The organism is Kribbella monticola (assembly GCF_003261635.1).
Lineage (GTDB): Bacteria > Actinomycetota > Actinomycetes > Propionibacteriales > Kribbellaceae > Kribbella > Kribbella monticola.
The window spans coordinates 113,219-342,616 of sequence record NZ_QFXK01000031.1; the positions used below are offsets into that span (position 1 = coordinate 113,219).

Annotated in this window: 207 protein-coding genes and 1 tRNA gene (1 of these 208 running past the window's edge); 99 read left to right on the top strand and 109 right to left on the bottom strand. The window is 67.4% G+C overall.

Annotated features, from left to right (window positions below; all coding sequences use genetic code 11):
- Positions 1–46 precede the first annotated feature (46 nt).
- Positions 47–718 (bottom strand): FadR/GntR family transcriptional regulator, encoded by a 672-nt coding sequence (locus DIZ26_RS19925; protein WP_112243664.1) that lies wholly within the window; start codon positions 716–718, stop codon positions 47–49.
- A gap of 245 nt (positions 719–963) precedes the next feature.
- On the opposite strand from DIZ26_RS19925, the gene DIZ26_RS19930 reads away from it, so the two are divergent.
- The 4 genes from DIZ26_RS19930 to DIZ26_RS19945 all read left to right on the top strand — a co-directional run bounded on the left by DIZ26_RS19930 (position 964) and on the right by DIZ26_RS19945 (position 6,571).
- The gene (locus DIZ26_RS19930) at positions 964–1,377 is read left to right on the top strand and encodes a DUF3052 domain-containing protein (protein WP_112243665.1); all 414 of its coding nucleotides are present in this window, start codon (positions 964–966) and stop codon (positions 1,375–1,377) included.
- A gap of 412 nt (positions 1,378–1,789) precedes the next feature.
- Positions 1,790–5,650 (top strand): multifunctional oxoglutarate decarboxylase/oxoglutarate dehydrogenase thiamine pyrophosphate-binding subunit/dihydrolipoyllysine-residue succinyltransferase subunit, encoded by a 3,861-nt coding sequence (locus DIZ26_RS19940; RefSeq protein ID WP_198676180.1) that lies wholly within the window; start codon positions 1,790–1,792, stop codon positions 5,648–5,650.
- Position 5,651: 1 nt separating this feature from the next.
- On the top strand, positions 5,652–5,828 hold the full coding sequence (locus DIZ26_RS37925; RefSeq protein ID WP_166678691.1) for a DUF6104 family protein: 177 nt from the start codon (positions 5,652–5,654) through the stop codon (positions 5,826–5,828).
- Positions 5,829–5,848: 20 nt separating this feature from the next.
- On the top strand, positions 5,849–6,571 hold the full coding sequence (locus tag DIZ26_RS19945; RefSeq protein WP_112243671.1) for an AAA family ATPase: 723 nt from the start codon (positions 5,849–5,851) through the stop codon (positions 6,569–6,571).
- An 8-nt stretch (positions 6,572–6,579) separates the two neighbouring features.
- On the opposite strand, the gene DIZ26_RS19950 is transcribed toward DIZ26_RS19945, so the two are convergent.
- Positions 6,580–7,335, bottom strand: a complete 756-nt coding sequence (locus DIZ26_RS19950) for a class I SAM-dependent methyltransferase (protein WP_112243673.1) — start codon at positions 7,333–7,335, stop codon at positions 6,580–6,582.
- A gap of 104 nt (positions 7,336–7,439) precedes the next feature.
- Positions 7,440–7,811, bottom strand: coding sequence for an ArsR/SmtB family transcription factor (locus tag DIZ26_RS19955; protein ID WP_112243675.1), 372 nt, complete (start codon positions 7,809–7,811; stop codon positions 7,440–7,442).
- Positions 7,812–7,925: 114 nt separating this feature from the next.
- Here DIZ26_RS19955 and DIZ26_RS19960 point away from each other — a divergent pair, with 114 nt between their 5' ends.
- A complete protein-coding gene (locus tag DIZ26_RS19960; protein WP_112243677.1) occupies positions 7,926–9,158 on the top strand; it encodes a sodium:proton exchanger in 1,233 nt (410 codons plus the stop codon).
- Here the strand turns inward: DIZ26_RS19960 and DIZ26_RS19965 are convergent.
- The 4 genes from DIZ26_RS19965 to DIZ26_RS19980 all read right to left on the bottom strand — a co-directional run bounded on the left by DIZ26_RS19965 (position 9,155) and on the right by DIZ26_RS19980 (position 12,518).
- Positions 9,155–9,454 (bottom strand): WhiB family transcriptional regulator, encoded by a 300-nt coding sequence (locus tag DIZ26_RS19965; protein ID WP_112243679.1) that lies wholly within the window; start codon positions 9,452–9,454, stop codon positions 9,155–9,157. The two genes, DIZ26_RS19960 and DIZ26_RS19965, sit on opposite strands and share 4 nt — an antisense overlap.
- A 144-nt stretch (positions 9,455–9,598) precedes the next feature.
- Positions 9,599–10,108, bottom strand: a complete 510-nt coding sequence (locus DIZ26_RS19970) for a GNAT family N-acetyltransferase (RefSeq protein WP_112243681.1) — start codon at positions 10,106–10,108, stop codon at positions 9,599–9,601.
- A gap of 13 nt (positions 10,109–10,121) precedes the next feature.
- On the bottom strand, positions 10,122–11,090 hold the full coding sequence (locus DIZ26_RS19975; protein WP_112243683.1) for a zinc-binding dehydrogenase: 969 nt from the start codon (positions 11,088–11,090) through the stop codon (positions 10,122–10,124).
- A gap of 237 nt (positions 11,091–11,327) precedes the next feature.
- Positions 11,328–12,518 carry an NAD(P)-dependent malic enzyme gene (locus DIZ26_RS19980; RefSeq protein WP_112243685.1) on the bottom strand — a complete coding sequence of 397 codons (1,191 nt, stop codon included), beginning with the start codon at positions 12,516–12,518 and terminating at the stop codon, positions 11,328–11,330.
- A gap of 301 nt (positions 12,519–12,819) precedes the next feature.
- Between DIZ26_RS19980 and DIZ26_RS19985 the strand changes: the two genes are divergently transcribed.
- The 8 genes from DIZ26_RS19985 to DIZ26_RS20020 are packed head-to-tail and all read left to right on the top strand — an operon-like array spanning position 12,820 to position 19,185.
- A complete protein-coding gene (locus tag DIZ26_RS19985; RefSeq protein ID WP_112243687.1) occupies positions 12,820–13,659 on the top strand; it encodes an ABC transporter substrate-binding protein in 840 nt (279 codons plus the stop codon).
- The gene (locus tag DIZ26_RS19990) at positions 13,656–14,489 is read left to right on the top strand and encodes an amino acid ABC transporter permease (RefSeq protein ID WP_198676181.1); all 834 of its coding nucleotides are present in this window, start codon (positions 13,656–13,658) and stop codon (positions 14,487–14,489) included. The genes DIZ26_RS19985 and DIZ26_RS19990 overlap by 4 nt, the downstream gene beginning before the upstream one ends.
- Positions 14,489–15,244, top strand: a complete 756-nt coding sequence (locus DIZ26_RS19995) for an amino acid ABC transporter ATP-binding protein (RefSeq protein ID WP_112243689.1) — start codon at positions 14,489–14,491, stop codon at positions 15,242–15,244. The genes DIZ26_RS19990 and DIZ26_RS19995 overlap by 1 nt, the downstream gene beginning before the upstream one ends.
- A gap of 56 nt (positions 15,245–15,300) precedes the next feature.
- Entirely contained in the window at positions 15,301–16,209 is a 909-nt protein-coding gene (locus tag DIZ26_RS20000) for an ABC transporter substrate-binding protein (RefSeq protein ID WP_112243691.1), read from the top strand.
- Between the two features lies 1 nt (position 16,210).
- Positions 16,211–17,179 (top strand): amino acid ABC transporter permease, encoded by a 969-nt coding sequence (locus DIZ26_RS20005; RefSeq protein ID WP_112243693.1) that lies wholly within the window; start codon positions 16,211–16,213, stop codon positions 17,177–17,179.
- The gene (locus tag DIZ26_RS20010) at positions 17,179–17,961 is read left to right on the top strand and encodes an amino acid ABC transporter ATP-binding protein (RefSeq protein ID WP_112243695.1); all 783 of its coding nucleotides are present in this window, start codon (positions 17,179–17,181) and stop codon (positions 17,959–17,961) included. Before DIZ26_RS20005 ends, DIZ26_RS20010 begins: the two co-directional genes overlap by 1 nt.
- 40 nt (positions 17,962–18,001) lie before the next feature.
- Positions 18,002–18,394 carry an ATP-binding protein gene (locus DIZ26_RS20015; RefSeq protein ID WP_112243697.1) on the top strand — a complete coding sequence of 131 codons (393 nt, stop codon included), beginning with the start codon at positions 18,002–18,004 and terminating at the stop codon, positions 18,392–18,394.
- The gene (locus DIZ26_RS20020) at positions 18,391–19,185 is read left to right on the top strand and encodes an RNA polymerase sigma factor SigF (RefSeq protein WP_112243699.1); all 795 of its coding nucleotides are present in this window, start codon (positions 18,391–18,393) and stop codon (positions 19,183–19,185) included. The genes DIZ26_RS20015 and DIZ26_RS20020 overlap by 4 nt, the downstream gene beginning before the upstream one ends.
- A 42-nt stretch (positions 19,186–19,227) precedes the next feature.
- Here DIZ26_RS20020 and DIZ26_RS20025 read toward each other — a convergent pair whose 3' ends face one another.
- Complete coding sequence (locus DIZ26_RS20025) at positions 19,228–19,530, bottom strand: hypothetical protein (RefSeq protein WP_157979764.1); 303 nt, start codon at positions 19,528–19,530, stop codon at positions 19,228–19,230.
- A gap of 467 nt (positions 19,531–19,997) precedes the next feature.
- On the opposite strand from DIZ26_RS20025, the gene DIZ26_RS20030 reads away from it, so the two are divergent.
- Complete coding sequence (locus DIZ26_RS20030) at positions 19,998–20,249, top strand: WhiB family transcriptional regulator (protein WP_012922773.1); 252 nt, start codon at positions 19,998–20,000, stop codon at positions 20,247–20,249.
- A 110-nt stretch (positions 20,250–20,359) separates the two neighbouring features.
- Here the strand turns inward: DIZ26_RS20030 and DIZ26_RS20035 are convergent, their stop codons facing one another.
- Positions 20,360–21,835, bottom strand: coding sequence for a sensor histidine kinase (locus tag DIZ26_RS20035; RefSeq protein ID WP_112243703.1), 1,476 nt, complete (start codon positions 21,833–21,835; stop codon positions 20,360–20,362).
- A gap of 115 nt (positions 21,836–21,950) precedes the next feature.
- On the opposite strand from DIZ26_RS20035, the gene DIZ26_RS20040 reads away from it, so the two are divergent.
- On the top strand, positions 21,951–22,856 hold the full coding sequence (locus DIZ26_RS20040; protein WP_112243705.1) for a DUF2785 domain-containing protein: 906 nt from the start codon (positions 21,951–21,953) through the stop codon (positions 22,854–22,856).
- 9 nt (positions 22,857–22,865) lie between these two features.
- Here the strand turns inward: DIZ26_RS20040 and DIZ26_RS20045 are convergent, their stop codons facing one another.
- Positions 22,866–23,924: an endonuclease/exonuclease/phosphatase family protein gene (locus DIZ26_RS20045; RefSeq protein ID WP_112243708.1), complete on the bottom strand. Its 1,059-nt coding sequence runs from the start codon at positions 23,922–23,924 to the stop codon at positions 22,866–22,868.
- A gap of 80 nt (positions 23,925–24,004) precedes the next feature.
- Here DIZ26_RS20045 and DIZ26_RS20050 point away from each other — a divergent pair, with 80 nt between their 5' ends.
- From DIZ26_RS20050 to DIZ26_RS20060, 3 genes are all read left to right on the top strand, one after another.
- Positions 24,005–24,310, top strand: coding sequence for a DUF3311 domain-containing protein (locus DIZ26_RS20050; protein ID WP_112243710.1), 306 nt, complete (start codon positions 24,005–24,007; stop codon positions 24,308–24,310).
- A 62-nt stretch (positions 24,311–24,372) separates the two neighbouring features.
- Complete coding sequence (gene mctP / locus DIZ26_RS20055) at positions 24,373–25,962, top strand: monocarboxylate uptake permease MctP (RefSeq protein WP_112244449.1); 1,590 nt, start codon at positions 24,373–24,375, stop codon at positions 25,960–25,962.
- An 83-nt stretch (positions 25,963–26,045) separates the two neighbouring features.
- Positions 26,046–26,627, top strand: a complete 582-nt coding sequence (locus DIZ26_RS20060) for a DUF5317 domain-containing protein (protein WP_232828469.1) — start codon at positions 26,046–26,048, stop codon at positions 26,625–26,627.
- Here DIZ26_RS20060 and DIZ26_RS20065 read toward each other — a convergent pair.
- A complete protein-coding gene (locus DIZ26_RS20065; protein WP_232828470.1) occupies positions 26,589–27,842 on the bottom strand; it encodes an HD-GYP domain-containing protein in 1,254 nt (417 codons plus the stop codon). The two genes, DIZ26_RS20060 and DIZ26_RS20065, sit on opposite strands and share 39 nt — an antisense overlap.
- Positions 27,843–27,871: 29 nt before the next feature.
- On the bottom strand, positions 27,872–29,224 hold the full coding sequence (locus DIZ26_RS20070) for an HD-GYP domain-containing protein (RefSeq protein WP_232828471.1): 1,353 nt from the start codon (positions 29,222–29,224) through the stop codon (positions 27,872–27,874).
- Positions 29,225–29,493: 269 nt separating this feature from the next.
- Between DIZ26_RS20070 and DIZ26_RS38910 the strand changes: the two genes are divergently transcribed.
- Both DIZ26_RS38910 and DIZ26_RS20075 read left to right on the top strand, forming a co-directional pair.
- On the top strand, positions 29,494–29,568 hold the full coding sequence (locus DIZ26_RS38910; protein WP_369759046.1) for a 50S ribosomal protein bL37: 75 nt from the start codon (positions 29,494–29,496) through the stop codon (positions 29,566–29,568).
- A gap of 252 nt (positions 29,569–29,820) precedes the next feature.
- Positions 29,821–32,337, top strand: coding sequence for an ATP-binding protein (locus tag DIZ26_RS20075; RefSeq protein ID WP_232828472.1), 2,517 nt, complete (start codon positions 29,821–29,823; stop codon positions 32,335–32,337).
- Between the two features lie 66 nt (positions 32,338–32,403).
- On the opposite strand, the gene rsrA is transcribed toward DIZ26_RS20075, so the two are convergent.
- From rsrA to DIZ26_RS20100, 5 genes are all read right to left on the bottom strand, one after another.
- The gene (rsrA, locus tag DIZ26_RS20080) at positions 32,404–32,676 is read right to left on the bottom strand and encodes a mycothiol system anti-sigma-R factor (protein WP_112243716.1); all 273 of its coding nucleotides are present in this window, start codon (positions 32,674–32,676) and stop codon (positions 32,404–32,406) included.
- On the bottom strand, positions 32,673–33,293 hold the full coding sequence (locus DIZ26_RS20085; RefSeq protein WP_112244456.1) for a sigma-70 family RNA polymerase sigma factor: 621 nt from the start codon (positions 33,291–33,293) through the stop codon (positions 32,673–32,675). Before DIZ26_RS20085 ends, rsrA begins: the two co-directional genes overlap by 4 nt.
- Positions 33,294–33,409: 116 nt before the next feature.
- Positions 33,410–34,042, bottom strand: coding sequence for an alpha/beta hydrolase family protein (locus DIZ26_RS20090; protein ID WP_112243718.1), 633 nt, complete (start codon positions 34,040–34,042; stop codon positions 33,410–33,412).
- Between the two features lie 188 nt (positions 34,043–34,230).
- A complete protein-coding gene (locus DIZ26_RS20095; protein ID WP_112243720.1) occupies positions 34,231–35,031 on the bottom strand; it encodes an SOS response-associated peptidase in 801 nt (266 codons plus the stop codon).
- Between the two features lie 221 nt (positions 35,032–35,252).
- Positions 35,253–36,068, bottom strand: coding sequence for a hypothetical protein (locus tag DIZ26_RS20100; RefSeq protein ID WP_112243722.1), 816 nt, complete (start codon positions 36,066–36,068; stop codon positions 35,253–35,255).
- Between the two features lie 234 nt (positions 36,069–36,302).
- Here DIZ26_RS20100 and DIZ26_RS20105 point away from each other — a divergent pair, with 234 nt between their 5' ends.
- The gene (locus DIZ26_RS20105; protein ID WP_198676182.1) at positions 36,303–38,537 is read left to right on the top strand and encodes a sigma-70 family RNA polymerase sigma factor; all 2,235 of its coding nucleotides are present in this window, start codon (positions 36,303–36,305) and stop codon (positions 38,535–38,537) included.
- 316 nt (positions 38,538–38,853) lie between these two features.
- The gene (gene aspS, locus DIZ26_RS20110; RefSeq protein ID WP_112243726.1) at positions 38,854–40,143 is read left to right on the top strand and encodes an aspartate--tRNA(Asn) ligase; all 1,290 of its coding nucleotides are present in this window, start codon (positions 38,854–38,856) and stop codon (positions 40,141–40,143) included.
- Between the two features lie 64 nt (positions 40,144–40,207).
- Here the strand turns inward: aspS and DIZ26_RS20115 are convergent, their stop codons facing one another.
- The 4 genes from DIZ26_RS20115 to DIZ26_RS20130 form a co-directional block, all read right to left on the bottom strand.
- The gene (locus DIZ26_RS20115; RefSeq protein WP_112243728.1) at positions 40,208–42,034 is read right to left on the bottom strand and encodes a hypothetical protein; all 1,827 of its coding nucleotides are present in this window, start codon (positions 42,032–42,034) and stop codon (positions 40,208–40,210) included.
- Positions 42,034–43,125: a hypothetical protein gene (locus DIZ26_RS20120; RefSeq protein WP_112243730.1), complete on the bottom strand. Its 1,092-nt coding sequence runs from the start codon at positions 43,123–43,125 to the stop codon at positions 42,034–42,036. The genes DIZ26_RS20115 and DIZ26_RS20120 overlap by 1 nt, the downstream gene beginning before the upstream one ends.
- Before the next feature lie 3 nt (positions 43,126–43,128).
- Positions 43,129–44,199: a COG1470 family protein gene (locus DIZ26_RS20125; protein WP_198676183.1), complete on the bottom strand. Its 1,071-nt coding sequence runs from the start codon at positions 44,197–44,199 to the stop codon at positions 43,129–43,131.
- 169 nt (positions 44,200–44,368) lie between these two features.
- Positions 44,369–44,836 (bottom strand): hypothetical protein, encoded by a 468-nt coding sequence (locus DIZ26_RS20130; RefSeq protein WP_112243732.1) that lies wholly within the window; start codon positions 44,834–44,836, stop codon positions 44,369–44,371.
- Positions 44,837–45,068: 232 nt separating this feature from the next.
- Between DIZ26_RS20130 and DIZ26_RS20135 the strand changes: the two genes are divergently transcribed.
- The 8 genes from DIZ26_RS20135 to rsgA all read left to right on the top strand — a co-directional run bounded on the left by DIZ26_RS20135 (position 45,069) and on the right by rsgA (position 54,411).
- Positions 45,069–46,328, top strand: coding sequence for an ArgE/DapE family deacylase (locus DIZ26_RS20135; RefSeq protein WP_112243733.1), 1,260 nt, complete (start codon positions 45,069–45,071; stop codon positions 46,326–46,328).
- A 17-nt stretch (positions 46,329–46,345) separates the two neighbouring features.
- On the top strand, positions 46,346–48,964 hold the full coding sequence (locus tag DIZ26_RS20140; RefSeq protein ID WP_112243734.1) for an ATP-binding protein: 2,619 nt from the start codon (positions 46,346–46,348) through the stop codon (positions 48,962–48,964).
- A gap of 147 nt (positions 48,965–49,111) precedes the next feature.
- On the top strand, positions 49,112–49,834 hold the full coding sequence (locus DIZ26_RS20145) for an alpha/beta fold hydrolase (protein WP_112243735.1): 723 nt from the start codon (positions 49,112–49,114) through the stop codon (positions 49,832–49,834).
- A complete protein-coding gene (locus DIZ26_RS20150) occupies positions 49,831–50,604 on the top strand; it encodes an alpha/beta fold hydrolase (RefSeq protein ID WP_112243736.1) in 774 nt (257 codons plus the stop codon). The genes DIZ26_RS20145 and DIZ26_RS20150 overlap by 4 nt, the downstream gene beginning before the upstream one ends.
- Positions 50,605–50,664: 60 nt before the next feature.
- On the top strand, positions 50,665–51,390 hold the full coding sequence (locus DIZ26_RS20155) for a DsbA family oxidoreductase (protein WP_112243737.1): 726 nt from the start codon (positions 50,665–50,667) through the stop codon (positions 51,388–51,390).
- Between the two features lie 70 nt (positions 51,391–51,460).
- Entirely contained in the window at positions 51,461–52,051 is a 591-nt protein-coding gene (locus DIZ26_RS20160) for a DoxX family protein (protein WP_112243738.1), read from the top strand.
- A 90-nt stretch (positions 52,052–52,141) separates the two neighbouring features.
- The gene (aroA, locus tag DIZ26_RS20165; protein WP_112243739.1) at positions 52,142–53,413 is read left to right on the top strand and encodes a 3-phosphoshikimate 1-carboxyvinyltransferase; all 1,272 of its coding nucleotides are present in this window, start codon (positions 52,142–52,144) and stop codon (positions 53,411–53,413) included.
- Positions 53,413–54,411, top strand: coding sequence for a ribosome small subunit-dependent GTPase A (gene rsgA / locus DIZ26_RS20170; RefSeq protein WP_112243741.1), 999 nt, complete (start codon positions 53,413–53,415; stop codon positions 54,409–54,411). The genes aroA and rsgA overlap by 1 nt, the downstream gene beginning before the upstream one ends.
- 79 nt (positions 54,412–54,490) lie before the next feature.
- Here rsgA and DIZ26_RS20175 read toward each other — a convergent pair whose 3' ends face one another.
- Positions 54,491–54,985, bottom strand: a complete 495-nt coding sequence (locus tag DIZ26_RS20175; protein WP_112243743.1) for a DUF2231 domain-containing protein — start codon at positions 54,983–54,985, stop codon at positions 54,491–54,493.
- A 140-nt stretch (positions 54,986–55,125) separates the two neighbouring features.
- On the opposite strand from DIZ26_RS20175, the gene hisN reads away from it, so the two are divergent.
- Positions 55,126–55,911: a histidinol-phosphatase gene (gene hisN / locus DIZ26_RS20180; protein WP_112243745.1), complete on the top strand. Its 786-nt coding sequence runs from the start codon at positions 55,126–55,128 to the stop codon at positions 55,909–55,911.
- Between the two features lie 15 nt (positions 55,912–55,926).
- Here hisN and DIZ26_RS20185 read toward each other — a convergent pair whose 3' ends face one another.
- From DIZ26_RS20185 to DIZ26_RS20200, 4 genes are all read right to left on the bottom strand, one after another.
- Positions 55,927–56,295 (bottom strand): VOC family protein, encoded by a 369-nt coding sequence (locus DIZ26_RS20185; protein WP_112243747.1) that lies wholly within the window; start codon positions 56,293–56,295, stop codon positions 55,927–55,929.
- Complete coding sequence (locus DIZ26_RS20190) at positions 56,295–56,819, bottom strand: SRPBCC domain-containing protein (protein WP_232828473.1); 525 nt, start codon at positions 56,817–56,819, stop codon at positions 56,295–56,297. Before DIZ26_RS20190 ends, DIZ26_RS20185 begins: the two co-directional genes overlap by 1 nt.
- A complete protein-coding gene (locus DIZ26_RS20195; RefSeq protein ID WP_112243749.1) occupies positions 56,816–57,133 on the bottom strand; it encodes an ArsR/SmtB family transcription factor in 318 nt (105 codons plus the stop codon). The genes DIZ26_RS20190 and DIZ26_RS20195 overlap by 4 nt, the downstream gene beginning before the upstream one ends.
- A 117-nt stretch (positions 57,134–57,250) precedes the next feature.
- Complete coding sequence (locus DIZ26_RS20200) at positions 57,251–58,468, bottom strand: MFS transporter (protein ID WP_112243751.1); 1,218 nt, start codon at positions 58,466–58,468, stop codon at positions 57,251–57,253.
- Positions 58,469–58,655: 187 nt separating this feature from the next.
- Between DIZ26_RS20200 and DIZ26_RS20205 the strand changes: the two genes are divergently transcribed.
- Positions 58,656–59,081 carry a CBS domain-containing protein gene (locus DIZ26_RS20205; protein WP_112243753.1) on the top strand — a complete coding sequence of 142 codons (426 nt, stop codon included), beginning with the start codon at positions 58,656–58,658 and terminating at the stop codon, positions 59,079–59,081.
- A 62-nt stretch (positions 59,082–59,143) separates the two neighbouring features.
- Here DIZ26_RS20205 and DIZ26_RS20210 read toward each other — a convergent pair whose 3' ends face one another.
- Positions 59,144–60,850, bottom strand: coding sequence for a S8 family serine peptidase (locus DIZ26_RS20210; RefSeq protein ID WP_112243755.1), 1,707 nt, complete (start codon positions 60,848–60,850; stop codon positions 59,144–59,146).
- Between the two features lie 193 nt (positions 60,851–61,043).
- Between DIZ26_RS20210 and DIZ26_RS20215 the strand changes: the two genes are divergently transcribed.
- Positions 61,044–62,471: a sensor histidine kinase gene (locus tag DIZ26_RS20215; RefSeq protein ID WP_157979765.1), complete on the top strand. Its 1,428-nt coding sequence runs from the start codon at positions 61,044–61,046 to the stop codon at positions 62,469–62,471.
- Positions 62,465–63,118, top strand: a complete 654-nt coding sequence (locus tag DIZ26_RS20220) for a response regulator (RefSeq protein ID WP_112243759.1) — start codon at positions 62,465–62,467, stop codon at positions 63,116–63,118. Before DIZ26_RS20215 ends, DIZ26_RS20220 begins: the two co-directional genes overlap by 7 nt.
- A gap of 74 nt (positions 63,119–63,192) precedes the next feature.
- Here the strand turns inward: DIZ26_RS20220 and DIZ26_RS37505 are convergent, their stop codons facing one another.
- Positions 63,193–63,363, bottom strand: a complete 171-nt coding sequence (locus DIZ26_RS37505; protein WP_157979766.1) for a hypothetical protein — start codon at positions 63,361–63,363, stop codon at positions 63,193–63,195.
- Positions 63,364–63,564: 201 nt separating this feature from the next.
- On the opposite strand from DIZ26_RS37505, the gene DIZ26_RS20225 reads away from it, so the two are divergent.
- The 4 genes from DIZ26_RS20225 (at position 63,565) to DIZ26_RS20240 (ending at position 67,640) form a co-directional block, all read left to right on the top strand.
- The gene (locus DIZ26_RS20225) at positions 63,565–64,848 is read left to right on the top strand and encodes a M16 family metallopeptidase (RefSeq protein ID WP_112243761.1); all 1,284 of its coding nucleotides are present in this window, start codon (positions 63,565–63,567) and stop codon (positions 64,846–64,848) included.
- Positions 64,845–66,194 carry a M16 family metallopeptidase gene (locus DIZ26_RS20230; protein WP_112243763.1) on the top strand — a complete coding sequence of 450 codons (1,350 nt, stop codon included), beginning with the start codon at positions 64,845–64,847 and terminating at the stop codon, positions 66,192–66,194. Before DIZ26_RS20225 ends, DIZ26_RS20230 begins: the two co-directional genes overlap by 4 nt.
- A 151-nt stretch (positions 66,195–66,345) precedes the next feature.
- The gene (locus DIZ26_RS20235; protein WP_112243765.1) at positions 66,346–67,161 is read left to right on the top strand and encodes an MBL fold metallo-hydrolase; all 816 of its coding nucleotides are present in this window, start codon (positions 66,346–66,348) and stop codon (positions 67,159–67,161) included.
- 95 nt (positions 67,162–67,256) lie between these two features.
- Positions 67,257–67,640: a DUF4190 domain-containing protein gene (locus tag DIZ26_RS20240; RefSeq protein ID WP_112243767.1), complete on the top strand. Its 384-nt coding sequence runs from the start codon at positions 67,257–67,259 to the stop codon at positions 67,638–67,640.
- Positions 67,641–67,671: 31 nt separating this feature from the next.
- Here DIZ26_RS20240 and DIZ26_RS20245 read toward each other — a convergent pair whose 3' ends face one another.
- The 6 genes from DIZ26_RS20245 to DIZ26_RS20270 all read right to left on the bottom strand — a co-directional run bounded on the left by DIZ26_RS20245 (position 67,672) and on the right by DIZ26_RS20270 (position 73,960).
- Complete coding sequence (locus tag DIZ26_RS20245; RefSeq protein ID WP_232828474.1) at positions 67,672–68,475, bottom strand: MerR family transcriptional regulator; 804 nt, start codon at positions 68,473–68,475, stop codon at positions 67,672–67,674.
- Between the two features lie 366 nt (positions 68,476–68,841).
- Entirely contained in the window at positions 68,842–69,348 is a 507-nt protein-coding gene (locus DIZ26_RS20250) for a VOC family protein (RefSeq protein ID WP_112243771.1), read from the bottom strand.
- 102 nt (positions 69,349–69,450) lie between these two features.
- Entirely contained in the window at positions 69,451–70,278 is an 828-nt protein-coding gene (locus DIZ26_RS20255; protein ID WP_112243773.1) for a carbohydrate ABC transporter permease, read from the bottom strand.
- On the bottom strand, positions 70,275–71,207 hold the full coding sequence (locus DIZ26_RS20260) for a carbohydrate ABC transporter permease (protein WP_112243775.1): 933 nt from the start codon (positions 71,205–71,207) through the stop codon (positions 70,275–70,277). Before DIZ26_RS20260 ends, DIZ26_RS20255 begins: the two co-directional genes overlap by 4 nt.
- A gap of 34 nt (positions 71,208–71,241) precedes the next feature.
- On the bottom strand, positions 71,242–72,636 hold the full coding sequence (locus tag DIZ26_RS20265) for an extracellular solute-binding protein (RefSeq protein WP_198676184.1): 1,395 nt from the start codon (positions 72,634–72,636) through the stop codon (positions 71,242–71,244).
- A 208-nt stretch (positions 72,637–72,844) separates the two neighbouring features.
- On the bottom strand, positions 72,845–73,960 hold the full coding sequence (locus DIZ26_RS20270) for an ABC transporter permease (protein ID WP_232828475.1): 1,116 nt from the start codon (positions 73,958–73,960) through the stop codon (positions 72,845–72,847).
- A 95-nt stretch (positions 73,961–74,055) separates the two neighbouring features.
- On the opposite strand from DIZ26_RS20270, the gene DIZ26_RS20275 reads away from it, so the two are divergent.
- From DIZ26_RS20275 to DIZ26_RS20290, 4 genes are all read left to right on the top strand, one after another.
- Complete coding sequence (locus DIZ26_RS20275; RefSeq protein ID WP_112243777.1) at positions 74,056–74,649, top strand: TetR/AcrR family transcriptional regulator; 594 nt, start codon at positions 74,056–74,058, stop codon at positions 74,647–74,649.
- A 120-nt stretch (positions 74,650–74,769) separates the two neighbouring features.
- Positions 74,770–75,681, top strand: a complete 912-nt coding sequence (locus tag DIZ26_RS20280) for a phosphotransferase family protein (RefSeq protein ID WP_198676185.1) — start codon at positions 74,770–74,772, stop codon at positions 75,679–75,681.
- A gap of 198 nt (positions 75,682–75,879) precedes the next feature.
- The gene (locus DIZ26_RS20285; protein WP_112243779.1) at positions 75,880–76,665 is read left to right on the top strand and encodes an ABC transporter ATP-binding protein; all 786 of its coding nucleotides are present in this window, start codon (positions 75,880–75,882) and stop codon (positions 76,663–76,665) included.
- Positions 76,662–79,163 carry an ABC transporter permease gene (locus DIZ26_RS20290; RefSeq protein WP_232828476.1) on the top strand — a complete coding sequence of 834 codons (2,502 nt, stop codon included), beginning with the start codon at positions 76,662–76,664 and terminating at the stop codon, positions 79,161–79,163. Before DIZ26_RS20285 ends, DIZ26_RS20290 begins: the two co-directional genes overlap by 4 nt.
- A gap of 91 nt (positions 79,164–79,254) precedes the next feature.
- Here the strand turns inward: DIZ26_RS20290 and DIZ26_RS20295 are convergent, their stop codons facing one another.
- From DIZ26_RS20295 to DIZ26_RS20330, 8 genes are all read right to left on the bottom strand, one after another.
- Positions 79,255–79,869, bottom strand: a complete 615-nt coding sequence (locus tag DIZ26_RS20295) for an NADPH-dependent FMN reductase (protein ID WP_112243783.1) — start codon at positions 79,867–79,869, stop codon at positions 79,255–79,257.
- 131 nt (positions 79,870–80,000) lie between these two features.
- Positions 80,001–80,660 carry a DedA family protein gene (locus tag DIZ26_RS20300; protein WP_112244465.1) on the bottom strand — a complete coding sequence of 220 codons (660 nt, stop codon included), beginning with the start codon at positions 80,658–80,660 and terminating at the stop codon, positions 80,001–80,003.
- 80 nt (positions 80,661–80,740) lie between these two features.
- Positions 80,741–81,550 (bottom strand): class I SAM-dependent methyltransferase, encoded by an 810-nt coding sequence (locus tag DIZ26_RS20305; protein ID WP_112243785.1) that lies wholly within the window; start codon positions 81,548–81,550, stop codon positions 80,741–80,743.
- A 71-nt stretch (positions 81,551–81,621) separates the two neighbouring features.
- The gene (locus tag DIZ26_RS20310) at positions 81,622–82,542 is read right to left on the bottom strand and encodes an NAD-dependent epimerase/dehydratase family protein (RefSeq protein ID WP_112243787.1); all 921 of its coding nucleotides are present in this window, start codon (positions 82,540–82,542) and stop codon (positions 81,622–81,624) included.
- Complete coding sequence (locus DIZ26_RS20315) at positions 82,539–83,132, bottom strand: dihydrofolate reductase family protein (RefSeq protein WP_112243789.1); 594 nt, start codon at positions 83,130–83,132, stop codon at positions 82,539–82,541. Before DIZ26_RS20315 ends, DIZ26_RS20310 begins: the two co-directional genes overlap by 4 nt.
- Before the next feature lie 9 nt (positions 83,133–83,141).
- The gene (locus tag DIZ26_RS20320) at positions 83,142–84,443 is read right to left on the bottom strand and encodes an FAD-binding oxidoreductase (RefSeq protein WP_232828477.1); all 1,302 of its coding nucleotides are present in this window, start codon (positions 84,441–84,443) and stop codon (positions 83,142–83,144) included.
- The gene (locus DIZ26_RS20325; protein ID WP_112243792.1) at positions 84,440–85,315 is read right to left on the bottom strand and encodes a helix-turn-helix domain-containing protein; all 876 of its coding nucleotides are present in this window, start codon (positions 85,313–85,315) and stop codon (positions 84,440–84,442) included. The genes DIZ26_RS20320 and DIZ26_RS20325 overlap by 4 nt, the downstream gene beginning before the upstream one ends.
- A gap of 127 nt (positions 85,316–85,442) precedes the next feature.
- Positions 85,443–86,057, bottom strand: a complete 615-nt coding sequence (locus DIZ26_RS20330; RefSeq protein WP_198676186.1) for a TetR/AcrR family transcriptional regulator — start codon at positions 86,055–86,057, stop codon at positions 85,443–85,445.
- Positions 86,058–86,142: 85 nt separating this feature from the next.
- Between DIZ26_RS20330 and DIZ26_RS20335 the strand changes: the two genes are divergently transcribed.
- Together DIZ26_RS20335 and DIZ26_RS20340 are read left to right on the top strand one after the other, a co-directional pair.
- Positions 86,143–87,513 (top strand): DHA2 family efflux MFS transporter permease subunit, encoded by a 1,371-nt coding sequence (locus DIZ26_RS20335; RefSeq protein ID WP_112243797.1) that lies wholly within the window; start codon positions 86,143–86,145, stop codon positions 87,511–87,513.
- 163 nt (positions 87,514–87,676) lie between these two features.
- Positions 87,677–88,423, top strand: a complete 747-nt coding sequence (locus DIZ26_RS20340) for an AlkZ-related protein (RefSeq protein WP_112243798.1) — start codon at positions 87,677–87,679, stop codon at positions 88,421–88,423.
- 3 nt (positions 88,424–88,426) lie between these two features.
- Here the strand turns inward: DIZ26_RS20340 and DIZ26_RS20345 are convergent, their stop codons facing one another.
- The 4 genes from DIZ26_RS20345 to DIZ26_RS20360 all read right to left on the bottom strand — a co-directional run bounded on the left by DIZ26_RS20345 (position 88,427) and on the right by DIZ26_RS20360 (position 93,238).
- Positions 88,427–88,777 (bottom strand): VOC family protein, encoded by a 351-nt coding sequence (locus DIZ26_RS20345; RefSeq protein ID WP_112243800.1) that lies wholly within the window; start codon positions 88,775–88,777, stop codon positions 88,427–88,429.
- A 6-nt stretch (positions 88,778–88,783) separates the two neighbouring features.
- Positions 88,784–89,605, bottom strand: a complete 822-nt coding sequence (locus tag DIZ26_RS20350; RefSeq protein ID WP_112243802.1) for a MerR family transcriptional regulator — start codon at positions 89,603–89,605, stop codon at positions 88,784–88,786.
- A gap of 346 nt (positions 89,606–89,951) precedes the next feature.
- Complete coding sequence (locus DIZ26_RS20355) at positions 89,952–91,334, bottom strand: ricin-type beta-trefoil lectin domain protein (protein WP_112243804.1); 1,383 nt, start codon at positions 91,332–91,334, stop codon at positions 89,952–89,954.
- Positions 91,334–93,238 carry a ricin-type beta-trefoil lectin domain protein gene (locus tag DIZ26_RS20360; RefSeq protein ID WP_112243806.1) on the bottom strand — a complete coding sequence of 635 codons (1,905 nt, stop codon included), beginning with the start codon at positions 93,236–93,238 and terminating at the stop codon, positions 91,334–91,336. Before DIZ26_RS20360 ends, DIZ26_RS20355 begins: the two co-directional genes overlap by 1 nt.
- 290 nt (positions 93,239–93,528) lie before the next feature.
- On the opposite strand from DIZ26_RS20360, the gene DIZ26_RS20365 reads away from it, so the two are divergent.
- Positions 93,529–94,797, top strand: coding sequence for a family 16 glycosylhydrolase (locus DIZ26_RS20365; protein ID WP_112243809.1), 1,269 nt, complete (start codon positions 93,529–93,531; stop codon positions 94,795–94,797).
- A gap of 68 nt (positions 94,798–94,865) precedes the next feature.
- Here the strand turns inward: DIZ26_RS20365 and DIZ26_RS20370 are convergent, their stop codons facing one another.
- Positions 94,866–96,209, bottom strand: a complete 1,344-nt coding sequence (locus tag DIZ26_RS20370; RefSeq protein ID WP_112243811.1) for a GH1 family beta-glucosidase — start codon at positions 96,207–96,209, stop codon at positions 94,866–94,868.
- Positions 96,210–96,502: 293 nt separating this feature from the next.
- Positions 96,503–97,702 (bottom strand): ROK family protein, encoded by a 1,200-nt coding sequence (locus tag DIZ26_RS20375; RefSeq protein ID WP_232828478.1) that lies wholly within the window; start codon positions 97,700–97,702, stop codon positions 96,503–96,505.
- Positions 97,703–98,093: 391 nt separating this feature from the next.
- On the opposite strand from DIZ26_RS20375, the gene DIZ26_RS20380 reads away from it, so the two are divergent.
- The 7 genes from DIZ26_RS20380 (at position 98,094) to DIZ26_RS20410 (ending at position 106,642) form a co-directional block, all read left to right on the top strand.
- Positions 98,094–99,110: a LacI family DNA-binding transcriptional regulator gene (locus DIZ26_RS20380; RefSeq protein ID WP_112243815.1), complete on the top strand. Its 1,017-nt coding sequence runs from the start codon at positions 98,094–98,096 to the stop codon at positions 99,108–99,110.
- A 164-nt stretch (positions 99,111–99,274) separates the two neighbouring features.
- Positions 99,275–100,954, top strand: coding sequence for an ABC transporter substrate-binding protein (locus DIZ26_RS20385; RefSeq protein ID WP_112243817.1), 1,680 nt, complete (start codon positions 99,275–99,277; stop codon positions 100,952–100,954).
- Between the two features lie 80 nt (positions 100,955–101,034).
- On the top strand, positions 101,035–102,102 hold the full coding sequence (locus DIZ26_RS20390; protein ID WP_112243819.1) for an ABC transporter ATP-binding protein: 1,068 nt from the start codon (positions 101,035–101,037) through the stop codon (positions 102,100–102,102).
- The gene (locus tag DIZ26_RS20395) at positions 102,099–103,079 is read left to right on the top strand and encodes an ABC transporter permease (RefSeq protein ID WP_112243821.1); all 981 of its coding nucleotides are present in this window, start codon (positions 102,099–102,101) and stop codon (positions 103,077–103,079) included. The genes DIZ26_RS20390 and DIZ26_RS20395 overlap by 4 nt, the downstream gene beginning before the upstream one ends.
- Before the next feature lie 3 nt (positions 103,080–103,082).
- Entirely contained in the window at positions 103,083–104,129 is a 1,047-nt protein-coding gene (locus DIZ26_RS20400; RefSeq protein ID WP_112243823.1) for an ABC transporter permease, read from the top strand.
- Positions 104,129–105,142 (top strand): ABC transporter ATP-binding protein, encoded by a 1,014-nt coding sequence (locus DIZ26_RS20405; protein ID WP_112243825.1) that lies wholly within the window; start codon positions 104,129–104,131, stop codon positions 105,140–105,142. Before DIZ26_RS20400 ends, DIZ26_RS20405 begins: the two co-directional genes overlap by 1 nt.
- 75 nt (positions 105,143–105,217) lie before the next feature.
- Entirely contained in the window at positions 105,218–106,642 is a 1,425-nt protein-coding gene (locus DIZ26_RS20410) for a GH1 family beta-glucosidase (protein ID WP_112243827.1), read from the top strand.
- Positions 106,643–106,819: 177 nt separating this feature from the next.
- Here the strand turns inward: DIZ26_RS20410 and DIZ26_RS20415 are convergent, their stop codons facing one another.
- Positions 106,820–107,485, bottom strand: a complete 666-nt coding sequence (locus DIZ26_RS20415) for an HAD family hydrolase (RefSeq protein ID WP_112243829.1) — start codon at positions 107,483–107,485, stop codon at positions 106,820–106,822.
- Between the two features lie 100 nt (positions 107,486–107,585).
- Between DIZ26_RS20415 and DIZ26_RS20420 the strand changes: the two genes are divergently transcribed.
- Positions 107,586–108,374 carry an alpha/beta fold hydrolase gene (locus tag DIZ26_RS20420; RefSeq protein ID WP_112243831.1) on the top strand — a complete coding sequence of 263 codons (789 nt, stop codon included), beginning with the start codon at positions 107,586–107,588 and terminating at the stop codon, positions 108,372–108,374.
- A gap of 66 nt (positions 108,375–108,440) precedes the next feature.
- On the opposite strand, the gene DIZ26_RS20425 is transcribed toward DIZ26_RS20420, so the two are convergent.
- Positions 108,441–111,467 carry a BTAD domain-containing putative transcriptional regulator gene (locus DIZ26_RS20425; RefSeq protein ID WP_112243833.1) on the bottom strand — a complete coding sequence of 1,009 codons (3,027 nt, stop codon included), beginning with the start codon at positions 111,465–111,467 and terminating at the stop codon, positions 108,441–108,443.
- A 191-nt stretch (positions 111,468–111,658) separates the two neighbouring features.
- Between DIZ26_RS20425 and DIZ26_RS20430 the strand changes: the two genes are divergently transcribed.
- Positions 111,659–112,630, top strand: coding sequence for a questin oxidase family protein (locus DIZ26_RS20430; protein WP_112243834.1), 972 nt, complete (start codon positions 111,659–111,661; stop codon positions 112,628–112,630).
- A 55-nt stretch (positions 112,631–112,685) separates the two neighbouring features.
- On the opposite strand, the gene DIZ26_RS20435 is transcribed toward DIZ26_RS20430, so the two are convergent.
- The 6 genes from DIZ26_RS20435 to DIZ26_RS20465 form a co-directional block, all read right to left on the bottom strand.
- A complete protein-coding gene (locus DIZ26_RS20435; protein WP_112243836.1) occupies positions 112,686–114,269 on the bottom strand; it encodes an FG-GAP-like repeat-containing protein in 1,584 nt (527 codons plus the stop codon).
- Positions 114,270–114,417: 148 nt separating this feature from the next.
- A complete protein-coding gene (locus DIZ26_RS20440) occupies positions 114,418–116,916 on the bottom strand; it encodes an NPCBM/NEW2 domain-containing protein (protein ID WP_198676187.1) in 2,499 nt (832 codons plus the stop codon).
- A gap of 35 nt (positions 116,917–116,951) precedes the next feature.
- Positions 116,952–118,988: an alpha-galactosidase gene (locus DIZ26_RS20450; RefSeq protein WP_198676188.1), complete on the bottom strand. Its 2,037-nt coding sequence runs from the start codon at positions 118,986–118,988 to the stop codon at positions 116,952–116,954.
- Positions 118,985–119,809, bottom strand: coding sequence for a carbohydrate ABC transporter permease (locus tag DIZ26_RS20455; RefSeq protein WP_112243840.1), 825 nt, complete (start codon positions 119,807–119,809; stop codon positions 118,985–118,987). The genes DIZ26_RS20450 and DIZ26_RS20455 overlap by 4 nt, the downstream gene beginning before the upstream one ends.
- Positions 119,806–120,777 carry a carbohydrate ABC transporter permease gene (locus tag DIZ26_RS20460; RefSeq protein WP_232828479.1) on the bottom strand — a complete coding sequence of 324 codons (972 nt, stop codon included), beginning with the start codon at positions 120,775–120,777 and terminating at the stop codon, positions 119,806–119,808. Before DIZ26_RS20460 ends, DIZ26_RS20455 begins: the two co-directional genes overlap by 4 nt.
- On the bottom strand, positions 120,774–122,063 hold the full coding sequence (locus DIZ26_RS20465; RefSeq protein ID WP_112243842.1) for an ABC transporter substrate-binding protein: 1,290 nt from the start codon (positions 122,061–122,063) through the stop codon (positions 120,774–120,776). The genes DIZ26_RS20460 and DIZ26_RS20465 overlap by 4 nt, the downstream gene beginning before the upstream one ends.
- Positions 122,064–122,280: 217 nt before the next feature.
- Here DIZ26_RS20465 and DIZ26_RS20470 point away from each other — a divergent pair, with 217 nt between their 5' ends.
- From DIZ26_RS20470 to DIZ26_RS20500, 7 genes are all read left to right on the top strand, one after another.
- Positions 122,281–123,003, top strand: coding sequence for an SDR family NAD(P)-dependent oxidoreductase (locus DIZ26_RS20470; RefSeq protein ID WP_112243844.1), 723 nt, complete (start codon positions 122,281–122,283; stop codon positions 123,001–123,003).
- A 46-nt stretch (positions 123,004–123,049) separates the two neighbouring features.
- Positions 123,050–123,757, top strand: a complete 708-nt coding sequence (locus tag DIZ26_RS20475; RefSeq protein ID WP_232828480.1) for a FadR/GntR family transcriptional regulator — start codon at positions 123,050–123,052, stop codon at positions 123,755–123,757.
- Positions 123,754–124,899 carry a galactonate dehydratase gene (gene dgoD / locus DIZ26_RS20480; RefSeq protein ID WP_112243847.1) on the top strand — a complete coding sequence of 382 codons (1,146 nt, stop codon included), beginning with the start codon at positions 123,754–123,756 and terminating at the stop codon, positions 124,897–124,899. The genes DIZ26_RS20475 and dgoD overlap by 4 nt, the downstream gene beginning before the upstream one ends.
- Positions 124,893–125,747 carry a hypothetical protein gene (locus DIZ26_RS20485; protein ID WP_112243849.1) on the top strand — a complete coding sequence of 285 codons (855 nt, stop codon included), beginning with the start codon at positions 124,893–124,895 and terminating at the stop codon, positions 125,745–125,747. The genes dgoD and DIZ26_RS20485 overlap by 7 nt, the downstream gene beginning before the upstream one ends.
- Before the next feature lie 54 nt (positions 125,748–125,801).
- Entirely contained in the window at positions 125,802–126,425 is a 624-nt protein-coding gene (locus DIZ26_RS20490; RefSeq protein WP_112243851.1) for a bifunctional 4-hydroxy-2-oxoglutarate aldolase/2-dehydro-3-deoxy-phosphogluconate aldolase, read from the top strand.
- Complete coding sequence (locus tag DIZ26_RS20495) at positions 126,418–127,350, top strand: sugar kinase (protein ID WP_112243853.1); 933 nt, start codon at positions 126,418–126,420, stop codon at positions 127,348–127,350. Before DIZ26_RS20490 ends, DIZ26_RS20495 begins: the two co-directional genes overlap by 8 nt.
- A gap of 198 nt (positions 127,351–127,548) precedes the next feature.
- Entirely contained in the window at positions 127,549–128,304 is a 756-nt protein-coding gene (locus tag DIZ26_RS20500) for a phosphotransferase family protein (protein WP_157979767.1), read from the top strand.
- A gap of 5 nt (positions 128,305–128,309) precedes the next feature.
- On the opposite strand, the gene DIZ26_RS20505 is transcribed toward DIZ26_RS20500, so the two are convergent.
- The 3 genes from DIZ26_RS20505 to DIZ26_RS20515 are packed head-to-tail and all read right to left on the bottom strand — an operon-like array spanning position 128,310 to position 133,261.
- Complete coding sequence (locus DIZ26_RS20505) at positions 128,310–129,770, bottom strand: ATP-binding protein (protein ID WP_112243856.1); 1,461 nt, start codon at positions 129,768–129,770, stop codon at positions 128,310–128,312.
- Complete coding sequence (locus DIZ26_RS20510; protein WP_112243858.1) at positions 129,770–131,431, bottom strand: FAD-dependent oxidoreductase; 1,662 nt, start codon at positions 131,429–131,431, stop codon at positions 129,770–129,772. The genes DIZ26_RS20505 and DIZ26_RS20510 overlap by 1 nt, the downstream gene beginning before the upstream one ends.
- A gap of 54 nt (positions 131,432–131,485) precedes the next feature.
- Positions 131,486–133,261, bottom strand: coding sequence for a chitinase (locus DIZ26_RS20515; protein ID WP_112243860.1), 1,776 nt, complete (start codon positions 133,259–133,261; stop codon positions 131,486–131,488).
- Positions 133,262–133,485: 224 nt separating this feature from the next.
- Between DIZ26_RS20515 and DIZ26_RS20520 the strand changes: the two genes are divergently transcribed.
- On the top strand, positions 133,486–136,488 hold the full coding sequence (locus tag DIZ26_RS20520) for a S8 family serine peptidase (protein WP_112243862.1): 3,003 nt from the start codon (positions 133,486–133,488) through the stop codon (positions 136,486–136,488).
- Between the two features lie 178 nt (positions 136,489–136,666).
- Here the strand turns inward: DIZ26_RS20520 and DIZ26_RS20525 are convergent, their stop codons facing one another.
- Positions 136,667–137,422 carry a helix-turn-helix transcriptional regulator gene (locus DIZ26_RS20525; RefSeq protein WP_157979768.1) on the bottom strand — a complete coding sequence of 252 codons (756 nt, stop codon included), beginning with the start codon at positions 137,420–137,422 and terminating at the stop codon, positions 136,667–136,669.
- 1,193 nt (positions 137,423–138,615) lie between these two features.
- Between DIZ26_RS20525 and DIZ26_RS20535 the strand changes: the two genes are divergently transcribed.
- The 3 genes from DIZ26_RS20535 to ligD all read left to right on the top strand — a co-directional run bounded on the left by DIZ26_RS20535 (position 138,616) and on the right by ligD (position 142,469).
- Complete coding sequence (locus DIZ26_RS20535; RefSeq protein WP_112243866.1) at positions 138,616–139,923, top strand: helix-turn-helix domain-containing protein; 1,308 nt, start codon at positions 138,616–138,618, stop codon at positions 139,921–139,923.
- A gap of 10 nt (positions 139,924–139,933) precedes the next feature.
- The gene (locus DIZ26_RS20540) at positions 139,934–141,070 is read left to right on the top strand and encodes a branched-chain amino acid aminotransferase (protein WP_232828481.1); all 1,137 of its coding nucleotides are present in this window, start codon (positions 139,934–139,936) and stop codon (positions 141,068–141,070) included.
- Between the two features lie 385 nt (positions 141,071–141,455).
- Positions 141,456–142,469: a non-homologous end-joining DNA ligase gene (ligD, locus tag DIZ26_RS20545; protein WP_198676189.1), complete on the top strand. Its 1,014-nt coding sequence runs from the start codon at positions 141,456–141,458 to the stop codon at positions 142,467–142,469.
- Positions 142,470–143,011: 542 nt separating this feature from the next.
- Here the strand turns inward: ligD and DIZ26_RS20550 are convergent.
- A complete protein-coding gene (locus DIZ26_RS20550) occupies positions 143,012–143,614 on the bottom strand; it encodes a TetR/AcrR family transcriptional regulator (RefSeq protein WP_112243869.1) in 603 nt (200 codons plus the stop codon).
- 91 nt (positions 143,615–143,705) lie between these two features.
- Here DIZ26_RS20550 and DIZ26_RS20555 point away from each other — a divergent pair, with 91 nt between their 5' ends.
- The 4 genes from DIZ26_RS20555 (at position 143,706) to DIZ26_RS20570 (ending at position 148,155) form a co-directional block, all read left to right on the top strand.
- On the top strand, positions 143,706–145,082 hold the full coding sequence (locus DIZ26_RS20555; protein WP_112243871.1) for an FAD-dependent monooxygenase: 1,377 nt from the start codon (positions 143,706–143,708) through the stop codon (positions 145,080–145,082).
- A gap of 248 nt (positions 145,083–145,330) precedes the next feature.
- The gene (locus tag DIZ26_RS20560) at positions 145,331–145,960 is read left to right on the top strand and encodes a nucleoside/nucleotide kinase family protein (RefSeq protein ID WP_232828482.1); all 630 of its coding nucleotides are present in this window, start codon (positions 145,331–145,333) and stop codon (positions 145,958–145,960) included.
- Between the two features lie 1,532 nt (positions 145,961–147,492).
- Positions 147,493–147,705: a hypothetical protein gene (locus tag DIZ26_RS20565; protein WP_112243875.1), complete on the top strand. Its 213-nt coding sequence runs from the start codon at positions 147,493–147,495 to the stop codon at positions 147,703–147,705.
- 123 nt (positions 147,706–147,828) lie between these two features.
- Positions 147,829–148,155 carry a putative quinol monooxygenase gene (locus DIZ26_RS20570; RefSeq protein WP_112243877.1) on the top strand — a complete coding sequence of 109 codons (327 nt, stop codon included), beginning with the start codon at positions 147,829–147,831 and terminating at the stop codon, positions 148,153–148,155.
- 59 nt (positions 148,156–148,214) lie between these two features.
- On the opposite strand, the gene DIZ26_RS20575 is transcribed toward DIZ26_RS20570, so the two are convergent.
- Complete coding sequence (locus DIZ26_RS20575) at positions 148,215–149,009, bottom strand: NAD(P)-dependent oxidoreductase (RefSeq protein WP_112243879.1); 795 nt, start codon at positions 149,007–149,009, stop codon at positions 148,215–148,217.
- A gap of 58 nt (positions 149,010–149,067) precedes the next feature.
- Between DIZ26_RS20575 and DIZ26_RS20580 the strand changes: the two genes are divergently transcribed.
- The 3 genes from DIZ26_RS20580 to DIZ26_RS20590 all read left to right on the top strand — a co-directional run bounded on the left by DIZ26_RS20580 (position 149,068) and on the right by DIZ26_RS20590 (position 153,490).
- On the top strand, positions 149,068–149,958 hold the full coding sequence (locus DIZ26_RS20580) for a LysR family transcriptional regulator (protein ID WP_198676190.1): 891 nt from the start codon (positions 149,068–149,070) through the stop codon (positions 149,956–149,958).
- Between the two features lie 362 nt (positions 149,959–150,320).
- Complete coding sequence (locus tag DIZ26_RS20585; protein ID WP_112243883.1) at positions 150,321–152,573, top strand: FUSC family protein; 2,253 nt, start codon at positions 150,321–150,323, stop codon at positions 152,571–152,573.
- Complete coding sequence (locus DIZ26_RS20590; RefSeq protein WP_198676191.1) at positions 152,570–153,490, top strand: GlxA family transcriptional regulator; 921 nt, start codon at positions 152,570–152,572, stop codon at positions 153,488–153,490. The genes DIZ26_RS20585 and DIZ26_RS20590 overlap by 4 nt, the downstream gene beginning before the upstream one ends.
- A gap of 4 nt (positions 153,491–153,494) precedes the next feature.
- Here the strand turns inward: DIZ26_RS20590 and DIZ26_RS37930 are convergent, their stop codons facing one another.
- Positions 153,495–153,671, bottom strand: coding sequence for a hypothetical protein (locus DIZ26_RS37930; RefSeq protein ID WP_166678686.1), 177 nt, complete (start codon positions 153,669–153,671; stop codon positions 153,495–153,497).
- 251 nt (positions 153,672–153,922) lie between these two features.
- Between DIZ26_RS37930 and DIZ26_RS20595 the strand changes: the two genes are divergently transcribed.
- From DIZ26_RS20595 to DIZ26_RS20605, 3 genes are all read left to right on the top strand, one after another.
- Positions 153,923–154,387, top strand: coding sequence for an iron chaperone (locus tag DIZ26_RS20595; RefSeq protein WP_112243885.1), 465 nt, complete (start codon positions 153,923–153,925; stop codon positions 154,385–154,387).
- A 139-nt stretch (positions 154,388–154,526) separates the two neighbouring features.
- Entirely contained in the window at positions 154,527–155,513 is a 987-nt protein-coding gene (locus DIZ26_RS20600) for an LLM class flavin-dependent oxidoreductase (RefSeq protein WP_198676192.1), read from the top strand.
- A gap of 155 nt (positions 155,514–155,668) precedes the next feature.
- On the top strand, positions 155,669–156,484 hold the full coding sequence (locus DIZ26_RS20605; RefSeq protein WP_112243887.1) for an endonuclease/exonuclease/phosphatase family protein: 816 nt from the start codon (positions 155,669–155,671) through the stop codon (positions 156,482–156,484).
- A gap of 122 nt (positions 156,485–156,606) precedes the next feature.
- Here DIZ26_RS20605 and DIZ26_RS38365 read toward each other — a convergent pair whose 3' ends face one another.
- The 3 genes from DIZ26_RS38365 to DIZ26_RS20620 all read right to left on the bottom strand — a co-directional run bounded on the left by DIZ26_RS38365 (position 156,607) and on the right by DIZ26_RS20620 (position 159,884).
- Positions 156,607–157,518 carry a hypothetical protein gene (locus DIZ26_RS38365; protein ID WP_232828484.1) on the bottom strand — a complete coding sequence of 304 codons (912 nt, stop codon included), beginning with the start codon at positions 157,516–157,518 and terminating at the stop codon, positions 156,607–156,609.
- A gap of 468 nt (positions 157,519–157,986) precedes the next feature.
- Positions 157,987–158,955, bottom strand: a complete 969-nt coding sequence (locus DIZ26_RS20615; RefSeq protein WP_112243889.1) for an RNA polymerase sigma-70 factor — start codon at positions 158,953–158,955, stop codon at positions 157,987–157,989.
- A complete protein-coding gene (locus DIZ26_RS20620) occupies positions 158,952–159,884 on the bottom strand; it encodes an NAD-dependent epimerase/dehydratase family protein (protein WP_112243891.1) in 933 nt (310 codons plus the stop codon). Before DIZ26_RS20620 ends, DIZ26_RS20615 begins: the two co-directional genes overlap by 4 nt.
- A gap of 367 nt (positions 159,885–160,251) precedes the next feature.
- Between DIZ26_RS20620 and DIZ26_RS20625 the strand changes: the two genes are divergently transcribed.
- Complete coding sequence (locus DIZ26_RS20625; protein ID WP_112243893.1) at positions 160,252–161,034, top strand: SDR family NAD(P)-dependent oxidoreductase; 783 nt, start codon at positions 160,252–160,254, stop codon at positions 161,032–161,034.
- A gap of 835 nt (positions 161,035–161,869) precedes the next feature.
- Complete coding sequence (locus tag DIZ26_RS20635) at positions 161,870–162,430, top strand: NUDIX hydrolase (protein ID WP_112243897.1); 561 nt, start codon at positions 161,870–161,872, stop codon at positions 162,428–162,430.
- Here the strand turns inward: DIZ26_RS20635 and DIZ26_RS37935 are convergent.
- Complete coding sequence (locus tag DIZ26_RS37935; RefSeq protein WP_198676193.1) at positions 162,372–163,973, bottom strand: helix-turn-helix domain-containing protein; 1,602 nt, start codon at positions 163,971–163,973, stop codon at positions 162,372–162,374. The two genes, DIZ26_RS20635 and DIZ26_RS37935, sit on opposite strands and share 59 nt — an antisense overlap.
- Positions 163,974–164,207: 234 nt before the next feature.
- Here DIZ26_RS37935 and DIZ26_RS20650 point away from each other — a divergent pair, with 234 nt between their 5' ends.
- From DIZ26_RS20650 to DIZ26_RS20670, 5 genes are all read left to right on the top strand, one after another.
- A complete protein-coding gene (locus tag DIZ26_RS20650) occupies positions 164,208–164,396 on the top strand; it encodes a hypothetical protein (protein ID WP_112243901.1) in 189 nt (62 codons plus the stop codon).
- Between the two features lie 79 nt (positions 164,397–164,475).
- Entirely contained in the window at positions 164,476–164,811 is a 336-nt protein-coding gene (locus tag DIZ26_RS20655; protein WP_232828485.1) for a hypothetical protein, read from the top strand.
- A gap of 337 nt (positions 164,812–165,148) precedes the next feature.
- Positions 165,149–165,391: a hypothetical protein gene (locus tag DIZ26_RS20660; protein ID WP_232828486.1), complete on the top strand. Its 243-nt coding sequence runs from the start codon at positions 165,149–165,151 to the stop codon at positions 165,389–165,391.
- 18 nt (positions 165,392–165,409) lie between these two features.
- A complete protein-coding gene (locus tag DIZ26_RS20665; RefSeq protein ID WP_112243907.1) occupies positions 165,410–166,255 on the top strand; it encodes a DddA-like double-stranded DNA deaminase toxin in 846 nt (281 codons plus the stop codon).
- Positions 166,252–166,689, top strand: coding sequence for an Imm1 family immunity protein (locus tag DIZ26_RS20670; RefSeq protein ID WP_112243909.1), 438 nt, complete (start codon positions 166,252–166,254; stop codon positions 166,687–166,689). The genes DIZ26_RS20665 and DIZ26_RS20670 overlap by 4 nt, the downstream gene beginning before the upstream one ends.
- 39 nt (positions 166,690–166,728) lie before the next feature.
- Here the strand turns inward: DIZ26_RS20670 and DIZ26_RS20675 are convergent, their stop codons facing one another.
- The gene (locus DIZ26_RS20675) at positions 166,729–167,436 is read right to left on the bottom strand and encodes a paraquat-inducible protein A (protein ID WP_112243911.1); all 708 of its coding nucleotides are present in this window, start codon (positions 167,434–167,436) and stop codon (positions 166,729–166,731) included.
- Between the two features lie 625 nt (positions 167,437–168,061).
- Positions 168,062–168,138 (bottom strand) — tRNA-Met (locus DIZ26_RS20680).
- Positions 168,139–168,253: 115 nt separating this feature from the next.
- Here DIZ26_RS20680 and DIZ26_RS20685 point away from each other — a divergent pair.
- Together DIZ26_RS20685 and DIZ26_RS20690 are read left to right on the top strand one after the other, a co-directional pair.
- On the top strand, positions 168,254–169,219 hold the full coding sequence (locus DIZ26_RS20685) for a GNAT family N-acetyltransferase (RefSeq protein WP_232828487.1): 966 nt from the start codon (positions 168,254–168,256) through the stop codon (positions 169,217–169,219).
- A gap of 101 nt (positions 169,220–169,320) precedes the next feature.
- Complete coding sequence (locus DIZ26_RS20690) at positions 169,321–170,382, top strand: hypothetical protein (protein WP_112243913.1); 1,062 nt, start codon at positions 169,321–169,323, stop codon at positions 170,380–170,382.
- Between the two features lie 52 nt (positions 170,383–170,434).
- Here DIZ26_RS20690 and DIZ26_RS20695 read toward each other — a convergent pair whose 3' ends face one another.
- The 6 genes from DIZ26_RS20695 to DIZ26_RS20720 form a co-directional block, all read right to left on the bottom strand.
- The gene (locus tag DIZ26_RS20695) at positions 170,435–171,037 is read right to left on the bottom strand and encodes a hypothetical protein (RefSeq protein WP_198676194.1); all 603 of its coding nucleotides are present in this window, start codon (positions 171,035–171,037) and stop codon (positions 170,435–170,437) included.
- Between the two features lie 166 nt (positions 171,038–171,203).
- Entirely contained in the window at positions 171,204–174,185 is a 2,982-nt protein-coding gene (locus DIZ26_RS20700) for a UPF0182 family membrane protein (RefSeq protein ID WP_112243915.1), read from the bottom strand.
- On the bottom strand, positions 174,182–174,817 hold the full coding sequence (locus DIZ26_RS20705; RefSeq protein ID WP_198676223.1) for a PPA1309 family protein: 636 nt from the start codon (positions 174,815–174,817) through the stop codon (positions 174,182–174,184). Before DIZ26_RS20705 ends, DIZ26_RS20700 begins: the two co-directional genes overlap by 4 nt.
- The gene (locus DIZ26_RS20710) at positions 174,805–175,842 is read right to left on the bottom strand and encodes a YlbL family protein (protein WP_112243917.1); all 1,038 of its coding nucleotides are present in this window, start codon (positions 175,840–175,842) and stop codon (positions 174,805–174,807) included. Before DIZ26_RS20710 ends, DIZ26_RS20705 begins: the two co-directional genes overlap by 13 nt.
- Entirely contained in the window at positions 175,839–176,078 is a 240-nt protein-coding gene (locus tag DIZ26_RS20715; RefSeq protein WP_112243919.1) for a hypothetical protein, read from the bottom strand. The genes DIZ26_RS20710 and DIZ26_RS20715 overlap by 4 nt, the downstream gene beginning before the upstream one ends.
- Positions 176,079–176,108: 30 nt before the next feature.
- Positions 176,109–176,534, bottom strand: a complete 426-nt coding sequence (locus tag DIZ26_RS20720) for a molybdenum cofactor biosynthesis protein MoaE (protein ID WP_112243921.1) — start codon at positions 176,532–176,534, stop codon at positions 176,109–176,111.
- 204 nt (positions 176,535–176,738) lie between these two features.
- On the opposite strand from DIZ26_RS20720, the gene DIZ26_RS20725 reads away from it, so the two are divergent.
- Both DIZ26_RS20725 and DIZ26_RS20730 read left to right on the top strand, forming a co-directional pair.
- Positions 176,739–178,079: a zinc-dependent metalloprotease gene (locus DIZ26_RS20725; protein ID WP_112243923.1), complete on the top strand. Its 1,341-nt coding sequence runs from the start codon at positions 176,739–176,741 to the stop codon at positions 178,077–178,079.
- Positions 178,076–178,606: an NUDIX hydrolase gene (locus DIZ26_RS20730; protein ID WP_112243925.1), complete on the top strand. Its 531-nt coding sequence runs from the start codon at positions 178,076–178,078 to the stop codon at positions 178,604–178,606. The genes DIZ26_RS20725 and DIZ26_RS20730 overlap by 4 nt, the downstream gene beginning before the upstream one ends.
- 229 nt (positions 178,607–178,835) lie before the next feature.
- Here DIZ26_RS20730 and DIZ26_RS20735 read toward each other — a convergent pair whose 3' ends face one another.
- From DIZ26_RS20735 to DIZ26_RS20780, 10 genes are all read right to left on the bottom strand, one after another.
- A complete protein-coding gene (locus DIZ26_RS20735) occupies positions 178,836–179,501 on the bottom strand; it encodes a hypothetical protein (RefSeq protein WP_198676195.1) in 666 nt (221 codons plus the stop codon).
- A gap of 42 nt (positions 179,502–179,543) precedes the next feature.
- Positions 179,544–180,185: a response regulator transcription factor gene (locus tag DIZ26_RS20740; RefSeq protein ID WP_112243927.1), complete on the bottom strand. Its 642-nt coding sequence runs from the start codon at positions 180,183–180,185 to the stop codon at positions 179,544–179,546.
- Between the two features lie 60 nt (positions 180,186–180,245).
- Positions 180,246–182,282 (bottom strand): hypothetical protein, encoded by a 2,037-nt coding sequence (locus tag DIZ26_RS20745; protein WP_112243929.1) that lies wholly within the window; start codon positions 182,280–182,282, stop codon positions 180,246–180,248.
- Positions 182,279–182,893 carry a PulJ/GspJ family protein gene (locus tag DIZ26_RS20750; RefSeq protein ID WP_232828488.1) on the bottom strand — a complete coding sequence of 205 codons (615 nt, stop codon included), beginning with the start codon at positions 182,891–182,893 and terminating at the stop codon, positions 182,279–182,281. The genes DIZ26_RS20745 and DIZ26_RS20750 overlap by 4 nt, the downstream gene beginning before the upstream one ends.
- Positions 182,884–183,321: a type IV pilus modification PilV family protein gene (locus DIZ26_RS20755; RefSeq protein ID WP_112243931.1), complete on the bottom strand. Its 438-nt coding sequence runs from the start codon at positions 183,319–183,321 to the stop codon at positions 182,884–182,886. The genes DIZ26_RS20750 and DIZ26_RS20755 overlap by 10 nt, the downstream gene beginning before the upstream one ends.
- Positions 183,321–184,526, bottom strand: a complete 1,206-nt coding sequence (locus tag DIZ26_RS20760; protein ID WP_112243933.1) for a type II secretion system F family protein — start codon at positions 184,524–184,526, stop codon at positions 183,321–183,323. The genes DIZ26_RS20755 and DIZ26_RS20760 overlap by 1 nt, the downstream gene beginning before the upstream one ends.
- Positions 184,527–184,529: 3 nt before the next feature.
- Positions 184,530–185,843, bottom strand: a complete 1,314-nt coding sequence (locus tag DIZ26_RS20765) for a GspE/PulE family protein (protein ID WP_112243935.1) — start codon at positions 185,841–185,843, stop codon at positions 184,530–184,532.
- Positions 185,840–186,928, bottom strand: a complete 1,089-nt coding sequence (locus tag DIZ26_RS20770; RefSeq protein WP_112243937.1) for a type IV pilus twitching motility protein PilT — start codon at positions 186,926–186,928, stop codon at positions 185,840–185,842. Before DIZ26_RS20770 ends, DIZ26_RS20765 begins: the two co-directional genes overlap by 4 nt.
- 92 nt (positions 186,929–187,020) lie before the next feature.
- Positions 187,021–187,449, bottom strand: a complete 429-nt coding sequence (locus DIZ26_RS20775; RefSeq protein WP_112243939.1) for a type II secretion system protein — start codon at positions 187,447–187,449, stop codon at positions 187,021–187,023.
- Positions 187,450–187,807: 358 nt separating this feature from the next.
- Complete coding sequence (locus tag DIZ26_RS20780) at positions 187,808–188,461, bottom strand: response regulator transcription factor (protein WP_112243941.1); 654 nt, start codon at positions 188,459–188,461, stop codon at positions 187,808–187,810.
- Positions 188,462–188,668: 207 nt separating this feature from the next.
- On the opposite strand from DIZ26_RS20780, the gene DIZ26_RS20785 reads away from it, so the two are divergent.
- Entirely contained in the window at positions 188,669–189,457 is a 789-nt protein-coding gene (locus DIZ26_RS20785; RefSeq protein ID WP_112243943.1) for a prepilin peptidase, read from the top strand.
- 2 nt (positions 189,458–189,459) lie between these two features.
- Here DIZ26_RS20785 and DIZ26_RS20790 read toward each other — a convergent pair whose 3' ends face one another.
- The 10 genes from DIZ26_RS20790 to DIZ26_RS20835 form a co-directional block, all read right to left on the bottom strand.
- Positions 189,460–190,113, bottom strand: a complete 654-nt coding sequence (locus DIZ26_RS20790; RefSeq protein ID WP_112244486.1) for a response regulator transcription factor — start codon at positions 190,111–190,113, stop codon at positions 189,460–189,462.
- A 124-nt stretch (positions 190,114–190,237) separates the two neighbouring features.
- Positions 190,238–192,310, bottom strand: coding sequence for a hypothetical protein (locus DIZ26_RS20795; protein WP_112243946.1), 2,073 nt, complete (start codon positions 192,308–192,310; stop codon positions 190,238–190,240).
- Positions 192,307–192,948, bottom strand: a complete 642-nt coding sequence (locus tag DIZ26_RS20800; RefSeq protein WP_112243948.1) for a PilW family protein — start codon at positions 192,946–192,948, stop codon at positions 192,307–192,309. The genes DIZ26_RS20795 and DIZ26_RS20800 overlap by 4 nt, the downstream gene beginning before the upstream one ends.
- Complete coding sequence (locus DIZ26_RS20805) at positions 192,939–193,403, bottom strand: type IV pilus modification PilV family protein (protein WP_112243950.1); 465 nt, start codon at positions 193,401–193,403, stop codon at positions 192,939–192,941. The genes DIZ26_RS20800 and DIZ26_RS20805 overlap by 10 nt, the downstream gene beginning before the upstream one ends.
- Positions 193,403–194,608: a type II secretion system F family protein gene (locus tag DIZ26_RS20810; protein WP_112243952.1), complete on the bottom strand. Its 1,206-nt coding sequence runs from the start codon at positions 194,606–194,608 to the stop codon at positions 193,403–193,405. Before DIZ26_RS20810 ends, DIZ26_RS20805 begins: the two co-directional genes overlap by 1 nt.
- Position 194,609: 1 nt before the next feature.
- Positions 194,610–196,247 carry a GspE/PulE family protein gene (locus DIZ26_RS20815; protein WP_112243954.1) on the bottom strand — a complete coding sequence of 546 codons (1,638 nt, stop codon included), beginning with the start codon at positions 196,245–196,247 and terminating at the stop codon, positions 194,610–194,612.
- Complete coding sequence (locus tag DIZ26_RS20820; protein ID WP_112243956.1) at positions 196,244–197,338, bottom strand: type IV pilus twitching motility protein PilT; 1,095 nt, start codon at positions 197,336–197,338, stop codon at positions 196,244–196,246. Before DIZ26_RS20820 ends, DIZ26_RS20815 begins: the two co-directional genes overlap by 4 nt.
- A 126-nt stretch (positions 197,339–197,464) precedes the next feature.
- Positions 197,465–197,836: a type II secretion system protein gene (locus DIZ26_RS20825; protein ID WP_112243958.1), complete on the bottom strand. Its 372-nt coding sequence runs from the start codon at positions 197,834–197,836 to the stop codon at positions 197,465–197,467.
- A 46-nt stretch (positions 197,837–197,882) separates the two neighbouring features.
- Positions 197,883–198,731 carry an AAA family ATPase gene (locus DIZ26_RS20830; protein WP_112243960.1) on the bottom strand — a complete coding sequence of 283 codons (849 nt, stop codon included), beginning with the start codon at positions 198,729–198,731 and terminating at the stop codon, positions 197,883–197,885.
- 210 nt (positions 198,732–198,941) lie between these two features.
- The gene (locus DIZ26_RS20835) at positions 198,942–199,340 is read right to left on the bottom strand and encodes a winged helix-turn-helix transcriptional regulator (protein WP_112243962.1); all 399 of its coding nucleotides are present in this window, start codon (positions 199,338–199,340) and stop codon (positions 198,942–198,944) included.
- Between the two features lie 106 nt (positions 199,341–199,446).
- On the opposite strand from DIZ26_RS20835, the gene DIZ26_RS20840 reads away from it, so the two are divergent.
- A complete protein-coding gene (locus tag DIZ26_RS20840) occupies positions 199,447–200,379 on the top strand; it encodes an NADP-dependent oxidoreductase (protein ID WP_112243964.1) in 933 nt (310 codons plus the stop codon).
- Here the strand turns inward: DIZ26_RS20840 and DIZ26_RS20845 are convergent.
- The 3 genes from DIZ26_RS20845 to DIZ26_RS20855 form a co-directional block, all read right to left on the bottom strand.
- Complete coding sequence (locus DIZ26_RS20845; protein ID WP_112243966.1) at positions 200,369–202,063, bottom strand: helix-turn-helix domain-containing protein; 1,695 nt, start codon at positions 202,061–202,063, stop codon at positions 200,369–200,371. The genes DIZ26_RS20840 and DIZ26_RS20845 overlap by 11 nt on opposite strands.
- An 88-nt stretch (positions 202,064–202,151) precedes the next feature.
- Positions 202,152–203,456, bottom strand: a complete 1,305-nt coding sequence (locus DIZ26_RS20850; protein WP_112243968.1) for an MFS transporter — start codon at positions 203,454–203,456, stop codon at positions 202,152–202,154.
- A gap of 13 nt (positions 203,457–203,469) precedes the next feature.
- Positions 203,470–204,204, bottom strand: a complete 735-nt coding sequence (locus DIZ26_RS20855) for an SDR family NAD(P)-dependent oxidoreductase (RefSeq protein WP_112243970.1) — start codon at positions 204,202–204,204, stop codon at positions 203,470–203,472.
- Between the two features lie 146 nt (positions 204,205–204,350).
- On the opposite strand from DIZ26_RS20855, the gene DIZ26_RS20860 reads away from it, so the two are divergent.
- Positions 204,351–206,609, top strand: coding sequence for an FdhF/YdeP family oxidoreductase (locus DIZ26_RS20860; protein WP_112243972.1), 2,259 nt, complete (start codon positions 204,351–204,353; stop codon positions 206,607–206,609).
- A gap of 125 nt (positions 206,610–206,734) precedes the next feature.
- Here the strand turns inward: DIZ26_RS20860 and DIZ26_RS20865 are convergent, their stop codons facing one another.
- Positions 206,735–208,924 (bottom strand): MMPL family transporter, encoded by a 2,190-nt coding sequence (locus DIZ26_RS20865; protein WP_232828489.1) that lies wholly within the window; start codon positions 208,922–208,924, stop codon positions 206,735–206,737.
- Between the two features lie 737 nt (positions 208,925–209,661).
- On the bottom strand, positions 209,662–210,198 hold the full coding sequence (locus tag DIZ26_RS20870; protein ID WP_112243974.1) for a M48 family metallopeptidase: 537 nt from the start codon (positions 210,196–210,198) through the stop codon (positions 209,662–209,664).
- A gap of 512 nt (positions 210,199–210,710) precedes the next feature.
- Here DIZ26_RS20870 and DIZ26_RS37940 point away from each other — a divergent pair.
- Together DIZ26_RS37940 and DIZ26_RS20875 are read left to right on the top strand one after the other, a co-directional pair.
- The gene (locus DIZ26_RS37940; RefSeq protein WP_012922897.1) at positions 210,711–210,869 is read left to right on the top strand and encodes a DUF5679 domain-containing protein; all 159 of its coding nucleotides are present in this window, start codon (positions 210,711–210,713) and stop codon (positions 210,867–210,869) included.
- A gap of 230 nt (positions 210,870–211,099) precedes the next feature.
- Positions 211,100–212,413 carry an ABC1 kinase family protein gene (locus DIZ26_RS20875; protein ID WP_112243976.1) on the top strand — a complete coding sequence of 438 codons (1,314 nt, stop codon included), beginning with the start codon at positions 211,100–211,102 and terminating at the stop codon, positions 212,411–212,413.
- A gap of 138 nt (positions 212,414–212,551) precedes the next feature.
- Here DIZ26_RS20875 and DIZ26_RS37945 read toward each other — a convergent pair whose 3' ends face one another.
- On the bottom strand, positions 212,552–212,719 hold the full coding sequence (locus tag DIZ26_RS37945) for a hypothetical protein (protein ID WP_198676196.1): 168 nt from the start codon (positions 212,717–212,719) through the stop codon (positions 212,552–212,554).
- A gap of 32 nt (positions 212,720–212,751) precedes the next feature.
- On the opposite strand from DIZ26_RS37945, the gene DIZ26_RS20880 reads away from it, so the two are divergent.
- Positions 212,752–213,291: an NUDIX hydrolase gene (locus tag DIZ26_RS20880; protein WP_112243978.1), complete on the top strand. Its 540-nt coding sequence runs from the start codon at positions 212,752–212,754 to the stop codon at positions 213,289–213,291.
- 433 nt (positions 213,292–213,724) lie between these two features.
- Here the strand turns inward: DIZ26_RS20880 and DIZ26_RS20895 are convergent, their stop codons facing one another.
- The 3 genes from DIZ26_RS20895 to DIZ26_RS20905 all read right to left on the bottom strand — a co-directional run bounded on the left by DIZ26_RS20895 (position 213,725) and on the right by DIZ26_RS20905 (position 217,071).
- Positions 213,725–214,012 carry a WhiB family transcriptional regulator gene (locus DIZ26_RS20895; protein ID WP_112243984.1) on the bottom strand — a complete coding sequence of 96 codons (288 nt, stop codon included), beginning with the start codon at positions 214,010–214,012 and terminating at the stop codon, positions 213,725–213,727.
- Positions 214,013–214,162: 150 nt separating this feature from the next.
- Positions 214,163–214,357, bottom strand: a complete 195-nt coding sequence (locus DIZ26_RS20900; RefSeq protein ID WP_112243986.1) for a hypothetical protein — start codon at positions 214,355–214,357, stop codon at positions 214,163–214,165.
- Positions 214,358–214,944: 587 nt separating this feature from the next.
- Positions 214,945–217,071, bottom strand: coding sequence for an ATP-dependent DNA helicase UvrD2 (locus tag DIZ26_RS20905; protein WP_112243988.1), 2,127 nt, complete (start codon positions 217,069–217,071; stop codon positions 214,945–214,947).
- Positions 217,072–217,183: 112 nt separating this feature from the next.
- Here DIZ26_RS20905 and DIZ26_RS20910 point away from each other — a divergent pair, with 112 nt between their 5' ends.
- The 4 genes from DIZ26_RS20910 (at position 217,184) to DIZ26_RS20925 (ending at position 220,726) form a co-directional block, all read left to right on the top strand.
- Complete coding sequence (locus tag DIZ26_RS20910; RefSeq protein ID WP_112243990.1) at positions 217,184–217,423, top strand: mycoredoxin; 240 nt, start codon at positions 217,184–217,186, stop codon at positions 217,421–217,423.
- Between the two features lie 39 nt (positions 217,424–217,462).
- On the top strand, positions 217,463–219,019 hold the full coding sequence (locus tag DIZ26_RS20915; protein WP_112243992.1) for an alpha/beta fold hydrolase: 1,557 nt from the start codon (positions 217,463–217,465) through the stop codon (positions 219,017–219,019).
- 52 nt (positions 219,020–219,071) lie between these two features.
- A complete protein-coding gene (locus tag DIZ26_RS20920) occupies positions 219,072–220,001 on the top strand; it encodes a LysR family transcriptional regulator (RefSeq protein ID WP_198676197.1) in 930 nt (309 codons plus the stop codon).
- Positions 220,002–220,126: 125 nt separating this feature from the next.
- Positions 220,127–220,726: a hypothetical protein gene (locus DIZ26_RS20925; RefSeq protein ID WP_112243996.1), complete on the top strand. Its 600-nt coding sequence runs from the start codon at positions 220,127–220,129 to the stop codon at positions 220,724–220,726.
- Here DIZ26_RS20925 and nudC read toward each other — a convergent pair.
- Positions 220,709–221,632: an NAD(+) diphosphatase gene (nudC, locus tag DIZ26_RS20930; RefSeq protein ID WP_112243998.1), complete on the bottom strand. Its 924-nt coding sequence runs from the start codon at positions 221,630–221,632 to the stop codon at positions 220,709–220,711. The two genes, DIZ26_RS20925 and nudC, sit on opposite strands and share 18 nt — an antisense overlap.
- 43 nt (positions 221,633–221,675) lie before the next feature.
- On the opposite strand from nudC, the gene deoD reads away from it, so the two are divergent.
- Positions 221,676–222,389, top strand: a complete 714-nt coding sequence (gene deoD / locus DIZ26_RS20935; RefSeq protein ID WP_112244000.1) for a purine-nucleoside phosphorylase — start codon at positions 221,676–221,678, stop codon at positions 222,387–222,389.
- A gap of 197 nt (positions 222,390–222,586) precedes the next feature.
- A complete protein-coding gene (locus DIZ26_RS20940; protein ID WP_232828490.1) occupies positions 222,587–222,964 on the top strand; it encodes a hypothetical protein in 378 nt (125 codons plus the stop codon).
- 61 nt (positions 222,965–223,025) lie between these two features.
- On the opposite strand, the gene DIZ26_RS20945 is transcribed toward DIZ26_RS20940, so the two are convergent.
- Both DIZ26_RS20945 and DIZ26_RS20950 read right to left on the bottom strand, forming a co-directional pair.
- Entirely contained in the window at positions 223,026–223,706 is a 681-nt protein-coding gene (locus tag DIZ26_RS20945) for a GOLPH3/VPS74 family protein (protein WP_112244490.1), read from the bottom strand.
- A gap of 103 nt (positions 223,707–223,809) precedes the next feature.
- Positions 223,810–224,757, bottom strand: a complete 948-nt coding sequence (locus DIZ26_RS20950; protein ID WP_157979769.1) for a sigma-70 family RNA polymerase sigma factor — start codon at positions 224,755–224,757, stop codon at positions 223,810–223,812.
- A gap of 117 nt (positions 224,758–224,874) precedes the next feature.
- On the opposite strand from DIZ26_RS20950, the gene DIZ26_RS20955 reads away from it, so the two are divergent.
- Positions 224,875–225,405, top strand: a complete 531-nt coding sequence (locus DIZ26_RS20955; RefSeq protein WP_232828491.1) for a Uma2 family endonuclease — start codon at positions 224,875–224,877, stop codon at positions 225,403–225,405.
- Between the two features lie 241 nt (positions 225,406–225,646).
- On the opposite strand, the gene DIZ26_RS20960 is transcribed toward DIZ26_RS20955, so the two are convergent.
- Both DIZ26_RS20960 and DIZ26_RS20965 read right to left on the bottom strand, forming a co-directional pair.
- Complete coding sequence (locus DIZ26_RS20960; protein ID WP_112244008.1) at positions 225,647–228,871, bottom strand: ATP-dependent DNA helicase; 3,225 nt, start codon at positions 228,869–228,871, stop codon at positions 225,647–225,649.
- Between the two features lie 115 nt (positions 228,872–228,986).
- Positions 228,987–229,398, bottom strand: partial view of an ATP-dependent helicase gene (locus DIZ26_RS20965; RefSeq protein ID WP_232828492.1) — the end only. The gene runs 2,738 nt beyond the window's last position; the window shows 412 of its 3,150 coding nt (coding positions 2,739–3,150); its start codon lies beyond the right edge, outside the window — the gene reads right to left on this strand; the stop codon is at positions 228,987–228,989.

Consider the following 229,398-nt stretch of genomic DNA (forward strand, 5'->3'; position numbering starts at 1 on the left):
CGACGTCAAGGTTAGAGGCAATGGCGGCGGGCGTTCAACCGGATATTCAGGGCGCCTTGCGGAGCCAGGTCTCGATGCCCGCGATGTGGGCGGTCATCCAGGCACGGGCGGCGTCGGCGTCGCCGAGTTCGATCGCGTCGAGGATCGCGGTGTGCTCGGCGAGGGTGCGTTCGACGGCGCCGGCCTGGGTGACGCCGCGCCAGATCCGGGCTCGCTGGGTGGCGCCGGAGATGCCGTCGAGCAGCGAGCAGACGACCGCGTTGCCGGTCGCCTCGGCGATCAACCGGTGGAACCTGAGGTCGTTGGTGACGAGTTCGTCGACGCCGGACGACGGCGTGAGGCCGTCCGTCAGGGTCCGGAGATCGGCGAGTTGTTCCTTGCCGATCCGGGTGGCGGCGAGCGCGGCGACGCCGGGTTCCAGCAGGCGGCGTACTTCGAAGAACTGCAGGACCGAGTCGTCGCGGTGCAGGTCGACCATGAAACCGAGCGCGTCGAGCAGGTGGGCGGAGTCGAGACTGGTGACAAAGGTGCCGTCGCCGTGCCGTACGTCGAGCACGTTCACCAGCGTGAGCGCCTTCACCGCTTCCCGCAGCGAGTTGCGCGACAACCCGAGCCGGGCCGCCAGGTCCGCCTCTTTCGGCAGCCGGTCCCCCGGCCCCAGCTCGCCCGAGGTGATCATCTCCTTGATCTTGACGATCGCCTCGTCCGTCAACGCCATCCGCACAGTATGCCGCCGGGCAGCTCGCCAAAAGCAAAAGAAGAAAGGAAGGCGAGGTCGGGTTGGCATGCCGCCGCGCGGCTTGGCGCACGGGAAGGAAGGCGAGGTCGGGTTGGCATGCCGCCGCGCGGGGCGCATGGGAAGCAAGGCGAGGTCGGGCCGGCATGCCGCCGCACGGCTTGGCGCACGGGAACGTTGTCGGGCTGGGATGCCGCCGGCCGCCTCGCGGGTGCCAACCTTGAGCCATGACCACCATCGGGTACTCCGGGAAGCCGCTCGCCGCGAAGCTCGGGATCAAACCCGGGTACGCCGTTGCGATGGACAACGCGCCGACCGGGTTCGTGATCGAAGGGCTGCCGAGCGAGGTCGTGCCGCTCGAGCGGCTCGGGCGGGCGCCGGCGCAGTACGACGTGATCCTCGCGTTCTGCCCGGATCGCGCCACGCTGGCCAAGCGGTTGCCGGTGCTGTTGCCGAGGACGACGACCGCCGGGATGATCTGGGTCGCCTGGCCGAAGCGGGCGTCCGGCGTACCGACGGATCTGGACGAGAACGGGGTCCGCGAGCTGGCGCTGCCGCTGGGCGTGGTGGACGTGAAGGTGTGTGCGATCGATGCCACCTGGTCCGGCCTGAAACTGGTCCGGCGCCTGGCCAATCGGTGAGAACTGGACTGATCCAGTGAGTGACGTTGACCACACCCGGACGCACCTCCGGAACTGACACTCCGCGAAAGGGCGTGTGCATACAGTGGCCGAGCACGCTCAACCGAGCCCTTCGAAGTCGTTGCCGAGAGCGCCGGAAGTCCAGTGCTGCAACGGCTCCGGCAGTCCACACCGGGCCCGATCGGAGCACCAGCGACCGATCCGATCACCCCCGCCCTGAAACACCACGACAGAAGGTGTTCCAGCTCTCGATCGATCAACTCCTGGCGCGCCAACCACTTGATCGACTGGTCCGGTGATCCCGGGCTGCGCATCGGTTGCGGCAGCTATTAGCCTTGGCTCGGGAACCACCCCATAACACCCGTAGTCATAACAGCGGTATCTGACCCGATCGGAAGAGGCGAACTGCCAAGTGGCCACCGAGCCATCAGAAACGAACCCCCTTGCAGCCTTCGGAGCGAACGAATGGCTGGTCGACGAGATGTACGAGAAGTACCTCCAGGATCCGAAGTCGGTGGACCAGGCCTGGTCGGCGTACTTCGAGAGCGACAGCTTCAAGGGGGACAGCACGGGTGACGCGAAGCCGGTGAAGACCGGCCCGGCCGACGCTCCCCGTCCCGACGCCGTGTCAGACAACAAGACGCCGGAGGCGCCCAGCCGGGGAACCGCCGCTGCCGCGCCTTCCTCCAGCCAGCCGGCCGCCAAGGCAGCCGCCGCTGCTCCGGCTCCGACCGCGCCGGCCGCCGCGGCCGCCCAGCCACCGGCACCGGCCGCGAAGCCGGCGTCCGCAGTACAGCCAGCAGCATCGTCAGCCAAAGCCGCGCCTGCCGCGAGCGGCGCTCCGACCGGAGGCACGGTGAACCAGCCGCCCAGCGCCCAGCCCAAGCCCGCCCCCGAGACCAGCACGGACTCGGAGCGGAAGATCCTGCGGGGGGCGCCCGCGCGGACTGCACAGAACATGGAGGCCAGCCTCCATGTCCCGACCGCGACCAGCGTGCGGGAAGTCCCGGTCAAGCTGCTGATCGACAACCGGATCGTCATCAACAATCACCTGCGGCGCGCCCGCGGTGGCAAGATCTCGTTCACCCACCTGGTCGGCTGGGCCCTGGTCAAGGCGCTCAAGACGCTGCCGGAGATGAACGCGTCGTACGACGAGACCGACGGCAAGCCGACCCTGGTCCAGCCGCAGCACATCAACCTCGGCCTCGCGATCGACATGCAGAAGCCCGACGGCACCCGGCAGCTGCTGGTGCCGTCGATCAAGGCCGCCGAGTCGATGACGTTCGCCGAGTTCTGGATGGCCTACGAGGACATCGTCCGGCGCGCCCGGGACAACAAGCTCGCGCTGCCCGACTTCCAGGGCACCACGATCAGCCTGACCAACCCCGGCACGATCGGCACCCAGCACTCGGTACCGCGGCTGATGGCCGGCCAGGGCTGCATCATCGGTGTCGGCGCGATGGACTACCCGTCGGCGTACCAGGGCGCGGCCGAGGAGACGATGGCCAAGCTCGCGGTCAGCAAGGTGATGACGCTGACCTCGACGTACGACCACCGCATCATCCAGGGCGCGCAGTCCGGTGAGTTCCTGCGCCGGCTGCACAAGCTGCTGCTCGGCGAGGAGGGTTTCTACGACGAGATCTTCCAGAGCCTGCGGATCCCGTACGAGCCGATCCGCTGGGCCGCCGACCTCCCGCACAGCCACGAGGAGGACATCAGCAAGCAGGCCCGGATCCTCGAGCTGATCCACGCCTACCGGGTCCGCGGCCACATCATGGCCGACACCGACCCGCTGGAGTACAAGCAGCGCAGCCACCCGGACCTCGACGTCGCCACCCACGGCCTGACGCTGTGGGACCTGGACCGCGAGTTCGCCACCGGCTCCTTCGGGGCGCAGAGCGACCGCAAGTTCATGAAGCTGCGCGACATCCTCGGCATCCTGCGCGACTCGTACTGCCGGACCGTCGGCATCGAGTACATGCACATCCAGGACCCCGAGCAGCGCAAGTGGCTGCAGGAGCGGATCGAGCGGCCGCACACCAAGCCGCCGCGCGAGGAGCAGTTGCGGATCCTGGCCAAGCTGAACGAGGCCGAGGCGTTCGAGACCTTCCTGCAGACCAAGTACGTCGGCCAGAAGCGGTTCTCGCTCGAGGGCGGCGAGACGACCATCCCACTGCTCGACGAGCTCTGCGAGGAGGCCGCCGGCGCCGGACTGGACGAGGTCACGATCGGCATGGCCCACCGCGGCCGCCTGAACGTGCTGGCGAACATCGTCGGCAAGTCGTACAGCCAGATCTTCCGCGAGTTCGACGGCAACATCGACCCGCGGACGGTCCAGGGCTCCGGTGACGTGAAGTACCACCTGGGCGCCGAGGGCGAGTTCGTCTCCGAGTTCGGCGACAAGATCAAGGTGTCGGTGGCGGCGAACCCGTCCCACCTGGAGACCGTCGACCCGGTGCTCGAGGGCATCGTCCGGGCCAAGCAGGACATCCTCGATCAGGGTGCCGCGTTCCCGGTGCTGCCGCTGCTCGTGCACGGTGACGCGGCCTTCGCCGGCCAGGGCGTGGTCGCCGAGACGCTGAACCTGTCCCAGCTGCGCGGGTACCGCACCGGCGGCACGATCCACGTGATCGTCAACAACCAGGTCGGTTTCACCACCTCGCCGGCCTCGTCCCGCTCGTCGATGTACTGCACCGACGTCGCGCGGATGGTGCAGGCGCCGATCTTCCACGTGAACGGCGACGACCCCGAGGCCTGCATCCGGGTCGCGGATCTGGCCTTCGAGTACCGCCAGGCGTTCAACAAGGACGTCGTGATCGACCTGGTCTGCTACCGCCGCCGCGGTCACAACGAGGGCGACGACCCGTCGTTCACGCAGCCGCTGATGTACGACCTGATCGAGCAGAAGCGGTCCGTCCGCAAGCTCTACACCGAGGCCCTGATCGGCCGCGGCGACATCACGGTCGAAGAGGCCGAGCAGGCGATGCGCGACTTCCAGCAGCGGCTGGAGCGGGTGTTCACCGAGGTGCGCGAGGCGAAGAGCCAGCCGGACACGCCGGCGCCGTACGTGACCGTGCCGGTGTACCCGGACAAGCCGGAGGGCCCGGACGCGACGGCCACCACGCCCGAAGTACTGAAGAAGATCGCCGACGCGTACACCACCCTGCCGGAGGGCTTCACCGCCCACCCGAAGGTGCTGCCGCAACTGCAGCGTCGCGCCGCCGCGATCACCCAGGGGCCGGTGGACTGGGCCAGCGCGGAGATCACCGCGTTCGGCTCGCTGCTGCTCGCCGGGCGTCCGGTCCGGCTCGCGGGCCAGGACAGCCGCCGGGGCACCTTCGTGCAGCGGTTCGCCGCGATCATCGACCGGGTCAACGGGCAGGACTACGTCCCGCTGCAGAACCTCGACGAGAACCAGGCGAACTTCTACGTCTACGACTCGCTGCTCAGCGAGTACGCCGCACTCGGCTTCGAGTACGGGTACTCCGTGGCGCGGCCGGACGCGCTGGTGTTGTGGGAGGCGCAGTTCGGTGACTTCGTCAACGGCGCCCAGTCGATCATCGACGAGTACATCTCGGCCGGTGAAGCGAAGTGGGGCCAGAAGTCGGGCGTCGTACTGCTGCTGCCGCACGGCTACGAGGGCCAGGGCCCGGACCACTCGTCCGCGCGGATCGAGCGGTTCATGGCACTGTGCGCGGAGAACGCGATGACGGTCGCTCAGCCGTCCACGCCGGCGTCGTACTTCCACCTGCTGCGACGTCACACCCTGCAGGAGGAGCACAACCCGCTGATCGTGTTCACGCCGAAGCAGCTGCTCCGGTTGAAGGCAGCGGTGTCGCAGCCGGAGGAACTCACCAGTGGCGCCTTCAAGCCGATCCTCGGCGACCAGGAGGCCGAGCAGAACGCGGCCGCCGTCGAGCGCGTGATCCTGACGTCCGGCCGGATCTTCTACGACCTGCAGGCCGAGCGGAAGAAGGCCGAGGCGGACAAGATCGTCACCGCGATCGTCCGGGTCGAGCAGCTCTACCCGCTGCCGGCCGAGGAGATCAAGGCCGAGCTGGCGAAGTACCCGAACCTGCAGGAGATCCGCTGGGTCCAGGACGAGCCCGCCAACCAGGGCCCGTGGCCGTTCATGGCGCTGAACCTGACCGAGCACCTCGGCGGCAAGCCGTTCTACCGGGTCTCCCGGCCGGCCATGTCCGCCACGTCCGTCGGTTCGCACAGCGTGCACGTCGCCGAGGCGGCGACGCTGATGAAGCAGGCGTTCGCCTGACGTGTATTTCACCGACCGAGGGATCGAGGAACTCGAAGGCCGGCGTGGCGAGGAAGACGTCACGCTGGCCTGGCTGGCCGAACGCCTGCGCGAGTTCGTCGACCTGAACCCCGAATTCGAAACCCCGATAGAACGCTTCGCCACCTGGCTGGCCCGCTTGGACGACGAAGACGACTGATCGTGTTCTAGCCTTGCCGGATGCCCTTCGCTGCTCACCCCGTACGCCGGGTCGCCGCAGCGGAGGGCGTCACCGTTTCCAGGACTTGGCCGCACAGCATCCCCGCGGTCCGGCAGATCCTCACCGACGGTCTCGAACTGAAGCCGGGTGTCACGTTTCTCGTCGGGGAGAACGGTGCCGGTAAATCCACGCTGGTCGAGGCGATCGCGATCGCCTTCGGCATGTCACCCGAAGGCGGCTCGACCGGCGCTCGGCTGACCACTCGTGCGTCCGAGTCGCCGTTGCCGCGCGACCTGGTGCTCACCCGCGGCGCCGGCGCTCCGCGTTGGGGGTTCTTCCTCCGAGCCGAGACCATGCACGGCTACTACACGTACCTCGAGCAGAACCCGAGCCCATACCGGGAAGATCCACGCTTCCACGAACTGAGTCACGGCGAAGGCTTCCTCGAAGTACTCCGTAGCCGCTTCGACAGCCCCGGCCTCTATTGCCTGGACGAACCCGAGTCGGCCCTGTCCTTCTCGTCCAGCCTCGCCCTGGTCGGCGTACTGAACGAACTCGCCACCGGCGGCGCCCAGGTCATCTGCGCCACCCACTCGCCCATCGTCTGCTCGCTCCCAGGAGCCACCATCCTGGAGATCGGCGACTGGGGCATCCGCGAAACCGCCTGGCGCGACCTGGAAATAGTCCAGAACTGGCAGGCCTACCTCCAAGCCCCCGAACGCTACCTTCGCCACATCCTGTAGGCGGGTGGCTAGACCTTGCTCGCGACCACCAGGTAGTTCTCGGCCTCCGGGTTGTACGTGCTTCTTTCCGTCCGGAGTCCGACCTGGTGCAACTCGGCTGCGAGTTCGTCGTGTCGGTAGGGCCAGCACGAGAGCAGTTCCGAGCGGACAACAACCGGCCCTGCCTCATCAACTTGCGCGACCGCGATCTCGATGTGGTGCTCCTCCTCCCACCGTGATGCGATCTCCCAGCGGTAGACCACGACACCATTGCGACCGTTCCGGCGGACCAGACGGTCACTGATGTCCAGCCGGGAACCTCTGGCTCTCACGAGTTCCCAGGTGCGGGAGGTGAGTACCAAGCGCCCGCCAGGGCGCAGAAGCCGTGACATCGACTCCAGAGCAGCAACCCTGCCTGTCGCGCCCGCGGCATGGTGCAGCGAGTTGCCAACGCAGAACACCATGTCGAACGTGCCGTCATCGAAATGGCCTGGCAGCTCTTCCCAGTTCGCCCGCAGTGTCCGGACAGGTGCCCCGAATTCCTCAGCCAGCTCCGCAGTCCGCCGAACCATCACCTCGCTGGCGTCAGTTGCGACCACCTGCAGCCCAAGACCGGCGAGGCCGACCGCCAACTGTCCGGTTCCGCACGAACAATCGAGTACGTGAGCGTTCGGCGGCAGAAGACTGAGGACGTCGTCGAACGACGCGGCGAACTCGGCCGGGGCCAGCTTTGCATCCGAGATGAGCCACTCATACACCTCGGCAAGCGCGTTATAGCCCGTCACAACTACCACCTCCGACACGGGGCACACTCACGGTCGCAAAGCAGTACATCAATGGACCAAGACAGTTCACCAATGGTTTTGCCAGGGCAACCCGCGGTCAGATCTCAGTCCGTGTGAGGTGGGCGTCGCCGGAGGGGTGGGTCGGGGGCGAGGGTGCCGTCGGGGGCGATGTGTTCGAAGATCTGGTCGACGAGGTTGAGGACGTGGGGGTCGTCGACCGTGTAGATGTGGCGGCGGCCGTCTCGGCGGGCGGTGATGATGCCGGCGAGACGGAGTTTGCCGAGGTGCTGGCTGGCGGTGGCGATGCTCACGCCGGCTCGTTCGGCCAGCGTGCCCACGTCGTACTCGCCCTGGGCCGCCAGCGAGACCAGGTGCAGCCGGACCGGGGCGGACAGCATTGCGAAGGTCCCGGCGGCGGATTCGAGCTGGGCCCTGGTGGGTTCGGAGGGAGCCGGCTCGGGCGGGGTGCTGGTCATGGCGGAGTCATTGTCGCCCCCGCGCGGGCCGTTCGCAGTACGGCAGGCCGGTGGTGTGGACGGTCTCACACTTTCGCAATTGCGAAAGTGTTAAAACGGTGGCAGGCTAGAAGCATGTTCCGCGCCATCCGCCCCGTGCTCTTCCTCCTGATCGCAGCGGTTCCGGCGGTCGCGCTCCGGGTCACCGGCGCGCATCCGTGGGCCCCGCTGGCGATCGTGGTGTTCGGCCTCGGCGTCGTCGCGGCGTCGTTCGTGCTGGCCTGGGCGGCGGAGGCTGCCGAGGTGGACATCTCGGGCGGCCTGGCCATCGCCCTGCTCGCCGTGATCGCCGTGCTCCCTGAATACGCGGTCGATCTGTACTTCGCCCATACCGCCGGCAGTAAGCCGGAGTTCGTGCAGTACGCCGCAGCCAACATGACCGGGTCCAACCGGCTCCTGCTGGGCCTCGGCTGGTCCAGCGTCGTGCTGGTCAGTCTGTACGTCGCCAGTCGCCGAAGCGGGCGTTCTGTGCAGGCGCTCGTGCTCGACTCGGGCTACCGCCGCGAGCTGGGCTTCCTCGCTCTCGCCGGCGTGGTCGCGTTCATCATCCCGGTCACCGGCGAGATCCACCTGGTCCTGGGCATCGCACTACTCGCCTTCTTCGCCTACTACCTGTACCGCGCCGCCTCTTCCGGCCACGACGAGGAGCCGGACCTCGTAGGCCCGGCGAAGCGCATCGGAAGCCTGCCGACCACGCAGCGCCGGGTCACCGTGATTGCGATGTTCCTGCTGGCCGCGGCGGTGATCCTGGTGTCGGCAGAGCCCTTCGCCAACTCCCTGGTCGAAGGTGGTCAGGCGCTGGGAATCGACCAGTTCCTGTTGGTGCAGTGGCTGGCTCCGCTGGCTTCGGAAGCTCCTGAGTTCATCGTCGCGCTGCTGTTCGCCTGGCGTGGCAAGGGCGGCGCCGCACTCGGCCTCCTCATCTCAGCCAAGGTGAACCAGTGGACGCTGCTCATCGGCAGCCTCCCGATCGCTTACGGGATCGGTGGCGGCGGCACTGCGCTCACGCTGGACGGACGCCAGGTGGAAGAGTTCCTCCTGACAGCTACGCAAACCCTGCTCGGCATCGCGATCCTGCTGACACTGCGCTTCCCCCGGTGGGCTGCGTGGACGCTGCTGGGCCTGTTCGCCGTGCAGTTCGCCGTACCGGGTCAGACCGGTCGCTACGTCATCAGCGGCGTCTACCTGGCGCTGACGATCGTGGTGATGGTCCGGAACCGGCACGAGCTGGTCCCGACCATCACGGCTCCCTTCCGGCGTACCGGCAAGCCCGTCGAGGAACGCACCGACGAGCTGGTCGGCGTCTAGCTCGCCTGCTGCTCCTCGGCGACGACCGGCGTACGGCGACGCTCGGCGGGGCCGGGGCGGCCGCGGCGACGCCCGTACAGGAACTTCTCGCCCGCGGCGGTGCCGGTGAACTTGGTCCGCCGTGCCCACTCGCGGCACTCGTCGAGTACCGGGCACGAGGTGAGGCAGACGGCCTGGGCCTTGCGCTGCTCCCACTGGCTGGCGCTCTCGTCGTACGCCGGCGCCTGGCCGACGCACGCAGCCTTCATCATCCAGCGGTCGGCGGGGTCGGCGATCACTGTCAAGGTCGGCCTCATGGGCACTCCTGCTTCGCGTCATCGATCGGGCGGATCGAGTCCGCGAGGGTTTCTCGCGGTGCACCAAGCGTGCGCCAGCCTCGTTGCCTCACTGCGACGGCAATGTTTCAGCAATGAAACGTCATAAGCCGACGGCGTCACACGTCACCGGGCTGGGCGGACCATCCGGATCTCGGTGAGCCCGAAGAACGGGTCGTCCGAACGCGCCCCGTCCGCGACGAATCCGTGCCGGGCATAGAACCGCACCGCTCGCTGGTTGCCCTCGAACACCCACAGGCTGGCAGCTTCCTTGCCAATGGCAACGTCCAGCAGCCGACCACCCAGCCCGCTGCCCCACCACTTCTGCCGGACGTAGATCGCGTGCAGCTCCAGTGGCGTCGGCGCATCCTCGTCCCGGGCCGGACCGGGCGAGGAGAACCCGATCACGCGATCCTCCAGTGCGGCATCCGGGTCGGGATTCAGCGCGATCCAGCGGACCAGACCCGCGTCGAGGTGGCTGGTCCAACGCTCCGTACGCCGTACGTGGTCGCTCGTGCGCTCCAGCAGCAGCGCCGGCTCCACCAGGTCGGCGTACGCCTCACGCCAGCACAGCAGATGGCACCACGCGCCGGCCTCCGCATCGGCCACGGTGGCCCGGCGGATCACGGGCTCCATCAGACCGCGCCGATCAGACCGTGAAGACGATCTTGCCGAAGACGTCGCCCTCGTTCATCTTCGCGAAGCCCTTGCGGGCGTCGGCCAGCGCGAAGGTGCTGTCGATGTGCGGCTCGATCCCCGCGTTCGCCATGAACTGGACGAGCTCGGCCAGTTCGGTCCGGGTGCCCATCGTCGAGCCCTGCACGCGCAACTGCAGGAAGAAGATCCGGTTCAGCTCGGCCGACTTCGGCGCCTGCCCGCTGGTCGCACCGGAGATCACCACCGTGCCGCCCTGCTTCAGCGACTTCAGCGAATGCGACCAGGTGGCCTCGCCGACGGTCTCCATCACCGCGTCGACCCGCTCCGGCAACCGCGCGCCGGACTCGAACACGTCGTGCGCCCCGATCTCCAGCGCCTTCGCCCGCTTGCCCTCGTCCCGGCTGGTTGCCCAGACCCGGATCCCGGCCGCGCGCGCCAACGTGATCAGCGAGCTGGCGACCCCACCGCCGGCGCCCTGCACGAGCACGGTGTCGCCCGGCTTCAGGCTCGACTGGGTGAAGAGCATCCGGTACGCCGTGAGCCACGCGGTCGGCAGACAGGCCGCCTGCTCGAAACTCAACCCGGCCGGCTTCGGTACGACGTTGCGCGCCGGTACGACGACTTGCTCGGCCAACGTCCCCTGGTACCGCTCGCTCAGCAGCGACCGCTTCGGGTCGAGCGTCTCGTCGCCCTGCCAGGACGGGTCCGAGATGACGGCGTGCACGACGACCTCGTTACCGTCCGGGTCGGTCCCGGCGGCGTCGCAACCGAGGATCATCGGCAGGTTCTTCTCGGCGAGCCCGACGCCCTTCAACGACCACAGATCGTGGTGGTTCAGCGCCGACGCCTTCACGTCGACGGTCACCCACCCCTCAGGCGCGTTCGGCGCAGGCCGCTCCCCCACCTCCAGCGCGGAGACCGGGTCGTCGGCGTCGAACCTGGCGGCATAAGCAGCAAGCATGAACTCACCCTAGATGCCCACCCCGAACCAGTCAGTAACAAACATCACCGCCCCGCGCGGCGCGCGGGGCGGTGGAAGGAAGGCGTTGTGCGCTGGACGCGCTGCTGTGGGGATGGGGAAGCCGCGCGGAGGAAGGCGGTGGTGCCGCCCGCCTTCCTCCCGCCCGGAGGTGCGGGGCGGGGGAAGGCGGCGGGAGACGCCGTCGGTGTGGGCGGCGGCCGCGACGGCAGGCGCGACTCAGGGGCGGGAGACGCCGTCGGTGTGGGCCGCTGCGGCTACTGCTTTGGCTACGGCAGGGGCGACTCGGGGGTCGAAGGGGGACGGGATGATGTAGTCCGCAGTGAGGTCCTCGGGGGAGATCAGGTTGGCGAGGGCTTCGGCGGCGGCCAACTTCATGCCTTCGGTGATGCGGGAGGCGTTGACGTCGAAGGCGCCGCGGAAGATGCCGGGGAACGCGAGCACGTTGTTGATCTGGTTCGGGAAGTCGGAGCGGCCGGTCGCGACCACCGCGGCGTACCGGTGGGCGATGCCCGGGTGCACCTCCGGGTTCGGGTTCGCGAGGGCGAAGATCATCGCGCCGGGTGCCATCCGGGCGATCGCTTCCTCGGGGACGGTGCCACCGGAGACGCCGAGGAACACGTCCGCGCCGTCCAGTGCGTCCACCAGGCGGCCCGACGGTACGCCGGTGTCCTTGGCGAGCGAAAGCTTGACCGGGTTAAGGTCCGCGCGATCCTGCGAGAGCACGCCCTTGCTGTCGACCACGGCGAGGTCGCTGACGCCGGCCTGCAACAGGATCCGGGCACACGCGACACCGGCGGCACCCGCACCCGAGATCACCACGCGGATGTCGGAGATCGACTTGCCGGTCAACCGCAGCGCATTGCGAAGAGCGGCCAGTACGACAACCGCCGTACCGTGCTGGTCGTCGTGGAAGACGGGGATGTCCAGCCGTTCCTTCAGCCGGCGCTCGATCTCGAAGCAGCGCGGCGCCGAGATGTCTTCCAGATTGATGCCACCGAACGACGGCGCCATCCGTACGACGGTCTCGACGAACTCGTCCACATCGGTGCAGTCCAGCGCGATCGGTACCGAGTCGACGCCACCGAACTCCTTGAAAAGCAGGGCTTTGCCCTCCATCACCGGCAGCGACGCGTCGGGCCCGATGTCACCGAGGCCCAGTACTGCGGTGCCGTCGGTCACCACCGCGACCACGTTCGACTTCCACGTGTAGCGGCGGACCAGCGTCGGGTCCTCGGCGATCGCGGTACAGACCCGGGCGACGCCGGGCGTGTAGGCCTTGGAGAGATCGTCCGCGTCGGCGACCTTGACCGAGGACGTCACCTCGATCTTGCCGCCGCGGTGCAGTTCGAAGACCGGGTCCCCGGCGTAGGCATCGGCGGAATCGGACGGAAATGGTTCGGCAACCATGGTGACCCTTCGGAACAGATTGTCTACAGAAAGCGAAACCGGCCTGGGCGGTGCGACTCGGGTGCGTCGAGCACCGCCATTGCCACTCGGGGGTCACCCGTTGCCTCAAATTGAACCACATGGCTCACTGGTCTGGTCTGTGAGGCCCCCCACAGCCACCGTGCCAGCGCCCCGACGGTGACGATCGAGTCTCTTCGGGCATCAGTCGCCGCCAGTGTGCTGCCTGCTGTGTCAGGATGCGGGCAACCGGCCCGGCACCGATCGGGACGTCGTTCCGGAACGAGAAGTCGAGGAGCCCTGCATGATCACCCATACAACTGCCCGCCCGAGCCGAGCCAAGCTCGCCGCCGTCGCGGTCGCCGTCCTGGCGCTCACCGTGTCGGCCTGCGGGAAGGACAACGGCTCCGGCGGGGACGCGGCCAAGCTCGACGGAATCACGCTGGTCCACCCGGGCAAGCTGACCACCTGCACGCACCTGTCGTACAAGCCGTTCGAGTACAAGGAAGGCGCGAAGGTCGTCGGTTTCGACGTGGATCTGCTCGACCTGCTCGCCAAGGACCTCGGCGTGGAGCAGGAAGTGATCAGCATCGAGTGGGCGCAGGTCACCTCCGGCGCGGCGTACCAGGCGAAGAAGTGCGACATGGGTATGGGCGCGATGACGATCACCCCGACCCGGCAGGCCGCCATCGCGATCAGCGAGCCGTACATGGACGCCTCGCAGGTGCTGCTGGTGAAGAAGGGTGCGCCGTACAAGTCGCTGGCGGACCTGAAGGGCAAGAAGATCGGCGTCCAGGCCGACACCACCGGTAAGGACTACGCGACCGCGGCGGCCAAGAAGGACGGCTTCGAGGTCGTCGTATTCAACGACCTCGCGCTGCAGACCAACAGCGTGAAGTCCGGCCGGGTCGATGCCGCGATCAACGACAACGGCGCGCTCTACAACTTCGTCACCGCCAACCCCGACACCGAGGTGGCGACCGAGTTCGACACCGGTGAGAAGTACGGCTTCGCGGCGAAGAAGGGCGACCCGAGCGGCGAGAAGCTGATCAGCAAGTTCAACGAGCTGCTGACCAAGGCCAAGTCGGACGGGACCTACAACACGATCTACAAGAAGTGGTTCGGGATTGAGCCGAAGAAGTGAGTAGCGCGAACGTCGAACCGCGCGACGCGGAACCCCGCACAGGGCTGAGCCCGCGGCAGCGCTCTCAGCGGTCGCGGGCGATCCAGTACGCGATCCTCGTCGTGATCGTGCTGGTCGCCGCGTTCACCGCGAACTGGGGCCAGATCGCGACGGTCTTCTTCAAGCCGTCACTGATCAAGTCGGCCTTCGAGAGCGGGCTGCCGACCGCCTTCCTGAAGACGATCGAGTACACGATCGGTGCCTTCGTGATCGGGTTGCTCGGCGGCACCCTGCTCGCCCTGATGCGGCTCAGCTCGGTCGGCCCGTACCGGTGGCTGGCCACGATCTACATCGAGTTCTTCCGCGGGCTGCCCGCGATCGTGGTGTTCGTCGCGTTCAGCCTGCTGCCGTTGGCGTTCGCCAACCTGGTGATCCCGTTCGATCCGTACGGCACGGTCTGGTCGGCGCTCGGGATCGTGTCGGCGGCGTACATGGCCGAGGTGATCCGGGCCGGCATCCAGGCCGTCCCCAAGGGCCAGCTCGAGGCGGCCCGGTCGCTCGGGATGCCGCTCGGCCTCGCGACCCGCAAGATCGTGCTGCCACAGGCGTTCCGGATCGTGCTGCCACCGCTGGCCAACGACCTGATCCTGCTGGTCAAGGACTCGTCGCTGGTGTTCATCATCGGTACGTCGGCAGGCGATTTCGAGCTCACCGGGTTCGGCCGGGACCTGGCCAACACCGAGTCGAACCTGACCCCGCTGGTGACCGCGGGCTTCTGCTATCTGATCATCACGCTGCCGCTGGGCCTGCTGGTCCGCCGGCTGGAGGCCAAGGCTGCGAGGGCACGCTGATGACCGAGCTCATCGAGATCAAGAACCTGCACAAGTCGTTCGGTGCCAACCACGTGCTGCGCGGGATCGACTTCACCGTCAGCCAGGGCGAGGTCGTCTGCGTGATCGGGCCGTCGGGTTCGGGCAAGTCCACACTGCTGCGCTGCGTGAACCTGCTGGAGCAGCCCGAAGAAGGCCAGGTGTTCGTCCGTGGTGAGGACATCACCGACCGCGACTGTCACCTGGACGACGCCCGCAAGCACATCGGGATGGTCTTTCAGCAGTTCAACCTGTTCCCGCACCTGAACGTGCTGGCCAACTGCACGATCGCCCAGACGACCGTGCTCAAGCGCAGTGCGGCCGAGGCCGAGCAGGTCGCCCGCGCGAACCTGGACCGGGTCGGGCTGAACGACAAGGTGACCGCCTACCCGGCCCAGTTGTCGGGCGGCCAGCAACAGCGGGTCGCGATCGCCCGCGCGCTGTCGATGGACCCGGCCGTGATGCTGTTCGACGAACCGACCTCGGCGCTGGACCCCGAACTGGTCGGCGACGTCCTGACCGTGATGCGCAAGCTCGCCCTGGACGGGATGACGATGCTCGTGGTCACCCATGAGATGGCCTTCGCCCGTGAGGTGGCCGACCGGGTCGTGTTCATGGACGAGGGCGTGATCGTCGAGCAGGGCCCACCGGCCGAGGTGATCGGCAACCCGTCCCACGAGCGCACCCGCGTCTTCTTGAAGCGTGTGCTCGATCCCACCCATGTCGAGCCGAGCTGAGCAGTTCGGCTGTGTTTAGATGCGGGCCAACAAACCCCTGAGTTGGAGGACCAGAGATGTTTCCCCTACGTACGACGCTGGCGATCTGCGGCGTCTTGGTTCTCTCGGCCGCAGGCTGCGGTTCGGACACCCTGTCCGGCGGTAGCTCGCCGTCGAACTCGGCTCCGGCCAGTACTCCGACCGCCTCGGCCTCGGTGGACCCGGCGCTGGCCGCCGCTCTGCCGGCCAAGATCAAGGCGGCCGGGAAGATCGTGGTCGGCGTCGACGCGACGTACCCGCCGAACGAGTTCCTCCAGGGCGGCAAGACCGTCGCCGGGATGGATGTGGACGTGTTCGACGCCGTGGCGGCCAAGTTCGGCGTGACGGTCGACTGGCAGCCGTCCGCGTTCGACTCGATCATCACCGGCGTCCAGGGTGGCAAGTACGACATGGGTATCTCGTCGTTCACCATCAACGCCAAGCGCAAGCAGCAGGTCAACATGGTCAGCTACTTCAACGCCGGGACGCAGTGGGCCACCGCCGCCGGTAACCCGAAGGGCGTCGACCCGAACAACGCCTGCGGCAAGAACATCGCCGTCCAGAAGGGCACCACGCAGCTCGAGGACGACATCCCGGTCAAGCAGCAGAAGTGCACCGCGGCCGGCAAGCCGAAGATCAACCTGCTGGTCCGGGAGAAGCAGGACCAGGCGACCGCCGACGTCGCGACCGGCAAGGCCGACGCGATGCTGGCCGACTCCCCCGTCGTTCTGTACGCCGCCAAGCAGTCGCAGGGCAAGGTCGTCGCACTCGGTGACATCTACGACGCGGCGCCGTACGGGTACGTCGTACCCAAGGCGGAGACCGAGTTCGCGCAGGCGATCGCCAAGGCGCTGACCGCGATCGCGGCGGACGGCAGCTACAAGGCCGCGCTGGCCAAGTGGGGCAACGAGTCCGGCGCGATCAGCACCTTCGCGGTCAACCCCTGACATGGCCGGCAGCACTGAGCCGACCCCGGCCCAGGCGCCGGTGACCACGGACCGGCCCGGCCTGATCAAGGCCGTGCCGGTCCGGCACCCGGGTCGCTGGGTGGGGATCGCCGTGGTCGTGGTCCTGGCCGCGATGTTCATCCACCTGCTGGTGACGAACAAGGCGTTCGAGTGGCACTTCGTCTTCGAGGCGATGAACCAGAAGCCGGTCATCAACGGCTTCCTGAAGGGCACCCTGCTGGTGACCGCGCTGGCGATGATCGTCGGCGTCAGCGGCGGCGTGCTGTTCGCGGTGATGCGGCTGTCGCCGAACCCGGTGCTGTCCGGGGTGGCCTGGCTGTTCACCTGGTTCTTCCGCAGCGTGCCGCGGCTCGTGCTGCTGACCACGATGGGCGCGCTCGGAATCCTGTTCCAGAAGGGCCTGTCGTTCGGCGTACCGTTCGACTGGAAGATCATGGACTGGCTCGGGCTGTCCGGTGACCTGCGGTTCGCCACGGTCAACGCGAACACGGTGTTCTCCGGCCTGGTCGGCGGCGTGATCGGTCTGGGGTTGTCCGAGGCGGCCTACATGGCCGAGATCGCCCGGGCCGGCATCCTCAGCGTCGACCCCGGCCAGACCGAGGCCGCGCAGGCGCTCGGGATGAGCCGCGGCAAGGTGATGCGGCGAGTGGTCCTGCCGCAGGCGATGCGGGTGATCGTGCCGCCGACCGGTAACGAGACCATCGCGATGCTGAAGGACACCTCGCTGCTGATCGGCCTGCCGGTGATCACCGAGCTCTTCTACCAGCTGCAGTCGATCGGCAGCCAGTACTACAAGACCTTCCCGATCATGGTGGCCGCGACCTTGTACTACCTGGCCGCGACGAGTGTGCTGATGGTGGGCCAGTACTTCCTGGAGCGGCGGTTCGGCCGCGGCTTCGGCGGCGGCCCGCGGCGTGCGCCGAAACCGGCCGGGGTGGAGACGATCTGATGAGCGATCCGTTGGTACGAGCAGTCAACGTCACCAAGTCCTTTCATCACCAGGAGGTGCTGAAAGGCATCGACCTGGAGGTGGACACCGGCCAGGTGGTCTGCCTGCTCGGTCCGTCCGGGTCCGGCAAGACCACCTTCCTGCGCTGTGTGAACCAGCTCGAGGGCATCGACGGCGGCCGGATCTGGGTCGACGGCGACCTGATCGGGTACGCCGAGCGGAACGGGAAGCTGTACCGGCTGAAGGACAAGGAGATCGCGGCCCAGCGGCGCGAGATCGGGATGGTCTTCCAGCGGTTCAACCTGTTCCCGCACATGACCGCGCTGGACAACATCGCCGAGGCGCCGGTGCAGGTCAAGGGCGAGTCGCGGGCGGCGGCCCGGCAGCGTGCCCACGAGTTGCTCGACCGGGTCGGCCTCGGCGACCGCGGCGCGGCGTACCCGGCGCAGTTGTCCGGCGGTCAGCAGCAGCGGGTGGCGATCGCCCGGGCGCTGGCGATGCAGCCGAAGCTGATGCTGTTCGACGAGCCGACGTCCGCGCTGGACCCCGAACTGGTCGGCGAGGTGCTGGCCGTGATCAAGGAACTCGCCGGCGAGGGGATGACGATGATCGTGGTCACCCACGAGATGGCGTTCGCCCGGGAGGTCGCCGACACGGTCGTCTTCATGGACGGCGGCGTGGTCGTCGAGGCCGGTCCACCGAGCCAGGTGATCGGCGACCCGCAGCACCAGCGCACGAAGACGTTCCTCACCAGGCTACGGTCGGAACAGCACAACACGTGAGCGGTGGACGATCGTCGTCCGCCAGGGGAGGCACAGCACTGTGAGCAGCACCGGACGACCCGCCGAGGTCCGCCTCAGCATTCCCGCCGACGGCGCCTACATCGCCGTACCGCGGTCCGTGGTCGGCAACCTGGCGGCCCGGAACAACTTCACCGTGGACGAGATCGACGATCTGCGGATCGCCGTCGACGAGGCCTGCGCCCTGCTGCTCCCGCAGGCCACCGACGGTGTACTGGACTGCGTGTTCGAGATCGACCCGCCGCTGATGCGGGTCAGCACGTCCGCCCTGGTGCCGAGCGACTGGAAGCCGGACACCGGGTCCTTCGGCTGGACCGTGCTGACCGCACTGGTGGAGTCCGTCGCGGCCGAGACGGTCGACGGTCGGCTGACGATCACCGTGACCTCCTCGGCGACGGCGGCGGAGAAGGCGTGACCGAGGAACGCACTCCCGGCGTCGCCCGGGAGCCAACCGAGCTACGTACCCGGACCGCCGAACTGTTCGCCGCGATGGGATCCACCAAACCCGGCGATCCGGCGCACATCCTGGCCCGCGACGGCTTGGTCGCGCTGCACATGCCGCTGGTCGAGCACCTGGCCCGCCGGTTCCGCAACCGCGGCGAGCCGTACGACGACCTCGTCCAGGTGGCCACGATCGGCCTGATCAAGGCGGTGGACCGGTTCGACTCCGAGCGTGGCGTCGAGTTCTCGACGTACGCGACGCCGACCATCCTCGGCGAGATCAAGCGGTACTTCCGGGACAAGGGCTGGGCGATCCGGGTCCCGCGCCGGCTCCAGGAGCTGCGGTTGTCGCTGACCGCGGCGACGGCCGAGCTGACCCAGGAGCTGGGCCGGGCCCCGACCGTCGCGGAGTTGTCCGACCGGCTCGGGCTCGCCGCGGACCTGGTGATCGAGGGGCTGGAGTCGGCGAACGCCTACAACACGCTCTCGCTGGACGCACCGGACCAGAACGAGGCCGACGCCACCACGGTCCTGGACGGCCTCGGCGGCGAGGACGAGGCGCTGGAGAGCGTCGAGTACCGCGAGTCGCTGAAACCGCTGCTGGCCCAGCTGGAGACCCGGGAGAAGCGGATCCTGACCCTGCGGTTCTTCCGCGGGATGACCCAGTCCCAGATCGCCGAGGAGATCGGCATCTCCCAGATGCACGTCTCGCGGCTGCTGGCCCGCACCCTCACCGAGCTCAGAGCAGGTCTGCTGAAGGAATGAACGGCTGAAGGGAAGGAGGAAAGCGGGGCGGGGCGGAACAGCTCAGAGGACGGGGTGGTCCTTGGTCGGGTCGTCGGTCAGGGCCTCCATGGAGACCTTCTGGAACACACACGCCAGTACGCCGGCGGCCGCGACGGCGAGCACCACGGAGACGGCCTTGGTGCCGCCGCCCCAGAAGCTGTAGGCCATGAACAGCTGGATCAGCTGCGCGAAGACGGCCGGACCCCTGCTCCACGCGGAGGTCCGGTAGAGACCGCGTGCCACCAGCAGCAGGCCACCGCCGTACAGGATCAGGAACGCGGCCGTGGTCACACCCAGTACGAGCCGGTCACTGTCGATCTTCAAGACTTCGACAATTCCGAGAACGGCGACCACAAGGCCTTCCGCTGCGACCACGGCCGCGGCTAGCTTGAGCGGACGTGGGGCGGATGGTGACGTTGCATCTGTCGGCACGTTCCGAGCCTACCGATCCGGGCCGGAGAACTTCGGCCCTACCGGGATCAGAGGTTCTGCGTAACCCCAGGGCTTCTGGATCGGTTACTTGCAGTGAACGGGTGATCGCAACAAGACTTCCTCGTCCGTTATCCGGACGCGGTAAACCGCTGTGCACCGGTTCGGAGTGTTAAGGAAGTGTTGTGATCGGATCGACAAGTCCATAACCCTTGTTTCGTCCACGCGGGATTGGGAACATGGAGTCGTTCGTGAAAACGTTCACAACGCTCGCACCAACCCCCGTGCGATTACAGGCACGCTGATCGGGCACAGACCAGGCCATCAGCGTAGACAAACTACTGAGAGAGATGGGATCCGCCATGGATTGGCGCCACCGGGCCGTTTGCCTCGATGAGGACCCGGAACTGTTCTTCCCCATCGGCAACACCGGGCCCGCGATCATGCAGATCGAGGAGGCCAAGCAGGTGTGCCGTCGCTGCGACGTACGAGAGCAGTGCCTTGCCTGGGCACTGGAGGCCGGCCAGGACCACGGTGTCTGGGGTGGCCTGAGTGAGGACGAGCGACGCGCTCTGAAGCGCCGCAACGCCCGCGCTCGCATCCGCACCGCCTGACGCGACCAACGAAGACGGCCCCGCGGGATCCGCGGGGCCTTTCGATTTCCCGGCCGCGTTGCGTCCGAAGAAGTGAGGGTCCCGCCCCTCGCCTGTTCGGACGTAACGGACTAGTCCTTCACCGGGATGTCGAGGACGATCGTGGTTCCGGGGCCGCCGTCGTGGCGGGGGCCGAAGTCGAGGACGCCGTCGAGTTCGCCGATTACCAGGGTGCGCACGATCGACAGGCCCAGGTTTCCCGACGTCTCGGAATCGAAGCCGGCCGGTAGCCCCTGCCCGTCGTCGGTGACCACGACCCGTAGCCGTCCGACCGATCGCTGTGCTTCCAGCACGATCTCGCCGGCCGCGTCGCCTTCGCGGCCACCGAACGCGTGCTCGACCGAGTTCTGCATCAGCTCGGTCAGTACCATCGCCAGCGGCGTGGCCACCTCGGAGTCCAGCACGCCGAAACTGCCGGTACGCCGGGTCGCCACCTGTGTCGCCACGGTCGACACGTCGGCGACCATCGCGGCCACCCGGTCGGCCACGTCGTCGAAGTCCACGTGCTCGTCGAAGGATTCGGACAGTGTCTCGTGCACGATCGCGATCGATCCCACCCTGCGGACCGCTTCGGACAAGGCCGCTTGCGCCTCTGGCACAGTGATGCGCCTCGCCTGCATCCGCAGTAACGCGGCGACCGTCTGCAAGTTGTTCTTGACGCGATGATGAATCTCCCGGATGGTCGCCTCCTTGGTGACCAGCTCCCGCTCCCGGCTGCGCAGCTCCGTCACGTCCCGGAGCAGGATCAGCGCGCCCACGTGCTCGCCCTCGGCGCGCAGCGGGATCGCGCGCAGGAACAGCGTCGCCTCCGGGTTCTCGATCTCGATCTCCTGGGCGGCCCGGCCGGTGACCACCGAGGCCAGCACGTCGTCCACCTTGTGGCCGCTGTTGATCAGTTCGGCGGTGATGTCCTTGAGCCGGCTGCCGACCAGGTCGGTGACGAGACCCATCCGGCGGTAGGCGGACAACGCATTCGGGCTGGCGAACGTCACCATGCCGTGCCGGTCCACCCGAATACACCCGTCCCCGACCCGTGGGGTGGTCGAGAGCAGCCGCTCCCCGCCGTACGGGAAGATGCCGTCGGTGATCATCCGGGCCAGGTCGGTGGCGCTCTGCAGGTAGGCGATCTCCAGTCGCGACGGGGTCCGGACGCCGAGCAGGTTGGTGTTGCGCGCGATCACGGCGATCACCCGGTCGCCGCGGCGGACCGGGATGGTCTCCACCCGGACCGGGACGTCGTCGCGCCACTCGGGGTCGCCCTCGCGGCAGATCCGGCCGCCGTCGTAGGCCTGGTCCAGCAGCGGCCGGCGGTCGCGCGGGATGAAGCTGCCGACGATGTCGTCCAGGTACGCCGTCGGGCCGGTGGTCGGCCGCATCTGCGCACCGGCCCAGAACCCGAGTCCCTCGGTGTCCGGCAGCCAGAGCACGAGATCGGCGAAGGACAGGTCGGCGAGCATCTGCCAGTCGGAGACCAGCAGTTGCAGCCGGTCCAGGTCGGCGGAGTCCAGCGTGGTGTGGTTCCGCGCCACATCGGTCAAAGACGGCACGGTCCCGAGCCTAGTGCGTCCGGCACGGCGTGCTCGGCGTGGCGTGGCCGCCGCTGACTCGACAGATTGCGCGGATGGGTGTTGATTGTTCGGATCCAAGTGAAAGGATGCTTCGGTGGAGTCGACGTACTGGCAGGACGTGATGGCCGCGGACTACGCGGTACCGCGCGACCGGGCGCTGACCGACCTCACCGAGGAGCTGGTCCGGGGACTGGCCAGCACCAACCCGCAGATCCGGGACGCGCTGGCCTACCCGACGCTGGCCACCTGGCTCGAGCGCGGCATCTACGACGACCTGCTGCCCGGTTTCGGTGACGGTCTCTGCGCCGGTCTGTCCTATGGTCTCGGCGAGGACGGCACCGACACGGTGTTCCGGCGCTCGTTCACCGCGCTGACGCTGGCGGAGGTGATCCATCGCGACAACGCCGAGTTCCTCGTGCACGACGAGGTGGTGATGCGCTGGGGCGACCGGCTGGCGACCTGGCTGCTGCGCGAGCGCGACCTGCGCGGGTACGTCGCCGACTGTGGCTGGGCGCATGCCGTGGCACACGGTGCCGACGCGATCGGGGCGCTGGCCAGATCCCGGCACTGCGACGCCGGCGTACTGCGTGCGCTCCTCGACGTGCTGGCCGACCGGATCGTGAAGGACACCCCGTATCGCTGGGTGCACGAGGAGCACGACCGGGTCGCCCATGCGGTGATGACGATCCTGCACCGGAACATGCTGACCACCGACGAGCTGGAGCGCTGGCTCAAGCCGATCGCGGCGACCGCGGCCCAGCAGCCGCTGATGCACGAGACGCTGCCGGAGTGGCCGACGCCGAACGTGTTCAACGCCCGCGGTGTCCTGCACGTGCTGCTCAGTCAGCTGGCGATCGGGGTGAAGGGCTTCCCGATCCCGGGTGACGACGAGCTGTTCGGCCGGCCGATCGAGGCCCGGGCCGACATGCTGCTGATGCTCACCGAGGCGGTCCGCTCGTCCCAGCCCTACATCTACCGGCCGGCCGCGAACCAGTCGTAGTACCAGCGGTCAGCTCTTCGGTACGGCGACGTGCGCGATCACTGCGCGATGATCGGTGCCGGCGATCTTGTACGTGGTGAACTTGCCCGGCTTGATCCCGGTGGTGATCACCACGTGGTCGATCTGGGTCTGTGCCAAGGTGATCCGGTTCGACGGCCAGGTGCCGGAAAGGCCCGCACCGACCGAGGGCGCCACGCTCCGGCAGTGATCGCCGAGCGCCTGCCGGAAGTCGTAGTGGTCGCTGGTCGCGTTGAAGTCGCCGGCCAGGATCGTCGGCCGGTCCTGGCGGCACCAGCCCTTCACCACCTCGAGGTCCCGCTTCCAGGTGGTCACTTCGGACGGCAGCGGCGGATAGCCGTGGTACACGATCAACCGGAGGTTCCCCAGCGTTCCGCCGGTCACGATGATGTGGCCGAACTGGGTGCTGGTCTGCTGCACCGGCCCGATCGTCTCCGCACCCGGCTCGCCCGCGCCCGGCTTCAGCTGGGTCGAGTTCACCTTGCCGGTGTCGAGCTTCTCGGAGTCGAACTGGACCTCACCGAGCGATGACGACACCAGCACACTGGTCGCACTCTCGACCGCGGCGTTCGCCTGCTGGGTGAAGCCGTGGTAGGTCAGTCCTTCCAGGTGGTCCTGGATCTCCTGGCGTACGTCGACCTGTGCCTCCGGCAACGAGACGAGGTCCGGCCGCTGCTCCTTGATCAGCCGGGCCACCTCCTTCGCGTCCGCGCCGCCACCGAGGACGTTCGCCACCATGATCGTGAGCGCCCGGGACCCGGGCGGAGGCGGCGTCGGCTCGGAGAACACCCGCGGCGCGACCAGCCCCATCCCGGCCAGCGACAGCAGGCAAACCAGTACTGCGGCCAGCCGCCAGCCGCGCCGGAGCAGCATCACCAGACCCACCAGCAGCACCAGAACCAGCGCCTGCGGCCGGAACGCGACCAGCTGCGCGAACGGGCTGACCGCCTCCAATCCGTACAGCTCGGGATAGAGCGGCAGGGCAACGACCAGGAGGAAAAGCACCGACAGCACGACCCGCCGCAACTTCCATGCCGCATCTGAGTCCATGGCCCACCCTGAAGGTCTAGTGTCCTGTGTCGGCGAACGGTAGCGTCCAGCGTTGCGCCTTTTGTCCCGAGGAGGTAGCTGTGTCCAAAGTGGCCGCGGTCAGACCCGCTTACTGGATCGCCGGCATCCTGCTGGCCCTGTCGGTCGTCGTACCGCTTCTAGTCTCCACCTATGCCAAGGACGAACCCAGGCTGTGGGGATTCCCCTTCTTCTACTGGTACCAGCTGTTGTGGGTGTTCGTCTCGGCGATCACCGTCAGCATTTCCTATCGCCTGGTGCTCGGCGAGGAACGCAAGCGACGTGCCGCCCAGGGGCTGGACACCGGCCCTGAAGGCGATCGTGATGCCGGCCGTGACGCCGCTGCTGCCAAGGAGGCCGAGAAGTGAACACGCAGGTCGACTGGGTCCAGCTGACCATCGTCATCATCATCTTCGCCGCGGTGACGGTGATGGGCTTCATGGCCGCGCGCTGGCGGCGTACAGGCGCACTGGAAAGCCTTGACGAGTGGGGATTGGGTGGTCGTGGCTTCGGCACGTTCATCACCTGGTTCCTGCTCGGCGGCGACCTCTACACGGCGTACACGTTCGTCGCTGTGCCGGCCGCGATGTACGCGACCGGGGCGGTCAGCGGCTTCTTCGCCGTGCCCTACACCATCGTGGTCTACCCCATCATCTTCGTCTTCATGTCCCGGTTGTGGTCGGTCGCGCACCGCAACGGTTACGTGACCCCGGCGGACTTCGTCGGCGGCCGGTACGGCAGCCGCGGGCTGTCGCTCGCGGTGGCGGTCACCGGCATCCTGGCGACGATGCCGTACATCGCGCTGCAGCTCGTCGGTATGCAGGCGGTCTTCGAGACGATGGGCCTCGGCGGCAGCAACACGCTGGCCAAGGACCTGCCGCTGCTGATCGCGTTCGCTGTACTGGCGGCGTACACCTACTCCTCCGGTCTGCGCGCCCCGGCGATGATCGCGTTCGTCAAGGACGGCCTGATCTACCTGGTGATCGGGGTCGCCATCATCTACCTGCCGCACGTGCTCGGCGGCTGGGACACGATCTTCGACGCCGCGAAGACCAAGATGACCACGCCGAACCCGACCACGCACAAGCCGACCGGCGCCTTCATCCCCGGTGAGACCGGCTACTCGGCGTACTGGACGCTCGCTCTCGGTTCGGCGATGGCGTTGTTCATGTACCCGCACTCGGTCACCGCGGTGCTCTCCACGAAGAACCGCAACGTCGTACGGCGTAATGCCGCGATCCTGCCTGCCTACTCGCTCCTGCTCGGTCTGCTCGCATTGCTCGGGTTCATGGCGATCACCGCGAAGGTGAACGTGAAGGGCCTGGACGGGCTGGCCAACCCGCAGCTGGCGATCCCGCGGCTGTTCGACCAGGAGTTCCCGTCGTGGTTCGCCGGTATCGCCTTCGCGGCGATCGCGGTGGGTGCGCTGGTGCCGGCGGCGATCATGTCGATCGCGGCGGCGAACCTGTTCACCCGCAACATCTACCGCGACTTCATCAAGCGGGACGCCACCCCGGCCCACGAAGCCAAGGTGTCCAAGCTCGCTTCGCTGGTGGTGAAGTTCGGCGCGCTGATCTTCGTGCTCGCGATGGACAAGACGATCGCGCTGAACCTGCAACTGCTGGGCGGGATCTGGATCCTGCAGACGTTCCCGGCGATCGTCGGCGGCCTGTTCACCCGCTGGTTCCACCGCTGGGCGCTGCTGGCCGGCTGGGCAGTCGCGATGGTGTACGGCACGATCACGGCGTACCGGGTGGTCAACCCGGCCACCAAGAAGCACTTTGGTGGCTCGCTGTCGAACTTCCCGTTCACCGACAAGCAGGTGTACATCGCGCTGACCGCGTTCGTCATCAACCTGTTGGTGGTGATCGTGCTGACGCTGGTCCTGCGGGCTCTGAAGGTTGCCGAGGGCGTCGATGCGACCCACCCGACGGACTACGTGGCCGACGCCGGCGACCCGGGGGTCAAGGATCTGCCCGACCTGCTGGACGGCGAAGGAACGACGCCCGCCAGGGCGTAGTACAGAACTGAGAGTGGTCGACACGACACGCACAGGAGTGCGCTAAACCGGATCAGCGGCCCATGGCGGGCAGAATCGCGAGAGTGTTACTGGTTCTGCTCGTCATGGTGCTCGCCGCGGGGGCGGCTCGGCTGACGGGCGGTCGCTTCAGTCACCTGGCGGACAACACCCTGACCGGGCTGCACTGGCTGGCGGCCGCCTGTATCGGTCAGATCCTCGGCGCGCTGGCCGGTGGCATCGCCTACCCGGCCGGGCTGATCGGCTCGGCCGTGTGCATCGCGGTGTTCCTGCGACTCAACCTGCGCCGCCCTGGAGTCGCCCTGCTGGCACTGGGCTTCTCCGCCAACGCACTGGTGGTCGCTTTGAATGGGGCCATGCCGGTGTCCACCGGAGCCCTTCTGCGAGCCGGACTCGACCGGTTCGTTGCCGATCCCCGCCACGAGCTTGCTGACGCCTCTACGGCGCTCCCCTGGCTCGGGGACGTAGTACCAGTCGCTCTGCCGGGCTTGGGCCAGGCAGTGAGCCCCGGCGACGTCCTGATCGCCGCAGGCGCCGGCCTACTCCTGTACGCCGGCATGGGTGGCACCGGGCGGGTACCTGTTGCACCAGCACCCTCGTGGCAGGAACTAGAAGCGAAAGCCTCGCCCGACCACCCGGCGCAGTGACTCCACCACGACCGGGTCGTACTCGGCGCCGATCCCCAGGCCGATGCTCTCCAACGCCTTGTCGGGACTCTGCCCGGTCCCTTCGCCGACCAGCTGCTCGTAGGCCAGCGCCACGTTGACGATCCCGCTCTCCAACGGGATGGCCGAGTTGCTGGCCCTCCCCTGCCGGTACGGATCGTTGCTGTGCCGGACGATCTCCGCCACCCGATCCAGTACGCCGGACCGCTCGATCACCGAGGCCCCGATCTCAGCCGCCCGCTGCCGCTCCTCCCGGGTCCGCAACAGCGAAGCCCCACCAGGACTCGGATCCGCCAACGCCAGTTGGCCCACCCCCGACAACAACGCCGCGTACTCCAGCGCCTCCATCCGGGCCGGCGTCAACCCCAGATCATTCCCGATAGCCACCGCCAAACTAGCCGTCCGCGCATTCTGCCCGGGACTACTGAATCCCGCGATCTCCGTACTGCGAGCCATCGACCGCACGGTGGTCCGATACGTACGCTGCGCCGACGCAAACCGCCGAAACGCAAACTGCGTCAACAACAACGGCACAATCACCAACGGCGGCGCCCACAACCCCAGCAGCGAAGTGCCTGCCGCCAGCAGAACCCCACTGAGGCCCATCGCCATACCGATCCGGCCCATCACCAGTAGTTCGTCGCGCAGAGACGCAGGAAACGGCTTGTTGAACAACTCGGTCGCCTGTCCCGCCCCCACCAGCGCATCGACCAGACCGGCGGTCAGTACGCCGAGCAGCATCGCGCCGACCAGAGGAATCGCGTGCCGCCATGATCCGTTCCAGCCGAGGTCGCGAGGCACCACAGCAGAGAAGACGACCGCGGCGCAGGCAACAGAAAGAACTCGGCGGTTCGAGACCACGATGTCCCAGCGAAGGCCGGCGATCGCCCGGGGACACATGCCGATCATCGTCGCGACAGACGTCACCGCAATCACCTGGGCGATGTCAGGGGCGACCTCCAGCGAAGGTCCGCGAAGCATCGCATACCCGAGGGCAGCGCTGGTGGCGATCGGAGCCCGGTTGCGGCTTCGATCGACCTTGAACTGGACCATTTCACCGATGGCGATGAGCAACCCGAACGCGGCAACGAACGGCCATTCCGTCACGCCGTGCCGGGCCGTGATCAGCAGAGCAGCCAAGCCCAGCCCGAGACCGGCTATCACGATCACGATGCCGCTGCCGAGGCGGTTCGACACTTCTGGGCCCTCCGGGCTCTCCCAGGCCATCACACGGGCCCTGCGGCGGAGCCTGAGGCGCCACCGCTGCTGCCGAGGCTGAGATCGTCATGATCGATCGTGGCCTCGACGGTGGCATCGGGCTCGGGCAGCTCGGCGACAGAGGACTTCCAGCCGTTCCGTTCGATGACGTCGACGAATGCATCCACCAGCAACGGGTCGAAATGGGTGTACTTGTCCTGCTTCAGGATCGCCAACGTCTCTTCGACGCTGCGGGCCGGCCGGTACGAGCGGGTCGAGGTGAGACAGTCGAAGGCGTCGACGATACCGATGATCCTGGCGAAGTACGGGATGCTCTCACCACTGAGACCGGCCGGGTACCCGCTGCCGTCGTACTTCTCGTGGTGATGCAGCACTGCCGACTTCACCTCTTCGAGGAACGGGATATTGCCGATCAACTCGACCCCACGTGCCGGGTGCAGCCGGATCGCGTCCATCTCGGTGTCGTCGAGCCGTCCGGGCTTGCGGATGATGCTGGTCGGTACGCCGACCTTGCCGACATCGTGCAGCAGCCCCGCGTGCTCGAGAGCGCTCTGCCGGTCATCGCTCAGCCGCAGCTGTCGCCCGAGCATGCCGACTCCCTCGCTGACGCGCTCGGAGTGACCACGGGTATAGAGGTCCTTGGTCTCGATCACCTGGATGAAGGCGCGCATGGTCGCTGCCTGGGCAGTCCTCTCGACCTCGTACTGCGAGAGGGCCCACCTTGCGAACAGGAGTGGGACAAGGACCAGCAGTCCGGCCAGCGCGCCCAGACCGCCGAGCCAGACAACCGCCAGCAGGAGGCCGAGGAAGCTGTAGCCGGCCATCGGGAAGAACGTCGGCAGGACGACCTGCCGGAGAAACTCGACCGGGCTCGACTTGCCGTCGATCCAGATCACCAGGCTCACCAGCGCAGCGTTGGTCACGTGCTGTGCCAGTGTCGCCGCCATGGCACCGAAAACCGCACGCGCCTCGTGGCTCAGCGCACCGTCCCCGACCGGTCCGCCGGCCAGTGCGTAGGCGACGCCGCCGGCCGCGGTGGCGAGGATCCGCTGGGCGCCGTTGAAGACCCGTCTGATCAGCGGAAGACGTCGGCGCACCTGGGGCAGGTAGGCGACTGCGGTGGCTATCACCGCCGCCCACGGGCCGGCGATCACATACACCGCCATCAGGGCGACCGAGTCCAGCGAAGCCAGGTAGTTGGAGGCGACGGAGAAACGCAGCAGCCCGCCGATGAGCATGAGCAGGCACAACGCGAGAAGAGTCGGAAGATCCGTGATCTTCCCGAACGCAAGGCCGAGAATCACGAGGGCCAGAAGAGTCGCCGAGGAGACAAATACGCGCAGCGCATGGTGTCTCACCACTCGACCACCTGCTTCAGCCCGGAGCGTCGGCTCACCAGTCCCAGTAGTCGGCCATGATAGGTCACCTCCGATCAGCGGTCGCGGTCTTGTACCCACCAATCAGGGGGGAACAGGGGGCAGACAGCACATCGCTGACTAGACTTAATTTTGCTCATCAGGACTGCGCCGAAACACTGTAAGCCAGACCGTGACCCGCCGCACGATGCTGAGCGCACCGTCGTGGTATGAGAGACTGTGACTCTTTGCAGTTGTTACAAGGAGGCTTTCTTATGGGCAAGACCGGCCGCAAGCGCCGTGCACGCAAGAAGAAGGGCGCTAACCACGGTAAGCGCCCGAACGCCTGACCCAGGCGGCTACGCACAGCAAGGACCCCGGTGAAAACCGGGGTCCTTTGCAATTTGGTCACATGTCACGACGAGACCACTAACCCGACAGGTTTGTATCCGGAGCGTTCAGCACCGGATACTCAGCGCTATTTTCAAACAGTAGTTCACCAATTGTCCGTAGTAGCGGACAAAGTCACCGAAGTGCCGCCGTCACAATGGTGCCCCCATCGGCGACGGCGGCATTCACCGCACCGACCGCCGGCTGAGCCTGTGGACAACCGCAGCGGGGCCTGCCCTCGAGCTTCTAGAGTTGGGGCCACGGCGTCGTTGCGCCCATTGCGATTCCACGAGGGGCAGGAGGTGAGTCGGCTGACCGAGGATGATCTGGGGACACTCCTCCGCAAGTACCGGACCGGCGCAGGCCTGACCCAGGCTGCGTTGGCCGAGAAGGCCGGTCTCAGTGAGCAGGCGGTCAGCCTGCTGGAGCGTGGCTCGCGCCGACGGCCAAGGATCGAGACGATCCGTGCGCTGGGTGCGGCGCTCGGCCTGGACGCCGCCGCGGTGGAGACTCTCGCCCTCGCGGCGCGGGGCACCCGACGTGCACAGCCGGTCCCGAAGGAGCCCCCTGTCGAGCCCGCCGCCTCGGTGCCCAGGCAACTACCGCCGACCCTGCCGGACTTCACCGGCCGGGCCGCCGAGCTGGAGATCCTCCTGCAGGCCCTGACCCGGGCCGACGGTCCTCCCGGGACTGTGCGAATGGTCGCGGTCACCGGTATGGGCGGCGTCGGGAAGACGGCGTTGGCGGTCCACGCGGCTCACCTTGCCGCCGACAACTTTCCCGACGGCCAGTTCTACCTCGACCTGCGCGGCTACGGTCCAGGCGACGCCATCGGACCACTGGATGCCCTCGGCCAGCTCCTTCGGTCGCTCGGCGTCGACGACCGGACCATCCCCGACGGCGTGAACGAAGCCGCCTCGCTGTACCGGTCGCGACTGGCCGAGCGGCGGATGCTGATCATGCTCGACAACGCCAACGGCGCGGGGCAGGTCACCTCTTTGCTGCCCGGTGCCCCCGGCTCGGCTGTCATCGTTACCAGCCGGCGAGCACTCACCACTCTGCCGGGCTTCCGGCAGCTCAATCTCGCGCCGTTGGACGAGGCCGATTCGGTCCAGCTGTTGTCGCGGATCGCCGCCGGTTCGCAGGTCTCACCTCAGAGCCCGGCCGCCAGGTCGATCGCCCACCTCACCGGCCACCTGCCACTGGCCGTGCGGCTGATCGGTGCCCGGCTGGCCGCCCGGCCGTCCTGGCCGGTCGAGTACATCGTGGAGCAACTCGAGGACGAGCACCGCCGGCTCGACGAACTCGGCACCGGCGAATCCGGCGTACGGGCCAGCATCGCCGGCTCGGTGGAGTTCCTTGCCAACAGCAATGACAAGCTCGACCAGCAGGCTGCCGAAGCCCTCGACCTGCTGGGTCTGCCGAACACCTCGGACCTGATCACCGTCACGGCGGCCCACCTGCTCGGCGAGCCGGTCGAGCACACCGAGCAGATGCTCGAACGCCTGGTCGATCTGAACCTGCTCGAATCGATCGGCCCGGGCCGCTACCGCTTCCACGACCTGATCCTGGCCTTCGCTCGCGAACGCGCCCACCAGGTCCTTTCCGAAGGCACCCGCACCGACGCGCTCACCCGCCTGCTCCAGCTCTATACCGGCGTGGCCTGGAACTGCCAGCGGCTGACACACACCCAGAGCGCGCGTCTTCCGCTGGCGAGTCCGGCGCCGGACCTCCTGCCCGATCTTCCGGACACCCAGGCGGCCCTGAACTGGATCGACAAGGAGCACACCAATCTCGCCGAGCTCATCCGGCAGGCCAACCGCTCCCCCGCCCTGCGCAGCCTCATTCCCGAACTGGCCCTCTCCCTGTTCGGGTACTACGAATCTCGCAACCGCTGGCCAGAGATGTATGTCATCGACGGCGTCGGCCGCGAAGTCGCCGGCACATTGGGCTTCCAGCGGATTGCCGCCTGGCTCGAGCACGATCTCGGCATCCCGGACGTCGAACGCGGCAACTACGACGTCGCCGTGAACCACATGCTGCAGAGCTTGGCGATGTTCCGCGCCATATCCGACCTGCCCGGTCAGGCCCGCTGCTGTTCATCGCTCAGTTACGTGCATTCCAAGCTCGGCAACCTCGACGAGTCGCTCAGCTGGGCCCAGCAGGCACTCGCCCTCAGCCTGCGAATCGGCGACCAGAGTATCGAGGGAATCAGCCATCTGGCCCTCGGTCGCCTCCACACCCTCCGCGGCGACTACGACCTCGGCAGACAGTCTTTCGATGTGTCCATCGACCTGGCCAAGGACTCCGGCAATCTGCGGTCACTCGCCAAGAGGTACCAGATCGCCGGTCAGTCCTACCTGACAGCCGGACAGCATCGGCTCGCAGCCGAGGCTCTGATGGCCGGCCTCGAGGTCTTTCATCAGATCGGCGACGGTAACGCGCTCGCCGAATGCCACCAGAACCTGGCCACCTTCCATCGTGAAACCGGCGACTGTGCAAGCGCGATCCGCAGCGCCGAAGAGGGCCTGCGCTTCGCCCGTAGCTACGCCAACAAGCAACGCGAGGGACAAATTCTCACCGAACTCGGCCAAATCCATGCTGCTCAGGGCCACCTCGCCGCAGCACACTCCGTTTGGCAGCAGGCCGCTGATCTGTTGCGCCCCATTTCACGCCACGACGAAGCTGCCGTGCGGGCGCTGTTGACCGAAAACCCACTTCCGGACTGAGCAGATCGGCAGGTATTGAATGCACCAAAAACCGGTCATGAACTGGTTTGTCCATGACCGGTCCGGTCAGTCTGTGGTGGTGATTTCTACGCGGATCTCGGTGAGGCGGGCGAGGATTTTCGTGCGGAGCGAGTCGGGGGCGTGTTCGTCGCCGCAGGAACGGTGGACGAGCTTCTTCACGCAGCGTTCCAGGTCGTACTGGTCGAGGCAGGGGGCGCACTCTTCCAGGTGCTGGCGGATCTCGTCGTTGCTGGCGTCTTCCAGCTCGTTGTCGATGAAGACGTACACACGCTGCAGGATCTCGCTGCAGTCCACGTCGTGGTGCTCGCCGCAGCTCACGACTCCTCCTCCGAAGCACTCGTTCGGGTCTCGCCGGGGATCAGTCCCCGCTCCCGGGCGTAGTCGGCCAGCAAGTCGCGCAGCTGGCGGCGACCGCGGTGCAGCCGTGACATCACGGTGCCGACCGGGGTACCCATGATGTCGGCGATCTCCTTGTAGGCAAAGCCCTCGACATCGGCCAGGTAGACCGCCAGCCGGAAGTCCTCCGGGATCGACTGCAGCGCCGACTTCACGTCGGAATCCGGCAGGTGCTCCAGGGCGACGGCCTCGGCGGACTTCAGGCCACCGGGAGTGTGCGACTCGGCGGCGGTGAGCTGCCAGTCCTCGATCTCCTCGGTCGGCGACTGCGTCGGTTGACGCTGCCGCTTGCGGTAGCCGTTGATGAACGTGTTGGTCAGGATCCGGTACAGCCACGCCTTCAGGTTGGTCCCGGGCGTGAACTGGTGGAACGAGCTGTACGCCTTCGCGAAGGTGTCCTGGACCAGGTCCTCGGCGTCGGACGGGTTACGCGTCATCCGCATCGCCGCGGCGTACATCTGGTCGAGGAAGGGCAGGGCCTCGCGCTCGAAGCGCTCGGTCCGCTGCTCGGGTGTCTCGGTGGTCGTGGGAGTCGGCATCGTGATCGAGAATACCGGTGTCTTCCCAGTCTTCTGCGCGGGAGCCAGGCTCGTTGCCATCATGTTCGTCACAACGCCGCCGCCCGGCACCTCATTCCCCGCCCCTGGCAGGACTTTCAGCCCGAGACTTCCCGGGTCACCCATTCGAACACGGCTTCGACCAGCAGCTCGTAACTCTCGGCCTGGGTGAGCTCGGCCCGCTTCGGCACCTTGAACGAATGGTCCCCGTCCGGCACGACCGCCATCTCGGTCATCGGCGGGAACTCCTGCGGCGTACCGAACGGGTCCTTCTCGCCCTGGACCACCAGTGTGGGCAGCCGCGAACCCTGCAATTCGTCCACCCGCGACTTGTCCGGCTTGCCCGGCGGATGCAGCGGGAAGGACAACGCCAGTACGCCGGAAGCTCCCAGGCCGGCCGCTGTCCTGCAGGCCACCCGGGCGCCGGCGCTTCGTCCGCCGAGCACCAGCGGGGTCCTGATCCGGAGCTGGCCGATCGTCGCGACCCAGGCCTCGTCGAGCACCTTCGGGGCCGGCGCGAGCTTCTTCCCGGCGCGCCGCCAGGGCTGCTCGATCAGGAACACGTTCATGTCCAGCTTCGGCAGCCGGGCGGCCAATGCGGCGAGGTCACCGGCCTCGATGCCACCCCCGGCGCCATGACCAAGTGCGAGGGTCGCCACCGGTCGCCGGGCCCGGTGCGCCACGATCCGGGCCTCACCGTGCGGCGTCGCCACAATCCGTTCGTCGGTCACGGCCCCATCCTGTCATTCCCGGCCCGTACTACGACCCGCCGCGCGCCCGAACACGCGAGCCGTCCCACCGCTCGCCTCGTCCGGCGGCGGCATGAACTCGCGAGCCGTCCCGGGGCTCGCCTCATCCGGCGTCAGCCGCGTGGTCCGGCGACTCTCCTGCTGGGCTCAGAAGCGACTCCCTCCCGCGCTCAGAACAGGGTGGTTTCCTCGGGCTCCTCCGGCTTGTCGACCGGGTCGATGCCGTCGGGAGGGAGCGGCTCCACCAGCTGGGGTCCGTTGTTCTTGACCGAGCTGACCGCGCGCGACACGGCGTACGCCTCCAGCCGGCCGGGAGCGGCCGGGACTAGTAAGTCGCGAAGCTCGTCCGGATCGGAACTGCGCGGATCGAGCCAGGCGTTGTAGCGCTCGGGCTCCACCAGCAACGGCATCCGGTCGTGGATCCGGCCGAGGTCGTCGGTCGCCGTCGTGGTGAGCACCGTGCAGGTCCAGAGCCAGGCCTCGTCCTTGTCGGGGTCGGCGACCGACTTGTCCCGCCAGATCTCGTACAGCCCGGCCATCGCGAGCACGCTGCCGTCGGCGGGGCGGATGAAGTACGGCTGTTTGACCGGCTTGCCGTTGTGCTTCTGCTCGGTCTCGTACCACTCGTAGTACCCGTCCGCGGGCAGGATGCAGCGCCGGGACGCGAAGGCCTTCTTGAACGCGGGCTTCTCGGCGACCGTCTCCATCCGGGCGTTGATGAGCCGGCTGCCGATCGAGGTGTCCTTCGCCCAGGAAGGCACGAGCCCCCACTTCACCGTGGTGAGTTTGCGGACGACCTCGTCGGGCTGCTCGCGGTTCTTCCGCTCGACCACGGCGATCACCGGGTCGGTCGGCGCCACGTTGTAGTTCTCCGGAAGCTCCTGCACGGACTCCCGGACGTTGCCCGCGTCGATCTCGAACTCGACCACCAGGTCGGCCGGGTCCCGGCTGGACGCGTATCTGCCACACATGAAAAGCAGCCTAGCCAGCCCGACCGACAAAATCCGGTACTGCGTGGCGTGGGCGGAGGCGGCGTACGCAGTACCGGTAAGTGCGTGCGCAGAACAGGTAACCGGCGTACGCAGTACCGGTGGACAAGGACGGCGACGACGGATCGCCTACCCCGTGATAGGCGATCCGCCGTCGGTTCGATGCGTCCGGGCACCCCCCTGTTGGCGTCCGGACGCAGGTCCTAGGTCGGTCTTGCCAGGTCGTCCAGCAGCCGGCCGCCCCACTGGGCGGAGGCGGGCAGGCCTTCGATCCAGAGCCGGGCCAGCTGCGGTTCGTCCGTGTCCATCCGCCACTGGGTGATCAGCGCTCGAGCCGTCTCGACCTGGTCCGGCAGGTTCGGCTCGCGGCCGACGAGCGCCGCCGCGCGACGTGCGCCGAGGCGGCCCAGTACGTCACCGCCCGCGAACACGATCCGCAGACACTCCGCGACGTCGATGAGCCGGAGTTCGCGGTCGAGCGTCGTGATGCCCGGCGGGTTGAGCGGCTCGACCACGACCAGTGCGTGGGTCGCCGGTACGGATGTGCCACGGAGATCGGCCTCCCGATAGATCTCGCCGAGGCGGGACCGCAGGTGCGCCAGGCTGGACAGCCCGGTCAGCGGGTCCTCGCAGGACAGCGAGTGCAGATAGACGAGTGAAGCCTCGGCCCAGCTGGAACTGAGTGCGCGTACCGCCTCGAACGCGGGCTCGCCCCCGCTGATCGCGCGGTACAGCGCACCCAGCCCATCAAGTGCCTCGAGCAACGAGACCCCGTCCTCCGCCAGTTGGCGGCCGACCTCGTCGCTCGCAGGCACGACGTCGGCACCGTCCCGCAGCGCTTCGGCGATCGCGAGATAAGCGCTGCGGTCGATGCCAGCTGTGCCGTGCGGCTCCCTCCTTCCGCACGGTTGATCAGGTGACGACGTCTCCGGCCGGACCCGGGCGGGCGACCCCGCCAGGTTCAGGGGCCGCGGTGGGCGCAACTCGAACCGCCTGCGGAAATCCGCGAACAGCGACATGGCCCTCCTCGAGTCCCTTCGTCTCCCGGCCGGTCGGCCGGAGGCGTCGTTCTGGGAGTGAGACAGCACTGGGAGGAGTTCATGACGCGGATTCGCAAAAGTTTTTTCGCGTAACCTCGCGATGACCGCCGTCGTCATGAAGGGTGCACGGATCCGTCCTCTCGTGGGAGCCTTGTGTCCGGCAACTAAATGACAGACAGTGACGGTGTCGTGACGAACCCAGGGGGAACCGAGATGGAAGCGCCGGATGCACCGAGCGATGCGGAGCTGATCTCCCGCGTCCGGGCCGGCGATCTCGAGGCGTACGGCGAGCTCTTCGGCCGGCATCACCATGCCGCCGTGCGGATGGCCCGCCAGCTGGTCCCCGCGGGAGACGCAGACGATCTGGCCAGTGACGCGTTCGCCAAGGTGCTCGACGCGCTGCGCGGTGGCGGTGGGCCCGACCTGTCGTTCCGGGCGTATCTGCTCACCACGGTCCGCCGCGTGCACGTGGACCGGATCCGGGCCGGCCGGAAGGTCCAGAGCACCGACGACATCGCGTCGTACGAGCGTGATCCGGAAGGTTTCGAGGATCCGACGGTCACCGGGTTCGAGAGCGGCGCGGCCGCGAAGGCGTTCGCGAGCCTGCCCGAGCGGTGGCAGGCCGTGCTCTGGCACACCGAGGTGGAGGGCGAGAAGCCTGCCGCCATCGCTCCCCTGCTCGGCCTGACCGCCAACGGCGTGTCCGCGCTCGCCTACCGGGCCCGCGAGGGCCTGCGCCAGGCGTACCTGCAGCAGCACCTCGCCGACGTCGCCGGAGATCGCTGCCGCTGGACCACGGAACGTCTCGGCGCCTATGTGCGCGGCGGCCTGACCAAGCGCGAGAACCACAACGTCCGCGAGCACCTGGACGACTGCGCCAAGTGCACCGCCGTCTACCTCGAGCTCGTCGAGGTCAACAGCGCACTGCCTGCACTGCTCGCCCCGGCCCTGCTGGGCACGGCCGGCATCGGCTACCTCGCCGCTGTCGGTACGGGCGCCAAGGTCGGCCTCGTCGGCTTCGTCGTCACCGGCTGGCGCAAGGTCACCGAGAACAGCACCCGTACGGCGGTCGCCGGCGGCGCGGTCGTGGTGGTGGCGGTGGTCGCTGTGCTCGCGGCTTTGGCGCTCACCGGCAAGGAGACTCCCCCAGCCGCCATCAGCAAGCCGCCCGCGTCTCAGGCGACCCAGCAACCACCGGTCAACCCGCCGACCGTGAAGCCGCCGACGGTGAAGCCACCCACGGTCAAGCCGCCGTCGGTCCAGCCGACCCAGCCCGAGCCGACCCAGTCCAGTACGACGCCGCCACCGCCGGTCACGCCCAAGCCGACGCCGCCGGAGCCTACGACGCCGATCTTCGACGAGGGGCTGCTGACGATCAGCGCACCGAAGTCCGGCGGTGGCGTCCCCAGCATCTACGGTCCCGCTGCGCGCGCCGAGGCGACGGCGGCTTCCGGCAGCGCGTGGCTGATCACCATCAAGGTGCCGGCGAAGAACGCCAAGCCGGTGACCATCAAGGTCAAGTACGGCACCGCCCTGCACTGGCCGATCACCGGTACGCCGGCCGGCTGGACCTGTACGAAGGCCGCCGACGGCAAGAGCGGAGCCTGCACGGCGACGAACCCGGCCTCGCCGGAGATCCTGCCGATCACCTTCGCGGACCCGACCGGCGGATCGGCCGTCGACCGCACCTTCACCATCTCGGCCAAGGCCGGCCGGCTCTACGACGACGACTCCGAGACCCTCGTCGCGCCGCCGCGCACGGACGAGAACCTGCTGAAGCTCGGCCCCGGCAAGGCCGACCCCGATGTCGACTACCGCGTGCTGACCGTTGCCCCCGGCACCGATCGGTCCCAGGTGACGCTGAAGATCACGTACGGCGCGTCGCTGTCCTGGCCGATCGCGGCGAACCCGGCCGGCTGGAAATGCAACCAGACCGCCAAAATCTGTATTGCGCTCACTCCGACCAGCCCCGCTCCCCTCACCGCCGCCTTCCCCGTGCCCCCGGACAGCCCGGCCGCAGCCCGGACGTACAGCGTGAGCGCGACGGCAGGTCTGGTCTCGGACACCGATTCGGAAACGCTGGCACCGATCCAGCTGGACGAGTCGCTGCTCCGGATCGTCACGCCGGATCCGCGGCAGGACCCGAATCCCTTTGTCTACAATCGTTTCCTGGTGATCCAGGGCGCGACCGGCCGGGTCACGCTGGAGATCGCCTGGGGCCGCAACCTCAGCTTCCTGTCCAACGTGGATCCCGGCTGGACCTGCTCACGCTCGACCGACATCCGCCGCGCGACCTGCTGGACCGACCACTACACCAGAGCCTTCAACAGCGAATGGGCAGCCTGGCCCGGCCACGGCACCGCCAATCAGGTGACGGTCAAGGCGTCCACCGGAGGCCGCTACGACACCGACCAGGCCTCCATCCCACCTGCGGCCACCCGCCGCTGAACCCACTCCTCCGTCGGGAGCGCCGTGGTCGCGCGCGTTCCCCAGCAGCCAATCCTTTTGCTCTTGGTGCCCGGGGCGTCCTACTCTTGGGGTGTTCGTGGTGACGGAACCGAGTAGCGCCGTTCACCCGTGCAAGAGAGAGTCGCCGGTAGCTGGGAAGGCGACGCACGGGCCGGTCGTGAAGACACTCCTGAGCGAATGAAGTGCAAGAGGCCGTCCGGCATCCACGCGCGGCGGTGAAGGTGTGGTGGCACCGCGAGATTCCCCTTCGCCCACACCTCCGGGGTTCGAGTTGACCAACGGAGGTGAAACAGCGATGCGCATTCTCAACCACGAGATCCCCTCAGCAGTAGGCCAGACCGTCACGGTGGCCGGCTGGGTGCACCGAAGACGACGGCTGGCGACAGTCGGGTTCCTGATCCTGCGCGACCGGTCCGGCCTGAGCCAGATCGTCGTCAAAGCGCCGGAAACCCAGGCCCAGCTGGACGAATTGGGCGAGGAGACCGTCGTACAGGTGACCGGAACGGTGGCCGCCAACCCACAAGCCCCTGGCGGGGCGGAGATCGTCGACCCCACCATCACGCCGCTGAGCGAACCGGCGTACACCCCACCGATCGAGCTCTGGCGACCGACAGTTGGCGCGGGGCTTCCCGTCGTACTGGACAACGCGCCCGTTGCTCTGCGGCACCCGGCGATCCGGGCCGGGTGGGAGATCGCGGCGGCCGCGTTGCACGGCTTCCGGAGCACGCTGGACGGTCTGGAGTTCACCGAGATCCAGACGCCGAAGATCGTCGGTACGGCGACCGAGTCCGGCGCGAACGTCTTCGCGCTCGACTACTTCGGCGGTCCGGCGTACCTGGCCCAGTCGCCGCAGTTCTACAAACAAACGATGGTCGGGGTGTTCGAGCGCGTCTACGAGGTCGGCCCGGTCTTCCGCGCCGAGCCGCACGACACCGTGCGGCACCTGGCGGAGTACGTCTCGCTCGATGCCGAGTTCGGCTTCATCTCCGACCACCGAGAGGTCCTGGCCGTACTGCGGAACGTCATCGCCGGGATGCTCGCGTCGGTGGGGACCCGCGCGGCGGCGGCGCTCGAACGGCTCGAGGTCGAGCTGCCCGAGATCCCGGCCGAAGTACCGGTGCTGCACTTCAGCGAGGCACTCAAGCTGGCTGGTGCGGACCCGGACGAGCCGGACCTGTCCCCGGCCGACGAGCGAGCGATCGGCGAGTGGGCGTTGCAGGAACACGGCAGCGCCTTCGTCGCGGTCGAGGGCTATCCGATGGTGAAGCGGCCGTTCTACACCCACCCACAGCCGTCGGACCCGCGCTGGTCCAACTCGTTCGACCTGCTGTTCCGCGGCGTCGAACTGGTCACCGGCGGCCAACGCCTGCACCGCTACACCGACTACGCGACGGCTCTGCACGCCCGCGGCGAGTCCCCCGACGCACCGGCGTACGAGTCCTACCTCCAGTCCTTCAAACACGGCATGCCCCCACACGGCGGCTTCGCCATCGGCCTAGAACGCTTCGTAGCCCGCCTAACAGGCACCGAAAACATCCGCGAGGTAACCCTCTTCCCCCGAGACCTCCACCGCCTGACCCCGTAGACACTGATCTCCTCCTCGGCAGCCTTTTCGCTGCCGAGGAGGAGTCAACCACTTGTCAGTGGTTCTAGTTCGTCACAGTCACCGGGATCGAGGCGCTCGCCTGACTCACGTTGGTCACGTTGTCTGTCCCGACCACGACCAACCGGTATGCCCCGTTGGTGGGCTGACCATTCCACGTCACCGGGTAATTCCCCGCCGCGGAAGTCGAAGCCCCGATCAGCACCCCGTTGCCACTCGTGCAGGTGCCGGTGTAGCCCGTGCAGTAGTAATAAGAAACCGACTTCACCCCAGACCCACTGTCATTCGCCACATCCGTCAGCGCAGCACCGTTGCTAACAGCAACAGTCACGTCAAACGCCCCCGATGCCGGCGCGGCCGTCATCCCACTCGCCGACGCCGTCATGGTGAGCCCAATAGCCGCCGTATTGATAACGACTCCGCTGAACGTCGCCCGCCCAGAGGCATCCGTAGCCGCCGTCGCCCCGGAGTCGATCACTCCAGCAGACAACGCCAGCGTCACGCTCACCCCCGACGTACTAACCGCATTCCCACTCGAATCCTGCAACTGCACGGTCACCGCAGGTGTCATAACTCCGCCGGCAAACACAGACGACGGCCCTTGTATGAAGACCAACTTGCTCGCGGCTCCCGCACTGATCTGGATCGACCCACTGGTGACCGTGGTGAGCCCCGTACGACCGGCCGTCGTGTCCGAAGCCTTCAGTGTGTAGGTTCCGGGGGTATTGAAGACGATCCCGCTGAAGGTCGCGACACCACCGATTGCAGCAACGTTGGTGTAGGTCGAAGGCAGCGAGTTGATGGCACCACCGACCGGTCCACTGGCGATTGACAAGGTGATCGTGTCGACCGAGCCATTGCCTGTGGTGACGGTGTTACCGGCGGCGTCCTGCACGGACACCCGGAAGTCGGACAGTGCAGACCCGGCTGCACCGCTTGGCGGAGGCGATGTGGTGTAAGCAAGCTTACTAGCGGTCCCAGCAGTGATATTGAATGCAGCGCTGTCTACTGCGGTCATGGAGCCATCGACCGCATGGAGCTTGTAGGCCGTGCCTGAGGCGGAGATCTTGCAGCCTGCGAAGGTGATCACACCGTTGGTCTCGGTCTGCGTACAGCCAGACAGCGTTCCCGGGCCGCCGTTGGTCGGGGTGCCGGGAGTGATGGAAAGGGTCACCGCAGAGTTGTCGTTCGTAACGGTGTTGCCGAAGGCATCTACGACAGTCAACTTCGGCTGAGTCGCAAACGCCACGCCGACAGCAGAAGTGCTCGGCGAAGCGGTGAATACCAACGCCGCTGCAGCAGCAGGGTTTACAGATACCTGCGGCTGGACCGCCAGGTTAACTGCGCTCCCGGTCGCACCGGCCCGAGACGCCGCAGCAAAGGACGCCGTTTGAGCGAGGGTCGGGGCAGTGACCTGAGGAGCGTTCGTGCCAGCTCCGTAGTTGATCGAGAACGTTTCCCCTGCCTTGCAGGATTGGGGAACGGTGATCGTCCACGGCCCTACTCCACCCGTGATCGATGGTGTGCCCAATGCACAAGTGCTGCCCGCTCCCGCCACGACCGTCGTGTAACCGGCGTCGCTAGAACTGGTCGTGGGTTGCGTCCACATCGCGGGGACGACGACTGTCACGAACGACCCTGCAGCGAAGTCCTTGCCGTTGGGAGTGGTGAAGGTGAAGGTCAAACGATTTCCGGTCGATCCCGCAATCACCGATGTCGGAGTAACCACGAGTGCGCCGTCACCGCTGCTGGCGTTACTGGCTGCGGAGGCGGAGGTGCTGCCGACGACGCCGATGATTACGCCGATCAGGGTGGTGACCAGGCCGGCGATCAGCCAGGTCAGACGGTGCCGCGGAGTGCTGAAGGCGGTCATCAGGAGTGTCCGTTCACAGTCGGCCGGGTGACGGTGGGTGGGGTGGTGTCTACGGTGATGAGGGTTGCGGCGCTGGCGGTGCTGTTGCCGGCTGCGTCGGTGGCGACTGCGACCACTCGGTAGGGGCCGTCTGCTGCGAGCGGCGCGTTCGTGTTGACCGGGAAGCTGCTCGCCGAGGCTGAGGAGGCTCCGATCAAGGTTCCGTTCACGCTGGTGCAGGTACCTGTGGAGCCGGCGCAGTAGTAGTAGCTGACGGATGCGATGGCCGAGCCGATATCAGTTGCGGCATCAGTGAGATTTACTACCTCGCTGTTGACGAAGAGCAGGCTGGTACCGAAGGTGACGGCGGCAGTGGCTCCCGGTGCGGGTGCTGTGGGGGCGGTTACGTCGTACGTGACTGTGTTGTCTGTGCTCGTGGAGGCGGTGTTGCCTGCGCCGGCTGCGTCGTGGGCGGTGTTTGCTGCGATTGACGCGGTTACGGTCACGGTGCTGGTCAGCCCGCTCACTGCGATGTTGTACGTCGTCCCGCTTCCGGTGACGGTCGCAGTGCCAGCAGTCAGCGTGACATCGGAGCTAGTGAAGTCAGTGACGGTGGAGCTGAAGACGGCGGTGAAGTTGATGGGTGCGGTCTTGGTCGGGTCGAATTGTCCTGCTGACTGGTTGACCGTGACTGTTGGTCGGGTGTTGTTGACCGTCACGTTGTTGCTCGAGGCGCTTGTGGCGGTCCAGCTGCCTCGGGTAGCGATGACTGTGTAGTGGTAGGTGTCGTCTGCTACAGCGAGATCGCTACAAGACAGAGCTGTCGTTGCTTGCGCAGGAGAAGTGCCGCAGGCTGCGGTGGACGAGCTGTCGCTGTTGCGGACGCGGAGGACGTAGTACCCGGTCGCTTGGCTGGAGGCGGTCCAGCTGATGGCAACCGTTCCACTGCCTGGTGTTGCGACGGCGGTGACGTTTGTTGGTGGTGCCAGGGTGCCGGTCAGTGCGCTGCCTGCGCCGGTGCCGGACGTGGTCCAGAAGGCCAGGGCGACTCCAGCTGCCGTCAGCAGGGCGACGGTTGTGGCGAGTAGGAGGAGCAAGCGTCTGCGGATCATGGTTCAGCTCCCCTGTCCTGAGCCGGAGTAGGCGAGCGTCAGAGTCGCGCCCTTGCAGCCGTCCTGGTTCACAGCGGTGTTGAGCATGGACACCTTTGGTCGGGCAGAGGTGCTGACACCTAGGCTGGACAGTGATGCACTGCCGTTGCCTGGGACAGTGAGCGGATAAGAGCCGCTGTACTGCGTGACCGCGTAGTCCGCCGTCGTACAAGGCTGGTTGTGAGAGACCGCGTACGCCGTACGGGTCACCGTCTTCACCGTCACGGTCAGGTTGGTGACGGACAGCGGCTTCTTGTTCGGATTCGCCAGCGTGAGATCCAGCGTGCTGGACAAGCCGGGTGCCAATACGCCCGGCAGGTTTCCCGAGATGGTGAACGGACTGCCCGACTTCGCAATGACCAAACCGACGCTCGCATAGGCGTACCGCGTGGTGCCGCCCGGGTCCTTGCCGGAACTCACCAGGTACAAGGTGAAGCTGCCGTCGGACGCCGTGGCGGGTGTGGTGATCTGCAGTGATGAAGAGTTCCCGGTCGTCGGGTTCGGAGTGAAGGTGGCCTTCGCCCCAGAGGGCAGACCGCCTAGTACTGCGAAGTTGACCGAGCCGGGGAGGTTCGTACGAGTCAGCTGGACTGTGAACACAGCTGTGGAGCCTGGCGCCATCGTGACCGAAGCTGGCGTCGCGCTCATCGACAAGGCGCTCGACAAGGGCGCGTTGACCGTCAGGCCGGCCGAGACTGCGCCGGTAACACTGCCACTCACGCCCTTGATTGTGATCGTGCTCGACGCGATCGGCGTACTCGACGTCGTGCTGATGGTCAGGGTCGATGTCCCGCTACTACCTGAGGTCAGCGTGACGGAGGACGGGCTGAAGGCCGCTGTCGTTCCGCTGGGCACACCGGTCGCGGTCAGGTTCACCTTGCCGGTGAAACCTCCGGTCGAGGTGATCGCCACGGTGTAGGTGGCGGCCGTGCCTCGGGTGATGGACTGGCTGGCGGGTGAGATCCCGAGCGTGATGCCTGGCTTGGCCGGCTGCGCGCCGTACGCGACACCGGCCGCGGTCAGCAGCAACAGCACCCCGGCCAGGAAAAGTTTCGTGGCGGCATTGGCAGACCGAAAGGCGGGTAACACGCGCCTGGGCGACATCTGCACCTCACTCCTTTCGGCTGGTTGGACGTGGAAACACAGCGGCGTTCACGGGCCGGGCGAGCTCCCCCCACCCGGCCCCCGAGAACATCCGAGTCGATCAGCTGGCGGCGTAGGACAGGTTGACCGTCGCGCCCTTGCAGCCGTCCTGGTTGGCGTCGAGCTTGTTGTTGAACTTCAACGTCGCGCCGGTGAAGCCATGCGATCCACCCGCCGCGATGTCGCTTGCGACCGGCATGACCGGTGTGGCGAGCGTGTAGTCGCTGGAGTCGCACGTTCCAACGGCGCCCGCGGCCTGGGTCACGCTCGCGATGCTCACCGTGACGCTGGTGACGTACGCGCTGTTCGTGGCGTTGTTCTTGACGGTGCCGCTGATCGTCTGGGCCGAGTCGCCCGGGTAGAAGTCGTTGAACACGGTGGACTGCGTGATGGCGAGGTTGCTTGCGCCCGCCGACGTGGCGCCCGAGCCGGTACCGGAGCCGCTGGTGCTCCAGTAGGCGAAGGCTGAGCCGGCGCCGATGACGGCTACGGCGACGCCCGCCAGGATGATCTTCTTCTTGTTCCGCATGATGGTTCTCCTCTCCCCGAAAGGGGATCCGAAGTTTGCGTTCGCTCCGGTCCAGGACGGACCGTCATCACGAAGAGTGACAGCGATCACGTAGCGGTGTTGTCGGCTGATCGGGTGGATTTCGTCCCCCGATCGGGCAGGCCGGTTGACGGCCGTTCGGTGGGTGCCGCAGACCGGTGGGACGCGTGTAGGGTGCAGCCGACCGTCGGCCGATGGAGCGGGAGACCGAGAGATGACCTCCGAGATCGAACAGGCCGTGCTGGCCGCCGTCGACGACGAGCGGATCGTCGAGGACCTGCGGACGTTGATCCGCATTCCCAGCGTCGACGGCACCGCGGCCGAGGTCGACGTCCAGGCCTGGTGTGCGGACCGGCTGCATGACCTGGGGCTGACGGTCGACCACTGGGAGATCGACCTGCCAGAGATCACCGCCGACGCAGACTTCCCTGGTATGGAGGTCGAGCGCACCGAGGCGTGGGGCTGCGTGGGCACCCTCGGCGACACAACAACGCCCGGCCTGATCCTGAACGGTCACACGGACGTCGTGCCGACAGGCGATCCGAGTCTGTGGCCGGACGGCGATCCGTTCTCGGCGCGCATCGCCGACGGCATCATGTGGGGCCGCGGCACCTGTGACATGAAGGCAGGCGTCGCCGCCATCTTCGGAGCCGTCGCCGCGATCGCTGCCACCGGCGTCACCTTGAAGAAGCCGCTGGCTGTGCACACCGTGGTGGGTGAGGAGGACGGCGGCGTCGGCGCGTTCGCGACGCTGAAGCGCGGTCACACCGGTGAGGCCTGCCTGATCGCGGAGCCGACCGCCGGCGGCGTGATCCCGGCGAACGCAGGCTCGCTCACCTTCCGCCTGGAGCTCACCGGTCTGGCCACGCACGGCTCGACCAGGACCCGAGGCGTCAGCGCGATCGAGAAGTTCGAGCCGATCCACCACGCACTGCAGGCACTGGAGGCCGAGCGCAACCGCGATCCGCATCCACTGCTGAAGCACCTCGACCTGGCGAACCCGTTGTCGGTCGGCACTGTCCACGCCGGCGACTGGGCCAGCACCGTGCCCGACCTGCTCGTGGCGGAGGGCCGGTACGGCGTACGGCTGGGTGAGCCGGTCGCCGAGGCGCGGCTGGCGTTCGAGCAGGCCATTGCCGAGGCCTGCGCCAAAGACCCGTGGTTGCGCGATCACCCGGTCCAGGTCAGCTGGCCAGGTGGCGTCTTCGCGTCCGGCCTGCTGCCGGAGGGCGACCCGCTGCTCGACGACATCTTGCGGGCGGCAGGTGATGCCGGCGCCGACGAGACGCCCGACGTGATGGGCGGTCCGTACGGGTCGGACCTCCGCCAGTACACGAGCGCAGGCATCCCCACATTGCAGTACGGCCCAGGCGACGTCCGCTACGCCCACGCGGTCGATGAGCACGTCGCACTAGCCGACATGCTCCACTGCGCGCGTGCCTACGCACTTCTCGCCCTCCGACGCTGTACCTGACCTGGTAGAAAGTGCTCATGGACCCGCTGCGTGGGCGCTCGGCCGAGCTCGGCCGTCTGCTGGACGCGTTGCGGACGGCCACGGACGGCAAGGCGTCGCTGGCAGTGGTCACCGGCGAGCCGGGTATCGGTAAGTCGGCCCTACTGCGAGCCGCGGTCGAGCAAGCCGAGCGACAGGGCGTACTGGTCGCCACTGCGGCCGCTCACCAGACAGACGACATCAGCCCGCTCGCGTCTCTTGCACCGGCCCTCCGCGTCGGCCCTGAGCCGCTGGTCAGCACGGAGCACTTCCTGGAGCTCGCTGCGCTCAACGGCCAGCCACTGTGGCTCGCAGAGCGGCTGGCCGACCTCATCAACCGCCGTCTGGAGGGCGTGGTCGCACTAGTCGTCCTGGACGACGCCCAGTGGTCCGACCCGCTGACAAGCTTCGTACTGCGTGTCGTCATCGCCCGCTTGTCCGAGTGCAAGGTGATGTGGCTGCTGGCAACCAGACCCGCTCCAGGTGGCATGACCGACCAACTGATCGAGGCCGTCCGTGATCAGGTCCCGGTGCACGCGATCCAGCTCGCCCCACTCAGCACCGACGCTGTCCTGGAGCTGGCTGCCGACCGGCTGAATGCCCCGGTGGACCCGAGTCTGTCCGTGCGACTCGGCGGCGTACAGGGCGTTCCCTTCTTGGCGGAGCAGCTCATCGCCGGGCTCTACCTGACCGACGAGGGTCTCCCCGATGGCCTGGTGGAAGGCGTCCGGCGCAGGACGGCCAGCACTTCGGAGCTGTGCCGCGACCTGCTGCGTACGGCGGCGGTCTTCGGCAGCGAGTTCCGGCTGGAGGACGTGGCCGACCTGATGAGGGAGTCGATCGCCAAGCTGGCGGGCGCTCTGGACGAGGCGATCCGCGCCGGACTCCTGGCCGACGGCGGCGCCACAGTGTCCTTCCGACACGAGTTGCTGCGTTCCGCAGTACTGGCTGAGGTGCCGCCTTCTGCTCAGCGGGCCTTGCACAGGGCGATCGCGAACCAGCTACTGGCGACCGGGCGTGGTCCAGCCGCTGCAGCACCCCATCTGCTGGCTACTGCTGCACCGGGTGACGTACAGGCGATCGGCACGCTACGGAAGGCCGCGCAGGAGCTACTGGCCACTATGTCGATCACAGCCATCAAGGTGATCCAGCAGACGTTCGAGCTCACTCCGGCGGACCACCCGCTGCGCAGTGAGGTCGGCGAGGATGTCGTCGAGATCCTGCTGCGCGGCGGCCGGTACGACGATGCCAAGGCCTTCGCCGATGACCTACTGAGCGGATCCGTGCTGCTCCAAGGCCCTGTCTCATCAGACCTCAAAGCATCGGTCCGGCTCAGGCTGGCTCCCCAGCAATGGGCCACCGGCCAGCTGGACCCGGCTGCCCTCGCTATCGAGGGCGCTGCCCCGCATCTAGCCGATCGCCTCGCGGCGTACCGCGTCCTGGCCGGCGTGGAGCACCCCTTCCAGACGGACGACCCAGTAGCTCGCGCAGTACAGCTCCTCGCCGCAGGAGCGGCAGCCCAGGCAGACGGCCGGTACGGCGTTGCACGGGACCACTACGCTCAGGCCCGGACGACCGCGACGGCGGAGGTGGGCAGCCCACCTGTACTCCGGATCGAGCTGGCCGAGTTGTTCTGCCGAGCCCAGGTCGACGATCTCGACGGCGCGCTCAAGCGACTGGGCGAGCTGCTGACCGCAGGCGACTCCTGGCTGGCCCCGCACCTGTCGGTACTCCGTGCGCGACTCGAACTTGCCGCAGGCAACCTTCTCGACGCGGCCGACGCGGCGACGACAGCGCTGCGCTGGATGGCGGAGCTGCACGATCATTCGGTCGAGCCGATCGCCCGGCAGGTCCTTGCCCTGGTGGCGCTTTTCAGGGGTCACCTGTCCGAGGCCCGGGAGCAGGCAGGCGCCGACGACGGCATCCGGGCTCTGCTGGCAATCGCGGACGGCGACACGAGCGCAGCGGCGCGCCTGCTCGTAGTACCGCTGGACTTTCCGGAGCGTGCAGAGGTCTTGGTGCAGGCTGCCGTCACCGACCCGGGCAGCGCGAAGGCAGCGGCAGACCTGCTTGCCGAGCAAGCCGACGCGACTCCCGCGCCGGGCTTCCGTGGCGCTGCGCAACTGGTTGCCGCATACAACGAGGGCGACCGAAGGAACCTGGCGGAGGCGGTAGAGCTCCTGCGAGAGACCACCAGGCCGTTGCTGTTGGCAAGGGCCGAGGAACTGTACGGGCGGGCCGAGCTGCAGCACGGCGACCGTGTAACCGGTGTAGCGACGCTGGAGCGAGCGCTGGAGTCCTACACCGCACACGGGGCGACCAGTGCGGCCGGTCGCGTCCAGGCCGTGCTGCAGGCAGCAGGAGTACGCCGACGCCGGTGGGCCGCAGTACAGCATCGTCCTGACACCGGGTGGGAGGCGCTCACACCGATGGAGCGCCGGGTGGCGCTGCTGGTGGCGGAGGGGCATACGAACCGGTCGGCGGCGGAGGAACTGGTGCTTTCGGCGAGTACGGTCGGCACCCATCTGCGCGCCGCGTTCGGCAAGCTCGGGGTCAATTCGCGGGTCCAGCTCACCCGGCTGGTGCTGGAACGGTTCGGGTCTCCCCCAAACGCATGAGATTCGGGTGCGGCAGGCGGTCCGCCGGCCGCCGCGCGGTCTGACGAGTTCCGCTGTTCGGTCGATCCGCCGACGCGTGTTTCCGCGGTTTCCTTGCGGTGCCGGAAAACCGACAGAAACCCGCAGACGAGATCGAGGAAACAGACCATGAGTGAGACCACCCCCACCGTCGTCCTGGTGCACGGCGCGTTCGCCGACGCGTCGGCCTGGAACGGCGTGATCAGCGAACTGAAGAGCCGCGGCATCCCGGCCCTCGCCCTGGCCAACGAGCTGCGTGGCCCCGGCCTCGACGGCAGCCGGATCGCTGCCCAGGTCCGCGAGATCGACGGCCCGGTCGTCCTGGTCGGCCACTCCTACGGCGGCGCCGTGATCACCACCGCCGCGAACCAGGCGGACAACGTCACCGGGCTGGTCTTCGTCGCGGCCTTCTCGCCCGACGAAGGCGAGAGCCTGCAGGACCTGCTCGGCTCGTTCCCGGCCAACGATTTCGCCTCCGGCCTGGTACCGCACCTGCTGCCGACCGGCGACGGCGGCGAGGAGCCGTGGCTCAGCATCGCCGTCGACGCCTACCCGAAGCTGTTCGCGGCCGACGTCGCCGACAACGAGATCGGCGCTCGCACCCAGCGCCCCATCGCGGCCGCCGCGTTCGAGGAGAAGGCCGGCCCGGCCAGCTGGAAGCGGCTGCCGTCCTTCACCCTGGTCGCCACCGGTGACCAGGCCATCCACCCCGACGGCCAGCGCAAGATGGCCGCTCGCAGCAACTCGACCACGATCGAGCTCGACGGCTCGCACGCCGTGGCCGTCTCCCAGCCCGCGGCCGTCGCCGCCTTCATCGCCACCGCAGTTGAGAAGACCGGAGCCAACTCATGATCCGCCGCATCCTGGCCGTTGCCGCCAGCGCCGCCCTGCTCGTCACCGGCGCCACCACCGCAGTCGCCCACCCGAAGGACCCGAAGCCGACCATCGTCCTGGTGCACGGAGCGTTCGCCGACGGCGGCAGCTGGGCAGGCGTCACCAAGCGCCTGCAGCGTGACGGCTACAAGGTCGTCGTACCGGCGGTCCCCCTGCGCAGTATCGCCACCGACACCACCTACCTGACGGGAGTCCTCGCAAGCATCCCCGGCCCCAAGGTGCTCGTCGGCCACTCGTACGGCGGTGCGCTGATCACCGAACTCGCCGGGACGCCCGGCGTGAAGTCGCTCGTGTACGTCGCGGCCTTCATCCCGCAGGCCGGCGAGACGATCGGGGCCCTCAACGCGCAGTTCCCGGGCAGCGAGATCGGTCCCGACACGACCAACACCATCACGTACGCCGGTGGGGCCGACCTCGTGATGAAGCCGGAGTCGTTCCGCGCCGTGTTCGCCGCGGATCTCCCGGCCCGTGAGGCCGCCGTACTGGGTGCCTCGCAGCGACCCGTCGCCGCCGCGGTCTTCGGTGAGACGGTCGCCAAGTCCGCGCCGGGCAGCCTGCCGAAGTACGCGCTGGTCCCGTCCGGTGACAAGGCGATCGCGCCGGCCGGTGAGCAGTTCATGGCCGAGCGGGCCGGCGCCCACATCGTCAAGGTGTCCGGCGCCTCGCACCTGGTGATGATCTCCGAGCCCGGCACCGTCACCAAGCTGATCGAGAAGGCAGCGCACTGAGCTAGCACCGGCCGGCCGCCCCGGGGAATACCTCCCCGGGGCGGCCAGTTGGCATTCAACATGCGTATTGATGTCTGGTCCGATGTGGTGTGCCCGTGGTGTTACATCGGCAAGCGGCGGCTCGAGGAAGCCCTGGCCAAGTCCGGCGAGCAGGCCGAGGTCGTCTGGCACAGCTTCCAGCTGGATCCGTCGGCGACGAACGACGACGAGCGGGACCTGGCGACCAGGCTGGGCGAGAAGTTCGGTGGCGGCCGGGAGTTCGGGCTGCAGGCGAACGAGCGAGTGACCGGGATCGCGGCAGAGGTCGGGCTGGAGTTCCACCTCGACGTGGCGAAGGCGGCCAACACCGTCGACGCGCACCGCGTTCTGCACCTGGCCCGCGAACTGGCCGAGGCCGGCGAGGCCCCGGCCGACACGCAGGGCCGGCTGAAGGAGCGGTTCCTGCGGGGCTACTTCACCGAGGGGCTGCCGATGGGTGACCACGCGACCCTGACCCGCCTTGCCGTGGAGGTCGGCCTACCCGAAGTACAGGTGGCGGAGGTGCTCGCCGGTTCGGAGTACGCGGACGATGTCGCGGCCGATCAGGCGCAGGCCCTCGCGTACGGCGCGAACGGGGTGCCGTTCTTCGTGATCGACCAGAAGTACGGCGTGAGCGGCGCTCAGCCGGTCGAGGTGTTCGCCGAGGCGCTCCGCCGCGCCGCCGCCGATCGGCAGCCGGTGACTCTGATCACTACTCCCGGCGGCTCGGATGCCGACGCCTGTGGACCGGACGGCTGCCCGATTTAACAGTGGGTACAAGACACACCGGTACCCCCTGATGTGCCGTTCAGGTTGTCGGACGAGGTAAGAAGGAGCCATGACTGTCGTGCGTGCGCTGGCCAGGCCGTTGTTGTCGACCATCTTCATCGTGCAGGGCGCGAAGGCAGCCCGCTCTCCGGAGCCCCTCGTGGCGAAGGCGCAGCCGGTGACGGACCGCATGGTGCCGATGATCAAGAAGGTGGCGCCCGCCCAGGTCGGCGACCGGCTGCCCGACAGTACGGCGAACCTCGTGCGGCTGAACGGTGCTGCCCAGGTGCTCGGCGGCCTCGCACTCGCCAGCGGCAAGGGCCGACGCTTCGGCGCGACGCTGCTCGCCGCCTCGCTGGTGCCCACCACGCTGGCCGGCCACAGCTTCTGGCAGGAGACCGACAAGGCGGCGCGGGCCACCCAGAAGATCCAGTTCATGAAGAACCTGGGCCTGATGGGGGGCCTGCTGCTGGCCGCGGTGGACACCGAGGGCAAGCCCGGTGTGGCCTGGCGGGCCAGCCACGGCACGAAGGCGGTCAAGCGGGAGACGAAGCGGGCCGGGAAGCTCGCCAAGCGCGAGACCAAGCAGTTCGCGCGCACCGCCCGCCGCGAGGCCAAGCTCGCTGCCCACGCCGCCAAGGCGGAACTCCCCTTCACCTGACACCTCGCCCGGCTGCGCTGCGGCCAAGGGCGGAAGTGCCAGCGGGCTCCCGATAGGCTCGGGGTGGTAGCACCGAGCTGAAGGAGTGAGATGGGGATCACCGAGGGCTGGCCGGCGCCGCGCCCCGAGGGAGCGGTCACCGGGCGGGTCACCGTGCCCGGTTCCAAGTCGATCAGCAATCGGGCCTTGATCCTCGCCGCGATCGCCGACGGCCCGTCGACGCTGTCCGGCCTGCTCGCCGCTCGCGACACCTCGCTGATGCGCTCCGCGCTGATCTCCCTCGGCGTCGGTATCAGCGAGCGCGACGGGCTGGTCACGGTGACGCCTGGCTCACTCAAGGGTCCGGCGTCCGTCGACTGCGGTCTGGCCGGCACGGTGATGCGATTCGTGCCACCTGTGGCCGCGCTGGCCGACGGAGTCGTCGCCTTCGACGGCGACCCGTATGCCCGCGAGCGCCCGATGGACGTCATCCTCGGCGCACTGCGCACCCTCGGCGTACAGATCGACGATGCCGGTACGGGCCGGATGCCGTACTCCGTGAACGGGTCCGGCTCGGTTCGCGGCGGCAAGGTGACCCTCGACGCATCCGGGTCGAGCCAGTTCGTCTCCGCTCTGCTGCTCGCCGGAGCCCGGTACGACCAGGGCGTGGACCTGCGGCACGACGGCAAACCGGTGCCGTCCCAGCCACATCTCGACATGTCCGTGGCGATGCTGCGCGAGCGCGGCGTCCACGTCGACGACAGCGAGCCGAACCGCTGGGTCGTTGCCCCCGGCCCCATTCGCGCCCTCGACACCGCGATCGAGCCGGACCTGTCCAACGCGGCGCCCTTCCTGGCCGCGGCTGTGGTCACGGGCGGGTCCGTGACCGTGACCGGCTGGCCGACCGAGACCACCCAGCCCGGTGGACAGCTTCCCGAGATCTTCACCCGCTTCGGCGCCGACGTGTCGCTTTCGCAGGACGGCCTCACCGTGCGCGGGACCGGCCGGGTCCAGGGCGTCGACCTCGACCTGAGCGAGGTGGGCGAGCTCTCGCCGGTGCTCGCGGCCGTCGCGGTGCTCGCCGACGGACCGTCGTACCTGCGCGGCATCGCCCATCTGCGCAACCACGAGACGGATCGGCTGGCGGCGCTGGAGACCGAGTTCAACGCGCTCGGCGGCGACGTCAACCAGACCGCCGACGGCCTGGAGATCCGGCCGAAACCCTTGCACGGTGGGCTTTTCGGCACCTATCACGATCATCGGATGGCACACGCGGCCGCCGTGGTCGGGCTGGTGGTGGACGGACTCGCGATCGAGAACATCGGTACCACCGCGAAGACGATGCCGGAGTTCCCGGATCTCTGGTCGGCGCTGGTGAGCTGATGTCGCGGTACGACGAGGAAGCCAAATACGACCGGCCCAAGCGCCGGACCAGGCCGCGGACGAAGGACCGTCCGGCGTACGACGATGCCGTCACCGGCTTCGTGATCACCCGCGACCGCGGCCGGTACACCTGCTGGGTCGGCGAAGGCGACCGGGTGGTGACGGCGATGAAGGCCCGCCAGCTCGGCCGCAAGGGCGTCATAGTCGGCGACCTGGTCAAACTCGACGGCGACTCCAGCGGCGACGAGGGCACGCTGGCCCGGATCGTCGAGGTGCTCCCCCGCAAGACGCTGCTGCGGCGCAGCGCGGACGACGACGACCCGATCGAGCGGCCGCTGGTGGCGAACGCGGATCAACTCGTCATCGTCGTCTCGGTGGCCAATCCCGAGCCCAGGACCAGACTGATCGACCGCTTCCTGGTCGCCGCGTACGACGCCGGTATGCGACCGCTGCTCTGCCTGACGAAGACGGATCTCGCGGACCCCGACCATCTGCTGTCGATCTACCGGCCGCTCGGCGTCGAGTCCGTCGCCACCCAGCGCGACGGGGATCTGAGCGACCTCCGCGAGCAGCTGCTGGATCGCACCAGTGTGCTGGTCGGGCACTCGGGCGTCGGCAAGTCGACGCTGGTGAACGCGCTCGTGCCGGGGACCAATCGGGCGATCGGTGTGGTCAACGACAACACCGGTCGCGGTCGGCATACGTCGGTCAGCGCGCTGCTGCTCCGGCTGCCCGAAGGCGGCTGGATCGTGGACACACCTGGGATCCGGTCGTTCGGGTTGGCCCATGTGCAGCCCGACCAGCTGATCAACGCGTTCGGTGACCTCGCGGACGAGGCGCGGGACTGCCCGCGCGGCTGTACGCATTCGGAGACCGAGCCGAACTGTGCGCTGGACGAGGCCGTCGCCGAGGGCCGGGTCGACGCCGAGCGGGTCGCGTCCTTCCGCCGGCTGCTGGCCAGCCGCGAAGGCCGCGACGTCGAGACACCTTCGCCGTAGTACGGGCGTCGCAGTACGGGTGCCGTAGTACGGGCGTCGCAGTACGGGCATCGCAGTACGGGCGTCGTAGTACGGGCGTCTACTTCGCCGGGAGCTGGCCGTTCCAGACCGCCTTCGCGCCGGCATCGCCGGTACGGATGGTCTGGTAGATGACCACGATGCCGATCACCACGACGACCGCACTCACCAGCAGTTCGAGCGGCCGGCTCTTGGTCTCCTTGCTGCCTTTGCCGCTCGCGAGCGCGGACGGACCGGACAGCACCAGGAACGCCGCCACAGCCACGACGGCGAAGACGATGCAGAAGAGGAACAGCAGGTTGCCTCGGTCACGGTGCACCTTCACCAGCTGATTCAGCTGCGGGACCGCCGCGACGAAGGCCTCACCGCTCTTCTTGGCGACGAACGCACACACGAGCGAGCCGAGCCCGAGCAGCAGCGCCGGCCAGCGCAACAGCCAGCGCCACTTCGGCACGAGCGCGAACGCGATCGCGGTGAGCGCGCCGACCGGCAGCACGAGCACGGTCAGATGGATCACCAGGACGTGGAGCGGAAGGTCCCCGAAGCGCTCGAACATGTCGACTCCTGCAGTTTGGTTGGTCCCGACACTAACTGCACGTTCAACTACCCCGGATGGTTCAATCGCCGCCGTAACCTTGCCGCAATGTTGCCGGACAGGACGACCGCTCGCTCCGCGGTCAGGCTAGCCTTCCGTCCATGCCCTCGCACACCGACGATCTGCGGCTCGCCCACATTCTTGCCGACGACGCCGACTCCACCACGATGGACCGCTACAAGGCGCTCGACCTGCACGTCGCCACCAAGCCCGACCTCACCCCGGTCAGCGAGTCCGACCGCAAGGTCGAGGACGTGATGCGCAAGACGCTGGCCCGGGCCAGGCCGCGGGACGCCTTCGTCGGCGAGGAAGAGGGCACCACCGGCTGGGGCGTCCGCCGCTGGGTGGTCGACCCGATCGACGGTACGAAGAACTACATCCGCGGCGTACCGGTCTGGGCCACGCTGATCAGCCTGATGATCGAGGACCAGGTCGTCGTCGGCGTTGTCTCGGCCCCGGCTCTCGGCAAACGCTGGTGGGCCTCGTACGGCGACGGCGCGTGGACCGGCCGCGCTCTGATGTCCGCCCAGCCGTGCCGCGTCAGCGACGTCTCATCTCTCGAGGACGCGTCGCTGTCCTACTCGTCACTCAAGGGCTGGGACAAACTCGGCAAGAAGGACGAATTCGCCGGCCTGATGGACTCGTGCTGGAGGACCCGCGCGTACGGCGACTTCTGGTCGTACATGCTGGTCGCCGAAGGCGCCGTGGACATCGCGGCCGAGCCGGAACTCAACCTCTACGACATGGCCGCCCTGGCCATCATCGTCGACGAAGCAGGCGGCCGCTTCACCTCCCTCGACGGCACCCCCGGCCCCAACGGCCCCAACGCCGTAGCCACCAACGGCCGCCTCCACGACGAAGTACTCGCCCAGCTCGGCACGAAGTAATTCCCCACGCACCTCCTACGTCGGCTCCCAGGTGGACAGGCAGAAGGGGTGGCCGGCCGGGTCGGCGTACACGAAGCAGTGGTCGGAGTTCGGCTGGAAGTCGAGCCGGGTGGCGCCGGCGGCGACGGCACGGGCTCCGGTTGCCTCGAGGTCGTCGACGTAGAAGTCGAGGTGCATCTGCATGGGTACGTCGGCACCGGGCCACACCGGTGGGCAGAAATCGTCGACCTGCTGGAAGGCGATGCAGCCGTTCGGTCCGGAGACGGTCGCCCAGTGCGCGCTTCCCAACGCGTCGCCGCCGGTGAGTTCGGCGTAGAAGAGCGCGAGGGCGAGCGCGTCGGGCGCGTTCACCGTGGTCCCGCTGAGTCTGATGTCGTCGGACATCACTCGATCTCCATCGCTTCGTAGGCAGGGGACAACTCGTCCCAGCGCCGCCGCCACGCCGGTGCCGGAGCCTGCTCCGACCAGCGCTCGGGGTGGGCCCCGGCGTCGTCTGTCAGCGACCGCCCCAGATCCTCCAGATGCGCCTGCCATCCGGCCCCGTGCAGGTACAGCTTGCCCACCGGCAGTCCACGCTCCTCGACCACCAGCCTGGTTTTCGAGCCCTCCTCGGTCAGCCATGCCTCCATCTGAGACTCGTCGTCCGTGCCCGGCTGCATGGTGAGGAGCAGATGACGCGGTGCGTCGCACACCTCGACCCGCCCCGGACCGGTCCAGGTGCTGGTGAAGACGGCATGGATCGTGCCGCCCACCCGCAGGTCGCCGGAGACTTCAGCGATCCAGCCCGCGAGCCGCTCCGGTGTCGTACACGCTTCCCACAGGTCGTCGATGTCCGTGTCGTAGATGTCCTCGACGCGCACCGCGCCGCGGGTCTCGTCGAGCGCCCGCATCGTCCCGATGATGTTCACTTTCGCGCCTTCTTCCCTCGAGCGATCTCTGTATGAAGGGCGTCGAGCCGGCTCTGCCAGAGCACGCGATACCCCGCGAGCCACTCGTCCACCTCGATGAGCGCCTCCGGACGGAGGCTGTAGATCCGGCGCTGCGCCTCCCGGCGTACGTCGATCAGCCCGGCCTCCCGCAGCACCCGCAGATGCCGGGAGACACCCGGACGGGCGATCGGAAGCGCCTCGGCCAACTCCCCCGCGCTCGCCGGATGATCGCGCAGGATCTCCAGAACCGTCCGCCGACTCTCGTCCGCCAACGCGTGCAGCACCACGTCCATATCGCTAATGTAACCGCCTGGGTACGTACCCGCAAGGTTACATACGAGGCACCGATGTACCCCGTCGAGGCTCGTGATGACCAGCTGGTCGCCTCTCTGATTGGCCGCTAGAAGCGCCTAACTCGCCTCAGACTGGCGTTGCAGGCGCCAGACCGACGGGACTGCGAGTGTCAGGAAGACCAGGATTATGTGGATGGCTGCGCCGTACAGCTCGACCGCCTTGACGCTCACCAGCGCCGCCACGTAGCCCACGGCGAGTTGGCCGGCGGGGATCGCGACGAAGGAGCCGAGCATGTCGTACGACGAGACGCGGGACAGCTTGTCGATCGGGACGTGTTGACCCAGCGCGGTCTCCCAGCCGATGCCGAACATCTCGAAGCCGATGCCGACCACGAACGCCATCGCGGCGACCGCGATCGTGTTCGGGGCGAGGGCGAGGCAGACGAAGATCGGCGCGGTCAGCAGTACGCCGAACATGCCGATCCGCAAGGGATACCGCGGTTTCAGCCGGATCATCACGATGCCGCCGGCAATCAATCCGGCGCCGAAACACGCGCTGACGACGCCCCAGCCCGTGCGACCGAAGGTGTTGTTGGCGATCACCGGGCCGAGGGTGGAGTAGCAGGCGCTGAAGATCATGTTGAGCAGGCCGAACGACAGCACGATCACCCAGACCCACTGCCGGGAGACGAACTCGGTCCAGCCGACCCGCAGGTCCTCGATCATCGAGGACCGCACCCGCTCGATGTGCGGCAGCGTCAGCCGGGAGATGAGCAGCGCTGCCAAGACGAACGAGACCGCGTCCACCGCGAGCCCGAACCCAGGCCCGACGAACCCGACGATCACCCCGGCGACCGCGCCACCGCCGATCACCGCGACCGATCGGGCGAAGCCGGAGATGGCGTTTGCCTGCGGCAACTCGTCCCGATCGACGATCGAGGGCAGGATGCCGGTCATCGCCGGCATCACGAATGCCGAGGCGATCCCGTTCACCGCCTCGATCACCGCGAGCTGCCAGATCTGGGCGTGCCCGGACAGCACCAGGCCCGCCGCGAGCGCCTGCGTCAATCCGCTGACCGTGTTGGCGACGACGAGCACCAGGTGCCGCGGCAGCCGGTCCGCGATGACGCCGCCGACGAGCAGGAGCACCACGTTCGGGATGCTGCGGGCGGCCAGTACTCCGCCGACCGCGCTGGCCTTGTCGGACACGTCGAGCACCGCGAAGACCAAGGCGATCGGCGCGATCGAGTTGCCGATCAGCGAGACGAACCTGGCCGAGACGAAGATCCGTACGTCGCGATGACGCAGTACGGCGAGGTCCGCGCGCCAGCTCACCTGGTCACCACGTGCCAGCTCACCCCGTCACCGTGCGCCCGCTCACTCGGTCACCGGGCGTGACTGAGTGCGGCCACGGCTCCGGCGGGCGGGACAAGCGGCGGTCACGATCCGCATTCTGCCAGACCTGCCGTTCGCGGCCCGGATTCGCTACCTTTGGGTATTGGTTCGATCATCAGGAGGCTCCGTGAAGATCAACGACGTATTGCGCGGTAAGGGCAACCAGGTCGTCACCATCTCCCCAGAAGCCACGGTTACCGAACTACTCGCGCTGCTGGCCGAGCACAACGTGGGTGCCCTCGTCGTCAGCCCGGACGGATCGTCCGTGGCGGGCATCGTTTCCGAGCGCGACGTCGTGCGGCTGCTGAACCGTACGCCGGACGCGGGCGACGTCCGGGTGAGCGCGATCATGACGCCGGAGGTGCACACCTGTACGCCGGACGACCTGGTCGACAACCTGATGCGGCTGATGACCGATCGACGGATCCGGCACGTCCCGGTCGTCGTGGACGGCGCCCTGGCAGGCATCGTCAGCATCGGCGACGTGGTGAAGACCCGGATCGGCGAGCTGGAGTTCGAGCGCGAGCAACTCTCCAACTACATCTCGGGCTAGACAGCGCAAGCCGCAAGGCCCGGCGAACCAGTCACCGGGCCTTGCGTACGTAGTACCGGCTGTCAGTACCGCGTGACCGCGGCCCAGGCGTCGACGATGCCGTTGCCGTAGAAGCCGTTGAAGGTCCGGTCGCCCTCACAGAGCGCGTCGAACTCGGTGGACCTTCCTTCGTTCACATAGCTGACCAGCGGCGGCACCGGGCAGGCGCGGTGCTGCGCAGAGCCGAGCAGGATCTGCTGCACCCGGTCCGGCGACAGTCCGAACGAGCCGTGCGGCCCCTTCTTCCCGTACTCGCTGACGATCAGCGCAGCAACACCTGTCGCATGCGGTGACGCCATCGACGTCCCCTGCAGCCAGTTGTAGTAGCCACAACCGGTGTAGTCGGTCACCCCGGCAGGACACTGCTTCTGTACGCCACCCGCGACGCCGGCCGGTGTGATCTCGCCTGCCGCGTCGACGAGCCCCTGCACCTGCAGTGCGTTCACCGGGTAGGTGGACAGGATCAGGTTCTCGTTGGTGCGGAACTGCGGCGTACCGAAGTAGTCACGGAAGAAGCCGCCCGGTGCGGACACGTCGGTCTGCTCGAGCCCGTAGTTGGAGTAGTCGGCCTTCTTGCCGGACGGGCCGAGCGCGGAGACACCGATGACGTGCGGCCCCTCGACCGGGAGATCGAGGCAGGTCGAGTTGTCGATCGTCCGCGGGTACGCCGTACCGGCCGGGAAGTCGGGACTGCTGATGTCGGGCCGCGGCTTGCCGAGGTCCTCGTGGTTGTTGCCGAGGGCAGCGACCAGCGTGACGCCCTTGTCGTGCGCGTAGTCCAGTGCGCGCCGCATCGTGGCGATCGTGGTGCGCTGCTCGATCTGCGCTTCCGGACTGTCCGCCGGGTTGTTCTGGCAGTTGTACAGCCACGGGTCGACGTAGAAGGACATGTTCACCACGTCCAGCCCGACGTCACCCGCATAGGTGAGCGCATCGGTCACCGGCCCGAGGAACACGAAGCCGCTGTCCTGGCCACCGCGGATCTCCACCAGCGTCACACCGGGAGCGACACCGGACACACCGAGCCCGTTCGCCGCGGCGCCGATCGTGCCGGCGACGTGCGTACCGTGCCCACTGTCGTCCCAGCCGACCGGGTCGACGCAGCCGCGGAACTCACACGGGCCGTCGATCTCGGGCAGGTCCGGGGCGAAGTTGCGGGACAGGTTCCAGTCGAAGTTCGGCGCGATGTCCGGGTTGCGCGCGTCGATACCGGAGTCCAGTACGCCGACCTTGACCGCCTTCTTGCCCGGCTGCACCGTGCGGGCCAGATCTGAGCGCACCATCCGCAACCCCCAGAGCTGGGCGTCCAGCGGATCCATGCCTCTGGCAACAGATTTGGCCGTGACCTTCGCACCCGCGGCGGCCGCGCCGAGGTGCTCCTGCTCGATCACGGTCGGCTTGCTCTGCGGCAGCTTCCCGATCACCTGGCTGCGAGCTGCGCCCTCGATCACCGCGGACGCCGCGACGCGGGTGCTGAACCCGGTGTCGGCAGCCCGCACCGTCATCGTGCCAAGGTTGCGATTCTCCTTCGTCACCTGCCCGCCGGCCGCCTGCACCGCCGCCAATGCCTGCGCATGGTCCGCGCCTGCCTTGACCAGCACCAAGTACTCCGTGTTTCCCCCGGCCACGGTTGTCACCCCTGCCCCGGCGTTCACCGGAACGGCCAGGGCGGTGACGACCAGCGCCACCGCACCTGATGCCGCATACAACGATCTACGGATGTCTCTCACGAGCGGATCCCCTCCCTGAAGTGAGCTTGACGCGGCACACGTTAGGTCAGCCTCAGCACGGCCACCAGACTCCAGCAGGCCGCCGACGTTGTCAGAATTCTCGATCAAACACTTGACTCGTCTGGTGCTCCGGACGCCGAAATCTGGTCCAGATCTGTCGCGCTCGGGTGCGATGGGCGTACGGTCGGTGATCATGAGCGATCTGGCCGCGCGGGGACAGACGGTCGTGCTGGTCCGGAAGGTGGATCCCGCGACGGTCACCCTCGGGGTGGGAGTTGCCGGAGCGATCGCCACGGCGATCGTGGTGGTGGGACCGGAGCGCATCCTCGGATACCAGAGCGCGGCGTGGCACCTGGTGCTGGAGACGGTCGACGCCTGTGTCGCTCTTCTGCTCGCCTACCTCGTCTACGGACGGTTCCTGCGGGCCAACCGATGGCAGGACTTGTTGCTGCTGCAGGGGCTCGCACTACTAGGCGCCGCGAATGTGCTACTGCTTCTGTCCTTGGTGCAGGACGACAGATCCGGCGTACTGGATCTCTGGTTGCCGCCCTCGATGCGTGTACTCGGGACTGCGCTGATCACTGCGGCGGCCCTGCTGCCGCACCGCGTGGCCAGTTGGCCCGGTTGGCGACGATGGGCCCTCGCGCCGGTTGCCGTGGCGGTGACGGTCTTGACCGTCGGTGTCCTGTCGCAGCAGCAGCACCTGCCCAGAAGGGGTGACCTCGGGGTGCCCGGTGAAGGAATGGCTGCGTCAAGCAGCAGACATCCGGCGCTCCTCGTTGCCCAACTACTGACGCTGGTCTGCTTCGCTGTGGCGGCGGCAGCGTTCGCAGTACAGGCACGCGGGAGGAACGACGTACTGCTGCGGTGGCTCGGGCCTGCTTGTGTCCTTGGTGCGCTCGCCCGGCTGAACTACCTGCTCTTTCCCTCGAATCAGCCCGACTGGTTGTACAGCGGTGACGTACTACGGACCGGTTGCTATCTCCTGCTGCTGATCGCCGCAGGCCGCGAGATCAGCAAGTACTGGACGTCCAGAGCACAGACTGCGGTCGCGGCGGACCGTCGCCGGCTTGCGCGCGAACTGCACGACGGAGTGCTGCAGGAGCTGGCCTACATCCGGTCGGAGGTCGCAGCGTTCGAGACGGTCGACGAGTCACGGGTGAACCGGATCCGGGCAGCCAGCGAGCGCGCGGTGGACGAGGCGAGGGAGTTGGTCGAGACGCTCAGCCGCACCGGCGACGAAGCGCTCAGCGCCGTACTGCGCCGCGCTGTCGCGCAGATCGCCGAGCGGCACGACGTCGTACTGGAGCTGGAACTCGACGACTCGATCTCCGTCGACCCGTCGCAGAGTCATGCCCTGGTGCGGATCGCTCGGGAGGCCACGCTGAACGGTGTACGACACGGGCGTGCCGAGAAGGTCACCGTGCGACTCGGCCGGAGCAAGACCGGTTGTTTCCTGGTGGTGTCGGACGACGGTGCCGGCTTCGACACGGAGGTACGGACGCCGCGGCGCGGTGAGTTCGGCCTCGTCAGCATGCGGGAACGCGCCGAGGCTCTGCCGGGAACCTTCGACCTGCATTCCGAGCCGGGACACGGAACCACGGTGACAGTCACATGGTGACCAGCGAGCCGGTCCGCGTCGTGATGGCGGACGACCATCCGCAGCTGCGGGCCCGGATCCGGGAAGCGCTGGAGGCGGGCGGTTTCGAAGTGTGCGCCGAGGCCGCCACTGCTCCGGCCGCGGTCAGGCTGGCGCAGGAGCACCTGCCCGACGTCGTGCTGCTCGACATTCATATGCCGGGTAACGGGATCCGTGCCGCTGGAGAGATCAGCAGACTGCTCCCGGACGTGGCGATCGTGATGCTGACCGTGTCCCGCGAGGACGCCGACCTGTTCGACTCGCTCCGGGCCGGCGCGGCCGGCTACCTGCTCAAGGACACCGATCCCGCGCGGCTTCCGGCGGCACTGCGCGGCGTACTGTCCGGGGAGGCCGCCATCCCGCGGACGCTGGTTGCCCGCATCCTCGACGAGTTCCGCTCCCCCGGCCGGCCGCGACTCGGGCACAAGCCGAAGGTCGCGGCCCGTTTGACCTCCCGCGAATGGGAGGTGATGGAACTGCTCGGCGACGGTCTGACCACCGACGAGGTGTCGAAGCGGCTGTTCCTGTCGCCGACCACGATCCGGGTCCACGTCTCGTCAGTACTGCGCAAGCTCCGGGTCAAGGATCGCCAGGCAGCAATCGATCTGCTGCGGGACGACATCAGGTGAGGGCGGCCCCCCTCCCCGCCGCCCTCACCTGATGTCAGGTCACCCCCCGCAGCTACAACCGCGCTGTGACCAACTCAGGGAGACGTGCTGTTCGGCGCGGCGGCATTGTTGGTGTACGTACCGACGTCGGTCGTGTGGACGTTGTTGTCCGAGTGGGCCAGGCCCGCGAGACCGAGTGCGAGCACCGAGACGACGGTCGCCCCGATCGCTGCGCGCCACGGTACGAACTGTGAAGTGAACTGCATGTCCTTGCCTCCCGTTCCGCGGTGCGCACCCCTCCGCGAGCACCACTGCCGGTAACGCTAGGTAACAATGGGCCCTCGCGGCTAGGGACCAAAGACCTCTTGAGCGTTCAAATACCTAAACGCTCAGGCCGGGGCGACCGAACGCTCAGCCCGCGGCGAACGCGGATGGGGTGGCTGCGGCGCAGCACGTAGGGTGGCGGCATGCCGCTGAACTATCCCCTTGCCGAGCAGACGTTGGACAACGGTCTGCGTGTGGTCGTCAGCTCGGACAAGGCCGTGCCGATCGTCGCTGTGAACCTCTGGTACGACGTGGGATCGCGGCACGAGCCGCCCGGCCTGACCGGTTTCGCGCACCTCTTCGAGCACCTGATGTTCCAGGGCTCGCGCAACGTCGAGTCCGGTCAGCACTTCAGCCTGCTGGAGACCGCGGGCGCGAGTCTGAACGCGACGACCTTCTTCGACCGGACCAACTACTTCGAGTCCTTGCCGAGCGGCGGTCTCGACCTCGCGCTCTGGCTCGAGGCCGACCGGATGGGCTACCTGCTCGACGCGGTCACCCAGGAGAACCTGGACAACCAGCGCGACGTGGTGAAGGAGGAGAAGCGGCAGAGCTACGACAACCGCCCGTACGGCGATTCGTACGAGCGGCTCGTCCGGCTGCTCTTTCCGGCCGACCACCCGTATGCGCACATGACGATCGGGTCGATGGCCGACCTGGACGCGGCCGCGCTGGAGGACGTGCACGCCTTCTTCCGGAAGCACTACGGCCCCAACAACGCCGTACTGACGATCGTCGGTGACGTCTCCGAAGAGGACGCGTTCGACGCCGCCAAGCGGTACTTCGGCCACATCCCGGCGATCCCGGCGCCACCACCGGCGCCGGACGGCACGATCGGCCCGCTCACCGAAGTACTGCGCGACGACGTGGTCGAGGACGTTCCGTCCGACCTGATCACGATGATGTTCCGGCTCCCGGTCGACGGCACGCCCGAGCTGGATGCCGCGGCGCTGGCGCTCGACGTACTGGCCGCCGGCCAGAGCGGGCGGCTCAACCGCCGGCTCGTGCGCGACGAGCAGATCGCGCAGTCGGTGTCCGGCGGCGCGTTGCCGCTGATCGGTGGCGTCTCGTTCGGGACGCTGACCGGGATCGCGTCGGCCGACGTCGACCTGCAGAAGGTCGAGGACGCGCTGGTCGAGGAGATCGAGAAGCTCGCGGAGCACGGCGTCACCGAGGACGAGCTCGCCACGGTGCAGGCGCAGAACGAGCGCGACTGGCTCGAGCAACTGGCGACCTGCTCCGGCCGCGCCGACGAGATCTCGCACCACGCCTTGCTGTTCGGCGACCCGAACAGAATCAACACCAGGATCGACGAGATTCGCGCCGTCACCGCCGAGCAGGTCCAGCAAGCCGCCGCGAAGTGGATCCGCGCCGGCGGCCGCGCCCAGGTGACGTACCGCCGTAGCAACGCAGGGGAGCAGGAATGACCAGCCAGGCCTTGACCACACCGCCCTCGGTCGCCCCGCCGCGGCCCTGGAAGTTCCCGCTGTCGACCACGACGACGACGCGGGCCGGCACGCCGGTGCACGTCTTCGACCGCCCCGGACAGTACGTCGCCACTGTGCGTGTCACGATCGCGTTGCCGCTGTTCGCGGAGCCCCGTGAGCTCGAGGGCATCGCGACGATCATGTCGCGCACGCTCGACGAAGGCACCGAGCTCAGGTCGGCCAACGAGTTCGCGGCCGCCCTCGAGCGCCACGGCGCGGCGTACGGGGTCGACGTCAGTTCCGACGCGCTGCACGTCGAGATCTCGGTGCCGATCTCCCACCTGGCACCTGCCGTCAAGCTGCTCGCTGAAGCAGTCACCCGGCCCGCCTTCAACGCCGAGGACGTCGGTCGCCACGTGACGATCCGGCTCGGCGAGATCAACCAGGAACGCGCCAACGCCGGCTACCGCGCACGCGAAGCTTTCGCCGCGAACCTCTTCGATCCGTCCGTACGCCGTTCGCGACCGACCGCCGGTACGCCGGACACGATCCGGCCGCTCACGAACACCAAGGTGGCCGAGTTCTACCGGGCGAACGTCGGCCCGGCGCGCGCGCAGATCCTGTTCGCCGGCGACGCGACCGGTGTGGAGGTCGCGGCGATCGTCGACGACGCTTTCGGTGACTGGACTTCTTCGGCGGGCCCCGCCTTGGAGGTGCCCGAGCCGCAGTACGTGCTGGGCGACCGCGTAGTACTGGTGAACCGGCCCGGCTCGGTGCAGAGCCAGCTGCTGATCGGCTGCCCGGGTCCGGACCGCCGCGAGGAGATCTGGGGCGCGGCCGCTGTCGCGAACCACGTGGTGGGCGGGACGATCACGTCCCGCGTCGACACGGTGCTGCGTGAGGAGAAGGGGTACACGTACGGCACCCGCAGCAGCTTCAACGCACCCCGCAAGGGCGGCACCTTCACCCTCGGCGGCGCCGTCCGCACCGAGGTGACCGGCGCCGCGATCACCGAGGCACTGCGCATTCTCCGCGAAGCCCGCGACGGCCTCACCGACCGCGAAGTCCAAGAGGCACAGGACAGCCTGATCCGCACCGCTCCCCTGCGCTACGAACAGGCCGACTCCATCGCCCAGCAGGTCGGCAGCAACATCGCCGTCGGCGTACCCCTCGACTTCGCCGACACCTACCTCGCCCAGATCGCCGCCACCACCGCCGAGATCGCCACCGACGCCTACAACCGCTACGTCGGCACCAACGGCCTCCTCGTCATCGTCGTCGGCGAAGCCAAAGACGTCCGCCCCCAACTAACCGCCCTCAACCTGGGCGCCCTCACCGAACTCTGAGCCTGCTCTGCTCGGGCTCCCCACGAGCCCGAGCAGAGCCGCCCGCTTCCGACCGCGAGCGCAACACCAGCAAGCATCCGCAGTTGTTGCCCTAGGCAACCTTAAGACCATCGTCTGACGCGAGCGGCGACGACCAGGTAGTGGAGGATCCATGCGTTTCATCTCGGGCGGTCGCCTTCATGCCCTCTTCGAGTTCGGCGACCTGCAGGTGGTTTGCCTGCGGGACGGCTACCTCGACGTACCGCCGACGCAGCTGCTGGACGAATCCGGCAGCCCTCTCGACCCGCTCCCGGATACCGTCCCCCTTGCCGCCGGCAACTTGCGGCTGTCTGTCAACGCCTTCTACATCACCGACGGCATCCAGTCCGTGCTCGTCGACACCGGCGCATCCAACGCCTTGGACCCCACGATGGGATCGCTCTACGACGCCCTGACCGAGGCGGGCATCGAGCGTGACGACATCATCGACGTCGCCATCACTCACCGCCACGGCGATCACGTCCACGGGCTGATCACACCGGACGGTTCCGAGGCGTTCCCGCGACTTGAGCGGGTGTGGATCGGAGCCGGTGACACGGCGGTGTTCGCCGGCCGCTTGGAGCCGATCCGCAACCGCGTCGTACCGATCGACGCCGAGATTCCCATCACCAGCTGGCTGACAGCCGTCCCGACCGCAGGCCACACGCCCGGCCATACCGTGTACGACGTCGAGAGCAGCACCGGGCATCTTCTGGTCTGGGGCGACACGGTGCACGTCCCGTCGCTGCAGTTCGAGCAGCCGCACGTGACGTGGGAATTCGACGGCGACCGGACTCAGGCGCGTGAAGCCCGCACCACCCTGCTGGAACAACTCGTCAAGCCGGGCTACTTCGTCGCCGGCGCCCACCTGGACTCCCCCGGTGTCGCCCGCGTGACCCGGGCCGGCGACAGCTACGCGTTGACGTACCTCGCGCCGTCGATCTCCTGACGACAGCCAAGACCACCACCAGCGAAGTCGGCGTGCGCCCTCGACCTGAGATCATCATTGCCCAGGCCTCCCTTGGCCCGAGCAGAGGAGACCCGATGTCGTACGAGCGCCCGCAGGACGACCCCCGGTACTCCGGTACGCCCAACCCGGATCCTCAGCCGACTCGCTACCCGCTCCAGCCCGGCTACCCCGACCAGCAACCGGCGTACGGAGTACTGCGCGACAACTCCAATGCAACCGTCGCTCTGGTTCTCGGGCTCATCGGTCTGTGCACCTTCGTTCTGATCGCCTCACCGTTCGCGTGGTGGAAGGCGAACCAGGCGCTCCGCGAGATCGACGCCAACCCTGGCATCTACAACAATCGCGGTATGGCGGTCGGCGGTCAGATCACCGGCATCATCGGCACGATCTTCCTGGCCCTGTTCCTGATCGGCGGCGCGATTCTGGTCTTCGTCCTGCTGGCGGCCAGCACCACCTGAGCCAGACGCTTCCTCAGACAGGGCGTGAACGTCACGCCCAGGTGGCGGTGTCCGGGTCGATGCCGTTGGCAACGGCATTGGCGTTGATCAGATCGCGCAACCACAGGGTGAGGCCCGGTTCGAAAGCGTCGTAGTGCGCGGTGAATCCAGCGTCGGCCACGTACTTGCGACCAAGGCACACGTGCATGGAGTGCGTGCAGTCGAAGAACGCGCCGACCGAAGCTCGGTGCCGTTCGGCGAGCTCATTGCCTTCGATGCTGCCGGCAACGACTCCGGCGCGCTTCGCGGCGGCGAGGTCTTCGTCGAGAGCCGAGATGCTCGCCGCCACCTGCTTCCAGTCGTCGGCGGTCATCCCCGCCGAACGTTCGGCGTACTGCGCCCACTGATCCGTCTCGCCCCAGCGGTCGCGGGCGCCGGTGACCCAGGAGGGCTGCCAGTCGTTGCCGAAGATGGCGATTTGTTCCTCGGCGGTCAGGAGGAGACCGGCCTGCTTGGCTTCGATCAGCCGGTCGACGGCTTCAACCATCTTCTGCAGGCGGGTAATGCGTTCGACCAGTTGGTCGCGCTGCTCGAGCAACGGTTCGGTCGCTGGGGCGTCGAGGAGGTCGGCGATACCGTCGAGAGGCAGGCCGAGTTCGCGATAGATCAGCACTCTGTGGATGCGGGCGATGTCGCCTGCCGAGTAGAGCCGATAGCCGCCCGCGGTCCGCTCGGACGGGCTGACAAGCCCCGTCGCATCCCAGTGGTGCAACGTCCGCACAGTCACCCCGACCAGCGAAGCCACCGCCCCCACCGTCAACCCACCAGCCGGCCCCGCCTCGATCCCATCCGCCACGCCACCCAGTCTGCCAGCCACCCACCCCGCGCCTCCCCGTACGCCGCCCCGCGCCTCCCCGTACGCCGCCCCGCCAGCCACCCCGCACGTCCCCGGCACACCCGCCAGTCCTCCCGCACGTCCCCGGCACACCCGCCAGTCCTCCCGCACGTCCCCGGCACACCCGCCAGTCCTCCCGTACGTCCCCGGCGCACCCGCCAGTCCTCCCGCACGTCCCCGGCACACCCGCCAGTCCTCCCGCACGTCCCCGGCACACCCGCCAGTCCTCCCGCACGTCCCCGGCGCACCCGCCAGGCCTCCCCGCTTCGCCCACCGCCCCTCAACCCGAACGTGGTGCCCACCTTCCCGGCAGCGTGCTTGTCGGGCTCAGCTTCGAGGGGTCTCGATGCCGACGGCTGCGAGGTTCTTCGCCTCTGCGCTGTCGGGGTCGAGCGGTCGGGCGGCCGTCAATACGACCCGGGTGTTCTCAGGAGTGATGACCTCCAGATCCACCGTGTTCCAAGGCGTCGGCCGCGGCCCTGTCGTGCAGCCCGGGGCCAACTCCTCACAAGCCGCCGCGATCTCGTCGAGCTGGCTCAGCACGCACGCGAAACTGACGCTCGCCGCGGGTGCCACGGACACCTGCTCACCCGGCACCACCAGCACGTCCTGGAACGCCCACCGCCGAAGGTGCGTCATCCGCCCCGGAATCGTGAAGAGATCGATGAACCCCAGCCCACGCATCCAGAAGTCCACGGAAGCCCCGAGATCCGCCGTCGGCAGCGTCACGAACATCGGCATCCCGTAGATGCCGCGATGCACCTCAGGCGCCACCGCATCGACCGCCGGCACTGGAACAGGGCTTAATTCAAAAGCAGGAAAGTGATCAGCCATACCCCTCACCCTGAGCCCTCACGCAACGTCAGGGTCAAATCCGCCCCACCCGCGAACCGCGCCGGCTCCGAAGAACCGGCGCGGCACACGAAGTACGCAGGACTAGCCCTTGATCGCCCCGCCCAGCGCGAAAGCGCCGCCCAGTTTGCGGCTCAGCAGCAGGTAGAGCAGCAGAACCGGAGTCGTGTAGATGAGCGAGTACGCCGCGAGTTGGCCGTAGTTCGGCTCGCCGTACTGGCCGAAGAAGGTGAAGATGCTGACCGAGGCCGGCAGGCGCTCAGGTGACAGCAGCAGCATGAACGGAACGAAGAAGTTTCCCCACATGCCGATGAAGGTGAAGATCAGCACGACCGCGATCCCCGGCCACATCAGCGGCAGGACGATCCGGCGGAGCGCCTTCATGTTGCTCGCGCCGTCAACCCACGCCGCTTCCTCCAGCGAGATCGGTACGCCGTCCATGAACGTCTTCGTCAGCCAGATCGCGAACGGCAGCGAGGAGGTCGCCATGAACATGATCGTCCCGCCGAGGGTGTCCACCAGGTTCAGCTGAACGAACAAGCCGTAAACCGGCACCATCACCGCGGTGATCGGCAACCCCGTGCAGAACAACACGGTCAGCAGGAACGGCCGGTTGAACTTGGTCTTGAACCGCGACAATGGATAAGCGGCCAGCACCGCGCACACCATCGTCAGCAACGCCGCCCCGCCGCACAGGATCAGCCCGTTCAGAACCGGCCGGTACGTCGTGGTGACGTTCAGCACCGCCTTGAAGTTCGCGAAGGTCGGGCTGGTCGGCAACTCGACCCGCAGGCCGGCCGTCCGGTTGACCGAGGCGAACAAGACCCAGAGCAACGGCAGCACGAAAAGGATGCCGAGGGCAAGCAGGATCAGGTTGGCGGTGAGCTTGCTGATCCGGTCGCGGGCGATCATGCGGCCTCCGAGTTCAGTCCACGTAGGTAGATCAGCGAGAAGATCGCGCCGATGGCCAGCATCACCAAGGCGATCGCGGTGCCGTAGCCGATCTGCGAGAAGCTGAACGCCTGCTCGTACATGTACAGGGGAAGGGTCTGGCTCTTGGTCCCGGGTCCGCCCCGGGTCATCGCGTAGATCAGGCCGAACACGCTCAGCGTCTGCAGCGTGATCAGCATCAGGTTGGTCATAATCGCGCGCGAGATCATCGGCACCGTCACGAACACCAGCCGGCGCCAGCCGCCCGCGCCGTCCATCTCGGCCGACTCCTCGATCTCCTTCGGTACCTCGCTGAGCGCGGCCGAGTAGACCAGCATCGAGAACGCCGTACCGCGCCAGATGTTCGCGATCGACACCGCGACGATCGGTGCCGCGTACAACCAGTCCTGGCCGGGCAGACCGACCTTGTGCAGGATCACGTTGAGTGTGCCGTCGTCGTTGAAGAACGCGCTCAGCAGGTACGCCGCGACGATCTCGGGCAGCACCCAGGCACCGATCACCGCGGTACCGACGAAGTTCCGCACGAACTTCGTCGAGCGCCGCATCAGCAGGGCGAGCCCGAGTCCGAGGGTGTTCTGGCCGATGATCGCCGAGATCAGCGTGAAGACCAGGGTGAGCCAGATCGAGTTGGTGAACGCCGAACTGCCGAAGGCCTTGCGGAAGTTGTCGAGGCCGACGAACTTCACGTTGGCCGCACCGGTGCCGGTCAGCGCCATGTTGGTGAACGCAGCGTAGACGCAGTACAGGATCGGGCCGGCCAGGAAGACCAGCATCAACCCGATGGCCGGTGCCAACGGCATCATCTTCAGGAAGTTGGCGCCGCGCGGGCGCCCGTTCCGGTCGGCCTTACGACCGGCCGGAACGGGTACTGCGGAAGCAGATGTCGTCACTGAGAGGTCCCTTTCGAGGGGGTAGCGGCTCTGCTCAGTTGCTGGAGGTCGTGGTCTTGTCCTTGCCGACGATGCCCTCGACCGCTTCGTCGTAGTTCTTGGCCGCCTTCTCCGGCGTCGACTGCCCGGTCATCACGGCTTCCATCGCGGTGATGATCTCGTTGGAGACCTTCGGGTACTCCGGCAGCGCGGGCCGGTAGACGGTGACCGAGACCAGGTCGGTGAAGAACTGGGTGCTCTTCGACGACGACTTGTACCCCGCGTCGGCCGCGACGTCCTTGCGGACCGCGATCTGCGCACCGTCGGTGGCGTACTTGGTCGCGTTCTTCTGGGTCTGCAGCGACTGGATGAACTTCCAGGCGGCATCCGGCGACTTCGACTTGGCCGGAATCGCCCAGGTCCAGCCACCGGAGAGGCTGACCTTGCCCTTCCCGCTGCCGTCCTGGGTCGGCATCGCGGTCTGGCCGAGCACGTCGGACCACTGCGGCCACGGCTTAGCGCCGGTCTTCAGCCAGTTGTTGTAGAGCCAGGAGCCGTCGAGCGCGATCGCCAGCTTGGAGTTCGGCAGCAGGTCGCTACCGACCTTGTTGCCCCAGTTCGGGTCGAGCGACTGCTTCGGCTGCGGGGCCAGGCCCTCGGTGAAGACGGTCTTGATGAAGTTCAGCGAGTCCTTGAAGCCCTGGCTGCCGACGACCCACTTCTTCTGGTCGTAGTTGTAGAGCGTGTCCTTGGTGCCGTAGAGCAGCATCTCGAAGCCCTGCATGGCCGACGCCTCACCCATCGGCTTGCCCGAGTAGACGTTCAGCGGGATCACGCCGGGCACCTTGGACTTGATGGTGCGGGCGGTGTTCAGCACGTCGTCCCAGGTCTTCGGCTGCCAGTTCGCCGGCAGGCCGGCCTTGGCGAAGAGCTGCTTGTTGTACCAGAGCGCGCGGGTGTCCGTGCCGTCCGGTACGCCGTACACCTTGCCGTCCTGGCCCTTCGCGGCGCCCTTGGCGGTCTCCTCGAACTGGTTCCAGTCCGACCAGTTCTTGATGTAGTCGTCCAGCGGCCGCAGGTAGCCCGCGGTGATGTCGGAGTTGATCAGGAAGGTGTCCTCGTAGACGATGTCCGGCGCCGTGTTGGGCGAGCGCATCATCAGCTGGATCTTCGTGTAGTAGTCGTTCTCGCTGGCCACGACCGGGACGATCTCGACCTTCGAGCCGGGGTTGGCCGCCTCGTACTCCGTCTTGGCGCCGGTGAGGAAGTTCTTCATCACCGTGCCCGGGCCCCACTGCTGGTAGGCGATCTTGATGTTCGCCGGACCGGAGCTCTGACCGCCCGCTTCGGGCGTCTTGGTAGTCGACCCCTGGCTGCAGGCGGAGACGCCCAGCAGGAGTGCGCCGACGGCGAGTACACCCGCCCGCTTGAAACCGTTCTTCATCACCATCACGTCCACCTTCGGGCAATCGTTGTCATCCCGGTATCACCGCTCAAACCCGTCGGGCTTTCCCGTGACCGTAGGAGGCGCGGACCAGTGAAGTCAATGGTTTGTAGACAACGTTGTCCCCGCAAGAACGCGACTGCGCGGCGACCGGTTCGTAACGATCCGGTCACCGCGTTGTCAACGGCTCATGAACGGGTTCGCGACCCTACGCTCAGACCGTGACGACCGACGCCTCGTGCCGCCCATGTACTGCGGGTCGGCGGCTGCGGTCGCGGGCAGCGCCCAGCGCACACAGCACCAGACCGAGCACCAACCAGCACCCGAGTACTACGAACGGCCGCGCCGAGCCGGCCCCGTCGAAGAAGCTCACCGAGCGCAACGCCGTACCGGCGGCTCCTGGCGGCAGGAACTGTCCGAGCGTGCCCCAGCCGGTCGGGAGCATCTCAGGTGCGCTAGTGAGACCGGACAACGGGTTACCGAGCAGCATCATGGTGGCTCCGCCGAGGGCCAGTCCGGCGACACCGAGCAGCCACTCGAGACCCAGCAGGGTCAGACTGATCGCTGCGATCGACAGGGCGATCACGCTTGCATTGGCGAAGTAGTTGCCTTCGAGTGAGCCGAGCCAGAACTGGAGCACCGCAGCCAGCGCCAGCGCGCCGGTGATCGCAAACGCGATGGCGGCGGGCACCCGGTTCCGCTCTTTTTTCACGAGTTGAACCAAGGCGCCGGCGCCGATGATCCCACCCAGCACCAGCGGCAGTGCCCCCGCAGCGAGACCGGCTCCGCGCGGGTCGTCCGTGGGCAGCGGGACGATGTCGGTCACCTTCGGTGCGGCCTCGCCGTTCTTCGCGGCCAGGCCGGCCGACAGTTGGGTCAGGATCTGCGCCACTGCGGGGCTGCCTGCGGATGCCGTCAGCACCTCAGGATTCTGCGGGTCGAGAACGATCGCGCCGTACACGTCCCGATCCTCGATCGACCGGACAGCAGCGCTGCGATCGGCCACCGCCTTGATGTCGAAGCCGCCCGGACGGGCCTTCTCCAGGCCGGCACGCACCTGGGCAACCGCGGCGTCCGGACCTGCCACGGCCAACGGAAGGTCGCGCGGCTCGGACCGCGCCGCCGGCCAGGCGAACGCAATCAGCAGCACGGTCAGCACAGCCGTGAGCAGCGTGACCACAACCACAACCGGCGGCCGCCGCCGCTCCTCCGCACCCGACTGCTCACCGAGCGACCGCTCGGCGTGGGTGGGCTCCGCGTGGGTGGAGTGCTCGGCGACGTGCCGTGGCTCGCCGGTGACGGCCTTTACGGCGGGGCGATCGGCAGACATTTCCAGACTCCCTCTCTCAAACCGAATGTTCGTTCTTTATTACAGACACGGCCTGCCGCCTTGTCAAGAACGGACATTCGTTTTAAGTTCCGAACATGCCGAAGGTCACCGTCGAACACCGCGCCGCCCGGCACGACCAGATCGTCGCCGCGGCCCGCCGCTGCGCGATCGAGCAGGGGTTCCACAAGACGACGATGGCCGACGTCATCCGCGAGTCCGGCTTGTCGGCGGGCGCCGTCTACGGCTACTTCAAGAGCAAGGACGAGTTGGTCGCCGCCATCGCCGACCAGGCGCTCAGCACCGTCGACAAACTCTTCGAGGGCATCCTCGCGACCGACCAGCCGCTCACTCCGGTGGCCGCACTCGAAGCGACCCTCGAACACGTCGTCCAGATCGCCGAGCAACCCGGCGGCGACGTCACCAGAGTCGCCCTGCAGGCGTGGGCCGAGGCGATGCACAACGACGCGATCGCCGGCATCGCACGGGAGAAGTACACCCTGCTCCGCCGCAAGTTCGTCGCCGTCGCCGAGCGCGGCCAAGCCGACGGAACCATCGACGCCGATACCGACCCCGAATACATCGGCCAGGTGCTCTTCGCCCTGATTCCCGGCTTCCTCCTCCAACGCCTGCTGCTCGGCGATGTCTCCCCGCGCAGTTTCAGCATCGGCCTCAGCGCCCTGCTGAAGTGAATCCCTACCGGGCCAGGCAGAGCGGGAGCAGTCGCAGCGCGACGAAGTGCAAACCGAAGCCGGCCGCTCGCCACCCGGTCGTGTGGAGAGCGGAGACCCCCTGCGCAGCAAAGGACTCAGATGAGCAACAAGCGGCAACTCGACAACGCCGGGCTGGACAAGCTCCTGGTCGAAGCCGGGATCGACCCGGTCACCGGCGTCACGGCGTACGAGGAACTGAGCGAGGGGACGTTCAACACCGTCTACCGGATCGTGCGGCCGGCCGGCGACCTGATGTTGAAGCTGTCGCCCGATCCCGAGGCGCCGGTTCTTTCCTATGAACAAGGCTTGATTCGAACCGAGACCGAGTTCTATCGGGCCGCCCGCGGCAAGCTGCCCGTGCCGGAGGTCGTGCACGCCGGCGACGACTTCCTGCTGATGACCGCACTACCCGGTACGACGTGGTTCTCGCTGACCGAATCGCTCGACCGTCCCCGCCTTCGCCGCGAACTCGGCTCCCTGGTCGCCGAGCTGCACAAGATCACCCACACCGCATTCGGCTATCCGCAGAAGGGACTCGCCGACAGCTGGGACAAGGCGTTCCTGGCGATGATCGACGACATCCTCCATGACGCCGCCCATTTCGACGTCGAACTCCCCTACCCCGCCGAGCAGATCCGTGCCTTGGTTCTTGCTCGCAAGGAAAGGCTCCTCGCCGTACGGACCGCCTCGCTGATCCACTTCGATCTGTGGGACGGCAACATCCTCGTCGAGGACGGCCGGATCACGGGACTGATCGACGGCGAGCGGGCGTTCTGGGGCGACCCGACGGCCGAGTTCGTCTCGCTCACGTTGTTCAGCGCGCTGGACGACGACCTACTCGAGGGGTACGGCGCGCCCGTTGACCGAGAACTGCTCTCGCTCTACCGCGTGTACCTCTACCTGATCATGCTGATCGAGGCGGCCCCCAGAGGCTACGACGGCCCGGAGGACGAGAAGAGGTCGCGCCTCGTCCGGCGTCACCTGCTGCGAGAGCTCGATGCCCTGTCATAGACGTCCTCGCCTGCGCGAATAGGGGCGGCCTGTCACAGACGTCCTCGCCGGCGCGAAGGGATGCCCTGTCCTAGACGTCCTCCGGCTGCGCGATAGGGGTGCTAGGCCTACCCCGATCGGCTACTCAGCTCCCTGGGGAGCGCCGGCGCAGCTCCGTAGCGTCGGTCTCGTCAGTCGGGATGTACGCGAGGGGTAGCCATGAGGCGCAAGCAAGAGACCATCAGGACCGATGATTCGGTCGTTCTGCAAGACGTTCGCCGGATCTACGGCAAGGGCGGTAACACCGTCGTCGCCCTAGGCGGCGTGAGCATCAGCTTTGGCCGCGGGACGTTCACCGCGGTGATGGGCCCGTCCGGGTCCGGTAAGAGCACCTTCCTGCACTGCGCGGCCGGCCTCGACCGGCCGACGTCGGGCACCGTCGTCATCGACGACCAGCCGCTCGCCGATCTGAACGAGCGCCAGCTGACCGAACTCCGCCGGGAGCGGATCGGCTTCGTCTTCCAGTCCTTCAACCTGTTGCCGGCGTTGACCGTCTGGCAGAACGTCACGCTGCCGCAGGAACTCGACGGCCGCCGCACCAACCGCGATCAGGTCCGCGAAGTACTGGACCGGGTCGGCCTCGGCGACAAGCACAAGAACCGTCCCGGCGAACTGTCCGGTGGCCAGCAGCAACGCGTCGCGATCGCCCGGGCACTGGTCGCCCGGCCCGCGGTGATCTTCGCCGATGAGCCGACCGGTGCCCTGGACACCCAGACCGCCGCGGACGTCCTCGAACTCCTCCGCGAACCGGTCCGCACTCAGGGCCAGACCGTCGTGATGGTGACGCACGACCCGGTCGCCGCCTCGTACGCCGACCAGGTGGTCTTCCTCGCCGACGGGATGCTCGCGGGCAGCCTGGTCGCACCGACGGCCGAGCAGGTCGCGGACCGGTTGACCCACCTCGGCGCCCGGGCTGCCGCGAGGTTGCGGGCGGTCGTCCGATGATGCGCCTCGCCGTACGCACCCTCAGATTCCGCAAGAACGGCTTCATCGCGACCTTCATCGCCGTCGTCTTCGGTACCGCGATCGTGATGGCCTGCGGTGGACTGCTGGAGACCGGCATCCGGTCCAACGTGCCGCCGCAGCGCCTGGCCGCCGCCGACTTGGTTGTCACCGGCAAGCAAACTCATCTCCGGCCGGGCGCCGAAGACGCCACTCCGCTGACCGAGCAGGTCGACCTCGATGCCTCGCTACTGCCCAAGATCCGGTCGGTGGCCGGAGTCAAGGATGCGATCGGCTCGTTCACCTTCCCGGCTCCCCTCCTGGCAGCGGGTGCCGACGGACAGGGCCACAACTGGTCATCGGCCCGCCTGGCGCCGTACAAGCTGCAGTCCGGTACTGCTCCCGTCCGCGCCGACGAGGTCGTTCTGGACGCTTCGACCGCCGCTGCCGTGCACGCCAAGGTGGGCAGCAAGGTCACCTTGCTCGCCCAAGGCCGGCCGACCTCGTTCGTCGTACGGGGTATCGCGGAAGGGCCTGCTGGGCACACGTTCTTCTCCAGCGACGAGGCGTCGCGGCTGTCCGGGCGATCCGGCAGCTACGCGGCGATCGGCGTACTGGTTGCCCCAGGCACCGACCTGAAGGCGGTGAAGAAGAAGCTCGGGGACGTTGGCGAGGTGAAAGTCCTTGCTGGTGTGGATCGCGGGTCGGCGGAGCATCCGGACGCCGCGACGTTCCAGACCGCGCTGATCTCGATCGCCGGCTCGTTCGGCGGGATCGCGGCGATGACGATGATGTTCGTGGTCGCCTCCACGCTGGCGTTGTCGGCGCAGCAGCGGGAGCGCGAATTCGCTCTGCTGCGCGGCATCGGTACGACGCCCGGCCAGGTCCGGCGGATGATTCTCGGCGAGGCGATGCTGGTGTCGCTGCCGGCCGTGGTGGTCGGGGCGGTGCCGGGGTTGTGGCTCGGCCGGTTCCTGTTCGACCGGCTGGCGGCGAACGGAGTGGCTTCGGCGGCCGTCGAGTACCGCCAGGGGCTGATCCCGTTCGCAGCCGGCGCGGGCGCCGCGGTACTGGCTGCCATCGGCGCCGCCCTGATCGCCGCTCGCAAGTCCGCGAAGATCCGGCCGGTCGAGGCGTTGCTCGAAGCGGGCTTGCAGCGCAAGTGGTTCGGCTGGGTACGACTCGTGTTCGGGCTGCTGTTCACCGGCGGCGGTCTGGCACTGGTGATCGTCACGATGGCGGTGATGACCGGCCCACTCGCCGGTGCGACCGCCGGGCCGGCCGTACTCTGCTGGGCGATCGGGATCGCGTTGCTCGGCCCGTTCTGGACCAAGGCGGTGCTCGCGGTCCTCCGCTGGCCCCTGTACGCCGTGAGCCGGGTGAACGGGCGGCTCGCGATCCTCAATGTCACCGCGCGATCGGTGGCGATGTCGGCCGCGGTGATGCCGGTGATGCTGGCGGTCGGAATCTCCACGTCGAACATCTACATGCAGACCACGCAGGTGCACGCGGCCGAGAAGGCGTTCACGAAGGAACTGCGAGCGGACGCGGTCCTGGTCTCCACTGCGGGTGGACTCGATCCCGCGCTGCTCGGGGAGGTCCGAAAGTTGCCGGGGGTGGCGAGCGCATCGGCGTACGTGACCAGCCTTGGGGTCATCGACGAGCCGCGGAACGCTCCGTTCGACGAGGACGGTGCACCGCTGCGAGGAATCAGTGCCCAGGGCAACGATGGTGCCGCGCCGGTGAAGGTCACCTCGGGATCGCTGGAAGGGCTGGCCGGTTCGACGGTCGCGCTGCCCGACTACGTCGCCTCGAAGATCGGGCGTGGTGTCGGATCGACGATCAAGATGACCCTGGGCGATGGGGCGCACGTGGACCTTCGGGTCGTGGCGACCTTCGCGGCCGACCGCGGCTACGAGAGCATCGTGCTGCCGGCCGACCTGCTGGCCACGCACACGACGGATCGGCTGGCCAAGCAGCTCTTGGTCCGTGCCAAGACGGGTGCCGACATCAACGGTCCGCTGCAAGCGCTCGCGGCACGGCATCCCGGCGTACAGGTCTCCGATCGGGACGCCCTGATCGCCGGGAACAGCGCGGATCTCAAGACGCAGGCCTGGGTGAATTACCTGCTGGTCGGCATGCTGATCGCCTACACCGCCGTCTCGATCGTGAACACGTTGGCCTCGGCAACTGTCCGCCGTCGCCGCGAGCTGGGCCTGCAGCGACTCACCGGCTCCACCCGCGGCCAGGTACTCCGGATGCTCACCACCGAGAGCTTCCTGGTGGCCCTGGCCGGCATCATCCTCGGGACGCTGGTGGCGCTGGCCACGCTGATTCCCTTCAGCGCAACGGTTTCCACCTCGGCTATACCGAGTGGACCGCTGTGGATCTACCTGGTCATCATCGGGGTCGCCGCGACGCTCACGTTCAGCTCGATCCTCCTTCCGGCGGTCGCCACGCTGCGCACCCGCCCGGCCGAAGCAGCCGCTCGCGCCGACTGACCATCCCCACGCAGGCGGCTGGTGGCCTGCGGTGGAACCTCCGCCGCACGCCACCGAGGACCTGCTCCACCTCGGGTGGAGCAGGTCCTCATCATTTGACCGGGTTCGGCTCCGGAACCGGCTGCAGGGCGATCGTCGTGGCCTGAATCAACCCGGCATGCTTGCGAACCCAGGCGGAGACCGCGAGCTGGAGGTCTTCCAGGTCGCGTTCTTCCAACGCCACCGCGGGCGCCGGCACACTGGCACCTAGCTCGGCGAGGACGGGTCGCAAGTGGATGTCGGCGAGCAACTTGTGGCTTGGCGCGGCCGAGACCGTCACCGGTACGACGACCGAGCCGGCGAGCGCCTGATGCGGCAGAACATCGAGAAAGCTCTTCAGCAGCCCCGTGTAGCTGCCCTTGTAAACGGGGGTTGCGAGCACCAGCACCGACGCCGAAGACGCCAGGTCGATCGCTTCGTCCAGCGCGGCCCGGTCCGCCTCGGCGGCCGCCTCACCCTGGAAGATCGCGGGTGCGAACGTGACGAGGTCGACCAACTCGGTGATCCGGTACGGCGTACCGAGCTCGCCGGCCAGCAGTTCGGCCACGGAGGCGGCGGCTGCCGCGGTCCGGGACCCTGGTTTGGGGTTGCCGACCACGGTGACGACTGATTGTGGCCAGACCGGCGGATCGGGCACGATCCGCGGCTCGAAAGCGATCGTTGGCATCGAGGACAGCTCCCAGCAGTTCGGGGATGAGACTCCGAGCCTAGCCAAAGTCTAGCGGCTCACTTGACTTTCTCAGATACCGAACACCCGCCCGGCTTCAGCGCAGGGCGTCGCACGCTCGGGCCGAACTCTCACCTGGCGCTGGAGTCGGCCTTCGCCGCGCGCCTGGCCTTGAGCTTCACCGTGACGAACCAGCCGACGGCGAGGACTGCCGCGCCCACCACGGCCCACTGGAACACCCCGATCGACGACTCGACCAGATGCCACTTCTCCCCGAGTTGATGCCCCGCGACGATGAGCGCCGTGTTCCAGATCAGGCTGCCCAGCGCGGTCAGGGCGAGGAATACCGCCACGCGCATCCGCTCCACGCCGGCCGGCACGGAGATCAGGCTGCGGACGACCGGCACCAGCCTGCCGATGAACACCGCCTTCGGCCCGTGCCTGCCGAACCACGCCTCCGCCTTGTCGACATCCTCGACCTTCATCAACGGCAGCCTGGCGGCCAGCCCGCGGGTCCGATCCCGCCCGAGCACCGCGCCCACGCCGTACAGGGCCAGCGCCCCCATCACGGACCCGAGCGTGGTGAAGACGATCGCACTGACCAGCCCGAGGTCACCCCGCGCGGCGGCGAACCCGGCCAACGGCAGGATCACCTCACTCGGCAGCGGTGGAAACAGATTCTCCAGCGCCACCGCGAGGCCGGCGCCCGGCGCGCCCAGCTTCTCCATCAACTCGATAGCCCACCCGGCCACTCCCCCGGTCGGCTCCTGCGTCACCTGCAGCGTGGTCATCTTCTGCACAGTACCGAACGGCGGAAAATCTCAACGGGGATTGCTTGTGCGGTAGGTGATGCAGTCGAAGGCCGGCTTGATCAGCGGTCGACGGTGACGAGGTGGGCCTGGATCTTTCCGTCGACCGGGCCGTGGCCGAAGCGTTCGGCGATGGCCTCCGTACAGGCGGCGGTTGCCGCGGCGAGGGTGGGTCCGGGGCGTTCTTCGATCTCGGCGCGCAACGGCGTGCCCTGGCAGTAGGCGATCGCGACCGCCTCTGCCGACGCCGCGCGGCTGCGCGCGCTGACCGTTTCGCAGCGGGGAGGATTCTCGAAGCCCGCCGTCGCCAGGTGGTGCGAGATGGTCTCCAGGTCGGAGTAGCCGTGTGGGGTACGGGCCAGAAATTGTGGCGGATCGTCCGGGTAGAGGCCGGCGAGCGTGGTGGTGACGACGTCGGCGAACTCGTTGTGCTCGATGCGATCCCACACGCTGAACAGCCACGTTCCGCCCGGACGGAGGACGCGCCGTGCCTGCGCGAACGCACGGTCCTTGTCCGGGAAGAACATCGCTCCGAACTGACAGCAGACGACATCGAAACTCGCTGCCGCGAACGGCAGAGCAAGCGCATCTGCCTGCCGCCAGTGCACCGGCCTGGCGGTCCCGATGGCCTCGGCCTGATCGAGCATCGCTTGATTCAGATCGGTCGCCACCACCTCCACCGCCTCGGGCAGCGCGCGGACCGTGGCGCGGGTGGCAACGCCAGTACCCGCGGCGATCTCCAGCACGCTGCCCGGCTCGAGCTTCGCGACCCGGGCGGCAAGCTCCTCGGCGTACGTCGCAAAGATCAGCGGCACCAGGTAATGGTCGTAGAACTCAGGGATCGAGCCTACGAACACCGCATCGGAACCCATCGATCTTCCCCCTCCACAGCCCGGCCTCGATCGTACGACGGCAGAGCTTCGATCGACGCGAACTGCGTGACTCACCGAGAGTTGTCGGTGCGCCAGGCGAAGTAGTCGGCAACGGATGCGGCGGTGTCGAAGGCAGGCTCGAAGCCGGTCTCCTCGGTGAGGCGGGTGATGTCGAGGTACGGATCGTCGCCGGGGCCGTTCTGCCGGCCTGGCAGCAAGTTGAGCTGAGCATCGGGGACTGCCAGTTGTACCGCATCCACGAAGTCGCGGTAGGTGGACGGGCGGCCGTTGGAGACGTTGTAGATCTCGTGCCGCAGGCTCTCCGCTGTGGTCAGCAAGGCGATCGCGCGACCGGCATCGGGGGCGTAGCAGCAGTCGCCGCCGTCATCGGCGTACAGGGGTTGCGGTTTCTCGCCGCGAAGGACGGCGCTGATGTACGGCGGCCGCGGGCTGAACGCGGATTCGGGATCCATCAGCGGTCCCCAGATGCTGCCGATCCGCAGCAGCACCGGCTCGATACCGGTACCGCGGAGGCTGTGGGTGGTGATCGGCTCGACCGCCTTCTTGAAGGCGATGATCAGGTGCGGCAGATCCGCCGACGGCAGGTCGAGCTCCTCCTGCCAGGGGATCTCGCTCCGCCCGATGTACACGCCGATGCTGCTGGCAACGGCAAACCTCCGCACACCCCAACTCCGAGCGGCGTCCAGCGCGTTGAGCAGCCCGGCCAGGTCGGTCCGGAAGAAGCCGACCGGATCCTCGCCGGGAATCGTGCCGGCCAAGTGGACGATATCGCTGATCTCGTATCGCTTGCCGAGGGCAAGGAACGCGTTTCGGTCGGTCACATCGAGCGATTCCACCACGACCTTCCCGGCAAGGAAGGACGGCACCTCCGTACGCCGGTACGTCGTGACGACCACCTCCTCGCCAAGGTCCACCAGTGCGCGGGCGGTGTGCGCGCCGATCATGCCCAGTCCGCCGGTGACGAGGATCATCGGATCACCTCGTAGTGCAGATGCGTCACACCCGGTGCCGGTACGGCCTCGATGAGCCGGAGCTTCACGTGCTCCGGCAGCGATTGGAAGTACGGCCTGCCGGCGCCGAGCAGGATCGGGATCTGATGCAGGATCAGCTCGTCAACGAGCCCCGCGGCCAGCGCCGCCGTCACCACGCCACCACCCATCAGAGCGACATCCTTGCCACCGGCAAGCTCACGAGCCGCCGCCACAGCGTCCTCGATCCCGGTCGTGACGACCGTCTGCCGCTCCCGCTCGCCCGGCAACGGGTGATGGGTGAGTAGGACCAGTGGTGCGTCCGGATGCGGGGTTCCGCCGTTGATCCAGCCGGAATCGTCGTAGGTGTTGCGACCGACGAGGCTCACACCGACCCGCGCGGCCGCGACGTCGAACACTCGGGCGCTGGCTTCGCTCAGCTTGAACCCGTCGAACACCTGACTCGGCGTGTCCCCGTCGAAGTACCAGTCGAACAGCATCGATCCGTCACCGAGCCCGCGCCCCTCGCCGGGATCGCGGCCGGTGATGTAGCCGTCGACCGAGACGGACAGAGCACTCAAGACCTTGCTCATTGCTCTCCTTCAGATGGCTTGCGGGAAGTCGAAGAACCGATCCGGGTCGTAGGCATGCTTGACCGCTTGGAGCCTCGGATAGTTGGCCCCGTGGTACGCCGTGGCCCAGTCGTCCAGCGCCGGATCGGGGAAGTTGGGATACACGCGTCCGGACCCATCCCGGTGAGCGATCGACCAGGAAGTGTCGACCCACGGATCGGAGGCCGCGCCGACATGTTCGAGCAGGAAGCGTTCGTTGCGGTGGGCAAAGGCCGTGGCGTCCTCGGCGATCCGGCCGTAGGCGCCGCCCATCGCGTGGAAGTTCAGCTCCCGCGCCTGGTCGCGCGTGCCGGCGGGCCCATCGTCGAGCGCCGTCAGCAGATCCTCGACAGTCTCCGGTGTGATCGAGTGCGAGAAGTACTCCGATCTCAACCGGATCGCGGGCAGTCCCCGCGGATCGTCGAAGGCCTCCTTCAGCAGGCTGTACGGCATCCTGCGCAACTCCAGCGCAGCGGGTTCCGCGAACTCGCGCAGAAGCTCCTGAGTCGGTCCTTCCGCCAGCAGGGATGCACCGATCAGCGTCGCCTCGAGCGGTCGACCCGGCTCGGATGCGACGACCAGCTTGACCGTGAGGTCATCCGGTGCGTCCGGCGCCCACCGCTGCCACGCCGACAACAGTTCCTCAGGCGCTGTGATCGGCAGGCGCGCCACGAGGTAGGTCGCCATCGGCTCCGGGACGGTGGCGAACCGCAGTACGGTGACCACCCCGAACTGACCGCCACCCGCACCACGCAGAGCCCAGAACAGCTCCGGTTCGTGGTCTTCGTCGCAGTCCACCACACTGCCGTCGGCGAGGACGACCTGAGCACCGATGAGGTGGTCGCACGTCAGCCCGTACTTGCGGCCCAGCAGACCGATGCCGCCACCAAGCGTGAGCCCCGCGATGCCCACAGTCGGACCACACCCCGCCGGGAGGGTTCGGCCCTCCGCATGCAGGGCCGCATAGAGCTGCCCGAGCCGGACGCCGGCCCCGATCGTGGCGGTCCCGTCCGCAGCCACCGCGATGCCGTCGAGGCCCGACAGGTCGAGCACGATCCCGTCCGTCGACGAGCGGCCCGCGAAACAATGCCCGCCGCCACGTGGTACGAGGCGCTCCCCGGTGGCTCTCGCGAAGGCCAACGTGGCAACGACATCGGCGACCGAACGGCACCGTACGACGTACTTCGGGCGCCGGTCCTGGAACGCCAGGTTCACCGGTCGGCGAACCGCGTCGTACCCGGGCGATTCCGGGCCGAACAGTTCGCCGTCGGGCAAATCGATGAGCTCTGTCACGCCCCCGAAACTACGAGCTTCCGGCCCTCCGGTTCTTGAACAAATCGCGCAAGCTCAGGCACCGGCCGACTGGCCAGATAGCTCCGGTATGACGCCGAGTGGTCGTGGTCGCAGCTGCAACGATCGGCGTTGGCGCCGAGGAACTCGCGCGGGGTGAGCCCGGTCAGTCGCAGGCATTCGCGGCTGAGGTGAGCCTGATCGGCGTACCCGGCATCGATCGCCAGCCCCGCCGTGCCGTCGGCTCCGCGCCGGCCGGACGCGGCGGCACCGGCCTGGAACAACGCGAGGAATCCCTGGAATCGCAGCGTCCGCTGCAGCACTTTCGGTGTCATCCCGACCGACTGCAGGCACCGGCGACGCAGTTGGCTCGTCGACAGCGCGAGGTGGCCGGCCAGCGCGTCGATGTTCACCGGCTGCCACGGCATCAGCGCCTGAACCGCCGCATGCACCAAGCGATCGGACTCCGTACTGCGAAACGCCTGCACCAGGTGAGTCTGCAAGATCGCGAGCGCCCGCTCCGGCGTACCAGCCAGCGCCATCGCCTCCGCGAGACGGTCCGCCGTACCTCGCCAGAGATCCGCCAGTCCGATTCGCTGGTCCACGAGATCGTCGAGAACCGTCGGCAACGGCGGCGCAGTGCCCGGCTGGAACCGCACCCCGACAACCGTCGTGTGCGCCGGAATGACCTCGATCTCCGCCGCGGTCAACGGCCCGAGCAAGTGCGGGCGCCCACCGATCGGAAAATGCAACTCCACCCCACCGGTAGGCAAATGCCGCTGCACATACGCCGCCGCCCCGGTGCGCTGAATCCACACCGTCCGCACAACGCCCGCCAACGCCCCCACCGGCGCCCGCTCGACATACGACTCCACACCCCCATCCTGACACCGGACCAGACCACTAAACCACCCTCACGCCCCCACTCCGCACGACCGCCGCACCCCGCCCGCTCGACCACGGCACTGCGCAGTTGCGTCTTCGTGCGCGGTCAGGTCGCCTTCAGGGGCGGTGGGCGCGGACGATCAGGTCTGCGGCTTGGCTGGCGATGCGCTGGCGGTCCGCCTTGCGGAGGTGTTCGGTGCCCTGGAGCGTGGCGACCCGTCCCTCACTGACAGCCAGTACTGCGAGTTGGCGCGCCGCCAGCGCCGGATCGGGCACCACGAGCAGACCCTGCTCGTCGCAGGATCGCAGGTAGTCCGCGATCGCCTGATCCCTCCCCGGCCGACTGGCATCCTCGCGCCACATCCTTTGCAGCTCGGGATGATGCGGAAGCTCGGCGATCGACAACCGATGCAGAGCAGCGATCTGGGGCGACAGAACGACGTCCAGAATCCGCCCGGCCGCGGCCGTGAGATCCGCGAGCGGGTCACCGGTATCGGTGATCGTCGTGACCACCTCGGCCTCCCGCGCCGAACGCGCCTCGTCGAGGACCGCGAGGAACAGGTGCTCCTTGTCGCCGAAATGCCCGTACACGGTCTGCTTCCCGACCCCGGCCGCGGCGGCGATCGTATCCACACTCGCCCGCGCATAGCCCTGCTCGAGGAATGTCGCTGTCGCCGCGGCCAGGATCGCCTGCCGCTTGGCGGTCGACCGACCGCGGACCGGAGTACTCACACCCCGCATCTTAGTTGACTAGACCGTCCAGTCTTGTTTACCGTCAAATCAGACTAGACGGTCTAGTCTAATTTGAGGAGCTGGTATGACCACGTCAATCACCGCAACACCGCCACGCCTCGAGCCGAGATTGATCCGGCTCGCGCTCGTCGTCGCCCTCGGATCGATCACCTCCATGCTGGACACGACAATCGTCAGCGTCGCGATCGACCGCCTCGGCGACGAGTTCGCCTCACCCCTCGCGACGATCCAATGGGTGACCACCGGGTACCTTCTCGCCCTCACCGCAGTACTCCCGCTCACCAGCTGGGCGGTCCCCCGGTACGGCGCCCGCCGGCTCTGGTTCGTGGCGCTGACCGCCTTCCTGGCCGGCTCTTTGCTGTGCTCGATCGCCTGGTCCGCCGGAGCGCTGATCACCTTCCGGATCCTGCAAGGACTCGGTGGCGGCCTGTTGCTCCCGCTCGTCCGGATCATCCTGGCGGAGCAAGCAGGTCCGGAACGGATGGGCCGCTTGATGAGCTTCGTGATCCTGCCGACCCAGCTCGCGCCGGTGGTCGGGCCGGTGCTCGGAGGTCTGGTGATCAGCACCCTCGACTGGCGCTGGGCCTTTCTGATCAACGTCCCCATAACCCTTGCCGCCTTGGCGTTCTCCGCCCGGCTCGTCGAAGGCGGCCCATCCGGTGAGCGGATCCCGCTCGACCTGCGCGGCCTGCTGCTGCTGTCACCCGGCCTCGGCGTACTGATCTACGGCCTGAGCGAATTCGGCACCAGCGGCAGTCTGACCGAGCCGGCGACCTTGATCGGTCTGGTCGCCGGCGTGGTTCTCCTCGCGGGCTATGCAATTCACGCTCTGCGGGCCCGGTTTCCGCTGCTCGACTTGAGGTTGTTTCGCGATCGCTCGTTCAGCGCGTGCGGCGCTCTGGTGTTCGTCTTCGGAGGTTCGCTCTTCGGCGCGATGCTGCTACTTCCGCTGTACTACCAGCAACTCCGCGGATCGACCGCCCTCGAAGCAGGCCTCCTGCTGGCCCCGCAAGGAGTTGGCGCGATGATGGGCACCCTGTTCGTCGGCCGACTACTCGACCGCACCGGAGCGACCCGCGCGATCATGCTGGCGGGGCTCGCGGTCACCACGCTCGGCTCCCTTCCCTTCGCCTTGGCAGACGCCCGTACGCCGGTACCGCTGCTCGCGATCGCGCTGGGAATCCGCGGTCTCGGACTATCGATGTCGCTGCTGCCCTCCATCACCGCGACGTACGCGACACTGCCCCGATCGCAGTACGCCGCCGCGACCACCGGCACCCGGATCCTCCAACAAGTCGGCGGTTCACTCGGCACCGCAGTACTGGCCGTGCTCCTGCAACAAGGCGCATCCTTCAACACCGCCTTCTGGCTCACAATCGCCCTCACCGCAGTCGCGGCAGCAGCCGCCCTGGCACTTCCTTCACGTGCACGCTGACTCGGTCGCCTTTGGCACGGAGGACGGCGGACCTGGAGGGAGAACACTCCGACCGCACTTTGCGCCGCCTACGACGGACCTTGCGCGGGTCTATATTCCTTGGGTGGTAACGATGTTCGAGGTGCTTGCACCTGAAGCCCACCTGGAACAGGACGATCAGTAAATGCCTGCTGTAGAAGACCTCGCCCGACGCTGGTGGATCCGTGGTCGCCGGATCGGCTCGGTCGAGCGGGCCGGCAAGTTCATCGACGACGTCGGCTTCGCGCTGCTCTTCCCAGCGCCGAAACCGATCGCCCCGTCACTGTGGGAGGCGGTCGCCGACGAGGACGACGAGCCGTTCGGCAGCGGCATGGGCGAGAACGAGCAACGCGTCTGGACCTGGAAGGACGAGCTCCCCCGCCGCGGCCTCGCCTGGTACGGCGCGTATCTCGGCGGCCGCGGTTCCTTCCTGTCCCCCGCCCTGCTCGCCGCGCTCTATCCCGGCGACGGTGACCTGGACGACCACGAACGCCTTGACCTCTCACCAGCGGCCCATGAAATCGCCGCGGCCCTCGCGGTCGAGCCGCTGTCCAGCGCCACCCTGCGGCAACTTCTCGGCGACAAGAACCGCTACCAACGAGCAATCGGCGAACTCCAGAAGAATCTGCTGGTCACCACAGCCGGCGTACAGGAAAGCTCGAACGGCTGGCCCGCGGCGCTGCTGACCCTCACCTGTGAACAGTTCGAGGTCGGCAACGGCACCGATCACAGCGCAGCAGCCCTGCAATACCTCGACACCATGCTGACCGCCACTCCCGCCGAACTGGCCCGCGCCTTCCGCTGGCCGTCCGCCCAAGCGCGGGACCTCCTCGACGAACTGGCCGATACCGGTCGCGCCGTTGCCGACGGCAACCAGTACCGGCCGTCGTAACCGTCAGCGCACCTCGGCGAGGTCGAAGACGTTGCCTTCTGGGTCGGCCAGCGTGACCCAGTGGGCGCCGTACTCGTCGTACTCGCCGACCCGCTTGGCGCCGAGGCCTACGATGCGGTCGACCTGCGCGGCCCAGTCCGTGCTGGCGAAGTCGATGTGCAGCCGGTTCTTCCCGGCCCGCTCTTCCGGCACCTGGATGAACATCAGCGCCGGTCCGTCGGCCTCCTTGTTCACGGTCGCGAAGAACTCGTTCGCCTCGGCGTCGACGGTGGACTCGAGGACCTGGGCCCAGAAGCCGGCCAGCGCGGCCGCGTCGGCACAGTCGAAGGTGACGTGTTCGAGGGTGATGGGCATGGTGGATCAGCCTTTCAGGGTTGGAAGCTGCTGGATCGGCCAGCAGACCTCGGTACGGAAGTCGGCCGGGTCGTTCGTCTCGCCCGGACTGACCAGATAGAGCTCGCGAATCGGCCCGTCGGCGACCTCGCAGTACTCCGCGACGTGGCTGCCCAGGGCGCCATACGTCCGGTCGAAGTCGGTGAACGGCCCGTCATGACGCGCGATCGCGAAGTACCCGGCGGGCAGGTCGATCAGCTCGACGCCGTCGGCCGGCTCCTGATCGGGCGCGACCGGGAGGAACGCAACCACCTCACCGGCATCCTCGGTGAAGAATTCATTGCTGTACGTCGCTCCGCTGGTGGCCGCGATCCTCTGACTCGCCGCCAGTTCGCCGAGCCGGCCGAACGTGGCCCCGAACCACGGTTCCATCGTGGCCCGCTCGACGTGACCCCGTACGCCGTACGCACGGAACGCGGGCATGAACCGGTACTCGACGGACAGCTCGGTCACCGGCAGGGTCAGCATCGACCGGAGTGAGGCGACGACCTCGCGGGTCTGGACCAGCTCGCGCTCCATCTGGTCCAGGTGGTGACGCAAGGTCTGGTCCCGGGCGGCGACATCGGGCGCCTCGACGACTTCGCGCACCTGGGCGAGCGGCATCTGCAGGTCGCGCAGCCGCCGGATCAGCTGCGCGACATCGACCTGCGCCGTGTCGTAGCGCCGGTACCCCGACGACGGGTCGACCCGAGCCGGCGCAAGCAGCCCGATCTCGTGGTAGTGATGCAAGGTCTTGACGCTGAGATGCGTGAGCCGAGAGAACTCACCAATGGTCACCAACGCGGTCATGCCCAAAGCTTCCACCCTCCGGCCACCGGAGGGTCAACACCGCCCCACCCAAACCCCCCGGCACACGCAGAACGACCACGCCCCCGAACCGCAGCAGCGAGTCGTCCCAGCCGGCATGCCCGGCGAACAACCAGACCATCAACCGGGATACTCCGCGAACAACCAAACCACCAGCCGGGATGCTCGGCGGACTACTGAACCACCACCCACCGGTCGCCGAGTTGACCCGGCAGCTCCCGCCCTCCGCTTTCCCCCTGCGCCCGCACCCGCCTTCGCTTTCCCTCCCCTGCGCCCGCACCCGCCTTCCTTTCGGTTGGCGGGTGCGGGGTTGTGTGAAGGAGTTAGTTCATGGCCTGAACTGAGCGATGACCTTGGTGAAGTCCCAGTTCTGTTGCGGGATCTGGCTGCAGGTGTCGTCGCCACCACCACTCGAACCGCACGGGCGGTCGCGGTTCACCGACCAGAAGGTGAACCTGGCCAGGTGGTTGCTGTTGGCGTAGGTCAGCATCTGCTGGAAGTCCGACAGGTTGACCCGCTCACCAGCCACGTCGGTGAGCCCGTTCATCGACGAGATCCCGATGTGCCGGTATGCCTGGTCGTCGGTGTACCCGTACGCGCTCTTGACCTGGTTCTTCAACCCGTTCGCCGCCTGGATCGTCAGCGACCCCATGTTCGTGGACCCGCCACCGAAGTCGAACGGCATGATCACCCACCCGTCCAGCGCCAGCCCGGAAGCCGCGCCGCGCCGGATCAGATCCTGACCAGTCCCGTCCGGACCACTCGTCGTGGTACCGAAAGTGACGTAGGTGGTGATCCCCGCGTTGTTGTTCTCGACGATCTTCAGCGCATCGATCACACGCTGCCGAACGGTCGCGTTGCTGAACTCGGTGTCCTCGATGTCGATGTCGATCGCCTTCAACGACAGCGCATTGATCACCTTCTGGTACGCCGCTGCCAGCTCACCGGCGCTGTTGCAGTGCTCGCCGAGCTTGGCGCCGGACCAGCCGCCGAAGGAGACGACCGCGTCACCGCCGTTCGCCCGGATCGTGTTGAGCGCCGCTTGGTCGACGCCGCCGGTCAGTGCCCGGTTGCCGTCCCACATCGGGTTGCAGTACCCGTTGGAGAGGATGAACGCCATCGTGAACCACTTGACGCCGGTCGCGTTCATCACCGTGGCCGGGCTGGGCGGGCTGCCCCATCCTTGGTACAGGTAAGGAGCCGCTCCCATTCCCGCACCACCGGTCGGCGGCGGCCCGTCCGGCAGGGCCGGCGCGTTCCATTTCTGGTTGGCGGTCCCACCACAGGTCCACAGCTGTACCGGTGTGGCGTTGGCCGAGTTGTTGCCGGTGACATCGAGGCACTTGTTCGCCTGCGGGTTCACCAGATCCTTTGCAGCGGTGTAGTTCCACTGCTGTGCGCCGCTGCCGTTGCAGGTCCACAGCTGAACCTTTGCGCCGTTGGCAACCGACCCGGCACTCACGTCCAGGCACTTGCCGAGCGCCTTGATCGTGCCGTCACTACTCCGGGTCCAGTTCTGTGCACCGGTACCGTTGCAGTCGTAGATCTGCACGGTCGTACCGTCGGCAGAGTTCGCACCGGCGACATCAAGACACTTCCCAGCCAGCCCGGTGATGGTGCCAGTCGTCTCGGCGGCTTGGGCGGGTGCCGAAGAGATCAGCATTCCCGCGCCGACGGCCAGGACCGCTGCCGCGGCCAATAGCCGGCGCATCAGGCGTTCCACTTCTGGTTCGCGGCGCCGGTGCAGGTCCAGATCTGCAGCCGGGTGCCGTTCGCGGAGTTGTTGCCGGTGACATCGAGACACTTGTTCGCTTGTGGATTCACTAGATCTTTCCCACTCGTATAGGTCCATTGTTGGGCACCGCTGCCGTTACAGGTGTAGAGCTGCGTCACCGCGCCGTCAGCGGTCGAGCCCGCTGCGACGTCGAGACACTTGCCGAGGGCACGGATCGTGCCGTCGCCCGGCCGGCTCCACTGCTGTGCGGCAGTACCGTTGCAGTCGTAGAGCTGAACCGCAGTACCGTCGGCCGAGTTGGCGCCGGCCACGTCGATGCATTTGCCTGCCAGGCCGGTGATCTGACCCGTCGTGCCACCGCCGCCACCGCTTTGAGTCCCGGACCAGGTGAAGGTCGCCGAGGTCTTGGTGGGCAAGGTGTAGACGAAGGACTGGCTGCCCCAGTTCACCCGGACCGACTGGCTGCCGCCGGTGGTGTTGAAGGCGATCAGCGACTTGGAGCCGTCGGGGTTCTTCCAGGCGACGTTCTTGACCGAGGCGTTGGCGGTCGAATCAATCCGCAGCGCACCCGGCTTCACGAACTTGGTCAGGTGGCCCATCGTGTAGTACTCGACAGTCTTGGTGACCTGGCCGCGCTGGCCGTCGTTGCGGTGCACGGTGACGAGCCCGGTGCACACGTTGCAGCCGGAGCCGACGTACGGCAGGTGCGCCTCGTCGAGCGCGATACCCCACTTCACCCACGACTTGTCGTAGTTGCGGGTGTAGTCGATCAGGTTGTTCATGTCCTCGACCTGCTGGTTCGGGATCCAGGTGCCGCCCGAGTGCTCGGTCATGTAGGCATTGACGCCCGGGTACTGGTTGTGGACCTGGGTCTGCAGGTTCACGTCACCGCCGTACCCGTGCCAGGCGATGCCGCCGAAGTTCGGGTCGGCGCGCAGTCCGGCGTCGGCGATCGGGACCGAACCGAGGTCGTTGTAGTTGCCCCAGTTGTAGTCGAGGATCAGCACCTTGGTGCTCAGTCCGGCGGCGTGCAGGGCCGGGAACAGGTGGTTCTTGGTGAAGTTCAGCAGACCGGCGCCGTTCCAGTTCATCGATGCGTAGCCGGTGCTGTCGCTGCCGCAGCACGTCGGCTCGTTCTGCACCGAGACGTAGTCGATGTGGTTGCCCTGGGCCTCGTTCTGCTGCAGGTACTTCACGAAGTACTGCGCGTACATCGGGTAGTACTCCGCCTTCAGCCAGCCGCGGTGGACGAAGTCGTTGTTGTCCTTCATCCAGGCCGGCGCGCTCCACGGCGAACCCATCACCTTGACCGCGGGGTTGAGCTGCCTGGCCTGCTTGGTCAGCGGGACCACATCGGCCAGGTCGTGGTTGATGGTGAAGTCGTTCAGATCGCAGCAGGTGTCGTCGTAGGAGTAGTTGAACCGGGCGAGGTCCGAGGCACCCATCGGGTTGCGGATGAAGGCCAGGCCGATCCCGTTCACCGGGTCGAACAGGTCCTTCATCACCTGGTCGCGGGTCGCGGCCGAGATCGTGTTGCTGCTGTTCAGCAGCCAGGCCGAACTGTCGGCGAACGACGCGCCGCCACCCTCGAACGACTGGTACGTCGTGTTCTCGTTGACCGTGATCGTCTGGTTGGCGGTGCCGCCGGCCGGGCCGAAGTTCACCGGCGTCTGCTGCTGCAGACCGCGGGTGACGTTCTGGCCGGCCGAGTCGTTCGTGGTGGTGAGCCAGATGTTCACCTGCTCGCCGGCCGCGTGCGCGGGCTGCGGGTTGGTGATGCTCAGACCGGTGGCGGCCAAGCACAGGGCCGCGAGCCCGGCAAGGGCAGGAAGTACGCGTTTGCGGCGACGGCCGCGTCTTTGGATCCCGTGGGGGCGCATGGCGGAATCTCCCTTTTGGTCAAGGGCTTTCACAGGGCGGATGGGACCCCCGGGTACCGGCGTCTGCCCGCGCCGCAACAGGTGGTCAGCACGAGGTAACCATCGGTACATGCCGGTGTCAACGGCGTGATACCACTTTTTTCACGACTTATATTTATATGTGGTCTTGACGTGGGAGCGTTCTCACAGCAGGCTGCCTCCCAGCGATTCCTGTCTCGCAACAGTCCGCCCCCCCGCCCCCAACGGCTGGACCAGGAGCATGATCCGGCCGCGCGAGAAATGAGGCACGCATGAGATTTCAGCGTCCCCGGTTCCGTTCCACCCTGATGGTCGCCGCCGGTGCGGCCCTGCTCGGTGCCGCCTTCCTGCAAGCCCCAGCCACCGCCGGTACCACGGCGGCCGGGGCAGCGGCGGCGCCGATGTCAGCAGCCGCCGTCGGCCCGACAATCTGGGAGGACACCTTCGACGGTCCGGCCGGCCAGGCACCGAACGCCAGCAAGTGGCGGTACGACATCGGTGGCTCCGGCTGGGGCAACAACGAGCGCGAGTACTACACCAACAGCACGAGCAACTCCGCTCTCGACGGCAGCGGGAACCTGGTGATCACCGCCCGCCGCGAGTCCGGTGGCCACAGTTGCTGGTACGGCACCTGCGAGTACACCTCGGCCAGGCTGCTCACCGCGGCCACCTTCACCCAGCAGTACGGCCGCTTCGAGGCGCGGATGAAGCTGCCACGCGGACAAGGTCTGTGGCCCGCCTTCTGGATGCTCGGCGACGGTGGTGCCGGCTGGCCGGACCAAGGCGAGATCGACATCATGGAGAACATCGGCAAGGAGCCGAGTACCGTGCACGGCACCATCCACGGTCCCGGCTACTCCGGCGCCGGCGGCATCGGTGCGCCGTACAGCCTGCCGAACGGCCAGAAGTTCGCCGACGGCTTCCACACCTTCACCGTCGACTGGTCGCCGAACTCGATCATCTGGTACGTCGACGGCATCCAGTATCAGCAGCGCACGCCGGCCGACCTGGGCGGCAAGACCTGGGTCTACAACCACCCGTTCTTCATGATCATGAACGTTGCTGTCGGCGGCGGCTGGCCCGGCGACCCGGATGGCAGCACGGTGATGCCGCAGACCATGACCGTCGACTACGTTCGCGTCTCGAGCCTGAGCGGTGGTGGTGGCGGTGGCGGCCAGATCTCGGCGCTCGGCAAGTGCATGGACGTGGCCGGCGCGAACTCGGCCGACGGTACTGCGGTCCAGCTCTACGACTGCAACGGCACCGCCGCGCAGCAGTGGACCCGGCCGGGTGACGGCACGATCCGCGCCCTCGGCAAGTGCCTGGACGTCGCCGGTGGCGGAACCGCCGACGGCACCAAACTCCAGATAGCCACTTGCAGCGGCAACCCCGCCCAGCAATTCACCTACTCAGCCGCCCACGACCTGGTCAATCCCCAGGCGAACAAGTGCGTGGACATCCCGTCCGCCAACGCAACGAACGGCAACCGTCTACAAATCTGGACCTGTAACGGCACCGCAGCCCAGAAGTGGACCATCTGACCGCACACCCCAACCGCCTCGCTTTTCCTTTCCACAGAAGGGAAAGCGAGGCGGTTGTCTGTGGGCTTTCAGCTGGTTCGGTGCGACTTGATGAGGTTGGCGTAGGTCTTGCCGCTGGTCTTCATCACTCGGGTGCCGCTCGGGTAGTCGACGTACGACAAGCCGAAGCGTGGCGCGTAGCCGTAGGCCCATTCGAAGTTGTCCATCAGCGACCAGGCGAAGTACCCCGCCAGTGGAGCGCCCTGCTGGACGGCCCTGACGCAAGCCGCCAGATGTCCTTCCAGGTAGGCAGTTCGCTGCGGGTCGTCGACCGCGAACGACTCGTCAGGCTGATCGACCCAGGCCGAACCGTTCTCGGTGATGTAGATCTTCTCCGCGCCGTACTCCTTGGCCAGCCGCAGGATCAGCTCCTCCAGACCGGCCGGGTGCACCTCCCAGTCGAGCATCGTGTGCTCGGCGTTCGGCCCCGGCACCTGGCTGAATCCCAGCAGTGGAACGGATTCGTCCGCCTTCACGATCTGGCGGAAGTAATAGTTCAGCCCGACGAAATCGGTCGGTGCCGCGATGATCTCGGCATCTCCCGGCTGCTCGGGCAACTCCACGCCGTACGCCTGGACCATGTCGGCCGGGAATCCCCGACCGAACACCGGGTCGAGCCACCACCGGTTGATGTGCCCGTCGGCGATCTGCGCCGCGCGGATGTCGGCGGCGCTGTCGCTGGCCGGCTCGATCCCGCTGAGGTTGACGACCAGCCCGATGGAGGCCGGTTCCGGCGTCGACTCGCGCAGCGCCGCGACCCCGAGCCCGTGCGCCAGCAGCAGGTTGTACGACGCTCGTACGGCGATCGCCGGATCGGTGATACCCGGCGCCATCCGGCCTTCCCAGTGCCCGATCCAGGCCGAGCACAACGGTTCGTTCAAGGTCGCCCAGTCGCGCACCCGGTCGCCCAGCTTGGCGCCCACGACAGCCGCGTACTCCGCGAACCGGTACGCCGTGTCGCGGTTCTCCCAGCCGCCCAGATCCTGCAGCGCCTGCGGCAGATCCCAGTGATACAAGGTGACGAACGGTTTGATGCCCTCGGCAAGCAATTCGTCGACGAGCCGGTCGTAGTAGTCCAGGCCGGGCGCGTTCACCGCGCCGGAACCGGTCGGGATCACCCGCGGCCAGGCGATCGAGAACCGGTAGGCGTCAACGCCGAGCTGCTTCAGCAGGTCGATGTCGTCCCGCCAGCGATGGTAGGAGTCGCACGCGACGTCCCCGGTGTCGCCGTTGTCGATCGCACCGGGAACCCGGCAGAACGTGTCCCAGATCGACGGCAGCCGGCCGTCCGCGTCGATCGCACCTTCGATCTGGTACGCCGAGGTGGCAGTACCCCAGACGAAGTCCTGCCGGAGCGGTGAGAGCTCGACCATCGGTGACCCCCAAGGGGTGAGTAGGCGGGTTTTTTCAAAGCATAGTTGAAGTTCTGAACCCGCAGTACCGACATCCCACCCGAAACAAGTTCCGGAACCACACCCACCAAACCAGCAACCGAAGCACATGTGCGGGCACGAGCAGGCAGCGAGCGAGCCGTGGCGCCAAGCGCGACGCCGTGGGCGCGGCGCACGCTGCGTGCCGCGCGAGCGCGGCGGTCGGGCACGTCGGGTGCGGCGCACGTGGGGTCGGGCGGTCGTGGAAGTGGGCGGGTGCTTTGTGAGCGGCGGGGCTAGTGCGTGCGGGCGGCGAGGGTTCGGGTTGGGGGGACGCCGCCTTCGCGGAGGAGGTGGAGGATGGGGAGGGTGGCGGCTCCCAGGGCGACCGCGTCGCGGCCCAGGGAGCAGAGTTCGATGGAGACCTGGGCGTACGGCTGGCGGAGCGCGTGTTTGCCGACCGCCTCGCGCAACTGCGGCAGGTAACGCTCACCCAGCAACAAGCCGGCCCAGCCGCCGAGCACGATCCGCTCGGGGTTGAAGAGGTTCACCAGGTTCGCGAAGCCCGCGCCCAGATAGCCGATGGTGTCCTCGACGACCTTCGCCGCCACCTTCGACGTATCGGCCGAGTCGAGCAGCGCAGTGAAGGCTGCCTCTTCGTCCGCACCCGGTGCCGCGGTTCCACCGTTCTCCGCCTGGAAACGCTCGAGCACTCCCTCGGCGCCGACGTACGCCTCCAGGCAGCCCTGCGCTCCACATCGGCACGGGCGCCCGCCGTACATGATCGTCGTGTGGCCCCACTCGCCCGCGCTGCTGCGAGTGCCCCGGTAACTCGACCCGCCCGTGACGAGCGCTGCCCCGATGCCGGATCCGACCAGTGCCACAACAGCATCCGTCGCACCCCGCCCGGCCCCGAACCACATCTCGGCCTGCCCCAATGTGTTGGCCCCGTTGTCCACCTGGATCGGGATATCCGTCTTGGCAGCAAGCAATGCACCGAACGGAACCGCATCCCAGCCAAGCGTCTGAGCATGTACTACGGCGTCGCCCGGCCCCTCGACGATCCCGGCCACGGCCACACCGAGACCGAGCACCCGATCCGGGGCAACCTTCGCGTCACGAAGCACCTCTGCGAGTCCGGCCAGCACCAGTTTCACGGCAAGAGCAGGCTCCGGCTTCGGCGTCTCGATCGGATAGACCATCGTCGACAGCACGTTCATCGCGAGATCGAACAACTCGACCCGGACTCGCGTCTCGCCGACCTCGGCGCCGACCACGTACCTGAATCGCGGAGCGACCCGAAGCAGCACCCGCGGCCGGCCACCGTCGGACTCGACCGAACCGGCCTCCTCGACGACACCCTCTTCCAGCAGTTCGCCGACCAGGTTGCTCACGCTCGCCGCACTCAACGACGTCCGGTGCCCGAGTTCGAAGCGGCTCAGCGGCCCTTCGCGGTAGATGCTGGTCAGGATGACCGAGCGGTTGGACCGCCGCATGTCGCGCACAGTGGTCCGGCGTCCGTCCATGGTTTGTCGACCCCGCCCCTTGTCAGTTCTCCCGATACAGCCACCGACGCGAAGGCCGGCCGGCACCAGGCCCGAATCTCAGCCCCGCAGACAACCGCCCGGCCGGGCAGCACTGCGGATCGTCAGTTGGATCCCGCGCGCACCAGCCCATCATGCCGCAGAACCGGGCCCGAGGTATGTCAGTTCATCCACAGGCCACACTTCTTACAAATCGTGAACTTAGCCTTGATTCGTTATCGCGTCGTGATTGACGTGAGCTGACTCACTCGGCTTCACTCTACGGAACCGCTTCCGAAACCGGTTCCGAATCCGCCCGACATGGTTCGGAAACAAACCCCCAACCGCCCGAGGGGAGTTGACAGTGTCGATCACCATCGCCGATGTGGCCGCCCGCGCCGGGGTCAGCAAGACCACCGTTTCGCGCGTCCTGAACGGCAAGGGCGAGCTCGACCTGCGCACCGCGGAGCGGGTCCGCCAAGTGATCGCCGAGCTCGGCTACGTGCCCAGCGCCAGGGCAGTCGGCCTGGCCCGCGGCCGGACCCGGATCGTCGGCATGCTGGTCCCTTCGCTCACCTGGCCCTGGATGGGCGAGGTGCTGCAGGGCGCTGTCGACGTGGTCGAGTCCGCGGGCTACGGCCTGCTGCTGTTCACCTGCAACCGGGGTGAGGAATCCATGCAGCAGTTCGCCTCCCAGGTCTCGGCCCAGTCCTTCGACGGCCTGCTGGTGATCGAGCCGGAAGGCACGCTCGCCTATATCGAACAACTGCATTCCCGCGGCTTGCCTGTCGTCCTGATCGACGACCGGGCCAAGCAGCCCCTCTTCCCGTCCGTCGCCACCACCAACCGCGCCGGAGGTGAGGCCGCCGCCCAGCACCTGCTGGAACTCGGTCGCCGCCGGCCGCTGGTGATCACCGGCGTGGATTGGTTCGGCTGTACCCAGGAACGCCTGGACGGTTTCCGCGACACCTACGCGGCGGCCGGGATCGAGCTCGACCCGCAGCTCGTCTACGAAGGCGACTTCACCCACGACTGCGGCCGCAAAGGCGTCCAGCAGGCGCTCGACGCAGGCCTGAAGTTCGACGCGATCTTCGCGCACAACGACCTGTCCGCCGGCGGCGCCATCCAGGCCGTCCGGGAGACCGGGCGGAACGTGCCGAACGACGTGTCGGTGGTCGGTTTCGACGACATCCCCTATGCCCAGCACACCGAGCCACCGCTGACCACGGTGCATCAGCCGATGCGCCTGATGGGCCAGGCGGCAGCCCAGATGCTGATGGGCTACTTCGACGGCAAACCGATGCCCGACGAGCCCAAAGTACTGCCCACGACGCTGATCGTCCGCAGTTCCACCGCCCCCGTGACCGCCCGCCGGACGTAGTCCGCACAGCTCCGGCGGCGGGGCGGCTGCCCCCGCCCCGCCGCCGGTGAAGAACACACCGATACCGATCTGTTAGCACGGCACGATGCGAAGGCCCCAGCTCCACCCGACAGTCATCCGACCGTCAACCGCCAAACACAGTTGGACGAACCACAGGAGGAACGATGCGAGCTCGACGCTCAGTCGCGCTAGCCCTCACGGGCGTGCTCGCGGCAGTCACACTGGCTGCCTGCAGTAACGGGGATGCGAAGAAGGACACCGCCGGCTCCGGCAGTGCCGTCACAGCCCTGAACGTGGGTATGCCGAACGGCCCGCAGACGGAGAACCACAACCCGTTCCTCGGATCCTCGTCGGGGGCCTCGCTGGGCTACCGCTGGATGATCTACGAGCCGCTGGTGATGGTCAACGGGATCAAGCCGGCCGAGAAGGGCAAGCCCTGGCTGGCCACCGAGTGGGCCTGGTCGGACAACTTCACCAAGCTCTCGCTCACCATCCGTGACGGCGTCAAGTTCTCCGACGGCTCGCCGATGACCGCCGACGACGTCGCGTACTCGTTCCAGCTCCGCAAGGACAACGAGGGCCTGAACACCGACGCGATCCCCTACGGGACCATCACGGCGTCCGGCAACAAGGTCGACCTGACCTTCACCAAGTCGCAGTTCACCAACCAGAACAAGGTTCTGACCGTCTTCGTCGTCCCGAAGAAGCAGTGGTCCACCTTCGCGGACCCGACCAAGGACGTGGTCAAGAACCCGATCGGCACCGGCCCGTACAAGCTGAAGTCGTTCACGCCGCAGACCACGACGCTGGAGGTCCGCGACTCGTACTGGCAGGACCTGCCGAAGATCAAGGAGCTGCGCTACACGTCGTACAACGACAACAACGCGCAGACCACGGCGCTGTCGAACGGCTCGTCGGAGTGGAGCTTCGTCTTCGTCCCGAACTACAAGGCCGTGTACGTCGACAAGGACCCCGATCACCACAAGCTCTGGTTCCCGGCGAACCTCGGCATCCACGGTCTGTGGATCAACACCACTCGCAAGCCCTTCGACAACCCGGCTCTGCGGCGCGCGATGGACAAGGTGATCAACCGCGACGACATCTTCAACCAGGGTGAGGCCGGCTACTTCTACCCGAAGATCGAGTCCGTCACCGGCATCCCGACCCCGGCCGGTGAGTCGTTCATCGCTCCGGAGTTCAAGGACAAGAAGCACGCGGTCGACGTGGACGGCGCCAAGGCCGAACTCACCGCGGCCGGCTTCAAGCTCGAGGGCGACACCCTGAAGGACCCGACCGGCAAGCCGGTCACGATGAAGCTGACCGACCCGGCCGGCTGGTCCGACTACATCACCGACCTCGAGATCATCAAGGACAACCTGTCCCAGATCGGGATCAAGGCGACCGTCGACAAGGCGAACCAGGACTCCTGGTTCAAGGCGATCGACGAGGGCAACTTCGACGCCGCGATGCACTGGACCAACGGCGGCGCGACGCCGTTCGACATCTACCAGAACATCATGGACGGCAAGATCCTCAAGCCCGTCGGCAAGGGCGGCGTGAGCGGCAACTACGGCCGGTTCAACTCGCCGGAGGCCACCAAGGCGCTGGACGAGTACGCCAACGCCAAGGACGAGTCGGCCCGCACCGCGGCGCTGAACACGCTGCAGAAGATCATGGTCGAGCAGATGCCGGTGATCCCGACCTCGGCGTCCAACGTCGGTGGTCTGTACAGCACCAAGCACTGGGTCGGCTGGCCGGACGAGTCGAACCAGTACGCGCCGGCCCAGCCGACGCAGCAGAACGCACTCCAGATCGTCCTGAACCTGAAGCCCGCAGGCGCCTAAGGAAGACGTCGCGGCCGGGATCCCACCACCTGGGGGTCCCGGCCGCGGTGCCGCGATCAAGCTAGGAGTTCGACCAAGTCATGACGGCGACCGAGACAGAACCGGCGACCACCCACGAGGTGGTCCTCGAGGCCGAGGGCCTCACCAAACACTTCCCCGTACGCCGGGGGCTGCGCAGCCTCTTCACCCGGGAGCGCAAAGCGGTGCACGCGGTGGACGACCTGAGGCTGACGCTTCGCCGGGGCCGGGTCACCGCCCTCGTCGGCGAATCCGGCTCGGGCAAGTCCACGGTGGCCCGTCTACTGGCCCAGCTGTATCCGCGCACTTCGGGCGACATCCGGCTGCACGGCGAGACGATCACCGTGCACGGCGGCCGCAAGTTCCGCGCGTACTGCCGCCAGGTGCAGATGATCTTCCAGGACCCGTTCGCCTCGCTGAACCCGGTCCACACCGTGCGCTATCACCTGACCCGCGCGCTGAAGATCCACGGCCGGGCCGGCAAGACCTCCGCCGAGCTCGAGGACAACCTCAGGCAACTGCTGCTCAGGGTCCAGCTCACCCCGCCCGAGCGCTACCTGGACAAGTTCCCGCACGAGCTGTCCGGCGGCCAGCGCCAGCGAGTCTCGATCGCGCGCGCACTCGGCGCCGACCCCGAGGTACTGCTGGCCGACGAGCCGGTGTCGATGCTCGACGTGTCGATCCGCCTCGGTGTACTGAACTTGTTGCGGGACTTGAAAGAACGCTTGAACTTAGCCATTCTCTACATCACTCACGACATCGCGTCGGCGCGCTACTTCGCAGACGAGACGATGGTGATGTACGCCGGTCGCCTGGTCGAGGGCGGCGATTCCGAAACGGTCACCCAGCAACCCGCGCACCCCTATACCCGGCTGCTGATCGAGAGCGCGCCCGACCCGGACCGCCTGGACCGCGTCGGTGATCCGAAGGACGCACCGGAGGACGAGGCCGGTGGTGAACCGCCGAGCCTGATCGCGCCGCCGACCGGTTGCCGGTTCCACCCGCGCTGCATCCACGCGATGCCGAAGTGCTCGACCGAACTGCCGCCCCGGTTCGAACTGCCGGTCATCTCCGGTGAAGGCGAGCACTGGGCCGCGTGCTGGCTCTACGAGGAAGGGGCCGCGAAGTGAAGTTCCTGCTGCAGCGGATCGCGTTCTACCTGTTCACGGCCTGGGCCGCGATCACCATCAACTTCTTCATCCCGCGCCTGATCCCCGGTGACCCGGTCACCTCGCTGATCAACAAGTTCCAGGGCCAGATGAGCACCGAGGCGATCCAGTCGCTGTACGTGCTGTTCGGCCTGGACAAGAACGCGAGCATGTGGAGCCAGTACATCGACTATTGGGGCCAGATCTTCCACGGCAACCTCGGACTGTCGTTCACGTTCTTCCCCACCCCGGTCTCGGACATCCTCAAGCAGAGCCTGCCGTGGACCATCGCGCTGGTCGGCATCACCACCTTCGCCAGCTTCATGATCGGTACGGCGCTCGGCGTACTGGCCGGCTGGCGACGTGGCTCCTGGCTCGACGGGTTGTTGCCTGTGACAACCTTCCTGTCGTCCATCCCGTACTTCTGGCTCGGTCTGCTGGCGATCACGTTCCTGGCCGGCACGGACAGCTTCTTCCCGTCGTCCGGCGGCTACGAGCCCGGTCTTGTGCCGTCCTGGAACGGTGAGTTCATCGGCAGCGCAATCCAGCACAGCCTTTTGCCGGCGATCACCATTCTGATCTCGTCGGTCAGCGGCTGGATCCTCAGCATGCGGAACATGATGGTCACGGTCGCGTCGGAGGACTACATCACCGTCGCGCACGCCAAGGGCCTGCCCGAGCGACGGGTGATGGTCAGCTACGCCGCCCGCAACGCGCTGCTGCCGAACGTGTCCGGCTTCGCGCTCTCGCTCGGCTTCATCGTCGGCGGCACGCTGCTGGTGGAGATCGTCTTCTCCTACCCCGGCATCGGCTACAACCTCTTCCAGGCCGTCGGCGCCAAGGACTATCCCTTGATGCAGGGCGTGTTCTTGGTCATCACGATGTCGGTGCTGATCGCCAACCTGGTCGCAGATGTCGCCTACCTGCTGCTCGATCCCCGCACCCGCAAGGAGGGCTGACCGATGTCCGCACCTGCCAGCACCGTCACCGCGGTCACCCCCGAAGGCCCGGTCGAGGCAGCCGCCCCGGCCAAGCGCCAGCGGTTGCGCTTCGTCGCGAACCCCAAGGCCGCAACAGGTCTCGTCGTCCTCGCCTTCTTCTGCCTGATCGCGATCATCGGCCCCTGGATCGCCCCGTTCGACCCGTCGGCCCGCAGCAGCGACCTGATCCAGGCGCCGTCCGGCAAACACTGGTTCGGTACGACACACCTCGGCCAGGACATCTTCAGCCAGGTCCTGGTCGGCACCCGCGGGGTGATGTTCGTCGGCCTGCTGGCCGGCATCATCGCCACCGCGCTGTCGGTTCTGATCGGCGTCAGCTCAGGCTTCCTGGGTGGCGCCGCGGACGAAGGCCTGTCCGCCTTGTCGAACGTCTTCCTGGTGATCCCGGCGCTGCCGCTGATCATCATCGTGGCCTCCACCATCCCGAGCGCCGGCGACCTGATGGTTGCGCTCGTCATCGGGTTGACGTCCTGGGCCTGGGGAGCACGCGTACTCCGGGCGCAGACCCTCTCGTTGCGCAGGCGGGACTACGTCGAGGCAGCCCGTGCGACCGGTGAAAGCACCTGGCGGATCATCACCGTCGAGATCCTCCCGAACCTGACCGCGATCATCGCCTCCGGTTTCGTCGGCACCGTGATCTTCGCCGTGATGTCCGAGATCACCCTGGCCTTCATCGGCATCTCGACGATCTCCGAATGGAACTGGGGCACGATCTTGTTCTGGGCCCAGAGCCAGCAGGCTCTCGCCCAGGGCGCCTGGTGGTGGTTCGTCCCGGCCGGCCTGGCGATCGCCGTACTGGGCACCGCGTTGTCACTGATCAACTTCGGGATCGACGAGTTCGTCAGCCCGCGGTTGCGCAGCGCCGGGCACACCAAGGTGAAGACCACCGACGGTCACACGGTCCGGATGCGGGTCGGGTTCACCCCGGTCCTGTCCACTAGCAGCGCGAAGGAACCGGTCACCCCGGTCCTGCGCAAGACCGCCGACAAAGCGAAGGGTGCCGCGTGATGACGGGCCTCAAGTCACCAGTCCTCGAGATCAAGGACTTCAACGTCGACTACGGTCTGGGCGATCAGTCCGTCCAGGCGGTCCGTGACGTCACGCTGACCCTGCACCGCGGTGAGGTGCTCGGGCTGGCCGGCGAGAGTGGCAGCGGCAAGTCGACGCTTGCCTACGGCATCACCCGGTTGCTGCCGCCGCCCGGCGTGATCAGCGGCGGCTCGGTGATCTACCACCCGCCGGGCGAGGACCCGTACGACGTGATGGCGCTCTCGAACTCCGAGTTGCGCAAGTTCCGCTGGGCCGAGACGTCGATCGTGTTCCAGGGCGCGATGAACTCGCTCAACCCGGTGCACAAGGTCTCCACCCAGATGCTCGACGTGATCAAGGCACACGAGCCGCAGCTCAGCGCCGAGGCACGGCTGGCCCGCGCGCACGAGATGCTCAAGCTCGTCGGTATCTCGGCGGACCGGATGGACGCCTACCCGCACCAACTGTCCGGCGGTATGCGGCAGCGGGTGATGATCGGCATGGCACTGGTACTCGAGCCGCAGGTCGTCATCATGGACGAGCCCACCACCGCGCTCGACGTGGTGATGCAGCGGCAGATCCTTGCCCAGTTGGTCGAACTGCGCGAGCGGCTGGACTTCTCGGTCCTCTTCATCACCCACGACCTGTCCCTGCTGGTCGAGTTCTCCGACCGGATCGCCATCATGTACGGCGGCCGGATCGTCGAAGAGGCGAAGTCCGCCGACCTGTACAAGGACTCCTTGCATCCTTACAGCGAAGGCCTGCTCAAGTCCTTCCCGGCGCTGCGTGGTCCGCGCAAGGAGCTGGCCGGAATCCCCGGCTCGCCGCCGGACCTGCGCGGGATGCCGTCCGGCTGTGCGTTCCATCCGCGCTGCCCGCACGCGTTCGACCGGTGCTCGACGGAGATCCCCGTGCTCGGCATCCCCGAGGCCAGGAACGACCCGAACCGCCAGGTGGCCTGCTGGCTGCCCGGCCGAGTACCGGTCGGCTGACCACACCTCACCACGACCTTCCCCGAAGGGAGCCAGTACGGCGTTCGCCCACCGGCGGGCGCCGTACGCACGACTATGAACCCAACCGCTCTTCCCACCACCTCGGTGTTCACAGCACCGGCGGCCGAGCAGGAACTGATCGCCGGCCTGCCGACGGACTTCCGCTGGGGCGTCGCCACCTCGGCGTACCAGATCGAGGGCGCGATCGACGTCGACGGCCGGACGCCGTCGATCTGGGACACCTACTGCCGGGTGCCCGGCGCGATCGACAACGGCGACACCGGCGACATCGCGTGCGAGCACTACACGCGGATGCCGGCAGATGTTGCCTTGATCAAGGACCTCGGACTGGACACGTACCGGTTCTCGGTCTCCTGGTCGCGGGTCCAGCCGCACGGCACCGGTCCGGTGAACCCGGCCGGGATCGGGTTCTACGACCGGCTCGTCGACGAACTGCTTGCCCAGGGCATCGATCCTTGGGTGACGCTCTACCACTGGGATCTGCCGCAGGAGCTCGAGGACGCAGGCGGCTGGCCGGCGCGCGACACGGCGTACAGGTTTGCCGACTACTCGATGCTCGTCTTCGACGCTTTGAGCGACCGGGTGAACACCTGGACGACGCTGAATGAGCCTTGGTGCTCGGCGATGCTCGGTTATGCGTACGGCGTTCACGCGCCCGGACGCAAGGAGTATCCGGCGGCGATCGCGGCGATTCATCACCTGCTGCTCGGGCACGGTCTGGCGACGGAACGGATGCGCGAGGCCGCGACCCGGCCGATCGACATCGGGATCACGCTCAACGCGGCCACGGCGTACCCGGCCAGCGATGCCGAACCGGATCTGGAGGCGGCTCGGCGCGCCGACGGGATGGGCGCGCGGATCTACCTGGACCCGCTGGTGAAGGGGCATTACCCGGCCGACGTGATCGCCGATCTTGCCGCCGAGGGGATCGAGCTTCCGGTCAAGGACGGCGACCTCGCGACGATCTCGGCGCCGATCGACGTACTGGGGATCAACTACTACTTCAGCCAGAAGTTCACGGGCTTCGACGAAGCCGGGGGGACCGTCGGCGACGACGGTCTGCCGATCAGCCGCACCTTGCCGCTTGATCGGCCGCGGACCGCGATGGACTGGGAGATCGTGCCCGAAGGCTTCACCGACCTCCTGGTCCGGATCAGCCGCGACTACCCGGGTCTGCCGATGGTCATCACCGAGAACGGCTCCGCCTTCGCCGACGTACCGGACGAGAACGGCTACGTCTCAGACGAAGACCGTACGGCGTACTTCGCGTCGCACCTCGCCGCCGTCGCCGCCGCCATCCAGCAAGGCGCCGACATCCGCGGCTACCTGGCCTGGTCCCTCCTGGACAACTTCGAATGGGCCTACGGCTACGACAAGCGCTTCGGCATAGTCCGCGTCGACTACGAAACCCAGGCCCGCATCCCGAAGCAGAGCGCCCTCTACCTGCGCGACCTAGCCCACCACCACCGCACCCGCTAGCTCGCCGGGGTGCCCATTCCTGGCGATGGGCACCCTCCGGCGTCGGTCTGCGGACCGCCAGGCCATCAGTACGGCGATCGCCTGGCGGACCTCTTCGCTGGGGCACGCTCAGCAGCGGTCGACTTTCGGCCGGCCCACGCCGTACTGATGTGCTGGCGGTCCGGCCCCCGCAACGAGTCAGGCGAGAGGAGTCTCTCCCAGAGCCTCGGTCAGGTCGGCCGGGGTGTCGTAGATGGCGATGGCGCCTGCAGCTTTGAGTTCGTCGTCGCCGAAGCCGCCGGAGCGGACGACGATGGTGGGGAAGCCGGCCTTCTTTGCGGCTTTGACGTCCCAGACCGAGTCGCCGATCATCACGCTGGACGCATCCGGCGGGGCGTCGACCTTCTTCAGGGCGACGTGGAGCAGGTCGGGCGCCGGTTTCGAGGCTTCGACATCGGCGCTGCTGGTCCAGGCATCGACGATGTCGCGGGCGTCCAGTTTGTCCAGGAAGACGTCGACGTGGCGCTGCTGGGCGGAGCTGGCCAGCACCAAGCGGTGACCGCGTTCCTTGATTGCGAGCAGCAGATCGCGCGCACCGGGCAGCGGCTCCATCTCGTCCAGCAGCGCGTCGACCTCCTTGCCCTGCTGTTCGCGGGCCTGGTCGCCCACCCGGCGCTCCAAGTCGTCGCCCCCGATTTCGGCGACGACCTGATCTCCGCCCATGCCGATCAGCCGATGCAGCCGCCAGACAGGAAAGATCTCGCCCACCGAGCGCAGTGCGCGGTACCACGCCAGCGCGTGCTGGTAGTTGGAGTCGATGAGCGTCCCGTCGATGTCCAGGACGGCGATGGCAGAGTTGGTCACGCCGACGAGGTACCCACCTCTCGGTACGCCAACCGCACGCGCACAGACCCGACGTGCGATAGCTTGCGCGCTACAGACGAGAACGAGGGGTTTCCGAATCATGGGTGAGTACGTCCAGCTGGGTGCCGTGAAGACGTGGTACGACGAGGTCGGCGAGGGCACGCCGCTCGTGTTGATGCACGGTGGGCTGGTGGACGCCAGGTTCTTCGCGGCGAACATCGGTCCGCTGGCCGAGCACTTCCACGTCTACACCCCGGAGCGCCGCGGCCACGGGCACACGCCGGATGTCGAGGGGCCGATCAACTACCAGTTGATGGCCGACGACACGATCGCGTTCCTCGAGACGGTCGTGGGCGAGCCGGCCGATCTGGTCGGGCACAGCGACGGCGCGTTCATCGCCATGCTGATCGCGATGCAGCGGCCCGAGCTGGTCAAGCGGCTGGTGCTGATCAGCGGCGGCTTCAACAAGTCCGGCGAGGCCGGTCCGGAGATGGAGTGGGACGTCGACCAGATCGCACAGTTCCTCGGCCCGGCGTACGGCGAGGTTTCGCCGGACGGGGAGGAGCACTTCAAGGTGGTCGCGACCAAGATCGGCGAGATGGCCGCGAAGGAACCGAATCTGCAGGCGTCCGAGCTCGGTGTGATCACGGCGCGCACGCTGGTGATGTTCTCCGACGACGACCTGGTGACGCTCGCGCATGCGGTGGAGATGTACGACGCGATCCCGGGTGCCGAGTTCGCCGTCGTACCGGGCACCTCGCACTTCCTCACCCAGGAGAAGCCCGACCTGGTGAACCGGATCGTCCTCGACTTCCTCACCAAGGAGCCGATCCCCACCATCGCCGGTATTCGCCGCCCACCCCACTTCGACCTGCCCGCCGACAGCTGACGATCTGGCCGTCGACGTCTCGGAGCCGCCGTCCGCACCGCCACCTATCCACACCGATTGCTGCGGTCAGAGCGTCGTGCGGCCGCGGGTGTATTCGGCGGTGAAGGTGGCGTTGCCGAGGGTCTCGATGAGGCGGCTGGTGATGCGGTCTACGTCGGCGCGCTCAGCCGGAGGGAGTGGCGCGCCGACATCTGCGCGCAGCTGGGCTGCGCGGCCCAGGTAGCGTGCCGCTCGGTCGGCGGAGGCAACGGTGAGTGAGTGGGCGCCGGCGAGGCCTTCGTACGCAAGAGCGAGCGCCCGTGGATCACCAACCGCCTCGGCTGCCGCCAGACCCTCGGTATGCAAGGCCAAAGCAGCATCGGCCTCACCGCGCAGCTCGGCGATGAAGCCCAGCTCGGCGAGCACCAGGGGGACGCCGGGCTGCGAGTCGAGCTGGCGAAGCCAGTCGAGCCAGCGGCGAAAGTGGTGCTCGGCGACGTCGAGTTTGCCCTGCCGACGGGCGCCCAGCCCGAGTCCGAGCTCGGCGAACTCCTCAGCCGGCTTGTTCCCCTGCTCGGCGGCCAGCTTCATCGCCTGGGTGTGAAACTCCTCAGCCGCCCCGAAATCCCTTTTCAGCAGGGCGATTCGACCCAGTCCTGACAACCGCAACGATGCTTCACCCCAGAGTCCGAGCTCTTCGGCCATCCGTACGCCGTCGCGATGCAATTCGGCTGCTCGCTCGTAGTCGCCCGAGATCTCAGCGAGTTCGGCCAGGCTGTTCGTCGCCTTCAGCTGTCCCCAGCGATCGCCCAGCCGACGGAAGATCTCCTCGCTCCGCGCCGCATCCCTCCGAGCCTCGACCAACTCTCCACGAGCCCGCCCGAGCGTCGCGCGCACGCTCAGCGCCGCCGCGATCCCCCACTTGTCTCCCGTCGACTCGTACTCCGCGAGCGCCGCGTCGACGACCTCCACAGTCGCCGCCACCGCTCCCCCACGATGGGCGAACCCCAAGAACCAGTGCGCTCGAATCCGCCTGTCAGCACCCAGCAACGTCCGAGCCGCCGCCGCACGCGCCGAGTCGTCACCCAGCAACCGGATGCCCGCCTGCCAACCGACAACCCGTTGCCTAAGGCCCTCATCACCGGTCGCAGAAACTCCCAGAGCAGCAGCGAAAGCACGCTCCGCTTCGCCGATGCGCCCGCGCAGGAACCAGTACCAAGCAAGCGCATCCACCAATCGAAGCGCCGACTCCCCGTCCCCGAGCCCGACCGCCGCATCCAGTACTGCGCGCAGGTTGCCGGTCTCCGCGTCGAGCCGGGCCAGCCAGTCGCGCTGGTCGTGCCCGTACAACTTCGGCTCGGCCTCGATCGCGAAGCGGGTGTACCAGTCGATCGCCCGGCGCTCGATCTCCTCCGCCTCACCGGCTTCCCGAAGGCGCTCCCCGGCGTACAGCTTGATGGATTCGGGCAACCGGTACCGCGGACCGTCGAGCACGGTCACCAGCGAGCGGTCCACCAGTCGGCCGAGCAACTCAGCTCCGGCGCCAACCGCTGCGGCGCCCTCCAGCGTGCAACTGTCCGCGTGGACGGACAGCCGGCGCAACGCCAGCTGCTCCGGTTCGCTCAGGAGTTCCCAACTCCAGGCGACCATCGCGCGCAGCGTCTGATGCCGCCGGGGACCATCTCGTCGTCCGGACTCCAGCACCTTGAACCGATCGTCGAGCCGCGCCGACAGTTCCGCGACGCCGAGCGACCTGACCCGGGTCGCGGCCAACTCGAGTGCGAGCGGCAGTCTGTCCAGTCGGTCGCAGATCGCGGCGACGGCGGAGCCCTTCTCCACCACACCGCCGGCCGCCGACGCCCGTAGTACGAACAGCTCGGCCGCGGCCTCGGCGGTAAGCGCCGGAACCACGACCAGATGCTCGCCGTCGACAGCGAGCGGCTCCTGGCTCGTCACCAGCACTCGCAGTTCAGGGGCCTTACGCAACAATTCGCCGACCAGCTCGGCCACAGGACCGACAAGATGCTCACAGTTATCGAGGATCAGTAAGACCGACTGGTTGCTCAAGGCATCCATCACCTGATGGTCCCGCACGCCCACCGCCGCAGCAACAGCCTCGACCACGTCCGCCGCAACAGTTGCACCGCCGTCGACGCGCTCCAGAGCAGCAAGTTCGACCAGCCAGACACCGTCCGCGAAATCGCCGGCGACCTGGCGCGCCGCCTCGATCGCAAGCCGGGACTTGCCGACGCCACCCGGACCGGTCAGGGTCACCAATCGGTTGGTCTTCAATGTTCCCGCCAGCTCAGGCAGCAACTGCTCCCGGCCGATCAGGTCCGTCACGGGCGCCGGCAGATTCGAGCGTCGCCGGACCGGCGGCACATCCAAACAAGGGTCCTGCCGCAGGATCGCCTGCTGCAGCTCCATCAACTCCGCAGACGGTTCCAGCCCCAGCCCTTCCTTGAGTCGTTCGCGCAACCTGCGGTAGCTGTCGAGCGCCTCGCTGTGCCGTCCGGTTCGATACAGCGCCTTCAGGTACGCCGCCCGCAAGCGCAGCCGCAGTGGATGCCGCCGGACCAGATCACCCAGTTCCCCGATCAGCTCGGCGTGCTCTCCCAGCTCCAACCGGAGCTCGGCCAGCGACTCGACCGCAGTGAGCCGCTCCTCCTCCAGGCGATCGACGGCCGCGCGCACGAACGGCTCGGCCGAGAAATCGGCGTACGGCGTACCGCGCCACAGCGCGAGCGCCTTGCTCAATCGCCCGGCACGGAACCGGAACTCGCCCGATGCTTCGACCAATGACCGGAACTCGGCGACGTCGGTGACCGCATCGAGCCGGTACCCCGGCGACTGCGAGACCACCAGGGCCCGAGCACCCGGCTCGGCGGCATCGAGTGCCCGGCGCAGTTGTGAAACCCGCAGCTGCAACGCGTTGGCAGGATCCCGCGGCATCCGATCCGGCCAGAGATCAGCGATCAACCGCGCGGACGGAACCACTCGCCCTTCGGACACGAGCAGCTCGGCCAGCAGGGCGCGCACCTTCCGCTCGGGGATCCGCACCGGCTCCCCGTCCTCCGTCCAGACCGCCACCGGCCCCAGCACGCCGAACCGCATGACGCCGAGACTAGGGCACTGTAGGTCTCGGACGCGGTGGATCTCCTAGCTCCACAGCTCGTTCCACAGCGGATCTACAGGCGAGCTCGGCACACTGCGCGCATGGGCGACGGATTCTGGACGAGGCATACGAACGGTTCGCGCGGACCGGGCCGGAGTGGGGCGAGAACACGCTCACCAACCACGGCCCGATGGCCGTCGAGGTCCTGGTACGACGTGGTCTCGCGGCCGACGTCCATCGCTGGATCGACGCGTACGTCGGCAAGCTCAGCGAGCTCCCGTCGGTGAGCGACCGCATCACCGACGACAGTTGGCAAGACGCGCTCGGAGACGGCCGCCGCATCGGAGACTGGACGGCGTACTTCGTCGAGCAATTGCAGGAGCACTCCTGGCGCGAGGTGCTCGTCACCTGGTGGCCGCGCCTGCTGCCGGGCATCGTGGCGGGCGCGACGCACGGGGTGATCCGCGTCAGTCACGCAGTACGGACCCTGCTCCGCGGCGACGAGAGCCCGGCCGCCGTGACCGAACTGGCCCATGGCCTCGCGTTCTGGGCAGCTCGGATGCGCGGTGTTCCGGGCGCCGATGATGCATCGGCCGGTCGTCATCGACGCGCTGATGGCACGCTCGGAGTCAACGAGGCGCTCGACGCCATCCCGCGAATCCCGTCCCAGCAGGGAACCGTGGCAGTCCGCTTCGGCCAGCTCGCCGAGCTGCCAACCTGGCCGGCCTCGCTGCGATCCCTCCGTACGCCGACCAGCCCGGCCGACGTCGAGCGCCAACTGGCCGACCTCGTCGCCGGGGCCGCGACGCGCTACCTCACGCACGGGCACGGCAGCCCGGTGCTCTTGGTGCACACGGCGACCGCGCCCAACGCAGTACTGCACACACTCCCCGCGCTGCCGCAGTCACTGTGGGCGCCAAGCCTGTCGTCGGTATGGGCGGCCAGTGCTGCGATCACGGCCGCGTATGCGCCCGCGCAGCCGCTGCCACGGGACGAACTACCCGCGGGCAGTGTCCACGCAGACGAGTTGATGAGTTACGCGCTGAAGCATTCCGACGAGCACGTGATCAAGTTCGCGGACACCGCCCTCGACGCATATGCCCACGGCGGCGATTCGGAGGTCCTGGCGGCTGCCCAACGGGTCGGAGATCTGATCAAATAGCAGTAGTGGTGGTCGGTGTTCCCGCGAAGTCACCGACCACCACCCAGCGGGTGTTTCAGCCGTTCCAGCCGCTGCCCTGCTTCGTGCGGGTGCCCAGACCGTTGGCCTTGCCGGGGTACAGGTACATGTCGCCACCGGTGTTCGCGACCGCGATCAGGTCGGGGATCTTGTCGCCGTTCAGGTCGCCGACCCCGGTCAGCGAACGCATCCCGTTCCAGCCGGTGCCGATCTGGACCCGGCTGGTGCCGCCGGCGAAGGTGAGGCCTTTGTACAGCCAGAGCTTCCCGGTCGAGTCGACCGCGACGAAGTCCGGCTTGCCGTCGCGGGACAGATCGCCGACAGCGGCCAGCTTCGTCATGCTGGTCCAGCTGGTGCCGATCTGCTTGCGGGTACCGAGCCCATTCGCCTTACCCGGGTACACCCAGAGCTTGCCGGTCGACTTCTCGATCGCGACCAGGTCGGGGTGGGCGTCGCCGGTGACGTTGCCGATGCCCATCAGATCGCGCATCCCGTTCCAGCCGCCGGTGCCGATCAACAGCCGGGTGGTGGCGGACAGACCCGGGCCGCGGTACAGCCAGAGCTTGCCCGTCGACTTCTCGATCGCCGCCAGGTCCGCGACGCCGTCTCCGGTGAGATCGCCGACTCCCGTCAGCTCGGTGTACCCGTTCCAGCCGGTGCCGAGCTTCACAGCATTGCTGCCGCCCTCGAACGCGCCGGCGCCGTTGTTGGTGTACCGGTAGAGGGTGCCGGTCGGCCGGTGCACCGCGACCATGTCATTGAGCTTGTCGCCGCTGAGGTCTCCGGCGTTGGTCAGGTCGGCGTCGGAGTGACCGGCCAAATACGAGAGTCCGCCGGTCTGCATCGTCGCGTTCAGTGCGGCGGCGGTCAGCGTGTACGTGCCGCCGGTCGACTTCCACGGATCCCAGACCGTCAGCGTCTTGGCGGTCAGGTCGTAGCCGTAGATCAGGATGGCGTGCCCGAAGTGGCCGCTCAGCCCCTTGTTCCAGGGCAGCTTCTCCATCCAGACGCCGATCTTCGGCGCGCGCTTCAGCGTGCCGATGTCGTACGCCGCCCAGTTCAGCAGGTTGGTCGCGCTGGTGGTGGTGTCGGTGTCCCAGACCGAGTACCCGAGCGGATTGATGTAGCCGTTGATGACCGGCAGGGCGGTCTTGTCCCACGTCCCGGAGGTCGTCGTGCCCATCTTCTTGGCCAGCGTCTCCTGGGTGACGCTGACGCCGAACGTGCCGAGGCTGATGGCGCTCGACGCCGGCACGCAGTTGTAGTTCGTGCTCTGGTAGACGGCCTTGATGGACAGCTTCCCCGACGTCGGCGCGGCGGCGACCGCTCTGGCGACCGAAGCGGCCGACCTCGGCTGCACCGCGCCACCGGGACGCACCGCACCGGTGGCGGCGAGCGGCGAAGCGGCACCGGGGTCAGCTACGGCGCCGACACCGTCGTCGACGCGCCCCGTGCCGGCGGTGAGCTCAGCGGTGCTCAGGGCAACCGAACCGGTGGCCGGGGGCAACTGCTGGGCGCCGGGCTTCGCGGTGTCCGCGGTCGCCGCGTGCACCACCCCACCGACGACCAGACCGGCAGCCACCACCGCGGCGGTTCCGAGCTTCCACTGCTTGCGTTTCATGCGGTTCCTCACAACACTCCGGGCGGATGATCGACCCCACCCAAACACACCCGAGGGGCAGACCGAAAACGGTCTGCCCCTCATCTAATTGTTCAGGCCGAGCCTGTCAGCAAGTGGCTGTCGGAGCCGCTTGTTCAGGCCGGGCCTGTCAGCAGGTGGCTGTCGGGGCCGCCCAGTCGGCACGGTCGTTGTAGCCGCCGTCGCCGGCATCGCCGACCAGTAGGTCGAGGACGCGGACGCCGGTGAGGTCGACGTCGACCGGCTTCGGGTGGTCACGATCTACGACCCCGCTGTCGAACAGCACCCTGCCGTCCCCGACCACCTGGAACGTCGACGTACCACCCTCCGGACCGACATTCCGTACTGCGTCGTCGATGCCGACCGTCGCGGTCAACCTGCTGCAGGCCTTGCCCAGGTAGTACCGCACGGTGGACGGCGACGCGACGCCGATCCCGGTCGGATAGGTCTGACCGACCAGGCTGATCGGTGAACCGCCACCCACACTCTGATCGACCGTCGGTGACATCCAGCCGCTCGTCGCAACGATCCACTGGTGATGAGACAGCGCGCCCGTACCGGTCGGCGGAACCGGCGCGACCACGATCGGCGAAACCGTCGTCTGCCGCTGCTTCCCGAACCCGATCGCCTCGTACGTCGTACTGGCCGTCAGCGTTGCATTACCAGGCGTCGCATCGGCCGCGAGCTTCACCGTGAAGGCGAACGCAGCCTGCTTGCCTGAGGCAAGGATTGCCGGTGCCGTGGTCAACGACTTCACGGTCCAGCCCGCTTCGCCGACCAGCGTGACGACCGGGCCCATGATCGGCAGGAGGCCGTCGTTGCGGACGACAACCTGGGCGGTGAGTTCGTCGCCGCCGGCAACTACCGGCGCGACACCATCCGGCTGCGCGTCGGTGCCGACCTTGGTCACCTGCGGGATCCCTGCGGTCACGTGCGGGATACCCGGGAGGCCGGTCGCCGGAGCGACCCGGAACAGCGCAGTACCGTGAGCCGGAACCGCCGCGCTGATCGTGCCGGCGCTCTCTGTGACCGCATTGGTCCAGGCGTTCTTCAAGGTGAAGCGTGCGCCGCTTAGGCCGACGGCTTTCGCTGTGGTGGTAAGGGTGTTGGCGCTGTCGCCGCGGTTGAGCAGAACGACGGCTCGGCCACCGTCGGCGAGGCGCTTCACCCACGTCTCCGTAGTACCAGCGGCTCCGACGCGAACGGCCTGGACCGCGGCCGGGTCCTGGTTGATACCGACGACATCGGGGTCGGTGAGCATGCCGATCGTGGTGGCGCTGAGCTTGCGGATGTCGCTGCCGACAACCAGCGGAGCGGCTGCCACGGACCAGAGGGTCAGCTGCGTCCGGAACTCTTCGTCGGACATGCCGAGCTCGGGAGCCAGGTAGTCCGGGTCGCCGAACGCGCCCGGCTTCACGACCTCCGGGTGCCTTGCGTTCGCATCGTAGTTGCGCAGGACGTCCTTGAACTTGATGTCGCCCTGGAACCCGACATCGGTGTAGGTCCGCCAGGACTGCGCGATCGCCGGCGCGTAGGACCAGGAGAACGTCGACTGCTGCGACTCGGGGTAGTTACCCCAGTCCGGCGAGGTCACCGGGTTGCACAGGTTGAAAATCATCGGGCGATGACTCGCGTTGTTGCGCAGGGCGTGGGCGAACTCGGTGAAGACCGTCTTCGGGTCGAGGTCGGCCGCAATGCCGCAGAGGTAGTCGACCTTGACGGCGTCGAAGCCCCAGGCCGCGAACTGATCCGCGTCACGCTGGTAGTAGCCGCCGCTGCCGAGACCGCAACGCCCGGGGATATAAGGTCCCGCGTCGGTATAGATCCCCGCCTTCAGACCCAAACTGTGGATGTAGTCGACGAGCGGTTTCAGTCCGTTCGGGAACTTGGCCGGATTGGGCTGCAGGTCGCCCGCCGCGCTCCGCGACTCATCGGCCTGCCAACCGCCGTCGAGCCACACGATGTCGTACCCGGCCTTCTTGAGCCCGCGATTCACCATCGAGTCCGCAACCGACCGAATCGTCGCCTCACTGAAGTCCCCACCAAGCCCGTAATAGGTGTTCCACCCCATATAAGGCGCAGGACTAAGCACCTGCGCACCCGACGACCCGACGGCAGAGGTGGCGCTGACGCCCCCTGAGGCGCCGGTGGCGGTGGTGGCGGTGGTGCTTGAGATGGCGGCGCCTGAGCTGCCGGTGCCGGTGCTGGAGCCGCCCGTGCGGGAGATGGCGGTGCTGGAGGTTGCGGTGGTGCTTGCGATGGCGGCGCCTGATGTGCCTGCGCCCGAGGAGGCGGTGCCTGAGGTAGTGGAGGTTGAGGAGGCGGTGCTTGAGGAGGCGGAGGTTGCGCCGGCGCGGACCGCCTTGGCGAGGGTTGCGGCGGTGGCCGCGTTGGCGGGGGTGGCCGCGTTGGCGGGGGTTGCGGCGGGGGCTGCGTGGGCGGGGGTTGCGGCGGGGGCTGCGTGGGCGGGGGTTGCGGCGGGGGCCGCGTGGGCGGGGGTTGCGGCGGGGGCTGCGTGGGCGGGGGTTGCGGCGGGGGCCGCGTGGGCGGGGGTTGCGGCGGGGGCGAGCGTGGCCGTCACCAGGACGGCCGCGATCACCCCGCCGAGTACGGCGGAGGGTTTCTTCACGTCTTGTTCCTTTGCTGCCTTGAAATGGACGGAGGTCAGTCGAGGGCTTCGACGACCAGGCAGGTCGAATCGGTCGTGCCGTCCCAGCGGACGCCGACCTGTAGTAGGTAGCTGCCCGGGTGGACCTCGTCGCCCACCCGGTAGAACTTCGTGGGATCCAGCTGCACCAGCGGAATCCGGCGTGGTCTCGTCGGCAACGTGCCGCGGACGTTCCCGTCACCGGTGTCCCAGAGGAACACCACGGACCGGTCCGCGCCGACATACTGCACACCTTCGGCCAAGGGATGAACCAAGCCGTTGGCGACAACATCGCGAATGTCCTTGTACTGCGCCACGTGGCGACCCGCAGCGGCCAGCTGATCGTCGGACCACTTCGACAGGTCGGCGCCGATCCCGAGGTTGCCGGCCATCGCCACGTGGAACCTGAAGTCCAGCGACCGGTCGCGACCGTCATGAGTGCCTTCGGCATCGGTCACCCAAGAGCTCATCAGATGAGGTGAGTAACCAGTGAGAAAGCCCCGCTGGATCTTCAGCCGATCGAGCGGTGCTGTGTTGTCGCTCGGCCACAGCGTGTCCACACACGCCGCCATCCCGAGGTCGACCCGGCCGCCACCACCGGCGCACCCCTCGACGAGGACACCCGGATGGTTCGCCCGGATCCGGTCGAGGATCTCGTACAGATTCGCCACGACCTGTCCGTCGAGATCGCGATGCACCCCACTGTCCAACCGCGGCCGGTTGGCATCCCACTTGAGATAGCTGATCTCGTACGACGACAGAAGCCGATCGAGCGTCTCCCAGATCCACTCCGCGACATCGTCCCGGCTGAGATCCAGGAGTAACTGGTTGCGAATGAGCAGCGGTTCGCGCCCGGTAGTCCGCAGAATCCACTCCGGATGCTTGGCCGCGAGCTCGGACCCCGGGCTTACCGACTCGGGTTCCACCCACAGGCCGAAGCTGAGCCCCACTTCCTTCAGGTCTTCGATGAAAGCATTGAGTCCTTGGGGAAAGGCGACCGGGTCGACCTCCCAGTCCCCCAGCCCGGCGGTGTCGTCGTTCCGCCCGGTGAACCAGCCGTCGTCGACGACGAACGTCTCGACGCCGGCCCGCACCGCGCGCCGGGCGAGCTCGAGCTGGTGATCCGCCCGCACATCGAACTCCGTCGCAAACCAAGAGTTGTAGACAACCTTCGGCGCGACCGCGTGCGACAACGTCCGCTTACGCGCGAAAGTCCGCTGATACGCGTGGAACGCCCGCGCGAGCCCATCAGGTCCTTCGGTACTGCATGCGCCGACTGCCACCGGGGAGACCCAGGACGATCCAGGGGCCACCAGCAGGCCGAGTGAAGACGGCACTCGGCCTGCCTGGATCCGGGTCTGCCCGGTGGTGTCGACATCCGCGCTCAGCTGCCACGAACCCGACCACGCGAGCTGCACGCCCCACGTAGTACCGGCCGGGTCGTCGGCATCGGCGACGGACAGGAAGGGTGAGTACGAGTGGCCGGTGATGCCTTGCCGGCTGTCTATGGTGAATCGGCCACGAGCCAGGGTGATCGCCGCCTGCTGGAACTCGCTGTTCCATTCGCCCCACAGGTAGCGCAGGCAAGCGCCGCCGATGGTTGGGACGACAAAGCCGGCCGAATCGTGGTGATGCAAGGTGAAGTCGGCAGACCCGTCGTTGTGCACCGATACCCACCGCTCGACGACATCGAGCTCTGCAGGCATCCGATAGTGCAGGACGAGCCTCAACGACCGCAGTTCGTCGAGGAACGTCAGCTCCAGGTGATCACCATCTTGCGCGTCCGCCATGAAGACCGGCCGGCATTCGTCGTTCCCGTCCGGCCCGCTCACCACCAACTCGGCAGGAGCGGCATACCGGACGCCACGTACGGCGTACTCCAACGGCTCCACATCGGCAGCCGGGAGGAAGTGGACCGTTCCGGTCGGAGCCACCGTCGACGGGCCGTCGGCCATCGCATGCGGGCCCCAGGCAACCAATCTCGCCCACTGCCCGTGCTCCGGGACCTCGACCACGTACGGCGTTGTTGCCCCGCGCAACGTCCACTGAGTCACTTGACGGCTCCGATCGCCAGTCCCGACACGAAGTGCTTCTGGAACTTCAAGAAGACGACAAGAGTCGGTACGGCCGCAATAACGGTGCCTGCGGCAATCACGTTCCAAGATGACACGAAAAGTCCTTGCAGCCCGAGCAGCGCGGGTGTCACCGGCATCTTCTCGCCCGACCGGATGACCGTGATCGACCAGAGCAGGTCGTTGAAGATCCAGGTGAACGACAAGGCGCCGAGAGCGGCGAGTGCCGGCCGGGTCAGCGGCAGGATGACGCTGCCGAAGATCTTGCCCGGCCCGGCCCCGTCGATCGTGGCCGCCTCCTGGATCTCCCGCGGCAGATCACGCATGAAGCCGTGCAGCACGAAGGTGTAGAACCCGAGCCCGAAGCCGACATGCACGGCGATCAGCGCGTACAGCGTGTCGTAGTACCCGGTCAGCTCGACGAATCGCGAGATCGGGATCAGCAGGATCTGCGGCGGCAACAGGTTGCCCATCAACATCAGCAACAACACGGTCCGCCGGAACGGGATGTTGTACCGGGCCAGCCCGTACGCCGCGGTCGCCGCGAACCCGAGGCTCAACAGCACTGCCGGAATCGTCACCAGCAACGAGTTGATCAAAGCCCTGAATTCGTCCGCGTCCTGCCACGCCGACTTGTACGTCGAGAAGGTGAACGAGTGCGGCAGAGAACCCAGTCCGTTCGCCGCGACGTCGTCGAAGCTGCGGAACGAGATCACCACCACCCACAGGATCGGCGCGATCCACAGGAACGAGACCAGCCCCATCGCCAGGTGATAGCCGGAAGTCTTGAACCGGTTCGTCATGTCTCCTCCCGGAAGGCACGGATCAGGTAGCCGAGGATGACCGCGAGGGCGAGCAGGAAGATCACCACGGCGATCGCGGAGGCGTAGCCCAGCTGGGTGGATTGGAAGGCAGTCGAGTACATGTAGGTGCTGAGCAGCTCGGAGGAGTGGTACGGACCGCCCTTCGTCATCGACCAGACGATGTCGAACGATCTGAGCGAGTCGATGACGATCACCGACAACACGACCGAGTTGACGCCCTTGAGCTGCGGGATCGTCACGTAGCGAGTCCGTTGCCACGCCGAGGCGCCGTCCACTCTTGCCGCCTCGTAGAGAGCGGGGTCGACTGCCTTCAGGCCGGCCAGGTAGAGGACCATCACGTAACCGATCTGGCGCCACAACGCGGGCAGGATCACGGCGTACAAGGCGGTGTCGGGGTCCGCGAGCCAGGGCCGGACGAGGTTGCCGAGGCCGACACCACGGAGTACGGAATCGACCAGACCGTCGGGCTGGTAGAAGACGCGCCAGATCAGCGCGGTGACAACCAGCGAGAAGACAACCGGGGTGAACAAGGCTGCGCGGTAGATGCCGACGCCGCGGCGCTCCTTCTGCAACAGCAGTGCCATCCCGAAGCCGCCGATCACACTGAGGCCACCGAACAGCACCAGCCAGATCGCCGTGTTCTTCAGCGCGGTGCGGAAGATCGGATCCGAGACCATGTCGTGGAAGTTGCCGAAGCCAACGAACTTGGGTGCGGTCAGCCCGTCCCAGTTGGTCAACGCCAACCAGAACCCTTGCAGCGCAGGCCAGAACACCCACACGGCCTCGATCGCGAACGGCACGAACACGAACGCCAGAATCAACGGCGAGATCCGGTGCAACCGACTCCGCGGCTGCCGCCCGGACCACCCGGGCCGCCCGCGGCCGCCCGACCGAGACGACTTCCCGGGCGCCGTCTCAGGCAAGGACTCGATCGAGGTCGCTGTCACGCCTTGAACACTTTCTCGGCCGCTGCTTGCCAGTCCTTCAGGATCTGGTCGATCTGGTCAGGCTTGTCGAGGAACTTGGTGAGGGCGGCGTCGGCGGTGGGCTGGAGGGCGTCGCTGGAGTCGCGGTTGAAGAACTGGGTGAGTTCCTTCGCGTCTTGAACCATGGCTTTGCCCTTACGGACCAGCGGCGTGTCGGCGGCCTTGCCATCCGGGTTCGCCGGGATCACCGTGCCGGAGGAGTTCTTGACGTAGATCTCCTGCGCCTCGGCGGTGGCGACCCAGGCCAGGAACTTCTTCACCGCCTCGGGGTCCTTCGCCTTCTTGCTGGCGAAGAAGCCGTCGGTCGGCGCCTCCTCGGCGACCGGGACCGACGGGTCGATGATCGGGAACTGGAAGAAGTCGATGTCGTCGAGCGCGTCCTTGGGCGCGGAGTCGGCGAAGAAGGTGCCGATCAGGAACATGCCGGTCTTGCCACCGAGCAGGGCCGACGTCGCCTCCTGGAACGGGAACGACTTGCCCTTCGGATCGAAGTACGGCAAGGCCTCCTTCCACTTGGTGAAGACCGCCTTGACCTTCGGGTCGTCGAAGCGGCCCTCGCCGGCCAGCAACTGGCGGTGAAACGGCGCGCCGTTGATCCGGATGTTCAAGTAGTCGAACCAGGCCGACGCGACCCACGGGGTGTCGCCCAGACCGATGCCGATCGGCGGCACGCCCTTGCTCTGAATCGTCTTGCAGACGGCGAGGAACTCCGCCCAGGTCTTCGGCGGCGTGACGCCCCACTTGGCGAAGTTCGACTTGCGGTAGAACATGCCCCACCAGTAGTAGTTGGTCGGCACGAAGATCTTCTGCCCGTTCTCGCCGGTGGACAGCTTCTGCATCGACTCCGGGTAGTTCTGCATCCCGTCCCACACGCTGCTCACGTCCAGCAGCAGGTCCTTCTTGGCGTACGAGTTCGCCACCGAGCCGGCGTACCAGGTGTAGACGTCCGGCGGGTTGGCCGAGGTCAGGTACGTCGGCAGCTGGGTGCGGAAGATCTCCGCGGCGACGGTGTTCAGCTTCACCTTGCCGCCGGTCTTGCCATAGGCCTCGACCAGCTTCTCCATCGCGGCTTTCGCCTGCTCCGCGGAGAGATTGGACTGTAGCGACAGCTCACCGCTCGCGCTCCCGCTACTGCCGCTGCTGTTGCTGTTGGTGGTCGAGGTCGCGCAGCCCGGGACCAGGGCCGCGGCCCCGAGCATCCCGAGCCCCTTGAGGAACGTGCGCCGATCAGCTGCCAGACCTGCCATGCCCGTACTCCTGAGCTCTCGCGGCACGGTCGGGATCCGCCGTGCCAGTCGATTGAGTGGTTCGTTCTGCGGAGGATCTTGCAGCCGCGTCGTCGGGCATGTCAATATTAATTCGTAAATTACGAGCAAATCGCTTGACGTGACAGACCGGTCACGATCAACTGGTGCCTCGTTCATCGTTGGAGACGTTGGATCGATCGAGACGTGGAGGCTTCCGTTGCGGCTTGCTGAGCGGGTGATCGTGGTGACCGGGGCGTCCACCGGTATCGGCGCTGCCTGCGTGCAGCGCCTGCTGGACGAGGGCGCCTCGGTCGTGCAGATCGACCTTCAGCCGTGCAAGGAGATCGCCGGCCGGTCGATCGCAGTACTGGGTGATGTCGCCTCTCCCGACACGTGGGCAGAGGCGTTGTCCCGCGGCCGCGACGAACTCGGGCCGATCGACGGACTCGTCAGCAACGCGTACATGGTCGATGTCCGGCCCGCGCACGAACTCCCACCGAGCTCCTGGCAACGCCAACTCGACGTCAACCTCACCGCCACGTTCCTCGGCTTTCAGACCTTGTACTTCGACCTGGCCGCGACCGGCGGTTCCGTTGTACTGGTGTCGTCGGTGCACGCCCTGGCCGGGATCCCGGGCCACCCCGCTTATGCGGCCACCAAGGGGGCACTGGTAGCTCTCGGCCGGCAACTCGCAGTCGAGTACGGCGGATCGATCCGGGTGAACACGGTGCTTCCGGGCCCGGTCGACACCGCCGCGTGGGACCGTGTCTCGCCGGAAGGGAAACAACAGAGTGCTCAGGCGACCGCTGTCGGGCGACTCGGCCGACCGGACGAGGTGGCCGCGGCCGTCGCGTTCCTGCTGTCGGACGAGGCCTCGTTCGTCACGGCGGCCAGTCTCGTCGTCGACGGCGGCTGGTCCGCAGTGAAGGACTCGGCATGACCGGACTTAGTTCAGGACTTGTATCGAGAGGGATGGGGAGTTGCCGGTGACGGGGATTCAGCGCGGGATGTCCCGGGGTTTGCACGGGCAGATCGTCGAGGTGATGGCGCAGCGGATCCTGTCGGGCCAGATCCCGCAGGGCGCGACCATCAACGTGGTCGAACTGCAGGCAGATCTCGGCGTCAGCCTGACCGCCGTCCGGGAGGCACTCAAAGTACTGACCGCCAAGGGACTCGTGGACGCGCGGCAGAAGCGCGGCACTTTCGTTCGCCCACGGTCCGACTGGAACCTGCTCGACGCGGACATGATCCGCTGGCACTTCGACGACGACGTCCGCCCGGAGTTGCTCGAGGAGTTGCACGAGGTGCGAGGCATCGTCGAACCGGCTGCCGCCCGGCTGGCCGCAGTACGGGCTGAAGAGGCGCACCTCCAGGCTTTGGACACCGCGCTCGCCGCCATGTCGTCCGCGACGAACGACCTGGCTGCGGCGGAAGCGGATGTCGCGTTCCACAAAGCCCTGCTGGCCGCCACCGGCAACGAGCTGCTGACCAAGATGGAGGTCATCATGGAGACCGGCCTGGCCGGTCGCGACCGCTTAGTTCATCGGGTGAAGCCCTCCGACGACCCGGTGCCCAGTCACCGGCGAGTAGTGGACGCGGTCCGCGCGCACGATCCCGAAGGCGCTGAGCTGGCGATGCGCGAGCTGCTGGCGAAGGCAGCCGAGGATCTCTCGGACGTCCGGGGCCGCAAGTGAAGATCGAGCGGATCGAGACGTTCCTGGTTCCACCGCGCTGGCTGTTCTGCCGGATCGAGACCAGCGACGGCGTCGTCGGCTGGGGCGAACCAGTGGTCGAAGGCCGCGCGGAGGTGGTCCGGACGGCGATCGAGACCCTGTCGGAGTACCTGATCGGGCAGGACCCGCTACAGATCGAGCGGCACTGGCAGATCCTGTCGAAGGGTGGCTTCTACCGCGGCGGTCCCGTGCTGAGCAGCGCGGTGGCGGGGCTCGATCATGCGTTGTGGGACATCGCGGGCAAGGTCTACGGCGCACCGGTTTCGTCGCTGCTCGGCGGCCGCGTGCGCGATCGCGTCCGGGTGTACGCGTGGGTCGGCGGTGACGAGCCGGCCGAGGTCGCGGACCAGGTCGCCGCCCAGATCGCGGGTGGCATGACAGCGGTCAAGATGAACGCCATGGGGCGGATCCAGCCGTCTCCCTCGCTGGGTGAGATCAACGCGATCGTCTCCCGGCTCGAGGCCGCACGATCGGTGCTCGGCGACTCCCGCGATGTCGCGATCGACTTGCACGGCCGTGTGGGCGTGGCCGCGGCGCGACGAATCCTGCATGCGGTCGAGCCCCTGCATCCGCTGTTCGTCGAGGAGCCGGTACTGCCGGAGCATCAGCGCCACCTGCCGGAGGTCGTCGCCAGCTCGACCGTTCCGGTGGCGCTGGGCGAGCGGCTCTACCACCGGTCGGACTTCGTCCCGGCGCTGGAGGCCGGGGTCGCCGTGGTCCAGCCGGATGTCTCGCATGCGGGCGGGATCTCGGAGTTGCGGCGGATCGCAGTACTGGCTGAGACGCACGGCGCGTTGCTGGCGCCGCATTGCCCGCTCGGTCCGATCTCGCTGGCGGCCAGCCTCCAGGTCTCGTTCGCGACGCCGAACTTCCTGATCCAGGAGCAGAGCCGCGGGATCCATTACCACACGGGCAGCGACCTCACGTCGTACGTGGCCGACCCGGCGCCGTTCACCTGGGTGGACGGGCACGCGGAGTGGAATCCCCTTCCTGGCTTGGGGATCACGGTCGACGAGGACGCCGTCCGCGCCGCCGACAAGATCGGGCACACGTGGCGGAACCCGGTTTGGACACACGAGGACGGATCCTTCGCGGAATGGTGACAGAGCTTCCCCTTCCAGCCAACGAGGTCGCGGTCGACCTGGACGACGGCGGGCGCTGGACCTCGCTGTTCCTGGGCGGCCGCGAATGGTTGTGGGCGGCACCCTTTTCAGGGTCGCGGACGGGACGTACGTCGTACGTCGATGTCGGCGGGCTGGACGAGTGTTTCCCGACCGTCCGCGGCGTCCCCGACCACGGCGGACTGTGGAACCAGCCGTGGGGTTCGCTCGATGAGGACGAGGACTGGGACGTCGTCCAGTACGGTGAAGCGGTGCTTCTCCGCCGTTTCAACGGCGGTGAAACCCCTGCAGAGATCACCGAAACTGGCGCCATCTGGGCCGACTACCGGCTCGTCGCCCCCACCGGCTATCGCTTCACCTGGACGGCCCACGCCCTACTGGACTGCGGTGTCGGCACAACTCTGATCGCTCCCGCGGGCACCACCTGCAGGCTTTACCCAGAGGCTGCGCGTTGGGTACAGACTCCTTGGCCTTCAACCCCGTGGATGGAGGCGAGCTGGCCATCGCCGGCTGGGATCGAACTGGAGACCTACGGGCCGACGGACGGTTCGGCGGTCGGCGCTGTGCTGGTGGATCTCCCGACGATCTCGGTGCGAGACGGCGACAACGAGCTGACCTTCTCGCTCAGTTGCCCAGGGCAACCGACGTCGGTCGCCGTGTGGCGGAACCTCGGCGGGTTCCCCGAGCGTGCGCCGTACCGGAGCCTCGGGGTGGAGCCGATGCTCGGCCGCGTCTTCGACCTCGCCGACGCCGGCCCGGACGACGCGGCAACGGTACCCGAATCAGGTGAGCTGACCTGGCGACTCGTGCTCTCCGCCAGGCGCCTCTGAAACGCTGGACATGCTGTGGAGTCAGCTACGGTGAAAACGTCGAAGGGGAATGTCATGGACCTGTTGGCCGCACTCAGCCGGCGGAAGGTGCTGGCGATCATCCGCGCGGACGGGCCCGATCGGGCGCTGGAGTGCGTCCGGACCCTGGTCGGCGCCGGGATCACCGCGCTCGAGGTGTCGCTCACGACACCTGGCGCCGCCGAGGCGATCGCGAAGGCTCGCTCGGAGTTCGACCTTTCGGTGCTGATCGGTGCGGGTACCGTCGTCACCGCTGCGCAGGCCGATGAGATCGCGGCCGCCGGAGCGGGCTTCACCGTGACCCCGGCGATCACCCGCGGTGCCCATCGCAGTGTCGAGCTGGGCCTGCCACTTCTGTGCGGTGCCCTGACCCCGACCGAGGTGATCACGGCTCTCGACGCGGGTGCGCTCGCGGTGAAGATCTTCCCCGCCAAACTCCACGGCCCGGGCTACCTCCGCGAACTCCGCGCCCCACTCCCCAACGCGCCGCTGATCGCGGTCGGCGGCGTCGACGCCGCCACCGCTCCGCAGTACCTCGCAGCAGGGGCCTTCGCGGTCGGCATCGGCTCTCCTCTCCTGGGCGACGCGGGCACTGGAGGCTCGCAGTCCGACCTTGCTGGGCGGGCCGCCACCTTCCTGGCAGCGGTGAGCGATGCCTGACGTTCTCACGCTCGGCGAGGCGATGGTGTCGATCCGCTCGAAGACGGCGCTGAGGATGGGCGGCGAGGCGCATCTGTCCGTCGCGGGGTCCGAGAGCAACGTGGCGATCGGGCTCGCGCGACTCGGGCATCAGGCTGCCTGGATAGGTGCTGTGGGCAACGACGAACCAGGGCGGCTGATCCAGCGGACGTTGCGCGCCGAAGGGGTCGACACCCGGTACCTGCGTTTCTCCGACGAGTCCTTCACCGGCTTCATCGCCTTCGACCAGCCGGCCCACGACATCACTCGGGTGAGCTACCACCGCCGCGGATCGGCCGGCTCGACTCTGACTGCCGCGGAATGCCTTGCAGCCCTGGAAGAAACCCGACCGCGGTTGCTGCACGTCACCGGGATCACGCCCGCGTTGTCCGACGAGGCCGGCGCCGCGACGCTGTCCGCAGTACGGGCTGCTGCTTCCGGCGGCGTTCATGTTTCGTTCGACGTCAACTATCGCGGGCGTCTGTGGTCGCGTGCGGACGCTGCCGTCGTACTGCGCGAACTCCTGCCCCACGTCGACACCGTGTTCGCCTCGGACGACGAGCTCGACCTTCTCACCGATGCCAGCGATCCGGTCACCGAACTTCTTGCCTCGGTCAACGAGGTCGTCGTCACCGCCGGCGGGAAAGGCGCGTGGTCTCATACGAACGCCGGGACGATCCACCAGCCGGCCCTGCCGGTAACTGTCGTCGACAGCATCGGCGCAGGCGACGCGTTCGTCTCCGGCTATCTCTCCGGGACCCTCGACGAGTTGCCCACCTCCGCCCGCCTCGACCGTGCGACGGCCAGCGGCGCCTTCTGCGTCGGCGCTTTCGGCGACTGGGAGTCGCTCCCAACCCGCGAAGAACTCAGCCTGCTGGCGCAGTCGCACGGCACCGCCCTGCGCTGACGAACGCGGCCGCCACGCGACGACGAGACGCCCGGCGACGCGGCGACGCGGCAGTCGGGCGACACGCGGCAGTCGGCGACAGGCGGCGACCTCTTCCGCAGCTCGCCACGCCACCCGAGTTGCCATCGGCGACCTGGAACCGCCGCCTGAGAAGGTTATTCAGTGGCGGCCGGGTGGCGGAATTGGGAAGGTGAGGCGGTGACCGTCTTCGTGAAGCGGCGTGAGCTCGCCGCAGCAGGGTCGATCGCCGAGGCCCTGGACATCTTCGGTTCCGAGATCCGCTTCTACCGCGAGATCGCACCGGTCATCGGCATCCGGGTGCCGAACTGCTATCGCGCCGACGAGACCGCAGAGGGCACCTTGCTGGAACTGGAGGATCTGTCAGCCTGGACACCTGGGGCCGCCCCGGAAGCGGCGGCGTACACGCTGCGCCTGCTCCATTCCCGCTGGGAAGGCGAGGCCGTTCGGCGCTGGCCATGGCTCCGGCCGGTCGGCGCAGCCGTCGACCTGGTCGGACGCCTGTACGACGAAACGTGGCCGCGCCTCGCCGACCTTCCCCCCGCGGTCCAGGTTGTCGGCGAACGACTGGTCGGCAACGTCACCGCCGCCGAGCGCCAGCTCCTCGACGCCGGTCCGCTGACCTTGGTCCACGGCGACGCCTCAGCCCAGAACCTCCGCACCAGCCCCACCGGCGAAGTCGCCCTCCTCGACTGGGAGGACGTCTCCGCAGCCCCCGGCATCCTCGACCTCGGCTGGTTCCTTCTCAGCTCGGTCGATCCCGACGACTGGCCCGCCACCATCGCGGCGTACGGCCACGACAGCGGTCTCCACGAGGTACTGCCGTCCCTCATCGTGCAGGGTCTACTGTCCCTCGCCGACCACTCCCCCGACTCCCCGGAGGCCGAGGCTTGGCGGCACCGTCTCGACGCCGCCGCCAAGCGCCTCGAGAGCTGACCGGATCAGATCAGGTCCGCCTGAGCCTCGATCTCGTTCTCGGGGTCGATCGGGAGGATGATCTTGAACCAGGTCTCGCCGGGCTTGGAGTCGACCCGGAGGTCGCCGTGGTGCTTCTTGACCACGATGCGCCAGGAGATGTCCAGGCCGAGGCCGGTGCCTTCGCCGATCGGCTTGGTGGTGAAGAACGGCTCGAAGATGCGGTTCCGGATCTCGGGCGGGATGCCGGGCCCGGTGTCGCCGATCATCACGACGGCATAGGCGCCGTCGCGTTTGGTCCGGATCGTCAGCGTGCCTTCGCCGTTCATCGCACCGACGGCGTTGTCGATGATGTTGGTCCAGACCTGGTTCAGCTCGGCCGCGTACGCCGGGATGTGCGGCAGGTCGGGATCGAACTCCTTCACGACGTTCAGGCCCTGCAGCTTGCCGGACATCATCACCAGCGTCGACTTCAGCAATTCGCGCAGATCGACCACCTGGTAGGGCGCCCGGTCGATCTGTGAGTACTGCTTCGCGGCGCCGACCAGCGTCGAGATGCGGGTCACCGAGTCGTCGATCTCGTTCATCAGCGACTCGGTGTCGATCGTGTACATCAACCAGCGCACCGCGCCTTCGAGGTACTCCTCGCCGACCGCCGCGAGCACCTCCTCCATCCACGGCACGTCGAGACCCACCGCGGCGAGCACCGGCGCGACATCCCATGAAGCGTTGACCCCGTGGTCGTCCAGCCAGTCGGTCAGCGTATCCTCGGCGTCGCTCAGATCCAGCGGCGACAACTCAGGCGCCTTCGCGACCTTCTCGACGGCAGCTTCCTGGATCTCCACGATCGTATGCAGCTTGGTCGCGTCAAGGGTGCCATCGGCAAGCATCGCGAGCTTGGAACGCATCCCGGCGACCCGCTGCCGTAGCGTCGCGGCCGCCCGAACCGCTGCCGCCGCGGGGTTGTTGAGCTCGTGCGTCAACCCGGCAGACAAGGAGCCCAGGGCAAGCAACCGCTCCCGCTCGCCCATCGTCTCGTTGGTCCGCCGCATACCCTGGACGAAACCGTCGATCAGGTGCACGGCCATCGGGAACCAGCGGTTCATCATCGTCGCCATCGTCTCGGCGGTGATGACGAAGAACGTGGACGGTTCGAGCACCCGCATGGTCGCGCCGTAGGCCTTGCGCTCGTCGGCGCCAAGGAAGGCGGTGACGGCACCGGCGTACACGCCGCGTTGCGTACTGCGGTTGATCTCCACCTCTTCGCCGTGCGACAGCTTGCACATCCGGATGCCACCGGTGAGCAGCAGGTAGCAACACGTCGCCTCGTCGCCCTCGGCGAAGACGATGCCCTCCTCGACGGCCTCCACATGCCCTTCCCGCGACAGCCAACCGAGTTGCTCGTCGGTCAGGCTCTCGAACAGGAACAGCGTGCGGAGCTCGTCGATGCTGAGCCGCAGCGGTTCGTCCGTATCAGTTACTGCCATCAGAGCATCTCCAGATATCTGTGCACCAGGGTCACTGCCATCGCACCGTCGCCGACCGCCGAGGCGACCCGCTTCACCGACTCGGCCCGGACATCGCCTGCCGCGAACACGCCCGGCATGCTCGTCTCGAGGTGGTACGGCTCCCGCTCCAGCGACCAGCCCGGCGGCCGCCCGTGCAGGTCCGGCCCGGTCAGGACGAACCCGCGCTCGTCGCGCAGCAGGTCACCTGGCAACCAGTCCGTCCGCGGCGCCGCGCCGATGAACACGAACATCCACTCCGTGTCCACCTCCCGGCTCTCCCCGGTCGCACTGTTCACCAAGGTCACCCGCTCCAGGTGCTCCGATCCCTTGCAGGACACCACCTGGGTGCAGGTGTGCACCTCGATGTTGTCGATGTCGGAGATCTGGCCGATCAGGTACGACGACATGGTCGCCTCGAGCGAAGGTCCTCTCACCAGCATATGCACGCGTTTGGCATGTCTGGAGAAATAGACCGCTGCCTGCCCGGCGGAGTTGGCGCCGCCGATGATGTAGACCTCCTGGCCGGCGCAGGCCGGCCCCTCGGTGGTCGCCGAGCCGTAGTAGATACCGCGACCGCACAGATCGTCCACGCCCGGTGCGTCCAGCGACCGGTAGGCGACGCCGGTCGCGAGGATCACCGAATGCGCGGAGATCTCGCTGCCGTCGGAGAACACCAGCCGGCGCGCCGATCCACGCGATTCGAGCTGGACCACCTGGCGAGCGGTGAGCAATTCGGCGCCGAACCGGATCGCCTGCCGCCGCGCGCGATCGGTCAGCTGAGCACCGGAAACCCCGTCGGGGAAGCCCAGATAGTTCTCGATGCGACTCGACTGGCCGGCCTGACCACCGGTCGCGACCTGCTCGACCAGTACGGTGCGCAGCCCTTCACTGGCGCCGTACACAGCGGCGCCGAGCCCTGCCGGACCACCGCCGACCACGACGAGGTCGTAGAACTCCTCGGCCGGCGCGGTGGACAGACCAACCTTGTCGGCCAGCTCGGACTCGGACGGCGCGACCAGCACCTCGCCGTCCCCAGTGATGATGACCGGCAGCGTCGACCCGTCGACCCCTGCGGCCTCGAGCAGCCGCTTGCTCTCCTCGTCGTCGACGCCCATCCAGCGAAACGGCACAGCGTTGCGGGCCAGGAAGTCGCGGGCCGCGAACGACGGCGCCGACCAGCGGTGGCCGATCACCCTGGTCTCGTCGGTGGACGGCTCCGGGGTCGCCTTCCACAGCTCCAGCATCGAGTCGACCACCGGGTAGAGCTTCTCTTCCGGCGGGTTCCAGGGCTTGAGCAGGTAGTGGTCGAGGTCGACGACATTGATCGCCTGGATCGCGGCATCGGTATCGGCGTACGCCGTCAGCAGCACGCGGCGGGCCAGCGGGAAAAGGTCCATCGCGGCTTCGAGGAAGTCGATCCCGGACATCCCCGGCATCCGGTAGTCGGCCAGCAGCAGAGCGACCGGCTCACCCCGGAGCTTGAGTTCGCGGAGGGCATCGAGAGCCTGGTCGGGCGCCTCCGCCCGGACGATCCGGTTCTCCTCGCCGTACCGGCGGCGAAGGTCGCGGGCGATCGACCGGGAAACGCCCGGGTCGTCGTCCACGGTGAGGATCACCGGGCGGGTTGTCGACGCTGTCATGCCTCCTTCATACCAGCGGATCGCCAACTTCTGGGAACGGTTCCGCCGAGGGCGTTACGGAAGGGCCGCGAGGTACGGAGCGTGGCTGTTCTGGAACTCCCAGTTGTAGTACCTGTCCCAATTGATCGACCAGGTCATCAGGCCGCGGAACGACGGCGAAGTACCGCCGCGCAGCGCGTATCCGCCGCAGTTCTGGCCCTTGACCAAACAGTCCAGCGCCTGATGAACGGCTGCGGGGGCGGTGTAGCCGTTCCCGGCGCTGCTGGCGGCCGGTACGCCGAACGCGATCTGGTCCTCTCGCAAACCCGGGAACGTCTGCCCGGTGGTGCCGACGCCGAAGCCGGCCTTGATCATGTCGGTCATCGCGATGTGGAAATCGGCGCCGCCCATCGTGTGGTACTGGTTGTCCAGCCCCATCACGGGACCCGAGTTGTAGTCCTGGACGTGCAACACGGTGAGTGAATCGCGCAGTGCGTGGATCACCGGCAGGTACGAACCGCGCCGGTTGTCGCCGCCGTTCCCACCGTCGCCGTAGAACTGGTAGCCGATCTGGACGAAGAACGTCTCCGGCGCCATCGTCAGCACGAACTTCGCGCCGTACCGCGCCTTCAGGGTCTTCAGCGCCGAGATCAGGTTCACGATCACCGGTGTGGTCGGGTTGCGGAAGTCGGTGTCGCCGGGGTTCAGGTACAGCGAGTGGCCCTCGAAGTCGATGTCGAGCCCGTCGAGCCCGTACCGGTCGATGATCGCGCTGACCGAACTCACGAAGGTGTCGCGAGCTGCGGCCGTGGTGAGCTGGACCTGGCCGTTCGCCCCGCCGATCGAGATCAGCACCTTCGTTCCGGCCGCCTGCTTGGCGCGGATCGCGGCGATGAAGTCGGCGTCGCTCTCCACGTTCGGGCACTCGCTGGCCGGGCAACGGTTGAAGCGGATGTCGCCCGACGTCACCGAGGTCGGCTCGCCGAAGGAGAGATTGATGATGTTCCACGCGGACGGGATGTCGGCCATTCGGACATACTCGGATCCGTTGGCGAAGCTGGCGTGCATGTAGCCGATCAACGCGTGCTTCGCGAGACCCGTACTGGTACAGCCGCCCGTAGTCGCTGTTGCTGTTGAGGACTTGGCGGACTCTCCGTTGCTGTTGTACGCGGCAACGGTGTAGCTGTGGCTCGTGCACGCGCCCAGCGCATCGACGGTCGCCGTAGTACCGGTCACCGTCTTGACGACGCTGGAGCCTTCGTAGACGCGGTACCCCGTGACTGTGCCGCTGGAAGCACCCCAGGAGAGCGCGACCGAGCTGTTCGTAGTACCGGTGACTGACGGCGAGCCGGGAACGCCCGGTGCTCCACCAGTGGGCGGAGTACCGCCGGGACCGTCGAGGCTCACGTCGTCAGCCTGGTACGCCGGTTGGCCGTACCACCCGTGTAGGTAGAGCTGTGCCGAGGTCTGACTGGCTCCAGTGGTGAATGCGACAGTCAACTGCGTGTACCCCGAGGCGGAGGGCGTCCAGGTCGACGCGCCGCCGGTGACGCCGAGATAGACGTACGACCCACGCACCCAAGCAGACAACGTGTACGCCGTGTTCGCCTGTACTGCGACCGTCTGGCTGCATTGGGCGAAGTCGCTGCCCGACACCGCGCCGTTCAGCGCATAGCCACCCGAATGCGTCGGACTGGTGATCACCGAACCGCCGGAGCACGTCCAGCCACTCAGCGAACCGGCCTCGAAACCCGGATTGGTCAACAGGTTCGCAGCCTGGGCGCCGCTCACCCCGGTCACCAAGCCGGTGACGACGACCAGCAACGCGACAACCGCGGCACGACAGCGCATGACCGAACCTCCGGGGGCGGTGGGGTGCATTAAGTAGAGAGCTTCCAAAACTCCGGGTCAATGGCTCTGGCCGTCGGCTTCCCGCCGCTGTCCGATACCCGACGCGCTCGCAGCCTGCCCAGCTGACAGGTTTTCGCCAGTGGCTAGTTGAAGCCAAAACGGTGTGCGCGCCGGCACGGGTTGGCAGGCTTCCGGCAATCCCTCACCGCCACTGGAGGAAACGCGTGAATCAACTGCGTCGCCGGACCGCGCTCATCGCGGCCGCCGTCCTCACCACCGCCGCCTTCGCCGCACCAACCGGCAGCGCGGCCCCAGCACCGGTCGGTGCACCACCGGACAACCTGGCCAACTCCCTGCGGCTCCCCAAGTTCGCCGCCGGCCGGTACGTCGTGACGCTGGCCGACAAGCCGCTCGCCACCTACCAAGGAGGCGTAGCCGGGCTGAAGGCCACCAAGCCTGCCAAGGGTCGCAAGGTCGACACCGCCGGCACTGACGCCAAGCGCTACAGCAGCTTCCTGACCAGTCGCCACAATCAGATCGCTGCCGCGGTCGGGGCCAAGGCGAGCCGCCACTACTCCACTGCCATCAACGCCTTCGCCGCGAACCTGTCCGGGCAGCAGGTGAGCGAGCTCAGCAAGACGCCTGGCGTTGTCGCGGTCACCCCGGATCAGCTGCACGTCGCCCTGGACGACAAGAAGCCCGCCGACTTCCTCAAGCTGTCCGGCAAGACCGGCGTGTGGTCAGCTCTGGGCGGCACTGCCGAGGCCGGTAAGGGCGTAGTCGTCGGCGTCGTCGACACCGGCATCTGGCCGGAGAGCGCCTCACTCTCCGGCCCCAAGCTGGGCACCAAGCCTGCTACCGCGGCGGACCCGTACCGTCCGTACCGGTCGGGCAGCACCATCGTCATGCACAAGGCGGACGGCAACGACTTCACCGGTTCTTGCGAGGCCGGTGAGGACTTCACTGCCGACCTGTGCAACACCAAGCTGATTAGCGCCAAGTACTTCGGTGACGCCTGGCTCGCAGCCACGCCGCCCGAGGCCCGCGCCGACTACGCCTCACCACGTGACGGCGAAGGCCACGGAACACATACCGCTACCACTGCGGCCGGCAGAGCAGGTATTGATGTCGCAGAAGGCGGCATCAACTTCGGCACCATCTCCGGCGTCGCCCCGGCTGCCAAGATCGCCGTGTACAAGGCGTTGTGGGAAGGGAAGGGCGGCGTCGGTTCGGGCGGCTACACCTCCGACATCCTCGCCGCGATCGACCAAGCCGTTGCAGACGGCGTCGACGTGATCAACTACTCGGTCGGCTCCATCTTCGAGTCCGCGCACACCGACCCGGTCCAGCTCGCCTTTCTCTCCGCGGCATCGGCGGGCATCTTCGTCTCGGCTGCGGGCGGCAACTCCGGACCGGACGCGTCGTCACTCGACAACACCTCTCCCTGGGTCACCACAGTCGGCGCGAGCACAGTGGCGCCGTACGAGGCGACGGTGATCCTCGGCAACGGACAGAAGTACGCCGGACTCAGCACGAGCGTCGCGACCAACGTGAGCAGCAAATCGCTCATCACCGGTGAGGCTGCCGAGGCGGCCGGCGTCACGCCGTACGACGCTTCGCAGTGCCTGCCGAACACGCTGGACCCAGCGAAGGCAGCTGGGCACATCGTGGTGTGTGACCGTGGCGTCGGAGCGCGGGTAGCGAAGTCGGCCGAGGTGAAGCGCGCAGGTGGCGTTGCCATGGTGCTGCTGAACCTCACCGACCAGGACATGGTCGCCGACTCGCACTCGGTACCGACCGTGCACCTGAACACCCCGGGCTCGCTGTCCGTCAAGGCGTACGCCGGAACGCCGGGCGCCACCGCACAGCTCGCCCCTGGCAACCTGACGAGCCAGACCACGCCGTACCCGCAGATGGCGGACTTCTCCTCACGCGGCCCGTCTCTGTCCAGCCACGGCGACCTGCTCAAGCCCGACCTTGCTGCACCGGGTGTCAACGTGCTCGCGGCGGTTGCACCGCCCACTAACGACGGGCACAGCTTCGCCTTCCTCTCCGGCACCTCCATGGCTGCGCCGCACATCGCCGGACTCGCTGCGCTCTACCTGGCGAAGCACCCGGACTGGACTCCGATGATGGTCAAGTCGGCGCTGATGACCACCACCAGCGACGTCAAGACCGCCAGTGGCGCAGTGGACAACGACCCGTTCGCTCGGGGCGCCGGCGAGGTCCAGCCGTCGCGCATGCTGGATCCGGGGCTGGTCTACGACTCCGGTGACATCGACTGGCTCGGCTACCTCGAAGGCAGCGGAGTCAACACGGGCACCGGCGTACCGGCCATCGACCCGAGCAACTACAACGCTCCCTCCATCGCTGTCGGCCAGTTGGTCGGCACCCAGACCATCACTCGGCGGGTGACCGCAGTAACCGGTGGCCTGTACCGCGCGACCGTCTCGGTGCCGGGCATGAAGGCAGTCGTCACCCCGTCGATCCTGAACCTGCAGGCGGGCCAAACGCGCAGCTTCACGGTCAAGCTGACCCAGGACACTGCAGCGTCCAACGAGACCACCAGCGGCTGGCTGACCTGGCAGGGCGCCGGTACGTCGGTGCGCAGCCCGATCGTCGTCGTCCCGACCTCTGTCCTGGCACCCACTGCGGTGAGTGGCGCGGGCGCCTCCGGCCAGGTGTCGTTCGACGTGACCGCAGGCAAGGCGGGCATGCCGATCAGGTCGTACGGCGTGGTCTCGGCGCCTCTCGTCCCAGGAGCGGTACCGGCCGGCGCAGCGGACGCTGACCTGCCGAACTACCCGGTCACGGTGACTGCCGACACCAAGGCCGTGCAGTGGAACATCAAGACGGTCGACCCGGCCGGAAGCATCTGGATGGTGCTCTACAAGGTGGTCAACGGTCAGATGCAACTGCTCTCCTTCGAAGGTGACGGGTCGAACCAGGCCTCTGCAACTGTGGCGGCGCCTGCTCCTGGCGTCTGGGGCGTGCTGGCGATCACCCTGTCGAACCCACCCGGCGCCGACACCACGCAGTACACGATGCAGACCAACGTCGTGACGGATAGCTCCGGCAACGCTCTGCAGGTCACACCGCCGGTCACCCCGGCAGCAGGCAAGCCGTTCCAGGTGACGGCGTCGTGGTCCGGCCTGCCGACCAACCAGCGTTCCACCGGCTTCATCGAGTTCCCCAACCGCGCTGGGACAGTGGTGACGATCAACTAGCAGTACCGCACCGGGGTCGCGTCGCAGCGCGACCCCGGACGGGTGCCTTCAGCGTGGTCGCGCCAGATCGGCCGGAGCACCAGATCGGCTGGGGCGCCAGATCGGCTGGGGGTGCCAGTTCGGCTGGGGGTGCCAGTTCGGCTGGGCGCCAGTTCGGCTGGGGCGCCTCGGGGTTCTGCTAGATCCAGCGGCGGCGGGCGGCTTGGACGCCCGCCTGGAACCGGGTCTGCGCGCCGAGGGCCTCCATCAGCGCGCGGACCCGGCGCTGGGTCGTCCGGGGACTGATCCGCAGGTGCCGGCTGATCTTGTCGTCGGTCGCCCCACCGGCCAGCAGAAGCAGAATGTCCCGGTCGGGCGATCGCAGCGCGGGGAACTCGCCGCTGAACGGCAACCCCGGCATCGGTATCGCCAACGCCCACAGCATCTCGAACGTCGCGATCAGCCCGTCCAGCAGGCCCGACGAGCGGATCAGCAGATGCGATTCGGCCGGAGCCCGCTTGGTCAGCCCGATGAGTGCGGTGTCGTCGTCGCCGACGGCCATCTTCATCGGGACCTGCGCCAGCACCCGGCTGCGCTCCCCCGCCGATTGCAGCTCGGGCAGCACCCCCATGATGTCCTCGCTCTCGAACACCTCGGTCCCGTAGATCGCCCGGTAGCCGACTCCTTCGCTCAACCGCTTCAGCTCCAGCGCCTGCTGCGTGGACGGCGGTGTCGCATACGGCGGCCGATCCAGCACCCGTACTTCGCGCTTCGCGTTCTTCTGCAGCTGCTCGTAGGTCTGCAGCAGGGTCGGGCCGTCCTCGATCAACTCGACCTGGTTGCCCGTCAGCACGGGTTTGCCGCGTGAACCGCGCAACTCGTCGGCGACGCTGCGCAGCCTCGACAGTTGCGCGTCCAGCTCGTCCAGCGGATCGCTGGCAGGCGACTCTGCCACCTGTTCCTCTTTGCCCCGCACCGCCCACCCAATCCATCAATGCTCGCATCTGCCCTCCACACACTAAACCGGATCAGCAACTCCTGACAGCGTTGTCTCGCGCCCGGTCAGGGATCGCAGCCGAGGCACGGCCAGCCGCGTCCGCACCGCGCACAGAGCCCGTCCACGCCGGGCGCCGGAAGCCACAACGCGCCGGCGCTCTCTGAAGCACCGCGCTGCCACCCTCCACCCTCCGGCGCCCTACCCAGCGAGCCTCCGCCCTGTGTCGCCGTGCCCAGCAAGCCTCCACCCGGCGGCGCCGTACCCCTCGAGCCTCCACCCGGCGGCGCCGTACCCCGCGAGCCTCCACCCGGCGGCGCTGTGCCCTGCGGTGCTGTGCCCTGCGACCCTCCACGCTCCGGCTCCGTGCCCTGCGGTGCTGTGCCCTGCGACCCTCCACGCTCCGGCTCTGTGCCCTGCGGTGCTGTGCCCTGCGGTGCTGTGCCCGGCGAGCCTCCGCCCTCTGTCGCCGTGCCCAGCGACCCTCCACCCTGCGGCGCCGTGCTCTGTGAGCCACTGTCTTGTGGTGCTGTGCGCTGTGAGTCTGCGTCTTGTGAAGCGGCGAGGGGTGGCGTGGGCTCCTGCTGGGTGAGCTGCTGGATGGTGGTGAGCCAGTGGATCTGGGTGCGGCCGTTGCGGCCGTGCACGGCCAGGACCCCCTCGATGCCGTCGTCCCACACCGACGTGGCCGGCCAGCGGCCACGCCAGCGCAGTGTCACTGCTCCGTCGGACCACTCGACTCCCTCTGCCAGCGTGCCCGTGCCACGCACGCCGGACACATCGGTGTGCCGGACGAGCTGGAAGAGCCGCGGCTTCTGCTGCGTGGTGTTCTGTCGCTTCACTCTTGAAGCCTCACCGACGCGAACCGCGCCCACCAGGTGTGATCTGTGGGCTGTCCAAGCAGCCCACAGTCCACTGCCGGACACCGCCGCGCGGCTCGGCCTCACCCCGGACACCCGGCCGACCACGGGAGCCACGCCCACGTAGTACCGGCCGGAACCCCTGTAACCCAAGGGGCCTGGCGCTGTGCACTGTTTTGTCGGTAGGCCCTTGTAGCGTTCCCGGTGCGCACCGCAACCACCAGGCGCGACCAGTGAGCCGGCCTCCGTAGTCGAAGGGGGAGCCGGCCCACAGCTCGAACGGGGGAGGATCCTGTGGCTGAGGCAGCGTTCGGCGTGCAGTTGAGGCAGTCCCGGCAAGCGGCCGCTCTGAGTCTGCGGCAGCTCGCGACCCGGGTGGGATATGACCACAGCTACCTGTCCCAGGTGGAGCGTGGGCAGCGGCCGGGCTCGGCTCACCTCGCCCAACTGTGCGACCGCGAGCTGAACACGGGCACTACTCTCACAACCGCCTACCAGCAGGCGAGGCGGGCGCAGCCGATTGCCCAGCCGCTAGCGACCGCCTCTTCACTTCAGCCGCACCGGCATCCACTCGAGCAGGCGATGGGCGTGGATGTGTTGGAGGCAGTCAGGCACGGACTGGTCGACTCCTACGGTCAGCCACGACCGGACGACGAGTGGAGCGCCGTCGCGGCAGACCTCGCCGTCGCCTTCATGACAACCCCGCCCGGCGAGCTGCTCCCCGAGCTGACCGCTCAACTGCAGTTCCTGCCGGCTGAGATATCGGCCGGCAGGTCGGCGACGCACGCAGTACTGGTAGCCGAGCTCAGCATCCTCGTGGCACTCACCTTGACGGCACTCGGACAGAGTCGAGCTGCTGGGAGGTGGTGGTGGACCAGCCGCGCGTCTGCTGACAGTTCCGGCGAGCGGTTGGCCATGAGCCTGGTGCGGGGCTGGGAGGCCGCCAGCGGGTTGACCGGGAGCAGGCCGCTCGGTGAGCTGTCGGCGCTGGCCGACGAGGCGGTCGCTCTCGGAGCCACTGTCGACGACGCCGCTGAGCTGAGCGAGCGGGTTGCCGGTGGCAGGACAGGCTGTCTGGCTCGAGCCCACTCTGCCCGGGCATTGGTTCTGGCTCAGCAGGGGTTGGCAGCAGCTGCCTGGAAGGCTGTGGAGGACGTGCTCACCGTGACTGACGAGTCTGCGGATCAGACCAGCGGACTATTCGACTGGCCGGCGTACAAGGTGCACGGTGTCGAGGGCCGGGTCTGTGCCGAGCTGGGATACCCGGCCGCCGGCTACGTGGTCCTGGAGCGAGCACTGGAGCTTTGCCCTCCAGGACGCCTCGTGGAGCGGGCGGAGCTCGAGCTGTGTCTGGCGCGGTGCCTGATGGTCGACGGGGAGGTTGCCGCAGGGCTGGCCCTGGCGATGCGCGTGCTGGTGGAGCTGCCCGACCAGTGGCACACGCACTACTTGTACGACGAGGCCGGCCGCGTGCTGTCCGCAGTACCGGGCAAGGAGCTCGGGCGAGCTGCCGTGCGTGACTACCGCGAATTACTAGGTCGCAGGCCGTATCTCAACCGCACTGTGGGCAGCGGGTCGAGCTCTCCCTGGTCACAGGGGTAGCGTGCCGAGAGTGACGAGTCAGAACGGGACAGCAGCAGTGGCAGACGCTTGGAACTTCGAGGTGGAGCTGGCAAGCGCGCCGGCGACGACAGAGGCGCGGACGGCGGTACTGGCCAAGCCCGGCTTCGGGCAGTCGTTCACCGACCACATGGTGCTGGCGTCCTGGACTGCCGACCGCGGCTGGCATGACCAGAAGGTGACGGCGTACGCGCCGCTGAAGGTGAGCCCGGCTGCCGCAGTGCTGCACTACGCGCAGGAGATCTTCGAGGGTCTCAAGGCGTACAGGCACGAGGACGGTTCGGTGTGGGCGTTCCGCCCGGACATGAACGCGGCAAGGTTCAGCCGGAGCGCGCAGCGGCTTGCTCTGCCGCAGGTCCCGCAGGAGGACTTCATTGCAGCGCTGCGTGCGCTGGTGACCGTGGACGAGGCGTGGGTGCCTCCGGCGGGCAGCGGTGAGACCAGCCTTTATCTGCGGCCGTACATGATCGCTACCGAAGCAGCGCTGAGCGTCCGGCCTGCTCGTGAGGTGCTGTTCGGCGTCATCGCCTCACCGGCTGGACCGTACTTCGACACCGGTCCCAAGCCGGTCGCCATCTGGCTGTCGGACACCTCGATCCGCGCGACCCCGGGCGGCACCGGAGCAGCCAAGTGCGGCGGCAACTACGCCGCGAGCCTGGCCGCACTGGCCGAAGCGACCGAGCACGGCTGCAACCAGGTGATCTACCTCGACGCGGTCGAGCGCCGCTGGATCGAGGAGAGCGGCAGCATGAACGTCTTCTTCGTGTACGCCGACGGCCGGATCGCGACGCCGGAGCTGTCCGGCTCGATCCTGGAAGGCGTCACCCGCGACTCGGTCCTCGACATCGCCGCGGACCTCGGCCACAAGGTCGAGGAGCGCCGCATCTCGGCCGACGAGTGGCGCGACGGGATCCGCAGCGGCGAGATCACCGAGACCTTCGCCTCCGGCACGGCGGCCGTCATCACGCCCATAGGCCGGGTCGCGTGGAACGGCGGCGACCTCACCATCGGGGACCACACCCTCAACGACGGCGTTGGCCCAGTCACCACTGCGATCCGCTCTGCCCTCCTGGACCTCCAATACGGCCGCACCCCCGACTCCCGCAACTGGCTGACTCGTCTCACCTGACCCGGCCAGCCGCGCCGGAGGCCGGACCGCCAGCACATCAGTACTGCGTCCAGCTGGCGATCCGGTTGGCCGACGCACGCTCAGCAGCGGCCAACTGTCGCCACCTCGACGCCGTACTGATGTGCTGGCGGTCCGCAGACTTGACCGGCGGCGCGGCGTACCGCCGGCACACACCCAGTGGGCGATCCGCCAGCACACACCCAGTGGGGCGATCGGGCGGCACACACCCAGTGGGGCGATCCGCCAGCACACACCCAGTGGGGCGATCCGGCGGCACACACTTAGTGGGCGATCCGGCGGCACACAGCCGGGGCTGAGTGTGGGCGGCCGACGCGCTGGGGGTTGGTGAGTGCCGGATGTCGGTGGCGGCGCATAGATTGGCGGCATGGCAGAGTCCAAGGCGACCAAGGCAACGAAGACGGCCAAGGCGGCCAAGGCCAAAGCGAAGACGCCGGCTATCGAGCTCGAGGTCGGCGATCGCACCGTGCGGATCTCGAACCCGGACCGGGTCTACTTCCCGGCGCGCGGTGAGACCAAGCTCGATCTGGTCAACTACTACCTCTCGGTCGGCGACGGGATCGTGCGAGCGCTGCGCGAGCGGCCTTGCATGCTGCACCGGTTCCCCGAGGGAGTCGCCGGCGAGAAGGTGCATCAGAAGCGCCTGCCACACGGCGCACCCCCGTGGATGGAAACCGTCCGGGTCCACTTCCCGCGGTACAACCGCACCGCCGACGAGCTGTGCGTGACCGAGATCGCGCATGTGGCATGGGCCGTGCAGATGTCGACGGTCGAGTTCCACCCGTGGAACTCCCGTCGCGCCGACACCGAGAAGCCCGACGAGTGGCGGATCGACCTGGACCCCATGCCGGACTGCCCGTTCGACCGCGTACGCCGGGTGGCGCACGTCGCGCGCGAGGTGCTCGCCGACCTCGGCGCGACCGGCTACCCGAAGACCTCAGGCGGCTCGGGCATCCACATCTACGTGCGCGTCGAACCGGAGTACGGATTCTCGGACGTACGCCGCGCGGCGCTCGCCTTCGCGCGCGAGGTGGAGCGGCGCGCGCCCGATGACGTGACGACGACCTGGTGGCGCAAGGATCGCGACCCGTCGAAGGTGTTCGTCGATTTCAATCAGAACGCAAGAGATCACACGATCGCCAGCGCGTACTCCGTCCGTGGCAACCCCGAAGGCACCGTCTCCACACCGATCCACTGGGACGAGATCGACACCGTCGACCCGAAGGCGTTCACCATCGCCACCGTCCCGGCCCGCTTCGCCGAACTCGGCGACCTGCACGCGACAATCGACGACTCCGCCTACTCCCTCGACACCCTGATCGAATGGGCCGAACGCGACGAACGCGAAGGCGCCGAAGTCCCCCCACCCCCGGAGGACTAACCCTCCGCCGTACGCCGCTCGCTGGCTGACCAGGTTGCTCACGCGCGGCCGATCCCGGCTGATCGGGTTGCTCGGCCGTCGTCGCTCGCAGGGTGACCGGGTTGCTCAGGCGCCGCTCGCAGGGTGACCGGGTTGCTCAAGCGCCGCCGCTCGCCCCGGATGGTCAGGCGCCGATCGCCGACTGACCAGGTTGCTCAAGCGCCGCCGCTCGCCGACCGACCGGGTTCCTCAGACGCCGCCGCTTGCCGGCTCAGCGGATTGGTCAGTCGGCGCCGCTCACCGGCAACCGCGTTGCTCAAGCGCCGCCGCTCACCCCGGATGGTCAGGCGCCGATGGCCGGCTGATCGGGGGTCAGGCGCCGCCGCTCGCGGGCTCACCGGATTGGTCAGTCGGCGCCGCTCGCCGACGACCGCGTTGCTCAAGCGCCGCCGCTCGCCCCGGATGGTCAGGCGCCGATCGCCGGCTGATCGGGGGGCAGGCGCCCCCGCTCGCCGACTGACCAGGTTGCTCAAGCGCCGCCGCTCGCCGACCAACTGGGTTGGTCAGGTGCGGCCGGCGAGGCCGTGGTGGAGGAGGTTGGTGAGCAGGTCGATCGCGGTGTCGTCGGGGATGGTCCGGCCAGTGGCCGGGTTGGCGACCAGCCAGGTGTAGGCGAACCCCTCCATCAGCGCGTTCATCGCCGAGATGTGGAAGACGGGGTCCGGCTGCGGCTCGGGCAGGTGAGCCAGGTGTTCGGCCAGGTGGACGTCGTCGTCGGACATGATCTGCTGCAGCCGCCGCCCCAGAGCCGGATCCACCATCGCGGCCTGCTTGAGCGCCACCATCTCCGGAATGTGCGCCTTGTAAAAAGTCCAGAACGCCGTGACGTGCCAGCGGATCGATTCGATCTTGCTGAAGTCCGCCTCGTGCGTCGCATCGACCAGCACCGCTTCGTCCGCCTCGGACAGCATGTCCTTGAGCAGTGCCTCCAGCAGTTCTTCCTTGCCGGCGAAGTGGTTGTAGAAGGAGCCCGTCGCCCGGCCCGCAGCCGCGGTGATGTCGGTGATCTTCGTGTTCAGGTAGCCGCGATCCGCGAACACCTCCCGCGCCGCCTGCTTCAGCGCCGCCTCGGTCCCGGCCGCCTGTTCCTTGCGGGTTGTGGTCACCCAGCACCTCCTCCTTGACACCGAACCCTAGTCACCCTCATAGTGAATCTAAATTCAGTGAATCATAATTCAGTCAACATGAGGAGTTCCCATGAACGTTCTGGTAGCCGGCGCCGGTCCAACCGGCCTCACCCTCGGCATCGAACTGGCTCGCCGCGGCATCGCGGTCCGAGTGATAGAGAAGGCGGATCAGTACTTCGTCGGCTCGCGCGGCGACGGCCTGCAGCCCCGAACCCTCGAGGTGTTCGACGACCTCGGAGTCATCGACAAAGTTCTTGCCCAGGGCATCGAGATGCCGGCCCTGAAGGTCTCGATCGGCGGCGAGTACGTCGGCGAGCGCCGGATGGCCGAGCCAATCGACCCGACGCCGGATCGCCCCTACCCGAACGGCTGGATGCTCGGCCAGTCCCGCACCGAGGCGATCCTGCGCGACCGTCTCGCCGACTTCGGCGTACAGGTTGAATTAAGTACAGAACTGGTCGGCTTCACACAGACGGACGAACGCGTGACCGCTGAGCTGTCCACCGGCGAGATCGTCACCGCCGACTACCTGGTCGGCGCGGACGGCGGTCGCAGCTTTGTTCGCAAGACGCTGGGGATCGCCTTCGAGGGCAGCACTGACGAATCGATCCGGATGCTGCTGGGCGACGTTTCGGCGGACGGGCTCGACCACGACTACGGCCACTGGTTCGGCGGCAAGGACAACCCGATGGAAGGGATCGTCCTCACCCCATTGGCCGGCGGCGACCAGTTCCAATTCGGTACGCCGCTCGACGACGACCAGGTCGAGCCGACTCTGGAGACCCTGCAGGAATTGGTCGACCGGTACGCCGGTCCGGGGGTCGCCAAATTGCGCGATCTCACCTGGTCCACGATCTGGCGGCCGAACGTCCGGCTGGCCGAACGATTCCGGGTCGGCCGGGTCTTCATCGCCGGCGACGCGGCCCACGTTCACCCACCGACCGGCGGCCAGGGCCTGAATACCGGGATCGGCGACGCCTACAACCTCGGCTGGAGACTCGCCGACGGACGGGAAGAGGTGCTCGCGACGTACGAGACCGAACGGCGTACGAACGCCGCTCGGGTACTGGGGATCAGCGAGGAGCTGCTGCAGAAGCACCTTGACGGCGACGAGTCCGCACTGGAACGCGGCGAGAACGTCCGCCAACTCGACGTCAGCTACCGCGACCCGGCCGACACCGCCCCGATCACCCATGGCGACCGCGCACCGGACTCACCGTTGATCGATGCTGACGGCAACAAATTGCGGCTCTTCGACTTGTTCCGCGGGCCACACGAGACACTGTTGCGCTTCGCCCCGTCCACGACGACGGAGCACCCGCACGCGGTGACCGTAGTACGGACTGCCGCCCAGCCGTACGCGTACCTCTCCCCCGAGGCCTTCGACTACTACCACGCTGCGGACGGCGACGAGCTCCTCATCCGCCCCGACGGCTACTTGGCCTAGATGGCGCCACTTGGCCGGGGCAGCGAGCGACGTCGTACTTACGGGCGCGGGCCGGGTCAGCCTGTCACGCAGAACTGCGGATGTATATCCAGTGGCCAGCGGCGGCCTCGCACGCAGAACTGCGGATGCGTGTCCAGTGGCCAGCGGCGGCCTGCACGCCGTACTGCGGATGGATGTCCAGTGGCCAGCGGCGGCCTGTACGCCGTACTGCGGATGCATGTCAGTGGCGCGGCTGGCAAGATCTGTGCGTGCAGCTGAATCGAGAGGACGCCCTGGCACGTGCCATCAAGTTGGCGACCCTGGGCCGGCGGGCGATCCTCGGCGTCACCGGAGCTCCGGCGGCCGGCAAGTCGACGTACGCCGAGCAGTTGACCGCCGAGTTGACCGGGCTGGGGCATGCGGTGGCCCTGGTGCCGATGGACGGATATCACCTCGCGCAATCGGCTCTCGAGGAACTGGGGTTGGCTGCGGTGAAGGGGGCGCCGCAGACGTTCGACGGGTACGGGTTCGTGGCGTTGCTCGAGCGGTTGAAGAAGTCGCCGGAGGAGAAGATCTGGGCGCCTCGGTTCGACCGCGAACTGGAGGACTCGATCGCGGCGAGCATCCCGGTCGCGCCCGAGGTCGGACTGGTGATCACCGAAGGCAATTACCTGTTGCTCGATTCGATGCCTTGGGCAACGGGTCGGTCGCTGCTGGATGAAGTCTGGTACGTCGAACTGCCCGAGGACGTCAGGCACGAGAGACTCGAAGCCCGGCACCGGCGCTACGGCCGATCAGCCGAGGAAGCCCACCAACGAACCTTCGGCAGCGACGAGTCAAACGCACAACTGATCGCCGCCACCAAACCATCCGCCGACGCAATCCTCCACTTGACCTGATCCAACGCTCCACACCGTCTGGCGTGCCGCACCGCATTCCTCGAACCCGCCTGGCGGCGCTGCAACAAATTCCTCTAGCACGGGTCCTCAAGCACGCGAATTGCAGGACCCACCGGACCGCGGAGTGCACCGAACGGACGAGACGGCGCGATGCGGAGTCCGCAATGCGCGGGAGCGACGTGCGCGAGTAGGCGATGCGCAGGGGTAGGGCGGGCGATGCGCAGGTGCGGATGCCCGGAGTACGCGATGCGCAGGTGCGAGGCGGGCGATCCGCAAGTCCAGGATGCCCGGAGTACGCGATGCGCAGGTGCGAGGCGGGCGATCCGCAAGTCCAGGATGCCCGGAGTACGCGATGCGCAGGTGCGGGAAGCGGGCCGCTGCGACGGCGCGCGAGAGAACATGCGGCTGGCTCGACCGGCGGGCTGATGTGCGAGCGCGGGAGAGCCGTGGGCGGGCGCCGACTCCGCGGTGCGGGAGGGCGAATGCGCGGGACCGCGATGCGTGGAGTACGCCGCTGCGCGGAGGTATGCGGGTCCGCGAATGCGCCGAGTGCGCGGGCGCGGTGTGTACGGAGCGGGCAGCGCGAGGTGCGCGAGGTGTGTGCCACTTCGGGGGTGCGCGGGTGTGTGATGCGTTGGTGTGCGATGCGTTGGGGTGGGCGGGATTGGAGGGGGTCATAGAGTGGGTATTGCCGGTTGGCCGGGGGTTTTGGGTGAAGCAGTTGGAATGATTCTTGGCTAGGGGGTGGGCGACCGTTTGGCGCAGGGTTTGGACCGCTGGGCGGACGAGGCTTCAAGAAACGCCGAAATGGTTCTGACATGACCCCTGGACCGGGATAGTTTCGAGATCCCCCCACGTGTGGAGGTCCCACTCCCCCCGGGACCCGCACGGGCGAGTGCCCCGATCCATGGTCGGGGCATTCGTTTTTTCTGCAGCTTTGCGCGGGGGGCGGCACGGCCGGAACCGATCGATGGCGGCGCGGCTCGTACTCGGGTCCTCGTACACCGCGCTACTGGCGGCGGTCGAGTAGCAGGCCTACATCGGCGCCGGTGCGCCCGTGCGCCGGTACGTCCGTCCGCCGGTCCACACCTGCACCCGTCCGCCGGTTCACCGTCCGCCCGTCTGCCGGTCCACCCGTCCGCCAGTCCACCCGTTCGCCCGTTCGCCCGTCCGCCGGTCCACCCGTCCACCCGTCCACCTGTCCGCCCGTTCGCGCGTCCGCCGGTCCACCCGTCCACCTGTCCGCCCGTTCGCCGGTCTGCCGGTGCGCCCGTTCGCCGGTCTGCCGATCTGCCGGTCCACTCGTGCGTCGGTCTGCCGGTCCGGCGGTCCGGCGGTCCGGCGGTCCGGCGGAGCTGTAGGTGGTGGGTGCTTCGTCGGGCGATCGGTCGCGCTTAGTAGTCCGTGTCGCTGTGCGTAGAGGGCTTCGTGTGATGACGCGGTACGGGCAAGAAAGTTGTTCTGAGCCTGTCGAAATCGGGTGGAGTGATCCGACGTATCAGTGAAGGCACCTACCAGGCAAGGAGATCGAGATGTCCGAGAACACCACCCGCCAGATGATCGTCACCATGCTGGCCGAGGGGAACCCGGTGTGGTTCGTCGCGGCGATGGTGAACATGCGCAGCCACGACGTGTACGAGATCGGCAGAGCCGCCGGGTACCCGGACAAGGCCAAGCTCCGCCGCGCCGTCTGGGCTCAGCAGAACCGCGCGAACCGTCGTATCGCCGCCGCCCAGGCCGCTTGATGCGCCGGGCGGCCACCACCCGCCGCGCCCGCAGTACCGGTGTCTCGAAATGACACATCCGGGGCGCCGGCGGGTGGATAGCATCGATCGGTCGCATCCGATCGTCGCCTAGGGAGTCCCGTCATGATCTTCATTACGGCCAAGTTCCAGATCCTGCCTGAGCACGCCGACAACTGGCCGGAGATCTCCGCCGACTTCACCGCTGCGACGCGGAACGAGGACGGCTGCCTGTGGTTCGACTGGTCCCGGTCTGTTGACGATCCGAACGAGTACGTCTTGGTTGAAGCCTTCCGCGACGGCGATGCCGGCGGAGCGCACGTCCAGTCCGACCACTTCAAGGCTGCCCAGCAGAAGCTGCCGCCCTATCTCGCCTCGACCCCGAAGATCGTCAACTTCGAGGTCCCGCAGTCCGAGTGGTCCGAACTCGGCGAAATGGCCGTCACTCGCTGAGCTTCGCTCAAGCCTTTGGTTCCGCTGGTTACGCGCGGGGCTTGGACGGAAGGCTTGGTTCAGGCTCTGAAGTATTTGACGATCTGGCCGATGTCTTCGGTTGCGGCGTCGGGGTACGCCGTGAGGCGGTCGTGGATCGCGCTGGCGATCGGGAGTTCGGCGGCGTCCGCCGCGAGTGCGACGTCTTTCGCGGCCAGGCGGACCGGGAAATAGACACCCTCGGCGAAGGCGCGGCCGGCGATTCCGGCCAGAGGTGAGGCAGCCATCGCGCGCTTGACCTGTTCTTCGGGCAGACCGAGCGCGTCCGCCAAGGCAAGCGCCTCGCCGATCAATGCGACGCCGTTGACCACGGCGTTGATCATCACGAGTTTGAGTGCGGCGCCGGTGCCGACCGCGCCGGTACGGTTGACGCTGCCGAACACCTCGAGCAGTGGCATCACCTCGTCGGCGTCGCCGCCCACGAACAGCGACAGTTCCCCACTCGCCGCTCGGTCGACGCTGCCCATCACGGGTGCATCGATCAGCTTCACCTCATCGGGCAGCAGGTCCGCTACTTCCCGTAGTGCGGCTGGGCCGATCGTCGATGCCTCGATCAGTACCGCGCCGGGCTTCAACTTAGCCGTGAAAGAAGCGACCACCTCGCGCACCGCGGCGGGGTCGGCCAGCATCGTCACGACGACATCCGCATCCTGTACGGCGTCGGCTGGCGGATCGGCGACGTCGGCGAACCCGTTGGCTCGGCCGGGCGAGCGATTCCACACCGTCAACGGGTACCCGGCCGCGGCGATTCGCCGAGCCATCGGCGCGCCCATCGAGCCGAGTCCTAAGAAGGCGATCTTGCTGTTCTTGTCCATGTCGGCAACGCTAGCCACGGTTGAGCGATGTGAGTAGCGAATGTCTAGCATAGGAACCATGCCTCAGCAGCATGACTTCTCCACCCCGCTCCTTCGCGTCTTCGTCGAAGTCGCCCGTCTCGGTTCCTTCACCGCCGCTGCACCGGTGCTCGGCTACACCCAATCTGCGGTTTCGCGACAAATTTCAAGCCTTGAAGCAGAGGCCGGCACGACGCTGTTCGACCGCCTGCCGCGCGGAGTACGTCTGACCGAGTCCGGTCAGCGATTGCTCGCCCACGCCCAGGCCGTCCTCGATCGGTTGGATGCCGCCCGGCGGGAACTCGCTGATCTTCGGGATCTGGCGACGGGCCGGTTGCGAATAGGCGCCTTCGCCACGGCCGATGCCGCGTTGGTTCCGCGTGCAGTCGCGGCCTTTCAGCAGCGGCACCCGGGAGTTGCCGTGTCGCTTCGGGAGGGATTCACTCCGGAACTGCTGGAGCTTCTCGGTGCGGGCGATGCCGACGTCGCGGTGGTGAGCTACGCGGGGACGCAGCATCTCGACGGGTTCGAACTGCGGAAGGTTTGCGACGACTTCATGTATGTCGCGTTGCCTGCTGACCATCGGTTGGCGGGAAGGCGGCGGGTGCGGTTGACGGATCTTCGCGACGAGGAGTGGATCGCGGGGAGTTCCAACCCGGAGGACACGCTGATCAGCGCGTGTCTGCGGACCGGGTTCCAGCCGCACATCGGGTTCGTCGCTCGGGACTGGATGGCCAAGCAGGGATTCGTTGCTGCGGGCATCGGTATCACGATGGTGCCGTCGCTGGCGGCCGACGCGGTACGGCGGGATGTCAGGCTGGTGTTGATCGATCCCGACGACATCCCACCTCGCCAGGTCTACTCGGCAATCACCAGCGGCTTCACCCCATCCCCCGCAACCAGCGCCTTCCTCGACTTACTCCACCGCTGAGAACAAGCGCAACTGACCACCGCGGATCGGAGGGAGGGTGGTCGCGGCGTCCGACCAGGTCGATCTCAGGTGGACGGCGATGGCGGCCTCCAGTCCGCATCTAGGTTCGGGCTGGGCGGTGGCGTGTGAGCCGGATTGCCGGAACCGTCGAGGCCGCCGAGTAGGTGGAGCTCGCGTGGACGGTCAGCTCGCCCGAAAGGTCGGTCTCGGGTGGATGGGGGTGGCGGCGGGCGGTTCGGGGCTCGGGTGGGGGTGGTTGAGCAGGCGGGTTGGGTCTTGGTGGGGCGGGTGGGCGGTGGATCTCGGGTGGGTGGGTGACGGCGGCGTAGGGTTTGCAGGGTGTCGGGGCTGCGGGGTCGTTGATGAGGATGTTGCGTTGGTTGCGGGCCAAGGATGCTGGGTTGTCGGCGACGCGGCGGGCGGTTCGGGCTGCGATTGTGATGCCTTCGCTGTTCGCGCTTGCCTCGTTGGTGATCGGCAATCCGGTGATCGGGATCTTCGCCTCGTTCGGTTCGATGGCGATGGTGTTGTTCGTCGACTTCACCGGCACGATGACCGAGCGGCTGCAGGCACAGGTCAGCCTGATGGCCGCCGGTCTGGTGCTGATCACGATCGGGACGCTGGCGTCGGGCTCGGCCTGGATCGCCGCGCTCGCCACCCTGATCGTCGTCTTCGTCGTGCTCTTCGCCGGAGTGATCAGCTCGGTCCTCGCCAGCGCGACCACAGCGCTGCTCGCAGCCTTCATCCTCCCGGTGTCTCTGTCCGGCCCGGTCAGCTCACTACCCGACCGCCTGCTCGGATGGCTGCTTGCTGGGGCAGCATCGCTGGTGGCGATCACCGTGCTCTGGCCAGCGCCGACCCGCGAGCCACTGCGCGACCCGACCGCACACGCCTGCGCTCTGATCGCCAAGCGTCTCAGGGCCGGGCTCGCCTGCTTGAGAGATGGACCGGATCCAGCCCTGACAGCAGCACTCCTCGCCTCGATCGACGAAGCATCAGACGCCGTTGCTGCATTGCGCAAGACCTTCTTCGGGACGCCGTACCGTCCGACCGGGCTCTCGACGTCGGCGCGCACCTTGGTCCGCGTGGTCGACGAGGTCATCTGGCTGGAGACCGTGCTCCAGCAACACCTGCGGATTCCCCTGCCAGGCTTGGTGGATGCGCAGCTCGCAGAGGTGTACGAGTCGGCTGCAGTCGTGCTGGAGCGAGCTGCGGATCTGCTACGGGACGGCGGCGAACTGGAGGAGTTCGCTACCGACCTGGACCGACTGAAGCGAGCACGGGTCGCACTGGAAGCAACAGTGACGGCATTGCCGCCCGAGCAGCGCAGTACGGAGAACGGCAGTGTGGTCACGGCGCTTGTCAGTGCAGTGGAGCCGACCTTTCGTGCCGAGGAGATGAGCTTCGCGATCACAGCGATGGCCGAGAACATCGAGTTGGCCGTAGCGGCGCGCGGACGCTCGTGGTGGCAGCACCTCCTCGGACGCACCCCGACAAGCGTCGCCTCACCACTGGCATCCGTGCGTGAGCGGGCAGGCGCGCACTTGGAGCCGCACTCGGTCTGGCTGCACAACAGCATCCGTGGCGCTGTCGGCCTCGCGCTGGCCGTGCTGATCGCCGATCTGAGCGGCGTACAGCATTCCTTCTGGGTTGTGTTCGGCACGCTCGCCGTACTGCGTTCCAACGCCTTGAGCACCGGCCAGAACGCACTACGCGGGCTAGTCGGGACAGTGGCCGGCATAGTGATCGGAGGCGGCGTAGTGGTTGCCCTGGGCACCAACACGACGGTCGCCTGGCTACTGCTGCCGATCGCCGTCGCGCTGGCCGGACTCGCACCTGCAGCGTTCTCCTTCGCAGCGGGCCAAGCGGCGTTCACTGCGACCCTGCTGATCCTGTTCGACCTCATCTCTCCTGCAGGCTGGGAGATCGGCCTGGTGCGTATCGAAGACGTAGGCATCGGCTCGGCGGTGAGTCTGCTGGTCGGTGTGTTGTTCTGGCCGCGCGGTGCCAGCTCCGCCTTGCGACAGGCGGTTGCCGAGGCCTACTCGGACAGTGCGCATTACCTCCGTCAGGCAGTCGAGTACGGTGCGTCCCGTTGTGACGGACGATCAGTACCTGTCGCAGAGCCGATCGACGAGGGGCGCCGTGCGGCAGCGGCAGCACGGCGGCTCGACGACGCGTTCCGCACCTACCTGGCCGAGCGCGGGGCCAAGCACCTCCCCCTGGCCGACGTCACCACGCTGGTCAGTGGCGTCGCAGTACTGCGTATCACCGCTGACGCGATCCTCGAGCTGTGGAGTTCCGGCGACAGCACTCCAGCCGGCGACCGTACTGCGGCTCGTGCGGAGCTGATGGAAACGGCCGGAGCACTAGTCGAGTGGTACCAGCAGGCCGCGGTCGCTCTGGCCAACTCGACCGAGTTGCCGCCTCTCGTACCGCGCGACCCCGACGGTGCTGAGCGCCTGGTCAACGCAGTACGACGCGACCTCACAACAGACGACGGTCGATGGAGTGACATCGCAGTACGGATGTTGTGGACGGCGGACCATCTGGATGCCGTACGACGCCTCCAGGCCGGTATCGCTCAGACCAGCGCATCTACAGTGGCTGGGTGAGCAGTAGGCGTGAGATAGCGGTTGCGGTGCTGGTGTTTGACGGAGTGCGGTTGCTGGACCTGACTGGCCCGCTAGAGGTCTTCGATGTCGCCGCATCGCTCGGTACGGGGCACCGGGTGACGGTGTGCTCGCCGGGTGGCGCGGACGTCACGACGTCGGGTGGCCTGCGGATCGGCGTACAGGCTGATGCGGCTGCCTTATCGGCGGTCGACACGTTGGTTGTTCCTGGCGGTGAGTGTCTTGTGCACGAGCGTCCAGACGCTGCACTGCAAGCTGCGATCGCCCAGTTGGCCACGGGCGCACGCCGGGTCGCGTCTGTCTGCTCGGGTGCTTTCGCGCTCGCCGAGGCCGGGTTGCTGGACGGGAAGCGTGCCGCGACGCACTGGCGGCACACCGGCACCCTTCGGCGGCGCTTTCCGACGGTGACTGTCGACGAGGAGTCGATCTATGTCCGCGACGGGCGGGTACTGACCTCGGCCGGCGTCAGCGCAGGGATCGACCTCGCGCTCGCACTCATCGAAGAGGACGCCGGCGATGTAGTGGCGCATGAGATCGCCAAAGACCTTGTGGTGTTCATGCGTCGGCGTGGAGCACAGCCGCAGCTGTCCGTCCCTGCACGGACCCCGCGACCGCGCCGCGATCCCCTTCGCCTTCTCTGCGACGAGATCGCGGCCGATCCCGGGACCAATCACAGCTTGGCGAGCATGGCCGCCCGGGCAGGGCTCAGCGAACGGCACCTCAGCCGGCTCTTCAAAGCACAGACTGGGATGACGCCGACTGCGTACGTGCTGTCCGTACGCCGGGAGGCCGCGCTCGCGTTGGTCGAAGCCGGCGAAACGCTCGGCGCCGCAGCACGACGCAGCGGACTCGGCAGCGAAGAAACGCTCCGCCGGATCCTCCGGACCAGCCGGGACTGACAGCTCAGCGCCTACGACCCCAGCGACGGCCGGAGGTGCCGAGACCGGCCAGGTGCAAGGCGATGCAGAGCAGTCCGGCCATCAGCAGTGTCTGCGGAGTGAACGCGTCGCTCACGTGCGCGTCCGCCCAATCCAGGATCAGTGCCAAACCGAAAATCACTGCGGCGATGATGGCGAACATCGAGATCTCCCAACAAACAATGGCGGACGGGGCGGCTCATCTAACTGCCTACCTGGTACCCACCACAAGACCAAACCGAAACCCTGCTCGAACCAACACCGGATTGTGCCCATCCGATCGCCGACGAGGAATGCGAAGAACCGCCAAGGTGACTGGGAAGGGGTTGGCAATCGGTCAGGATTCGAGAAGTCAGGTGCGCCGGGCGCTCGCTAAGGTCGTGGACATCAGAAGTCGCCAGGAGAGGAACTGCGATGCCGAAGACCACGAAGACCGCCACCGCCGAGAAGTCCTACGACGGCTTCACCGAGGAAGAGCGGGCCGCGATGAAGGATCGCGCCAAGGAACTGAAGTCGACCGCGCGCAAGAGTTCGAGCGCGAAGAAGGCCGACGGCGAGACCGAAGTACTCGAGAAGATCGCCGAGCTGTCCGAGCACGAGCGCCCCATGGCCGAGCGGATCCACGCCATCGTCAGGGCGAGCGCGCCGTCGCTGGAACCGAAGCTCTGGTACGGAATGCCTGCGTATGCCAAGGACGGCAAGGTCGTCTGCTTCTTCCAGAGCGCGTCGAAGTTCAAGGCGAGGTACGCCACGCTGGGCTTCAACGACCCCGCCAACCTCGACGACGGCAACATGTGGCCGACCGCCTACGCCTTGACCGAACTGACCGCCGCCACCGAGGCCAAGATCGCCGAACTTGTAACCCGGGCTGCGAGTTAGAGAGCTGCCCGCAGTACCGCGTTCTCGTCGGGTCCTGCGGTTGGTTGCTGGCCGCAAGCATCGCTGCGGGTCTGCTCGAGGCACTGCGATTCCCTCGAGGGAATTGCCGACAGCCGCCGTGCATCGAAAGCTGTGCGGTATGAATGACGACAAATCTCTGAGTGTCGGCGTCTTCGTGCCGACCGCCACAGCGCTCTGGTCCGATCGCCGGGACCCACGCGAGGCCATCGCGTTCGCAGTACAGGCCGAGAAGGCAGGGCTGGACTCGTTGTGGGTCACTGACTCGCTACTCACGCCACGGCTGGAGGCTTTGAGTGCACTCGCTGCCCTTGCTCCGGTGACAGAGAAGGCGACTCTCGGTACGGCGGCGCTGCTCCCTGCACTCCGATCTCACGTCCCAGCGGCTCAGACGCTCGCCTCGATCGACCTGCTGTCCGGCGGGCGACTGACACTTGGTGTGGGTGCGGGCTTTCCGGGCAAGTTCGGCGAGCCGGTGTACGCGATGGCCGGTACGCCGTGGGCCAGGCGGTTCAAGCGGCTGGACGAGATCGTGGCGCTGTGGCGCGAGCTGTGGACCAGGGAGGAGCCGTTCGCGTTTCATGGCGAGGTCCTCGACTTCGCCGAACTGCTGCCGGGAACACCGACCTTCCGGCCGTCCGGGATCCCGATCTGGCTCGGCGGGGCCACGCCTGCGGCCTTGACGCGTACCGGGCGGCTGTACGACGGATGGTTGCCCTATCCCCCCAATCCCGCCGACTACGCCTCGGGTCTGGCCGCGATTCACGCGTCGGCCGAGGCTTCCGGCCGTAGTCAGGCAACGATCGATCCGGCGCTGTTCGTGAATGTCCTGGTGACCGCTGCTTCGGACGGCGGCCGGGCGGAGCTCGACAGCTACTTCCGCGGCACCTATGGATGGCCGATCGAGCAGTTGGAGCAACTGCAGGCCCACGCGGCCGGAACACTCGATACGGTGACCGAGAAGCTCACGCAGTACGTCGCCGCCGGCGCGCGCAAGCTGGTGGTCCGCATCGCCGCACTCAGCATCGACGGCCAACTCGCTCAGCTCGATCACCTCACCCAACTCCGGTCCCGGCTGCGCCAATACGTGTCCGCGGAGCCGAGCTGATCTCACCTTGTCTGCTGATCGGAGAAGCACGTTGTGGTGACGAGGTTCGACCGTAGGATCTGAACGTGCACCTGATGAAGACGACCGATGGACGCTTGCTGGCGACCGAGGAGTGGGTGCGGGGTCGGAGTACCGGGGTGGGGTAGGACTGAGGCATGGGTCGGCGGGCGGAGTACGGGGGTCGGGTGGCGGTTGCGTCTCTCAATACTCGGGGGACGCCGCTGTTCTGTTCGGGGCTGGCTGAGCGTTATCGGGCGATCGGCGAGTACTTCGAAGCCGCGGACGTGGACGTCGTCAACTTTCAAGAGGTCCTCAGCTATTGGCATCTGCGGCAACTGAGAGCCGGGCTACCTTCCTTCCGGTACGCCGGTTACCGGCCGTCGTTGCTCGGGCCGGCCGGTGGGCTGGTCACCATGTCGCGCCGTCGGTTGGGCCGCACGATCTACAAGCGGTTTCCTCGGCTGCCCGGTCGATCGGCTGCGGCACTCCCCTGGCGGTCGCGTGTGATGGCACCTTGGAAGGGCAGCTTGATGGTCCAGCTTGATTCGCTGTGGCTCATCAACACACATCTGCTCGCAAACATCGACGGTGACTGGTCCGAGAAGAGCCGGTACTACGAATTGCATCGCCACCAACTCGAGGCGCTCACGTCCATCGTCGAGTCGGTTGTCGGCCCGCTCGTCGTCACGGGCGACTTCAATATCGCTCGGGAGAGCTCACTGTTCGAGGAGTTCGTGAAGGGGAGCCGGCTCGCGGATGCGTTCGAGGACTGCCCGCCGACTTTTCATCCCGAGTACTTGGGCCTTGCGCAGCGGGCTCATTGCATCGATTTTCTGTTGTTTTCGGGCGATTCGCTGAGGGCGGAGAAGGCGCATCTGATCCTCGCCGACAAGGTGCCGATGAAGCACGGCGCCGGTTTCGCCTCGGACCACCTGGGCTTGACGGCAACGCTGGCGACGCGCGGGGCGTAGGGGAACGGGCGGCGGGCGGCGGGCGGCGGGCGCGGGCGCGGGCGCGGGCGGCGAGACGGTGCCGGGAACAACGCCGTCCGAGTCGCTTGGTCGACGGATCGATCCCGGCCCCACGCAGACGGCTAGCGCTGTTCAGCCATGGCTTTGTTCAAGCCGGATCCTGCCGCGCGGCGACGGTAGGCCCAGGTCAGCGTGAGTAGTGCCGGGGCCCAGAGGTTCAAGGGCGCGTAGCAGATGGTGAAGACGGCCGCCCAGAGCGGCCCGGCCATGGGGCCCGGTTGACCACTCGTCCAGACCGGCCAGAACCCTACGGTCCAGATCAGGAACAGCGCCACAGAACCCACTGTGCCAGCAACGATCACTGCCTTCGGTGGCACCGCGCGGCCGCCGAAGAACGGCGACCATCGCGGAATCTCCTCTCCCAACGGTTGGACCAGCCCGAACGCGGTCAAGGCGACAACTTCTGTCAGCACGCTGATGGCGGCGACGTAGACCGCTGGCCAGCCTCGCAAGACGTCCAGCTCACCCGAGCTGTTCACCATGCCCATGGGGAACCCGAAGGCGACGGCCCAGCGCCACAGAGCCGACGGCAGAACCAGCAACGGAATGAGGTGTGCCACACGCGTGGCCCACCGGGGTACCGGCTGTTGCACAACGGGTTCGAAGGTCGCGGTGTCCTTGGAAAAGACCTCGGAGCGGGTTGGCTGCTTGCGGTGGAGAGTGGCGAGGAGCCAGAAGATGATCCCGCCGGCCAGGAAGTAGGCGTCGATCGTCCAGTCGGCCCAGCGGAGATGGTCGTGACCCGTCGTGGCCTGGGCTGAGAGACCGGTGATCCCGTTGCGAAGGAGGCCGGTGGCGCGGGTCACGTCGTCGAGGATCCCCGAGCCGCCGCGCAGGAGGAGTACCCCGCAGCCGACCCAGACCAGGGCCTTGGTGATCCGCGCACGTCGCCCTCGAGCCCATCCACGAGCGATCGCGAGACACACCAATGCGCCGATCGGCCAGGCGGCGTCGACCGGCACTTCGACGATCATGGCAACCAGGTGGACTTTTGCCTGCGCCGAGTCGGCCGCAGCCGAGTGCGTGCCCGGCGTGAGGGGCGGCAGCTCGCCGGGCTCGCGAGCGAACCGCCGAGGTACCAGTAGATGTGGAAGGAGAAGAACAGCATCACCCATCCCAGCGCCGTGTACGCAACGTACGCGGTGCGCCTGGCAGGTCTGTCCGCGGCAGCTGCCTGCGGAGCCGGAGCGTCCACGGTGGTCGAGCTCATTGGTCCACACTCGCCGCAAAGCAGCAGGCACCCCTCCCCCTACGGAGTGAACCTCCTCCCTCGAGCGAGGTTGCTGCCATGCGGACCGTACGACGAGCCGCATGGCAGCCCGCTTCTCCAGGCCAACGTCTGGTGGCTGCGCGGCCGCGACCCGGTGATGGACACAGGCTGGGCGTCGCGAGCCTGCGTACCGAAGTACCGGGTATCGCGGAGGCTGACCCGTGCGTCGTCCTCACCCCTCGCCAGCGAGGTGGTGGTCGGTGCCGGGGCTCGGGTACGAGCCGCTCGCCTTGCGCGCGTGCTGCGCGTCGCGTAGTACCGACCAGGGGTCCGCCACGAGACCCACGTGCCCGAGCTTCTCGGGGTTGATGACCGAGCGGATCGTCTGGATCTGACCGTCGAGGATGTCGAGCGTCCAGGTGTTGACGACCTTGCCGTCCCGGTCGCGGAAGATGCCGCCGGGCTGGCCGTTCAGCTGGTGTGGCTCGACGACGCCGCCCACCCTCACGAACGCACCGCCCAGTGCGGCGAGCACCTTGGTGACGTTGTAGGCGCCGACGATGCGCTCGGCGAATTGTGGGCCCTTGCCGCCGCTGTCGCCGACCAGGTGGACATCGGCTGCCAGGAGCTCGCGCAACCCGTTCACGTCTCCGTCGGCGAGCGCGTCGAAGAACCGCGCGGCGAGCTCATCACGCTGTTTCCGGTCCGCCTCGAAGCGGGGCCTGCCTTCGTCCATGTGGCGGCGGGCCCGTACTGCGAGCTGACGGCAGGCGGCTTCGGAGCGCCCGACGGCCGAGGCGATCTCGGGAAAGTCGAAACCGAACACCTCGCGAAGCACGAACGTCGCTCTCTCCAGGGCGCTGAGCCGCTCCAGGAGCAGGAGTGCGGCCATGGACACCGAGTCGGCGAGCTCGGCCGAGCGTTCCGGCTCCTGGTAGGGGTCCTCGAGCAGCGGTTCGGGGAACCACGGCCCGACGTACGCCTCCCGTCGCATCCGCGCAGAGTTCAGCACGTTGATCGAGATCCGGGTCACCGCCGCGGCGAGGTAGGCCCGCGCCGAGTCGGGTGTCGTGGCGGAGGCTTCCCATCGCAGCCAGGTGTCCTGGACAGCGTCCTCGGCCTCACTGACGCTGCCCAGGATCCGGTACGCAATGGAGAACAGCAACGGTCGCAGTTCCTCGAACTCCTCGGACCGGCTCACGCCAGCTCCTCCTTGAAGCCCACCCGCCACGACGGGTACCGCGGCTGCCAGCCGAGCTCACGCTTGGCCTTCGCGTTCGAGAAGGCGCGGCCCTGCGTCATCATGTGCACCGCCTGGTCGCCGGCCAGCAGCCGGGCGAGCCACACCGGCACGCGCCGCGGAGGCTTCGCGCCGGCGCACTCGGCCAGGTACGGCAGCCATGCGCTGGCCGGGGCAGGCTCGTCGTCGACGATGTTGAACACCCCGCGCACCTTCTGCTCGACCGCCAGCACCGTAGCGCTCGCGGCATCGTCGAGGTGGATCCATGAGCTGTATCCGCCACCGCCGCCCACGAGCGGGTACTGGCGCTTGCGCACGAGCGCCACCTGGTCGTCGATCGCACCGGGCCCGTAGAACGCGCCGTACCGCATCACCGCACCACCGATGTCGAGGACCTTCTCCTCGACCCGCTGAAGGATCGCCAGTCCGGGGTACGCCGCTGTGCCCTCCATGAGGTTCAGCGGGTCCTCCTCCGTCTTGATCCATCCGCCTTCGAGGGCACCGTTCCAGCTCGCGTACCCCTGTGCGACGAAGTGCGGAACGCCGCTCGCCTCGGCTGCCCCGAGCAGGTGGTCGGTGCCTTCGGAGCGCAACCGGTTGGTGATCGCGAACCACTTGTCGGGATGCTTGATGTCGGGCTTGCCGGCATGGGTCATCGAGATGGCGGTCATCTGATGCACGATCACCTCCGGCTCCGCCGACGCCACAGCCTCGCCGACCGATGCCGCGTCCAACCCATCCATCACGACACCGCGCGCACCCAGCTGGGACAGCAGGCCCAACTTCGACCGGCTCGTCGTCGTTGCCGTCACCTGATGTCCGCCTGCGACCAATTGCGGCACCAGCCGCCGACCGAGAACCCCGCTGCCACCTGCCACGAACACTCGCATGATCCGTCACCTTTCGTCGCACTTGCGCTGCTCGTTGCACAAGACAAGGCGGCCGGCCGTGCTGTGACATCCGGACCACCTCGCCGACTGTGACATTGGTCCGGAGGTGCCTTCGGTCTGGAAGTGCCTTCGGTCCGGCAGCGCCATCGGTCCGGAGGTGCCATCGGTCCGGAGGTGCCATCGGTCCGGAGGTGCCATCGGTCCGGAGGTGCCATCGGTCCGGAGGTGCCATCGGTCCGGAAGCGCCTTCGTCCCCGGGGAGTCGACGGGTCGACGGTTCGTTCGGACGGGCGCTGGTCCGGATGTCACAGCACGGCCGGCCACCTTGTCTCGTTACCGACAGCACACCCTGGATCGAGGAGACACGATGGATTTACAGCTGACCGGCAAGACCGCTCTGGTGACCGGCGCGAGTCGGGGCATCGGCCTGGCGATCGTGCGGGCACTCGTCGCAGAGGGAGCAACGGTCATCGGCTGCGCTCGCACCATGTCGAGCGAGCTCGCCGACAGCGGCGCCCAGGCCGTCCTCGGTGATCTGTCCACCGCGACCGGACCGTCCGAAGTGGTCCGGACGGTGCTCGAGCAGCACGGAGACCTCGACATCCTGATCAACAACGTCGGCGGCGGTGACGCTGCCGACCTGCGGGGCTTCTTCGACTACGACGACGGCCTGTGGCACAAGGCTCTCGACCTGAATCTCTTCGCTGCGGTGCGCACCTGCCGCGCGGCCGTCTCGAGTGTCGTACGTCGCCGCGGGGTGGTCGTCAACATCTCCTCGTTGGGAGCGCGGATGCCCCACACCGGGCCGGTCCCTTACACCACTGCGAAGGCGGCGCTCACCGCGTTCAGCAAGGCGCTCGCCGAGGAGCTCGGTCCGCAAGGCGTCCGGGTCGTCACGGTCACGCCTGGGCCTACCCGCACACCCGTGTGGACCGAGCCGAACGGAATCGGCAGCATGCTCGCGGCGGCGCAGGGAATCAGCCACACCGACCTGCTCACACGACTGGCGTCGGACTCGGGCATCGTCTCCGGACAGCTCGTAGAACCCGAGCACGTCGCCTCGCTGATCGCCTACCTCGCCTCACCACCCGCCGCCAGCATCACCGGACAGGACTACCTCGTCGACGGCGGCGCCCTCAAGTCCACATGAACCAACGTGCCGAGATACCTGCTCACGCCTAGGTCAGGCGCAAGGATGCAGCCCTGGGGCAGTTGTCTGAGCAAGACGGCGCCTGGCGAATCACACCACCCAGTCGCACGGTCGACTCACGGCGCTGGCAACTCGGTTGCTTTCGTCGAGCCGGCGACGGAGGCGCGCCGGTGATGGCATTGTCCAGCGGAGAGCCTGCGGCCCGGGTGGGTGGGGGCTGGCGGCGAGCGAGCGACGCATAAGCGAGCGTGTCGCGGACGTGGGGCGTAGTTGCCAGTACAAAGGCGAAGGCCTGGACCGTATGGTCCAGGCCTTCTTGGTAGTCCTGAGGTCGCTAAACCTCAACGCCCAGTTCTCGCTCCCACCGCCTACCGGTCGCCCCCAGAATCCACCCCGGTCGGCCCGTAGACGACGAATCACACAGAGTCTTCGGGACGAGGTCGTCCCTCTCTACGCATCAGGTCAGACGGCTTTGGAGATCGCAGAGCACTGCGGGATCGGGAAGACGACAGTGCTGAAGATCCTCAAAGAGGCCGGCACCGGGGTGCGCCCTCAGGGCAAGCATCGGCATTAGGCCGCCAGGTCGTCACCAACACAGGTGAGTACTGAAAGTGAACAAGATGCACCCGTCACACTCAGTTGCCCGCCACGGTCGCAATTGGTGATCGTCAAGAACGTGTCGTGACCTACACCAACGAGCCAGCACCGGTACCGGCTCGCCCACGCGCTTGGAGCCCTCAGGTCATCGGCTTCCAGTCGAGCCACGGTCGTGGCCCGTGCATCAAGCAACGCCGTCCACTGAGCCGCGATGAAGCACCTTCGGTAGTGTCGCGGCGTGACGGCTGATGGCGGTACGGAATCCACCCTTTGGAAGATCCATGGTGAGCGGCTGATAGACGACACCCGCCGGCTGCGGTTGAGCATCGCGTCCGTCGAGCTACCCGATGGTGTCCGGTTCGAGCAGTACGTCCTGCGGATGCCCAAGGCCGCCATGATGGTGGTGCTCGATGACAGGCAAGAGAACGTGTTGATGATGTGGAGACACCGATTCATCATCGACCGCTGGGTCTGGGAGCTGCCGGGCGGCTATGTCGATCCTGACGAGGATCCAGCGGTGACGGCGGCGCGGGAGGTCGAGGAGGAGACTGGCTGGCGCCCGCGGAACGTCAAGCCGCTGGTGTCCCTGCAGCCTTCGGTCGGCACGACGGACGCCGAGAACTTGCTGTTCGTGTCGTACGGTGCCGATTACATCGGTGAGCCGGAAGACATCAACGAAGCGGAACGGATCGACTGGGTCCCGCTGGACTCGATCCGAGAGCGCATCGACGCCGGCGAGATCATTGGTGCGGCGTCCCTCGTCGGCCTGCTGCACGTACTGGCGTTCCGGGTCGGCTGACCTGGTCCAGCGGCGACACCCCGATCTCGGTCATGCTCTGGAAGAGAGCTTTGACCGGGTTGACGTTCCTATGTGGCGCGAGGCGCGTTCCGAGGTCCTGCAGGTAACTAGTGCCGCGCATCGAGCGCACGGACGAGGCGAGTGCCGTTGCTTCCATGCCCAGTGCACTGGACTCCTCCAGCCGACGCTGGTCCGCCAGGATGGTTGCGAGCAAGGCGGTGTTGAACAGACGGCCGCGTTCGTACCCGTCGGTCATCTCGAGCGATCGCCGGGCGAAGGGTTCAGCATCCCTAGCAAGCCCGAGGTCGCGAAACGCATGTGCAAACTTCGCTGCCAGGTACGCGTGGTCAAAGTACGTGAGCCAGTCTGGTCGCGCTTCGGCAGCTGACTTGTTGAACGTCTCCTCCGCGCGGCTCAGCGCGGCCAGACAGCCAGTCTTGTCGCCCTGCAGCGCGAGGCCATGGGCTTCCATGACGGCTGCCTCGGCCTGGAGGATCTTTGAGCCAGATCGTTTCGCGCTGTGCTGGGATGCGAGCGCCAGGTCGACGGCGCTGTCGGGTGCGCCATGGAATGCCGCCTGATGACTCATACCAGCCAACATCTCGCTCGCCAGTCTCTCATCGTCGGCTTCATGGCAGAGACGCAGCGCCTGACGTAGATGAGTGTGACCGTCTGCATGGTGGCCGGTGTCGTACGCCATCCAGCCGGCCAAGTGGTGGAGTTCGGCGGCGGCCGCGAACAGCTCAGATCGACCTCCACCAGTGGTGCTCTCCTGCAACAGCGGTGCGACCGTCGAGTTCAGATATGAGGTCACGACCGAACGGCTGTGGCCACCGCCGTACCGGTTGTCGAGGCGGCGGAAGACTTGCGTCATCTCGCGAATCTCGGCGCTGGCGTCAGGTCTTTCACGGCTCCTGCGCTGGTTCGGGTTGGGCACGGTGCCTACCAACAGGCTGGCGCCCACCGCCGTGAGGCCGGCGCCGGCCGACTTGATGAACTGTCTCCGATGCACTCCGTCTCCTTCGGCAGGTGGTCGAGCCTGCACGATAGAGCCGTGGTCGGCTGCCAGATATGTGCCGACGCCATCGTGACCTTCGTCGTAGGCGCCCGATGCGTGGGACGCTGCCAGAGCAACTCGCTCGCCATGGCCAATGGGCCGAGCTGTGAGGCTGAACCACAACAGCTGCTCGGGGATATGCAGGGCCCGAGCCCAGCGGTCGAGCTTGTCGAGGTCCCGCACTGCCGTCGAGCTGCGCTCGATCCGGCTCACCTGCCCCTGGGTGAGTCCAAGCCACTGGCCGACGAGTGCCTGCGTCGGTTCGGGTCGCTGGAGCTTGCGGTAGGCCAGCAGTAGCTTGCCAAAATGTCGCTCAGCGGCAGCTTCGGCAAGAGCGTCAGCCTGCCAGAAGTCAGCTGACAGGCGCGGTGCCTCTTGGATGAACTCGGGAGCACGCCGCTGGCACGGTCCACACTGGTCACCGTCGTTGTCCGCTGCCAGGTATGCACCGCATGAAGGACACAGCCGCCGCTGGGAGCGCGTCACAGGGTCAACACTACCCGTGACGATCTGTCGGTATGCATAGCATGCATATCCCGCCGCCCATATGTATCGCCGACGTTTCCCACCACCCAGCGTCATTGGATGGTTGTCCTCCGATAACCGACCTAATCGAACGGGACGTGGGCTAATGCACCACCTGATATGGGGCTTATGGATCGCCGCAGCCGCCGGTTACGCGGGCATCGTCCGCGACATCGTTCGGGAGGTGCGCGGCGAATGAGCACGCTCACGGGCATACCACTGCCAACCGACCGCTGCGTCCGAGTCTGGTTCGGTGAACACGTCATCGCGGAATACACCGATGAGCCGGAGGCCGCTATGAAGTACCAAGCAGCGATGACCCGGCGCTTTGCCAGCCTCCGCGTGACCATCGAGCCGGCGGTGCGCGATGTTGACCTTTCATGAGCCTCGGGCGTCGCATAGCTTCTTGGCGCGCCTAGTTGTGGAAGCGGCTCAACGACGCCTTTCGACGGTGGCGGGACGAGTGAGTGCGTACGACGAAGATTTCACCAAGCCGCTCCTACTTGGTTACCTCCGGCGCGACCTGCTCGTCACGGATGGCCAAGTCAGCCAACTGGAGCGACAGATGGCCGAGTTCGCTCAGAAGGAGAGCTTCTCGATGGGCTTCACCTATGTAGAGGAGCCGGGGACGTCTCCGGCCGCATTTGAAGCCCTATTCGAATCGGTCAAGCGCTACGAGGTCACAGCGGTTGTACTGCCGAGCCTGCTGCACCTCGCCGTCCTCGGACCGTCGCATGACATCCGGAACAGCTTCGAGCGCGCAACAGGCGCCCGAGTGCTCCTGCTGGACTCCCAATGATCTGACGGAACCGGGGCCACTCCTCACCTCTTACAAGGGGGCGGACCATGCTCACCGCCCTGGCGCCGGTTCCGTCTGCAAGTCGTCCATGTCTGAGTTCCCCGACCCCTGTGGTCCCGTGCTGGCTCAAACAGGGACCCAAATTCCGGCTGGCGTACGTACTGGAGTTCCGCCTGCGTGCGCCAGCCGATCCACCACCAAGGCTCAGGACGCAGACCTCGGGGAAGCCCCGCCGTCCCTGGCCATCTATCAGCGGCCGACGAGGGATGGCGCGTGGGCTCATTTCATTGATCGCTCCCAGAAGTGAGGCAACCCCGATATGTCCCAAGTCGAACAGATGAAGATGCAGCTCCACGGCCTAGCCGACCAGTCGCGCCAAGGAGCTGCCAGCCTGGCCGGGTTCAAGCAACGTTTCGAACAGTCGAGCCAGCAGGTACAGGCCCTGATCCGTGGCTCGGCCACCGGCGCGGACCGCGACATCTCCGCGGTACTCGAGGCGGCGGGAAAGTCGGTTGAGCAGGCCGTCCAGGCGCTTCAGATTGCCGAGTCCGGCTGCCGCAGCTACGCCAACCAGATCTAGCCGGCGCAGGCATCAGACGTGCCCTCCGACCTGCAACGTGTTGCCCAGCAGTTGCTGGCGACCCTCGACGAGATCCCGCGAGTGGTGGCCTACCTGCATGATCGCGCCGGCAAGTACCGCGAATCGGCGGGGTGGATCGGTGGCATGAGCAACAACCCGAGTGCCCGCATGGCCGCCGTGCAGCTGGACGAGGCAGCAGGGCGCTGCGAGGAAGCTGCGCACTACTTATCCCTCGCACAGCCGAAGGCGCGCGGCTGGGTCGAGCAGATGGTCAGCGGCATCCGTACCGCGGAACCGAACGGAGGTTCGGCTACCCGACCGCAAGATTCACCGGGCGAAAACCCACCGCATGCGGCACGTTGGCCAGACGAGGACTCGATGAAGCCGGGAGCGCAGAGGTCAGGCAAGGCCGCGGGGGCCGGCGATGAGCCGAGTCCACGGGACGTCCCGCCGATGCCGATAATGAGCGGTGATGAGGTCCGACGCCTCGCCGAACGGCTGCCCGTACGGAAGCCCGGCGACAAGACCCGGGGCGTTTGGCGGGACAAGGATGGCATCGAGCATGATCTGATAAGTGGCCGACATGAAGATGACTTCCACGCCGCTCAGCGGCACGCCGAGAGGCTAGGACTGGTCCGTGCACCCCACGGTCTTTCAACCGCCGCTGACGTCGAACTCAAGTTCGCGATGCGTATGCGCCGCGAAAACATCAAGCAGGCAGAGATCGTGATAAACAACTATCCATGCGAAGGTCAACTCGGCTGCGACGAACTACTCGATCAATTCTTACCGCCTGGCGCCATCCTAACGGTGCACGGGCCAGCCGGGTTTAAGCAGACCTATCCAAAGAATCCGCCAGAGTGATTGGAACGATTACGGTGCAGACAGCGAAAGCCTATTACAAGCGCGGCCACGGGGCGGATCCGGTCCTCGTCAACGACGCAGAGGCGGTCGACCGGCTGATCGATGAGCTCGTGAATGAGTCGTGGGAAAACTCGGTAGCGGCCGTGTACGTCGACGGCCGCCTGAACCAGGCTGGCGTACCCGATCATGAGTTGCTAGTCGCTGTCGACTACGAAGACAAGACAATGGGCGCTCTGCGCTACATGGGTGGCGATGGTACATATTTCAGCAATGGAGGCGGTAACGACGACACAACGGTGTTGTACTACTACATGGGGAGCGACCGTGAGTTCCCTCGTACGGCGATACTGCCAATTGCAGACGTTTGCGCGGCGGTCAAAGAGTTTCTCAGCAGCGACGGAGAGCTCCCCACCGGAGTCGAATGGCAAGAATAGCCGCTCAGCATTGCCTGCTCATTCCCCGCACGGTGTTACTCACTGCCGCGCGGTGGTCACCAAGTCCCGTGCGTATCCGCTCGATGACGTGAAGAAGAATGCCCAAACGCCCATCAGCAATGCGAAGAACCCGTTGGACTCAGCCATACCGAGTGTCCAGTATTCGTAGTGGGTGAGCGCCATGAGTAGAACGAGCAATCCCGTGAAAGCCACGAGTACTCCGAGCCCGATTGCCAACCAGGGCAATATTACGAGCGGCGTCTTTCCTGGATCGGCGACCAGGCTGACGAGGTCGAGAATGGCTACAAGGGTAACCGCCACTTGTACGACCAACAGCGAACCGGGGCTCCAATGGTCATAGCTGAAGATCAACCTAAACATGTGCCCGAGCTCTGTGGGCGGGCCGGAGCGCTTCGGCGCCATCGCTAGGAAGACCTGTCCTATTAGGTAGGTTGTTGCGATCAGTCCGGTCTGGACGAAGACAACGCTGACGAGGTGCCATCCTCGTCCGCGCTGGAGAACCGCGGTGGCACCTTGGAGCACCTGGCTGCCGCGTCGAACCGCCGTCCGTGCGGCACCAAGCCAGGACAGCAGCGAGAGGAAAAGTGCAGCGACTCCGCTGATCAGCGCGAGCGAGCGGCTCGAGGCTCTTCTTGCCTGCCACATAAGTTTCGTAGTCGCCTCGACGCTGATCTTTGCCCGCCGCAGCCGGAGCGAGGTCGTGAGCTGGCCGCCATACGAAGCCACGGCTGACGTGGAGCACCTCGCCGGGCTCTGGGTCCTAGAAGCTGCGATCGTCGCGACCAGTGGTGTGGCCAAACTGATGGCTGTGGCGATCACGCGCCCAGATGATCCCGCGAACAGCACCCCCGAACCCGTGCGCGTCACGGAGAGTCTTGTAGTCGGGGCCGTGATGCCTCCACAACCGTTCGTCCAGTGCAGCAATCCACCACGTTGCCTCGGCCATCGAGGCGTAGGCGACGGGCCTGGCAGACGCGTCGTCCCGAAAGGGTGATCGCACCTCTCGGTGACGTTCGTTGGCGCCCCCAAGGGCAGCCAGGGCCCACGACAACGTGGTGATCTCATCGACGGTAGATAGTTCGACGACCAGGCCATGAACGGTGGGCTGAGCAAGAAGGTGCGCGCGATCGCGTCGCCCGGGTCGTGCGAGCGACGGGCAGTACAGCTGGGCGGCGCTGGCGACCTGGTCGCCTTTATTGAGCAGGCGACGGAGGAGTCTGCGGCCCGGGCGGGTGGGAGCCGACGGCGAGTGAGTGACGCAGGAACGAGCGGGCCGTGGGCGTGGGCGTGGGCGTGGGCGATGCGCCATAACACAAGGCGAAGGCCTGGACCGTATGGTCCAGGCCTTCTTTGGTAGCGGGGGCAGGATTTGAACCTGCGACCTCTGGGTTATGAGCCCAGCGAGCTACCGAGCTGCTCCACCCCGCGCCGTTGTGTCTTTAGTTTAGAGGATCCTGGCCGTGCATCCAAATCGAGGGCTGGTGAGTCTGGTTGGCGGGAAAATTTGTGTTGCTGGGGGCGGGGATGAGCGTAGCGTCCGGCTATGGGGAGAGTTGTGGTGCGGCCGTTCGAGGCGGCTGATTTGGTGGGGGCTGCGCGGTTGCTGGCGGAGCGGCATGCGCGGCATCGGAGCCGGCATCCGTTGTTGCCGGCCGAGTATGAGGATCCTGAGCTCGCTCGGGTCGAGGTCAATGCCGCGTGGCAGACGGAAGGCGCTTCGGGCGCCGTGCTGGTCGAAGGCGACGAGATCACCGGGTACTTGCTCGGGGCACCGAAGCCCGGAGCTGTGTGGGGACCCAACGTCTGGGTGGAGCGCGCGGGCCATGCGGTGCGCGACCCGGAGCAGGTGCGGGATCTGTACGGCGCTGCGGCGACCAGGTGGTACGAGCAAGGGCTGATCGCACACTACGCATTGGTGCCCGATGAGCCGGAGTTGGTCGATGCCTGGTTCCGGCTCGGATTCGGTTCGCAGCACGCACACGCAGTACGGGCGGTGCCTAGTACTCCGTATGCCGAGCACCCGGGATTGACCGTACGGCGTGCTGGGCGCGGCGACGTCGCAGTGCTGGCTGAGCTTGATCTGGTGTTGCCGCAGCATCAAGGACAGTCACCGGTGTTCTCGGCCGGCGAGGTGCCGACGCTGGAAGAGGCACTGGCGGACTGGGAAGAGTCGATCGACGATCCGGCGTATATGACATTTGTTGCCGAGCGCAACGGTCGGGTAGTCGGTACGTCGATCGGCTGCTCGCTGGAGAAGTCCAGTGCGCACGGTGGACTCGCTCAGCCTGACAATGCCGGGTTTCTCGCCTACGCGGCCGTCTTCCCTGACGCCAGAGGGTACGGGGCGGGGCGGGCGCTCGGCGAGGCGGTGCTGAACTGGGCAGCTGAGGTCGGGTACGACAGCGTCGTGACGGACTGGCGGGTGACGAACCTGTTGAGTTCGAGGGCTTGGCCACGACTCGGCTTCGTCCAGACGTTCCATCGACTGCACCGACTGCTCGGATACTGAATCAGACGCTCCGCATACGGGCGTTCACGGTGAGCTATTGCTCTCGCGGACAGTGCATGCTGAAATCCTCTCAGTAATCGCTTCCTATGGGGGGGAATCCGATGTCCAGATCGCTTTTGCCTGCCCGCTTCGCGGCCTGTCTGCTGATGCTGGCAACACTTCTCACCGTCGTCGGTCCTGCTGATGCCTCTGTCCCGGATCGCAAAGCCTGGGTGCTGTGGAACCAGACGGCGGCCGCTCCGGTTGCCTTCGGCACCTGGCCGGCCAGTACGACGGTGGTGCCGATCGGCGTGGGCCGGTATCAGGTCAAGTTCCCGGGTCAGGGCGCAGCCAACGGCGTCGTGCATGTCACCGCGGTCAACACCGCGCCGCATTGGTGCCAGGCGGAGACCTGGTTCCAGTCCGGCGCGGACGAGTTCGTCAACATCCGCTGCTATCGCGTCGGTGGGGCGCTGGATCCGTCCAGCTTCAGTGCCTTCTTCGTCCGGGCGTCCGCCGGACCGTCCTCAGGTCCTTTCGGGTACGTCGACTCGGCCGCGTCCGGTGCGCTTGTCAGCCAGTTCAACTCGACAGGCGCGCTGAACTCCTCGACACCGGGCGGCACCGGTCAGTGGCTGGTGCGGTTCCCAGGGTTGGTGACAGGTGGACAACTGGACGGCAGCCTGCAGGCGACGGCCGTCAACAGCGCGGTCGGCGCGCGATGCAAGGTGTCGACCTGGGCATCCACGGCCAGCGGTCAGGACGTCAAGGTGCTTTGCTTCGACGCCGCCGGCGCGCTCCTGAACACCAGGTTCACGCTGACCTATCAGTACAAGGTCTCCCTCTACGGTGCAGCGATCCCGCCGAAGTACTTCGGCTACTTCCTGAACCAGCCTCCGGCCGGACCGCCCACCACGAACCTGAACTCCGTCCTCGGTCTCGGCGCCAACACGATCCTCGCGGCCGGCCCCGGACTGTCGATGGTCACCTTCCCGAAGATCGGCTTCACCCAGAACACCGTCCAGGTGACGGCCTACGGCGCGAACTCGAACTTCTGCGGATTGAACACCTTCTGGACCAACACCACCGGACCCGATCTGATCGTCCGGGACGTCAACTGCTTCACCAACTCGGGCGCGGCAGTCAACACCGGCTTCACCGTGAGCGCGAACTCCATCCTTTGATCGACCCCGCCTGCCGCTGACCCATGCCCGGGTCAGCGGCAGGCCGCACAAATCAGGAGGACGAACTCTCCGGGTGGAAACCGGCCGCTGTCGTCAGCAGGTCGTCCTCACTGAAGCGCGAGCGATCGATCGACACCTCGGCCGCGAGACCAGGTGAGATGAAGTAGAAGACATGGTCCGTGGCCAGATACCCGTCGTACTCCCCGATGGTGACCGGTGTCAGCTTCCACTCGTCCGGATCTTGCTCGTGGTACTCCGTCAGGAAGTCGCGGAGCTCGCTGAGGTCGGTCAGCTTGTCGCCCCGGATCGTCTTGACGGTCAGGTCCACCACGGTGGCACCGTCCTGGTCCGGGCCGGTTTCCCAAACCCTGCTGTGGAAGGCGACGTCCTCCCACTCGTACTCGAAGTCGCTCGGCGAACCGATGCCGCCGGGCAGCCGGTCGATGACGAATCCGTCCAAGGTGCACGCCCTCTGCTGAGTCGATGGAGGAGCCTGATGGAAGCCGGACCCCGGATCCATGCCGACTGCTGACGCGGGAGAGGCAACCACCGCGGTGACAGTGGCGGCACCGATCAGGCCGCTGCCGACGATACGTCGGGTCACTCGCGAGGCGCGGGACCTCGTAGTACGGGCTGGGGTGGAGTGGTGCGACATGGCTGCCTCCTCGGCGGAACCGGCGCCTGCCCTGCTGCAGGCGTCCTTTCTTGCCTGAGAAGATGCCGCGAACCAGGCCGCTTCCGGCGACCGGTTTCGGAGCTGTGGACAACCGCACACGAGCCCCGCACCGAACAACGGTGCGGGGCTCGTGAGCAGCAAACAATCAGCCGGTCGGCGACGTCGGCGGACTCGTCGGCGGAGTGGCCGGCGTGCCACTAGGAGTACCGGTCGGAGTCGGCGTCGGAGTCGGCGTCGGCGTCGGAGTCACCGCGGCGTTCGCCCGGTCGATCGCCGCCTTCATCTTGTTGACCTGACTCTGGTAGCCGGCCAGGTCTCCGCGCTTGAGGGCTGCCTGCGCGTTGTCCCAGGCCGCCTGCGCCTCGGCAAGCGCCTGCTTGACCGTCGGGTTCGCCGGCGGATTGTCGGGCTTGGTCCCGTTCGGATCCGGCTCGCCGGTGTTGACCTCGGTATTGAACACCTTGGTCAACGCCTCCTGCAGAGTCGCGCCGAAGGCCACCCGGTCGCCGAAGCTCACGAGCACATACCGCAGTACCGGATAGCTACCAGCGCCACTTGTCCGGACCGAATAGACCGGCTGCACATAGAGCAGACCGCCGCCCAGTGGCAACGTCAGCAAGTTGCCGTACTGCGCCCTTGCGCCACTGCTCGGCTGGTTGATCGGCAACAGCGCCGCTCTGATCGCGTCGTCGGTCTGGAACTTGTTCGCCACCTGTCCCGGACCGGGGATCTGCACGTTGCCGGGCAATCGGAGGATCCGGAACTGCCCGTAGTCCGGCGACGAGGCCTCCGAGTCGACGGCCATGAACGCGGTCAGGTTCTCCCGTTCGGCGTTCGGTACGTAGACCGACGTCAGCGAGAACTTCGGATCCGTCTGACCCGGCATCCGCAACGACAGGTAGAACGGCGGCTGGGAGACCGGCGTGGAATCCGCGGAGGCGGCGCCCTGGGTCGGGTCGACCGGCACCCGCCACAGGTCGCTGTTCTGGTACCACGTGGTCGAGTCGGTCACGTGGTACTTGGCGAGCAGGTCGCGCTGCACCTTGAACATGTCCTCGGGGTAGCGCAGGTGCGACTTCAGCGAGGGCGAGATCTCCGAGCGCGGCTTGACCGTGCCGGGGAAGGCCTTCATCCAGGTCTTCAGCACCGGGTCGCTCTCGTCCCACGCGTACAGCTCGACCGAGCCGTCGTAGGCGTTCACGACCGCCTTCACCGAGTTGCGGATGTAGTTGATCTGCTCGCTTGGCTGCTGCGCGATCGTGCCGCGGCCCGTGGTGGTGTCGCGGGTGCTGTCGTCCAGCGCGACCTTCTCGGAGTACGGGTAGTTCGCCGAGGTGGTGTAGCCGTCGACGATCCAGACCACCTGTCCGTCGACGACGGCCGGGTACGGGTCGCCGTCCGGGGTGAGCCAAGGCGCGGCCTTCTCGACCCGCTCGCGCGGCGTCCGGTCGTACAGGATCTTCGACTCCGGCGTCACCCGGCTGGACAGCAGGATGTTCGCGTCGCGGAACTTGGTGGCGTAGAGCAACCGGTTCCCGAACGAGCCGACCGGTACGCCACCCTTGCCGGCGTACGTGTTCAGGGTCGGATCGCCGCCGTTCTTGCCCTCCGGGGTGTCCAGCTCGACCGGTTGCCCGTTCTTCGAGCCGCCGACGATGGAGTAGTCCGGGGACTGCTCGCCGAAGTAGATCCGCGGTTCGTAGTCACCGAGCTGGCCGGTCGGCGGCAGGTCCTTGGAGGACCACACCGGCGTACCGTCGGAGGCGCGCTGGTTGCCGTTGGCGGCCACCACGCCGAAACCGTGGGTGTAGACGGTGTGGTCGTTGTTCCAGTTGCGCTGGCCGGCCGGCAACCGGTCGACCTGCACCTCACGGACCGCGATCACGGTGTCGCGGACCTGGTTGCCGATCTTGTAGCGGTCGACGTCCAGGTCGGTCGGGAACGAGTAGAAACCCCGGACCTGCTGCAACTGCTCGAACGTCGGGCCGACCACCGTCGGGTCGATCAAGCGGATGCCGGGCAGCACCTCGGCGTCGGCCGCCAACTGGTCCGCCTGGGCAGTCGTCTTCGCCTCGTAGTTGATGACCTTGGTGTTCTCCAGGCCGTACGCCTGCCGGGTCGCTTCGATGTTCTTGGTGATGTACGGCGCTTCCTTCACCGGCTCGCTCGGACGCACCCGCAGCTGCTGCAGCGAAGCCGGCCACAACGCGCCGAGCAGGATGGCCGACAGGATCAGTACGACGGTGCCGACGCCGGGCAGCAGCCAGGTCTTGCGGACCACGTTCGCGAAGAACAGACCGGCACACAGGACGGCGATGACCGCGAGGATCTCCTTGCTGGGCAGGACCGCATGATCGCCCGTGTACGAGATGCCGGTGAACAACCGGCTGTCCGCGGTGGTCTGGCCGAACCGGTCGAGCCAGTAGCTGAAAGCCTTCAGCAGCACGAGAAGACCGAGCAGTACGGAGAACTGCACCTGGGCCGCGCCGGAGGCCTTCTGCCCCTTCGCGGACGGGCGGAACCCGCCGTACAGGTAGTGGGTGATGATCGCGGCGACCAGCGACAGCAGGACGATCGAGTAGCCGAAGCCGAGCAGGACGCGCAGCCACGGGTAGTCGAAGACGAAGAACGAGATGTCCTTGTTGAAATGCTTGTCCGTGACGCCGAACGAGGTCCGGTTCTTCCATGCCAGGAAGACCTTCCACTCCCCCGACGCGGCCGAGCCGCCGAAGACGAGCATGAGGGTCGCCAGCACTCCGACGGCGATCTTGCCGCGCTGCTGGAGCAGTTCGCCGTACCGCTCGAAGCCGGGGCTCGGCGAGGGGGCGAGCGCGACTCGCGGGCGGGTCCGGAAGGCGACGACGACGTTCGCGACAACGGCGACCGCCATCAGCAGGCCGACCACCACGAACAACAGCACCCGGGTGCCCAGCACGGTGCTGAAGACCGAACCGAGGTCGACCGACCGGTACCAGAGGCGTTGGGTCCAGACGTCGGTGAAGACGCTGAACAGGATGAGCAGCACGATCAGGGTGGCGATCGTGGGCAGCAAGGCCCGGGGCCGCTGGCCCGGCGTTCGCCGGGACCGGCGCGGCTCCTCCGGCATGTCGTAGACGCCGTCGCTCATGATCGGTTCTCCTCGTCGTCACTGCTGCCGTCGACCCCAGCGCCACGAGCGGGACCAGTGCCCGTCGAAGGCTCGAATGTCAATGACAGTACTTCGCAAAGCGTGGGGACCAAGTCGACACCGGTGAGTACCGCGCTGTCTTCGTCATGGGTGCGCAGCCGAACAGCCCCGAACCGGTCGCCCTCGCGCAGTACTGCGGCGACCATCCGTACTTCGTGACGACGTGGATCGCTGCCTGCGAGGCGGGCCAGTTCCGCGTCGGACTCGGCGTCCGCCAGGCCGGATTCGGCCGCGGCGGGGAGGACGATCCGCTCGACGACCAGGGCACAGCCACTGACGCCGTCCGGCCACTCGATCTGCGCCAGCGCGTCGGCCAGGTTCTCGTCGTCCATGCCACCGGGCAGTTCGCCCTGGGCGACCGGGGTGAGCGGCTGGGCGGCGTCGTCCGCGCCGAGCTGGGCCGCGAGTTGCGGTTCGGCGCGGAGCAGGTCTTCGGTCGGGACCAGCGCGAACAACTGCGCCGGCTGGTCCCAGCCCGCACTGCTGACGTGCTTCTCGATCTCGATCACCGCCTGACTCAAGGCGCCTGCTGCCGAGTCGCGGGGTTCTTCGTCAGGTCCTACGGAGTGCATGCCGGGACGTCTCCAGTTCCACTGGCCAGTGCCTTCAAAGCGCCGATTGCCTCGTGCAGGGTGGTGATCTTCACCAGCCGGATGTCTTTGACGCCCGCGTGCAGAGCGGCCGCGCAGTTCGGTTCCGGGACCAGGAAGACGGTGGCGCCGGCTGCCTTGGCGCCGGCGATCTTCTGCTGGATGCCGCCGATCGCGCCGACCTGGCCGAGCGCGTCGATGGTTCCGGTCCCCGCGATGTGCTTGCCGTTCAGCAGCGCACCCGGGGTCAGCTTGTCGTAGATGGCCAGCGCGAACGCAGTACCGGCGCTCGGGCCGCCGATGTCCTGGCCGAGGTTGACGCTGACCTTCACCGCGGAGTCGACACCGATCGTGATCCCGACCATCGGCCGGCCGGCGTCGCCCGGGGTCGCGGCGGCCTTGACCACCACGGTCTGCTCCGCGCCACCGCGACGGATCAAGAAGGAGACGTCCTCGCCGACCTTGTTCTTCCGGACCAGCTCACCGACCTGCGGGACCTGGCTGACCGCGACGCCGTCGACCTTCAGCACCACGTCGCCGGGCTTGAGCTTGCCGTCGGCCGGGCTGCCCTTGGACACCGTCGAGACCTTCGGGTGGAACGGCACCGGCACCTCTTGCAGCGCGGCAGCGACGGCGCTGTCCTGCGAGCCCGTCATCTCCGCGGTGTTCTGCTGCTCGACCTCGTCCGCGCTCTGCGCCGGCGGATAGATGATGTCGCGCGGGAACAGGTCGTGGTGCGGGTCGAGCCAGTTGCGCATCGCCTGCGGCAACGTGAGGTCACGGTCGGGCGAGGTCACCGACACTGTGGTGAGGTCCAGCTCGCCGGTGGTCGGGTACGTCTCGTGACCGGTGATCTCGATCACCGGCTTGCTCTTCGACTGCCCGAGCGTGTTCTTCACCGGCCCCGGGCTGAAGGAGACGAACGGCACCGGGAAGACGGTCACCAGTCCGAGTGAAAGGATGAGCACGACGATCGAGGTGACCAGCGTGGCGGTACGACGTGTCACGAACCCTGCCCTGCGATCTTGAACTTGTGGATGAGGCCCCGCAGCCCTGCTCGCGGTACCGGAGTGGCGAGCGGTCCGGGGGCCGCCACCGCCTCGTTGAAGCGGCGGAAGTCCTCCACCGACGCGAAGGCACCGCCGGAGCGGCGCGGGCCGCGACTGCGCCCACGCCAAACCGCCCAGCACATCGCCAGTACGGTGGTCACCAGCGGGAACGCCAGCCACGCCAGGACCTTCATCGGGCCACCTTCATGCGCCCAGCGTACGGGTCAGCAAGTACCGACCCACTCGCTCGCACCATCGGTGAAGTGCTGGTGTTTCCAAATCGGAACCTCGGCCTTGAGGTCGTCGATCAGCCGGCGGCAGGCGGCGAAGGCCAGCTCGCGGTGCGCGGCGGCGACACCGACGATCACCGCGGCGTCGCCGATCTCGAGCGGACCGGTCCGGTGGACGGCGGCGAGCGCGATCACCGCCGGGTCGGCACAGATCCGCTCGGCTACGTCGCGCAGGTGCTTGAGCGCTTCGGGGTGCGCCTCGTAGGTCAGCTCGTCGACCGGACGGTCGTGGTCGTGGTTGCGGACGGTGCCGATGAACAGCGCGGTGCCGCCGGCCGCCGGGTCGGCGATCGCGGCCAGTACCTCGTCACTGGACAGCGCCGATCCGCGGATGTCGAGCAACCTGATCGCCTCGGTCATACCTCTTCCTTACCCTCAGCCCGGCAACCTGCCGGCGTACGACGTGGGCCGCCGGCCACCCGCAGTACGGGCGTGGCAGCCCGGAGTACCGAACTTCTGCTGCGGGCGAAGTCACAGCCCGCGAATACGTTCGCCTAGGGAGGAACGGTACGCGGTAACCAGTACGTTGGACTTGTACGCCCCACTGCACAGGAAGGCCCTCCGATGAGCGACGAGCCGGACAACCCGTTCAAGGGAACTCCGTTCGAGGCCATGTTCCAGCAGTTCTCCGGTGCGGCCGGCGCGGGCGGCGCCCCCGACCTGAACGCGATCTTCGCTCAGGTCCAGCAGCTGCTCAGCGGATCGACCGACGGCAAGCCGGTGAACTGGGATCTGGCCAAGGACATCGCGCGCAAGACCGTCTCCGCCGCCGGGGACCGCTCCGTGACGCCGACCGACAGCGACCGGGTCGCCGACGCGGTCCGGCTGGCCGAGCACTGGCTCGACCCGGTCACCACGCTGCCCGAGGCGACCACGACCTCCGCTGCCTGGAGCCGTGCCGAGTGGGTCGAGAACACGCTGCCGGTGTGGCAGACCGTCGTCGACCCGGTGGCCGAGCACGTCGCCGGTGCGATGGGCGGCGCGCTGCCGGCCGAGGCTCAGGCGCTGGCCGGCCCGATGGCGGGCATGCTCCGCCAGCTCGGTGGCTCTATCTTCGGCGCGCAGGTCGGCCAGGGTCTGGGCGAGCTGGCCGGCGAGGTCGTCAGCTCGTCCGACATCGGCCTGCCGCTCGGACCGGCCGGTCAGGCGGTGCTGCTGCCGGACAACGTGGCGAAGTTCGCGGAGGGCCTCGAGCTCACCGACGAGGACGTCCGGCTCTATCTCGCGCTGCGCGAGTGCGCGCACCAGCGGCTGTTCGCCGGGGTGCCCTGGCTGCGGCAGCACCTGTTCGCGGCGGTGGCCGACTACGCGGCGGGGATCGAGGTCGACTCCGGCAAGATCGAGGCGGCCATGGCCGACGTCGACATGCAGAACCCGGAGGCGTTGCAGGAGGCGCTGGCGGGCGGGCTGTTCGAGCCCGAGGACTCCGAGCAGCAGAAGGCCGCGCTGGTTCGGCTGGAGACCGCGCTCGCGCTGGTCGAGGGCTGGGTCGACGACGTGGTCCGCGAAGCCACCAGGGAGCGGATGCCCGCCGCGGTGCAGCTCGCCGAGACCGTACGCCGGCGTCGCGCGGCGGGCGGCCCTGCCGAGCAGACATTCGCCACCCTGGTCGGTCTGCAGCTCCGGCCCCGGCGCCTGCGCGACGCGGCGAACCTGTGGGCCGCGGTACGCGATGCTCGTGGGGTCGACGGGCGGGACGAGCTGTGGTCCCACCCCGATTTGTTGCCGAGCGCCACCGATCTGGACGACCCGATCGGCTTCGCCCAGCACGCCGGCGAGCTGGCCGACATCGACATCACGGACTTCCTGCCTCCTGAAGAGGCAGCCGAAGACGCGGCCGACGAGACGGCCGGCGAGACGCCGAAAGATGACGAAGGCAACGAAGAGGGCAACGCCGGCAAGTGACGCTGCATGACGACGCCACGGCCACGCTGACCGCGTGGACCGCGCCCAACGCCGAGCAGGCTGAGCTGCGCGAGCACTATCTCAAGCACCTCGCGCAGCACGCGGACGGAATATGGCGAAGCTGCCGCCCCGAGCATCTGACCGCAAGTGCCCTGGTCCTGGATCAGTCCGGGTCCAGGGTCCTGCTCACCCTGCACAAGACGGTCGGTCGCTGGCTGCAGCTCGGCGGCCACTGCGAACCGGGCGACACGTCGCTGGCCGGTGCCGCCTTGCGCGAGGCGACCGAGGAGTCGGGTTTGACCGGTCTCGTGATCGGCCGGCAACCGCTGCTGCTGTCTCGCCATGAGCTGACCGCCGGTGGGTGCCGGGGCGCGTATCACCTGGATGTTCAGTACCTGGTGAAAACGACCGCGGGGACGGAGTACGTGGTCAGCGACGAGTCGCACGATCTGTCCTGGTTCGGCGTCGACGCGCTGCCGGACGGTGTCGACCAAACGGTCAGAGATCTGGTGAAGAGCGCCCTTTAGGGGTGTACGGACCGGTCCCTGTGGTCCGGTCCGCACACGACTACAAGTGCTTCCCCGCCCTACCGTCCCGGTCGTTGTGGTCCCCCGGGTCGTCGTCGTTCCCCGTCTCCGGAACTGCCGATCTCACCGCCCCTGAACGGCACCGACAGCTCCAGTCACGACGACGACCTCGAGGACACCCCCAGGTCCCGTTGCAGATGAAACGAGCCGGACGGCAGAAGGTGACGGCTCAAGCACCTCGAAGTACGGCGCGAGTCGAATCCCAGCCCTCCAGGCCTGGATCCAGTCGCGCAATGTCACCAGGCGATCGCAATCTGTGCCAACCGGGGCCGATCGCGACGGCGTGCCGCCGAGGCTTGAGTTGCTCCAGCTCCGGCAGCGACGTGTCGAAGGTCGGTGCGGCCGCCGAGACCCACGAGGCGACCGGGAGATTGACGCCGATGGCTACTTGGCTCCCGTCTTCGGCGGGACAGACGGCGAGGTCCGCGCTCGAAAGGGCCCGGAAGAGTTTGCCGATGAGGAGACCCGGCAGATCGGGAGCGTCGTACGAGACCGCGACGGCGGCGGCCGCCGGGCCGACACCTGACAGTGCGTCGAGCACAGGCCGGGCAGTGCCGACGGAGTACACGGGTGTGCCGGGCCAGGTCAGGGCGGAGACCTCGGCCACGGAGGCCTCGTCGCCACCAACGACGGCGACTGCCACGTCGACGCGGTCCAGAGAAGCCAGGACCTCGTAGGTGTCTTCGGCAAGCGCGAGACGCCATGCCTCAGGTGAGCGACCGGGCGGAGCCCAAGTCCCCGAGGCAGGCACGACCAGTACTACGACCCGTCGGTCCAGCGCCTGCCCCGGCGGATCCGGGTTCGGCACCGGTGGGGTGTCGGATGAGTCGTGCATCGCGGGCCTCTCGAACGGACATGTGCGGGAGACAGTAGCCGACTAGCGCTTGGCGGCCAGCAGATCGCGCTCCATCGCGGCCATGATCGCCTGGGCCCGGTTGGAGGCGCCGAGCTTTTCGTACAGGCGGGCCACGTAGGTCTTGGCGGTGGAGAGGCTGACGCAGAGCCTGGCGGCGATCGCCCGGACCGAGAGGCCCTCGCCCAGCAGCGCGAGTACCTCGGCCTCCCGGCGGCTGAGGAAGTGCTGGTTCGCGGCGAGTTCGCGGCGCTCCATCGCGCCGGCCAGACCGGTCGCGGTGAACGAGCTGGGCGCGACTGCCGCATGCCGGATGGCGGCCAGCACCTCGTCGGTCGGGGCTGCTCTCGTGACGAAGGCGGAGACACCCGAGGCCAGCGCTTCGAACATCACCTCGTCCTGGTCGTTCGAGGCCAGCAGCACGATGCCGAGGTCGGCGTACCGGCTTCTGAGCTCGGAGGCGACCTGCAGGCCGTCCGTGTCCGGCAGTACGACGTCCAGGACGAGCACGTCCGGGCGCACGGCGGCCACGATGCCCACTGCTTCCCGCCCCAGGCCGGTGCTGCCGACGACTTCGATGTCCGGTTCGGCGTCGACCAGCTCGCTGAGGCCGTACCGAACCAGTGTGTGGCCGTCAGCGACGACTACGGTGACCTGCTCGTTCATGTAGTTCCCCCGTAGACCAACCTAGATAAACCTGTCTCGCGGCGATAGAGCCCAGCAGGATCAGCCTGGACGCCACCAGGCGAGCACTGTGACCTTGCGGCGGCCGGGAACGGGTGAGGACGGGTCTGCGTCGACCAGGCCGATCTTCGCCTGCAGTGCCGGGCGGCCGCTCGGCAGGCAGAGCAACGATCGCGGGCAGACGTACGCCTTGAGGTGCAGGGCGAAGCTGAAGCCAGGTGAGTCGTCTGGAAGGTCGAACACCACACCGGTGACCTTTCCCGTCACAGCGATCTTCAAAGCACGGACCACACCACCTGCCCGGAAGCCGGTGCCGTCCGAGTCGATGGTGAGGTCCACTACGCCGTCCGGTGCATAGACGGTCCCTGCAACGGAGAACCGCCCACTGGCACGCACGAGCGCGCAGGCGCCCCCACTACCGTCGTACGGACCGTCCACGACACAACCGCTCGCCTTCCGCAGTGCGGGTGGCGTGTAGGTGAGCTCCAGCCGTACTGCGTCAATGTCCTCGACGTCCCCCGCTACTGCGAGCCCAGCGGTCAACGTCAGACTCGCCCCCGTGAACGTCCCCGCATAGATCGCCGCTGCCAACGACCCCGTCCGTGCGCTGTCCAGCGGCAAGGTCTCCGTCCCGTACGCCGATCCGCCTGGCAGGCCGCCGGCCGTGACGCTCAGGGGTTGTCCCGACCCGACATCCACGGATACCGCCAGGTTGTCGGTCGTTGCCGGATCCTTGTGCCGATGCGTGATCTTCAGCGCCGCCGACTCGAGCACGGATCCGGCAGGAACGGCACCGGCCGCGAAGCCGCTGAGCGGGAGCACAGCGCTGTCAGCAGCCTTGGTGCTCTTCCAAGTAGCGGCAACGCCGTCGACCGTCGACAGCCGACTCGGAGTCGCTGTCAGCAGGAAAGGAGTCAGCAAGGACACCGTTGTCGGCGTCAACGCGGCGCTGCCAGTCCGGTCGGTCACCACGGCGTCCCCGGAGGTCAGGCCGTACAGAGCGACGGGCGGCTTCGACGACGAGTAGCTGCCACACAGCTCGGCACGGCCGCTCCCGATGACGAGACGGCTGTCTCCGCCGAAGACGAATTGCACGCCGCCCGTGGCGCCGGTGAGCGGCGATGCGCAAGCGCCAGGAATCACCGCCGGCACGGGCGGGGTCGCCAGCGGCGTTCCGGATGCGTTCACCGGTGTCCCTGCGACCAGGTTGCCGTCGTCGACGGTCCAGACATGGGAGCCGGTGTCGAGCAACGGGTTCGCCGTGTTGTGGAAGTCGAAGTAGTAGGCGCCCGGCTTGAACCACCACGTGCTGCCGTGGCACAGGCTGTCGCCCTTCATCATCCGGCTCAGCCCGACGGCGTCGTCGTAGTACCCGGGCAGGAAGGTGACGACCGAATTCGCGGTGGTGCAGGTGGGGAGGTTCCGGTGCACAGGGGCCGAGGTCAGCGCCGAGGAGTAGCCAGGGTCGTCGCCGGCCGGAAGCGTGCCGAGGCCGAGGTTGCAGAGCGCAGTGCCGAGCAGTGTGCCCGAGCACAGGCCTCGTGCGGACACGCCACCGCTGGCCGTTAGTTGTCCCGCCGAGACGTCGACGGTGGAGTTCGAGAACACGTCGCCGTGGATCCGCAGGGTCGAATCGGCCGGTTGGTCTATTGAGAGGCCGTCCTCCCCCGGGATGCGGCCGACGGTGAGGATCGCGTTGTCGGGGCGATTGCAGTCCGACCCGGCGCACTGGACGACCACCTGCTTCGGGTCCGCAGTACAGGTGACTGCTGCGGAGTCGGGAAGGTCCAGCAGGTTCCGTGCTGGTGTGAAGGTCGGTAGCGAGAGCGTGTCCGACAGACCGAAGCAGTGCTGCCCGGACTCGCCGTTGTAGCTGCTGTTGCGCAGGTTGTTGACCGCTGCTTGCAGTGCTCCATCTGCTGTGTACGAGTTGAATGCCTGCTCACGAAGGGCTGCAGTGACCTTCTGAGCGGAGTCAGCTCTAGTCAGCAGGGCCGAGAGAGCTACCGCGACAACACTGATCACCACCAGGACCAGCAGCAGGGAAGCACCGCGCTCGTTTCTGCGACGCCTCCTCACGACTGTCTCCTCAGGCCGCTCAATGCGATCGCGTAGTCGCCGATGGTCGGCTTGTTCGCCACGAGGTGCAGCGTGATGGCGACCGGTACCGGGACTGCAGTACAGGACGTGGAGCAGGTGACCGCGACGCTCGCCGGTACGACGTTCTGTACGACCACCACGTCGCTCGCCGGGACAGTCGCCGGGCTGATACAGGTCGCCCGGTGCAGGTCTCCGCCTTGCAGGTAGTACGCGACGACCGCAGTACGCCGCGTGGCCGCGATCGACCAGTCGTCCGAGAGCAGCCGTAATACGGAGGTCGGCAGTGGGCCGCAGGTCGCGCCGCCTGCATCGGCAGCGGCGTTCAGCTGCACCGACTCCTTGAAGGGCAGCGTGGAATCGACCGCGCCGGCCGTGTAGTCCCGTAGACCAACCGCGGCCACGTCCTGGGCGAAGTAGGCGGCACCGAATTGAGCATCCTGCGCCAGATCCATCCGATCCGAGGTAGCACTCATCTCCCGGAGTGCACTGATCAGCAGGTCACCCAGTGCCAGGGTGATGACGCCCATCAATGAAATGGTGATCAGCAACTCGACCAGGGTGAAGCCGCGCTCCCCTCGCTTCAGCTGCACGGGGGATCCTCCACACCGCAGGGCCTGCGCAGTACGACGTACACGTACTCCGTGGCTCGCCCGTCCGCGCTGGTCGCCGAGACCCGGACCCGCTGTAACCCGGTGTCGAGCAGGCAGAGCGGCAACCAGGTCAGTCCAACCGACCAGTACTGCACGGACCCGGCAACAACCTTCGCCGAGAATCCCTGTGGCGCAACGAAGTCCGGAACGTTGTACGTCGACCCACAAGCCACGTAGTGGCCCGAGGCAACGTACTGCTGCAGCGCCTCGGCATAGTCGCGTACTACGACTCCCACCGTCGCCTGCTTCCGCTGGACGTCGGACATCAGCACTGTCGTGGTCAGCCCGGACATCACCGCGACGACGGCCACACCCATCAAGGCGACCGCCACCACCAGCTCCAGCAGGCTCTCCCCGTGTTCGCGCATCAGCCCCGCACCTGCCGGAACACGCCGTACATCGCCGAGACGAGGGCGACTGCCACGAAGCCGACCACCACGCCCATCACAATGATGACGACCGGCTCGAACAGTCCGATCAGCTTCTTCAGCTTGTAGTCCAGCTCGCCCTCGTAGTACTGCGCGGTGACCTCCAACTGGTTGTCCAGCGTCCCGGTCTCCTCCCCCACGCGCAGCATCTCCGCAGCAGTTGCAGGGAACAGCCCGGTAGCCGCCAACGGCTTGGCCAGGCCTTCGCCTTGCAGCATCGCCTCCAGTACGCCGGACAGCGAGTGCCGGAACACCTTGTTGGGCAGCGATCCAGTGGCGACCCGTAGCGCCTGTGGCAACTGCACGCCGGCACTGACCATCGAAGACAGGATCCGGCAGAACCGCTCCACCAGGGCGAACCGCACCGTCCCACCGATCACCGGGATCATCAGGACGAACCGGTCGCGCAGGTAGCGGCCCGCCGTCGTACCGAGCACGTAGACGAGGAGCAGGATGAACAGGCCCGTGCCGATCAGGATCGCCCACCACCAGGCGGTGATGAAGTCGGTGACGCCGAGCAGGATCCGCGTCGGCAGGGGCAGGTTCGCGCCGAGGCTGGCGAAGAACTCCTTGAATCGCGGCAGCACGAAGCCGGCCAGGACGACGATCGTCACCAGCGACATCGCCGCGACCACGGACGGATAGATCAGCGCCTGCTTGATCCTGCGACGCGCCTCCAGATCGCGTTCCAGGTAACGGGCGAGCTGCGCGAGCACGGTGTCCAGCCGGCCGCTCAGCTCGGCCGAGCGCAGGATGCCTCGGTAGAACTCGGGAAAGATCCGCGGATGCCGGTCGAAGCAGTCCGACAGCCGCTCGCCGTCGCGCAGGCCGTCCTCGACCTCGAACATCATCCGCCGCAGCGTCGCGTTCGACGACTCGCGGCCGAGGCTGTGCACGGAGTCGGTCAACGGCATCCCGGCCTGGACGAAGGCGCCCAGTTGCCGGGTGATGTGCATGACCTCCTCCGGTTTGACCCGCCGCGCGGTGATCTCGATCTGCAGCAGACCGGGCCGCTCCTTGACCCGGATCTGCCGCAGTTCCTTTTCGTACAAGGCGAGTTCGGCCTCTTCGCGGCTGTCGGCCCGAGTGGTTCCCCGGGTGGTTCTGCCGTTCGGCTCGACCGCGACGTAGGCGTATCTGGTCATCTGTCAGCTCCCGACCGTGTAGATGGACCGAAGCACCTCGGCGACTGTGGTCACGCCGGCTTGAACGAGCCTGGCGGCCTCCTCCTGCAGGGTCCGCATCCCTTCGTACCGGGCGGTCTTGCGGATCTCGACCAGCGGTGCCCGGTCGACGATCAGGTCCCGGATCGTGTCGGTCACCGCCATCAGTTCGTAGACGCCGGTCCGCTCCAGGTAGCCGGTGCCGGCGCAGGCCTCGCACCCGACTCCCCGGATCAGCCCACCGATCGGCACCGAGCTCCCCGCCGTGGCGAGGAAGGCCTGCTCGGCGGCCGGCGGTTCGTAGTACTCGCGGCACTTCTCACAGATCTTGCGGATCAGCCGTTGCGAGATGACCGCGCTGACCGAGGAGGCGACTAGGAAGTTCTCGATTCCCATGTCCAGCAGGCGATGAACCGCGGTGGCCGTGTCGGTCGCGTGCACCGAGGACAGCACGAAGTGCCCGGTGAGCGCCGATTGGACCGCGATCCGGGCGGTCTCGGCGTCGCGGACCTCGCCGACCAGGATGACGTCGGGATCCTGGCGCAGGATCGACTTCAGCCCGGTCGCGAAGGTGATCCCGGCCGCCTCGTTGATCTGGATCTGGTTGATCGAGGCGTAGGAGTACTCGACCGGGTCCTCGATCGTCATGATGTTGCGCTCGGGGGTGTCGATCTGCCCGAGCGAACCGTAGAGCGTGGTCGTCTTCCCACTCCCGGTCGGCCCGGCACAGATGACCATCCCGTACGGCGTACGCAGCAACTCGGCGTACCGGCGGGCCAGCTCGGGGGGCATCCCGAGCTGCTCGAGCCGGAACAGCGGCCGGCTCTTGTCGAGCAGCCGCAGCACGACCTTCTCGCCACCGACCACGGCCGCCGTCGAGACCCGGATGTCGACCTCGCGGTCCTCGATTCGCATCCGGATCTGGCCGTCCTGGGAACGCCTGCGTTCGACGATGTTCAGGTCGGCCAGCACCTTGATCCGGCTCACCACGCCGGGCCCGATCGAACCTGGCAGATCGAGCTGGTCGCGCAACGCGCCGTCGACCCGGAACCGGACCCGGATCCGGCTGTCGTGCGGCTCGATGTGGATGTCGGAGGCGCGGTCGCGCAGGCCCTGGGTGATGATCAGCTGCACCACCTGGACCACCGGCGCCTCCTCGTTGACCGTCACGCCGATCGGCTGCCGGCGTTCGGCGTCGTCGCGGGCCTCGAACATCCGGACCCGCTCGTCGATCCCGGCCAGCGCGTTGCGCCCGTCGACGGCGGGTGGCACCGCGGTATTCCGGCCCCGGTGCTTCATGGCCGGACGACCGATCGGGGCCGGGCCTCGATCTCGCGCGGATACGAGCTGCGCGCGACGGCGTCGTCGTACGAGATGTCGCCTGCCTGGACCAGCAGCGACAGCGACTGTTCGAGCGTCACCATGCCCTCGCGCCGGCCGGTGACGAGGGCGTTGCGTAGCTGGTGGGTCTTGCCCTCCTTGATCAGGTTTCTGATCCCGGCGTTGGCGACCATCACCTCGAACGCGGCGACCAGACCGCCGCCGGTACGGGGTATCAGGCGTTGGTGGACCACGCCACTGATTGCCGCCGACAACTGAACCCGGACCTGGGACTGCTGCTCGGCCGGGAAGACATCGATGATCCTGGCCAGGGACTGCGCGGTGTCGTTGGTGTGCAAGGTGGCGAAGACGAGGTGACCGGTTTCGGCGATCGTCAGCGCGAACCGGATCGACTCCAGGTCGCGCATCTCGCCCACCAGCAGGACATCGGGGTCTTCGCGGAGGGCGGCCCGGAGCGCGTCCGGGAACGACGCGGTGTCGCTGCCGACCTCACGCTGGTTCACTGCCGATCTGCGGTGCTCGTGCACGTACTCGATCGGGTCCTCGATGGTGATGATGTGGCAGGCCCGGTCGGTGTTGATCTGGTGGATCATCGAGGCGAGCGTGGTCGACTTGCCGGAGCCGGTCGGGCCGGTGACCAGCACCAGCCCCTGATGCAGCCGGGCGAAGGTGCCGAGGATCTGGGGTAGGCCGAGTTCCGACATGGTCGGGATACTGCGCGGGATGATCCGCAGCGCGAGTGCGGTGTCGCCGCGCTGGGTGAACGCGTTGGCGCGGATCCGCGCGTTGTCGCGCCAGGAGAAGGAGAAGTCGTGCTCGTACGTCGTCTGCCAGACGTTCGAGCGATGCGGGTTGAGGACCTCGGCGAGCATCGCGTCGGTGTCGCGCCGGGTCAGCCTCGACTGGTCGGCGACCGGCCGCAGTACGCCGTGCACGCGTAACTGGGGTGCCATTCCGACCGTGAGGAGCAGGTCGGTACCGCCGGCGTTCCAGAGTTCTTCCAACAGCAGATCCACCCGGCTACCAGGCGCGGGAACTTTCATGGAAACCCTTCCGGGGTTCGGTTTGTGACCCTCCTCAAGGTCACGTCGGGCAGTGGACCGGCCCTCCTCCGAGCCGGTCCACCGACTCGGTACTACGTGCAGGCGCCAGTGGCGGTGACTACGCCGCCGGCGGCGAGGGTGATCGTGTAGCCGTCACCGACCGGCTGTTCGCGGAGCATCTGGTCCGCGCCGACCGTCAGCTGGAGCCAGCCGGCGGGACCTGCGTCGGGGTACACGCCCTTCTTCGCGTAGTACGCCTCGACGGCGACCTGAACGGTCTTCTTGTCGGTCTTGCAGGCGGCCGCGTTGCCGCGGTCCTGGATGCCGCTGACCGCGAACACGACGATCCCGGACAGCACTCCCAGGATGACGATGACGATCAGCAACTCGATCAGGGTGAAGCCGGACTCCGAGCGCTTGCGGGCACGGACACGTCGGGTCGGTTGGTCGGGGTCGGGCAGGTTGTGGGCGTGCTGGCGGATTCGGGCGGCCTCGACGGCGGCCCGAAGGCGGTGGCTCATGGTGCTTCCTTTGCAGAGGCTCCGGCAGGCGACGGAGACGGGGTCATGCAGGCGCGACAGCGCGGACGACCGGCACGCGCTCGACCCCTGTAAATCCAGCGCGGCCCGCTCGCATTCCCCCCGGAATGCTTCCGGTACGCCGGGTCGGCGCACCTTGCTGCCGCGTCAAAGACTTGCCCTTGTGGGATCGCTGCCACAGCGGGTGAACGGCTGGTCTCACTGGCCGTTCACCCGACGGATGTCAGCCGAACGGCTGACGGCATTCGATCAAGCGTTTCGCCTGCTGAGGGGCAACTCTGCTCCGGGCTCGGCCGGCCGTCGGTTACTTGCTGGCGGCGCCAATCGCCTGGCCTGGGGTTTACGCCGAGACGGACAGTTGGCGCTCGATCAGGCCGAGGCGCAAGGCGGTCATGATCGCCTGGGCGCGATTGCAGGCGCCGAGCTTCTCGTACAGCCGGGCCACGTAGGTCTTGGCCGTCGACGGGCTGACGAACATCGACCGGGCGATGGCCGGCACGGACATCCCGTCGGTCAGCAACGCCAGTACCTGCTGCTCTCGCGGGCTCAGCGTCAGACCGACCATGACGGAGTTCCGGCGACCGAGCGCACCGGCCAGACCGGTCGCCGTGAAGGAGCAGGCGGCCACTGCCGCGTGCCGGATCGCGGCCAGCACCTCGACATTGGGCGCCGTCTTGCAGACGAAGGCCGAGACGCCCGTCTCCAGCGCCCGGAACAGCACGTCATCCTCGGTGTTCGAGGTCAGTACGACGATGCCGAGTTCGGCGTACCGGTCGCGCAGTTCCGCGGCGATCCGCAGCCCGTCGCCGTCCGGCAGGGCGACGTCGAGCACGACGACATCAGGAACGGCGACTGCCACGACCGCAGCGGCCTCCGCCGCCGTACCGCACTCGCCCACCATCTCGATGTCATCGGCCCCGGCCACCAGACCGACCAGGCCGTACCGTGTGAGCGTGTGACCGTCGATGACCACGACCGTGATTGACTTCGCCATGTTTCCCCCCGGCTGTCATTGCTCTCCGTGACAGGCGAGCAATTGATGGCGACAGATTCGCTGATGAAGGTTACTGAACGCGCAATTAACCTTCTGTAACTATGATCGCTCAGAATCCACGATGTGTTACGCCTCTCAAACAGGTGTTTTCCACCGTTACGAACAGGATTGCAGTTACTCAGTGCCACTGAGCGGGAGGATCTACGCATGGTCGTCGCCCTGCTACTGCTGGTGTTCCTGCTCGGCCTCGCCGTCGGCTCATTTCTCAACGTAGTCATCCACCGGGTGCCCCGCGGCGAGTCCGTCGTCACCCCGGCTTCCCGCTGCCCCCGCTGCGGTACGCCGATCCGCGCGCGCCACAACCTGCCGGTCCTGGGCTGGCTGATCCTCCGCGGCCGCTGCGCCGACTGCGGTACGCCGATCAGCGCTCGCTACCCACTGGTCGAGCTCGGAACGGGACTCCTGTTCGCCGCGCTCACCTGGCGCCTGGACCGACTCGGCCGGCTGCCCGCCGCACCGGCGTACTTGTGGTTCGCCGCGATCGGGATCTCCTTGGCATTGATCGACCTGGAGCTGCGGAAGTTGCCGAACGCAATCGTGCTGCCGTCGTACCCGGTGATCGCCGTGCTGCTGACGGGCGCCGCCGCCTGGCAACACGATTGGTGGCCGTTGGCAAGGGCCGGCCTCGGAGCAGCTTTGTTGTTCGGCTTCTTCCTGCTGCTCGTGCTGATCGCCCCAGCCGGGATGGGCTGGGGCGACGTCAAGCTCGCCGGATTGCTGGGCGGCGTACTGGCCTATCTGTCCTGGTCCGCCTTGCTGATAGGCGGATTCAGCGCCTTCGTGCTCGGCGCTGTCGTCGGTATTGCTGCGATGTCGGTCGGCCGGGCCGGGCGCAAGACGGCGCTACCCTTCGGCCCTTTCATGATCGCCGGCGCGCTGCTGGCAATCTTCTTCGCCGACCCGCTGGCCGCCGCTTGGCGCCGGCTGATGGGCTGAATTCAACCGGCCGCCGCCAGCTCCTCGCTGATCAGGCCGAGCCGTACGCCGGCCATCAACGCCTGCGCCCGGTTGGACGCGCCCAGCTTCTCGTAAACCCTGGCGACATAGGTCTTCGCCGTCGAAGCGCTCACGAAGATCCTGCCCGCGATGGCCGGGATCGTCAGCCCTCTCCCGAGCAGGACGAGGACCTCGGTCTCGCGCGGACTCAACACTGTCACCGGCGCAGCCAATTGCCTGCGGGCGAAGGCCTGCCCGAGCCCGCTGGCGAGGAAGGACCTCGACGAGACGGCCGCATGCCTGATCGCAGCCAGCACCTCGGCGATCGGCGCGGTCTTGGTCACGAACGCCGACACCCCCAGCTCCAGCGCGCGGAACAGTACGTCGTCCTCCCCGTTGGACGTCAGCAAGACAATGCCGAGCCGCTCGTCCCGATCCCGCAACTCCCGCGCGATCAACAACCCGTCCGCATCAGGCAACGCGGTGTCCAGCACCACCACATCAGGCCGCACCGCCTCAACCAGCCCCACGGCCTCACCCCCGAGCCCGCTGTCCCCCACGACCTCGATGTCCCCCAGCCCACCCACTACTCCCAGCAACCCGAACCTCGTCAACGTATGCCCGTCAACGATCACAACCCTGATCCGCTCAGTCATGAACCTCACCCCCGTGAGCGTCACCCTAGGTAACACCTGCGGGCCCGGACCAGGGACTTTAGTCCCTAGTTCAAGCCACGAACCGAGACTCCCAGGTATCACAATCAGTAACCCCGGGGCGCCGTCATCCAGGCCGGGACCAACTGAGAATCGTCACTTGCCGGGCGCCTGCATGAGGGGTCGTCGGATCGCTGTCCACCAGCGCCACCTTGGACCGCAGTACCGGTGAGCCGGCTGGACTACAGGTTGGAGACTTCGGGCAGATGTAGACGGAGAGGTACATGCTGAAGACGAAGCCCGGGGAGTCGTCCGGCACCTCGATCACCACACCCGTGTACGAGAAGCTGCCGGTCTCCTTGACCCACAGAGAGCGCGAGATGACCCCGAACCGGAAGACCTGTTCGGCCGCGTTGTTCAAGGTGATGTCGAGCGCAGCCTTCGGCGCGTACGTCGTGCCTTGCACATAGAACTGGTTACCGGAGTTGTTCACCGCAGTGACCAACGAGCAGTTGGCAGCAGCCTCACCACCCCCGGCATAGGGGGTGCTAGTGACGCAACCACTGGACCCGCGGAAGGCCGGCGGCACGAACGTGAGCTCGATCCGGAGCGAGTCGATCCGCTCGATGCCGGGGTGCTTGAGGACTGCGCTGTAGGCGACCTTGCCGCCGGCGTACGTCCCCTTGTTGACCAACTGGGCCAGCGTTCCGGTCCCGCCCTGAAGGATGTCGATCGAGTCCGTGTGCATCGCCGTGTCGTTGTAGCTGGGCACCGTCACCGTGTACGGCGTGCCGCCCGTGGGGCTGAGTTGTACGGACAGGCTGTCCTGGGTCGATCCGGCAGAGTTGCCGTGCACGGCGACGAGCTTGGCAGAGGTCAGCACGGAACCTTCAGGTATGGCGCTCGACGGCGGGTAGCCCTTGACCGTGACCGTCCCTGTCTGGGTGCTGTTCCCAGCCTTGGTCCAGGTCGCCAATTGGCCGTCGGGCGCGGCGATGTTGGCCGCATTCGTGAACGCGCCCGCGGTGTCGACCGCGGTCATTGCCAGCGCGTCGACGCCGGTCCAACTCGTCGGCGTGTCAGCTCCGGACTTCAGGCCGTAGATCGCTACCGGCGCCTTGTCCACGTGGTAAGTGCCGCAGATCTCGACTTCACCGGCTTTCACCGCGAAGCGGCTGTCGGCGCCGAAGATGAACTGCACACCGACCGCGGAGGCGTTCTTGATCGGGTTGTCGCAGGAGCCTGGAATGGTGGCGGGCACCGGTGGACTGGCGATGACGGCGCCTGCGGTGTTGACCGGTGTGCCGGCGACCAGCTGGCCGTCGTTGACCGTCCACGTGTTGCCGTCAGGTCCTGCCGGCAACAAGGGGTTGGAGTTCACCCCGTTGTTGCGGAAGTCGAAGTAGTACACGCCCGGTTTGAACCACCACGTGCTGTGCTTGCAGGAGCTGTTGCCCTGCATCATGCTGTTCAGTCCGACCACGTCGTCGTAGGTGCCAGGCAGGAAGGTCACCACCGAGTTGGCTGCTGTACAGGACGGCAGGTTGCGGTGAACCGGTGGGTCCGTTGCCGCAGGCGCGTAGTTCGGGTCGTCGCCCAAGACGTTCGGCGTACTGCCGTAGTTGCAGGACTTCGTCGGTGTGCTCTGGATCGTTCCGGAGCAGGAGGTCCGGGCCCAGACAGATGCGTTGGTGTTCAGCGTGCCGTTGACGACGTTGAGGTTCGAGTTGGAGAAGACGTTGCCGCGGACCCGGAAGGTCGAGCCGGTCGGTTGCTGGATGTTGACGCCGTCTTCGCCGCTGATCTTGCCCAGGGTGAGGATCGCGTTGCCCGGTCGGTTGCACTGTGACAGCGACGGACACTGGATCAGCACCTTCTTCGGATCCGCGGCGCAGGTCACCGCCGCGGAGTCGGCGCCGTAGAAGCCGTTCAATTGCAGGGTGTTGGAGGCACCGAAGCAGTTCTGGCCGGCAGCGTCGTTGTAGGTGCTGTTGCGGAGGTTGTTGATCGACGCCTGCAGTGCACCGTCCGCGTTGTAGGTTGCGGCAGCCTGGTCGCGTAGGCCCACCGTCTCCCGGATGCTGGTGTCAGATCGGGTCAGCAAGGCGGCCAGTCCGAGGGCGATCACCGTGACGAGGATCAGGACCAGGACCAGCGCGGCACCGTCCTCCCGGTGGGCGCGAGTGAACCGGGACTTCATGACTGCCTCCGCTGACCGTTGAGCGTGATCGGGTAGTCGCCGACCGAGGGCTTGGTCGCCATCAGGCGAAGGGTGATCTCGTTCGGCACATCCGCCGACTCGCAGGTCGATGAACAGGTCACCGTGACGCTGCCTGACTTCACGTTGTGCGCGATCGGTACGTCGACCGGGGTGTCGCTGCCGGAGCACTTCAGCCGGTGCAGTTCGATCGAGCCGGCCACGGTCTTCAGGTAGTAGGCGATGACCACCGTCTTCGGGCTTGTCATCGAGTCCGCCGGGTCCCAGGAGTCGGACAGCAACCGCACCGAGGCGGTCGGCGTACCGACTGCTCCACACGTGTAGCCACCTTGGTTGTAGGCCGCGTTCAATTGGACGGACGGCTTGAACGGAAGGGAGTTGCCATTGACGTTGTCGTAGTCGCGGATGCCGACGGCCGCTACGTCACGGGCGAAGTACGACGAACTGAGCTGGGCGTCATGCGACAAGTCCATCCGCTCTTCGGTGGTCGTGGTGTTCTTCAAAGCGCTGATCACAACGCCGGACAGGGGGATCGCGATGATGCCGATGATGACGATCGCCACCAGCAACTCGACCAGGGTGAACCCGCCCTCGGAGCGGACTCGGTCTCTTAGCTGCATAGGTCATCCCCCAGCCTGCAGGGCTTACGCAGTACGACGACCAGCTGCTCGTTCGCCCGGCTGTCGTCGCTGTTAGCCTGGATCGTCAGCTTCTGCAGACCTTTGTCCGTCGTACAGGTCGGCTGCCACGTGCTGCCATCCCAGTACCGGATCGATCCTGCGACAACCGAGTGCTGGAAGCCCGTGGGGTTGGTGAAAGAACCGAGCGCGTACGGCGCCGGCGACGCGCAGCTGTCGACATAGTGGCCGTCGGCAACGTATTTCTGCAATGCCTCGGCGTAGTCGCGGACCGCGGTGCCGGCGGTTGCCTGTTTGCGGTGGATGTCGGACATCAGGACGCTCGTGGTGAGGCCCGCCATCAGGGCTACCGCAGCGATGCCCATGATCGCGACGGCCAGCAGCATCTCGACCAGGGTCTCCCCTCGCTCGTCGGCGACCCGGTGGCGGCCGGACATCAGCCCTGGACCTGACGGAAGATGCCGTACATCGCCGACACCAGCGCCACGGCGACGAAGCCGACGACGACACCCATCACGATGATGACGGCCGGCTCGAACAGGCCGATCAGCTTCTTCAGCTTGTAGTCGAGCTCGCCTTCGTAGTACTCCGCGGTGACTTCCAGCTGGGTGTCAAGCGTTCCGGTGTCCTCGCCGACGCGCATCATCTGCGCCGCAGTGGTCGGGAACAGGCCGGTAGCTGCGAGTGGGCGTGCCAGCCCTTCGCCCTCGAGCAGTGCCTCACCGGCTCCGCCGAGAGCGCGCCGGAAGACGAGGTTCGGCAATGAACCGGTCGCGACCCGCAGAGCCTCGGGAAGCTGCACACCGGCGCCGACCATTGACGCGAGGATCCGGCAGAACCTCTCGACCAGAGCGAACCGGATGGTGCCACCGACCACTGGGAGTGCCAGAAACACCCTGTCCCGGGCGTAGCGACCCCCTTGCGTTCTCGTGACGGCGAAGAAGATCAGTGCCAGGATCGCCACCCCGAGGCCGACGGCCCACCACCAGGCGGTGAGGAAGTCCGTGACGGCGAGCAGCATCCGGGTCGGAAGCGGCAGCTCGGCGTGCAGGCTCGCGAAGAACTCCTTGAACCGTGGCAGTACGAAGGCTGCCAGCACGACCACGGTCACCAGCGACATGAGCGCCACGATGGTGGGGTAGATCATCGCCTGCTTGACCTTGCGGCGTGCTTCCAGGTCCCGCTCGAGGTACTTCGCCAGTTGGGAAAGCACAGTATCGAGCTGACCGCTGAGCTCTGCCGATCGCAGGATCCCCCGATAGAACTCGGGGAAGATCTTGGGGTGCCGGTCGAAGCAGTCCGAGAGCTTCTCGCCCCCACGGAGTCCCTCTTCGACCTCGGCCATCATCCGGCGTACGGAGTTGTTGTCGGCTTCCTGGCCGAGGCTGTGCACGGCGTCGATCAGCGGCAGACCCGCCTTGATGAACGCGCCGAGCTGGCGGGACAGGTGCATGACCTCCTCGCGCTTGACCTTGCGCGCGGTGATCTCCAACTGGAGCACGCCCGGCTTCTCGGTCACGCGGATGTCGCGGAGCTCCCGCTCGTACAGAGCCAGCTCCGCCTCCTCGCGGGAGTCTGCCTTCGTGATCCCCTTGGCCCGCTGGCCGTCGGGGGCGATGGCGACGTACGCAAACCTGGTCATCTCAGCTCCCGACCACATAGATGGAACGAATGACCTCGGCGATGGTCGTCACTCCGGCGCCGACCAACCGGACGGCTTCTTCTTGCAGGGTTCGCATTCCCTCGTACCGCGCGGCCTTGCGGATCTCGTCGTGGGACGCTCGATCGACGATCAACTCGCGGATCGCGTCGGAGACCGGCATCAGTTCGTAGACACCGGTCCGTTCCAGGAAGCCGGTGTGCGAGCAGAAGTTGCAACCCGCTCCGCGGACGAGGCCGCCGATCGGGACCTGACCACCGAAGGTGGCCATGAACGCGACCTCTTCAGCAGGTGGCTGGTAGGTCTCGCGACAGTTGTCACAGATCCGGCGGACAAGCCGCTGGGAGACGACCGCGCTGATCGACGAGGCGATCAGAAAGTTCTCGATACCCATGTCCAGCAGGCGATGCAGGGCAGTGGCGGCGTCGGTCGCGTGCAGCGACGAGAGGACGAAGTGACCAGTCAGGGCGGACTGTACGGCGATCCGCGCGGTCTCGACGTCGCGGATTTCACCGACCAGGATCACGTCGGGGTCCTGCCGCAGGATCGACCGGAGTCCGCCGGCGAAGGTGATGCCGGCCGACTCGTTGATCTGGATCTGATTGATCGAGGAGAAGGTGTACTCGACCGGGTCCTCGATGGTCATGATGTTGCGCTCAGGATTGTTGATCTCGCCAAGCGAGCCGTAGAGCGTGGTTGTCTTGCCACTGCCGGTCGGCCCCGCGCAGATCACCATTCCGTATGGCGACCTGATCAGACTGGAGTAGCGCTCGGCCATGTCGGCCGGCATCCCGAGCTGCTCGAGCTTGAACAGCGGACGACTCTTGTCCAGCAGCCGCAGTACGACCTTCTCACCACCCACCACGGCAGTCGTCGAGACGCGGATATCGACCTCGCGGCCTTCGACGTCCATGCTGATCTGCCCGTCCTGCGGGCGGCGCCGCTCGACGATGTTGAGGTCGGCAAGGATCTTGATCCGGCTGACCACCGCGGGACCGATCGATCCGGGCAGTTCGAGCTGATCGTGCAGGGCACCGTCGACGCGGAAGCGGATCCGTACTCGGTCGTCGTGCGGTTCGATGTGTACGTCGGACGCGCGGTCGCGGAGGGCCTGGGTGATGATCAGCTGGACAACCTGGACGACCGGAGCATCGTCGTTCGCGGACGCCATCTCGACCCGGTTGGAGTCCTTGCGGATCACGTCCCTGGCCTCGAACATCTTCAGCCGCGAGTCGATCCCGCTCAGTGCCCGGAAGTTGTTGCCGATGGCACTGAGGATGTCGGTCGGTGCGGCGATACGTAGTACGAGACGCCGGTCGACGACTGCGCGCAACTCGGTCTCGACCTCCGGGTCGGCGACCGCGACGATGAGCTGGTGCTCGTCCACCGCCAGCGGGATCGCAGTGAGCGCACGGGCAGTTTGCTCGTCGAGCAGAGCCACCGCCGCGGGATCGGGGCTGACTGTGCGCAGGTCGACCTGCGCCAGGCCGTGCTGTTCGGCGATCTGCCTGGCCCGGTTGCGCTCGATCTGCAGGTCTTCGGCTGTCGCTGCCGGACGTACCTCGGGTCGCGCGATCACGTCGACGGCGGCCGCGGTCTCTTCGCGTTTGCGGTGCCTCATGCCGGCACTCCTGCCCGCAGCCGGGGCCGCGTCTCGATGTCCTTGGGGTAGAGGCTGCGCGCGGCCGCGTCGTCGTACGAGACCGTCCCTGCTTGCACCAAAGACGACAGGGATTGCTCTAGCGTGAGCATGCCTTCGCGCTGGCCGGTGACCACGGAGTTGCGCAGCTGGTGCGTCTTGCCTTCTTTGATCAGGTTGCGGATCGCTGAGTTCGCGGCGAGTACTTCGTACGCGGCGATCAGGCCGCCGCCGACTCGCGGGATCAAGCGCTGGTAGACGACGCCGCTGAGTGCTGCGGCGAGCTGGACGCGGACCTGCGACTGCTGCTCCGGCGGGAAGACGTCGATGATGCGGGCGATCGACTGAGCTGTGTCGTTGGTGTGCAAGGTGGCGAAGACCAGGTGGCCGGTCTCGGCGATGGTGAGGGCGAATCGGATCGATTCGAGGTCACGCATTTCGCCGACCAGCAGGACGTCTGGGTCTTCGCGGAGAGCTGAGCGGAGTGCGTCCGGGAAGGAGGCGGTGTCGCTGCCGACCTCGCGCTGATTCACCGCGGAGCGCTTGTGTTCGTGGACGTACTCGATCGGGTCCTCGATGGTGATGATGTGGCAGGCGCGGTCGGTGTTGATCTGGTTGATCACCGCGGCGAGGGTGGTCGACTTGCCGGATCCGGTCGGGCCGGTGATCAGGACGAGGCCTTGGTGCTGCTTGGCGAAGTCGCTGAGAATCGGCGGTAGCCCGAGTTCGGCCATCGTCGGAATGTTGCGCGGAATCATCCGGAGCGCGACCGTGCTGTCTCCGCGCTGACTGAACGCATTGCCGCGGATGCGGGCGTTGTCGCGCCAGGAGAAGGAAAAGTCGAGCTCGAAGGTGTTGCACCAGGCATCGGCCTGCGTGGGTGTGAAGAGCTCGGTGAGCAGTTCGTCGGTGTCGTCGTGCGTCAGAACCTTGGTGTTGATGACGGGGTGCAGTTCGCCGTGGACGCGGATCTGCGGTGGCATGCCCACGGTGAGCAGCAGGTCGGTGCCGCCGGCGTTCCAAAGCTCCTCCAGCAGCACGTCGACGCGGCTACCGCGAGCAAGACCTTTCATGAGATGTCCTTTAGGTGAGGCGGTGGAACACTGCCGGGAAGGGCCCTTGGGGGTCTGCCCTCCCCGGCAGTGGTCGGGAGGTGGCGGGGAGGCTTCAACTCCTGCCCCGCCACCGAGATCGATCGATCAGGTGCAGGCGCCGGCGGCGGTAACCGTTCCGGTGTCGTCGGACAACGTGATCAGGTAGCCGCCGTCAGCGATCGTCGCCGTCGGCGCTGCGCGGAGGAACTGGTTGGGAGCCGTGGTCAGCTTGGCGAACCGGGCTGCCGAGTCGGCTCCAGTCGGATAGCCGCCGGTCTTGGCGTAGTACGCCTCGACGGCGGTGATGACCGACGACTTGTCCGTCTTGCAGGCCGCCGCGTTGCCGCGGTCGTTGATGCCCTGCACGGCGAAGACGACGATGCCGGAGAGGACGCCGAGGATGACGATGACGATGAGGAGTTCGATCAGGGTGAAGCCGGATTCGTTCTTCCGGGCCGTGCGTAGTTGCTGAAGCATGATGGATCGCTTTCTGTTCAAGGGAATTTGAAGGTTGAGTTGGTGGCTAGCCGGGTGGCGGGTCGCGGCTGCACCTCCCGTCGCTGGGGAGGAGGGCGGCTGCGAGATGCCGGATGGCGAGGCTGACCGGGTGGTCACGGTCGGCTGCCACGAGTGGTTCGCCTCGGTTGATCGAGGCCGGTACGCCGTTCCAGCTGGGCAGGTGGCTCGCGATCGGGCTTCTGACCAGTTCGTCCAAGACGCTGGCGGGTAGGTCCGCCGCGGCGTCCGAGCGGTTGACCACGATCGATCGCGTGGTCCGGTCGTACTGCAGGAGGTCGAGCATGTCGATCGTCGCCCGCAGGTTCTTCAGCGCCGGGCGGTCCGGAGTCGTCACCAGGACGTGGTGGTCCGCGGCGTCGAGGGCCGCGAGGACCTGCGTGCTGAATCGGCTAGGCGTGTCCACCACGACGAAGTCGTAGAGCAGCGGGAGCAGCTCCAGCAGCCGGCTGACCAGCGAGACCGGAATCAGGCCGGCTTCACCGGGACGAGTCGGGGCGAGCAAGCAGTCGAACCCGGGCCGGTACGACGTCATCAGCTTGAGGACAACGGCAGCCGCGAGGTCGCCGTACGGCGGGTTGCCGGGCGACCCGTCGTCGCGATACGACCCTTCGCCCTGCGCAAGATCCCCGTACGACGTGCCGCCGGCCGCGTCGGCCGAGAGCGCGTCCGCCATGCTGCGTTCGGACCGCAGACCGAGTACGCCGGCGACGTCGCCGAACTCGAGGTCCAGGTCGAAGATGCAGACCCGGTGCGCGCCGCGATCGTGCAGGACGGCAGCGAGGTTGGTCGCCAACGTGGTCTTGCCGCAGCCGCCCTTGGCCGCGAAGACCGTGATGACCTGTCCGCTCGCCATTCCGCACCCCCCGCCCCGTTTGGAGGGAGTCGACACTCTCTGTTACTGACTCGGGCGTCGATCCCGCCTCAAGAGTGAGTCTCGGGCGAATTCCGTCACAGCGGGTGAACGGGCGACAGAGGTCTACAACCGGGTGGGCCGATCGGACGACCGTTGTCCCCCGAACGGCCGACAGACAAAGCGCGAAGTCAGCCCTGTGGCGCGGAGCGGCTACTTGGTGGCGTCGTAGGTTTCGCGGGCGGTGGCTACCTTGTCCATGTGGCATTCGGCCCAGGATTTTATGTGCAGGATGAGGGGCATCAGGGTCAGGCCGAGAGGGGTTAGTTCGTAGTCGACTCGGACCGGGACCGAGGGGGTGACCTCGCGGCTGACCAGGCCGTCGCGTTCCAGGTTGCGGAGGGTTTGAGTGAGCATCTTCTGGCTCACGCCGGCGATGCGGCGGGACAGGTCGGAATACCGCGCCGGGCCGTCCCCGAGGGCCGAGATGACGAGGGTGACCCACTTGTCGCTGATCCGGTCGACCAACTGGCGGGCTGGGCACGAGGCGAGGTAGGCGTCGTACTCGCGGGCCAGTTCTTCCCGCTGCTGGGCGGCGTTACGAGTCGGCATGCTCTCCCCTGGGTTCGGTACGCACGTCAAAGTGCCTACTTCCGAAAAGAGAGTAACTCTCCAAGAGTGGTGGCATCAACCTTCGACACAGAGGAGAAGCACTCCGATGCGCGCACTCGTGGCCCGCCGCCTGGACGGGCCGGCAACCGCTGAGCTGATCGAGACCCCGACCCCGGAGCCGGGCGCGGGCCAGGTCCGGATCAAGGTGGCAGCGGCGGCCGTCAACCCGGTCGACATCGCGACCACCGACGGGACGCTGATCAACTACAACCTCACTGCCCCACGGGAGCAGTTCGGCATCGGCTGGGACGTCGCCGGGACCGTCGACGCGGCCGGCCCCGGCGCCGATCTGCCAGTCGGTACTGCGGTCATCGGGGTCGCCGACCTGCTCGGCCGGCCGTTGAAGACGCACGCCGAGTACGTCGTACTGAACGCGTCGGCCGTTGCGCCTGCACCGGCTGGTCTGCAGCTCGCAGAAGCCTCCACCTTCGGGCTGAACGCATTGACTGCCCACCAAGCGTTCAACGCGATGGCCTTGACGCCCGGGCAGACGGTGCTCGTCACTGGTGCTGCCGGAGGAGTCGGTGGCTACGCAGTCGAGCTAGGTAAGCACCGCGGGCTGACAGTGGTCGCCACAGCAGGTGAAGACGACGAGCAGTTCGTCCGGTCGCTTGGTGCGGACCACTTCGTACCCCGTTCAGCTGACGTCACTGCAGCGGTCCATGCGCTGTTCCCGGCTGGTGTGGACGGCTTGGTGGACGCAGCTGTGATCGGAATCGGCGCACAAGAGTCGGTGCGCAACGGCGGCGTACATGCGCACGTGGTCGCTGGGCCGCCGCCGACTTCGCTGCGGGGCATCACGGTGTTCCCCATCTTCGCCAACGCCAACAGGGCCGACCTGGTGGAGCTGGTGCGGTTGGCCGAGGCGGGCGTCATTTCGACGCGGGTCGCCGACACCTACTCGCTGGAGGACGGCCCGACGGCGTACGAACGACTGGCCAAGGGTGGCGTTCGCGGGCGGCTCGTGCTCATTCCCTGATCGCCTGCAAGAGCCGGAGTGCGACCTGTACGTCGAGGGCGCGCTCCGGCTGCTGCCAGCCGTCACCAAGCAGCGCGGTGACGCGGTCCAGCCGCTGCTGCACTGTATTGGGATGGAGGTGGAGCGCACCTGCTGCCCTCGTGGGGCTCTGCCCAGCAGCGAAGTACGCCCGCAAGGTTCCGATGAGGTCTGTGCCTCGCTGCTCGTCGTAGTCCAGTACTGCGCCCAGCAGGTGGCGCACGTGGGCTTGTACGTCGACCTGTGCAGCACCGATGAGCCCAGCAACTCCGAGATCGTCTGGAGCAGCGGCTTCGGCCGACTTACCCAGGCGGCGCATGGTGGTGACGAGCCGGGTTGCTTGCTGGTGGGCTTCGACAAGCGTTGGCCCCCAGGTCGCCGGTCCGGTGACGCCGATGGTGAGGTTGGAACGGCGAGCCAGGTCGTTGAGCTCGCCTGCCATGGTGGGGCTTTGGAGTATGAGGACGAAGTCACCGGCGTACGGGCCGGCTAGCACGAGCTTGTCTTCCAGTGGGGCGGAGAGGCGTACTGCGCTGTGGTCTCCTCGGCACACGGCTACCACTAGCTGGCCAGAGGTTGGCGGAGGTGGGTCAAGCAGGCGAAGGCGGTCTACGAGAGCGCGCGGGTCCGTAGTACCGCTGAGTGCGTCCGCGAGGATGTCGGCTCGTGCGCGGCGTGACTGTTCGGCTGCTTGGCGGCGGAAGAGCAGGACGAGGGCGGTGACGACGGCAGCACGTTCGACGATCCGCTGGTCTGCACCTGACAGCTCGTCGACCCCGCCGATCACCAGTGCTCCGAGTCGCTCGCCCTTGGCGGTCGCCGCCACGACCCAGCGGTCACCGATGCGGGTCAATCGCCCGGACACCGGTGAATCCGCCCAGGGGATGCCGCCGGCCGGCTCCGAGGGGGCATTGTGGCCTGCGGTTGCGAGTTGGTTGCCGGTGGCATCTACCAGGACGACCCAGACGTCGAGGAGGTCGGCGAGAGCGGCCGCGATGGCATCGACGTCGCCGCCGGACAGGACGATCTCGGCGAATCGGTCGTGGGCCGCGGCGGCGTGCTCAGCACCGGCATGGGCGGCGGACAGTTGCTCCAGCGCGGCCGCCGTCTCGGCCGCGGCACGCACCTGCACGATCGTGACAGCGGCGAGCGTTGCTAGCGATCCGAGCAGTGATACCTCTTCGCGACTGAACGGCCGGCGCGTCCGATTGGAGGCGAAGAGCACACCCACGAAGGCACCCTCGACGATGAGCGGCGTGCCGCAGATCGCGACCAGCCCCTCCTCCCCGACCGCGTCGTCGATCGAGGAGGTGTGCCGGAACCGTCGGTCACTCGGATAGTCCTCGGTCCAATAAGGCTTGTAGGTCTTGGCGACCAGGCCGCCAAGACCGGCACCGAGCGGCAGCCGCAACTGCTGGAAGGCGGCCGACACAGAGCCGTCGGTGGCTCGCATATAGGTGTCGCCCTGCGCCGCGTCGTACAAGGTCAGGTAAGCGACATCGGTGCCGATCAGGGTGCGGGCGCGGTGCACGATCGTGTCGAGGACGCGGCCGGGATCGCGGGCAGAGGCCAGCTCGCGAGCAACGTCGACGAGGGCCGAGAGTTCCGCCTCGCGCTTCTTGCTCGCGGCCAGCAACTGCCGCAGATCCTCCATCTGCGCGATCATGCCACTCCCGTCTCCCGCGTCCCTTATGTCCGAAGAACCGCGGGTCCAGCCCCACGTTCCTTCGGACGCAACGGACCTGGCGGGGAGGTCACAGGGTGGTGAGGTCTCGGCGGGAGGTTTCGGCGTACGAGGTGACCGCGACGATCGAGATCACCGCGCAGATCGCGACGTACACGGAGATCGCGAAGCCGGAGTCGTAGGCCTTGAGCAGGGCGACCGCGATGAACGGGGCGAGTCCACCGGCGATGATCGAGGCGAGCTGATAGCCGACCGACACCCCGGAGTACCGGACCCTGGTGCCGAACAGCTCGGTGAAGAAGGACGCCTGCGGTCCGTACATCGCGCCGTGCAGGATCAGCCCGACCGTGACGGCCAGCGCGGCCAGTGCGAAGTTCTTCGTGTTCACCAGTGCCACGAAGACGAACGCCCAGATCCCGACGCCGATCGCGCCGAAGAGGTAGACCGGTTTGCGGCCGATCCGGTCGGACAGGGCGCCCCACAACGGGATCGCGCAGAAGTGGATCGCGGCACCGATCAGTACGGCGTTCAGCGCGAACGACTTGTCCAGCTTCAGGTGTTCCTTCGCGTACGTCGCGATGACGATCGTGAAGATGTAGTAACTGACGTTCTCCGCCATCCGGGCGCCCATCGCGGTGAGCACCTCGCGCGGGTACTTGGTGATGACCTCGATGAACGGCAACTTGTCCGTCGGTTCCTGCTTCGCCTTCGCCTGCTTGAACAGTGGCGACTCCTCGATCCGCAACCGCACCCAGAGCCCGACCAGCACCAGTACCGCGGACAGCAGGAACGGGATCCGCCAGCCCCACTTGTCGAACGCGGCATCGTTCTGGAAGGCGGCCAGCCCAGCCAGTACGCCGTTCGCGATCAGCTGACCTGCAGGAGCACCCGCCTGCGGCCACGACGACCAGAAGCCCCGCCTCGCTGGGTCACCATGCTCCGACACGATCAGTACTGCGCCACCCCACTCACCGCCGAGCGCGAACCCCTGGATGAGGCGCAGCACCGTCAGCAGGATCGGCGCCAGCGCACCGACCTGCGCGTACGTCGGCAGCAGCCCGATGGCGAACGTGGCCAGCCCCATCATCAGCAGGGACAGCACCAGCAGGTTCTTGCGGCCCAGCCGGTCGCCGAAGTGACCGAAGACGACACCGCCGATCGGACGGGCGAAGAAGCCGACGGCGAAGGTGGCGAAGCTCAGCAGCGTCCCGGTGAGCTCTTCGCCCTTGGGGAAGAACAGGTCGCCGAAGACGACGGACGCGGCCACGCCGTACAGGAAGAAGTCGTACCACTCGACCGTGGTGCCGATCAGGCTGGCGCCGACGACTCTGGCGATCGGGGTCCTCGTCCGGGTGGGTTCTGTTGATGTTGCCATCTCATGGCTCCTTTTAATGGGCGGTCCAGCCGCCGTCGAGGACGAGGGAACTCCCCGTGAGTGAGGCCGACGCGGGTCCGCACAGCAGTGCGACCAGCTCGGCCACCTCGGCCGGCTCGATCAGGCGCTTCACCGCGACTGGTTCGAGCAGGACCTTGTCCAGCACTTCCGACTCGGTCAGCCCGTGGGTGGCTGCCTGGTCGGCCAGCTGGGCCGTGACGAGCGGCGTACGGACGTACGCCGGGTTCACGCAGTTACTGGTGACTCCGTGGGCAGCACCTTCGAGTGCGACCACTTTGCTGAGCCCTTCCAGTCCGTGCTTGGCAGCGACGTACGCCGCTTTGAACGGGCTGGCCCTGAGTCCATGGACCGAGGAAATGTTGACCACTCGACCCCAGCCGCGGCCGTACATGTACGGCAAGGTCTGACGGATCAACCGGAACGGGGACTCCAGCATGAGGCGCAGGATGTAGCCGAAACGCTCCGGCGGGAACTGCTCGACCGGTGCGACCTGCTGGACGCCTGCGTTGTTCACCAGGATGTCGACGTCGACAGGGAGCCTGCTCAGCCCGTCCAGATCGGACAGGTCCGCCTGCAGTGGCTCTATCCCTGGGCCGAGGACCTCTGCCAGGCCGTCGGCGTCGTAGTCGACAGCGATCACGTGTACGCCGTCGGCAGCGAGCCGCTGGGCACAGGCGGCTCCGATTCCGGATGCGGCTCCGGTGACGAGTGCTCGACGGGTCTCCATGGCCCAGGACTCTAGAAATCCCCACCGCTGCGCACTATGGGATCGCAACACACACTCGGGTGACTCCTGGTGGGCCGATCGGACACCTGATCACAGCGATGGCAGTCAAACCTGCTCGTGCCGAGAGGACGATTTATGGTTGAACCATGGTCGACATCGAACACCCGAAGAAGAAGGCCGCCGGCGTACCGGCGGTGCTGTCGTCGTTCAAGTTCGGCTTCCGCGAGATGGGGCCGACCCGGACCGGCAAGGTCTTCTTGAAGATGAACCAGGACGGCGGTTTCGACTGCCCGTCGTGTGCCTGGCCCGACCCGGACCACAAGCGCAAGCACGCGGCCGAGTTCTGCGAGAACGGGGCCAAGGCGGTCGCCTGGGAGGCGACCCGCAAACGGGTACCGCGCGCTTTCTTCGCGGAGCACTCGATCGACCAGCTGAACCAGATCTCGGAGTACGAACTGGGCAAGCTCGGCCGGATCACCGAGCCGATGCTGCTGCGGGCCGGCGCCACGCACTACGAGCCGGTCGGCTGGGAGGAAGCGTTCCAGGTCGTCGCCCGGCACCTGAAGGCGCTCGTCGACCCCAACGACGCCGTCTTCTACACCTCCGGCCGGACCAGCAACGAGGCCGCGTTCCTCTACCAGCTCTTCGTCCGCGCCTACGGCACGAACAACCTGCCCGACTGCTCCAACATGTGCCACGAATCATCCGGTACTGCGCTGTCGCGGGTGATCGGCAGCGGAAAAGGTGCGGTCACGCTCGAGATGCTCGAAGAGGCCGAACTGATCGTCGTGGTCGGCCAGAACCCCGGCACGAACGCACCCCGGATGCTCAGTCATCTGGAGATCGCCAAGAAGCGCGGCGCCGACATCGTCTCGGTCAACCCGTTGCCCGAGCCCGGCCTGATGAACTTCAAGAATCCGCAGCGCCCGTCCGGCTGGGTCGGCAAGGGCACCGAGCTGGCGGACCAGCACCTGCAGATCCGGATCGGTGGCGACCAGGCGTTGTTCCTTGCCGTCGGCCACTTGTTGCTGCAGGCCGAGGCGGCTGCGCCGGGAACCGTGCTGGACAAGGCGTTCATCGACTCGCACACGAGTGGGTACGAGGTGTACGCCAAGCACAACGCGGAGCTGGACTGGGCAGCGGTCGAGCTCGCGACCGGGCTGAGGCGGGCCGAGATCGAGGAGTTCACGCAGCGGTTCATCAAGTCGAAGGCGACCGTGATCTGCTGGGCGATGGGGCTGACGCAGCACCGCGAGGCCGTTGCCACCATCACCGAAATCGTCAATGTCCTGCTGTTGCAGGGGAATATCGGCAAGCCTGGTGCCGGGCCGTGTCCGGTGCGTGGTCACTCGAATGTCCAGGGCGACCGGAGCATGGGGATCTGGGAGAAGATGCCCGACGCGTTCCTGGATCGGCTCGACAAGGAGTTCGCCTTCACCGCGCCGCGCGAGCACGGGGTCGACGCTGCGGCGACGGTGCAGCGGCTGCGCGACGGCGCCGTACGGGTGTTCTTCTCGATGGGTGGCAACTTCGCGATGGCGACACCGGATACCGAGGTTGTGCACAAGGGGTTGCGGGAGTGCGACCTGACGGTTCAGGTGTCGACCAAGCTGAACCGGTCGCATACGGTCACCGGGCGCGAGGCGCTGATCCTGCCGACGTTGGGGCGGACCGATCACGATCACACGCCCAACGGGCCGCAGTCGGTGACGGTGGAGGATTCTCAAGGCGCGGTGCATCTGTCCACCGGCAATCTGACGCCGCCGGCACCTGAGTTGAAGTCGGAGATCGGGATCGTCTGTGGGTTGGCGGCGCTCGTCGTACCGGAGGTCGGGCAGATTCCATGGGCCGACTTCGCCGACGACTACAGCTTGATCCGGCACCGGATCGGGCGGGTCTGTGACGGGTACGAGAACTTCGAGGAGCGGTTGCGGGCCAACGAAGGAGGCTTCCTGCTGGCGCATGCCGCGCGGGACAAGCGTGAGTTCAAGACGTCCGATGCGAAGGCGCAGTTCAGTGCGAACGAGTTGTCCTGGTTGCCGACAGAGCCGGGACGGCTACTGCTGCAGACGATGCGGAGTCACGATCAGTTCAACACCACGATCTACGGTCTGCAGGATCGCTATCGCGGGGTGGACGGCACGCGCCAGGTGGTGTTCGTGAACCCTGACGACTTGAAGGCGCTTGGGTTGAAGGATGGTCAGCGGGTCGACATCGTGAGTGAGTTCAAGGGCGTCGAGCGGAGGGCGGCGGGGTACCGGCTGGTCTCGTTCCCGACGGCACGTGGATGTGTGGCGGCGTACTACCCGGAGACGAATGTCCTGATGGCAGCCGACGACGTCGCCAAGGGCAGCAACACCCCAGTTGCCAAGGGTTTGACGGTTCGTCTGGAACCCGTCACCTGACGGATCGGCCGGAGGAACCGGGTCAGGCTGGGGCCGGGTCGGGCTGGGGCCGGTCGGCTCAGACGACGAGGCGCCCCGTCGCGGGAGTTCCGCGGCGGGGCGCCTTCGTAGTACGGGCTGGAGGGTCAGCCGACCGGGGTGAGCTCACGCTCCTCTTCGGGGGTGGTGGTGGGGGCGGCGTGCTTGGGGTGCTTGCCGCGCAGCCACTTGGGGGCCCACCAGTTGGCGTCGCCGAGGAGGGTCATGATGCTCGGCAGGACGACCGCCCGGATGATGGTCGCGTCGATCAGGATCGCGACCGCCAGGCCGACACCCAACTGCTTCATGTCCAGGGTGCTCAGGGTGGCGAAGACCGCGAACACTCCGATCATGACCGCCGCCGCGCTCGTCACCACACCGGCCGAACCGGTGATGCCTTCGGCAACGGCCTGCTTGGTCGGCACGCCACGCAGTACGGCTTCACGGATCCGGCTCACCACGAACACGTGGTAGTCCATCGACAGCCCGAACAGCACCACGAAGAGGAACAGTGGCAGCCAGGACACGACCGCTCCGTTCGACTTGAAGTCGAGGATGCCCTCGGCCCAGTGGTTCTGGAAGACCGCGGTGACCACGCCGTACGCCGCGCCGGCGCTCAGCAGGTTCAGCAGGATCGCGGTGACCGCGACCACCACGGACCGGAACGTCACCATCATCACGATCATCGTCAGCAGCAGGACGAACCCGATTACCAGCGGCAGCTTGGCCCGGGTGTGGGCCGCGTAGTCGACGTCGGCAGCTACGAACCCACCGACGGCGTACTCCACGCCCGGCACCTTGCCGACCGTCTCCGGCATGAGTTCCTTGCGCAGCTTGGTCAGCGAGTCACGCGCCTGCTGGCTACCACCCTCGTACGGCGTTGCCACCTCGAGCGTGGTCACAGTGCCGTCCTTGGAGACCCGCGGCTCCTCCAGCCCGTCCTGTGCGAACAGGCTGTCGGACTGGGTCCGCTTGACCAGGTCGGCCAGCGCAGCCTTCACTGCCGGCCGCTGGTTGGCAGGAGCCCGTACTGCGACCTCGTGGCTGGTGCCCGTGCTGGGGAAGGCCGCAGTGAGCCGGTCGTACGCCTTCATCACCGCGGTGTCGCGCGGCAGGTCTTCGGTGCCCGGGAACTTCAGCGTCATCCCCAGTGCGGGCGACGCGACGGCCAGCAGCGCGGTGACAGCGACCAGCAGCGTGGCAACCGGGTGCTTCAGAGCCGGCTTCAGCATGGTGGGCCAGAAGCGGGGCTTGGTCTTGTTCGCCGTCAGACGCCACAGCAGCGGGATGCGCGGGCGATCGACCCAACGACCGAGCTTGGCCAGTACTGCGGGGAGCACGGTCAGCGAGCCGACGACAGCCACGGCGACGACCAGGATCGAGCCGACCGCGAAGGAGGAGAAGACCGCGTCACGAGCGAGGAACAGGCCGGCCATCGAGATGATCACCGCAGTACCGGACACCACGACTGCGTGACCGGAGGTGGCCGCTGCGATCTCGACCGCGTCGACGTGGCCACGGCCCTTGGCGCGTTCCTCGCGTTCGCGGCGGAGGTAGAAGAGCGAGTAGTCGACGCCTACCGCCATACCGATCAGCAGGATGACGCTGTTCACCGCGTCGACTGCTGGGACAAGTTGTGAAGCGGCTGCGGAGAGCCCGATCGCGGCGGCTACCGCGGACAGCGCCAGCACCAACGGCACCGAGGCCGCGATCAGTGCGCCGAACGCGACCAGCAGGATCGCCAGCGTCACCGGCAAGCTGAACATCTCGGCCCGTTTGAAGTCCTTCCCGAGCGTCTCGTTCAGTGCCTTGTCGATCGACTCGCCGCCGACCTCCTCGACCCGCAGGTTCGGGTTCTCCTGCTGGATCTTCGCGGTGGTGTCGAGCAGCGGCTGGACCCGGTCGTCGGAATCGCCGTCCTTCAGGGTGACCCTGACGATCAGCGCTTGCTTGTTCGGGGACAGCATCGGCTTGGCGACGTCGGCGACTCCCCCGAGTGCCCGCATCCGCTGGGTCACGACGCCGGCGACCTTGTCCGCCTCGGCCTTGTCGAGCTGGCCGGACGGCGCCGTGATCAGCACACTCTCGATGTCCGGATCGTCGAAGTTGCCGGACTTCACGATGTTGTCGGCCCGGGTCACCTCGCCGATGTCACCCTCGTTGTCCGACTGCTTCGTGCCCGTCACCGAGCCGAGCGCGAAGCACGCGATCACGACGGCGACCCACATCGCGATCGCCCGCCACGGATGGGTGGCGCTCCAGCGTGCCGCCCGCACCGTGATCTGTCCCCTGGCCATGGTTCCTGCCCCTCCGCGCCGCCTCTGGCGCACACCCTCCAGTCCGGCCCGACGCCGCACTGACTCACGGGTCTCAGCCTGTTGGACACCACGGTGTCCCCACCATGCAGGAAGCCACCGACTCCACCCTGGTGCCAGCCCCACCCCACCCTCGGGGTGAACGTGGATGCACCCTTGGGGTCCCGCCGACGCGACCCCTGGCGTCGCCGCTCCCCACCCCTCAGCTACGGGCTTCTGCGTCGCCCTCCCCACCCGTCCGCTACGGGCTTCTGCGTCGCCCTCCCCGCCGTGTCGCTCAGGGTCGCGGTTTGGTGGGACCAACGGTCGCGGGGTTGTGGAGCCCGAATCCGGCGCGCTCCGTGCGGGTCACCCGCCCAGGTCGGGCAGGCCCTCCCAGCCCACTCCGGACCTCCCAGCCCACTCCGGACGCACCATCGATCCGATCCGCACCCGTTCGGCCGCTCCTGAGCCCATCGACCTCCAGTGCCCAGCCGCTTCACCCCGGCGCTCCCCGGGGGCGAACCCACACTTTCGACCGCCAACCCCTCATCCGGTGGGCTGGCGCACGGCATACAGCACGCCAACCCACACTTTGGACCGCCGACCCCTCAGATGGTGGGTTCGCCCCCGGCGGGGTGCAGATGGCGATCGGTGGTGGGGTGCCAGCGACGCGGGATGCCGGCGACGGCAACAGTCGCGTGGGCGGGAGCCGCTCGCCGGAGTCGCATCGGCCGGGCTCAGAAGTCGTCGAGGGTGAGGTTGGCGGCGGCTGAGACGCCCTCGAGGTAGCCCTCGGCGCGTTCGGACTTGGGGAAGCGGTGGACGAGGGTCCAGAAGGCGGTGTTGTGGGAGGGCTCGATCAGGTGGGCGAGTTCGTGAACGAGGACGTAGTCGACGACCCAGGCGGGCATCGACTGCAATCGGTCACTCAGACGGATCGAGCGGTCGCTCGGAGTACAGGATCCCCATCGTCTGTTTTGGTTCGAAACCCAGCGGACGGACGCAGGTTCGGGCACCTCTGGGAGGTGGCGACACGCGAGTTCGTGTGCTCTGGCCAACAATTTTTCGTCCGACACGCGGGATCGGCTGCGCTGCTTCTCGAGGCGCTGGAGCATGGTTTCGACCCAGCGCGCCTCCTCGGCGGCGGACAGCCGGTCGGGCATCAGGACGACCACCCGCTCGCCGTCGCGATAGGCGCTCACGGTGCGCTTGCGGCGCTTGCTGCGACGGATGTCCACATACGGCGGGATCGAGCGCGGTGGAGACTCGGCCATGGGTCAGACGCTACCGCACCGAATCTTCCAACTTTCTTCTGTCCACACCCTGTGAATTGACGTTTCCGCAGGTCAGGTGGCTTTCGGCGGCGGGCGCGACCAAGTTTGTTCACATCCTGTTCCCCCGTTCGTCCACAGCGTCGAACGGCGCGCCCCACAGCTTGCACACAGGTTTATCCACAGGGGTGGACAACCTGGGCTTGCCACCGGGACGCGGGCCTGGCAGCGTCTGTGCCAGCAGGCTCCCGGACCGCCTCCGGGGCCGCTCGGAGGGGAAGCCGAGTGGTTCCGAAGGCGGACAACCGGGAGCCTGTTCAGTGTCACGACGAATCCCGGAAATGGTTTTCCAAGCGGCACGCGGACCGGGAGTTGCGCTTGAGCGGCTCCCAGCCTGCCGTAGGGTGAATCCCGACTGGGCCGAACGGCCTACGGCAGGACGGTCTGCCGTTAGCATCCACGACGGCCAGGGGTTATGTGCCCCGGCTGGTATTCAGAGCAAGGAGAGGGCCCTCATGGCAGAGACCTGGAGCGGCGAGTTCTACTGCGTCAAGTGCAAGGCCAAGCGCACCGCCGACGGCGAGGTCAAGGTCAACGACAAGGGCACGCGCATGGCCAAGGCCAAGTGCCCCGAGTGCGGTACGAACCTGAACCGGATCCTCGGCAAGGCCTGACGCACCAAGTCGTAGGGGCGGCGGTGGACCTTCGGGTCCACCACCGCCCCTCCGTCGTTCCACCCGGTACGACGGACCGCCGGCTGGGGTCGGCGCGGCGACGCCGGCCCGCGTCCCGGCGTACGAGATGGAAGTGGTACCGGCCCGCGTCGGGGTACGAGATGTAGTTGGTACCGGCGCGTGGGTGGGGTGGCGAGGGTGCGGCTTGGGTGACCGGACAGAATGGGGGCGTGTCCGACCTCCCCCGCAAGGCGCTCAGCCGTACTGCGAAGCTGGCCAGCCTGCCGTTAGGTGCCGCCGGGCGCGCGACCGTCGGCCTGGGCAAGCGGATCGGCGGTGCTCCCGCCGAGGCCGTGATGGCCGAGTTCCAGCGTCGTACCGCGGATCAGCTGTTCTCCGTCCTGGGTGAGCTCAAGGGCGGCGCGATGAAGTTCGGGCAGATGCTGAGCATGATGGAATCGGCGATGCCCGAGGAGCTCGCGGCGCCGTACCGGGCGACCCTGACGAAGCTCCAGGATTCCGCTCCGCCGATGCCGGCCTCGACCGTGCACACGATCCTGTCGCGCGAGCTGGGCAAGCGCTGGCGGGACCGGTTCGAGGAGTTCGACGACCTGCCCGCGGCGGCAGCGTCGATCGGCCAGGTCCATCGGGGCATCCTCAAGGACGGCCGCGAGGTCGCGATCAAGCTGCAGTACCCGGGTGCCGCTGAGGCGTTGCGCGCCGACCTGCGCCAGCTCGGCCGGTTCGCGCGGACCTTCGGCTCGCTGTTCCCCGGTCTCGACATGAAGCCGCTGGTCGCCGAACTCCAGGAACGCATCGGCGAGGAGCTCGACTACGACCGTGAGGCGCAGGCCCAGCAGCAGTACGCCGATGCCTTCAAGGACCACGACGAGTTCGTCGTCCCGCGCGTCATCAAGCACTCCCCCACCGTCATCGTGTCGGAGTGGATCGAGGGCACGCCGCTGTCGAAGGTGATCGCCGACGGCACGAAGGAGGAGCGGGACGAGATCGGGCTGAAGTACGTCCGGTTCATGTTCAGCGGTCCGCGGTACGCCGGTCTGCTGCACTCCGACCCGCATCCGGGCAACTTCCGCGTGATGCCCGACGGCCGCCTCGGAGTCGTCGACTTCGGGCTCTGCGCGCGACTCCCGGACGGCCTGCCGCCCGCGATCGGCCGGCTGCTGCGGATCTCGCTGGAGGGCGACGGGGCCGCGGTCCTCGCCGGATTGCGCGCGGAGGGGTTCATCAAGCCGCGGATGGACATCGATCCGGACCAGTTGATGGAGTACCTGGCACCCTTCGCCGAACCGGCGCGGGACGAGACGTTCCAGTTCAGCCGGGCCTGGATGCGCGCGCAGGCGAACCGGACGAGCGACTTCCGCTCCCCCAACGCGACCCTGGGCCTCAAGATCAACCTGCCACCGTCGTACCTGCTCATCCACCGCGTCTGGATCGGCGGCATCGCGGTGCTGTCCCAATTGGACACCGAAGCCCCGTTCCGCTCGGTCCTCCAGGAACTCCTCCCCGGCTTCGCAGACGACTAGCCCGTACGCCGTTCCGCGGCACCCCGGTTCACGCCGGTCCGCGGCACCCCGGTTCACGCCGGGCGAGGCATGTCGTACTCGGCCTCATCACCACCCGCCGAGCCGGCGCCTCGGTCCGCCGCACGGGTCGACCCGTGCTCACCACCAGGCGCTGTCGAGCTTTCCCTCGATGCTGCGGACGTTCTCGCGGGCGCACTGGTCGCAGTACAGGAGCTTGCGGCCGTTCTCGAGCGAGGTCATCCAGGTGATCGGCGCCTCTTCGGATTCGGCCTGCCGGCCGCAGAGGGAGCACGTTGCGTTGGGCATGCTTCCAGTATCGAACAATTAGGCTCCGGCGTATGCGTTGGCTGGTGCACGGTGAGGAAGTGGTGTGGAGCAGTCGGTGGTTGCGGGTCTGCCGTCTGGACGTCGAGCAGCCGGACGGCCGGCGCGTCGCCTACGACGCAGTACGGCTGAGTGATGTCGCTGCGGCTGTCGTCACGGATGCAGAGCAGCGGGTGCTACTGCTGTGGCGGCACCGGTTCCTGACCGATACCTGGGCGTGGGAGCTGCCGATGGGGATCGTGGAGCTGGGTGAGGCGCCGAGCGATGCGGCGGCGCGGGAGGTCGAGGAGGAGACCGGGTGGCGGCCGGGGGCGCTCACCGCCTTGATTCGCTCCGAGCCAGGCGCGGGGATCATCGACTCGACGCATCACGTCTTCCGGGCGACGAGCGCGTCGTACGTCGGGGAGCCGGTCGAGCGGAACGAATCGGACCGGATCGAGTGGGTTCCGCTGGCCGACATACCGGGAATGATCGCGCGCCAGGAAATCGTCAGCGGAATCACCTTGGTGGGTCTGCAACAGGTGCTGCTGACCGAACTGCTCGCGAAGGCGTGACTCCGCTCGACCTCAGGGTTGGGTCGGCCAGGGAGATCACCTCCCTGTGGCTGGGCCTGCAGGACGACACGGCGTACCGGCGTACCGGCGTGGACGTGCCGAGGGGCGGCATCCGGATGGATGCCGCCCCTCGTTCAGTGTGTCCGGCGCCTGGTCAGAAGTGCCGGGGGTGGTGGTAGATCAGACCAACCGGGCGAGGGTGAGGCGTGCCCTTGCACTGGCCCTCTCCGCGCGACGGGTGGCCCGCTCGGCCTGCTTCTGAGCCCGGGCGATCTGGGTCGCCAGGTGGAAGCGCCGGTTCTGCTCCGCGTCGTTCAGTTTGGAACGACAATGAGCACGAGCGAGATCTTCTTGAAGTAAATGCATTTCAACTCTCCTGGGTGAAGTCTGGGTCTTCATGGTTTGTCGTCTCGATTCGGGTGGATGAGGTCGTTCAGGCGGCGGTAACGGTGTCGCACTTACGTGGACGCCCACGGGGCCGCTTGCGCGGAACCACAACACCTTGGACGAACAGTTCGCCGCCCCACACTCCCCACGGCTCGGAACGCTCGAGCGCTCCGGCCAGGCACTCGGCCTTGAGCGGGCAGGTGGTGCACAACGACTTTGCGTGCTCGACGTCCGCCGGCGATTCGGCGAAGAAGAGCTCTGGCGCGTAGGACCGACAGGGCAGGTCCTGCGACGTTGCAACCTCGGTGAAGGCATCGAGGAAGCTAACGCTCATTCCGGTCACCTCCTAGTGACTGTCTTGCTGTTCTCTTGCTGTCTTCGACGACCACCGGGTGGTGGCCGACAAAACTGTGTCGGACAAACAAAAGGGCCGCGGGACCCTGGTGAGGGTTCCGCGGCCTTGGAGGTGCCGGCTGACTTCGAGTCAGACCGGTGGACTCCATGCTCGAGAACCCTCGCCGCCGTACTTCGCATCGCCCACAGCTGCGCCCTGGAACTGGGCGAAACCGGTGGCCATGAGCACAACGGACGCGTGCAGGCGCGTCGGGACGGCACCCTGGATCTGGGCGCACGACGGCACGCTGACGCCGTTCGGCTTCATCGGGTTGATGGTGATCATTTCCAAGGCACCTCCTCTCGTTGTGGCGAAGCGGGCGGTTAGCTCGATCGCTATGGTTTGAAGTTTTCGGCCACACCTCGACCGCAGAAAGAACAGTACGCCGACCTCGTCAGGGCCCGCAAACTATTTAACGCCAGTTTGCGAAGTTGGCCGGAAGTTGCCGCCGCGAGGTCCGGATCTTGCTTCCGGAGCACCGTTCGGCACGCTCCGGCGCGTCTCCGGCACCCTCCGGGATCGTTGCCTCTGTCATCTAATTGCCAGCTCTGCCCTGAGCAGAACCTGCCACCCCACCACCATGCGCCCCCACCGGACACCCCGCAACGCAATTACCCCTGCGCGCAGGGCGGACCGCCAGGCCATCAGTAGTCGCGGGTGGAGCAAGCCCGGCAGCGGAGGCGAGGCGACGCATAGAGACAGTGGCCGCGTACTGATGGCGTGGCGGTCCGGATCCGGCGCACGGCAGCGAGCCACGAGACCTCGCCGGAGAGGCCCGAGGCAGTGGGCCCGAGAAAGGAGCCCGAGCTGCGGGTGCGGGCAGTGGGTGGGAGAAAAGGGGCCCGAGGCGGTGGGTGTGGGAGAGGAGTCGGTCAGCGGGTGCAGATGTTGACTACTGGTTCGCCGTACTTCGAGACCTTGGTGCGGCCGATGCCGGGGATGCGGAGGAGTTCGCGTTCGTCGGTGGGGCGGGTTTCCGCGATCGCGATCAGGGTCGCGTCGGTGAAGATGACGAAGGCGGGCATGCCCTCCTCGGCGGCGCGCTCGGCCCGCCACTCGAGCAGGGCGTCGTACAGCTTCTGGTCCATCGAACCCGGGCAGTCCTCGCACCGGCCGAGTTTGCGGGCGGCCGCCTCGAGCAGACCGCGGCCGCAGACCCGGCACTTCGGGATCGGCTTGTCCGAGCGCACCGACCGCGGCGTACCGGCTCGCGCCGACGACGGCTCCCGCTCGGCGGCGCGGGAACTGCGCACCCCGATCGGGTCGAGGAACCTGGTCGGTCCGCGCTGACCGCGCCCGCCCGGTGAGCGCGAGGTCGACCAGCTGACCGACAACTGGTCCTTGGCCCGCGTCACGCCGACATAGAACAGCCGCCGTTCTTCCTCGACCTGGGCCGGGGTCTGGGCGTAGCTGATCGGCAGCGTGCCCTCGTGCGCGCCGACGATGAAGACGCAGCTCCACTCCAAGCCCTTCGCGGCGTGCAGGGTGGCCAGCGTGACGCCCTCGGCCAACGGCGCGTGCTGGATCGACGCGCGCCGGTCGAGCTCGGCCATCAGGTCGGCGAACCCGGCCTCGGGATGCGCCTTGGCGAAATCGGACGTCATCGTGACGAGCGCGGCCAACGACTCCCAGCGATCGCGGACCGCACCCTTGCCCTCGGGCGGGTCGGCCTTCCAGCCGGCGCCACCGAGGATGCCGGTGACGGTCTCGACCAGGTCGTCGCCGGCGGCCGTGCCGGCCTTCGCCTGACCGCGCAGCAGCATCGCCGCCTGCCGGATCTCGGCGCGCTCGAAGAACCGCTCGGCACCTTTCAGTACGGCGGGGATCTTCCGCTCGGCCAGCGCCTGCTCGAAGTTCTCGGACTGGGCGTTGGTCCGGAACAAGATGGCGATGTCGCGCAACGCCGTACCGGAGTCCTGCAGGCGGCTGATCGCGCGGGCGACGGCGTCCGCCTCGGCGACCTCGTCCGGATATTCGCGGTACATCGGCGTCGGGCCGGCCTCGCGCTGTGAGCGCAGGGTGACCCGGCCGGGCAGGCCGGACGGGCCGGCCGCGTCGAGCACCTTGTTCGCCACGTCGACGATCTGTGGGGTGGAGCGGTAGTCGCGGACCAGCTTGATCACCGCGGCCGACGGGTGGCGCTGGGCGAAGCGGACCAGGTTCTCCGGGTCGGCGCCGGCCCAGGAATAGATGGTCTGCGCGGGGTCGCCGACGACGCAGACGTCCTCGCGGCCGCCCAGCCACAGATCGAGCAGGCTCTGTTGCAGCGGGGAGACGTCCTGGTATTCGTCGACGACGAAGGTCCGGTACTGCCGGCGGATCTCGGCGGCGACCCGCTCGTCCTCGGCCAGCAGCGCGACCGCGCAGAGCAGCACGTCCTCCAGGTCGATCCGGCCGCGCTCGATCTTGACGTCCTCGTACGCCGCGAAGACGCGCGCGATCGTCGCCGGGTCGAACGCGGCCAGCGCCCGGCCGGACTGCGGCGCGATCTTCGCGTAGTCGTCGGGGCGGACGTTGCTCACCTTCGCCCACTCCACCTCGCCGGCCAGATCACGCAGTGCGGAGGTGTCGACGCGGACCCGGCAGCGGCCGGCCGCCTCGGTCAGCAGCGGGAACTTCCGGTCGATGATCGGTGGCAGCTCGCCACCGAACACCTTCGGCCAGAACCACCTCGCCTGCCGGAGCGCGGCGGAGTGGAAGGTGCGGGCCTGGACACCGTTCGCGCCCAGCTGGGCGAGGCGGCCGCGCATCTCACCGGCCGCGCGCTGGGTGAACGTCACGGCCAGCACGCGGGCGGGGTCGTAGGTGCCCGTGCGTACGCCGTACGCGATCCGGTGGGTGATCGCGCGGGTCTTCCCGGTGCCGGCTCCGGCCATCACGACGACCGGGCCGTGCAAGGCGGTCGCGACGGCACGCTGCTCGGGGTCGAGGGCCTCGAGCAGTTCGTCGGCGGACCGGCCGGCGACGGCCTGCGTGATGTTGCTCACGGACTGAGACATGCGGGAACAGCACTCCCACTACAGCGGTTCGGATACAAGGTAGAGCCACCCTAGACGGGCCGTCGGACAGAATCCGCAGCCCGGCGTTCACGAGAGACGGAGCAAGCCGACGATGGCGGCATTCACGATGTACTCGACGCCCTGGTGCGGTTACTGCCACCGGTTGAAGGGCCAGCTGAAGCGGGCCGGCATCGAGTTCACCGAGGTCGACATCGAGCAGGTTCCGGACGCCGCGAAGATCGTCGAGAAGGTCAACAACGGCAACCAGACCGTCCCCACCGTCGTCTTCCCCGACGGCACGGCGATGACCAACCCGAGCATCGCCCAAATCGCGGACAAGCTCGTCGCCTGACACTTACCGAGGGCTGGGCGCCGGGTGTAGTACGGGCAGATGATTCTCATGCCCGGCCCGCGTGGTCGCCGAACTGGTCTGCAGGTGGCTGTCACGGCTGTTGCCGTGCTTGCGTTGGCCGTACCCCCGGTGCCGGCCGTCGCGCAACCGGGTGTCGCTGAGAAGGCGCTGGTCTTCGGTGCGTGCCCGACCGAGCTCGCCACGCCGTACCCTGCGCTCACTTGCGCCACGTTGACGGTCCCGCTGGACTACGCGAAGCCGCACGGCGCCAAGATCTCGGTGCTGGTGTCCAAGCACGCGGCCAACAAACCGTCACAGCGGATCGGCTCGCTGGTGGTGAACCCTGGCGGCCCCGGTATCAGCGGCGCGGCGTACGCCGGTTCGCTGACCAGACCGGACCCGACCGGCTTCACCCGCCTCGACACCGCCGTACTGGACGCCTACGACATCATCGGCTTCGATCCACGCGGCGTCTTCCTGACCTCGCCGGTCAGCTGCGCGGCCCCCGACCACTTCAGCGCGCCACAGCCGGACCCGGACGCCAAAGCAAGCCGCAGCCAGCTGTGGAACCTGTGGAGCAGCTACGCCGACGGCTGCTACGCCAACAACAAGGCACTCCTTCCGCACCTCGGCACCGTCGACGTCGCCCGAGACATGGACGCAGTCCGCGCCGGACTCGGTGAGAACAAGCTGAACTACCTAGGTCTCTCCTATGGCACCTACCTCGGCGCCGTCTACGGACAACTGTTCCCCCACCGAGTCGGCCGGATGATCCTCGACGGCAACGTCGACCCCACACCGAAAGACCTGTGGTACCAGCTCACGCTGGCCCAATCGACCGCCTTGCAGAAGCGGTTCGACCACGACTACCTGACCTGGGTAGCGAAGTACGACGACGTCTTCCACCTCGGCACCACCGTCGCAGCCGTCCGCGCCGCCTGGAACAAAACCCTCACCGACTTCCGAACCACCCCACACGGAGTCGTCGGCGGCAGCGAACTGCTCGGCACCGCGTACGGCGTGATGTTCGCCGAAGCCGCCTGGATCCCGTTCACCGAAGCACTCAGCGCCTACGCCATCCACGGTGACGACAGCCTCGTGACCGACTTCGCCGCCCCCTTCCTGGATGCTGACGCAGAGCAAGCCACCGCGAGCTTCACGTCGGTGATCTGCGCCGACTCGGCCTGGCCGCGCGAACGATCGACGTACGAAAAGGACGCCGGCAAACTGGCCCGGGCGTCGCAGTTCGCCTGGTACAACATGTGGACCAGCGCCAGCGCCTGCCAGAACTGGGCCTTCGACAACAACCACCCACTCAAGATCACCGGCAAAAACCTGCCCGGCATCCTGCTCTTCAACTCCATCGGCGACCCCGGTACGCCGTACGCCGGCGCCCTGAAGATGCACAAGACGCTGCCCACCTCGATCCTCGTCACCGAGAAGGACTCCGGCAAGCACGGCGTCTTCGCCAACCCCCACCCCACCGTCAACCCAGCAGCAAACGCCATCGGCACGCACTACCTCCTCACCGGCAACCTCCCCACCACCGACACCACCGTCCCCGGCCACCCGCTGCCGATCCCAACACCCGCCTGACCGCGCGGCCCGCTAGTGGTGATGAGGGGTGCCGCGGTGGGATCTTTGGTGCGTGGATCTTGAACTGGGGGCCGTGGAGTGTTTTGTCGCGGTGACGGCGCAGCGGCATTTCGGGCGGGCTGCGGCGGCGTTGGGAATCTCGGTCTCCGCGGTGACCAAGCGGATCCAGCGGCTCGAGGCCGACCTCGGCGTACCGCTGATCGAGCGGGACTCGGGTGGGTTCCTTGGGCTGACGGCCGCTGGGCAGCGGTTCGTGCAGGTTGCGCCTGGGCTGCTGCGCGCAGTACAGACGGCTCGGTTTGCTGCAGTGGGCGAGCCGGACACGACGCTGAGACTGGCGGTGCCGGCCGGTGTCGGAGTTGTGGCACCGCTGCTGCCCGCCGCGCTGGCGACATTGGAGCTGGCCCTGCGGCACACGCATCCCGGCGTCGCGGTCGAGTCAGTGCCGACCCCGTTCCCCAGGCTGAAGCCTGACCTGCTCAGTTCCGCGGTGGATCTCGTGCTGACTTTCGGAGCCTCGGCCGAGCCGCTGGTGCAGTCGACGCGGCTGTCGCAGATCTACCGCGTCGGCCTGGTCAGCGCCGGCCATCCGCTGGGCCGCCGGCGTACGGTCCCCGTCGAGGAGTTCGCCCAACTGCCGATGCTGCTCAATCCGGAGCTGCCCGACGACTACATGCTCCCGTTCGTCCTGGCCGACGTCCGCCCGCTCACCGAAGCCACCCTCGTCCCGATCGACGCCTCGAACACGGCCCACGTCGCCCAGCGGATCCTGCTCGGCCGTGAAGTGACGGTCGTGCCGGTCGCGCTGACCGCGAACCTGCCGCCCGAGCTCAAACGCATCGGACTCACCGGCGTCCCGCCGACCTATTACTACACCCACCATCGCCGCGACGACGTCCGCCCGGAACTGCGGACGGCGATCGAGCTGATGGCCGATTTCACCGACTCCATCTCGCGCGCGGCGCTGGCCCTCGACCGCTGACTCGGCGAATCCACGACCCGGCTCCGCGCCCTGTTTCCCGCCCGGAAACAGATCAACTCCGCGGTCCGCCGATGGCTACCTTCGGTCTATCGGCCGCCCGCTGAGGGCGGGGAAGGGGTGGAGTCATGCGCGCATGGATTCTGGTCGTCATCGGGGCAGTTCTCCCGCTCGTGGGAGGTGCTTCGCTCGGCAGCATCACGACCACCGAGGGCTCGCACACGTGGTCCTATCCGGTCCAGCCGGCGGCCTTCCTGTGGATGTCGGTGGTTCTGGCGATCGCGCACCTGCTGGTCCTCGCCGGCTACCTCGAGGTGGCCCGGCGTACGACCGGCCTGGGCTCCACCCTCGCCATGGTCGGTGCGGCAGGGACCGTCGCCGTCGCTCTCTGCGAGTTGTGGTCCGGTCTCGTGGCCCGTACGGATCTCGAGGCGCCCGTGCTCACCGCACTCAATGTCGGCTACGCGATCAGCGGGCTGGTCATCGTCGTGGGCACGCTCGGAGGCGGGCTGGTGCTACGAGGTACCGGCTCCCGCTTCGCCCTCCCGCTCCTGGTCAACGGTTCGTTCCTTGTCGTCGCCCTGCTGGTCAGGTTCTTCGCGAGCGACGGGCTGGGGATCGCGGCCCTCACCGTGTGGAGCCTGTCGTACTGCTGGCTGGCGCTGAGCCTGAGGACGGAGTCGAAAGCGACGCAGACGGCGGTGTCGGGCTTACCAGCTGCCGGTTAGTTCTTTGCCGTACCAGCCCTCGATGAGGCGGCGGGAGATGGAGATGTTGCCGGGGAGGGCCATCGTGCCGGCCTCGACCAGTTCGGCGAGGTCGGCGCGGCTGAACCACTTGGCTTCGGCGATCTCGTCCTGATCCACGTTGATGTCGTAGCCGGTGGCGGTCGCGTAGAAGCCGAGCATCAGGCTGGACGGGAGCGGCCAGGGTTGGCTGCCGGCGTACTGGATGTCATCACCGATGACGACGCCGGTCTCCTCGAAGACCTCCCGGCGTACGGCGGCCTCCAGCGACTCTCCGGGCTCCACGAAGCCGGCGAGGGTCGAGTAGCGTCCCTCCGGCCACGCCTCGTTGCGGCCGAGCAGTGCGCGGTCCTGGTCGTCGGTGACGAGCACGATGATCGCCGGGTCGCTGCGCGGGAAGTGGCTCAGCCCGCACACGGGGCAGCGCCGTACGTGTCCCGCGTCCACTACCTCGGTGTGGTTGCCGCAGTTGGCGCAGTGCGTGTGTACGGCGTGCCAGTTGGACAGTCCGACCACGTTGACCGCGATCCCGGCCTCCCGGTCGTCCAGCACGCCACCGATCTCCCGCAGCCCGGCGTACGACTCGTCTGCCTCGCCGTCGACCAGTACTGCGAAGACAGCGCGCCCGTCAGCCGTCTGCCCGGCCCCGGCGACGCGGTCGATGCCCAGGAAGATCCGCACCCCCTCAGGCGCAGCAGCGGGCGGCACCAGGCGCAGCGACGTACGGTCGGGCTCCACTGCGAGCTTGTCGCCCATCACCAGCGTCACCTGCGTATCACCGGCCGCCCAGGCCTTCTCCAGCCACTCCACGTCGCGCCGCCGGTCGGCAGCACGGTCTAGTACGGAGCGGGACAGCGACAGGGAGCCGGGAGCGATCGAGTAAGCCACGTCCTCAACGTATCTCGACCGGCACCCATGGGAGGATCCCGGCATGAGTATTCACATCGCCGCCGAGAAGGGGCAGATCGCACCGCGCGTGCTGTTCCCCGGCGACCCACTGCGGGCCAAGTGGATCGCCGAGACCTACCTGTCCGACGTGATCTGCTACACCGAGATCCGGAACATGTTCGGGTTCACCGGCACCTACAAGGGTGAGCAGGTCTCCGTCCAGGGCTCCGGGATGGGTCAGGCGTCGGCCTCGATCTACGCCAACGAGCTGTTCGCCGAGTACGACGTACAGACGCTGATCCGGGTCGGTACCTGCGGCGCGCTCACCGAGAAGGTGAAGATCCGCGACGTGATCGTGGCGATGTCCGCCAGCACCGACTCGCAGATGAACCGGCTGCGCTTCCACGGCATCGACTACGCGCCGACCGCCGACTACCAGCTACTGCGCGCCGCCGCCGACGCCGCCGAGGCCGCGGGGCTCAACGTGCACGTCGGCCAGGTGTTCTCCGGTGACCTGTTCTACAACGACCGTCCCGACCTGGTGTCGCGTACGGCGGAGTACGGCGTACTGGGCATCGAGATGGAGGCAGCGGCGCTCTACACGCTGGCCGCCAAGTTCGGACGCCGCGCGCTCGGCATCATGACCGTGTCGGACCACCTGATCACCAAGGAGGAGACCAGCGCCGAGGAGCGCCAGACCACCTTCTCCGAGATGATCACCATCGCCCTCGACGCAGCGATCGGGGTGCCGGTCTGAACCGCTGGGGCGCCGTACTGCTGAGCACTGCCCTGCTCGCCGGTACTGCGGCCTGTTCCAGCGACAAGTCCACCTCCGCCGACAAGCCGGCCACTACCGCGCCTGCCTCTGACCAGCCCAGCTCCGGCTCAAGCTCCAGCCAGCCGACCGACAAGGCTACGGAGAGCTCGACAGCGCCCATCAAGGCGACGGCTGTCGTGGCCGGTCTGGCCAGTGCGGGCTACAAGTGCAGCAACGACGGCACGTACGCGATCTGTACTTCGGGGCCCGCAGCCGTCTGGGTGCTCACGGGTGATCACCCGCGGCCGCCGGTGGTGTCACTGCACTCCGCTGGTCCGGTGGCGACGGCGTCGGCGGCTATTGCCAAGGTGCTGCCGCAGGCGCTCGATATCGCGCACATCGGTCAGAGCCAGGAGATCACCGACTGGTTCGCGAAGCAGAACGGCAAGACGAGCGGACAGATGTCCGCTGGTGACTGGCAAGTCGACTACTCGGCAGAGATCGACACCGAGGAGCCGGGCGCGTCCCTGAGCCTGATGGACAAGCTCTGCAAGGCCAACTGCACCGCTGAATGACACAGGACGGTGGAACCGCTACTGACCAGCGGTTCCACCTCCTTGTACTGCGGCCCGCTGGTCAGGAGCCGGCTGAGGCGCCTGCGCTGGAGCTGACGACGATGGCGGCTGTGATCGCGGCCTGCATGTCCTGGACCGCCTTGCGCACGGCCTCCGCGGCCCACTCCGACTCGGCGATCTCCTTGGCCCGGCGCTTGAGCGCCTTCTTGTCGACGGCATCGGTGATGACCTTCGGCACCACGTTCAGGGCGTTCAGCAAGGCGATCAATGCGGCTGTGCGCTCGTCCGGTTGGGTACCGAGCTTGAGCACGCTCTCCAGCGCAGTACGGACCTCTGCCTCGTGCCGCGCATCCTTCGCCGGCCAGCGGGTGACCGGGAACAGCCCGAGCACGCGGCCCTTGTCCGCCTCCAGCACGCCGCGCTCCACGAGCCGGGCGAGGATCTGATCACGCAGCGTCTTCGACAGCTTGCTCATCAGGTTCTTGGGCTTCTGGCCCGACTTCTCCGCCAGCATCGCCAGTCGCTCGTCCAGGATCGCGTCGCCGGTCGACGACGTGTCCAGGACCTTCAGCCGGCCTTCCTTGACGTCGTCACCTGCTAGGGCGATGTCGACGCGGCCCAGCAGGGTCAGCTCGATCAGCACAGCGCCCGCGAGTGAGTAGTCCAGTCCGGGGTTACCGGTGATCGGCTTGCCGCTCTCGTCGTTGTACAGCAGCAACAGCAGGTCCTCTGCAATCAACATGCCGTCCAACGTACGGCCGACGCGCCTAGGCGGGCATCAACCATAGGTATTAGTCACTGCATCCTCCGCAAGACTGTTACTCGGCGCAGGTCGCGGTAGCGCTTCAGTGCTTGCCGTCGGGGTAGCGGTGGCCGTTGAGGGTGACCGGCTCGCCCAGCTCGGCAGCTACCTCGGTGAGGAAGTTGGGGCAGAAGTAGTACCAGCTGATCGAGCGAACCTTGCCGTCCTCCGCCACCACGCGCATCAGGTCGTTCACCGAGGCCCTGCCATCACTGTCGACGAGGCGAATCACCAGCACGGTTTCGCCCCAGAGGTCGACCACCTCGGCGGTGTAGCGGTACGGCTTGGTCAGGTCGAGGGTGTGCTCGATCGACCCGTCGCGCATCTGCTCCGCGCCGTACTCGTTCAGCATGCCGAGGATCTCGCTGTCCGCATCCTCCAGCAGCAGCGATGTCAGCCGCGGTACGTCGTACGCCGTGAACGCGTCGGCCACTGCGTCCAGGAGCCGCCGATCCGGTTCCGCCCGGCCTCGGAGCGAGACGGCGCGGTCGGGAGCGTCCAGGCGGGTCCGGCCGCGATGCAGGGCGGCCTTGACGGCGCCGGTACTCGTTCGGAGTACGTCGGCCACTTCTGCCAGGCTGAAGCCGAACAGGTCCTTCAGTGCGAGGGCGGCTCGTTCCTGTGGGGGCAGCAGTGTCACCAGTTCTCTCCAGGCGTCGCGGACCTCGATGGGGTCGGTAGTGGGCGGCGCGGTCTGCTCGGGGAGTTCGCTGGGCACCGGGAGCTGCTTGCGGTAGCCGTCGACGTAGGTGTTGGTGGCGACCCGGAACAGCCAGGCGCGCGGGTTCTGGATCGGCGCGTTGGCCTGCGCGGCCTGGTTGAAGGCTCGCGCGAGCGACTCCTGGACGAGATCCTCCGCGTCGTAGGCGTTCCCGGCCAGCCTGCGGCAGTAGGCGTAGAGGTCCTTCCGTAGCGGCTCCAGCCGGTCGAGGAAGTCCTTCCGGGCCTGCCTGGCAGCTCGGACCGCGGGCAGATCCAGTTCGGTGGTCACAGCTACATCTTGAACCGTCATACCTCTACCGACGGGTGGAGACGCCCGGAAGATACGGACGGATCCGGCTGTGGATAACTTCCGCGGGTCTCGACCGAAATCCGCCAAGCTTGTCGGGTGACGAGCGGAGAGCTGCGAACGGCGGAGGCCGGCGCGATGCCCAGGAGGGGTGGGCATCGGTACGAGGTGCTGGACGGGAAGCTGCTGGTGACCGGCGCTCAACCGCCGATCCACCACACCGCGGTGGTCGGGTTACTGGTCCGGCTGAAACAGGCCTGCCCGGCCGAGCTCCTGGTCACCGTCGGATCGCTCGACTTCCGGCCGGTGCCTGGCGTCTCGCTCCGCCCAGACCTGATGGTCTGCCGCCGCGACGAGGCCGGCCCGCAAATCGTCGTACGTCCTCCGCTGCTCGCCGTCGAAGTCATCTCCGCCAGCACGCGGGTCACGGACGTGGTCCTCAAACGCGCCCGCTACGAGCAGTACGGCGTCCCGTCGTACTGGCTCCTCGACCCCGACAACCACGAACTCACCGTCCTCCACCTCACCGACAACACCTACACCTGCCACACAGTCGCCCACTCCGACGAGCGCTTCGAGACGGACTTTCCCTTCTCCGTCAGCTTCTCCCCCACGCAACTGATGAGCTGAAAAATGGGGCGCCCCGGGGCAACCTGGGGCATTTGGAGAACTGCCCTATGCCTCCCTGACGTTGCTGAATCTGTCCGTATGCCCCACAGCACAACGGCCTGGAGTAGCTGTCCGCCCGACAGCGGCGAGTTCGCCTTGCTCAAGCGTGCGTCTACCAGGAGCGAGCGACCGTGAAGGGCGACGAGGAATATGAAGCCACGCTGCCGTCCCCGGTGCGGATTGTGCGTGCGGAGGTGGTGGATTAGTTGTTCAGCAAGGCGATGATGGCTTGTTTGCCGGGGAGGTTTTCGGGGTGGACTACGTCGCCGGTGCGGACGTAGTAGAAGGCGGCGGTGACCTGGTCGACGGGGATGCCGAGGAGTTCGGCCCAGGCGACGCGGTAGATGGCCAGCTGGAGTGGGTCGGCGGTTTCGGAGCGGCTGGTCTTCCAGTCGATCACCTCGTAGCCGCGGGAGCCGTCCGGGCGGACCACCTGGTAGACGGCGTCGATCCGGCCGCGGACCACCCGGCCGCCGATCGACAGGGCGAACGGGGCCTCGATCTCGTACGGCATCTTCTCGCCGTACGGGCCGACCCGGAACGCGTCCATCAGCTCGGTCAGATCCGTGTCGTCGACGATCCCCTCGTCCGCCGCGCCGGGCAGGTCGTCGGGGTCGATCAGGAACTGCTGGCCGAAGTAGCTCTCCACCCAGGCGTGGAACCTGGTGCCGAAACGCGCCGCCCGGTTGGGTTTGCGCGGCATCGGCCGGGCCAGCTCGGACGCGAGACCGTCCGGATCCTTCGCCAGCCGCATCACCTGCGTCGCGGACAACGAGGCCGGCAACTCCACGTCGTACGCCTGCCGGCTCCGGCTTTCCCTTGCCTCTGACAACAATCGCTCCAGCTCGGAGTCCCAGCGCGCCACCGTCGCCTGCTCGTCCAGCAGCAACGACTCCTCCGCGTCGAGCGACGGACCTTCGGCGCGGGCCAGTTGCACCAGCGCCACCGACTCGAGCCGCCGTTGGTACGCGTCCGCGTCGTACGGCGCGGGCCAGGGCGCCTGGGTCTGCTCGGCCAACTCGGGATTCTCCTCGGACAGCTCAGGCTGCTCCGCCCAGGAGATGACCCGCTCCCCCGCGTGCTGCTTCAGCACGTCCAGGTACTGCGAGGGTCCGCGCGGGCGCTTCTGCGTCGGGCCCCACCAGTGCCCGGTGGCGACCAGCAACTCCTTCGCGCGGGTGAACGCGACGTACCCGAGCCGGCGTTCCTCCAGCGAGTTGACCTCCTTGCACTCGTCGGCGAACGCCTTCAACCCGGCGTTCGACAGGTCGTGAAAGTCGGGCAGCGTGTCGGCGTCACCGCGAAGCGGCCAGGGCAGCACCTTCGCGTTGGTGGTCCATTTGTCCCGGCCGCGATCCGACGGGAACACCTTCTGCACCAGTGTCGGCACGAACACGACCGGCCACTCCAGCCCCTTCGACCGGTGCGTGGTGAGCAGCTTCACCGAGTCGGCTTCACTCGGTACGGCGAGGTCGAGGCCGGCCGCGTACTCCTCCTCGGCCGCCAGGTAGGCGAGCAACCCGTCGAGCGACCCGTCCGACTCGGTCGAGACAAAGTTGCCCACGGCATCGAGGAAGGCCGCCAGGTGATCACGCCGGCCGGAGTCCACGTGATCGGGCGTCGCGGTGAGCTCCACATCCAGGCCGATCGTGCTGATCACCCGGCGGACGAGATCGAGCAGCGGCTCACCGGCGTGCGCGCGCAAGTCACGCAACTCCGTCGACAACTCGCGGAACCGCGAGAGCGCCTCCGCTGAATATCCCCAACCCTCCGGCCCTGGGTCGTCCACGGCCTCGGCCAGTGAGATCACCTCGGTCGAGTCCATCCCGGCGACGGCTGCGTCCAGCGCCGCGACCAGATCGTCGGCGGCCGGGCGATCTCCTGCGTCGGCAAGGATGCGTGAGCGGTTCGCGAGCAAGGCCAGATCGCGGTGACCGATCCGGTACCGCGGGCCGGTCAGGATCCGGAGCATTGCCGCATTCGCCGTGAGGTCGTTGACGGCCTGCAGCGTGGCGACCACATCGACCACCTCGGGCAGCGCGAGCAATCCGCCGAGGCCGACCACCTCGACCGGCACCTTCCGCGAGATCAAGGCCTCGTGGACCGCACTGAGATCGGTGTTGGTCCGCATCAGGATGCCGATGTCCTTCCACCGGCGATTGGTGGTCTTGTGCGCGGCGACGATCGCGTCCGCGACCCACTCGATCTCCTGCGACCGCGTCTCGAACAGACCGACCGTGATCGCTCCCTCGGGCGCGTTCTCCGGTGCCTCCAGCGGGATCACGCCGGGATGCTGCTCGTACAGCTCGGCGGCGTGCTGGTTGGCCGCCGCCAGGATCTTGCTGCCACATCGACGGTTCACGCTGAGCACGTAGCGCCTCGCCGGCGTACCGTCCGCGTTCGGGAAGTGCTCGGGGAACTCGTCGAGGTTTGCCACTGACGCGCCGCGCCAGCCGTAGATCGCCTGGCAGGGATCGCCGACCGCCGTGACCGGGTGACCGCCGCCGGAAAAGAGCGCGGTCAACATCCGCCGCTGCGACACCGAGGTGTCCTGGTACTCGTCGAGCAGCACGACCCTGTACCGCGCCCGCTCGATCAGCGGGACCTCCGGGCACTCCTCGGCCAGCCGCGCGCCGAGTGCCATCTGATCGGCAAAGTCGACGACACCACGCTCGGCCTTGTATGCCTGGTACTCCTCGACCAACTGCAGGATCTCGTTGCGCTTCAGCGCGGTCTCGGCCAGCTTCTTCACGTCGACGGTCTGCTTGCGCGCGGCCGCCACCTCGGCCCGGACCGCCTCGTCGTGAGCCCGCACGTCATCGGCCCGGATCAGGTGGTCGGCAAGCTCGCCGTCGAGCGAGAGCAGGCTGTTCACCAGGGTCGGCACGTGGTGGGACGCAAAGCGGATCGGCCCCGCGGACCGGCGTACGACGCGTCCCGCCAGCTGGTACCTCGTTGCGTCGGCGAGCACCCGGACGTCGGGCTCGAGGCCGAGCCGCAGGCCGTGCTCGGCGATCAGGGTGCCGGCGAAGGCGTGGTACGTCGAGACGACCGGCTCGCCGGCCTCCTCGGTCTGCCAGGCGTCGAGGTTGCTGCGCAGGTGCGCGGCGAGAATCGGGTGCTGGTCAGGCGGCAGCGTCGATCCGAGCACACCGGCCTTGGTGAGGTCGTCGCGAATCCGTACGTCGAGTTCGTTCGCCGCCTTCTTGGTGAAGGTCAGCCCGAGCACCTCCTCCGGCTGGACCTGCCCCGTGCAGATCAGCCAGACGACCCGGGCAGCCATCGCCGTAGTCTTGCCGGACCCTGCGCCGGCCACGATCACGCCCGGCGCGAGCGGCGCGGTGATCGCCTGCAACTGCTGATCGCTGAACGGGATCTCGAGAAGATCGCACAGCTCAGCCGTCGAGGTGAGCTTCGCCCGGGTCACCGGCTGCTCCGCTCAGCCGCCGAGGTGAGCTTTGCGTCGGTCGTCGCACCCCGCCAAGGCTGGTGAGAGAAGAAAGCACCTACTCGCTTGTCACCCGCAGCATCGAACGGGCGCATCAGACGATCTCCCGGCCTTCGGGCTGGATCGGGCACAGGCCGCGGACGTCGCAGCGACTGCAGCCGTCGTTGCGTTTGGCAACGAATTCTTCCGAGCGGACCATGTCCGCAGCCTCCTCCACGGCTTCGTCCAGCCACGTGCGGCCGTCGTCGTCTGTTTCGAGTGGTGCCTGGCTCTGCACCTTCGGCAGGCCGATGTCGTCATGGCGCAGTTGCACCAGCTCGGCTCCGCCGCTGCGCGGGTCGTCTCCGAGCGCCTTCATCTGCCGGGACGTGATCGCGCGCTGGTAGATCGCCAACTGGACATGCCGCGCGAGGGCCGGCTTGGTCGGCATGTTCCGGCCGGTCTTCAGGTCGACCACCCGGATCGCACCGTCGCCGTCCTGCTCCAGGCGGTCCATCCGGCCCTTC

Bases quoted from the DNA above. Each gene is read 5' to 3' on its own strand.
- DIZ26_RS19925 (WP_112243664.1), bottom strand. From the start codon at position 718: ATGGCGTTGACGGACGAGGCGATCGTCAAGATCAAGGAGATGATCACC.
- DIZ26_RS19930 (WP_112243665.1), top strand. From the start codon at position 964: ATGACCACCATCGGGTACTCCGGGAAGCCGCTCGCCGCGAAGCTCGGG.
- DIZ26_RS19945 (WP_112243671.1), top strand. From the start codon at position 5,849: ATGCCCTTCGCTGCTCACCCCGTACGCCGGGTCGCCGCAGCGGAGGGC.
- DIZ26_RS19955 (WP_112243675.1), bottom strand. From the start codon at position 7,811: ATGACCAGCACCCCGCCCGAGCCGGCTCCCTCCGAACCCACCAGGGCC.
- DIZ26_RS19960 (WP_112243677.1), top strand. From the start codon at position 7,926: ATGTTCCGCGCCATCCGCCCCGTGCTCTTCCTCCTGATCGCAGCGGTT.
- DIZ26_RS19965 (WP_112243679.1), bottom strand. From the start codon at position 9,454: ATGAGGCCGACCTTGACAGTGATCGCCGACCCCGCCGACCGCTGGATG.
- DIZ26_RS19970 (WP_112243681.1), bottom strand. From the start codon at position 10,108: ATGGAGCCCGTGATCCGCCGGGCCACCGTGGCCGATGCGGAGGCCGGC.
- DIZ26_RS19975 (WP_112243683.1), bottom strand. From the start codon at position 11,090: ATGCTTGCTGCTTATGCCGCCAGGTTCGACGCCGACGACCCGGTCTCC.
- DIZ26_RS19980 (WP_112243685.1), bottom strand. From the start codon at position 12,518: ATGGTTGCCGAACCATTTCCGTCCGATTCCGCCGATGCCTACGCCGGG.
- DIZ26_RS19985 (WP_112243687.1), top strand. From the start codon at position 12,820: ATGATCACCCATACAACTGCCCGCCCGAGCCGAGCCAAGCTCGCCGCC.
- DIZ26_RS19995 (WP_112243689.1), top strand. From the start codon at position 14,489: ATGACCGAGCTCATCGAGATCAAGAACCTGCACAAGTCGTTCGGTGCC.
- DIZ26_RS20000 (WP_112243691.1), top strand. From the start codon at position 15,301: ATGTTTCCCCTACGTACGACGCTGGCGATCTGCGGCGTCTTGGTTCTC.
- DIZ26_RS20005 (WP_112243693.1), top strand. From the start codon at position 16,211: ATGGCCGGCAGCACTGAGCCGACCCCGGCCCAGGCGCCGGTGACCACG.
- DIZ26_RS20010 (WP_112243695.1), top strand. From the start codon at position 17,179: ATGAGCGATCCGTTGGTACGAGCAGTCAACGTCACCAAGTCCTTTCAT.
- DIZ26_RS20030 (WP_012922773.1), top strand. From the start codon at position 19,998: ATGGATTGGCGCCACCGGGCCGTTTGCCTCGATGAGGACCCGGAACTG.
- DIZ26_RS20045 (WP_112243708.1), bottom strand. From the start codon at position 23,924: ATGGACTCAGATGCGGCATGGAAGTTGCGGCGGGTCGTGCTGTCGGTG.
- mctP (WP_112244449.1), top strand. From the start codon at position 24,373: ATGGGCTTCATGGCCGCGCGCTGGCGGCGTACAGGCGCACTGGAAAGC.
- DIZ26_RS20085 (WP_112244456.1), bottom strand. From the start codon at position 33,293: ATGCCGACTCCCACGACCACCGAGACACCCGAGCAGCGGACCGAGCGC.
- DIZ26_RS20095 (WP_112243720.1), bottom strand. From the start codon at position 35,031: ATGTGTGGCAGATACGCGTCCAGCCGGGACCCGGCCGACCTGGTGGTC.
- DIZ26_RS20100 (WP_112243722.1), bottom strand. From the start codon at position 36,068: ATGTCGCTGTTCGCGGATTTCCGCAGGCGGTTCGAGTTGCGCCCACCG.
- DIZ26_RS20105 (WP_198676182.1), top strand. From the start codon at position 36,303: ATGGAAGCGCCGGATGCACCGAGCGATGCGGAGCTGATCTCCCGCGTC.
- aspS (WP_112243726.1), top strand. From the start codon at position 38,854: ATGCGCATTCTCAACCACGAGATCCCCTCAGCAGTAGGCCAGACCGTC.
- DIZ26_RS20115 (WP_112243728.1), bottom strand. From the start codon at position 42,034: ATGACCGCCTTCAGCACTCCGCGGCACCGTCTGACCTGGCTGATCGCC.
- DIZ26_RS20120 (WP_112243730.1), bottom strand. From the start codon at position 43,125: ATGATCCGCAGACGCTTGCTCCTCCTACTCGCCACAACCGTCGCCCTG.
- DIZ26_RS20130 (WP_112243732.1), bottom strand. From the start codon at position 44,836: ATGCGGAACAAGAAGAAGATCATCCTGGCGGGCGTCGCCGTAGCCGTC.
- DIZ26_RS20135 (WP_112243733.1), top strand. From the start codon at position 45,069: ATGACCTCCGAGATCGAACAGGCCGTGCTGGCCGCCGTCGACGACGAG.
- DIZ26_RS20140 (WP_112243734.1), top strand. From the start codon at position 46,346: ATGGACCCGCTGCGTGGGCGCTCGGCCGAGCTCGGCCGTCTGCTGGAC.
- DIZ26_RS20145 (WP_112243735.1), top strand. From the start codon at position 49,112: ATGAGTGAGACCACCCCCACCGTCGTCCTGGTGCACGGCGCGTTCGCC.
- DIZ26_RS20150 (WP_112243736.1), top strand. From the start codon at position 49,831: ATGATCCGCCGCATCCTGGCCGTTGCCGCCAGCGCCGCCCTGCTCGTC.
- DIZ26_RS20155 (WP_112243737.1), top strand. From the start codon at position 50,665: ATGCGTATTGATGTCTGGTCCGATGTGGTGTGCCCGTGGTGTTACATC.
- DIZ26_RS20160 (WP_112243738.1), top strand. From the start codon at position 51,461: ATGACTGTCGTGCGTGCGCTGGCCAGGCCGTTGTTGTCGACCATCTTC.
- aroA (WP_112243739.1), top strand. From the start codon at position 52,142: ATGGGGATCACCGAGGGCTGGCCGGCGCCGCGCCCCGAGGGAGCGGTC.
- rsgA (WP_112243741.1), top strand. From the start codon at position 53,413: ATGTCGCGGTACGACGAGGAAGCCAAATACGACCGGCCCAAGCGCCGG.
- DIZ26_RS20175 (WP_112243743.1), bottom strand. From the start codon at position 54,985: ATGTTCGAGCGCTTCGGGGACCTTCCGCTCCACGTCCTGGTGATCCAT.
- hisN (WP_112243745.1), top strand. From the start codon at position 55,126: ATGCCCTCGCACACCGACGATCTGCGGCTCGCCCACATTCTTGCCGAC.
- DIZ26_RS20185 (WP_112243747.1), bottom strand. From the start codon at position 56,295: ATGTCCGACGACATCAGACTCAGCGGGACCACGGTGAACGCGCCCGAC.
- DIZ26_RS20195 (WP_112243749.1), bottom strand. From the start codon at position 57,133: ATGGACGTGGTGCTGCACGCGTTGGCGGACGAGAGTCGGCGGACGGTT.
- DIZ26_RS20215 (WP_157979765.1), top strand. From the start codon at position 61,044: ATGAGCGATCTGGCCGCGCGGGGACAGACGGTCGTGCTGGTCCGGAAG.
- DIZ26_RS20220 (WP_112243759.1), top strand. From the start codon at position 62,465: ATGGTGACCAGCGAGCCGGTCCGCGTCGTGATGGCGGACGACCATCCG.
- DIZ26_RS37505 (WP_157979766.1), bottom strand. From the start codon at position 63,363: ATGCAGTTCACTTCACAGTTCGTACCGTGGCGCGCAGCGATCGGGGCG.
- DIZ26_RS20225 (WP_112243761.1), top strand. From the start codon at position 63,565: ATGCCGCTGAACTATCCCCTTGCCGAGCAGACGTTGGACAACGGTCTG.
- DIZ26_RS20230 (WP_112243763.1), top strand. From the start codon at position 64,845: ATGACCAGCCAGGCCTTGACCACACCGCCCTCGGTCGCCCCGCCGCGG.
- DIZ26_RS20235 (WP_112243765.1), top strand. From the start codon at position 66,346: ATGCGTTTCATCTCGGGCGGTCGCCTTCATGCCCTCTTCGAGTTCGGC.
- DIZ26_RS20240 (WP_112243767.1), top strand. From the start codon at position 67,257: ATGTCGTACGAGCGCCCGCAGGACGACCCCCGGTACTCCGGTACGCCC.
- DIZ26_RS20250 (WP_112243771.1), bottom strand. From the start codon at position 69,348: ATGGCTGATCACTTTCCTGCTTTTGAATTAAGCCCTGTTCCAGTGCCG.
- DIZ26_RS20255 (WP_112243773.1), bottom strand. From the start codon at position 70,278: ATGATCGCCCGCGACCGGATCAGCAAGCTCACCGCCAACCTGATCCTG.
- DIZ26_RS20265 (WP_198676184.1), bottom strand. From the start codon at position 72,636: ATGGTGATGAAGAACGGTTTCAAGCGGGCGGGTGTACTCGCCGTCGGC.
- DIZ26_RS20270 (WP_232828475.1), bottom strand. From the start codon at position 73,960: ATGTCTGCCGATCGCCCCGCCGTAAAGGCCGTCACCGGCGAGCCACGG.
- DIZ26_RS20275 (WP_112243777.1), top strand. From the start codon at position 74,056: ATGCCGAAGGTCACCGTCGAACACCGCGCCGCCCGGCACGACCAGATC.
- DIZ26_RS20280 (WP_198676185.1), top strand. From the start codon at position 74,770: ATGAGCAACAAGCGGCAACTCGACAACGCCGGGCTGGACAAGCTCCTG.
- DIZ26_RS20285 (WP_112243779.1), top strand. From the start codon at position 75,880: ATGAGGCGCAAGCAAGAGACCATCAGGACCGATGATTCGGTCGTTCTG.
- DIZ26_RS20290 (WP_232828476.1), top strand. From the start codon at position 76,662: ATGATGCGCCTCGCCGTACGCACCCTCAGATTCCGCAAGAACGGCTTC.
- DIZ26_RS20295 (WP_112243783.1), bottom strand. From the start codon at position 79,869: ATGCCAACGATCGCTTTCGAGCCGCGGATCGTGCCCGATCCGCCGGTC.
- DIZ26_RS20300 (WP_112244465.1), bottom strand. From the start codon at position 80,660: ATGACCACGCTGCAGGTGACGCAGGAGCCGACCGGGGGAGTGGCCGGG.
- DIZ26_RS20305 (WP_112243785.1), bottom strand. From the start codon at position 81,550: ATGGGTTCCGATGCGGTGTTCGTAGGCTCGATCCCTGAGTTCTACGAC.
- DIZ26_RS20310 (WP_112243787.1), bottom strand. From the start codon at position 82,542: ATGATCCTCGTCACCGGCGGACTGGGCATGATCGGCGCGCACACCGCC.
- DIZ26_RS20315 (WP_112243789.1), bottom strand. From the start codon at position 83,132: ATGAGCAAGGTCTTGAGTGCTCTGTCCGTCTCGGTCGACGGCTACATC.
- DIZ26_RS20335 (WP_112243797.1), top strand. From the start codon at position 86,143: ATGACCACGTCAATCACCGCAACACCGCCACGCCTCGAGCCGAGATTG.
- DIZ26_RS20340 (WP_112243798.1), top strand. From the start codon at position 87,677: ATGCCTGCTGTAGAAGACCTCGCCCGACGCTGGTGGATCCGTGGTCGC.
- DIZ26_RS20345 (WP_112243800.1), bottom strand. From the start codon at position 88,777: ATGCCCATCACCCTCGAACACGTCACCTTCGACTGTGCCGACGCGGCC.
- DIZ26_RS20350 (WP_112243802.1), bottom strand. From the start codon at position 89,605: ATGACCGCGTTGGTGACCATTGGTGAGTTCTCTCGGCTCACGCATCTC.
- DIZ26_RS20355 (WP_112243804.1), bottom strand. From the start codon at position 91,334: ATGCGCCGGCTATTGGCCGCGGCAGCGGTCCTGGCCGTCGGCGCGGGA.
- DIZ26_RS20360 (WP_112243806.1), bottom strand. From the start codon at position 93,238: ATGCGCCCCCACGGGATCCAAAGACGCGGCCGTCGCCGCAAACGCGTA.
- DIZ26_RS20365 (WP_112243809.1), top strand. From the start codon at position 93,529: ATGAGATTTCAGCGTCCCCGGTTCCGTTCCACCCTGATGGTCGCCGCC.
- DIZ26_RS20370 (WP_112243811.1), bottom strand. From the start codon at position 96,209: ATGGTCGAGCTCTCACCGCTCCGGCAGGACTTCGTCTGGGGTACTGCC.
- DIZ26_RS20375 (WP_232828478.1), bottom strand. From the start codon at position 97,702: ATGCGGCGGTCCAACCGCTCGGTCATCCTGACCAGCATCTACCGCGAA.
- DIZ26_RS20385 (WP_112243817.1), top strand. From the start codon at position 99,275: ATGCGAGCTCGACGCTCAGTCGCGCTAGCCCTCACGGGCGTGCTCGCG.
- DIZ26_RS20390 (WP_112243819.1), top strand. From the start codon at position 101,035: ATGACGGCGACCGAGACAGAACCGGCGACCACCCACGAGGTGGTCCTC.
- DIZ26_RS20400 (WP_112243823.1), top strand. From the start codon at position 103,083: ATGTCCGCACCTGCCAGCACCGTCACCGCGGTCACCCCCGAAGGCCCG.
- DIZ26_RS20405 (WP_112243825.1), top strand. From the start codon at position 104,129: ATGACGGGCCTCAAGTCACCAGTCCTCGAGATCAAGGACTTCAACGTC.
- DIZ26_RS20410 (WP_112243827.1), top strand. From the start codon at position 105,218: ATGAACCCAACCGCTCTTCCCACCACCTCGGTGTTCACAGCACCGGCG.
- DIZ26_RS20420 (WP_112243831.1), top strand. From the start codon at position 107,586: ATGGGTGAGTACGTCCAGCTGGGTGCCGTGAAGACGTGGTACGACGAG.
- DIZ26_RS20425 (WP_112243833.1), bottom strand. From the start codon at position 111,467: ATGCGGTTCGGCGTGCTGGGGCCGGTGGCGGTCTGGACGGAGGACGGG.
- DIZ26_RS20430 (WP_112243834.1), top strand. From the start codon at position 111,659: ATGGCCGTCGAGGTCCTGGTACGACGTGGTCTCGCGGCCGACGTCCAT.
- DIZ26_RS20435 (WP_112243836.1), bottom strand. From the start codon at position 114,269: ATGAAACGCAAGCAGTGGAAGCTCGGAACCGCCGCGGTGGTGGCTGCC.
- DIZ26_RS20455 (WP_112243840.1), bottom strand. From the start codon at position 119,809: ATGACGAACCGGTTCAAGACTTCCGGCTATCACCTGGCGATGGGGCTG.
- DIZ26_RS20465 (WP_112243842.1), bottom strand. From the start codon at position 122,063: ATGGCAGGTCTGGCAGCTGATCGGCGCACGTTCCTCAAGGGGCTCGGG.
- DIZ26_RS20485 (WP_112243849.1), top strand. From the start codon at position 124,893: ATGGTGACAGAGCTTCCCCTTCCAGCCAACGAGGTCGCGGTCGACCTG.
- DIZ26_RS20490 (WP_112243851.1), top strand. From the start codon at position 125,802: ATGGACCTGTTGGCCGCACTCAGCCGGCGGAAGGTGCTGGCGATCATC.
- DIZ26_RS20495 (WP_112243853.1), top strand. From the start codon at position 126,418: ATGCCTGACGTTCTCACGCTCGGCGAGGCGATGGTGTCGATCCGCTCG.
- DIZ26_RS20505 (WP_112243856.1), bottom strand. From the start codon at position 129,770: ATGGCAGTAACTGATACGGACGAACCGCTGCGGCTCAGCATCGACGAG.
- DIZ26_RS20510 (WP_112243858.1), bottom strand. From the start codon at position 131,431: ATGACAGCGTCGACAACCCGCCCGGTGATCCTCACCGTGGACGACGAC.
- DIZ26_RS20515 (WP_112243860.1), bottom strand. From the start codon at position 133,261: ATGCGCTGTCGTGCCGCGGTTGTCGCGTTGCTGGTCGTCGTCACCGGC.
- ligD (WP_198676189.1), top strand. From the start codon at position 141,456: ATGGCAGAGTCCAAGGCGACCAAGGCAACGAAGACGGCCAAGGCGGCC.
- DIZ26_RS20555 (WP_112243871.1), top strand. From the start codon at position 143,706: ATGAACGTTCTGGTAGCCGGCGCCGGTCCAACCGGCCTCACCCTCGGC.
- DIZ26_RS20565 (WP_112243875.1), top strand. From the start codon at position 147,493: ATGTCCGAGAACACCACCCGCCAGATGATCGTCACCATGCTGGCCGAG.
- DIZ26_RS20570 (WP_112243877.1), top strand. From the start codon at position 147,829: ATGATCTTCATTACGGCCAAGTTCCAGATCCTGCCTGAGCACGCCGAC.
- DIZ26_RS20575 (WP_112243879.1), bottom strand. From the start codon at position 149,009: ATGGACAAGAACAGCAAGATCGCCTTCTTAGGACTCGGCTCGATGGGC.
- DIZ26_RS20580 (WP_198676190.1), top strand. From the start codon at position 149,068: ATGCCTCAGCAGCATGACTTCTCCACCCCGCTCCTTCGCGTCTTCGTC.
- DIZ26_RS20585 (WP_112243883.1), top strand. From the start codon at position 150,321: ATGAGGATGTTGCGTTGGTTGCGGGCCAAGGATGCTGGGTTGTCGGCG.
- DIZ26_RS37930 (WP_166678686.1), bottom strand. From the start codon at position 153,671: ATGTTCGCCATCATCGCCGCAGTGATTTTCGGTTTGGCACTGATCCTG.
- DIZ26_RS20595 (WP_112243885.1), top strand. From the start codon at position 153,923: ATGCCGAAGACCACGAAGACCGCCACCGCCGAGAAGTCCTACGACGGC.
- DIZ26_RS20600 (WP_198676192.1), top strand. From the start codon at position 154,527: ATGAATGACGACAAATCTCTGAGTGTCGGCGTCTTCGTGCCGACCGCC.
- DIZ26_RS20605 (WP_112243887.1), top strand. From the start codon at position 155,669: ATGGGTCGGCGGGCGGAGTACGGGGGTCGGGTGGCGGTTGCGTCTCTC.
- DIZ26_RS38365 (WP_232828484.1), bottom strand. From the start codon at position 157,518: ATGATCGTCGAAGTGCCGGTCGACGCCGCCTGGCCGATCGGCGCATTG.
- DIZ26_RS20620 (WP_112243891.1), bottom strand. From the start codon at position 159,884: ATGCGAGTGTTCGTGGCAGGTGGCAGCGGGGTTCTCGGTCGGCGGCTG.
- DIZ26_RS20625 (WP_112243893.1), top strand. From the start codon at position 160,252: ATGGATTTACAGCTGACCGGCAAGACCGCTCTGGTGACCGGCGCGAGT.
- DIZ26_RS20650 (WP_112243901.1), top strand. From the start codon at position 164,208: ATGAGCACGCTCACGGGCATACCACTGCCAACCGACCGCTGCGTCCGA.
- DIZ26_RS20660 (WP_232828486.1), top strand. From the start codon at position 165,149: ATGAAGATGCAGCTCCACGGCCTAGCCGACCAGTCGCGCCAAGGAGCT.
- DIZ26_RS20685 (WP_232828487.1), top strand. From the start codon at position 168,254: ATGGGGAGAGTTGTGGTGCGGCCGTTCGAGGCGGCTGATTTGGTGGGG.
- DIZ26_RS20690 (WP_112243913.1), top strand. From the start codon at position 169,321: ATGTCCAGATCGCTTTTGCCTGCCCGCTTCGCGGCCTGTCTGCTGATG.
- DIZ26_RS20695 (WP_198676194.1), bottom strand. From the start codon at position 171,037: ATGTCGCACCACTCCACCCCAGCCCGTACTACGAGGTCCCGCGCCTCG.
- DIZ26_RS20700 (WP_112243915.1), bottom strand. From the start codon at position 174,185: ATGAGCGACGGCGTCTACGACATGCCGGAGGAGCCGCGCCGGTCCCGG.
- DIZ26_RS20705 (WP_198676223.1), bottom strand. From the start codon at position 174,817: ATGCACTCCGTAGGACCTGACGAAGAACCCCGCGACTCGGCAGCAGGC.
- DIZ26_RS20715 (WP_112243919.1), bottom strand. From the start codon at position 176,078: ATGAAGGTCCTGGCGTGGCTGGCGTTCCCGCTGGTGACCACCGTACTG.
- DIZ26_RS20720 (WP_112243921.1), bottom strand. From the start codon at position 176,534: ATGACCGAGGCGATCAGGTTGCTCGACATCCGCGGATCGGCGCTGTCC.
- DIZ26_RS20725 (WP_112243923.1), top strand. From the start codon at position 176,739: ATGAGCGACGAGCCGGACAACCCGTTCAAGGGAACTCCGTTCGAGGCC.
- DIZ26_RS20735 (WP_198676195.1), bottom strand. From the start codon at position 179,501: ATGCACGACTCATCCGACACCCCACCGGTGCCGAACCCGGATCCGCCG.
- DIZ26_RS20740 (WP_112243927.1), bottom strand. From the start codon at position 180,185: ATGAACGAGCAGGTCACCGTAGTCGTCGCTGACGGCCACACACTGGTT.
- DIZ26_RS20755 (WP_112243931.1), bottom strand. From the start codon at position 183,321: ATGCGCGAACACGGGGAGAGCCTGCTGGAGCTGGTGGTGGCGGTCGCC.
- DIZ26_RS20760 (WP_112243933.1), bottom strand. From the start codon at position 184,526: ATGACCAGATACGCCTACGTCGCGGTCGAGCCGAACGGCAGAACCACC.
- DIZ26_RS20765 (WP_112243935.1), bottom strand. From the start codon at position 185,843: ATGAAGCACCGGGGCCGGAATACCGCGGTGCCACCCGCCGTCGACGGG.
- DIZ26_RS20770 (WP_112243937.1), bottom strand. From the start codon at position 186,928: ATGAAAGTTCCCGCGCCTGGTAGCCGGGTGGATCTGCTGTTGGAAGAA.
- DIZ26_RS20775 (WP_112243939.1), bottom strand. From the start codon at position 187,449: ATGAGCCACCGCCTTCGGGCCGCCGTCGAGGCCGCCCGAATCCGCCAG.
- DIZ26_RS20780 (WP_112243941.1), bottom strand. From the start codon at position 188,461: ATGGCGAAGTCAATCACGGTCGTGGTCATCGACGGTCACACGCTCACA.
- DIZ26_RS20785 (WP_112243943.1), top strand. From the start codon at position 188,669: ATGGTCGTCGCCCTGCTACTGCTGGTGTTCCTGCTCGGCCTCGCCGTC.
- DIZ26_RS20790 (WP_112244486.1), bottom strand. From the start codon at position 190,113: ATGACTGAGCGGATCAGGGTTGTGATCGTTGACGGGCATACGTTGACG.
- DIZ26_RS20795 (WP_112243946.1), bottom strand. From the start codon at position 192,310: ATGAAGTCCCGGTTCACTCGCGCCCACCGGGAGGACGGTGCCGCGCTG.
- DIZ26_RS20800 (WP_112243948.1), bottom strand. From the start codon at position 192,948: ATGCAGCTAAGAGACCGAGTCCGCTCCGAGGGCGGGTTCACCCTGGTC.
- DIZ26_RS20805 (WP_112243950.1), bottom strand. From the start codon at position 193,403: ATGTCCGGCCGCCACCGGGTCGCCGACGAGCGAGGGGAGACCCTGGTC.
- DIZ26_RS20810 (WP_112243952.1), bottom strand. From the start codon at position 194,608: ATGACCAGGTTTGCGTACGTCGCCATCGCCCCCGACGGCCAGCGGGCC.
- DIZ26_RS20815 (WP_112243954.1), bottom strand. From the start codon at position 196,247: ATGAGGCACCGCAAACGCGAAGAGACCGCGGCCGCCGTCGACGTGATC.
- DIZ26_RS20820 (WP_112243956.1), bottom strand. From the start codon at position 197,338: ATGAAAGGTCTTGCTCGCGGTAGCCGCGTCGACGTGCTGCTGGAGGAG.
- DIZ26_RS20825 (WP_112243958.1), bottom strand. From the start codon at position 197,836: ATGCTTCAGCAACTACGCACGGCCCGGAAGAACGAATCCGGCTTCACC.
- DIZ26_RS20830 (WP_112243960.1), bottom strand. From the start codon at position 198,731: ATGGCGAGCGGACAGGTCATCACGGTCTTCGCGGCCAAGGGCGGCTGC.
- DIZ26_RS20835 (WP_112243962.1), bottom strand. From the start codon at position 199,340: ATGCCGACTCGTAACGCCGCCCAGCAGCGGGAAGAACTGGCCCGCGAG.
- DIZ26_RS20840 (WP_112243964.1), top strand. From the start codon at position 199,447: ATGCGCGCACTCGTGGCCCGCCGCCTGGACGGGCCGGCAACCGCTGAG.
- DIZ26_RS20845 (WP_112243966.1), bottom strand. From the start codon at position 202,063: ATGATCGCGCAGATGGAGGATCTGCGGCAGTTGCTGGCCGCGAGCAAG.
- DIZ26_RS20850 (WP_112243968.1), bottom strand. From the start codon at position 203,456: ATGGCAACATCAACAGAACCCACCCGGACGAGGACCCCGATCGCCAGA.
- DIZ26_RS20855 (WP_112243970.1), bottom strand. From the start codon at position 204,204: ATGGAGACCCGTCGAGCACTCGTCACCGGAGCCGCATCCGGAATCGGA.
- DIZ26_RS20860 (WP_112243972.1), top strand. From the start codon at position 204,351: ATGGTCGACATCGAACACCCGAAGAAGAAGGCCGCCGGCGTACCGGCG.
- DIZ26_RS20865 (WP_232828489.1), bottom strand. From the start codon at position 208,924: ATGGCCAGGGGACAGATCACGGTGCGGGCGGCACGCTGGAGCGCCACC.
- DIZ26_RS20870 (WP_112243974.1), bottom strand. From the start codon at position 210,198: ATGGCCGAGTCTCCACCGCGCTCGATCCCGCCGTATGTGGACATCCGT.
- DIZ26_RS37940 (WP_012922897.1), top strand. From the start codon at position 210,711: ATGGCAGAGACCTGGAGCGGCGAGTTCTACTGCGTCAAGTGCAAGGCC.
- DIZ26_RS37945 (WP_198676196.1), bottom strand. From the start codon at position 212,719: ATGCCCAACGCAACGTGCTCCCTCTGCGGCCGGCAGGCCGAATCCGAA.
- DIZ26_RS20880 (WP_112243978.1), top strand. From the start codon at position 212,752: ATGCGTTGGCTGGTGCACGGTGAGGAAGTGGTGTGGAGCAGTCGGTGG.
- DIZ26_RS20895 (WP_112243984.1), bottom strand. From the start codon at position 214,012: ATGAGCGTTAGCTTCCTCGATGCCTTCACCGAGGTTGCAACGTCGCAG.
- DIZ26_RS20900 (WP_112243986.1), bottom strand. From the start codon at position 214,357: ATGATCACCATCAACCCGATGAAGCCGAACGGCGTCAGCGTGCCGTCG.
- DIZ26_RS20905 (WP_112243988.1), bottom strand. From the start codon at position 217,071: ATGTCTCAGTCCGTGAGCAACATCACGCAGGCCGTCGCCGGCCGGTCC.
- DIZ26_RS20910 (WP_112243990.1), top strand. From the start codon at position 217,184: ATGGCGGCATTCACGATGTACTCGACGCCCTGGTGCGGTTACTGCCAC.
- DIZ26_RS20915 (WP_112243992.1), top strand. From the start codon at position 217,463: ATGATTCTCATGCCCGGCCCGCGTGGTCGCCGAACTGGTCTGCAGGTG.
- DIZ26_RS20925 (WP_112243996.1), top strand. From the start codon at position 220,127: ATGCGCGCATGGATTCTGGTCGTCATCGGGGCAGTTCTCCCGCTCGTG.
- deoD (WP_112244000.1), top strand. From the start codon at position 221,676: ATGAGTATTCACATCGCCGCCGAGAAGGGGCAGATCGCACCGCGCGTG.
- DIZ26_RS20945 (WP_112244490.1), bottom strand. From the start codon at position 223,706: ATGTTGATTGCAGAGGACCTGCTGTTGCTGCTGTACAACGACGAGAGC.